This is a genomic window from Pedobacter sp. AW31-3R (assembly GCF_052180285.1).
GTDB lineage: Bacteria > Bacteroidota > Bacteroidia > Sphingobacteriales > Sphingobacteriaceae > Pedobacter.
In genome coordinates, this window is the sequence record NZ_CP197475.1 from 4,267,690 (window position 1) to 4,498,375 (window position 230,686).

Here is a 230,686-nt window from a genome sequence, read left to right on the forward strand (position 1 = left end):
CATAACGAAGTAGGTATTTCCATTGTCATCAAAAAAATCTATCACCCTTGGTACATCCACCAAACCATAAAGTTCTTTCTGTATTTTATACTGCCATTTTAGCCTATCTCTAATATCCCTTCCGTTATCATCAGCAATCATAAACTTTTTACCTTCCTTAATAATGCATAAAGAGGGTCTAATAGCCTTTTTCAGATATAGTGCTTTTAAGACGTCACCTTTAACATCTCTCTTTAAAGTTGAAGTCACCATATACTTTCTCTTAAAAATTGCCCAATTATTATGGTTTGCCTTTAGACGGCCTTGCTCTCCCCCTATTTGCTGAACATTCAGATAAAGAAGTCCTCCAAGGTTTCTCTCTCCCGGAATGACCGGGCCATTATATTGCTCAGTTAAACCTATAAGCTTTGCAGTGATCTCTTCAAAATCTCTGTTTGAAGGAACAAAAAAAATAATTACCTTACCAATGTTATTCTCTCCAAAAAAACCGCTCATCACCATTTCCGCTACAGCAGAATTCATCACAATCTGAAAAGTAAGTTTAAAAAAACATAGTTGCGGCAACACAACAGTTAAAAGATCCCAGATCTGAGGTCTTATCACAGAAATGTAAATAATATGATCAGTTGGAGATGGTTCAACTCCAACTAAAGCAAATTGGCCATCCTGTTCATAACTTAAACCCAATTCATCTAACATGACAGTAAAATCATCTCTATTTACATTAATGCCATGTTCGGACCAGGTATTGTCAATATCTTGGATATTCATAGTTCATGTCTTAAGTATCCCAAAACAGCAGAAATTCCACTATTCCAAAGAAATAAAATTTTAGTACAAAAAAAATGGACATACCTCACATAAAACATGACTGCTTCAAAACTTTAGGTATTTGGAGCATTAAGCCCTTATGTCCCTAAATTTAATTCCCTATAAAATGATCGCTACCTATCCCTATTTTAGATGCATCTGACTTAGTAAAATTTAAGCTAATGAAAAGAGTAAGAGTGACCACCGCATCATTTGGTGAAAGTCAAAGACAATTGGCTATTGAATCCCCATTGACTTATAAAGACTATTCAATAGACACAGCTTTCTATAATAATTTCAATACAAAATCTAGAGAAAACAGTCTGCATACGAGACTGAAAGGAAAAATTCCTAAAATGATGGAATGGTTGAGTTTCCCAGATTATGACTATTACATCTGGGTAGATTCCCGATTTACTCTCAGGGAAGGTTTCCTGGAAGCTATATTTCGCTTTGAAAATGAAGATGCCGATTTATTTTTATTTAATCATCCGGATAGATCTACTATCAGAGATGAACTGGAATTCATGAACCTTCATATGAACGATGTAAATTCACCACTATATTTCTATTTAAATATTAGGTATCATGGGGAGTTGATCAATGAACAGGTCGAATTGTATCTACAGGATACCAGTTTTTATGATCATCAGCTATTTTCAATGGGCTGTTTCATGTATTCTAAAAGAATCGTCACAAATTCTGATTACAATTTAATGAGCGATTGGTATTTACACAATAGTCTCTATTCCATACAGGATCAGCTAAGTTTTCCCTATTTACTTCACAAACATCAGGTAAAATTTAAAGTGTATCCGGACAATTTGATCAACAATAGTTTTATGAAATATTCCTAGCGTCTTTACATTTTCAGTTCACCTGAAAAAAATAAATCGCTCTGATATTGGGAAATATGACCTTACTAAATCTTAAAAGGACTTATTAGATTAGCAGCAACATTAATTATACATACTACAAAAATAAGGGGGAAGCCGAAAACCCGGACCAGAGTAGGCATTACAGTCTAAAATTTTCATATTTTTTGATACAAAAGATATATTTATTATGGCAAAATCTTGGTTCCATTATAATAAGTCTACGCCGAAAGACAAATTAATTGCCTCTAACTATTCAGCAATTCCTGGTCAACCATCGTGCTGTTCTGATAATCCTGTCAACATTTGTGCAGTCTATGCAGGAATATCAAGTACGCAACCAATCATTACTCCAAATTTAAAATCATATCTAAAAGCAGCGGCTGTTTTTCCTTATGAAAACCAACCAACCGGAAATGATGTTAAAAAATATGTATATACAAGATCTCAATAGTATTTATAAATACTGACTAATGCCGTCTAAGTTTAATCAACTTAAAATAACACAAAATATGAAAATTATCATTTATTATAAAAAAATTTCTTATGTCAAAAGCATGGTACACCTTTGGTGAAGGAGATCCAAAGGTAGTTTCGAACTATTATTTAAGCGAAAATTTATTTTTTTATTGTCTTTGTGGACAGCAAATATGTGCTATATATGCTACTAAAGCTGAAGAGGGTCAAAATCCAAAAGCCCCTCTTTCAGCAAATCTATTATTATATATTGATCAAGCGCTTGCGACTGGAATACTTCAACCGGAAAGACCAATAGATGCTAAAAAACATGTATACCTTAGATACTAGCAAACTCTAATTGGTATTAGCAATCAAATAATAAAGTAATTCAATTTACATCATTAGAATGATTTACAAAAAAATCCAACATTTTTAAAGAGCATGATTGACCTCCTCCCTGAAATTCATAAGGTCATAAGTAGAGTTTCGGCTTTTCATTCTGTACCAATTTATTGTATTCACCCTAATTTGGGTGACGCTTATATACCAAATGATTGTAGGCGAAAATATGCAATTAAGATGGATACAATATGAATAATTTAAAAAAAATATATTGGGACATAATACCAATGATATAAAAAAAAGACTCAGTAAATTAGTGATATGGTAAGGATTTGAGTAATATTTCACTACCATAGGGGGAAGCCGAAAACCTTGTCTAGAGTAGGCATCAATTAAAGTTTTCTGATATCTTTTGACCTATAAAGATATTTAAATAATATGGCAAGATCATGGTTCACGTATATCAAAACGACTCCTACTGATAGACTAATAGCGTCTAATTACGTGGCAATTCCTAATGACCCAAGTTGTACCGGTACACCGGTTAACGTTTGCTCAGTGTATGCTACTATAGCATCGACTCAGCCTGTTTTAACTACTAATCTTAATACTTATCTAACTGCTGCTGGGATTTCACCATTTCAAGCTCAGCCATCAGGAAACGTCAAAAAATATGTGTATACTAGAGCACAGTAAGAATTCTTTAACTCACCAGCAGGATGAACATCCTGCTGGTGAGTTAAAGAATTAGTAATAAAACTGAAATTATTTGATCGAATCCGATTACTTATTAATAGGCTACCTTTGGTTCTGTTCGATTCCACCATAATTAACTGCATCCCTTTTGATAAGAAGTGTATATCTCAGGTCGTTGGGAGGTAAAGTGTAGTTCATTCCTGAAACTGTTCTTGTCAGCGTTTTTGCAAACAGCGTTTCTTTATTTAATCTCCGTAGATCCGTCCAGCGCATACTTCTAAATACAAGTTCCTTTCTGCGTTCCAATGTCACTTTCCCCAAGGCATCATTCGCATCTACAGCGCTAATAGGAATATAAGGAGTAGTTCCTTCATTCGTATTCCATCTACTTACAAGTAATTTATTTAGATCCACCATTGCATCTCCGACATTTCCTGTTCTAGCGTAACACTCTGCCCTAGTTAAAAGAACTTCATCCACGGCAAGACCAGTAAAAAAACTGGCCGATGTATTCGCGGCGTAATTACCAGTAAAATAATAACTGTTATCTTCTGTGTTCTGACTAAAGAACACTTCCTTTCTCAGATCATTTGTTCCATATAAGTCAATCAAATCCTGATTAATCTTCGCATACTCATTAGGCCTAAGCAACGCTACTCCAGCTCCAGTAGAAACTGCACTAAATATCATTTCCTGATTATATCTTGGGATTGGATTGCCAGAGTTTCCATCAAGATCATTGAAATTCATCAATTGACTATTCAAATTCAAGGCTTCTGTTGCATTAGTTAGTGCTTTCGCATAATCTTCAATCCCAAGGTATACTCTAGCCAGCATTGCATATGCTGCTGCTTTTGTTGGACGAGTGGGAACAAAAAAGTCAGGTGCCAAAAGTGGAATTGCCGCATTCAGATCCAGCAAGATCCTATCATATGTCTGCTGGACACTTCCACGAACTGATTTTTCATTTACATCAGCCGTTAAATGAAGAGGAATTCCTAAATCCTGTAATGCCGTTGCTACATTATAAGGCTTAGTATATAACTGAGCGAGCTGCCAAAATGAATACGCCCTAAAAAATAGGGCTTGGCCTCTTACATTATTGAGTTCCGTAGCATCACTACCACCTTTCTTCTCAATTTTTTCCAGACTCTCCAAAATTATATTTGCACGGTTGACTTTTGCATAAGAAGATTGCCATTCGTCCCCAAATGCTGATGCATCCCAAGTATACAAATTCCTTGCATTCAAATCTATTACTCCGGAAACAATACCCGCATTAAGCTGTAAATCAGAAACATAAAACTCTTCTCCTGAAATCAAGCCATCTCCAGGATAATTATTGTTAAGCACATCATCATCATTTAACAGTTGCTGACATTGCTCTACTGTAGTGATGGGAACCTGAGTGTTGTTACTGTTTACATCCAGATACTTCTCACATGATCCGAGGATCATTATTAGCATTACAGAAGTAAAATATAATTTAATATTCTTCATAATTGTAGTTTTATTTAATAAACAATATATGTCATGTGATAAATTTTCTCAGTTATCATCATTAAAAACTAGCACTAAATCCAACCCCATATGTCTTTGGCACCGGGTAATCAGCAATTTCTGGGTCTACCCCTGCTTTATTTGCTCTCCATAGAATTACATTTCCCGTAGGTATCCTAACTGAGACTCTTGGATTTTTAATAAAACCCCAATTCTTACCACCAAATGAATAATCAAAGTTTACTTCCTGCAACCGAATATGATCACCTTTTAACACGTTAACTTCTGACTTATAATAAAAATTCTCTTTATTTATATCTGCCGGAAAAGTCAGCGAAGGAATATTCGTAAACAACTCGTCCCCTGGCTTTTGCCAGCGTTTGTTATAATCAGCAGACTGAAGAGAACCATAATTTGTTAAATAAAAATAATTTAACACATTAGGTTTTCGAAAATAATAACCCAGTTTGAACTGTATATTCGGCGAAACGCTAAACCTGCCATAAGTAAAAGTATTTCTCAATGACCCAAAATACACTGGCACCTGGGATCCCATATATTTAATACTTGAACTAGAACTGGGTGCATTTTCAATATCAATCATATTATTTCTACCTAAATTTCCATTATCAATTCTCACTGGCTGACCATTTAAAATGCCCCTCGGGTCTCCTGTCTCCGGATCAAGTCCTCCCCAAGTATATGCAAATAACCGAGATAAGTCTGAATTTTCACTATAAACCACATCTCCTTCAACATATGTCCTTACAATATCAGGTCTATTAGTATATACTTTGGTTACTTTGACCCTATTGTAGCTGAAAAGGAATGTACTGTTCCAACTGAACTTATTTCTTTTAACATTAATAGAATTCAGTGTAAAATCTGTTCCCCAGCCATGAAGGTCAGCCGTATTGTAAATAACATTACTATAGCCTGTCGCCGGGTCGATTGGCCCCCCGGCAAGTAAATCACTGGTTCGTTTATCATAATAGTCAAAACTTCCCCAAATTCTGTTATCCTTAAACCCAAAATCAAATCCCACATTCAACATTGCAGTCCTTTCTGGACGAAGTAACCGATTAGGAACGTTTCCATCTAAGTTGACCACAATCAAGTCTTGCGAGACATCCGTGCGTTGACGGCGACTCCCATTGCTGACCATTGGGTATGAAGAAACAAGTGGATTCTGGTTACCATTATAACCAAATGTGGCTCGCAATTTCAACAATGGAATAAAACTCCATTTGTAAAAATGTTCATTGTTGATATTCCAGCCCAGCCCAAAATGATAAAATGGTGACTTCCATTTATTAGTCCCTGCACCAAACTGACTGCTAGCATCATTTCGGATACTGGCGGTAAAATTATAGCGTTTGTCATAACTATATCCCACATTGGAAAATGCACTCACTGTGCGCACCTGAGAACTGCCAAAACTTAAGCCAGACCCTGGTAAATAATCATAAGGATAATAGATGAAACCCCAAAGTGTGTGATTTAAACCAGTATTTGAGGTCGTTTGGTATTGCTGCGTACTCGAATCATAACCCCAAGTGTTATAACGGATTGCAGAAGAACGATTCTGGTTTACATCCATTCCTGCAACAGCATTAATGGCATGTTTACCCAACTCTTTATTAACATTAACCCTGGCAATATAGCTCTGATTTTCTCCATCATTATCATCAGTCACACGATATTCGCCCCAAGTTAATGCTCTTTTAAGTGTATTAGGATCAGTAAAATAATTCACCCTCTCCTGTATATAATAAGAATTTTTACCATGTAACTCTAGGCTACTGTTCATTGATTTGTTATAGCTGTAAGTAAGATTTAACGAAACCCCGGAAATTATCTCATAGCCAGCAAATGCGTTCATCGAAAGTGTCTGGTATTTTGTCTTGGAGAAATTTTCTTTTATATCCTGTAGAGGATTATATTGCATATTCAACAATTTGTTACCATAAGTCGACCCTAGAAAATCCAGAAATGAAGAACGATATTGGAATGGAATTGTTAATGGATTCCCTTGGTCATCTGCTAAACGGGTATAGATCTGATAGGTATCATTCACAGATCCTGTTAAATGTCCCGGACCATCAAATGTAGCAGAAGCTTGGTCATTAGTCCTGGTTAAAAAATAAGAAATGGATCCACCTAATGACAAATTTCTCAACAGCTTAACTGAAGTACTATAGGTCAGTGATAATCTATCATTGTCGGAATGTAAAGTATTATTCAGCGTTTTGTCATATCCCCCAGATAAATTGTAAGCCATTTTTTTTGATCCTCCATTCAACGCTAACGAATAACTCTGCTGCAGCCTATTGCGGAAAAAGTACTTAGTAAGATCCTTACGGATATCATTACTCCTCAGGGCATCTATTTGCGTATTCGCTTCCGAAGACGTAATCTTACCCATTTTTTGAGCATTCATGATCTCAAAAACAAGAGGTCTATAGAAATAATTTGTACCTAAGGAAGGATCTGCATAATAAGCATTGGGATCAGCAGGATCATACTGAGCATTGTAAGCTGTTTTTTGAAAGTCAATCACATCAGAGGTACTCATATACTTGTTATAAAATAGATCTATCTTCTCGGTAATATTAAAGTTGCTATTGAAATTAACGGTTAAAGGACGGTCATACTGTCCCTTTTTAGTGGTAATCACTATTACCCCATTTGCTGCCCTAGAACCCCAGATTGAGGCAGCAGCCGCATCCTTTAAAAGAGTAACAGTTTCCACGTCATTAGGATTGATATAATCAACTGAATAAGGGCTAGCAACTCCATCGATCACGACCAAGGGCTGGCCGGTTGGATTGGGTCTGCCATTAATTGTTGAAGGTAGGGTATTTTTCCCGCGGATGGTTAAATTGGCAAGCGGAGATTTTCTTTGTCCATAAGTCCCTTCCTGTGCAGAATTGGTATAGTTCTCGAATCCAAATTCCCTGTTATTAATATTAACACTAGTAGTAATCCCATCGAGTCTCTTTAAAAGGTTTGGGTCATTGCTGTGTTGCAATTGTTTGGCAGTAATGGTTTCAAATACACCAGTAGAACGCTCTTTGGGCACATCTTGATATCCTGTACTTACAATATTTACTTCCCCAAGTTGCTCCATTCCTGGTTGCATTCGGACGATGATCTCCTGTTTAGGATCCAACCCTAGTAAAGTGATTTCCCGATTTTGAAAACCAATAAAGGTAATTATCAACGTATTTTTATTTCGAGCATAACGCTCAAAGTATCCATTTTTATCGGAAGCCACTCCGCTTTTGGCCCCCTTAACTGATACGGTAGCTCCAATTAGAAATTTGCCTTTCTCATCTACCACGCGTCCTCTGTAAAGGCTGGAATCCTGACGGATCATTTCTGGCTCTGAACCATCGGATAAACTTATGGCAGGTTTGATGATTATACTCCGGTCTGCTATTGTGTAGATTAGCTTTTTTCCTGAAAGGCATAGGTCCATAACCTTGGTTAAAGAGGTATGCTTGAAGTTAACTGTAATTAGCTGATCTGCATTAAGATTTTGAGCTTGCCAGAACACATCATAATCTGTCTGACGCTTAATTTCTTTAAAAATCTGGTTAAGGCTAATTCTGTGCTGACGCAAAGTTATATCCTGACCGTACGCCGCAGCATTTGCCTGCAGTGTATAAGTGATAGATAATACTAACAATAGCTTCATGATCAACATCGGCTTTAACCGGTCACCTAATAATTTAACTGATTGTTTTGTAAAAATAATCATACATTTTTTGGTTTGGTGTGTTTGGAGCAGAACAACTATTAATTCTGCGTGTTGTTTATTATTAAATTTTGTTTAGTTTGTTTTGCAAAACAGCTATTTAATTCTTGCCGCGTCGCCATTGATAAAGAGTAATTCTCATTCCATCAATCTACCTCCTTTCCGATATTCTACTATTTAAAATAACAGTAGAGAAATATATCAGATCCTCCTAATTCAAATGGGCGAATAAAAATATTTTAATAGTTGCATTAGGAGGTCAATCTATTTTTCTCCACTTGTAAGTAGATGAAATAACTAATACACAAATGAACAAACTGACATTATCTCTGAAAATCTTGCTTTTAATTGGTACGCATTCGATTCAAGCCATTGGACAAACTGATAGTCTTAGTAGTAACTATAAATCACCACTTTTTGATTACACATCTTCAAAATCAACTTTTAAACTAAAAGGAGAACAACTAGAGAATAGAAATCGTTTCTTAAGGTATTATTTACTGAGTGGATATAGGGAAGGTGTTCCACAGACGATTGGGAATTATGGATTTAAAGCCATCTACGAGAATGACACTACAGCAGGAACCACAAGAGTTTACATGATAAATATGTCGGTCGAAGATTTACTGACTCATGGTCTTTACCCTCAATCAAATGTGGTTCTTGAAGTAAAAGACCCCTCAAAATATCGTTATAACCCAACTTACGGGAGTGAGTTAGAGTGGATGAGAAAAAATTTAAAATGTTTTGAAATGGTATTCCCCGCTGGAACAATTCAGGGCTTTCCTCCTGAAAAATATATTATAGAATCTTTACTGAATGTCACAACTGAAAAGCAGAAAAGAATAACAAAAATATTTGTTCTCATCCGAACTTCTAAAAAAGATAGGATTAAAGCTCCAGGAGGAGGAATTACTTCCGACTATTCACGGGGACATTTTACTAATGTAAATATAGGAGAGTTGGTAAGTGCTATGTCAAAACAAGGACCATTACCAGTAATTGACCAGACAGGTTATAAAGGACTAGTTGATATACAGCTAGAAATTAAAGACTGGAATGATATATCCGCGATTCAAAAAGCTTTAGCCCCATACGATCTCAGTTTGAGTGAAGAAATGCGTGAAATAGAAATGTTCGTTATCAAAGAAATTAACTAATGAAATCCAAAATTTATATAATATTATTATTGCTTATCATGAGCAATAAATTTAGTTTGAATGCTCAAGTCAAACATTACCAGACCATTTCAGTGGGAGATACTATTCCCGATTTTGTTATTCCAAAAATAATTAGATGGTCAAAAAAAACAGCCAAAAGTTCGGAATTTAAAGATAAATTGTTAATTATAGATTTTTGGGATACCAGTTGTGCTGCTTGCGTTGCCGCTATGCCTCATATGCAGGAATTACAAAATTATTTTGGTTCTAAAATTAGCATTATACCTGTAACAGCGGAAGAAGAAAAGCGTACGCTTGATTACCTGAAAACTAATAGATATACTAAAAACATACTTTTACCCTCTGTTGTAGAAGATAAAATTTTTCATCAACTTTTTAAACACCACGGAGTGCCGCATGAAGTATGGATATACAAAGGAAAAGTTATTGGAATTACTTCAGCAGAATATGTGGACATGCAAAATATCAGCGCTATCCTTGAAGGACGACAACCTACTTTGGGCCTTAAATATGATTTCTATCAATTTGACTCAAAAATACCTCTTTTTGAGATAGATTCTATGCAAATGGATAAAAATACACCCATTCAATATGCAGCAATAAGTGATTATAGACAAAAAGTTAGTGCTGTGTCCTGGACTGGAGGACAAGATATTATTCGCAATCAAAAGAATAAAACAATAAGGACTTACTTCCTCAATCAGCCTATTTATATATCATATTTTATGTATTTATCAAAGATATATCCATCTAATATGATGGTCACTCCTTCAATATTGGGACAACCCAACAGTGTAATATGGGAAGTGGCGGATCGCTCGATCTATAGATACAAAAATATAATGGAGCAAGGATATGCTCAAGAGTGGATAATGGAACATGCACTATGTTTTGAATCATTATATCCAGATACAGGTCAGAATGATATACAACTTTATAAAACAGCTATTAATGATCTGGACAGGTTATTGGGACTACATGTTAGGTGGGAAAAGAGAAAAGAAACTGTTTATGTAGTTAAAGATATCAATAATAATAAGTCTCCTCTACCCCCACAAACTAGCTCTATTTTAGGCACCGAAAATTCACTGAAAGAAATATCTTTCAATGAATTTAAATATAATTGGAATCAGAATGAGGATTATCCGTATTTGTTCGATGAAACACTCAGACCTGAAGATCAAAAAGGAATCATGCTGAAACTTGACAGTGCTGATTTCTTGGAAAACATCGATAAACTGCGTATCAGCTTATTACCTTATGGATTTCAGTTATTAAAAGAAGAACGTGAAGTAGATAAAATCGTATTTTCTGAAATCGGAAAGGGAACGGTTATTAAAGTAAAAGAACAAGCGGAACTCAAAAGAGAAAAATTTGCTCAAAATGGATTCAGTCATGCAACAGAACAGGAAAACAGAGAATTTCTGGAAAGAAACAAGTTGAGACCTGAAATCATAGTCCTTCCATCAGGATTGCAATATAAAATAATAAAAGCGGGTAATGGGAAAAAACCTAATTTGAATAGCAATGTAAAGATTCACTATATCAGTAGAGAAGTTAATGGCAAAATATTCGATAGTTCATATACCTTGGGGATTCCTTCTTTAGTAGAGTTAGAAAATTGTCCTGATAGTTGGAAGGAAGCTCTTCAATTAATGTCAACAGGAGCAAAGTGGATTATCTATTCACCTGCTAAAATGGCTTACGGAGACCACACAAATGGTGGAAAAATACCCCCCAACAGTCCAGCTATCTTTGAAATCGAATTACTTCAAATCTTAAACTGAAATCATGAAATCAATAATTTTCTATAAATTATCAATAATTATCTATCTATTATTTATTTATTCCACATTATCTGCGCAAATTACCGATGTAAAACAAAACTGGCAAAACCTTGATTTGAAAAAAGACGGTGTTTTTGGTATCAGCACTGAAAAAGCAAATAGCTTATTATTAAATGGAAAAAAACGAATTTCTGTAATCGTTGCTGTAATAGATGGTGGTGTAGATATTGATCATGAAGATTTAACACAAAATATTTGGAAAAACCCAAACGAAATCCCAAATAATGGCAAAGATGATGACAAAAATGGGTTTATTGATGATGTTCATGGATGGAATTTCATGGGATCAACTAAAGGAAGTTTTCATACTGACAATATCGATCTTGTAAGAGAACTACGTACAGAAAGAAAAATAAATCCAAACTCAATCAAAGCCAGAAAATTACAAGCAGATCTGAATAGTATACGAATACCAATGCAGAATATTTACTTGGAACTTCATGAAAAAAGGCAAATATTAAACACAATTGTGAATAATATAGGTAAAATTACTCCCTCATTGGATGATTTTAAACATTATCATTATAAGAATGAGCAGGAGGCTTTTACCCTGTATTGGATAGTACAAGAATTAAAAAAGGATGCTGAGTTTTTGAAAAAATTTGAGGATCGATATGGCAATTATAACTCTCAGGTAAACTACTGGACGAATTTGGATTATGATCCGCGTGGAAATAATCCTGAATATCAAAACAAAGGATATGGAAATCCTGATGTAAAAGGTACCGGACCCGATCATGGAACATTTGTAACAGGTATACTTGCCGGAGAGAGAGAAAACGGAAAGGGAATGGATGGAGTGGCCGATCAAGTTCGAGTTATGGTTTTACGCACAGTACCTGCTGGCGATTACTTGGATTTAGATATGGCTAATGCGATACGTTACGCTACGGATAATGGAGCGAAGATTATAAATATAAGTATAAATAAACCAACTTCCACCCACAGAAAGCTTGTAGATGAAGCTGTAAAATATGCGATATCAAAAGATGTCCTGATTATTCACGGTGCAGGTAATGAAGGAAAAAGGATGGATTCCTTAACCAACTTCCCTTCAAAGATTTATGAAAACGGAGGGCAGGCCACGGCCTGGTTGGAGGTAGGGGCTTCATCTTCTAAGGACGACCAGAGTTTACTTGCCTGGTTTTCTAATTATGGTAAAATGGTGGATGTATCTGCCCCAGGTGTATCCATCTATTCTACTTTTCCAAACAATAAATATGGTATACAAAGCGGAACTAGCATGTCAACCCCTGTTGTAGCAGGCTTGGCAGCAATTATACGCTCGTATTATCCATCATTAACGGCAACTCATGTCAAGGACATTATTATGAAATCAGTAGAAAGAGTAAGTCATTCTGTTCGTTTAACTAATGGAACTTCCATCCCCTTTTCTGAAGTTTGTTCATCGGGTGGGATAATCAACGCATTTAAAGCATTATCTTTGGCTGAAGAAATGAAGAGCGACTATGTATTAAAAAAATAGGGTATGTAAAATAAACTTTGTCAGGGCATTGATTCATAAGGATTGATGCTTTGTTCATTTTAATTCAAAAAACATCATTCGATCAGGAACCCAAATTAGCATGCTTCTGATCAGTTATTCCCCAATTACTTAAAGGCATAATTCATTTCTGGCTGATGTTATTATAAGCGAGGTATATGACTTTAATAGTGCCATATCAGATGTAAATGCACCTTTAGTTTTGGTTACCTTACGCCCTAATCCCTCAATTATATTGGTGGTATAAATTAGTCTACGTATATCAGAATCATAACGAAAATAGCTTGTCAATTTTAGCCAATTGTTTCTCTAGGATTTGATCACTTTTTCATACTTTTTGTCTCATTTAGCTTCCAGATCGTCCTACCGGAGTTCGGCTTGCTCAAGTGTATCAGCTGTATAGATGGGCTTAAGATGTGCCATGAATGTTTTTTGATCTTTGGAGGTTACGCATTTTTGTAATCGGTAAATAATAATGCAGCATTTTTGGTAATTAAGAGTGGTTCTTCGCCAATTTTGATGCAATCATCCCATTACTGAAAGACAAACCTTCCGTCTAAGCAATTGAAATCCGCATCTACCATACATCTCACGCTTTTTGTTTTTCAACCTGTTTACACATCCTTCGACTAACCCGTTAGTCCAGTTGTGAATGATGGCATTTTTCACGGCCAGAATGTCTTTCTTTAATCCATTACAAAAGTGATCTATTTTTTTCCTACCCATTAATTGAACTTCTTTTATCCACACATCTAATTGTTCGGGGCATCCTCCTTTCAAAATTGTCCTAAAGTCGATGTAAGCCTTACGAATGCTAGCCAGAATAGGAACTTTATCTACCATTTCATCCACAATTTCTTTTTCCTTTGAGCACTCGCCCGTCTCTTTTGAAACGCCATAACCCGGATTCGTTATAAATATCGCTAGCTTTTTTAAAGGAGGAATATAGTTGATCCAAATGCTAGGTTTTTTAATTTCTAATGGTTGAAGGCATGCCCTGTTCCATTTGTGCTGATAAGCAGGGAACTTTATTGTAAACCACCTAGTAAAAGAACGCTCACAACAATTCAAGCCGAGATCCTTAAGCGACTTAAACATGGCTGTAGGATTGATTTCCAAATTAATCATGTGGTTGACTTGGTTCATATACTTATTGTAATTTACACGTGTTTCCCTTTTGATCGATGGTAATGATGATGTCAAATATTTTTTCACCGTACGCCAGTTCATTTGCATTCTCCGGGCAATGTCAGTTAGATTGTGTCCATCTTTTTTTAACTTTACCATTAACTGAAACTTCTCTTGTCTTTCAGTCATGTATAAAGAAATACCTGGCTCACTAATTGGACCAACGACATCATCAGCATCCACACCCGCTGTGTTGGACGAAATTATCTTTACATCAGCGGAAAGATTTTTTGCAATCTGCTTCAAATGGCCGTATTCGAGTCTGATTTCTTCGTGGATAGCATCACCAAGATTCTTTACCAAGTGAAATCTATCAGCGATTTGTTTTGCTGCAGGTATTGATTTTGTAATTGCACTTGCATAAGATGTCGCTCTATCCCTAGTTACATATTTAACCTCTTGATGAGTTGAAAACCAATCTATAACATCATTTGAATCCCTGCTATTCAGAAGATCAATGGTGCGTCCAGTTTCTGCATTAACGAGGATCGATCCATAGTTCATTCCTTTTCGTTTTGCCCAATCATCTATGCCCACACACAACAGATTATCATGTACAGGCATGATCATAGACTTAATTAACCTGAGGCAAGTATTGTTACTGACGGGAACTTGCATCAGTTTAGAAAAGTAAGCGCCTTTGTTTGAAGATATCTCAATAAGGATCGACCTTAAATACCCTGTGGCTCTTTCAGTCCGTCTAGAATATGGCTTAGTAATATCATTGCAACGTTCTGAAAATATCAGCTTAAGGCATTTGAGGTTTTTACATGCGAAGCGGCGTATCTTAAGGATGATAAAAACCTTATTATCGACCATAGGAAGGTCTATTAGAGTTCTGAAATATAATGATCGTACAGTATGGCTATTCTTCAAGCACATGGGACATTGGGCATGCTTTCCGGGTCTTTGGGCAAATAGCCGAATTATCGATGTTTGTATTTCTGACCGGTATATTTCGATCTTGCAGTCAGCATAAAATAAGGCTGCAAGATTTTGGTGAAGTGTGTGAGGTAAAATCAAGGTTAAATATCTGTTATTCAGTCCTTTAATTTACAGAAAAATCAGATGTAAAACAAGAGAAAATTACGATAAACATGCTGACTTACAAGTGTTTATCTATGAATTCGAAATTCATGTCATTGCATCAAAATTGGCGAAGAACCGTCCTTATTTGCCGATTTTGCTGCACTATTACTTACCGACTATAATTTTAAGCTATTTCGAATTTGGTGGACTATAAAGGGTTTGATTTTTGCTTGAGGGAACTGTACCAATGGCAACAGAAATCCCTTTTAGGTTATCGATACAGGCAATCAGAATGTTTTTTACATCGCTTTTCTATAAATTGGTTAATACCGTGAGCCAGAAATTTGTTCCCTTGATTTATGAAACATAGATCCCTAGTAGGGTATTATAACCATGGCGGTCTATTCCAATAATATTGTAGACTGCATTAGAAATCATGCGATGGTCCTCTTTTACGTTATAGTTCATCACATCCAACCAAACAATGGTATACAAATCTTCCAATGGTCTTGATTGCCTTTTTCTTCGCCTCAGGAATAATCTTATCTGTAATGGCTGATAAAGTGGCGTGACTGATATCAGTATCGTACATATCCTTGATATGTTTGGCCGAACGCAATTGCTCTAGGGTTTTTTACTTCATTTGCTCATACTCGATCTGGTCATCTTTTTTATTGTATAAACTGCGTCTCTAAGTTAAAATTAACAATTTGACTATTTGACAAAGTCTATTTTACACCCTCAAAATAGGCGTATTCACAGTATCTACTATTTTGTTTAATCTTATTTTCAACTTTATTATTGGTTATAAATAAGGTTAAACATTCATATGACAGACTGATTATTACTGATCAATTGCCACCCATCTCCTAAACGTGGTTTCCATTTTTTATAAAAATAATGACCTCCCTTTTCTGTTAATTCATCAATTCTTTCTTCACTTTGTTTATTAAGAGTTACATTTTCGAGATGATCTACAATTGACGATGTAACCAAAGCATGCCTTAATTTTAATACACCTAATGTATTTGCATAGTCGTTATCTGCGCACCAAAACAAATAATTCTCATCCAATTTCCCAATTAAACGAAAAATATCTCTTTTGAGAAATATACACCAACCTGAGACTTCAAATCTAATACGATAGCCATATATTATTCCATTATTAAGTTCAATCCCCATCTTTGGATGATGAATAGAACAAACAGGAGACGCGCTACTAATATATCGATCCTCATAAAATGCGTTTAATATCTCTGTCGCCCAGAATGGGTGAAATACGAGGTCATTATTACATAAGCATATAAATGAAGCATAAGTTACCGAAATTCCAATATTCATATACTTATGGTAGCCGAAGGCTTGTTCAGGATAAATGGTATGACTATTCGGATATTGATAAGGCTTGATTGATTTTTCTGACTCAATTACAACAACATTAAATTTTATTTGATCTGGTGCCTCTGAAATCATTAAAGAATTAAGACAATTTAATGTGGTATTTTTCAATTCCTCATTTTGTGCATAACTCAATATTATTATATCTATTTCTGTCATTTTATCATTAATTTTTAATCAATACAATTTACTCAAAAATGTATAGCATAGAGATTTAATTTATCTTTTGATACAAATGTCCATCTCAATTTTTTGTGTCATAGGACCATTTTGGTGGTGGATAAATTAATTAATTTTATAAAGCCCAATCTGGAGGTTCCGAAAATCCAAGAACAGAGTAGGAAAGATTTTAATCTTAATAAGATGCCATGGTATAAATTTATAAATAATGAACTCGATATTATTAATCCGGACAACTATGAAATTTTAGAGACTGTGCCAGATTGTGTAGATGGTCCGTATTTATGTGCTATTTTTGCAGATGAAATTCCAGATGACCCTGAAAGAAGACCAGATATAGAAGGCACACCTGGTTTATTGATCTATATTATCAGAGCTCTTACGAGAAAAAAAGGTCAGCCATCAAATACCTTTCCTCCTGTTCCTCTTGAGGTACGAATGTCAGTAGAGCCTGCAAATGGCGTTACAAAAATAAACTAATATTAAATTCATTACTTTTATCATGCAACAACCACTTGTATCCTGTATCATGCCAACTGCAAACAGGCAACAATATGTGCCTTTGGCAGTAGATTATTTCTTAAACCAGGATTTCAGAGATGCTGAACTAGTCATTATTGATGATGGTAGAGAATCTGTTGCCCCCTTACTTCCTGTGCACAGAAGGCTTAAATACGTGTATACTTCTCCACTTGGATCAATTGGCTCAAAACGAAATATTGCTTGTGAAAAAGCTGCAGGTAAAATAATTATGCATTGGGATGACGATGATTGGTATGCTCAGGATTGGATTAGCAAACAATTGCATGCAATTGAAAAATCCCCATGGGCAGATATTTGTGGCTTAAATGAAGTTTTGTTTTTCTCTCCTATGGTAAATAGATATTGGAAATATTCCGACAAGAGTATTGATAGACCTTGGATATGTGGCGCTACAATGACGTATCGCAAAACTTTCTGGAAAAAACACCCATTCAAAGACATACAAGTGGGTGAAGACTATGATTACATCTGGAATAAAGGTGCAAAATTGTGTGCACACGATTATACAGAAGGGTTTTATGCAATATTACATGCAAGAAATACAACAATAAAACCATTTGAGGAGTCCAGACACAAAAAAAATGGAGTCCAGTGGATGGAAGTACAGTATGAAGGAAAAACTATCCACTGATAAAAAAAATACAAATTTTATTGGGACATAACTCCAATGAAAAAAGTATACGAGTACCTAACTTAGTAAAATGGTAATGATCGCAACAATCCTTTATTACTATAGGGAGAAGCCGAAAACCCTATCAAGAGTAGGCATAAATTAAAGTTTTCTGATATCTTTTGATCTATAAAGATATTGAAATATTATGGCAAGATCCTGGTTTGTATATATTCTAACTACTCCAACAGACAGACTGATATCGTCGAATTATGTTGCTATTCCAAATGATCCTAGTTGTCTAGGAACACCAAATAACGTTTGTGCAGTTTATGCAACTGTTTCGTCAACTCAGCCAGTTTTAACTACTAATCTTAATACATATTTAACTGCTGCAGGTATTTCACCATTTCAGGCTCAGCCAGCAGGGAATGTCAAAAGATATGTGTATACTAGACCTTCCTAGAATAAGATATAATAAGATACCTGCGGAAAAATTACCGCAGGTATCTTACACACACCACATAAACAACTATAATACAAATACTTACACACAAATCATAATCCTATTTCATCAAGTATCAGTAGATCTGGTTTGAGATATTTCTGGATGGTATACCGGTAAGATCCGTCTGCTCTAGATGAATAGAGTTTTTCCATCATTTCGTTTGTGCCATAAAATGGAAAGTCCAGAAATTTGGAGCCTGTGAAGAATTTTGTGTAAATGGTCAACCGTACTGAATTTAAAGGAGACATCTATTTTCAAATATAATACTAAACTGGTTAATAATCTTACCCCAATCCCTCACCGGCATTGTCCATTTTTTCTGGATGTTCATCACCGATAAATAGACGGCCTTTAGGGCAGCCTGGTCGTCAGGAAACAGTTTTTTGTTAGTTATCAACAAAAAGTCACCACCTGTTCTCATTAAAATGTTGCCACCTTACATTGAAGGTTTAACTTGTCAGGTAAAATCTAAACCTGACTCAGATGTATCAAGTGGCTATGTACTATACTGTCAAAACACTATTATCCCAAGGTAAATCTATTAGAGAGATTTCAAGGGAATTGGGGATGTGTCGGAGAACAATCTCCAAAATAAAGACTGCCTTGGACAACGGGCATGATCATCCACCAGAACAGATCAGAAGCAAGTCCTTAGATGGTTATAAAGATTTGATTAATGAATATTATGAGCAAGGGCTCACTGCCTTACTCATACACAGACGGCTTGTTCAGGAGAATGCCCTCAACATTTCTTATCCCAGTGTTGCCCGTTGGATAGAAAGACTAAAAAAACGAGAAGTATATCTTCCTTTACATAGTAAGCCTGGTGAGGAATCTCAAGTTGACTTTGGATATATGGGTACATTCCAGCGACATGGTAGGCCTGTTAAAGTTTGGGTGTTTGCCATGATTCTTTCTCATAGCCGTTATTCTTACTATCAATTGGTCACTACTCAGAAGATTGCTACTTTCATTGAGTGTCATTATAAGGCTTTTGAATATTTTGGTGGAGTAGCAAGGACCGTGAAACTGGATAATTTGAAAGCAGGTGTGATTACTCCAGATTTTTATGAGCCAGTTTTACAAGAGCAATATGCCGGTTTTCTATCCTATTATAATAGTGCTCCTATTACTTGCCGGGTACGCAGACCAGAAGATAAAGGGAAAGTTGAATCAGCCATAAAATATGTAAAAAACAACTTTCTAAAGAACTTTCGGGGATCAGACTATGATAAATTAGTCTGTGAACTTAAGGTATGAAACGAAGAAATTTGTAATAAACGCATCCATGGCACTACCAGAAAGGTGCCGGAAATTATTTTTTCAAGTATTGAAAAACAAGCGTTGTCGCCATTGCCGCTAAAGCGCTATCAGATCATGGATATTTCCACACGTAAAGTCAGTCGGATGGCACATATAAGTTATCGCCATAACTACTATTCGGTTCCAGCAAAGTATGCAGGCATGCAAGTCAGACTGGAAAGCAATGGAACGCTGCTAAGGATATATTCTGGCCAATCGAAGATTGCACTTCACGCTATCAGTCATGCAATGGGGCTTTACATTTCTCAGGAAGAACATAAGCCACAGGAAAAGAGGAATATTAGCAGGGAAGAGTATTACCAGCGAATGTCTGCAATCGGTCCTTATGCTATTGAAGTATTTATGCAACTACAAGAGAAGATACCTACGCACTGGCACGCCATGACTAAAGGGATACTTAATCTGAAAAAGACTTATAGCACCCAGATTATTAATAGCGCATGTAAAAGAGCATTGCAATTCAATGCTTAGGCTATCAGCACATTAAAAGAATATGTGAATCAGGACTTTACCTGCAGGATGAATTGCCTGAAAACAATCTGATCCAAAGTGGAGGTTTCGGACATGATCTCAGTGTATATGATAAACTCAAACATTATCAATTATAATAATATGGAAGCTTTAAAAACACAATTAAGATCCCTGAAGCTCTCTTCAATGGTAGATGGGCTGGAATTACGTAACAAACATGCTTTGGAAAACCAGATTAGTTACCTGGAGTTTTTAGAGCTGCTTGTGGAGGATGAAATCGTGAGACGACAAACTAATGGGTATCACACAAGATTAAGAGAGTCAAAATTACATTCTCAAAAGGTTTTGGATACTTATGACTTTTCCTTTCAACCTGAACTTGATAAAAGAATGATCCATGAGCTTGCCTCCTGCAGGTTTGTTGACCAAAAAAACAATATCATATTCATGGGTAAACCTGGTGTTGGCAAAACACATCTGGCCAATGCAATTGGGCTGGAGGCAGTAAAAAAAGGAAAGAAAGTTCTATTTGTGCATACTAACGAAATGATGGAAAAACTTTATTCATCCCGGGCCGATGGATCCTATCGATACACTATGCAGAAGTATCTTAAGCCTGATCTACTCATACTTGATGAGTTGGGCTTCAAAAAGATGCCACAATATGGAATGGACGATTTCTTTGAAATTATCAGGCAACGATATGAGACTGGATCTCTCATTGTAACTACCAATAGGAACTTTGAGGACTGGGGGACGCTTTTTGGTGATAAAGTGATGGCATCAGCAATTATCGACAGGATCGTACACCATGCCGTAATTGTTAAAGTAACCGGATCCAGTTATCGTGTTAAAAACCTTCTTGAAATACAGGAAATCTTTCAAAATGAAGAAAAACAACCTGCAAGAAGAGGTCGGCCGAGAAAAGAAGATGAACAAAATGATTCTCGAGATCAAGATGTTAACTTTGAAAATGAATGATTTATTGTAATTTTAGGTGGCAACATTTTAATGAGAATTGGTGGCAACATTCTGATGATAAGTAACAGTTTTTTAGCCTTCGTGAATTTCCTTATGCCACTGTTCAGGCTTTCAATTACATTGGTTGTATAGATGATTTTACGGATCTCCAGAGGAAAGTCGAAATAGCTGGTGAGCTCATCCCAATTATTTTCCCAGCTCAGGATGGCGTAGCCATATTTGCTTTTCCACTTGGCTGTAAAATCGTCCAGGGCTGCTCTGGCGGCATCTTTATTCACTGCAGCATAGATTACCTTTAAATCGGCAGAGAACTCCTTGCGCTCTTTCCAGACCACATATTTACAGCTATTACGAATCTGGTGTACAACACAAAGCTGGGTTATAGTTTGTGGGAACACCTCAGCAATGGCCTTGGTGAAGCCAGTCAAGTTATCTGTACATGCAATCAGGATGTCGTTTACACCACGTGCACGCAAATCTGTGAGCACGCTGAGCCAGAATGATGCACTCTCAGTTTCGTTGATCCACATGCCCAAAATCTCTTTTAACCCGTCATTCTTTAAGCCAATGACCAGATAAATGCATTTGCTTACCACCTTGCCGTTGTGGCGTACCTTGAACTGGATTCCATCCATCCAGCAGGTAAAATAAACAGGTTCCAGAGGACGGGACTGCCACTCCTTGATCATATCCAAAACCCTGCTGGTAACGGTAGAAACTGTACTTTCAGATATCTCAACACCATACATTTCACGGATCTGATCTTCGATATCACGGGTGCTCATCCCACGTGAATACATACCAATGATGCTTTGCTCGATCTGCTCGCTCATACGCTGATGCTTGGGGATCAGCCTGGGTTCGAAGCTGGCATTGCGGTCACGTGGAATTGATAATACCACATCGCCCAGAGTTTCACTCTTCACCTTTTTACTGCTAAAACCATTACGGGAGTTGCCGCTGCCGCGGCCTTCCGGAGCATGTTTCTCATATCCCAGGTGCTCATCGAGCTCTCCCTGGAGCATTTCATTGACTCCTTGTTTGAACATTTCCTGAAAGAATTCCTGAAACTGTTCCTTGGACTTAAACTGCTTGAAAAAGTCCTTTGGTAAACCTAAATTGTTCTCTTCCATATGACTGTACTTAAAGTTCTGATTTTCTTCCCTTAAATACAATACGTTTTACCCGACCTATTTATCGTTTACACAAAATTCAAGACACTACCGAAATTTGCGGTTAATTACATTCATCATCAACTGATTGAATGGGGAATCACCTTTTGACCTAAAATAATATCTGCTGCGATGCAAGCCCATCAGCTTACTTTGGCCCACTATGGTTAGTCCATCATATTCAGGGGAAATCAGCCCATGCCTTCCTATATGACTCATTTCCAAAATACTTTTTTTTAGGAAATCAACCTGGATTTGTAGTTAACCAATCTTAGAATATAATTCCTTTTCTCTAGACTTATCTTGCTCTGGTGCTTTCTCCAGAAACTCCCGCTTACAGGAAGTAATCTACGTGGGTGAACACTGTATTTGACGCAAGTTTCTGCAAAGTACTTGCCTCCCTGATCGCTTCAATAGCAACTTTCGCCTTGAAACTTGGGCCGAATTTTTTACGCTCTTTTTTCATTTTAATTCGTATTCCATCAGCTTGCAAGTAATGTATTTAGATAAAACATAGCATGTATGGCATTTCTGTTCTAGGATAACTCCACAACATATGGATGAAGATTATGACACTTTAATTATAACAAATCAAATAACTCCCAGTCTGTTAAAGTTAAAACAAACTGAGAGCCTTACATAGTACCCAATTTATTATGTAAATTAATACAATATGCAATTAATTGTCTCTTGAATGCATTTGCTAAACTGATTAATTCAAGCTAATTCTTCATCATTGAGCCCGAGTGAGAACATATTTTGGTCCCTGTGGCTGAGGCAAATAAGGGGGTACACCAGCAGCGTTCAAATAGGCTTGTAGATTAGCCGTTAACACAGGTTGAGTACCTGACACCGTCGCAAAAACAGCACAGATATTAACTGGAGTACCAGGACAAAGTGGTGTGCCAGCGATAGCAACATAATTTGAAGCAATTAGCCTATCTGTTGGAGTAGTTTTAAGATAATAAAACCAAGATCTTGCCATAATATTTCAATATCTTTATAAATCAAAAGACATCAGAAAACTTTAATTTACACCTACTCTAAATGGTTTTCGGTTTCCCCATTTCATTTTACACTTATCTTTATTCAATTTGATACTAGTTATAGTTTACTGAACAACATTAAAACTCATTGAGGTCTTGTATAAACATATTTTTTTGGAAAACCAACCGGCTGGTTTTGATAAGGAGGAGTACCTCCTCCTGTCAGATAGCCCATAAGATTTGCCGTTAAAACAGGTTGTGTAACGGAAAGTGTTGCAAATATTGCACATATATTGACAGGATTTACTGGGGAACATCCTGGAAAACTGACAAGTGCAACATAATTTGAACTAACCAACCTATCAGTTGGTGTAGTTTTAATATAAGTGAACCAATATCTGGCCATAATATTTCAATGTCTTTATATATCAAAAAACATTATAAAACTTTAATTAATACCTACTCTATAAGGTTTTCAGCTTCCCCTTTTTTATAACAGATTTTTTTGCTAAATTTTGTCACTAAATTATTAGATTATCTATAAACATACATTTTCGCTGTTCCCTTTTCCCTATTATGACATTTTACTCCATATTTTTTATTGATATAGGGTCAGAACATATTCCACAAAGAATTCAACTACCTGATCCTCAAATGTTAGCAGACCAGCAGTGTGGCCAAGTAAACTGATAAATTCGCCGTTAAAACAGGTTGGGTAGCTGCTATGGTAGCAAACACAGCACAGATGTTGACTGGATTATCAGAGCACAGAGGAGTACCAGGAATATCAACGTAATTTGAAGCAATTAATCGATCGCCTGGGGTATTTAGATAGTATTCAAATCAAGACATTGCAATAATAATTGATATCTTTATAAATCAAAAAACATCAGAAAAATTTAAATCACACCTACTCTTGAAGGTTTTCGGCATCCCCGTTTTAGCTATATTCATTTCGGTGATCAAAATTTAATTGACCAAAACCTAATATAGATCCTATAGAGATTAGTGCTAGAAGTAGTTTTATAAAGCTATATAACTAAATGACAACAGTATGAATGGAAAGATCAGTGAAGAATGTTTATTTATTTTACCCCTTATTAGTTGAGAGTTTCAATTATTATATGAAAGTTATCAGGGACCAGTATATACATATTTTTTAACTTGCCCTGACGGTTGTGGTTGAAATGGAAATATACCAGCCGCGCTAAGATAAGTGTTAAGGTTAGGCGTTAAAACTGGTTGAGTAGCGGATATTGTCGCGTATACCAAACAAATATTCTTAGGTATACCTGCACAATTAGTATGCCCACTAATAGCAATATAATTGGATGCTATTAATCTGTCAACTGGTGTAGTTTTAATATAAATAAACAAGACCTAGCCATATTATTTAGATGCCTTTTATGGATCAAAAAACATCACAAAACCTTAATTCACACCTACTCTTGAAGGTTTTCGGCTTCCCCTATGATTATTCCACCAAGTCTCTATCCTTGAATTATAAGTCATCCATTTATTCTGTTTGTAATTATAATGCTAAAATAAGACGAACCAAGAAATATTGAAATAGTAGATGACACAACATTATGAAAGCAAATAATCTGTGTCACCTGACTAATGTAAAGCCGATGTATATCCTGAAATTGTTTAGAAAACTTTTAATACAAAAGACGAATTCTCAAACTCACGACTTATGAGATCCAAAACTATTTCAAAGGATATGCATCCTCAACAAAATTGGACAGCAAATTGGATTAATTGTGCAAATGCTGATCCAAACCAATATGGCATTTACCATCTCAGAAAAAAGTTCAATCTCAGATCCACTTATAAAAACTATATAGTCCATATCTCAGCCGACAACCGTTACAAATTATTTGTTAACGGCATACCCGTTTGTTCAGGACCAATACGGAGTGATCATGAGAATTGGTGGTATGATAATTTGGATATTGCACCATATCTTTTGAAAGGTGATAATATAGTCGCCGCGCAAGTTTGGAATATGGGTCAATATGCATCAGGTACACAAATATCTATACAAACAGCATTTTTGTTGCAAGGAAGCGGAAGCAAAATACTTGATACTGATACCAGCTGGAAAATAATAAAATCTGTTGCTTATACAGCTTGTTCGATAAATAATAGAGAACGGCTTGCTGCATATATGGTAATCGACCCAGGTGATGAGGTAGATGGCAATAAGTTCCTATGGAACTGGGAGAAAATCAACTATGATGATAGTAAATGGGATAATGCTCAAATCATTTATGTTGGATCAAGTGTAGGTCATAGTGATGCAGGACAATGGAAACTTAAACCCAGAAATATACCTATTTTCAGAGAGGAAAACATACATTTTAAGGAGATTCGCAGTGCAGAGGGTATAAAAGAAAGCCAATGGTTTAATGAGAATAGTGGAAAGTTGAATCCCATTTATATTCCAGCTTTTTCGACAGTACGGATATTATTCGATCAAACCTTTCATATTGTAGCCTACCCGGAGCTGTATCTAAGCAAAGGCAAGCACGCAAAAATCCAATTGACTTATGCAGAATCATTGTTCGATGAATATGGTAATAAAAATAATCGTGATGAAGTTGACGGAAAATATCTGATAGGTAATTATGATATTTTTATTAGTGATGGAGGAGAAAACAGAATGTTCCGTCCACTTTCTATTCGAGCTTATCGTTATGTACAATTGGAGATTTGGACAAAAGATTATCCATTGATTATAAATGATCTATTTGGAGTGAGGACTGGTTACCCGATGAAATTAAATGCTGAATTTAATTCCAATGATGAGTCCATAAAGCACATCTGGAGTGTCAGCTGGCGTACTTTAATGAATTGTACGGGAGAAGGATTTTATGACACCCCTTACTATGAGCAGCTTCAATATACCGCAGATAGCAGGATTCAGGCTTTAGCCATGTTATATACTTCTGGAGATGACCGCTTGATGCGTAAATGTATAATGGACTTCTATAATTCACGCACTACCGATGGACTAACTCAAAGCCGTTATCCAAGTAAGAAATTTCAGGTAATTCCAGCATTTTCCTTATTCTGGATTTCAATGATTTATGATTATTGGATGTATAGAAAGGATGACGATTTTATACAGCAATTTCTTCCGAGAATAAATAAGATTTTGTCGTGGTTCGAGCTCCATATGGATCAACAAAAAAAAATGTTAGGTCCATTACCATATTGGAATTTTGTGGATTGGGATAATTTTAACAGCTGGGGTACAGCCCCCGGCACTGAGGAAGGAAGTTCGTCGATTATTTCTTTACACCTTGCATATACCCTCGATCAGGCAATAGAATTGTTTACAGCATTCAATGAGAGCAAGAAAGCGATGTATTATAAAAAAATGACAAGAGATCTGAAAAGAAACACCTATTTGCATTGTTTTGATGAAGAAAAGGGCTTACTTGCTGATACGCCAAAAAAAAACTCTTATAGTCAGCATGCAAACATATGGGCCATACTAAGTGATGCTGTAAAAGGTACCTCAGCACAAATACTAATATGCAATTTACTAATTGACAATTCAATTGGACGGGTTACCTATTTCTACCGATTCTATCTGAATCAGGCACTTAAAAAAGCAAAAATGGCAGATTTATATTACAGCCTTCTTACCCCTTGGCGTGAGATGCTCAAACTCGGACTCACGACCTTTGCAGAAAAGCCAGAACCTACCCGCTCCGATTGTCACGGTTGGAGCGCAAGCCCAAGCTATGATTTTCTCGCTACCATTTTAGGAATAATGCCTGGATCTCCCGGTTTTGCTACTGTAATTATTCAGCCAGCTCTTGGAGAACTCACTAAAGCAAGCGGACGTATTCCTCATCCCCAAGGATTTATAAGTGTATCTTTTAAAAGAAAAAAAGAAAATAGATTATTATCTTCAATAACCCTTCCTGAAAATCTTACCGGAACCTTGATATGGAAAGGAAAAAAAATCCAATTGACCCCAGGTAAACAGCATTACGAATGTTAAACTAGATTATTTACTTCCACAAATCTAAATCCTTTAAATGAATAAAGAATCGTTCCAGTTCATTATAGATCTTAGCGTAAAGGGTAGAACCATTACCATCAAAATGTAGCAGTGCGAATATGATATAAAATGGATATAATGAGATCGTAAAAAGAGCCATTGTTATTTCACCAACTGCAGGATATTGTGTAAATTAATGCTATTGTAAGTCTTAAAGATCACAACTAAACAAAGGGGGGAGCCGAAAACCCTTTAAAGAGTAGGTATAAAATTAAAGTTTTCCGATGTCTTTTGATGTATAAAGACATTAAAATGTTATGGCGCGATCTTGGTTCACATATAACAAAACCACCCCAACAGACCGATTGATTGGTTCTAATTATGTAGCAATTATGGGCACACCAGATTGCGCAAAACCAGACCCTGTTAATATTTGTGCAGTTTTTGCAACTGTATCAGCAACTCAACCAGTTTTAACTCCAAACCTTATAAGCTATCTAAACGCAGCCGCTGTGTATCCTCATAACGACCAACCTGTTGCAGGAGCAACAAAGTTTGTTTTAACGAGGAAGCAATGAGGTGCTTTATTTTATGGGTCTATGATAAATGGAATATTTATCTTCATTTTTAAGGTTACTAGACATATTTCCAAAATATTGAAGAGACATACTTATAATTTATGCTGACTAATCTTAATAAATTAAATAGTCAAAATTACAACTCACTTCCAAAAAAGAATAATAATTTGATCGATGTTTTCACAACTGGCTTAAAATATAATTAGTTTAATATTCAATGAAACATATAAATAAGGGGGATGCCGAAAACCCTTTCAAGAGTAGGCATCAATTTAAAGTTTTGTGATGTCTTTTGATGTATAAAGACGTTAAAATATTATGGCAAGCTCTTGGTTCACATATAACAAAAATACCCCAATAGATCGATTAGTTGGTTCTAACTACACTGCAGTTATGGGCAATCCAGATTGCCCAACACCTAACCCTGTTAATATTTGTGCAGTCTTTGCAACTATATCGGCAACTCAACCTGTTTTAACTCCAAACCTCATAAGTTACTTAAATGCAGCTTCAGTATATCCTCATCTTAATCAGCCTACTGGAGCAGCAGCAAAGTTTGTATTGACAAGGCAACAATAAACCTTTCTTCTCTAGGATTTGTAACAACTGTACTATTCACATACATACCAAATAAAAGAATAAATTTTTGATTTCCTTTTTCCAATCTCGCATAATTAAATAGGATATTAATTATGCGAAATTGGAAAAATATTCACTTAAGTATTTAGATTATTTTTGTGTTTTTTTCTCTGAGATCAGAAACTGATTGTATATCTTTTAAAAAGACACCTAATTTATATAAGAAATAATATACAAAGATGCGATGATCAAAGAGTAAATCAATTAGTAATAATGAACAAAACTTCTAATTAGAACATCAATACTTTTGAAAATAAAAAAAACGAAAAAATTATATAATATTTATTAAACTAAGGGCGAGGCCGAAAACCCTAAACAGAGTAGGCATGGATTTAAAGTTTTCTGATATTTTTTGATAGATAAAGATATTTAAAAATATGGCAAGATCATGGTTTTGTTACAATAACTCAACTCCTGCAGATAGACTTACAAGTAGTAATTATACTGCAGTCCCCTCATTAGCCTTTTGCGGCTGTGGTGGTTTTCCGAACAATATTTGTGCAGTATACGCAACAATATCGTCCACTCAGCCTGTTATAACGCTTAGGCTTAGAGAATATTTAGTTGCCGGAGGAGTATTTCCTTTTCTTCCTCAACCAATTCTTCCAGGAACAAAAAAGTATGTCTATACCAGACCCAACTAACAGTTTAACAACCTAAATCATAATTTCTGATGACTTTATTTGTAAAAATTCCCTTTATTCAGATGTTAGACGTTATGAACTGTAAGTAAAAGGGTGTCAGGTCTGACACTGGCACCCCAATTACTTGGTGATAGTTAATATCAATTGTTCTTCCCTTTTTCAATTTCTTCATCAATTGCCCGCTGTAAAGCATCTTCAGATGCATAAGAATTAAAGAACCTGAAGACTGCTAAACCACCCCGCAGCTCGGGACAGTGGAGCTCATGAAATTTTAAGAACATATCGGTAAGCACCATACCTCTATCTACTTCAGAATTGTTTTCCATAGGAATTACTGTTTAATTACATATCAACTGTACACCTTTTTTTATATACAGTTGGGATAAACCAAACAATCTCCCATGTGGAGAACAAATATTTTTTTAAGGAAGTACAACAATCTTCCGTCCCTCTATTTTAAAACGGACGGATTCCGTCAATTCCAGCTTTTTCAATACCTGGGAAACATTACTGTACCGGGAAATAGATCCGCTGAACCGCAGCTGACTCTTCTTTGGATCAGTACTGACAATCTCCACATCATACCATCTTGATATTTTACGGAGAATATCTTCCAGCGTTTCATTGTTAAACATAAAATACCCGTTTTTCCAGGCGACAGCATCATCAGTATCGACATCCTGAACTTCAATCTCCTGCGCCCCCCTCCGTTCAACAAGGGAAGCCTGCTGTCCGGGTTTGATAATGACGGAACGTGTGGAATTGATCCCGTTCACTTTCACGCTGCCTTCCAGTAAGGTCGTTTTGGTATGATTCTCATTCGGATAAGCACTGATATTGAAATGGGTTCCCAATACGGTGACCTGCTGTTTCGCAGTCACCACTTTAAAAGGTTTCGCTTTATTTTTTGCCACTTCAAAGTAGGCCTCTCCTGATAGTTCAACACGACGGTCATTCCCCACAAAATTTACAGGGTAGCGCAATGAGGAAGCCGCATTGATCCAGACTTTCGTTCCATCCGGTAACACGACCTGGTATTGTCCACCATTACGAGTTTCAATGGTATTGTAAATCAATTCAGCAACTGTTGTCGCACTACTTGAATACACCAGCTGTCCACCTTTATTCATTTTCAGTTCCGTACCCTGCTGTTGGGCGATATTTCCTTTGGATGCATCCGTTAAATTGATCTTCGCACCATTGGACAAAGTAAGCACCGCATTGTTTCCACCCGGGTTAATATCCTGTACCACGGCCATTTTTGGATGGGTAAAAGGTTTTTGCAAAATCTCATAATTAAAATAATACACCGATGACAAAACCAGTGCAAGGGCAGCCGCAACATACCAGCCTAACCTGCGGTACAGCGGAACAGCTACAATTTCTTCCTTTGCGTTTTCTTCTTCTTCTTCTTCCGCCTTCCTGATTCTTTCATCGATACGCTCATGCATGAGTCGACCGATTTCCTCCCTTTCCTCTTCACTAAATTCTGAAAGTCCATCCGGACGCTGCGCAAATTCCTGGTAATAGTTCTCCAGGAACTCTATTTCATCTTCGGTTGCCACCCCATCCAGGTAGTCGCAAACAATATTGTATAATATTTCTCTATTCTCTGATTTCATATCTCTGTAGGCATTTGTATCCTAATAGTGTGTTAAAAAAACAGGTATCCTATTAAATTCCTGAAATGTTTACGTTTTGCTCTTTATTTTTGTTAAAATTGGCCGTATTTATCAGGCTACCAGGCCGCTGAACTAAGTATCGTTGTCATTTTTTTCATGAACTCCCTCAGGCTGTTATAGGAGGTCACCAACTGGTTCTGTACCGTCTTTTGGGAGATATTCAGCACCTCCCCGATTTCCTTGGTACTCATGTCCTCCCTGTATTTCAGCCGGAAGATTTCCCCCCTCTTTGTCGGTTGTTGTTTCAGCCAAATGTCAATACAACTCTTCATGTCTTTTTCATTTAACCGGGAATCAGCATTGACACTATAAAATGCCATATTTTCCATCGGCTCCTCAAAATCAGGATTACTCTTCTCCTTCCTGTAAATGGCAAATACCTGGTAACGTGTACACATCATGAGATAATTGCGCAGGTTGAGAATCTCCTTACTGTCTCTTTTTAACCAAAGGTCAGAAAAGATATCCTGTACCAACTCTTCAATTTGTTGCATGTTTTTTAACCGCTTGAAAGATTCTGCATGTAGCTTCCGCCAGTATCGCTCATATATCGCAACGAAAGCTGAACGGTCACCTGATTTCATTGCAATCAACAGTTCCTCATCGCTCCGTTCCTGGGCAGTGACTTGTTTTGGCATAAAAATAAAACAGTAAAATAGTTAATAAAAGGTCACCTACGGAATTTTGCATAAAGCAGATTTAATTAATTTATTCCTCAGAATTTTAGATGAAACCTCATTTTTTATTTTAAAATAAGCTAAAGGGTTTTAGCAATATCAAACAAAAGTTTTAAAAGGATAATTTTAGTAATTTGTAATTGATATAAATTATTTTTAACCACTTAACTTCCTTGTATGTAAGTTTTTATATAGTTTTGTTACCGCCAAATAGTAAACCTAAGTAAAAACAAAAAATATTAAAGAGATGAAATCTAAGCTTTTCTTTACCCTGAACGCGCTATTTCCAGGGACACCTGAAGGAAAACCCCATGTACCGGTAAACCCGGTATTGCTGAAAGAATCATGGCCTGCCAATTGGATTACCCATCCCGGGGGAGACCAGAAGGAATATGGTGTATACTTCTTCAGAAAAAAGTTTTACCTGAAAGCCAGGCCCAAATTATTCCATGTACATGTTTCAGCAGATAACCGCTACCGCCTGATGGTGAACGGTGTGCCCATTTGCAATGGTCCCGCCCGGGGCGACCTGTTCAACTGGTTTTTCGAAAGTGTGGATCTTGCCCCTTACCTGGTGGAAGGGCAGAATGTCATCGCCGCACAGGTTTGGAATATGGGGAAATATGCCCCGACTTCCCTGGTCTCCAACCAGACGGCATTTCTGTTGCAAGGGGATTCCATGGAGGAAGATATTGTGGATACGGACCAGGCCTGGAAAGTCTATAAATCACTGGCCCACCGCCCCTGCGCACTGGAAAATGCCCACCAGCGCCGCGGGTATACCGTAGTGGGGCCTGGTGACCAGGTGGATGCCAATTACTATCCATGGGGCTGGGAAGGCCTGGAGTATAAAGATGACAAATGGGAAAAGGCAGTGGTGATTGCCAGTGCTGTCCCTGCGGCTTGTTTGGAGAAAGGAAACCGTTGGCCATTGTCCCCGCGTACCGCTCCCCTGCTGGATGAAACGCTGATACGTTTTGTAGAGGTACGCCGTGTATATGGCCTGGAGGAAGAGGTGCCACGAACGTTCTTGCGGGGTGCTTCCCCGGTGACGGTCCCGCGGTATACGGAGGCCTCGATCCTGATTGACCAGAGTTACAATACCGTTGCCTACCCGCAGTTGATCCTGAGTGGCGGTAAGAATGCAACAGTGAAACTGACCTATGCAGAGGCCCTGTTTGACGTGGATGGCGAAAAGGGCGACCGCGGAGATATTTTAGGGAAACAGATCGTTGGAAATTATGATATCATTACTTCAGACGGGGCCGGAACCAGGGTGTACCGGCCTTTGTGGTTTAAAGCCTACCGCTATATCCAGCTGGATATCAAAACGTACGATCAGCCCCTGGTGATCAAAGATTTCCACTCGATGCGGTCGGGCTCCCCAATGAAACTGAAGGCACACTTCTCATCGAACGACCAGAGTATGCAGGAGATCTGGAATGTAGGCTGGCGTACGGTCCAGCATTGCGCCGGGGAATCTTTTTCAGAAACGCCCTATTATGAGCAATTGCAATATACCGGTGATAGCCGCATTCAAGCCCTGATCGCCCTGTATACTTCCGGTGATGACCGGTTGATGCGGAAGTGTATCGTAGATTTTTACAATTCCCGAACACCGGAAGGTTTGTCGAAAGGCCGCTATGCCCCTTCGAAATTGCAGATTATCCCTACTTTCTCGCTTTTCTGGGTATCGATTGTGCACGACTACTGGATGCACTGCAAGGATGACCATTTTATCAAGGGTTTCCTTCAGGCGATCATTGAAGTGATGGACTGGTATGGGGAACATATGGATCCGGAGACCAATATGGTGGGGCCGCTGACCTGGTGGAGTTTTGTGGACTGGGACAATTATGATGGTTGGGGTACCTCCCCTGGAACGGAGAACGGGAATTCTGCGATCGTTACCCTACAACTGGCCTATACCCTAAACCAGGCGGCCGATTTGTTTAAGGCTTTTAAAAATGAAAGGCAGGAGTTGTTGTACCGTCAACAGGCACAAGCCTTGTGCAGGACGACTTACGAGCTTTGCTTTGATCAACACGAAGGCATGATGGCCGATAGCCCGCAGAAGCTGACCTTTAGTCAGCATGCCGGGGTTTGGGCCGTACTGAGTGGCGCCTTAAGCCTGGAAGAATCACGCCTGTTGCTGGAAAAGGTGATCAAGATGAAGCCGCTGGGCAAAGTGACTTTCTTTTACCGCTTTTACCTGAACCAGGCTTTGAAAAAAGTTGGGATGGCCGACCGCTATTACAGCCTGTTGGGCCCATGGCGAAAGATGCTGAAAGATGGATTGACTACCTTCTCCGAACAGCCGGAACCCACACGGTCGAATTACCAGGCCTGGAGCGCCAGTCCCAATTACGATTTTCTGGCCACCATCTGCGGCATCATGCCGGAATTGCCGGGTTTTGCCAGGGTACTGATCCAGCCAGCCCTGGGCGAACTGACCGATGTGAGCTGCCGGATCCCCCATCCTGAGGGAACCATTTCTGCGACGTTTAAAAGAAAAGGAGAGAAAGGTTTGCTGGCCACAATTATACTTCCGGAAAGGCTGACAGGTACCCTGGTCTGGAACGAAAAAAATATAATATTGCACGGCGGCGAGCAGGATTTAGACGTCTGAACGATAGGTGTTCTAACAAGCAAAGAAAACTATAAATTAATTCAACTTAATTAATTGTAAATTTAAACAGATCAAAATTTTGTATAGTTACCAAAATTGATGGATTAAATACCGGACGCATTTACGGCTCCGGACAAATGCCTGTTTTTAACCAAACAGAGGTGGTTACATATAAGCATTCTCCCTCAGAATTAAAGGGTTAAACAACACAATCCGTTTAACCGGAAGGCAATATGACTTGTACAAAAGTTACAAAATAAGTGCTGAATTATTTTCACAAAAATAATTTGGAATTTAGTTTTATTCGTATATTGTTTATAGTTATACTATCGATAATTGTCAAAATATTAATTAGAAGAATGGAGGGACGATATTAGGAAAAGAAATTAAACATTTTAAATCGACTGAGAGGGGATGGAAATCCGACGGATCGGTCACGACCAACCCAATTAATTATTTGTTATTCACTAAAAATCATTAAGCATGGACAATGAAGATTTATTCAGGATACTTGCTGGTAACAAGGCAATCAAGCCGGAGTTGAAAAAGGAGCTGGAACACATGATCAAAAGAGAAGTGTATTCAAAAAGCCAAATTATCCTTAGTCCCGGACATGTATCAAACAGAGTGTGGTTTATTGAAAAAGGTGCCGCTATGGCATATGTTTACAAAGAAGACAGGAAAGTTCCTTTTTGGTTCTGGAATCACCATGAAATTGTAATGAACATCCATAGTTTCTTTAAACAGGTGCCCTCAGACTCTTACATAGAATTGCTGGAACCCAGTATCCTGCTGTCGATTTCACACGAGCACGTTCAGCAAATGGTAGCGAAATTCCCGGAATGCAGCGGTTATATCCAAAGCCTGCTCGAAGATTACTCTAAGAAGAGCCAGGACAGGATTTTGAGACTCGCCTGCTCCGCCGAAGACCACTACCTATCATTAATGAAGGAATCACCGTTTGTATTTATGAAGGCCTCTGTAGAGAGTATCGCCGCCTTCCTCGGCATTTCCAGAAAAACACTTAACCGAATCCGTTACAAGCATTTAAGAGATTAATTTCTCAACCCTGTGCAGGGTTGTTAAATTCCCGACTATCTACCTTATTATAACCTACCTGCTTCCTATGCTTGTATTATTACCGCAATATTGACGCAAGAGTTAAGTACGTTGACAACAAGGGACATCTGGCCAGATCTTTAGGCCAGATGTCCCTTTTACTTTGGAGGGTACCCCGTATTTTTGTATGGTTCGTTGCGGGTTCATCAGAAAACAGTTGCTGTTTTGAATGGTTTCATTTCTTTTGTTTTCAAGCTGCCTTCGGCAGTTTTACAGCTGATGAAGCTGCAATGGGCAGATTTATGTTGTATCTCTTTTCATTTTATATTTTTGAGTTTTACGTTTTCATAATCAACATCTACCTGTGTGTTTGATTTGTGCGCTACTTTAGGGTGCGCACAAATTTTAAATCCCTTTTCCAGTCTTTCGCATCAACTAAGAATTGATTTTTTCATGCTGTGCAGCATCCTGGTGCTGCGCAGTTTTTTATGAAATCGTTTTTTCAATAGGGCCAACTGACTGATCTGATTACGACAGATGGCCTATCATCTTTTCCTCATCCTGCTGTAACTTGGTGATACCTTATCACCGAAAAACAAAATAAATTATGAGCACCTATCCTTTTATAATTATCATTAGCGGTTTCCTCGTAGCCTTATGGGTGTATTCCGCATTATCAAAATTATCTTATTGGACTGCTTACAAACATGCCATGAAAGCACAGGTTTTTCCAAACTGGATATGCAAAATCTTGACCTATGTGATACCGGCATTGGAACTTGCACTTGCCTTGTTGCTGATCTTTAACAAGACCCGTCTTCTCGCCATGTATTCTTCCTTTTTCCTGATGTTCCTTTTTACACTATATATTGGCGGGGCAGTTTATCAGGTTTATAGCAGATACCCCTGTGCCTGTGGCGGATTGTTTAGTCGCCTGGGCTGGAAAAAACATTTTAAGTTGAATATCGGCCTTACACTAATTGCACTTGCCGGTGTATTGCTGATGGAGCTCTAAAGAAATACAACACCTTACCCATGATACCCTACTATGTTTATTAATTGTTGTTTTAATCAGAAAATGTCCCGTGGATGCGGGCCATTTTCTTCAAAAAAACATCACCTGCATACCTGCATTAAGCTGAGGCTGCTTCAACATCAGGAGCAGCTTCTTCTGCGGATGGCTTTATTTCCTCCACAGGATTTTCAATCGCTTGAATGGCAAGATGCAGGCGCTGCAAATACACATTGATAGACTTTGAACCTTCATTCGACCGGATATAGTCAAAATGTGATTCCAGAAATAAAGGTACATCCTCTACCACTACCCCACTCTCTAAGGTGATGCGTTCCGGTAATGCAATCCCCGTAAAATAGCCTTCTAATTCTTCTGCTGTCATAAGGCCAAAGCTACGGATTTTACCGCTTTTCTAAAAGTGTTGTTCATCTGCACTGGGACCATAGGTTCCCGGAATCGGCACATCCAGCAATCGCAGGTATACCCCAAGCTGTGCCCTGTGGTGAATGATCTGGCTGAAGGCATGCCTCACCATTCCGGCTTTGGTGACGGTCAGCAAAACCTGCTCCCCATTCCGCAATACCCAATCCGGCAAAAGGTCTTCCGCTGAAGCATTTTCGAGTGAGGCCTGCGCCCCTTTCAGGTTTTGCTCATGGAAAGCCAGCAGTTCAGCATTGTCATTCCATACGGGCGGGGTATAGGGCGAAGTCGCAAAGTCTATCCCATCGGTGTCAAACGCCAGGGATACCCATTGCGGAAGTTCCGCGATATGGCCGGCCAGCTGACTGATGGTCATACTCTTGGCATGAGGCTGATAAGCGTGGGCATCTGCCGGAATCCTTTCCAGCATTTTACGGGTGATGACCGATTCATTGTTTAACTCTTGTAATAATTCCTGAAGCATTGCCATATTCTGATATTTTAATTTGATGATCCAAAATAACAGCGGCACAGTGACAACCCTATGTCAGCAGTATTTTTTACAGCAGATTTTTTTTCTCAAAGCAGATTTTTGGTCATGGCCTCATGTAAGTCACGGATCCTGAGTTTCAATACCTCAGGAGAGACAATCTTCGCATAATCTGCAAAAGATAGGTACCAGCGCGCAAAACCTTCAAGGGAGGAAGTCAGGAAATTCATCACCATATCGTCCCCCTCCTCCTTTTCACTGAGGAAACCCTGGTAATACTTCTGCTCTCCGAGGTGTAATGCCGCATGGCGTGGAATCCGCATCACCACCTCCTGTAATTTCATCTCTTTGTACTGGTCCTCCAGGTAAGTCTTTAACGGCACATGCACATCGTCAAAGGTTTCCGCTGTGGCAGCGATGTGGTTGATCCTGTCGAACCGGAAATCACGGCAAGCTTTACGCGTCCTGCAATAAGCCAGCAGGTGCCAGTAATGGTCCAGGTAAAATACGCCTATAGGTTCAATGTCACGCAGGGTCTGCTCCTGACGGTAATAGGCGAAATAGGAAAGCTGCATGACCTTTTTCTCCGCAATCGCTTTCAGTATGGTCTGCAAGGGATTCAATTGCAGTTCCTGTGCCACAGGCCGTTTGCCCCGCAATACGGCTATCCTGTCGTCAATATGTTCGAGGTAATCCTTTTCAGTACTGTGCAGCACGGCTTTTACTTTGTATAAGGCATTGCTGTAATTCGAAAGGTTAACCGCATCCGTTAATCCTTCGACAAGTTTCCCTGCCGTAATAAATGACATGGCTTCCTCCCGGGTAAACATGATGGGCGGCAAACGGTATCCATCCACCAGCGAATATCCTACACCGGCTTCCCCAATAATGGGCACACCGCTTTCTTCCAGGGAACGGATATCACGGTATACCGTGCGCAGACTGATGTCAAATCGCGCTGCGATGTCCTGTGCCCTGACCACCTTGCGCGATTGCAGCTGGATGAGAATTGCCGTTAAACGATCCAATCGGTTCATCCGGCAAAGATACAAAGACGAAAGAGAAAACCCTGTCTAAAAACTTTCCTCAAAACGTGGCAAACATATTCTTTAAAACCCTGAGGAATAATATTTTAAACACCATTGGAATACTTTTTAAAACTATGAGGAATAATTATATACAAGCCCGGATCTTCAAAAAATAATTAGTGTACACTTCCCTGTAATTCGTGTATCGAATACAGTTATTGGTGTAATAAATTTTATTATTCTGGATACTTAGCCTACATTTAAACTTAACCAAAAATTATTAAGATGAGATACATCGCTATTAACATCAATTACAACCTGGATCAGGACTGGTACTACAGATGCAATTCTGTCGTGGAGTGTTACAATTACTTCGACGGACTGGGCTCTGGTCACGGACCACGCGTAGCTATCTACGACTTAGAAAAAAAAGACTATCTCTGGATAGAGGAAGAACACAAAAAAATCAGTATGGAAAGAATCAACGGGATCGTATTCGGCGCCATACAAAAAATAAAACAGCAAATGCGTTAGCAAAAACTCGTCCGGTGTAATATTTATGCCAATGGATTAGCGCATTGGGCAGTTTTTGCAGCGTTTGCCTTTTTTATATTTTTCACAACAATCCTTTTTCTTTCTGGACTTACTGTCATCCTTTGACTTCTTCTTTTCTCCGGCTTTATTTCCCACGGTGTGAATGATATGTTCGTCTGATAAACAATTGAAATTTCTTAAAGTTTGTGACTGGTGATTTAAATCACCAGCTTGACTTGCTTAAACCATTTATCATGTATTTCAGCATACTTTCCGTTCTCTTTTAACAGGTCAATGGTTTCATTGATCCGCTCCTTCAGCTCTACATCACCTTTCTTCATCGCAATGGCATATTGCGATTCCGTCCCCGGCATGAACATGCCGATGGCCAGTGAATCATTTTTCTTCAGGAATCCATCGGCAATGGGCGAATCGTCGATGAGCACATCAATCCTGCCCGCTATCAGCTTATCGTACAATTCCTGGTTGGTCTCCGCATGCCAGGTGGCATTGTAAGGAAACTGGGCCATGACATATTTCTCTGCTTCTGTGGCAATCCGGATGCCTATCTTTTTGTTTTTGAAGGACTGCAGGCCCGTCAGTTCATCGTTTTTATTCACCACAGCACAGAGCTGGAACTGTAAATAGGGATGGCTGAACTCGAGGATCATCTCCCTTGAGGTGGTCATCGTTACCGCTGAACAGATCATGTCCAACTCCCCTTTATATAACTTCTCGAGGATATTTTGCCATAAAGAGACTTCATAGTGTACTTCCAGATTCAGCAATGCTGCTATTTCCCTGATCAGGTCCACTTCAAAGCCTTCAAATACTGCGGAATTATAATCGCTGTGCATAGGATATGGGGCAGCTGAATCTAATCCTATTTTTAATATTTGCTTCATTTATGTACGATATTATCTCTTCTTTAGGTCAATTGACACGAATTAGCAATAATTTATCAAAAGATAAGTTTGTAAAATCATTTAACGCGTTAATTACCTACGAAAATAAGAATGTTTTTAACATTTGCGGGCTTTATCTTTGCGCTGGCAACGATTTAAACGACAAATAGCCCATAATTTTAGATTGAACTGACCAAGAGACAGCATCCAACCGCAATGAGGGTACTCAGAAAGTTGACCGCATCGTTTCCCAGCAGCTTTTTCCGCTCCAGGGTGGCACCAATGACAGAATCGGAATAGTTGCCCACAGCACCGGAAATGAGGAGGAACAGGAAACTGCTGTGGAATCCATTACCCCATCCATGGATCAGCGCAATGACCGCCGCGCCTCCCAGGCCGGCCAGTGTGCCCTCGATGCTGATGACGCCATCCAGTCCCCTGCTTTCCCTTTTCAGCGTGAGGCAGTGGAAAGCGTTTTTCCCATACACCATGCCCAGCTCGGAGGATAAGGTGTCGGCCGTAGCCGAAGCAAAAGCCGCCGCAAGCAGTAGCGTATATCCTTCCGCATGCTGCGTATCGAACAAAGCGAAGATGGCCAGTAGGGTGGCCATGCCTGCATTGGCAAGGACCTGCAGGGAGTTCCTTCTTTCGTCTTCAGCCCGTATTTCAATCTGCTCTTTTTTCCTGCGGCCTACACGGGTAGCAATGGTTCCCAGCAGGAAAAAAGTGGTCATCAGGATAAATCCGGTATACCCGCAGCCCAGATAAATGAGCAGCCCACAAACTGCCCCGGTTAATGCCCCAGGCAGGGTCAGCTTTTTCCCGGCGATGCTGTACAGGAGCCCGCCAAGCAGCAGCACAAGGAAAGGCAGGTGGGGTAGACTGAAATTCATCACCGAATCTACACGATTTACCGGAAAAATTGTAGTTTTAGTTTCTTAACCCATGAGAAGACTGAATGTATAGAAGATATCTGCTTGTCCTTTTCCTATTGATCCTGCAGGTAGAACCCGTGTTTTCACAGACGGATACAATGGATATCGGTGATGTGTACCAATCTGTCTTCCGGAAAAACAGAAAGGCAGATACCAGCGCAAAGCGAATGGGTAGCCTGGTATTATTGCCTACCATTGGGTATACGCCCAGTACAGGCTTTGAATTCGGCATCGATGTGTCCGGTACCCGTTATTTTGGGAATCCGGAGAATACGACGCTTTCGGTGTTCGATGCCTATGCCGCCCTGTCTACCGGGGGACTGTCTATTATCCAGCTGAAACATAACGGGTATACCCGGCAGAACAAATGGAATTTCCAGGGCAGCTGGGATGTGGGAAAGACCGTGATGCTGGACCATGGTATCGGCACGACAGGAAATGATCCCGGTGAATTCCAGCTGAATTACCGCTTCCTGAAGCTGAGTGAAAATGTATACAAAGAACTGTTCCATAATTTTTTTATTGGCGGGGGGATTGCCATCAATTATTACTCGAATATTGACAATGCAATGCAGGACACTTCCCATCCCCGGAGTTTCAATGAAACCTACAGCCTGGAAAATGGCTATTCCCCGGATAGTTATTTCGCCAATGGCCTGCTGCTGAATATACAGTACAACAGCCGCGACCAGCCATACCGTCCCTACCGTGGAATTTATTTTGATGTATTGCTGAAGACCAATAAAAAGTGGATGGGCAGCGAAAAATCTGGCCTGCAGCTGAAGACGGAACTGAGGAAGTATTTTAGTCTTTCTACACGCAATCCTGAACATGTACTGGCCTACTGGCTCTGGGCTTCTTACCTGCTGAAGGGTTCCGTACCCTACCTGGAGTTGCCCGGTACAGGAAGTGATATTGAACAGCGCACTGGCCGCGGATATACCATCGGCCGTTTTAAAGGCCCTTCTTACTTTTATCAGGAAGCAGAATACCGTTTTCCCCTGTTACGGAATAAACTGTTGAGCGGGGTGCTTTTCTTGAATATGGAATCGGCCGGCGACCAGGGGAATACCCGGCTTTTCAATTACTGGGAACCCGGTGGAGGCGCGGGATTGCGCATCTTGTTTAACAAACATACCCGCTCGAATCTGTGCATCGATTACGGGATAGGGAACTATGGTTCCAAAGGGGTATTTGTAGGATTAAATGAGGTTTTTTAATTCTTATAAGGGTATTCGCTTTAACTTTTAGCCCTTGCTTTCAGTGTTAACAGCTTTTTTCAGCTATCACTCTTTCTTTCAAAGGCAACACTTGCCTTCAGCGTTAACTGTTTCTTTCAGCTATCATTCTTTCTTTCAAAGGCAACACTTGCCTTCAACATTAAGAGCTTCTTTCAGCTATCATTCTTTCTTTCAAAGGCAACACATGCCTTCAGCATTAACTGTTTCTTTCCATTTGACCCCTCTGGCCTAAAATTCGAACTGCACCTTTACCCTTAATCCCCACTTCGACACATCCGGATTGTCGAGGTAATTGAAGCGGCGGACCAGGTCAAAACGCATGACTTTAAAGATATTTCCGATCCCCACGCTGCCTTCTGTATAAGGTGTTTTCTTTAAGCTGTAGGTGAGCGGTACACCGTTCTCATTGACAGGAAAAGCAATCAGGGAGGGATCTGCATTCGGATCATTTTCCTTCCTTAAGGCCCCGTATAAAGCCTTGAAGGTGACGTATTCCCTCAGCTTCAGGCGCCTGATCAGCGGAATACGGTTCAGGATGAGTCCGTTAAAATTATGGTCCAGGTTGAGGCTGACATACTGATCGCTCACAAACTCCTGGAAGTTCATGAGGTTATAGGCATATACCTGGTAGGAATAGGACTGGTTCGCACGGTGGACCGCCAGCAGCGGATAGGGCACCCTCCCGAAGATATAACTTCCTTCCAGGCGCAGGTCTGTCCGGCCAAATTGCGACAGGTAAAATCTTTTGTCAATACTGGCCAGCAGGTTATGGTAACTGTATTCCCCGCCAAAAAAACCCTTGATTCCCGCAGCATAGTTCAGGATAAACACCGGATATTTCTCAATCAACCGCTCCCGGAAGACCTTGCCCTGATAGAAACGTTCTTTGGGGGCATAACGCAACTCCAGGTTCAGCTCGGTACTGGTCAGCTGGCCGATGGTATTCTGCTGTCCCCCTGCGAAATTGGTATATTGGAGGATCCCGGCAGGCCGCTGTGTCCACTTCCTGAAACCAAGATTGAAGGAAAAGTGGTTCAGGTATTCCTGCATGTATTCCAGCCGGTAAAATTCATTGTACAGGAACTTATTGTTTTCGCCACGGCGGAAGGAAGAAGCAATATTCTCTTCAGGAATAATGTTCGTGGCCTGATCGCCCGGTTCGTCTACATCCCGCTGGTAGCTGGCACGGACAAAACTCTGCGGAAAAGTATAAATGGACTTGTTGTTGAAAGCATAGGCACCGCTGAGGTAGGACTTCCATTGCTCATCCTTAAAGCCATAGGCAGCATAGGTATCAAAGTAAAAACGCGTACTGAAATCTGTCGTGGTACGCCCCCCTAATCTCAACCGCAGTCCTTCGAGATTGTTAAAACTGTAAAAGGTGTAAAATGGCCCGACTTCCACAGGCCCGTATTTTTTATAGCCCAGGAACAGGAAGGAAACGATGTCCATTGTCCGCTTGAAAGATTTCATCCGGCCCAGGCTATCGATATTGCCGTAGATCTTCACCCTGTCGACCGCCGCACTGTCCAGCCGGTTTGCCGCCCAGTATTGGTCGGATCGTTTCTCGGCATCCGGTGCCAGCTCCAGCTCTTCCCCACGGAACAGGCTGTCTGGCTGCCTGACATTCGTCTGATAGCCCTTGACGATCACGGTGCGGTCGCCCGTGAACCCTCTCCCATTGTTGTTGCCCAGGCCAAAGTCGACACTGAGGTGGCTCCTGCTTAAATGATACTTTTCCGCCTTGTCCTTTTCGAAGCTCAGCGTAGCCTCCAGTGCCCGCACAAAATTCATGTTGACGGTCTTCCCGACTTTCAAAAAGGCATTCTGCACGGCATACTTCCCATCCATGGTGATATAGATCCGCCCTTCGAACAGGAGTCCATTTTCATTTCTTGGGATAAAAGAAAGCTCAATCAGGTTCGGCTTTTCGGTTTTTATCGTATCGGTGATAAAAAACTTATAAAATCCGGGTGCAGTATCTGCTATAGGACTCAGGAACTGGCTGTTGGTGAAGACAATGGTATTGCTGTAGATGTCGATATCGGCATACATCCGTTCCAGGTAATTGCCTATCGCATTATTGTCGACCAGGTTGGCATCAAAGTTCACATGTTTATCTGCCAGCATGATGGTCTTTTTCTTCTCCGGATTTTTACGGTAGTAGTGGTCCGACAAGCGTTCCCGCATATAGATCGGCAGGATATTCTTTCCGCCTACCTTGCCGGAATCCTGTTCCTCAAACAGGAACTGGTATTTGCGGAATACTTTTTTCGCCTTGAATTTATCACTCAGGTTGCTCAGGGAAAACTGCATCCAGTCGTATTGCTGGTATTGTACCGCGCTGTCACTTTCCAGCCGGTTTAAATGTTTATGGTCAATGACCTGACGGATGAGCTCCACCGCAGGGTTGTCTTTGTTTTTGTACCGTACTTTCTTTTTTGCCGTGCTGATGCTGACCTCAGAAAGGCGCTGGCTTTCTTCCTGCAACCTGATATTGATGGTCTGTGCCTTTCCGGGCACAATGGGCAGGCTTACCGTTTTATAACCTATGTAATTGGCCTGGATATGGCTGTGGGCTCCGCTGCTGCGCAGCATATATTTACCTGCGGCATCCGTTTTTGTGAGGAGCGCAGTGCCTTTGAAAGACACCGTGACATAGGGCAATGGTGTTTTATCCTTGAAATCGGTGATGACGCCGGAGACAACGGTAGTTTGTGCCCTGGTTTGTATCGTAAAGAATAAGAAAAATGCAAATAGGAGATAAAAAGACTTCTTTGTTTGATCGATCATTTTGGAAAATACCTGTATTAAAGCCCTTTTATGGATTATATCGGTAATTTACGACCAAAAATGGGTATTTCATAATGAAGCAGGTTTATTTAACACTTTTTAAAGATTGAATTTCAGGAGGCAGAGGAGAAATACCTTGTGGAGAAGGAATAGGCGGTTGAAGGGAAAAACGCTTACATGGGCCTGCAGTACTGAAGAGAAACAAGCTGTTAAGCAGGAATAAACTATTGAGGGAAAAACCCTTACATCGCCTGGCGCAGCTGATTTTCCCCGCGGTGTTCCCGGATAGCCTTCGGTGCGACCTGTGTATGTCGTTTGAAAAAGGTATTGAAATTGGCAGGATACTCAAAACCGAGGCTATACCCTATTTCAGCAATATTCCATTCTGTATGTTTGAGCAAGGCAATGGCTTCATTCGCAATGCGGTTGGCAATATGTTCGGAAGTGGTTTTCCCTGTAGTTTCCTTTACCGCATGGTTAAGGTGGTTGACGTGGATAGACAACTTTCCCGCGAAGTCATTGGCCGTCCGCAGCTGCAATACGGTATCTGAACTGAAGATCGGGAACTGTTTTTCCAGCAGGTCGAAAAACAGGGAAGTAATGCGGGAAGCCGCATTGGTGGATTTTAACTCGGGTAAGGCAGGTCGGGTCTTTAAGGCTTCATGGACCAGCAGGTTGATATAATTCCGCATCATATCTGCCTTATAGGCATAATCGGATGCCAGTTCAGCGATCATTTTCTCAAAGATAGCACTGATGAATTGCTCCTGCTGAGCATCGATAAAAAACACGGGACTCTCCTGGATCCTGGCAAGGATGGTTTCCTTCAGCGGCTCTGTACGCTGGCGCATAAAGTTTTCCGTGAAAAGGCAGAAATAACCCGACTGAAACTCAGAGGTGGTTTCCCAGGAATATGGTACCGTGGTATTGTTAAATATCATTGCCGTCCCGTCAATCTCTATCCTTTGGTCGGGATAATGCAACACCCCCTTGCCAATGATCAGCGAAATCTTATAGAAATCCCTCCTGTTGTAGGGAGAGGGATTAGCAGTGCAGTAACCAGATCTTTTGAATACATTGAAATGCCCGGCATGCGGCACCCTGTGCAAACTGGGGATGGTCACATCCGGGCGGTTGGTGCTAAACATTTCATAAAATTCAAGAAGGCTCATGCTTTTTTTCACGTCTTAAAATTGCACATAATTTGAGACGTGATTTCTTTTTACAATGTCAAATTATTGGCTGATGGCATCACCAACACGTATTTCCTCCATTCCTTCTGTAACAATTACGTCTCCATTATGCAAATCGCCGAATACCTCAACTTTTCCGTCGTTTTCCCTCCCTTTTTTCACGGTTATTTTCGCCGCTTTATGGTTTTCATCCTTTAGGATATAAATTCCTTCCGCACTATCGACAATTGCTGATTTTGGCACGACAAAAGTACCCGCATTTGCTGGTAATGCCACCGATACTTCAGCAATCATCCCCGGAAGAAGCTGTTTGTCCAGGTTCGGCACATCCATTTCTACCCTTTCCGCACGCAGGCGCAGGTCGAGCGCCCCGGATAGTCTTTTTACCGTGGCCGTAAACAGCTGCGCAGGTTTGGATTGTACCGTAAAAGTAACCGTATCGCCTGCTTTGAGGTATCCGGTATAGAGCTCGGGGATGGAAATGACCAGCCTCAGGTGTTTCTGCTCCTGCAGGGTGAAGAGCGGAAATTCGGACCCTTTCCCCGTAGGGCCGACAAAGGCACCCAGGTTTACATTTCTCGCAGAGATAATACCACTGAAGGGAGCGCGGATTTCAAGGTAATTGCTGATACTGCCCACTTCTTTATAGGCTGCCCTGGCTGCATTGAGTTGCGCATTGTCGGAGTTCATTTTGGCACTCGCCTGGTCGAGATCGTTTTTGGAAATGGTACCCGGAGTTTTACTGGTCTCCAGTAAACGGTCGTAATTCGACTTGCTCGCCATATAAATGGCTTCCTGCGATTTCAGCCTGGATTCCGCTGCCGCCAGCTGTGAACCCAGTTCCGGTGCTTCCAGGGTCATCAGCAGCTGTCCTTGCCTCACCTCTGTTCCGATATCGGCTTTCAGTGTCTTGACAAAACTGCTGACTTTAGCATACAGGTCCACCTGCTGGTAGGCGATGAGTTCACCCGGCATTTTCAGGGAACTCTTCATCTCCTCCTGCTGCAGGATGAAGGTCTTTATGGTTGCCGGTGTTGCTGCTGCCGCGGCTTTCTTTTCTTCTTGTCCGCAGCTGCCCAGTACGGCAAGCAAGATGAAGCCACCGAGTAGAGTTTGATATGATTTGACTGTCGTTTTCATTTTCTGTGTTAAATGTTAAAGGGTCTCAGGTTCCCTGGTTTAAAGGCTTTCCCTGGTTTTCCGTGTTTAGGTTTCTGTCTCTCTGGCTCTGCCCTGAATATCTGGCTCTGCCTTGTTTAAGGCTTCCCTGTTAATCCATGAATATAATGTGTGCTCTCTTCATCTTCCGGATCGAGGGAAACTGAGTCGGTGGATACATTTCCCTGCATCCAGGCAAAAACCAGGGGAAGGATGATGAGTACCGCTAAGGTGGAAGCAATCAATCCCCCGATTACCGCCCTTCCCAGAGGAGACACCGCCCCCCCGCCTTCGCCTTCACCGATGGCCATTGGCAACATGCCCACCACCATGGCCACACTGGTCATGATAATCGGGCGCAGCCTTAACCCTGCCGCTTCCCTGGCCGATTCCAGGGCATTGCCGTTGACCTTCCGCAGCTCCTCGGCATTGGTGATCAACAGCACCGCATTGGCAATAGATACGCCGACCGACATGATAATGCCCATGTAGGACTGCAGGTTCAACGTGGATCCTGTGAGCGTTAACAGCAACAAAGCACCCAGCACCACGGCGGGTACGGTGGTGAGGATAATCACCGGCACCCGGAACGACTGGAAATTTGCCGATAACATCAGGAAGATCACCACTATGGCGACCAGGAGTCCGGTCTGCAGGCTATCCAGTGTTTCATTCAGTACCGTTCCCAAGCCGATCTGTGCCACCGTGAGTCCCCTTGGCAAATCGCCCAGGGAATTGATGATGGCTGCCACATCTTTATTGGCCGTCCCAAGGTCGGTCTTGTTCAGGTTTGCGGTGACGGACAGGTAAGGGGTAGCGCCGACATCGTCACTTTCCCCGTAAGTGGTGTCAGGCGTGATGGTCGCCACATCGCTTAAAGTTGGCCTGCTGCTGTTCCTGAGCAGGGGAATTTCCCCGATATCCTCTTTACTGCTCATCTGGTTCAGGGGAACCTGCACCTGCACATTATAGGCAAGGCCAATTTTCTCATCCACCCAGGTATTCTTATCGGTATACCTGGAAGAGGAAGTAGAGGCAATCAGTGACCTGGAGATATCATTGAGATCGACCCCCAGCTGGGCGGCCTTTACCCTGTCGATATTGATATTCAGCGAGGGATACTTGATCGGCTGTGCAATCTGTACATCACGCATATAATCCAATGCCTTTAACTTCGCCACTACCCTATTCGCAAATTCCTCATTATTTTTATAATTTTTACTGGAAATCCTGACTTCCACCGGTGTGGGAGAACCCTGGCTCAGCACCTTATCGGTCAGCTCTATGGGTTCAAATGATAATTGTGCCGCAGGCATTACCTTTTTGATATGTTCCCGCAGCTGGTCCTTAAACTCATCCATGTCGGCTTCATAATCTTTCAGGGCCACCTGGAATACGGCTTCATGGGGGCCACTCATAAAGAGGTAAATAGGGTTCACGGAAAACTGGGCAGGGTGCTGTCCGACATATACGGAGGAAATGGCCACATGTTCCGGCCCTACCATTTTCTTGATTTCACGGAGCACCTGATTGGCCCCTTCTTCGGTACGTTCCAGCCGTGTACCGTCGGGCAGCCTTAAACGCAGCTGAAACTGACTAGAGTCGACCTTGGGCAATACATCCCGTCCGATATTGGCCAGGAAAAAGGCCGCAGCACCAATAATGACCAGGGCATAGCTGATCACGGCCAGCTTGCGGTGGATAAATAACCTGTTCAGGAAACGCATAAACCGTGTCCGGAATTTATCGAACAGGGTCACCTTTCCATCCGCATTGAAATCTTCACGCTGCACAAGGATTTTTTTCTGATCGAGGGTATGCTGCTCTGATTCCAGCGTGAGTCCGCTGTTGAGGAACACATCTTCATCGTCAGAGATCGCCGGATTGGTCTTTACATGGGCTTTGGGATGGGCAACCATCAGCCAGTTGGCCAGTACCGGCACAAAGGTCTGTGACAGCAGGAAGGAAACAATCATGGAAAAACCAATCGCCATGGCCAGTGGCAGGAATAAAGCTCCGGGAATGCCCGACATCGTAAAAGCCGGTGCAAAAACGGCCAGGATACACAAAAGGATAAGCAGTTTGGGAAAGGCAATTTCCTTACAGGCATCCCATATGGCCAGTGCCTTGGGTTTCCCCATGTCGAAATGCTGGTGGATATTTTCTATGGTCACGGTTGATTCATCCACCAGGATGCCGATAGCCAGTGCCAGTCCGCTGAGCGACATGATATTGATCGTCTGTCCGAACAGCTTGAGGAACAACACCCCGGCAATGATGGAAGTAGGAATCGTCAGGATCACGATCAGCGCTGCCCGTTTATCTCCCAGGAAGAGCAGGACCATCAGGCCGGTCAGTATGGCACCGATAGCCCCTTCACTGACCAGGCTTTTCACCGCATTGATCACATACACCGACTGGTCAAATTCATAAGAGATCTTCACATCTTCCGGCAGCGTGTTTTGTATCACCGGCAGTTGTTTTTTAAGGTTTTTCACCACTTCCCAGGTGGAGGCATCCCCGGATTTCGCCACACTGATATAAACGGAACGTTTCCCATTGATCAGCGCATAACCCGTGGTCAGGTCTGCCCCGTCTTTCACGGTAGCCACATCACGCAGGTACAGGTTCTGCACCCCTCCCTTAAACAAAGGGATATCTTCAAAATCCTTTACCTTTTTAATATTGTAATTGGTCGGGGTCAGGTAATTCTTATCGCCAATGCGCACATTTCCCGGAGGCGCAGTCTGGTTATTCACCCTGATGGCCTCCACCACCTGGTCTACGGTGAGGTTATGGGAACGCATCAGCGTAGGGTCCACATTCACCTCTATGGTGCGTGGACTTCCACCAAATGGTGCAGGCGCAAGTAAACCCGGCACGGCGGTGAAAGACGAACGCACATAGGTATTGGCCATATCCTGCAGCTCGTTATTGGTCCGTATAGGGCTGCTCAGCACCAGCTGTCCCACAGGCAGGGAGGAAGCATCAAACCGGATGATAAACGGGGGCTGCGATCCGCTGGGGAAGATGGCCTGTGCCCTTGCCGACAAGGCGCTTAATTCTGAGGCTGCCTGGGCCATGTTCGTCCCCTGGTAATAGGTCAGCTTCATCAGCATGAGCCCTTGGGTATTCCTGGTTTCTATACTTTTGACCCCATTGGCATACAGCAGGATATTGACATAGGGCTTGCCAAAATAAGCTTCCATTTGTGAAGGCGTATATCCTCCGAATGGATGGGCAATATAAATTACCGGCAGGTTCATATCGGGCAGGATATCAATCTTGATGGTCCTCATGGCATTGATCCCGAAGAAGAGCAGGCCAGCGACGAATACCATAATTGAAATGGGTTTTCGCAGGGCAAAACGGATTAAATTCATGCGGTTATAGGCTTAAAATTCGTTTAGAAAAAGGTTAAAATCTCCACTGGCAGCAGCTTTTAGCAGCAGGGCCTGCCAGACATTGGTGTAGGCAATATCACGGTCAGTTTCTGCCCTGTTGAGGGTATAGAGTGCCTGCGTGAGATCGACAAGGGTCGTCAACCCATTTTTGTAGAGGGTACTTTTCTGCAGGTAGGCCTGACTTGCGGCCTTGACCTGCAGGGGGGCTTCATTATAGTTGTCCATTGCATTTTTGATCTTGTTTTCAGCCAGCAGGAGCTGGGCATGGAGCTGTTGGCCGACCTGCTGGTATTCATCCTCAAGCCCATTGCTGATGTACTGCTGGGCTTTCACCTGTGGTGCATTTTTGAGGAGGGTGCTGAGGTTCCAGCTGAGGCCCAGACCGAAGAGATAGTTCCCGCGGCTGGGATTAACGCCATCGCCATAATTGCTGGTATAGGCATGCTGGTTATTGATATAGTCGGAACTGAAGCCCGATCCCCTGCCCTGCATTACCCCGATAAAGGAAAAGCTGGGATAAGTGAGTTTACGGAAATAGCTGACCTGCTGATTGCTGAGCTCGACCCTGTTTTTATAAAATTGCAGGATCGGGTGTGTGCTGATGTCGCTCGTCGTATCATTTAATAAAATCGCCTGGGGAACATGGTTGATATAGGCGGTATCCACGCTGATGCCTATAGTGGATATCCCCAGGAGGATGCCCAGCCGGTTGGCCTGCTCCTGCTGCAGGTCGATTGCTTTCGTCAGCGCAATTTTGGCGCTGGAGACTTCAGCATTGGCGAGTGCAGAATCTACCCCGGCAATCAATCCGTTCGCAGCGCGGATACTGGCGTTGTTCTTAAAGATAATGGCACGCTCCAGGTTTCGCTGTTGCGACCGCGTAAGCCGCTGCGCCGCAAGCAGGTTGAGGTATGCACCGGAAACACGGATTTCATGCTGAAAAATTTCCTGGTTGAGGTCATTTTCATCGCGCTTTAAGGTCGCCTTCGACACCTTGATTTTTTCTCTTATGCGGCCAAAAGTATAGAAGTCCCAGTTGATGTTACTGAGATATAATGCCCCAAATGCGGCATTCCAGTTCTGCTGGGCCAGTGCTGGTCCGGAGGAGGCTGCACTTAATCCCCCTGCCGCAGTAAGCGGCCCGTTTTGTCCGTTGATGGTACCAAAGTCCTGCTGTGCCGCGATACTCAGGTTTGGCAGGTATTCCCTTTTGGTCTGCCTGATACTTTCTTTTGAAGCATTTACATAGTTGCCTTTCGCTTTGATGGCCCCATAGTTGGCGATTGCGGTACTGATTGCCTCCTTGAGCGCCAAAGGCTGGGTCTGCGCCTCCACTGTTGGTAAGCCTGCAGCCGCATAGAGCATACAGGACGTGAGCAGCGTTGAAGATATTTTAGCCATCCTTATTTAATAGTTTATTGGTGTGTGGTGTGTATTTTTTTCAACTTAGTGTTGCTTATACACTACAAATTTATTGGATAGGCGCTGAAGGAAAATATTCGGTTCAAATCAAAAATTATTAAATTCAAATAATCGACATTAAAACGGGATTAAAAAGCAAACAAGGCTATCGATAAAAACCAACGCAGGGTGAATGAATAGAACAAGGACAGGATTATCGGTTAAAAAACCAACGCAGGGTGAATGAATAGAACAAGAACAGGATTATCGGTTAAAAAACCAATGTAGGGTGAATGAATAGAACAAGGACAGGATTATCGGTTAAAAACCAATGCAGGGTGAATGAATAGAACAAGAACAGGATTATCGATTAAAAACCAATGCAGGGTTAATGAATAGAACAAGGACAGGATGGATGATTAAAAACAAATGCAGGGTGAAGGATTAAAACACGAACAGGTTTGATCACATCGGATGGGGCGGCGCTGGTCAAAATCCTCCTGAGGATGAAGGATAAGATGAGCAGATACCCAGTCATTTAGAAAAATTTGGCGGCCAATCAGTCGTATTAAAATATGGTTAAGCTGATATTAATTCAGTTTTTTATATGTTGGTTCAATAATTGTATGTACATTATGGGACGATTAATATAAAGTCTGAAATCATTATGGGAATATTCAAAAGTAATACAGCTAAAAAAATTACAGAAGGTATCTTGTTAATTGAAAGTTATCTTAAGGGTATTACCCTTAAAAAATCAGCGCCAGCGCTTATTCCGGTTCGTGTACGTGTTCAGCAGAACCATCCTGCACACAATAAACGGTCGATTTAATAAATCTTTTATAGTAATAGGCTTCGGTCAGCACGGTGTAACCTGCTTGTTTGAATAAGCTTTCCATCTGGATCAATGACCGGGCTTCTACTTGAGCGATGTTCCTGAAAAACAGGTACATCGTTTTCAACAGGAAAAACCTCCAGTTTTTCCTGTCCTTTTGACCATCATGGAAATCGGTGAACAGCCAGATTCCATTTTTTGCCATATGGCTGTGCAGCTGATCAAACACCAGTTTTATCCTTGGTTCCAGAAAATTATCAAATAGAAAAGCGGTAATGATGACATTATACTTTTCGACATGCCTGAAATCTTCAATTGATGACCGTACAAAGTCGACCTTATTCCCTCCGATCTTTCTTTTTTTCGATAGGCTGAGCATTTTAGAGGAGATTTCCACATAGGTAATGTGGAGTCCTGTAGGATGAACCTTTGCAATTTCATCCAGTATCCATCCGGTTCCGCCACCGGCGATAAGCACACGGCTGTTTTCCGGGATATAGGGCAGTTGCCGGACCTGTGCGTTTACCTGCGATTTAAAAAATACCATTCTGCTCAGTACATCATAGTAATTTGCTATTTTATCATAGTTATTCAACATAAGTCATCGGGTTCTAAATTGTCAGGAATCCCTTAAAAGCGGATCAGTTCCATCGCAGCAATCCCACAAAGTGCCTTTAACAGGATCAGTCCGTCAATTACGATAAGATAATAAAATATTTTCTTCCGCTTGTTCATGGACCAGGCCACCGTGGCGGTAAGTACAAATGGAATAAGGTTAAGAACAATTCGCAGCACAGCAAAGTTATTGTACCAGGCAAAGATCAGCAAGGAGAACATTCCGGTAATGAGTAAGGGAATCAGCACATAAAAGATGGTTTTTTTTAAACCTATACGCACCACAAAAGTCTTCAACTGGCTGTTGGAATCTATGGCATAATCCTTCATATCGAACATGATCGCATTTACGGTGCAAAACATCCAGTTTTTGATGAACAGAAAGACCCAGATCGCATTTTCCGGAACAGCTGCCCCATGCTCCAGGCCTGTAGCAGTCGTAACGCCATCAAAGCGCTCAATCTTTAATACGATTAAGGGCAAGAGGTTCACCGTGGCTGCCCATACAAATCCGATGACGAAAGGCTTTAACCAGCCGGTATTCCGGAGATTCAGGTTAAAGAAAAATACGGGGACCAATCCGTAATACAATACCGCCACAGCCAGTAGGACAAAAATTGTGATCCAGTAGTATAGTGGCAAATGAAGGATTCCCGGGTAATATCTTATCACGGAATACAGCACCAGCAGTCCGGTAATGGCTGTCAGCACCAATTGGCTCCACCTGATAAAGCCCTGGTGGGTTGCATACCATTGCGTTCTGGGATTGGAAGAAAAGCGGCTGTTTGTTGCCCCCATATACGCGTAGGTATAATACACAATAGGTGCAATAAAAAGCATGGCATAATAACTCATCGAATTAAAGGGCATCTGGAGTTGCAGGGTAGCTTCCACAGTTAAAGCCACGGCTAAAAGACCTATAAAGTAGTTCCCGAAAAATATAAACTTTATAAGTTTTAGCCCCATTATTGTATTTGCTGATGTTTTTTGATCTTATTTCAGGTACTTGATGACAGCAATCATATCTTCTTCCCCAAGTCCCTCCTCTACCGCAGCCTCCAGTGTTGAACCGAGTGTCTTTCCAATCGGGGTATTCATGCCATTGGCTGTGGCCAGGCGGATATCCTTGGCCAGCAATTTGAGGGCAAATGCAGCCTTGAAATTATCGTTTACAATGTTATCTGTTTTCAGCTTTGTCAGGGCACTCCCTACGGCTCCCGCATTGATCAGGGGCAGCAGCTGTTCGGCCGCAATTCCATTTTTACCGGCAAATAACACAGCCTCTGCCAGTCCCTGCGCAGTAATCCCCAGGAAAAGATTGATGGCCAGTTTTGCCGTGTTTCCCGATCCGTTGGGACCCAATAAGGTGGATGACTTACCGAGGGCAGAAAATAAGGGTACTGCCTTTTGGTAGGCTTTCTCTTCCCCGCCAACCATAATGATCAGCTGCGCATCTTCAGCAGGTTTCACACTTCCTGAAACCGGCGCATCGAGGTAATCCACCCCATTCTCTTTGCAGGCTCCCGCAATGATTTTTGTCGTCTCCGGAGATACCGTACTCATATCCACCGCAATAAAGTTTTTATCCTCAGCTGAGGATAAAATCCCGGCAGGGCCGAAATAGACTTCCTTTAAAGCTGCATCATCACTGAGCATGGTGAAAATAAAATCAGATCCGGCGACCAAGGCTGCTGCCGAACTCGCGATTTTCACGGCTGTGCTTTCCTTTAACACAATTGATTTTTCTGGATTACGGTTGAATACCGTCAGGTCGAATCCTGCTTTCACCAGATTTTTCACCATTGGATTGCCCATATTTCCCAGGCCTATCCAGCCAATTTTTATTGTTGTGCCCATCTTCTTTCTGTTGGTTTTGATGAAGGTAATATTTTCATTCAGTATATGCTTGTTTTTTCATACCCGAATATTTGTTTTTTCAGCAGTTATTTTCAAATTATTTATTGTTTTCAATAGGTGTTCAAGCACTCGCCAAAGCCCGGTTATTGTTTTTTGACCTTCAGGCTGCCTTCGGCGGTTTATTCACCAGTGTTCAATTTTATTTGTGTTCATGGGCCCGCGAAGACTCGATTTATTGGTGAGGAAGTCATCATGAGGTATTCATCGCTGTTGGTAAGCTTTCGGCTGATGATGGTTTCAGTGGGCTAAGTATGTATACATCGCACAAGCTGTCAGGATTGATATTTTTTCAGGATATCTTCAATTCTTTCATCAGGAACCAGATCTGTCACAGCCAGGATGTGCAGCTGCTTAAAATCGGGATGAAGGGTATTGATCACATAGTTAAAGGAACCGGGTAATATGGCTGAAGGGACTTTCAGGATGGGGATGCGCATATCGTCATACCATTGATTTCCCTGGGGCTGGCAATGGCTGTAATCATAGGGATGCCTCCAGTCCGGATCCAGTGTATCCAGTTCTATGGTCTGAATCGCCATGTCGTCCGGGATTTCGATAAAGACAGTCTTAAAATCACGGTTAAAACCGACGCCCTGCCTCCTTACCATGTTTTCAAGAAAAGCGAGGGCAATATTTTCTGCACAATAGATGACGTGTTTACCTGCTGAGGCCCACCGTCCGTTTACACCCGAGGAAGTTAAGGTGGCTGCATAATTTTTATGGCCAATTCTAAATACAATCATTCTGTGGTTAAACAATCATGAAGTTGATCAAAAGATTATTCTTATGCCTAAACAGCATCGCCGTAGGCTATTTTCATCAGTTCATCTGCAACAAGGTCTACCCCACCAGGCGTACTTAACCAGTCCATAGGCCGCTCAGTAGAATTCCAGAAAGGCTTGTTTAACCAATAGCTGAATTCATCTACCGTACCAAAGAGCGATACGCCTTTTTTATACAGGCCTATCAGCTTGAGCAGATGTTCCCCATAAACAGGGTCCAGATTTTTTTTCTGCTCTTTATAGTTACTGATGGTACGCGAGGAAATGTTAATGAGATCGGCCAGTGATTTGTTGGAAATGTTTATCGCTTCCGCGAAATCATAGAATACCCCGGGTTTTAAACCCTGGCGCGCATGTTGAAAGACCTTCATGTCATCACTTACATCTATTGCACTGAATTTGACACGTAGGGTTTCTGTTCGCTTGTCTGAAAGTACTGTCGCTTGATTTGCCATGACAAAAATGTTTACAGGACTAATATAAGAATATTTTCAACATCCACAATGAAAATATTCATCAAAATAGCCATTAATGGGCTTGTTTTTCTTAAAAGAAGCCAAACGCCACCCACAGGCTAAAGAAGTTTCCCTTAAATTTACGTAAAAAACAGCATTCCTCTTATCTCCCAGGAGGGGTATAAGTGGAGTGATTCAATTGCTCTGCCCTGAATAAATTATCTGTGGTCTGCAGGATTTTTGCTTTAAGTTTCGGATTAAAATTTTCATGTTTCTTCAAAAATGTACGTACGATTTCTGCAGCTTCATGGCTTTGGTACATGCCAAAGTTCAATTGCAACCAGGATTGCGGAAAGAAGATGTCCCCTGTCGTTTGTATTTCTTCTAATAAATCCAGGCTTTTTTCCAGGTACCTTACAGCGCTGGCCTGGCGCAATGGATGGTGTAAATAATATAACCCGGCCAATACATTGGATTCTTTAGCCCTGTTTGATTTCTGCTGCAGGCTGTTAAAAAACTGGTCGCGGATCTGTTGGTCGGGCGATAAGGCGGGAACAATAAATTCAAACCTGCTTTTACGGTCTGCATTTTGAATCCGGTCATGCTGAACAGTTAAGATAGACAAATCCTTGTCATTTCTGAGTGCAAGCGACAAGGCCAGATTGGTATAATCGTCTTCCGTAAGTATGATTCCCTGCGGAGCCGACTGACTTTTCCAGACCTGGTATACCCTGTCATGTGCCAAAGGATTCAAAAAGATGTCCTGGTAGGCTTTGAACAGTTGTTTTTTACTGTTTCCGTTGTACTGTTTCAGCATGGCTGTCCAGATTTCATCCTCCAGTCCGGAGGATAGTGCCATCCGTTGTTCAACGGTAAGGAATTGCCAGTAAATCGTACTGATGTATCCTGTCAACATTTTAATGTTAAGTTCCTCCTGTTCAATCGCCAGCCCTTTACTAAACAAGACCAGCAACTCTTCAGGTTTCATCCCCTTTCTACCCAGGAACTGTTCATACAGGGAAATATAGGCAGTCGCACGGTGCAAAGCACTTTTGAGTGTATACAATTGCTGCGGAAGCAAGGGATCAACCGGCCATTGCGCATAGCCCTGACCGGAAGAATTGAAAAGCACAAATAGTGGTTTCGGAAGGCCGGCAGCCTGTTTAAGCACCTGTTTTTCTGCAGACAAATCCACCTGCAGTACTTTAACCGTATCCGCATAAAAAAGACTAAGTTCAAAAAACTGTGGCCATACCCTTTTTTCCTCACCATATTCAGGACGCTGGGTAACCAGGAACTGACTGATCTTGCCATCCTGGTAGGAAACCTGGTAATCGACCAGGGGACGGCCGCTTTCATTGACCCATACTTTATTCCATTTCTGAAGATCTGCAGCCGTATGGCGGTCCAGAATATTGATCAGGTCCGGCCATGACGCATTCCCATTCGCAAAGGTGTGCAGATATTCCCTTACCCCTTTCTGAAAAGCTTCTTTACCCATCAGGTGTTCAAGCTGCTGCATCATCACGGGTGCCTTATGGTAAATGATACTCCCGTAAAGCGCACCGGCGTCTTTCAGGTTATCGAGCGACTGACGAATGGGGTTCGCCCCTTGCGTACGGTCTACCGCATAGGCCGCAGGAACATGGTCAATCAGGAACTTCAGGTCATATGCCGCCACGTCCTCCACATTCCCCCCACTTTTGTCGGCCATAAAATTGGCAAACACTTCTTTCATCCACACGTCACTAAACCAGTTCATGGTCACCAGGTCCCCAAACCACATGTGCGCAGTTTCATGCGCAATCAGGTTGGTACGCGCATTCAACTGGTCTTTGGTCGCCCCACCATCCAGGAATAAGGTATTTGCCTTGTATTGGATCGTCCCCGGATGTTCCATTCCCCCGAATTGAAAATCAGGAATCGCCACGAATCCGAATTTCTGGAAAGGATACGGGATGCCTGTCCATTCTTCAAAATACTTCAGTGCCGCAGAATGGAGATTAAAGACCTCCTGCAGGCTGTATTTTAGCTTTTCCTGGTCTGTTTCCCTGAAAAGAAAAACGGCCTCCTGTACATTGGCCTTACCGGTATAAGTCTTGAATTTACCGGCAGCGAAGGCAAAGAGATAAGTACTCAGCTGGTCGGAAGTACGGAAATGGTAAGTCTTGCGTTGGCCCTGCTGAAGCGAGTCCTTTAAACCGGCATTCGCCAAAGCCTGCCAGTCTGCAGGCAAATGAAGGGTCAAGTCATACGTGGCTTTCAGATCGGGTTGGTCAAAACAGGGAAATACGGTTCTGGCCCTGTCCGGAACAAATAAAGTATACAGGTAATCGTCATTTCTGTTCAAGGCACCCTCACCAGCCTGGAAAACAATACTGATCTTGTTGCCTCCCTTTTTTAGGTATTCGGGAGCAATGACCAGGTGTTCCTGCCGGTAGTCTACTGCGATTTGCCGGTCGTTTACGGCAATGCTCCTGATTTTTGCAGGATCTTCCTTAAAATCAATTTGGAGGGGCTGCTTTACCGTGTTGAGCTGGAAGCTCAGGATTTCATGCGCCTGAATCACTGCTGAACGTTTGGCAGGAATATCCAGTTCCAAAGTATAATTAATATGGGTAAGGGCCGACTTGCGGTAAAGTGCCAGCGTATGGCTCACACCGGGTTCAATTCCAGGGACTGAAACCGCTTTACGGGAAGAACAGGAAACGAACAGAAAAGCTGATAAAGCAATGATTTGAAGCAAACGAAACATTTTGCCAATTTACAGTTTTCTTTGAGAAACATTAAATTCTTCCCGTCCATATCTTCGTTTTTACCTCCATTGCCGCAACGCTCCACTAAAATTGAATAGCTCCCTATTCAATCTATGCAGCAATCAGGCCAATACCTCTATCATTTTTGGCGATACAATGAATCGCTGATAGAATTTGGAGCAGATCTACAGAAAAGACCGGTTCTTTTCCGCAGGGACAGGAATTTTAAGCTATTTTATACTGAAAGTAATTTAGATACGCTCTACAGGAAGCTTTTAGCCCAATTGTTCTGCTCTCCTGCCCGGCCACCATCGACCTGCAGGGATGGATTATCTAAAAAAGACGCTGCCAATAAATTGATATAAAAACAGCATATTTGTTGAAATGAGAATAACCGCTCATGAAAAATAAATGGGGACTTTACACGAATAGTCATGTTCCTCAAAAAAAGAGATCATCTGAGCTGAAAAGATAAATTGAACACAACAACATTCACATACCAGTACCAATTGCTCACCAGGAATTACAGGTGGCTGGCACATATTTTATACTGGATCCTGCTCTCGGTATTCGTCGTGTACAAACTAAAGCCCATTCCGGAAACCCCTTCGGCACCTGCATTATTGCTTACCATCTCGGTTATCCGTATCGGAACCTTAGTGCTGTTGTCTTATCATTTTCTGTTCTTTATCATTCCCCTCTTTAAAACTTCCAGCCTGACCGTTTTCTGGTTCTGTTTACTCAGCACCATTCTTTTCTGGTACATGGTACAAATCGGATTGATTAAACTCGCTTTGAGTGCGTATCCCAGGATCAATGCATGGCCACAAAACGAGGTGTCCATCCTCTTCAAGACCCAGATCCTGAGCTTTGTTGCCCTTTTTTGTTTCTTTACCGCACTGTACTATTTTATGGATATTTATGACAGGCAGCGGGAAATAAAGCTGCTTGCCAAATTTAAAACAGAGAAAATAGCCCTGGAAAGTAGCTTTCTGAAGTCGCAGGTGAATCCACACTTCCTCTTCAATACGCTGAATAATATTTATGCACTGAGTTTAAAAAAATCAGCGCAAACGCCTGTCATTATTGAAAAACTGGAATCATTGCTGCATTATATGCTCTATGAATGCAAGGCAGAGCTCGTGCCCTTAGCCGATGAATTTACGTTCACCAATAGTTATATTGCCCTGGAGAAACTGCGGCATAAAGAAGATAGTTGTACGGTGACGACGAAAATATCGGGTGATACAACGGATAAGTATATTGCTCCTTTACTACTGATCAACTTCCTGGAAAATGCCTTCAAGCATGGCACAAAAACCAGCTTCGGGAAGTCATGGATCACAATGGATATCCAGCTAAGCGAAGGCTCCATGCATTTTAACCTGCAGAACAGCAAGCCGCTGCAGGTGATTCCAGGAAGTACCGCTGTGGAGTATACCGGTGGCATAGGCCTGAAGAATGTCAGGCGCCGGTTGCAGATCCTTTATCCCGGTAAACACACCCTCCAGATCGTCAACAGGAAGGATAGGTTTGAAATAGATTTAAACATTCGTCTGTCATGAGCACTTTTGTAGAACAGGAAATTCACAGGAGAAACCGCTGGGTTTATTTTACGAGGTACCGCTGGGTAGCCCATATCGCCTATTGGGTAGGCGTATTTTTGATCAGTACCAAGCTGAATTTCACGGGACCGGTGACCATTTCGGTCATCCTCAATAAGTTCTTGCTGGCCAACCTGCATATTGCCATTTTCTTTTATTTATATTGCCTGTACTTTATCCCCTATTTCTTTAAAAAGAATAAAAACCTGACCTTCTGGATCCTGGTCATTGCTTCGATCACACTGATTCCTGTAGCCGATTTCTATTTCAATAAGTATATCATTTCCCTGACCGGTGAAAATATCCTGATCCCCGGGCTTGGCTTCTGGGGCAATTACCAAGTGATCCTTATAGGATATGTGGTGAACTTTCTTTTGTTCTCCATGTTGCTGTTTTTTATGGAGAAAAGTGAAGAAAGTGACCTTGTAGAGGAATTGGAACAGGAGAAAAGAGAGATTGAACAGGTGAAACTGGATTTGCTGAAGACCAATATCAGTCCGGATTTTATGATGCGTTCCTTAGACCAGCTGAAAAGGGCAGCAATAGTTCCTGAGATCTATACCCCTGAATCCATCATCAAATTTTCGGAGCTGCTCCGCTATCGTTTGTACCGGAATAAACAATTACAAAGTCCCCTGACAGACGAATTGCAGGCTTTACGGGATTTTATCAGCTTTATCAGTTTCGACCATCAACGCAACCATCTGTACACAGAGCTGCTGGTAAAGGGCAATCCTGAGCATAAACTTATTGCCGCACTTGCACTTGTCAATATCCTGGAGCCATTTTGCAAAACTATTCCCGCAGTGCCTGCCGAACTTCAGATTAAGATACAGGTGGAATCAGCGCTGCTTAAGATAGACCTGTTATACAACCAGCATGCTACGGACCATCTCTTTACTGATCTTCAAAAATATGGCGCTGATTATATGCAGCTTTACGGAGATTCGGTTCATTTTAACTTTGAAAATTGTGAAGATGAGACCTGCAGGATAGAAATGATACTCCCCCTGCTCAAAAAACAGGAAGAGTATCCTACCTAGGAAGGGCATCGGCAAGGCATTCAAATGAGATTCCCTGATATCGGACCGGGGAAATTCAAGGATAAACCCGGTGTCCGCCAAAAAAATTGCTTTATGAGGTGTAAAGGCAGGTCCGGAACATTTTATCAAAACCATAAACCCCGAGCTTTTTTCCAATCACCACAATTTTGGTTTCCCTGACCTCATCGGGCAGCCACATTTCTCCGAGGGAAATGGCCAGCGACTTCCCTACGGTCTGCAGAATGATCCTGCTTTCAAATTCATGGCTGTAAATAATCCCTTTCATACGGTACACATTGGACGATTGTGCGATTAAAAACACCATCATCCTGTGTTCCAGTTCCTGGATATCCATACTCTCCTTGTATTTCAACAGGATAGTTTCAATGTCACTATGGGTATGCCGGTTATGGGAGGCATCCGAAGCAAGGATAGGGCCTTGCCCTGAATTTTCATTACTCAGGCTAAACACCCCTTTTGGGGTATGCATAGGCCTTGGATTGCTGTAGAAGTTTGCAAAACGCTCCCGGTCGAACATTTTCTTCACCTGGAAATCCTCTTTTGTGGCCACCATGGTTTCCGCAAAAGGATTGATGGTTTTCAAGATGCCCTGCAATTCCGTGATATAAGTATCACTCACCTTTTCCACCTTATTGAGCAGGATAACATCACTGAAGGCGATTTGCTGAATGGCTTCGGTACGGTCTTTCAACTGATCTTCTACCTGCTCTGCATCCACCACACAAATTACCCTTTTTAACTGAAAACCTCTCTTCACATTGTCATTTGTCAAAAAAGGATGGGCAATATTCGCCGGATCCGCAATCCCCGTAGCTTCAATGATCAGGTGGTCCCAGTCCGCCCTCCTGTCCCAAAGGCTATTTAGTAAATCGTATAGGTTATCATTTAACGAACAGCACAGGCAGCCGTTGTTCAATTCCATGATGTCATCTTCTCCCTTGACGATTAACCCAGCATCTATACTCTCTTCCCCGATCTCATTTTCAATAATTGCAAAGCGGGTATCTTTCTTTTTGGAGATAATCGCATTCAATATGGTGGTTTTTCCAGCACCTAAAAACCCCGTGAGCAGGGTAACTTCTTTCGCTTTCATCTGTCCTTATTTATCTGTTCCCTGCAATCCGCATTCAAATTACAGTATTTCCTCTTTCTATGCAGTATATATGCAGCAGTGAGCTCATCCATACTGTCAGATCACACATTATGTAATCAGAAAACCATAAAATCTACACTGAACACCTTGGTTGTACCATTTATTCAATTTTTTGACCTTAATCTTTTTCTATGAACTGCAAATAATGTAGATTGCCTGCAAATATATGCAAACGCAATGTTGTTGCGAACTTTTATTATATTTGAATATTAATCACACACAAAAAATGACTAAATTCTCAATTAAACCAATAGTCCTTGCTTCCGGACTATTCATGACTGCATCTTTTGGTTATGCGCAGGATAACCTGGTGAATTCTTTAAAAAACAACAAAACAGAGAACAGTGCTGCAGGTTTCACCTTTACTGACCTCATTAACCTGGAAAACACCCCGGTTAAAAACCAGGGATCTTCAGGTACTTGCTGGAGTTATTCTACGAACTCTTTCCTGGAATCAGAAATGATCCGTACAGGTAAAGAGCCGGTTGCCTTATCTGAAATCTTCTCTGCACGCAATGCCTACGTGGAAAAAGGTAAAAACTATGTACGTATGCATGGTGCCGTTACACTAGGTGATGGTGGTGCATTGCATGATGTCATTAACATGTTAAGAATGTATGGTGCAGTTCCGCAAGTCAATTACACAGGACTGAACTATGGCACTAAAGTGAACAAATTCGGTGAAATGGGTGCAATTACCAGCGGCGTATTAGAGGCTGTAGTAAAAAACCCAAACAAAACCTTAACGCCAAACTGGTTGAAAGCCTATACTTCAGTAATTGATTCTTATTTAGGTGAAGTGCCTAAAACTTTCGATTATAAAGGAAAAAGCTATACCCCGCAAACTTTTGCCAAACAAGTCGTAGGTCTTAATCCGGATGATTATGTAGAGTTATCTTCATTCAATGATCACCCTTACTATAGTAAATTCACTTTATTGGTACCGGATAACTGGTCATTTGACCAGGTGTATAATGTTAAAGTGAATGAGATCACCGAAACTATTGACAATGCATTAAAGAAAGGGTATACCGTAGCTTGGGCAACTGATGTGAGCGAAGCTTCTTTCTCTTATGCAAATGGCGTGGCATATGTCCCTGCTAAACCGGTAGAAGAAATGACAGCCCAGGAAAAGGCACAATTGTTCAGCGGCCCTAAACCAGAAATGGAAATCACTGCGGAAGTTCGTCAGGCAGCATTTGATAACTACCAGACTACAGATGACCATGGAATGCATATCGTTGGATTAGCCAAGGACCAAACGGGTAAAGAATACTATATCGTTAAAAACTCTTGGGGTGCAACAAACGACTATAAAGGTTATTTATACGTAACGAAAAACTTTGTTCAGTATAAGACTACTGCATTCTTATTGCATAAAGGTGCTATTCCAGCTGCCATCAGCAAAAAATTAGGCCTGTAGGCTCTGCCATTAAAAAATGGCTTACCGCTGAAGATTTCAGCTAAAATATAAAAAGCGGCTGTTTCAATGAAACAGCCGCTTTTTCGTTGTTTTTACCCGCCCCCTTTATGGGAGTATTTTCAAATATTCAATGCTCAGCGGCTCAGTTTACATCAATGAACTGCCCCTAAAAATTGTCTAACTTTTTAAGGGCAGTGTATAATGATCCTGCCGCTGTTTTTTATCTCAGAATCCTGGTTGGCTTCTTGTGTTCATCTATGGCCACAAAAGAAAATTCCCCGCTGACAGCCTTTTCACGGTGTTCGGAATACATTTGTTCTACAAAAATATCTACCCTTACTTTCATACTCGTATTTCCAACATAACTTACCGTTGCAATAAGTTCCACGATGGTTCCTGCGGCAATGGGTTTGGTAAAATCTATCCTGTCACTGCTTACGGTAACCATATGCTGCCTGCTGAATCGGGTGGCGGCAATAAATGCGACCTCATCCATCATCATCATCGCTGTTCCGCCAAATAATGTATCGTAATGGTTTGTGGTATTCGGGAATACAGTTTTAAATATTCTTGTCTCCGAAGCCCGGATCTTTTCTTCTAATGTCATTAATCTTGTTATATAAGTAGGATGAACCTAAATTATGCGCAGTTCAATCATGTTTAGCACAATCCTGCTCAGTGCAATCATGTTCAGCTTAAATTATCGTGAGGCCTTTATCAGGACCATCGTCATGACAACGGCTTCCCTATCTGTTCCCTAAAATACGATATGGATCACCTATGCAAGAATTATTTCGATCTGCTGTAGTTCTTCCGGGTCAAAACTCAGGTAATCCAGGCATTTAATGGAGTCTGCCAGTTGTTCCGGCCGGCTGGCACCGACAAGTACCGAGGTCACACGCTCATCGCGTAATATCCACGATAAAGCCATTTGCGCAAGTGTCTGTCCCCTTCCAGAGGCGATTTCATTCAGGGACCTGATCTGCTGCAACCGTTCCGGAGTAAGCTGGTTTTCCTGCAATGCGCCATGTGATTTTGCTACCCGTGAATCCTCAGGAATACCATGGAGGTATTTGTTCGTCAGTAATCCCTGGGCAAGTGGTGAGAATGGGATACACCCTACTCCTTCATTCCCCAATAGATCCAGCAATCCACCTTCAATCCAGCGCTCAAACATGGAATACTTAGGCTGATGGATTAAACACGGCGTTCCCAGTTCCTTGAGGATCTGAATCGCCTTTGCAGCTTCCGGGGCCTGATAGTTTGAAATCCCTACATATAAGGCTTTACCCTGACGGACAAAAAGATCCAATGTCGCCATCGTTTCCTCCAGTGGCGTTTCCGGATCCGGACGGTGGTGGTAGAAAATATCGACATAATCAATTCCCATACGTTTAAGGCTTTGGTCCAAACTGGAAACCAGGTACTTCTTTGATCCCCAATCCCCATACGGCCCATCCCACATCGTGTATCCCGCTTTGGAAGAGATGATCATCTCATCACGGTAGGTGGAGAAATCCTGTTTCAGGATCGTCCCGAAATTTTCTTCTGCTGATCCGGGAGGAGGACCGTAATTATTGGCGAGGTCAAAATGAGTGATCCCCTTGTCGAATGCAAGTTTGATGAGCTGACGTGAATTTTCGAATTGGTCCACATAACCGAAATTATGCCATAGTCCAAGTGAGATCGCAGGTAGTTTTATTCCACTTTTTCCGCAGCGGCGGTAAGTCATTTCTTTATAACGGCCAGGTTTTGCAATATAGCTCATAAGTATAATGTTAAAGATATCTGATAAAAAACAGCGTTCAGCAGAATGAAAAATCCTAAAAAGGTAAACCCCTGTTTAAATTTATATATCCTGCCAAATATATAAATTTAAAAAAGTACCTCCATTCCTACTGTCTTTATTTTTCATGATTTCATTAAGATAGAGTTGAGCTGTTCAGCAACGCATGATGAACCTCAGCTAAATACTACCCAGCTCCGTCTGTAAACGTTAAACTTAAGCAGGTTTCATCAGCATTCTTCATTGCTGTTTGCCAGATGTAATATTCTGCAGCTTTCATCAGAATAATTTATATTATAACTATATTTATCGTCAGTAATTTTGCAATAGAAGGATATGAAGAAAAAGATATTGGTAATGGAAAAGAATAAGGATATAGCTGACTTAATTCATATCATCCTTACCGACCAGGGTTATACTGTAGAATTGCTGTCTTCAAATGATAGTGTTTTTGATCATATACGAACATTTCATCCTGATGTTATCCTGTTGGATATCATCAATCCTACTGCAGAAGGAACAAAGCTGTGTGAAGAGATCAAAGCTGCAGAAGATACGTCCCATATCCCAGTAATTGTGCTGTCAACCCACCCTAAGGTAGCTGTAGTCAAAGAAATCTGTGCAGATGAAGTCATCCCCAAACCATTTGACATTTCAAATTTAGTCTCCATCGTGGAAGAACAGTTAATTTCTGCCTGATCTGTTTAAATCATTTGCTGAACAGCTCTTTAAAATCCGGAGCCCCTTCGCCAAACCTAACCGAAGTCCTGAATAGAATTTTTGCTTTGCAGAATTGAGCTTACACCAGCTAAAAATAACCTATAAATACATAAAAAAACAGGCTATTAAAAAGCAAGCAATGCGATCTTAATAGCCCATCATATCATTTGCTGTATACTTTACAGCTGGTGTTGCTTCTTCAGGAAATTCAGGTATTTCTTGTCATCCTCAAATAGTTCTTCCCCTTCCAGCTTATAGGCACGCCATAAATAATCGCCTGCATTTTTGTGGTCATTCAACTCGAAATACACCTCTCCCAGCCTTAACAGCACAAAAGGGTTGGCTTCTTCATCACCATAGATATACTGTGCGGCCAGCAAGGGTTCAAGCGCTTCCGTATATTTCGAATCATTAAAATAGGCATCACCGATAGAAGCCTGAAGCCATCCAGCCGCTTCCCAATCCTCTTTGGGCTCTGGCAATACGGCCAGTGCCTTGTTGAAATACGAAACCGCGGCAGGGTAATCTTCCTTATCCAGTTCCAGGTCTGCCTTCTCACAAAAATCATCGATGAGTGACTGCTGCTCTTCAGTCAGATCCTCGGCTTCTGCATCAGTTTGTGGCACAAAATCCTTTTTAAAGGCTTCAAATTCTTCCGCTGAAATTCTGGCGATGTGCAGGAAATCCGGATTAAAATCCTGAAAAACACTCCCCTTCTTCAGGCTGAATGCCAGCTTAAAGTTGACCCTCGCCTGATCAAGGTCATTCAGCGCATAATAAATACCCCCAAGTGTGACAAAATGGACCGGATGTTTCACCGTATCGGTTTTCATCAATTCCTTAAGGTAATCTGTCTCTTTCACAAAAAATGGGAGGGCTTTTTCCGGCTGTCCCGCCTGTTCATAAAAGGAGAAGATACTGTCCAGCAGGATATTTCCTATACTGTGGTTTTCTTTAGGGTCCGAAACCGATTCTTCGATCTCCAATAATAAAACTTCTGCTTCCTGATAGGCACCAGATTCTGCCAAAGCATACACCTGATCTATATGATCAAAAAACTCTTCTTCCTGCTCAGGGCTATAAATAATTGAATTCGACATTTACGAATATAGTTATAACGACTGGCTTTCCATCTGTTTTATAATTTTGTTCACTTCTGTCTCGGTAGAACGAAGTTTAGTCTGGCAGAAAGCGATCAGTTCTGATGCCCGTTTTACTTTTTCCGCAAGAACATCTACAGATACAGATTCAGTTTCTATTTCCTGTGCAATCAATGCCAGCTCAGCATAAGCGGCCTCATAATTCAAATTCTTTTCCATCTTTTGTTACTTTGGATAAAACCTTTGCCGTTAATTCAGCTCCGGACATGCTTACTGTTATTTCCGCTCCGGCAGTGATGCCAGCTGCATTACGCGCAATATTCCCATTTAACCTGACAATCGCGAATCCCTTATTTAAGATATTCTGCGGACTCATTAACCGGATGACCGAGGCATAATGACCGATATCCTGCTGTTTATTTACAAAATATAGCCTGTTAAATGACTTGATGTTTGCCACCAGGTTGTGGAGATCCTTATTCCGGTTTGAAATCATGATCCTGGGATTGGTCAGGATCCTGCCCGACAGGTGAATGATCTTCCTGTGCTGCTCATGTACATGCGTCTTCGCAGCATTAATGATCACCTGATTCCATTTATTCAGCTGTTCCTTATGGTAGGAAACCAGCTGAAACGTTTTGATCAGCATTTGCTGTTGCAAGGCGGTGATCGACTCCTCAAAATTTCTGTTGTGCGCAATCAGCAATTCCGCCACCCTGGTCGGTGTTTTGGTCGCCGTATGGGCCATCAAATCGACTATAGTCTCATTCTTCTGATGCCCTATGCCGGTAATCACCGGAATAGGAAACTTTGCAATGGCACGTGACAGTTCATAATTGTCGAAGATAAGGAAATCGAGCTGCGCCCCCCCTCCACGTATGATGACCAGCGCATCGTATGGAATTCCGGAAGCATACACCTCAATCAGTTTAGAAACGAAGTTTTTTGCGTTTCCCTCTCCCTGTACAAGGGCAAAATAATTGTCGATTTCGAAATGGTAACCGAAAGTATTGTTGTCCAGTGTATGCCTAAAATCCTGGTATCCGGCCGATGTTTCGGAAGAGACCAGGGCAATCCGCTGCAGGACTTTAGGTAAGGCCAGCTGACTGTTCCTGGTGATATATTGTCCATCCAGCAACCTGATAAAAGAAGGATTATCACGCAACAGTTTTTCCAGGGTCTCCTTCCGTTGCCGTTCGAACTGGCCAAGCGTAAAACTGGTATCGATATCCAGCAGGTTAAGCTGCAGCCCAAAGGACGGATTATACTGAACGGAGACCTGGATCAGGACATTAATGTCATTCTTAAACTGCTGACCCGTTACGCGTTCAAAATTTGAAATGTTTACCGCTGCATTTCCCCAGGCACGTCCCGCTACCTTTGCCAGGATTTTCGCAGAGGCTTTATCCTTTTCGACCAGTTCAAAATAATGGTAATTGGTCTGCGCTTTATAAGTATAACTGGTGATATCGGCAATGATCCAGAATGTCCTGCCCCCAAACACATCGCCGATTACGCTTTGGATTTGACCGGTAAGTTCAGATAGTTTAATTGACGGTTGGGTTGTCAAGGCAGTTCAATTCAGTGAAGTATAAAGTTAGAAATTCTGATCGTAAAAAAAGACTAACGGATGGCTGTCTCGAATTTATTGACCAATGACTTCAGGGCAGTATGCTTTAGCAGCCAGTTAAACAGGGCAATTCCGATGATGGCACACCCTATACCAGAAAATACATCCAGCAGGTAATGGTGACTGGCATACACTGCCGTAAACCAGATGCCAAGCATCACGACGGCAAAAAAGACATTGAAAAAGCCCAGTTTATTCTTTAAGCCATAATAAAGCACAATCACGGGATAAGAAGAATGTAGCGAAGGCATTGCCGCGAATACGTTGGAGCTCTTGCTGTAGATAGACTGGAAAACAGGCACATCAAAGAATTGGTCGAACTTAATCAATCCCGCAGTATTGCCTGGTGTATGGGCATGGAATACAAACCCATGGTATTGTACGTACCATGGCGGTGCCGCAGGGTACACATAATAAATCACAAAGCCAATCAGGTTAACCAGTACAAAAGTAAGGGAGAAATACAGGAACTGCTTCCTGTTGATAAAAAACAAACATCCTGCAAAGGCGAGCGGGACAGGAATCCACATCAGGTAAAAAATCCCTGTGGCTACATCTAAAAATGGTGTCCCGTGGACCCTCCAGTATTCATTTGGTGTCAATATGGTCCCATTGGCGCTGATGCCAAAGAATTGCTTTTCCAGATGGTACAATTCAGCAATATGCACCTCATTGTAAAGATAATTAGGAAAAGCCTTCATGTAATCAAACAAAATCCAGTATACCATAAATATGGAGAACCCCAGAATAAACTTCCGGGTTACAGCTGATGCATAATACATGGAATTAAAAATCAGGATCAGGACCAGCTGGTCGGATTTATAGCCTACAAGGAAATAAGATATCAAAAGATAAACCGCAGAGATTAAAGTGGTGCTGAGAAAATCTTTAAGGGTATAAAACTCTCTTTTCAGCTGTAGTTGTTCTGGCATTATTTCTTTGTAAAATCTGATCCCATTATCTTATCCCAGATAGAAGAACTTACTCCATACCCCTTTGTCGGATCTGAATAATGGTGCAGCATGTGGTGTTTTTTTAAGTTTTTCCAGAACGTACTTTTAAAATTGGCATGGTGCAAGGCATAATGGGTCATGTCATAAAACAGGTACCCAATTAAAAAACCTGCAAAAAATGCGTATATCGTTCCTTCAGGCAGCAAATATAGAAATAAAAAATAGAGTGCCAATGCCATAGGAATACTTGCCGAAGGTGGCATCACCAATCGTTTGGCATCATTGGGATAATCATGGTGTACCCCATGGAATATAAAATGTATCCGTTGCCCGATTTTTGATTTCGGATAAAAGTGGAATACAAACCGGTGTAAAATATATTCTGAGATGGTCCAGACAAATAAGCCCAGGGCCAGCCATCCGATAAAATGAAGCGCTGGCATATGCCGATCTGCAAATGACTTCCAGATCAGGTAAGCAATGACAGGAACATAAACGATAAGGGGTACGAAAAAGTGAACTTTTGACAGACTTTCAAAAAACTCACTTTTGAACATTCTGATGGAATCAGAAGAGTTCGAAATAAAATTCTTCTTCATGTGTGTAGGTAGTTTAAATTTTTATACGTTCAGTTATTGCAGTGTTAGTGGAAGTATTCAGCCCCCTGATGTCTACATATTTCACATTCGGCAACCAGAAAGATCCGCCTTCTATACGCAAAAATATACGTTCTATTTCAATCTTCTTGTTATTGACGGTCACGTAAACATGATATTTTTTATCATTTTCTGACTTCTGTAAATACATGGGTAATTTTTTATGGGATACGAAACGAAGTTCATACTGATCCTTGCCTAAAGCCTTGGATTCGATACCATAGGCAAACTTACGCTGAATATAACCCAATTCTTTTTTTTCGCCATTATCGCCATACCTCATCCAATACACCAGTACCGGGGCCGTTTTATCCACTACACCATTCTTATCCTCATTCAGCTGGCAGATGATGGTATTGGTATTCGGATCCCGCTGCAAAAAGAAGAGTTGGTTGACGATTCCCTTCGGCGTTGGAAATTTCAGCGGAGAGGGATTGCTCTGATCAGCCGCCTGCGCATACACAGCAGAAAGGCCCCCAAAACTCAGCAGTGTGGTAATAAGAAGGGTAGCCACGACTACAGGTGTTACTTTTTCTTTTTTAGTTTCTTTAACCTGAGTCGTCGTGTTGAACTCTTTTGCATCCAATGCTTTTTTTGCATCCCTTAACCTGTTAATAGCAGTAATATTGGTCATAAAGGCCATAATTGTAATTGGAATGGTAAAAATAGACATCGTTTCAAATATATGGAACGAAATTCCCGGCACATAGATTTTGAAATCACCTCCGATATAATGGCCGGCTATCCCACAAGCGATCGCACAGATTCCGATAGTAACCACACGCTCAGGACGCTGCATTAATCCCCCTTTACATTCCACACCCAATCCTTCAGCCCTTGCACGTGTATAACTCACCATCATGGAGCCGATGAGCGCGATAAATGCAAACAGGGAACTTAAAAAGTAATGGTGTGAGACCAGGTAATAACAAATGCCCAGGAACATGATCAGCTCACTGTAACGGTCCAGCACAGAATCATACAAGGCCCCAAAAACTGAACTCATATTTCCCAGCCGTGCCACCTGACCATCCAGCATATCAAATAAACCGGCGAACAAAACCAGGGCTCCACCCCAGCCTACATAAGAAAGCTCCCCCCTGTTACTGGCTTCTGCGCCGAAAACAAATATCACTGCCACACCAACATTCAACAACAAACCAATCGTAGTTACCGCATTGGGTGTTAAGCCCATACGGATCAGCCCCTTTACAAAAGGGTTGATGACCTTGTAAATCAGCTGTTGTAACCGGTCACGAAATGATAAAGTTTTCATATCTATATTATTCATCTTTTTTATTAAAAATCAAATTTAACCCTTGCCCTGATTCCCCATTCGGAAACATTGGGGTTATCAAGGTAATTGAAACGTTTTACCGCATCCACACGCAGTATTTTAAAAATATTGGCAATCCCCACACTTCCTTCCATATAAGGCTCTCTTCCCAGGGTATATGTCCTGCTGGTTCCATCCTCATTTGTAGGGAACTGCAATAATGAAGGATCATTATTGGGATTGTTCTCCTCCCTGATCGAACCATATAACATTTTTAACGATACCGTTTCCCTTAGTTTTAATCTTTTGATCAAAGGTATCTTATTAAAGAAGAATCCGTTAAAATTATGGTCGATATTTATACTTGCATAATGATCACTCACAAACTCCAGGAAATTCATCAGGTTGTAAGAATTCAACTGGTAAGCATAAGTCTGGTTGGCCCTGTGGATCGTCAGCAATGGAAAAGGAACCTTCCCGAAGATATATCCTCCTTCAACTGTGACATCAGAATAGCCTAACTGGGACAGATAAAAACGTTTATCTATACTTCCCATCAGGTTATGGTAATTGTATTGTCCTGCAAGGACACCTTTAAGCCCTGCTGTATAACGCAGGTTGATGATGGGATAGCGGTCAATAATAGGAATCCTGTAGATTTTGCCCTGGTAAAACTTCTCATTCGGTGCATAACGGAGACTCAAGGTAAGTTCAGAAGTATTAATTCCATCCACACTGTTCAGCGTATTGCCCTCAAAATTGTTGTAGAATAAAGAACCTCCCGGACGTTGTGTCCACTTACGGGCAGAAACCGTGTAGGAGAAATGGTTCTCAAATTCCTTTACGTAATCGATTTTATAAAAATCATTGTACAACAACATGTTATTCTCCCCACGTTTAAATGACAACAGGAAGTTATCCTCTTGCACAAACTGCAACTCCTGTCCGGGTATCTTGGTATCCCTCTGGAAACTTCCGCGGATATAGTTCTGAGGGAAGGAATAAATAGACTTGTTGTTGAGGGAATAGGTACCACTTAAAAAGTATTTCCATTTCTCATCCTTGAATCCATAGGCTGCATAAGTCTCAAAATAGTAACGTTTACTCAGTTCGGGTGTGGTGCGCCCACCCAGACGTAACCTGAAGCCTTCTACATTATTAAAGCTATAGAACGTATTGACAGGCCCCACTTCAAAAGGACCGAAGTTTTTATACCCCGCAAATAATAAAGTCACCAAATCCATGGTCCGCTTGAATGACGGAATAGTCTGCAGCGTATCTATATTTTTATAGATGCTGAGTTTCGCACGAAGTAAGGTATCCTGCTGACGCTGTCCGATCCAGAATTGATCTGGGCGAGTCTCTGCATCAGGAGCAGTAACCAATGAAGGACCATTAAAAAGCGTATCGGGTTGTTTATTGTTAATCTGATAATCCTTTATCAGGACGATACGCTGGCCCGTAAATCCCCCACCCTTATTCTGGTTTAACCCAAAATCTACGGTCAGGTCGGTTTTAGATAAATGATACCTTCCGTCAGTATTTTTCTCAAAAAAGAGCTTTGCTTCCAATGCCCTTACGAAATTCAGGTTGATATTCTTATTTACAGTCAGGAAGGCATTCTGAACAGCATAATTGCCATCCATAGTGACATACATCCTTCCTTCAAACAACAGGTCGGTATTGTTACGCGGGATGAAAGAAAGTTCAATCAGTTTCTGTCCTTCTGCCTGTACCGTATCTGTGATAAAGAATTTATAAAAAGTCGGTGAGGCATCTGCGATCGGACTCAGGAACTGGTTACTCACCAGTGAAATATTGCTTTCATAAATATTTACATCGGCATACATCCGTTCAAAATATTTACTTAAGCCTTTTGTATCCACAAACTTGCTGTCATAATTGACATGTTTGTCACCCAAAAGGATTGTTTTCTTCTTATCCGGAGATTTCTGCAGGTAATTCTGGGAGAATTTCTCTTCCATAAATATGGGCAGGGTAAGCTTGCCACCGATCTTTGTAGAATCCTGCTCTTCAAACAGGAACTGGTAATTTTTGAAAATCCGCTTATTTTTAAATTTATCAGACAGGTTGCTCAGGGAGAATGCCATCTGCTCATACTGTTTGTATTCTACCTGATCATAAGCCTTATTCTGGTTTTTAGCCTTATTTTCTATGACTTTCCGGATCAGCTCTACTGCAGGATTATTTTTATTGCGATAAGCCGGTCTTTTATTGGAACTGATCACGACTTCATTCAATTTTTGCGCATCAGATTGCAATTTCACATTCACCACCTGTGTCTGTCCGGGTTTAATATCAACAAAGGTGGTTTTATATCCCACATAACTAAACTGAAGCGTTGGGTGTGTTTCTGAGGTCACAATAGTGAATTTTCCATCCACATCTGTTTTGGTAATGATATTCGTCCCTTTAAACAATACGGTAACATAAGGTAAAGGGTCTTTATCGGCCACATCACTGACCACACCGCTGATGATCGTCTTTGGTATTTGAGCGGCTGCCTGAAAGCCCAGTGGTAGAATAAAGGCGAACAGATATATAATTTTTTTGAGTTGTGTTTTCATCAGTAAACAATTGTCTTTTTATCGGTTATGAAGCGCCCAGGGTCATTTTTATTCCTGTTTTGAGCAGTGTGCCCCTGGTGGTTTCATCAGTAATTATTTTTGTCAGGCTATGAACTCATCATAACCCCGTATTTCATTTGATCAGGTAGTCTTAAGCTCATGCGGGTGACCGGAACGTATTTTCCCGGAATAGTTGTATGCCCTGCATGAGCGGATTCATTAAAAAGTGTTGGTCGTTTGCTCATAATTTTTTCTGATTAAATGAAGACAAATTTCTTTTGCATCAGGAAATTATAGCCTGTTCCCACGGTACAAGAAATGATTATTTTTGACAGTATATAATTCACATGCAGATAGTGGGTAACAAGATATACTCCTGCAGTGGTTAAAGCCAGGTTACCGGCCCATACCAGAATATATTTAATGATCTGTAATTTGACGTTCCGCTCCCTTGCATCAAATACCCAATTCCGGCCCATCGTAAAGTTCACAATCCCTCCAACCGTAGTACCAGTCACACTACCAAGCAAATACCAGAAATGAAATACCTGAGTACAGACTAATGTGGTAAGAAAGTCAATAATTGAGGCCGACAAAGACGCGACCTGAGCTTTTACAAAAGTCGCCATTCCTATATAATAATTAATCGTACAATTACCTGCAAAACGATATTGGCATATACGCCTGCAAGAACATCATCAAACATTACGCCCCAGCCACCAGGCAAATTTTCCAGCTTTCTGATAAATAATGGCTTCAGGATATCAAAGAAACGAAACAAGATTAATCCCATCAGAATATTCAGAGGCGTAACAGGAATCCAGAGCAGGGTAATGCACATTCCAGCAACCTCATCGATCACTACGCGGTTATGGTCTTTCCCCCATATGGCCTCCACAACATTGCCTGACCATATACCGAGTACCGTAATTAAAACAGTGGCAATCAGTGCGGGAATAAAATTAAATTCACCAGCTTGCGCAAAATACCATACCACACAGGTAACAGCAGCGGCAGCAGTGCCAGCGCCCTTTCCGATGTAGCCGATGCCTAAGCTCGTGGATGTAATTTTATGAAACAGCATTGATGTCAATTTTTTAATTATTCTTATTTTTTTATAATCCCCTATTCAATTTTTCTATAACCATTTATTAGACAGATACCACTTAATGGTTTCCCCAAGCCCCTTTTCCAGGTTGTATTCCGGAAGAAAGCCAAGATCTGTAGTCACTCCCTTAATACTGCAAGCCCAGTTCACAGCGGTCAGTTCCCCCATTTTTTCTTTATTTAATGCCGGGGCATTTTTTGATTTGGAATAAAGAAGCTCCATCAGGGAAGCCAGGGCAGAAACAGCAAATACAGGAAGATGAAACTTAATCGTTTTTTTCTTCAGTACATTCTTTACACCATCTGCAAGTGCATAACGGTTATAGATATGACCATCAGACACATTATAACTCCTGTTTGTTACATTGGAAAACAGTGATTTTACAATGATATCAGCCAGGTCCTTTACATAAATAAAACTGATTTGCTGATTGAATTTCCCAATATGCGGTTCCAGTCCTTTATTGATGGTTTGTAGCAGTATAAATATATCTTTCTCCCTTGGACCATAAACAGCAGTCGGACGGATAACGATGAGCGGTAGCCCCTCAATTTCTGAAAGGTACTTTTCAGCCAGTAGCTTACTTGCACCATAATTGGTTACAGGATGGCCAGCGCCTGTATCCTGAATCACACTATTAAAGTCACTCAGGGGACCTAAAGCTGCCAGACTGCTGACAAAGACAAATTTCTCCAGCTGGATATTTGCAGCTACAGCTGCCATGGCTAGATTTTTTGAGTATACTGCATTGACTTCTTCATACTCCTCTTTTGTTTTGGCCTTTGTAACGCCGGAAGCATGAATGATATAATGGTATTGTTTTTCTTCTAATTCTTTTTGGAGAAGGTCTACCCGACTAAAATCGAGATGGGTAAACTGGATATCAAATTCTTTCAGGTGTTGCACATCACTACTGGGACGTACAGCTGCAAAGACTTCAAGACCTGAGGCTGTAGCTGCAGAAATTAAATGGTATCCAACGAAACCACTTGCACCAGTAATCAACACTCTTTTTTTCATCTTCTCTTTTGTTTTTCAACTGCCTGAAGCCAGTAGAAATTCATATCTCCGGAGAATTAATGGATGATCAATAATCCAGATATGCAGTTGAAATACTTTGTTTTAAATCCGCAGATAAAATAACACCTGATGAAGGATTATCTTATCTGCAGTAATATTAAAATTATATACTCACCTTAACAGGTGTAATCTGTACTTCTTTAAAGGCAGCATACATCTTCTCTACAGCTTCTTCGATCTGTGCAAAACTATGTGTTGCCATTAGTGAGAACCTGATCAATGAAGAGTCGGACGGTACAGCCGGTGAAACCACAGGATTTACAAAAATCCCGTTTTTGTGTAAGATATTCGTGATCAGGAAGGTTTTATCATTATCTCTGATATAAACCGGAATGATTGGACTATCTGTATGGCCGATATCAAAACCGGCTTCTAAAAGTAGTTTTTTTGCATAGTTCGTGTTATCCCAAAGTTTATCAATACGTTCTGGTTCTGATTCAATAATATCCAGTGCAGCAATGACACTTGCTACAGCTGAAGGTGGCATACTTGCACTGAACATCAATGACCTTGCCCTATGTTTAATGAATTCAATCGTTTCATTGCTGGCGGCAATAAAACCACCCAATGAAGCCAGTGACTTGCTGAAAGTTCCCATAATCAGGTCTACCTTATCGGTAAGATTGAAATGTGAAGCCACTCCGGAACCATTAAATCCGATCACACCCAGACTATGGGCATCATCCATCATTATATTGGCACCAAATTCTTCAGCCAGTTTTACAATTTCAGGCAACTTCACAATATCACCCTCCATACTGAAAATCCCGTCCGCAACAATCAGCTTCGCTGAATCTTCCGGCAACCTGCTCAATTTCTTGCGCAGATCATCCATATCATTGTGTGCATACTTGATCGTACGTGAAAATGAGAGTCTGCTGCCATCTATAATAGAAGCATGGTCATACTCATCAAGAATCAGATAATCATTACGTTCCAATAAACAGGAAATTACACCCAAGTTCACCTGGAAACCTGTACTAAAGAGTACAGCCGACTCCTTACCGACATAAGCAGCAAGCCTTCTTTCCAACTCAAGATGTATGTCAAGCGTACCATTTAAAAAGCGCGATCCCGCACACCCTGTCCCATACTTGTCAATAGCTAATTTTGCCGCCTCTTTGATCTTCGGATGATTGGTTAACCCCAAATAAGAGTTAGACCCAAACATCAAAACTTTATTGCCTTCAATAATAACCTCAGTGTCTTGTGCCGACTCTATTGACCGGAAGTATGGATATAATCCCTTTTCCTTAATTGCAGTTGCATCTTTAAAAGCAGCAACTCTATCGCTCAATTTTTTACGCATGCCTGAATTGTATAATGTTTACTTCAGATAGATTCATAAATTTATTTTTTTTCATGTACGTATTTCTCAATAAATACAGCCATGAAACATCATCTAATATATTAAAAATATGTTAATTTTAGGATAAGACAAAAGTAAAATATTCCCCGACCATAATCGTATTTGAGTCTATAATATTATTGTCAAATAAAATAATCACAACAAAAATAGATTTATTCCGTCTTATGGTCTAAGATTATCTCCTATTTTTTTACCTATACCTTCGATTAGCATATCAATCATTTCGTCAAAATATTCGTTCTTCCTGATTTCTTTGGCTTCCACACTTAAAGGAAAATGAAGTCCCCTGAAAAAAGTTACAATGATAAACGACATCTTATTCATACGTTCAAGAGAAATCTCCTTGAATTCGCCCGATTGACTCCCTCCTAAAAGAATCTCGCGGATCATATCAATCTGAATCTGTTCATACCTTGATTTTATGGCAATCAGCATTCGCATACTTTCCACAATATCATCAAAAAGAACTTCTCTAAAACTATGAAACCCAATAATAGAGGTGATTTGGGCCTGTAAAAATGCTTTGAGCTTATCTTTGGCAGTAAATGATAAATTAACAGCTTCACGGATACGTTTCACTACATTTTTCATCTCATCTTCCACCACCGCTTCAAAGATTTCACTTTTACTTGGGAAGTAATAGTATAAAGTACTCTTACCCTTGCCGGCCGCCGTAGCTATCTCTTCCATAGTCGTTTTTTTCAGACCATGTTTACCGAATAACTTCTTCGCTCCCGCCAGAATCTCCTTTATGACAATTTCATCTTTTTCCATGCAATCGGACAAATATAAGTAGACCAAAAATCAAATCTAGTCCAAAAGTATTATAAATATCTCATCTATAATAAAATTTGTTCACTTACTACATTAAAATGATATTCATGTTAAATCAAGGTTATTTCAATCGGGTAAGAGTACTGGGGGAATTATTGTCCTTCTTTCTTCTTTCTCAGGTCTTCCCTGTCATATAGATCAATCAGTTTACCCTGCAAACGGATCACTGAAAACTCCAGCTCTACAACTTTCTTCCTCAAGAATTCCAGTTCTTCGGTCTGCTCCGTCTTGTCCTCTTCCCCAACATTTAACAGCTGGCGGATATTCAGGTCATGCACTTTTGCAATCTGGTTAATCCTGCTGAAATTCGGATCCGTGATCCCTGTTTCCAACTTAGAATAAGCAGGAATAGAGACGTCAAGAAGCTCTGCCATTTTTTTCTGATTGTACCCCTTTTTCTGTCGGAGAATTTTAAATTTCTGTCCTAATGTTTTCATTATAAAAATAAATTAATTGGTGAGTTTGTTTGAAATAAAATTAAGAATTATTTAACACAAATTTTATACTATTATTAATGAAATAATTGCCGTCATTATATTTACCCATACACTCTTACATAAAGACAAATCTTATAAAGAAAAATACCCAAAAAAACCGCTTCTAAATAACATTAGAGGCGGCTTATGAAAAATAAATATTTATGACACCAGGGATTAGAACAACATTAAAGAGTGGATTTTATGACATTATTTTAATTTTTTAACACTTTTACCTCCCTTTTTTAGGGTATATAACTGTCCGATTCTATAATTCCGACAATTTAAAAAGCCAAAAAAATTCTTATTTCATCATATATTAGCTTCCATCTTAAACAAACTGACTAAAATGAGAGCCTGATTTTTACACCGCTGTTCAGCAGTTTCAGTTCCTGGTCGGAAAGTTTTCCCATCGGGATTTTTACGAATGGCTCTACAATAATATTGTATCTGTTGAATAGATGTTGTTGTCGGCCCACTGAAAAATTAAAGAAGCCCAGATAGCTGTTGCCTTTCAAAGGAGATTCTACAGCGTAATCTGCGAAAGCTTCACTTTTCACTTCCTGGAAAGAAGCAACCTGTCCAGTTTGGGGGTCAGTCGCTGTCCTTAAAAATTCTGCCGTCTTCACATAAGTATTGCTTCTTTTATCGTTCAGCACATTGAAATAAGAGACACCAGCAGAAGCGTAGAAATTTTTATTTACATGGTAGACCAGACCAAGAGGTATATCTATTGCACTGATATTCGCCTCAACCCCTGTCAGCTGGCTTGTATTCAGTGCACTGGCGAATGACGCTGAACTCATTGGCTGGGACACCGCGTTGCCTGCGTCCAGACGTACCATCGAAACTCCAGAGCTTACCGAGAATTTTTCCGATAATTTATAAGCGGTGGTAATCCCCGCTCCCAGGTTGACATTGGACTTGACCAACGTGGGTGAAAGCTCAATACCGAAATCCCACTTGTTACTTTTTTCCTTTTTCCGGCGGGCTACCGCCACTTGTGTCGACCGCGATTCAGACAACAGGAAATCCGCCGTACTTTGCGGAACAGCATTTACTGAACTATCCCTTTCATTTGCGCCGGAAATGGCTGCGCGTTCCGGATGCGTAACAACATATGGTCCAGTTACAGAAATATCCGGAGTTTTGGGTACAATGGGTTCAGGCTGCACTGCGGCAACAGACCGATCTTCAGTCGTCCCACCATTCACTTGCCTGGATTTCAAGGCCAAGATCCTGTTAGCCCCCTGTACCCGCGCCGGATTTACCAGCTTACTTTTCTCCGCTTTCGGATCAGTAAGCCTTGCCTTTGCAGGCTGATTGCCATCTGCCTCTTTCCATTCATTTTTCTTTTCCTCCTTCTTCAGCTCAGGCGTAGCAGTTGCTACAAGTTCTTGGGCATCAAACAAATCTTTCAAATTAAATGGCAATACGGAAACCATAAGAAAAAGTGCAGCAGCGATCTTCATCCACATCGGAAAAAGCGGAGCTACTTTATTCTTTTCACCTGCCTTCGAAAACGCTTCCCACTCTCCCGGAACATACTCCTCCTCGTACCCACTGAGGAGGTCTGTGATTCCTTCTATAAGTTCTTTTTTAGCTGGATCTTTCATTCATACTATCTTTTATTGGCCATGATCAATCGTCACCACCTGTTTATTTCTTTATTTGAGCTGTTTGCGCTGAAATGTTCATCATTTGTGAATATTCATACTATCACTATAAAGTGTCCTCAATTTCTGTTTTGCCCTGGTCAGGTAGGTCCGGCTTGAGCTCACAGGAATATTGATTAATGAGGAAATCTCGTCGTGGCTATATCCTTCAATCTCGTATAAATTGAACACTGTCCGATGCAGGTCAGGCAACTCATACAGCAATTTCATCACATCTTCTACAAAGAGCTGCTCTTCAACTGCTACATAACTGTCACCGATATCGTTGTATTCCTCTACCAGTGTCAGTGCCAGCTTATTTGCCCTCAAGCGGTCGAGCGAAGTGCGTACAGTTATTGTAGCCAACCAAGCCTTAAATGTTTTCTGAAAAGTCAGGGAGTCATTGTCATGCCTGAAATCATACATAGTTTTAAATGCTTTCATAAAACTATCATTCACAACTTCCTTGGCAGTACTTCTATCTTTAATATAGCGGGTGGAAATTCCCATCAGATACCCCCAGTAATGGACATATATACGTTCTTGTATACGCTCATCGCGGGCACTAAGTCCCTTAATGATCTCCTGGAACATTATACTTTTATTATCCACGCTTTGTTAAGCCTATCTGATCAATCAATACCTAATAATTATGCCGCGTAGATACGCAGGTTGCCAATTCTTCCTCTTTCAAAAAGACCTGATTACCGGTATAAACGCGAGGGGTTCAGTAAACGCTACAACAACCTGAAATTAATTCCGCAGAGCCCCCTTTAACAAATTTAGTAAAAAGAACTGTAGCGTTTTCGAATCCCCCCCCGTTTTACCGATAGAAAGAAATTAATATTAATTACCTAAAAAAAATTAAACATGAAAAGTACGCTAACATTTTTATCTGCAAGATCTGGAAAATCCGCTATGCTTATTGCAATGCTTGGTATAGCTGTTGGTTTTAGCTCTTGTAAAAATGATGACGTAGAGCCCGAAGTTATTTCTGCAATTTCCGTTGTCAATGCATCCCCTACTACAGGTTCTCTGGATTTCTACATCAATGAGCAGAAAGTAGGAACTACATCCCTGCCTTTCGGTTCCAAATATGACTATGTACGCGCCTACTCAGGTTCAAGAACCGGTAAAGTCATCGACTCTGCCACAAAAACAACGCTTTATACAAAAGACTTCAATTTAGTGATCGGCAAGTACCATTCCCTGTACATTGTGAAGCAAAATACAGAAATGAGTTATGCCTTATATGAAGATGATTTTAAAGAAACAGGGGGAAAGGCACAATTGCGCTTTATCAACCTTTCTGCAGATGCACCAGCATTGAGCCTTGAATTAGAAGGTGATACTACAACTTTTTCTAACAGGGTGTTCAAAGCGGCCACATCATTTAAGAATGTAGCACCAAAAAAATACAAGCTGAACTTAAAAAACACTGCTACTGGTACAATTGTTGCAAGTGTAGCAGATGTTGACCTGACCAAGGATAACTTTTACACTGTATGGGCAAAAGGATTAGTGACTACCGCCGTAGATAAAGAAAGGTTAACATTGAAAGTATCTAAACACTAATCTGAAGACAAGCAAATTAGGATTTATTAACTACCTAAATATTTCAGAAACATCCGACCCTAAAAAGCCGGGTGTTTTTTTTATTTAATACCCAGCGGAACATCAGCCATTCAAAACAATAGCGGTAAAATGGGGGCTGGATGGATACATCAATCCAATCCATTCGAAAAAGCCTGGTTGACAAATACAAATGATGATGCAGACAAGGCTACCTGTTCCCCTGCTTTAAAATAAAAGCAGCGAGGATAAGGGATACGGCAACGCCGGATATGCCGGGAAACAAAATAAACAGGTACAGAATCCCACTTACGCCAGCAACAGTAAGGATAAAAAGTAAACCCTTCATTGGGGTTTCCATTTTAAATGCGGCAACAAACGTAAATAAATAAAATATGGCAGCGAGTATTGGTAAGAACATGTTGCAAAGATGCCATCTTAATGTTAAGTTAATGTTAAGCTTAACCCTAATTTCATTACGATGACCCAGTTATTTGCTGTTCTTTCCCAAAAGCTCTTCTAATTTAGCTTCTAACGCTTCTCCCTGCAGATTCTGGGCAACAATTACACCGTCCGGACTGATCAGAAAATTAGAAGGTATCCATCTGATGCCATACAACTTAGCTGCAGAACTATCCCAATAGGCAAGATCTGAAACATGTTTCCAGGTCAGGTTATCATTTTTGATCGCATTTAGCCAGGTGGTCTTGCTCTTATCAAGAGACACGCCAAAAATATTAAAACCTTGATCATGGTATTTCTGGTAGGTTTTAACCAGGTCAGGATTTTCTTTCCGGCAGTCGGGGCACCATCCCGCCCAGAAAGTAAGCAAAAGGTATTTCCCCAGCTGCTGTGACAATTTAACCGTATTGCCCTCCTGGTCAGTAGAACTAAAATCGATGATCTTTTGACCTGGTTCCACACGCTTTTTAGCCAGGGCCAATTCCTTTAAAGAACTGACATAGGTAGTATGGTGTAATGCCGGTGATAACAATTGTATGGCTGATGTGATTTCTTCCGAAGTCAGCAGATAAGAAAAATCCCTGTACAACACATAGGCAGAAACAATTGAAGCCGGGTGGGCTTTGATAAAGGGGTCAATCTTAAGCCCCTTTTGTGTTTTATAAGACCAAAAAAGGTCATTGGACGCAGAGCCCTTGACTTTTGTTGTTTTTACAAAGGAAGCACTGTCGGATAGGACTTCAATCTTCCCTTGTTCTAAAAATACATAGGCCGGATTGTTATTTAGATCTGTCGTTAATCCATAGAGTTCGGGGAGCTGTACTTTGCTCTTAAAACTATACTTACCCTGTACAACTTTAGCTGAATCGACAGTAACAAATGATTTGTTATTGAATTTCTGCAGATAAACCATTCCAGATTGCTGTCCGTTGATGACGCCATTCAGGTTGAGGGAATAGCTTTGCTGCGCCTGGGCAACAGTAAAACTGCTTAAGCCCAATAACACTGTCAATTTATATTTATTCATGCTTTCATCGATTTAGGAACTGCAAAAATAAACAATAACCTACTAAATCCATAGGATAAACAAAACAATGATATTAGGTCAACAAATGTGGTCTTTCCTGATAAGTTTTCCACAACAGCTCTCCAAAAATTGTATTTGCCCAGGGAAACCAGGCACGGGTATACTGTTTGGGATCATCTTTATGGAAAGATTCATGCATGAATCCTGTACCGCCATGGCAATTCTTCAACATCTGAATACATTTACCGATCTCTTCATCATCTGTACTGGTCAGCGCCCGGGCAATGATACTCAGCGGCCATACCATGTTTTTCCCAATATGGGGTCCACCAATGCCTTCCGCTGCACTGCCCTTAAAGAAGAAAGGATTATCCTCAGTCAGGATCATCTTCCTGGTATTTAAATAGGTGGCATCTGTCATAGAAATAGACCCCAGATAAGGCATCGCCAGCAGGCTAGGGATATTTGCATCATCCATCAGGTGATAACTGCCCATACCATTGATTTCATAGGCATATACCTTCCCATAAACAGGATGCTCTATGATGGCATACTTTTGCAGGGCCTGTCTGACCTCAAGTGCCATCGCTTCCATTTCTTTAGCCACACTTTCATCTCCTTTAACCAATCTGAAAAGTTCTGCTGCCTGTCGCAGGCTCACTACGGCAAAGAAATTTGAAGGCACAAGAAAAGAAAAAATTGTGGCATCATCACTTGGCCTGAAAGAAGAACAAATGAGTCCCACAGGTTTTACAGGGTATCCAAAACCTTGCATCGGCAAATTATCTGTTGCCCATGCCGTAGTACGCTGAAAGTGGTACGGCCCTTCATTTTGCTTGCGCTGCTGTTCTTTGAAAGTCTTCAATACCAACTTCATGGCATCCTGCCATGCAGCATCAAAAAGGCTGGTATCCTTCGTCTGTTGCCAATAACGGTACGACAGGCGGATCGGATAACACAGCGAATCCAGCTCCCATTTCCGTTCGTGGATACCCGGCAGCATTTGTGTCAGGTCTTCTTTCCATTCCCCGGTTTTAAGCGGATCATTGTAGAATGCATTGGCATACGGATCTTTTAGGATATTCTTCACCTGTCGGTTGATCACTCCAGCTATCATCTCTCTCAATGCCTTATCCCTCCTTGTAAAAGGAAGATAAGACCATACCTGTGCACTGCTATCCCGCAACCACATGGCGTCAATGTCACCCGTAGCAATATAGGTGTCAGGTTTACCGTCCACAACCGTATAGTTTACAGTAGTATCCAGTGTATTAGGGAAACAATTGTTAAACAGCCAGGCCAATTCCTTATTTTTCACTTTAGAGTTAAATTCTGAAATTGCATTTTCTACAGCTCTACTCGAAAAGCGACGGACTGAAACCGCTTTTCTGACTTCAGGAAACCCAGGTTCCTCAGCCATGGCGATGATATTGCTGGACAATAAACCAGCAGTCAGGATTCCCGCTTTTTTTACAAAAGATCTTCTTTTCATTACGCTATGATAAACAATTTTTAAACATGTATATTCTACTCTACTCCTTTCACTTTCATAGGAATAGTATAAATGGACTTTGATGCGGTAATAAATAAAATATTACGTTTTTTTCCGCCGAAGCACAAATTTGCAGTCCATGGTTCATTGACCTCAATGTGTCCGATCAGCTCGCCTTGCGGACTATAAATAAATACACCTTTGCCAGAAAGGTATATATTCCCATCACTATCAAGAGTAATGCCATCTGCCCCCTGTGCAATAATCATTTGCTGATCACTCAGCCGGCCATCAATGGCTATACGGTACCGGTAAGTCTTATTTCCACCAATATCTGCTACATATAGGTACCGCCCATCCGGTGTTCCCACAATTCCATTGGGTTTGCTGATATCCGCTGCTACCATCATTAATTTGCTGTTTTTTCCAGGCGGAAGGTAATATACCCGCTGTCCCTCAATTTCAGGCTGTTGCCGGCTCCAGTAATCCCGCTGATAATAAGGATCGGTCAAATATACCCCTCCCTTCTGATCTATCCACAGGTCATTCGGACCATTCAGCCTCGCCCCTTCTTCGTTGTGTAGCAGTACGGTGACCTTCCCTTTTGGAGAGATAGACCACAATTCATTGTTCTCGTCGGCGCAGGCCAGTAACTGTCCCTTAGGGTCGAAATGGAGTCCGTTCGCCCTTCCTGCCTGATCAGAAAACAAGGAAAGTTTCCCCTCTACACTGTACTTCCAGATTTTATTGTTGGGCTGATCCGTGAAAAAGACATCTCCCCTTCTATTGACTGCCGGCCCCTCGGTAAAACTGAATGCACTGGAAATGAGCTTCAGACTATCCTGATTAAACAATTGTGCCCTGCTACTTTCTCCTCTCATGCTAAAAAAAATGATAAGCAGGAAGAATTTGTAAAATATGCTGTTAGGGTGTTTATCTTTCATAAAATAAATTTAACCCGGTAAAACTAGGCATAGAACTTATATAAACCAATGAAATAAAACGATTATATTCGTTTATGGGGAATTTCTACAAAAATTACAAAGGAATTATATGGCTTATGGCCGGTATCATTTTGGGAAGCCTTGCAGGGCTGGTCTTTGGAGAAAGGGTCAAAATACTCAAGCCCATAGGTGACATCTTTCTCAATTTTCTGTTTACAGCAGTAGTCCCACTGGTATTTTTTTCCATCTCCTCTGCTATCGGTGGATTAACGGCGACCAGCAAGCTCAGCCGTATGATGGGCATCATGTCCCTGGTCTTTCTTTCCACCATTATCATTTCTGCCTTGCTGACCATTCTTGCCGTAAAGATATTCCCCATCCATGACCAGGCAAACACTGCCGTTCTTACCGAAAAAATAGTGCAGACACCCCTTGGCGACCAGGTTACCCAGCTGATCACCACCGGTGAATTTTATGAATTGCTATCGCGCAAAAGTATGCTCGCCATGATTATATTTTCAGTACTTATCGGTTTTGCCACATTACGTTCCGGAACCTATGGCCTTGCATTTTCCAGGTTTCTTCATGCCGGAAATGAGGTATTCAAAAACGTATTCATCCTGATCATGAAGCTGGCACCTATCGGATTAGGGTCTTACTTTGCTTACCAGGTGGGTGTATTTGGCCCTCAGCTCTTTGGCACCTATGCTAAATCCCTGGGTTTATACTATGGGCTGGGTGCATTTTACTTCCTGGCCTTGTTTTCCTTGTATGCTTTTGTTGCCGGAGGGCTTAAGGGGATAAAAATTTATTGGAAAAATAACATCATACCAACGGCCACAGCTTTAGGAACCTGCAGCAGTATTGCAACGATACCTGCCAACCTGGAGGCAGCAAAAAAAATGAATATCCCCGATTATATTGCCAATGTAAGTATTCCGTTGGGGGCAACCTTACATAAGGACGGTTCCAGCATTTCTTCCATTGTGAAAATGGCTGTTGTCTTTGCCATGTTTGGGAAAAGTTTTGATAGCGTGGATACGGTTGCCCTTGCCTTGGGAATGACCATTTTAGTGAGCATTGTGGAAGGAGGAATCCCTAACGGAGGTTATGTTGGGGAACTCCTGTTTATTTCAGCCTATGGTTTCCCACCGGAGGCACTGCCCCCTGCAATGATTATAGGCACACTTGTAGATCCAATGGCTACCCTATTAAATTCAACCGGTGATACTGTTGCTTCGATGCTGATCACCCGTTTTACTGAGGGCAAAAACTGGTTACTTACAAAGGCATAAATCCATTTTCAAAAACATCATCCTTCAATCCGATAATCGAATAATGACGTGGCAGGTACCAGGTAACGGTCTGCATCATATTTCGGTAATGTTCCTCAGATTCAAATTGTTCAGGTATAATATTGAAGGCAAGGTCCTGCGTGGTTTCCTCTCCCTTTTTGCGCATCAACAATAACATTTTAGGGGCTAAAATACCATTCAGCTCAAAAAAATCTTTCAACAATTTCCTTGTCTGGGCCGGAAGGATATGCTCGGAAGGCTGTCCGATCAGCACCTCTTCTTTTTCCGCGACTATTTCTGATCCCATATGGCTATTGAAGGCACTTTCCGCGCTATAAAAACTTCCGTTAAGCCGGAGATTCAGGAGATCACCATAAGTAAGTACCCAATCAGGCTGCTCCTCTTTGGGATTAATGACTACTCCAAAACCCCTTTCCAGAAGAAAATCTTCCATCATTTTATCGATCACAAAACTTTGGAACTCTGCACCGGGTTCCGGCAAAAGCAACTGAAAATAGGGAAAGCCGTCAGCACCTGCAATAACCTGGGGTGTTCCACAGCTGAAACTTGCTCCCGGTAAATCTGACAGGAACTGCTCGAGCCATTTTTCATCTCTCGCTGAGGAAGGAACGGCAATAAGCGCAGCAATGCGTTCCGTTTTCTCCAGACTCTCCGCATAGCCTTCAGGTAAAGGATTTGCCGCCTGTGCTGTTGGTGATACCGGCTGTGCAGCTTTCTCCGTTTCGTTCTTTTTAAATATATCAAATAGTCCCATCTCAGTTGAATTGCAACATGGTATTTATGCCATCCGCTTTTCAAAAATAGAAATTTTAAAATAAAGCCTGCCAAAAAACGGAAAAAGACCACTGTTTAGGCAGTTCCGGCAAACGCTGTAAAATAGCATTAAATGATAAGACATCCGGGGACTGCTGAGGGATGGATCGGAGAAATGATTCGGAGATTAAAATATGCCCGATAGGAATACGGGTAGAAGCAAAAAAAGAGGGGGTTCATGACGAATGACCCCCTCCTTTCCAGGCATAAGTAATTGCTCAGGTTACTTAGCTGATGTATCTTTTTGGGCTTTCATCGTAGCCAATTCCCTTTTCAGGATTTCAATTTCCTGCTGTTGCTCTTTCACAGCAGCCACCAACAGCGGAATCAGATGATCCTGTTGTACCTCATCATATCTCAGGGTTTTCATATTATTTTTACCTGAGGTATAACTTTTTGCTGATTCTGCTACCAGTTCAGGAAATTCGGCTTTCACCTCACCGACCAAAAAACCATATTTTTTTCCTGCGGTAAGTTTCAGCTCAGGATATTTCTTAAGGTCATACTGAAAGGTAACCGGTTTCAGTTTCATCAGCTTTGCTGCTGAACCATCAATTTCGCTGACGTTAATTTGTAGTTCCTGCCCATCAATTTTTTGTGCCGAGACTTTTAAAGTCCCAGTAATTAATAAAGCACCAATCAAGAGTGGTTTAATCATAGCTCTCATAATTTATTATATTTAGTTGTCTAAATTGCCCGCAAAAGTAATGCCTTTTGGCACAAAAAAGCATAAAAAGGATGTTACACAAGGTATACCCCTGCCCATTTCCCTGGCATTTACCGTCCATGGTACATTTTATACCTTACAGATATAAATTTATATCTTTAACACATGAACACATTTACCCTATCCGGTCTTTACATCTATCCTATCAAATCACTTGGTGGCATTTCCCTCCCGGAAGCCAGGGTAGAGAACATGGGATTGCAATATGATCGCCGCTGGATGCTGATAGATGAAGAGGGTAAATTTATTACACAGCGTAAGTATGCGGCGCTGGCTTTATTGCAGGTCAGCCTTACTGACAATGGATTAAGGGTAAGCCATAAGGCTGATCCGGCATTGCACATCTCCTTTGCATTTACCGAAAACACAGGAGAAGTAATTGAGGTGACTATTTGGGACGACCAATGCAAGTCAGTAGCGGTAAGTGAAGCTGCAGATCAGTGGTTTTCCTTGTACATGAACAAAGCGGTCAGGCTGGTAAAGATTCCTGAGCAGGAAAAAAGGCAGGTAGATCCAAAATATGCCAAAGGAAATGAAATTGTTGGTTTTGCCGACGGCTATCCCTTTCTGATCATCAGTGAGGCTTCTTTAGCAGGACTCAACTCCCGCCTGGCAGCACCTGTTCCCATGGATAGATTCCGCCCGAACTTTGTCTTCAGCGGGGGTGAAGCCCATATCGAAGACCAATTTGGGACTTTTGAAATTGGCCAATTAAAATTTCAGGCCGTTAAACCCTGTGCAAGGTGTGTCCTGACTACAGTAGATCAGCAAACAGCTACAAAAAGTGCCGAACCTTTGAAAACACTGGCAGCTTATCGCACCATAAACAGCAAAGTCATGTTTGGACAGAATCTTTTACACCATGGTGCCGGCACAGTCCATATTGGTGATGAAATTAAGGTAACGCAGTGGAAGGCTGCAATTTAAATACTTGCCCAAAGCCCACTTGAATATCAAAAGCATTTTTTAAGGATATCCCCTGATAGTGGGCCAGAATTATACGGATAACCCCTCCATGGGTCACAATGGCAATCTTCTGGTCATCACCATTAATAATCCTTTCCCAGCTTTGTATGACCCTTTTTTGCATCCCCAGCATACTCTCCCCTTTCGGAGGAGAAAGATGAACAAAATCGTTCATCCAGATTTCCGATGCTTCCCTGTCAATCGTATCCCAGGTTTTCCCCTCCCAATCACCGAAGTTCATTTCATAAAACCCTTCTTCCGTAGCATAGCCCGCATTAGCCGAAATACAGGTTGCAGCAATCCCTGCTGACAGCTCCATGCACCTGCTGGAAGGACTGGAGTAAACAGCATCCAACGAAGGTGGAACCTGTAGCAGTACCAGTTCTTTTTCCTTTTGGAAAGAATGCGCCAGGGGAACATCCAAACGGCCGTAGATCAGTCCTTTTGGAATATCAGGAGTCGTATGCCGGATCAGGTAAACTTCCATATCAGTATCAATGACATATAAATCACCACTTCAGCCAGTTGCTGGACAGCCCCCAGACAATCACCGGTATAACCGCCTATCCATTTTTTAAAATAATTTCCTGCGGCTACAGCGACTAGCAGGGCGGGAATTACGGCCATAAAAAGAAAATAATTATTGCTTTCCCAGCTCAGGAGGAACAGCGGAAGTACCGTGACAGCACCTGCGAACAGCAGATTTTTGAAATCTCCTTTTTCTACAGCCCCACTGGCCTTGCTCTCCTCTATGCGGGCATAGGTGTGGTTAAATACCACAGTAATCGCAGCAAACCTGCTGAGGGAATGAGCTAGGGCAAATAACAACACGATATTCCAGGGTTTAACTGCAACAAATGTTCCGCCCAGCATCAGTTGCAGGATGGAAAACTTAAGGCCAAATATAATGATCAGTCCCGTAACCCCGTAGGTGCCCAGCCGGCTATCCTTCATGATCTCCAGGATTCTCGGCTTGCTCCATCCGCCGCCGAAACCGTCACAGACATCAGCAAATCCATCCTCATGGAATGCGCCAGTCATCAGTACACCGGCAGCAAATGACAGCAATAGGCCAACATTCATGTTGAACAGGTAACTGCCCGATACATACACCAATGCGGAGACAATACCTACCATCCAGCCAATCACCGGCAAATACCTGATGGCATCTGGTAGTTGAGCTGAATGCTGCTGATGGATATACGCCGGCACTGGCAACCGCGTATAAAACGACATTGCGGTGAGCAATAAGGTAATTTGTCTCTTTATCATATACAGATCATGATTTATTACTCACTGCTGCACTTTCAAAACTGGCCATTTCATTCAGGAAGTTTACGGCACTCAGCAAAAGTGGGTAAGCCAGGGCACAGCCTGTTCCTTCACCCAGACGAAGTCCAAGCTGAAGTAATGGTCTGGCTTCCAGTGCAGCCAGTAAAAGCCGGTGTCCTTTTTCATCCGACTGATGGGTAAAAACAGCATTTTCCCTTACTGAAGGGTTCATTTTGACAGCACACAGGCAGGCTACAGTGGCAATAAAACCATCCACCAGCACCACCATATTTTTCTCTGCTGCAGCGCAGATGGCGCCCGCCATTTGCACGATTTCAAAACCACCAAACCAGGCCATAACTGACAGGACATCTGTATTTCCTGAATAATTTGTTAAAGCTTTCGTCAGTATCGCTTCTTTATCCATCAGCTGTCTGTCATCAAGTCCTGTTCCCCTGCCAATACAATCCTTCAATGGAATATCACACAGCAGGCTCATCAATACAGCGGCACTGGAAGTATTTCCAATCCCCATTTCTCCGAATCCAATGACATTGCATCCTTCCCTGGCGATATCATGTATCTTATTCCTACCGTGTTCAAGACAAAGCAGCATTTCTTCCTCCAGCATTGCCGGACCGTCTAAAAATGACCGTGTCCCTTTGGCCATCTTCGCATTTCCCAAGGCCAGGCCGGCATCAAAATCCCAGTTCACCCCTGCATCAACAATATCCAGCCGGATGTCATGCTGTCGGCAAAAAACATTAATAGCGGCACCGCCAGCCAGGAAATTAAGCACCATTTGTCGGGTAACCTCCTGTGGATAGGCACTCACCCCTTCCAGTGCAATACCATGGTCGGCAGCAAACACCACCATATGCGGTGCTTTCAAAACAGGGCATTCCGTATCTAAAATAAGTCCTATCTTCAAAGCCAGTTCTTCCAGCATCCCTAGCGCTCCCAACGGCTTGGTTTTAAGCGCAATTTTATTCTTCAGTTTTTCAGCAATCATCTTCTGCATTCCTTATAAATAATTATGACTTCTTCAGGAACAAAGGAATTCCTGATACCATAAACACAGCCTCATCTGCCCTGGCAGCAGCATATTGATTTGCCCAGCCCTGCAAATCGGCAAACTTACGTCCAACCTCCGTATCTGCATGCATTCCCATTCCCAATTCATTAGAGATCAATATAAACGTAGCCCTTAAGCCCAGGAGCCGATCGAGTTCCTGTTTAAAAGCGGATAGACACTGATCAATATCATTGGAATAATCCATAAACAAACCGGTGAGCCAGAGTGTAACGCAGTCGATTACAACCACACGGTTTTCCAAAGGCAGCATATGCAAATTGTGGCTGGATTCAAACGTAGTCCATTCCGGGCCCCTTTCGTCCTGATGCCTTTTCACCCGCGCTGCAAAATCATCATCCCAAACCTTTGCCGTGGCCACATACACCGGCACACCTGAAAGGCTCAAAGCCCGTTCCTGTGCATACCTGCTTTTACCGCTCCTTGCTCCACCTGTAACAAAAACAAGCATAATAATCAGGATTTAGTGTCCGGTTCCGTTTTCTTGAAACGTTTATATAAAAACAGCTGCCATTTTTCTTCTGCCACTCCTGCCTTATCCATCTCTGCCCTGGAAAGGGTAAAAAACAAATCAGATAAACGATTGATATAGGCTGGAATAGCTTCATGCACTTCATCTTCTTTAATTAACGACACCAATCTCCTTTCTCCCCTTCTCATCTGCGTCCTGGCCATATGGCAAAGCGCAGAAACCTCATTCCCTCCCGGCAATATAAAATAATCTGAAGGATGTGTCATTGCTCCTTCAAGTGCATCAATCCATTCCTCACAAAATGCAGCACCATCTTCCGGCATAGGATTCGTATTCAACTTATGTGCATCTGATGGTCTTGCCAGATGTGACATCATATCCATCAGGTCCTTTTGGATTTTATGCAGATTCCCCTGCCATTCATGTGCATGTCCAAGTTTCACTCTTAACATCCCAATGGTTGAATTTGCTTCATCCAGCGTACCGATACACTCTACCCTCACATCATCCTTATATACCCTTTTTCCCCCAAACAACCCTGTGGTACCTTTATCTCCTTTTTTTGTATATATTTTCATACTATTCTCTATTAAAATCAAACCTAAGCATTTAGAAGCCCAAATAAAAAGCACAATATTATTCCTCCCAGAACAATCTATAAATCTCTCCCCTGCTCAGCCCTCTAAAATACCTTCCTAAACACACTGCAAAATCTCCCCTGCTAACCCCTAACAACCTCCTAAACATCCTGCATATCTCACCTGCTAATCCGCCTAAAATCACCTCCTAAACACCCCGCAAAATCTCTCCCTTCTAATCCGTCTAAAAAACCTCTTAAACGACCTGCAAATCTCCCCTGCTAGCCCCTAACAACCTCCTAAACATCCTGCATATCTCACCTGCTAATCCGCCTAAAATCACCTCCTAAACACTCCGCAAAATCTCTCCCTTCTAATCCGTCTAAAAAACCTCTTAAACGACCTGCAAATCTCCCCTGCTAGCCCCTCTAAAACAACCTCCTAAACACCCAGCAAAATACCCCTGCTACCCCGTCTAAAATAACCTCCTAAACACCCAGCAAAATCTCTCCCTTCTAATCCGTCTAAAAAACCTCTTAAACGACCTGCAAATCTCCCCTGCTAGCCCCTCTAAAACAACCTCCTAAACACCCAGCAAAATACCCCTGCTACCCCGTCTAAAATAACCTCCTAAACACCCAGCAAAATCTCTCCCCTACTACCCCCTATAAAATAACCTCTTAAACCTCCTGCAAAATCCCTCTGCTACTCCGTCTCTAATATCACCTCCTAAACACCCCGCAAAATCCCCCAACTATTCCGCCTAAAATCACCTCTTAAACACCCTGCAAAATCCCCCCGCCACTCCGTCTCTAATATCACCTCCTAAACACCCTGCAAAATCCCCCTGCTACTCCGTCTAATATAACCTCCCAATCTGCTCCATACCCGGTTAAACGCAATAATTTTCCCCTTCCAATTGGTGCAATTCGTAAAAAAACAACACCCCCTGAACGACATTCAATATTTGCCCTTCAGCAAAGATTGAGGAGTGAAGGGGGTGTTGTTTTTTCGTGTTCTCCAGGAAGCTAAAAACTATAAGTGTGTTAAAAACTATATGTGTATTTGATGCTGAGATTCCTCCCCGCCAAATTATACCCTCTCTTCTCATAATAATTCTCATCCGTCAGGTTATTCATCATAAAAGTAACTGTATGTTTCTTCTCAAAAGTATATCCTACCCCAAAATCCATCACTAAAAACTCAGGGTAAACGATTTCAGGCGACTTCGTATCCGTATAATCGATATCCTTACGGTTTCCCACATAACGTGCTGTTAAACGAACATCCAAGGCTTTAAGGTCATTAAACTCCACACCAGCAGCAGCAGTAAAATCGGCCACATTCTGGATATCCTTCAGCGTACGTGAACCATCAGCAGCAATCGTCACCTCCTCTGCTTTCGTCGTTCTTGTTCCATTTGCGAAAAGGCGCAAAGAATAATTCTTTGCCCTCAGCATCCCATAATCAAATGAAAATTCGGCTTCAACACCTTCAATATTTGCCTTATTTGCATTCACATAGGTAGTGATCGTATTGATGCCATAGCCACTTTCCGTCAGCTCTGTTGCCGCAGGAACAGTCTTTTTAGTGGTAATCCGGTCTCTCACATACGTATTAAAATACGTCACATCCGCAGTCAGTCCCCATTCGGGTTTCGAAAACCTCAGACCAGCATCAAAAGAAATACTATTCTCATTTTTGAGATCTGCATTCCCCCTGATAATCGTAGCCTTGCCACCGGTAATAATTTCCGAGTAGCCGGCAACATTATACGCATCAGGCGTAACAAAAGCGCGTCCGGCCGAGGCATGAACAGTTAACATCTTCAGCAGTGCATACTGTGCGGCCAAACTCGGACTGACGATAGGGCTCGTCTGTTTACCTGCGGCATAAGTATTCAGCAGTGCGGTCTTTTTAACCTCATAGGTAATCAAATCCATTCTTGCTCCGGGGTTAATCACCAAAGTACTATCCAGGAAATTAAACTGGCCCTGCACATAGGCCGCGGCTGAAGAAAGGGTATACGCTGGTGAATAAGGTGCTTTCTCTGTCCCATCAGCAGCAAAAGAATGTGAAGTAGTGGAAGCATTGCTGTAATCCAGGCCAAAGACAAGCGCATGTTGTCCCAGGGTATACACATCCTTAGCCTGCAAGCCTTTCCAGCTTGTTTTACTGATCAGTGAATTATAGGAACTCAAGGTTGCCCCATCCACCGTCAGCGTATAATTGGTATTTCTCTCCGCTGAAAGATAACCTTTAACAGACACTTTATGGTTCAGGAAAGCAGCGGAAACTGTTGCCTCTTCATTGTGTCTCTCTATATCTTTGGTACTGGGTTCAGCGTTTCCATAAAAAATATCACTTGGGGCTTCCACATTATTGGCGACAAACCTTTCGCCTCTCACATCCAGGCGCCATACCTTATTCAGCTGGTAGCCCAACCTCAGACTTCCTGTATTGTAATTCAGCGTACTAAAAGTCCGTCTCAATCCATCGGAACGTTTATCATCCACCTCCACTGCACCTGTCGTATAATTTTTAACAGCCGTTTCAGCACCAAGCCTATCGCGGAAGAAATTACCCTTTCCCAGTTTCATATCTTTACTGCGGTCATAACTCAGGAAAGACAGGTCAAAATCCAGTCTCTCCGTGATATTCCCCCCTGCCGCAGCGCCCAATTTAACGGTTTCAAAAGAGCCGTATTCTGCATACACATTGCCATGGATCGCTCCCGAAGATTTTCTTGTGATCACATTCACCACTCCGCCCATTGCAGAAGAACCGTACATAGCCGATGCAGGGCCTTTCAGCACTTCAATCCGTTCTATATCGGCTGGATTCATCGTCGCTATATTTGCCGTACCCGCAGGCCTTCCGTCTACCAGCAGCAGGGAGCGCTGATTTAATCCACTCGTTTGTGGCCTGAATCCACGGATGCCGACACCGGCAAGCAATCCCGGATACTGGATAATATTCACCGAAGAATTCTTCTTCAGGAGATCTGTCACTTCCTGAAAAGAAGTCAGGGCAATCGCGCCCTTATTAATAATGGTCACATTCTGTGGCACATTTTTTCTTTTTACGCCTGTACGCAGGGTGGTCACCACCACTTCATCCAGGGTATTATTTTTAAGCGTATCGGCCTTTTTTTCCTGGGCAATTGCCGCAGTACTCCATAAAAATGCACCACACAGCACACGCTGAAAGGATAAGGAACGTAGAAATTTATTCATATTTATTTTTTATTGGTGTGTAATTACTTTGCCGAACAGGCATTAAAGAGCAGATAGGGAGATACGGAACTCAACCGGATAGTTCATTTATAGGAATGGCTGAGATCATCTGCCTGTGCCCAACCATCTTTTCACATGACTGACAAAGCATCAAGCAGTTCAGGCAATTGCCGGTATAATTTAACCTCTCCTTTATGGTCTACAGACCATACCACCTCGCCCTCCTCTTCTTTGACCGTCAGGCTAACATCGGTTTCTCCAGTCAGGATTTCATACCCCATTCTAACCAGCGCCCTTTTGGTCCAAAACACCACTTTACCTTCCCCCTGAATACGGATCTGCTTTGTCCCTTTGTGGTGCAGGTTAAAAGTGCCGGTGCTGGTATCAAATAAGATCCCTTCCTTATCAAATGCCTGTTGAAAAGAACCGTTCAGGACCAGTTCTTCCGGCAGGCCTGTCGTTAAATCTCCATCACTCATCAGCCAGATTTCATCTGCAGCCTGCAGTGCAAGGTCCAGCTCATGGGTAGAAATCAGTATCGCTTTATTCATTTCCCTGGCCAGCTGGTGCAGCAGGCCCATCAGCTGTATCCTGCTGGGCAGATCAAGGTGGGCAGTAGGTTCATCAAGGATAACCAGTGGCGTATCCTGTGCCAGGGCCCGTGCCAGCATTACTTTCTGGCATTCCCCGTCACTCAGGCTATCCAGTTTACGTGGCAGAAAAGCAGCAGTATGCGTAGATTGTATGGCGAGATCTATGATCTCCTTATCCTTTTTACTGAGTGTTCCCAGCCATCCTGTATGCGGATAGCGGCCAAGAGCGATCAATGAATAGACATCCAGATTTCCTGAACGTACATTATCCGTTAAAACCAGGCTGATGATTTTTGCAATATGGGCAGGCTGAAGCTGATCCAGCCGCTGACCTTCCACCTCGATATATCCGTTCAATACAGGCTGTAAACCAGCAATAGAGCGCAGCAATGTCGATTTCCCGCAGCCATTGGGTCCCAATAGGCAAACCAGCTGTCCTGCATACATTTCCAGGTTCAGCGGCCCGGCCACTTTCTTATGTCCATCAGCTGTGCGTTTATAACCTATTTCCAGTTCCTTCACCTGCAATAAAGGCTGTAGCTTGCGATGTTGCGTTCCCATCTTCATCAGAATCCATTCAGTTTATTCCGGCCCACAATTATCCAGATCACAACCGGTGCACCTACCAGGGCAGTAATCACATTGATAGGCAATACGGTCTGGCTACCGGGAAGCTGTGCAATCAGGTCACAGACCAGCATCAGCAATGTTCCCACCAGGCAGCAGGCAGGAATCAGTACCTTATGATTTGACGTATTAAAAAGTGCCCTCGTTAAATGGGGTACAGCAATTCCGATAAAACCAATCGGTCCGCAGAAAGCGGTAATGCCACCTGCCAGTAAACTGGTACTGCCTATCATCAGTATCCTGGCCCTCTTCACCGTGAGTCCCATACTCCGTGCATAATTATCTCCCAGCAGCAGGGCATCCATCAGTTTTGAGGATAAAAAGGAAATCAAAATCCCTATCGTCACCACTATTGCAAGAATAAGCAACTGATCACCAGTCACTCCGCCAAGGGAACCAAAAGTCCAGATCAGGTAATCCTTGATCAGCTCCGGTGAACTGAAATACTGCCAGATACTGATGATCGAAAAAGTGATATTGGCGATCATCACCCCTACAATAAGCACAATCACATTATTCCTCAACGAAGAAGATATCGTCACGATCAGGACCATGATCAATGCTGCTCCCAGTGAGGAGGCCAGAATAATCAGCCAGCTGCCGGAAATCCCCAGTTCCTGTATGGTATATAAACTCGTGATCGTACCTGCTGAAAGCATAACGAGGGCAACACCCAGGCTGGCTCCGGCGGTAATTCCCAGGACTGAAGGCCCAGCCAGTGGATTTCTGAAAAGTGTCTGCATTTGAAGGCCGCTCACAGACAGTCCGCAGCCCACAATGACAGCCGTAATGGCTTTGGGCAGGCGGATTTTCCCAATGATATACAACCAGGTATCATCTGCCGTATCGGGAGAAAAGAGGGTTCTCACCACTTCTTTCACAGGGATATGTACAGAACCCAGGGCTACATCCAGCAAAAATGCGAAGACAATAAGCACAAGCAGTACCGGAATTTTAAGTTTATTCAATTTCTGCAGATTAAAAAAATCAATTCAATTGTTTATAGTAAACCAGCTGATGACCGGGCAATAATTCAGGATGAAGGACTTTAATCAAATCGGCCAGGACCAGCTGTGGATTTACCGCACCCGACTCCCAATAGTCATTCGACCCCAGGTCATTTACCTTCTTGTTGTTATTGAATAAATTCCCATTTTTAAAAGGCTTAAAATCAGCATAACGCACATCGGTTGCCCTGATATCCTTTTTGGAATCCACATAACCAATATTCACCCAGAAATCTGCTTTCAGGGCTTCAGGCGCGACTGTCTCGAAATTCAGGGCAAGGCTGCCCTCACCATGTACGTCCGACCATTTGTAAGTCGTTCCGGCATCCTTAAAAAAGGAAACCATATAACTGTCCCCATCGGGCACATGCCAGATCCCCTTATAGGGCATACCTGATATGACCGAAGGTTTCACTTTTGCATTCCTTCCAATTTCCGCCAGGCGCTGGTACTCTTTTTCTACCGCATTAAACTTCTCGGTAACCTGCTTCTCTCTGTTCACCAGGGCAGCCATCAGTTTCACCCATTCCGCACGGGCCAGGGGGCTGGTCTCCAGCCATTCCGAATTGAGCATGACGGGCACGCCTGCACCAGACAAGGTCTCATATTTGCTGTATTTGGCATCGGGACTTCCCATCACCATCACCAGACCGGGTTTCATGGAAATCAGTACCTCATCATTCATTGTTCCGTCAAGGCCAACCTCCTTTACTTTGCCGGCCTTTATATTCTTCCTGACTGTTGGTGAAGAAACATATTGCAAACTGCCCAATCCGGTAATCCTGTCGGCAACACCCGCAAAATCGGCCAGGGCAACGTGCATAGACGACATGGCGACCATACTTTGGAGCGGAATATAAATCAGTTGCCCCTTTTTAAATCCTTCGGGGGCTTTCGCTCCTTTTTCCAGCAATACATACTGAACAGTATCTTTTTTTTTCCCGGCGAAGCTATAGATACTGACCAGCTTATATCCTTCATAATAGTCTATATTAAAGCCTTTGGCATACCTGATATCGGCACTACCGGTTTTAACGGGAATATCCTTTTTTACGGATCCGGCCTGTCTGCAGGAGGCAGCAAGCATTGTAAACATCAGAAAACAGGAAAACAGCCCTGTTAGCGAAGAGAGATTTTTTATTTTCATGTCAACTGTTAGCCTTTCTTCCGAAAGCGTGAGTAATAATTAATAAAGGCAGGTCTTCTGACTTCCTCCAACTGCAGCCTTCCCCTCCATTATGGAAAGTGGCATCCTTGCAATCTTGATCATGAGGTTTACAGCAGCGGAGACTGTTCCGGATTTACACCGGCATTCCCTATTAAAGTATTTCCCTGGAAATACGACCTTAATTCCTGCAAACCTAACAGAAAAAAACCAGGAATAATTGATATGCGGCATATTTTATTGACAATGTTGCTGAATTTTAAGAACAATGTGCGAGAATAAATGCAGCACGCTCCTCCACACTGCTTTCAGGCAGTTCAATGAGCTCAAATCCATATTCCGTATACACCAGCCGAAGGGCATCATGAATTGCCCTAGCTTCTTCAAAAGACTGCCAGCGCTCCGGGTCATTGATATAGATGTCTTCCCAGGGAGGGAGCATAAAAACACGGTTATGGTAAGGGGCATTTTCCAGTGCCCGGGTAAATTCATTCTGTACCGGCAATCCGGCAATGTTCAAATAAGCAATAATATCAGGGATCCCCCGGTCAAAAAAAGAAGGGGACGACGATAATATGGTGACTTCAATCAGGGCCTTCCAGGATACCACCATCTCTTCAAGAACCTTCGCGGAAAAACAACGGATATCTTTCCAGGGCAAACAATCTGAACCACGTTCCACCTCTTCCATAATTAAACGGCGGGAGACTTCTGCGGAACAGTGATACCCCATGGCAATCAGGTAATTGATCAGTGTTGTCTTTCCGGAACCTGGTCCTCCGGTTATAATGTAATGGGCAGACAAAGCTTTCATCTATTCAGTACTATCATTGTCATCAGGAGCAGCATCAGCAGGCAGCTAAGGTGGTTAATCCATTTCACCCTGTTCAACTCTGCATGGCTGATCTCCCTGTTATTTATACCAATATAAGGCTTCTCCACCAAAATGCCATGGTACAGGTTCGGACCGCCGAACTGAACATCACAGATACCCGCCAGTGCGGCCTCAGGATATCCCGAATTCGGACTTTTATGGGAACGCCCGTACCTAAAGACGAACTGCAGTCCCCTCCAGCTGCCGGTTACGGTGACCATCAGTAATGCCGTTAAGCGGGAGGGAATAAAATTAGCCACATCATCCAGCCGGGCACTGAACTTTCCGAACTGCTCATATCGCTCATTGCGGTAACCTACCATAGAGTCCAGTGTATTGATCATTTTATAAGCCATCATTCCCGGCACTCCGGCAATCAAATAATAAAACAAAGGCGCGATCACGCCATCGCTTAAATTCTCCGACATCGTTTCAAAAACGGCTTTCCTGATCTGCTGCTCCGAGAGTACAGCTGTATCACGCCCCACAATCCATGATAGGCGTTCCCTTCCCTCTTCAATCCCCTTCGCTAAAGCGTCGAACACTTTTCTTCCTTCCTGGATAAGGCTTTTATTTGCCAGTCCGTAAAAGACAAAAACAGCAGAAAAGACAAGATATAAAGTCCTGTCATATCGCAGGAGTAAACCTGATATCCCCCCGAAAAAGCAATAGGTGGCCAATGTTAACACTATGGCCATCAGCATCCCTTTAAGGAACCTGACCCCGCCTTTATTCAGCCATTTTTCCCCAAGCTGAATGGTATTGCCAAAAAACCTTACCGGATGGGGCAAACGATAAGGATCTCCCAGGAGAAGATCCAGCAGATAACCTATCCACAACGGAATCACCAGCAGGAGAGAAAGGGTCAGTCCCATGACGATAAAGCTTCCAGGAGTAAATTATTTTTTTCGCTGTTTAAGGTAGCTATTCTTACGGCCCGGTCATTCAGTCCCCTGAAATTATCCGCATTACGGATCAGGATATCAAATTCTCTCAGCAAAAATGCCTTTAAAGCAGCCGCATTGTGTACCCTAGTTTCAGCGATAAAAAAGTGGGTATGGCTGTACTGTACTTTTAAAGAAGTTGTGGAAAGTCCCCTGACCAAATCCTTCTTATCATTCAACAACTGCTGCAGGGGAAGATTAAAATCCTGCATATGGTCAAAGATATAGTGCCCGGCTTCCAGTGCCATTACATTTACCGTCCAGGGCAATTTCAATCCCTGTAACCTGGCAATCAACGGAACAGATGCAGCGATATACCCCAACCTTAATCCGGGGATGGCATAAGCTTTGGTCATGGACCGCATGACAATTAAATTATCATATATGGTGATCAGCCGGACCACAGAAGGAATGGCGAAAGTAAATTCAATAAAAGCCTCATCAATCACAAATATAACCATGGGGTAGCGCAACAGCATTTTTTCAACCTGCTCAAAAACGGCCCCTGTAGGATTATTCGGATTACAGATAAAAACCACATCGGTATCCAGCTTCGCTCCTACACTGAACTGGTCCCAGGGCAGAAAGCTGATCTCGTGGTCGTGTAACCTGCAGGCATCTTCATATTCTGCGAATGCAGGAACCACAATTGTTGTCCGCTTGAATTTAAAGGCCTGCGCAATCAGGTAAATACTTTCCGTACTTCCATTGGCAACCAGGATGTTCCCCTCTTCAAAACCATGATGTGCTGCAATCTTATGGCGCAGGCTTTCACCGATCACCTCAGGGTATTTACACACTCTATTCCAGCGGTCAAAAAGGTAGTCCTTCAGTCCAGCGGGTGCACCGCCGTACCATACATTGGTACTGAAATCTGCGGTAATTTCTTTAGGATGGGTATAGCCATCATCTCCGTGTCCCGACAACATGCCTTAATATTTTAATTGCTGATACACCTGTTCCACATCAATATTTTCACGTATCAATGCTGCCAGCAGATCATATTGTTTCTCTTTAAACTGCTGATGATCCACTGCAGCCACGCTGACTGTGGTATAGGATTTCAGCAGGTCATCAATGACGCAGGCATTATCCAATATTCCATGCAGATAAGAACCCCAGCAGGTTTCCGTCAGCAAATAACCATCTGTATTTCCTTCCATGCCGATAAAATGGTTGAGCGGCTGTGGATGGCGTAAAACTGTGGTCTCTCCCATGTGGATCTCATACCCCTGGCAGGTTTCCTCAAAATGACGATAGCGGAACTTACGCTGACGCGTGGTCTTCTCCGACTGTAAAGTAGTCTCTACAGGCAGCAGGCCAAGTCCGGCAATTTCAGTGATGGCAGACTCTGCATGGAAGGGATCTTTTATAGATTCCCCCATCATCTGATAACCTCCACAAATTCCAATCACTGTTTTTCCGCTTTTAAATACCTCAACAATCCGCTCCGCCAGTCCATTATTTTTTAATTCTATTAAATCTGCTATGGTATTTTTACTTCCCGGCAGGATCACAATATCTGCCTGTAAAAGGACATCGCTGCTGTCCGTATAATACAAATTCACCCGGCTATCTTTTTCCAGCCGGTCGAAATCGGTAAAATTAGACATCCTTCCCACACGCACCACAGCTACATTTACCTTACCTGCTACAGGTTGGTTTCTTTTCTGCCGGAGGGCGACAGCATCTTCTTCCTCTATATGGATATCGCGGTAATAAGGAAGCACCCCAATAACGGGGACGCCGCATAAATCGCTGATGATCTTTCTGCCATCGTCAAATAACCTGATGTCTCCCCTGAATTTATTGATGATGATGCCCTTGATGCAGGCTCTTTCTTCTGGTTTCAGCAATTCCATTGTCCCGTAAAGACTGGCAAACACCCCACCCCTGTCGATATCGGCAATCAGGTACGTGGCTGCACCTGCGGCAATGGCCATTCTCATATTCGTAATATCCCTGTCGCGCAGGTTCAGTTCTGAAATACTGCCGGCACCTTCCATCACTACCGGGGAATATCTTGCTGCCAGGCGCTGGAAAGCCAGATGAACCTCCTCAAACAAGGCCGCCCTGTTACCTGACATAAAATATTCGGCGGCGGACTGGTTACCTACAGGCTTCCCGTTTAAGATCACCTGTGAGGATTGATCCGTGGTCGGTTTCAACAATACCGGATTCATATCGGTATGGCAGGGAATGCCTGCAGCTTCTGCCTGTACGGCCTGTGCGCGGCCAATCTCCAGTCCTTCAGGCGTAGCATAGCTATTCAGCGACATATTCTGTGCCTTAAAAGGTGCAGGGGCATAACCATCCTGCAGGAAAATCCGGCAAAATCCGGCAGTAATCACACTCTTTCCAACATCTGAAGAAGTACCGACAAACATCACCGGCTTCAATTTTTCTTTCACATCCATCCTTTGCAATCTTACACTTTTATCTTAAAGCATACAAGGCGGAGGAATTAAAATTTAAAAGATTATTCCCTGTATACAGGTACATACTGATAAACAATATCATAGGGCGTATCTTTTAAGTTTGCAGCCATTTTTCCTATAGGCAGGTCTTCCTTTTCCGGGGTAGGCTCACACAATGAATACTTCTTGCCCTTATACACGATGGGATCACCTACCGGTTTACTGAATTCCACCGCCATGGTAATGTGTGTCGGATACAGCAATGCAATCATAGGCAGGTTATACATCTCCTTGACGAGGTAAAAAAATAAGGCCACCCGGTCATCACAATCGCTATAATTAGAGAACAGTGTTTCTTCGGGCGCCATGCGTTTTTCCTTGCCAAAGTTTTTCTGGTCATTTTCGTAGAGAAATGCATAACGGGTAAAACGCATGAGGTAATCCACCCCTTTAACCTGATTCAGTCCTTTAAGGTTTTTCCGGAGTAATGGGATGAGTGCCCCATAGGTTTCCTTGCTAAAAGGAATATTAAAATAAGATTCAAAATCTACCCCCGGGTAATTCCTGAATACAGAGTCGATCGCCGAATTCAGTTTGATACTGAAATGGTATTCCTTATGGTTATAGACAAAGGCCAGTTTCTTCTCTTCATAATGCTCCGGCTTAAAATCGGGCATGCGCGTCACTTTATAGGAAAATGCATGTGCCGCCCCGGGTACTTTAATGTTGACCGGTAATGGCGGGTTCACATTCAGGTCTGTCTTGGGATAATCATGGTAATTCAGGCACATGTATTTCTTCCCCTCTACCATAAAAAATGGAATATCTGAGATATCCTCATCATTATACACATAGAATATGATTTTTTCCGGGGTCAATGCCAATTGCGCATCATAACCCGATTTCACCATCATGAACCATTTATAGAAAGTATAGGAAGCATAATTCAGCTCTTTGGGACTGATTTGCTGGGCCACCCTGCGCACCAGCTGATAGTATAACCAATCGTTAAGTTCATGTTTTTCTTTATACTCCAGCAGTGAATCGATGAGTTGCTTATATCCGCCCGAATCAATTTTCCTGTAAGCATTTAAAAGTTCCTGTTTCGTCGTGGGTTCAGCAATATGCACAAACATGGATTTGTCTGTATTTGCAAGAAAAACATCGGTGTAAAAATCGACGCGTACCAGTCCGCCTGTTTGCTGTGCATGTGCAGCGGAGATTCCCATCAGGGAATTTAGGATCAAGAAATAATAAAATAGCCTGCTCATGGCCGTATGTTTTGGTTATATTAAATATACAATAATTCTATGGTCAATTGTCAAGTTTAAATGTAAAATTTTCTGAAAACCGGGGTCTTCAAACGTCATCTGGCAGGACTCAGATTTACAGGGGAGTTCAGCGCTCTCCTATTCCTAGAGGAAAGATCACCGTTATGTCAGGAAGTATAGAAAATAAAGTGTTACGACTCCAAAAAGCTCTAAAAACCGAACATTTATGTATCAATATCGATACATAAATTAAACAGAAACCCATATCCCCAATTTTCTGCTCCGCAGCTTAACCTCCTTAAAATCTACTAAATAAATGCAGTCTGAGCAGAATTGTCGCTTTTGCCCAACATTTGGTGAGCTTCTTGTAAAATGGCAGTCGGGAGACAGTTTACCTGTCTGATTTACATCTTAAAACATTTACCAAAATGAGAACAAAAACAATTCTAAAAAATTTATTTATGGGGACGGCTGTCCTTGTATTGACGACCATGGTTTCTTCCTGTAAAAAAGACGATGTGGATGAGTCAGGATCTGCAAATGTAAAAGTGGTCAATGCTTCCTCCAGTTCAACTGATCAGGGATTTTTCCTGGCTTCAAAAACAGTGATAAACGGGGGACTTTCCTATGGAGATGCGTCAGATTACATTGTCACCAATTCCGGAAATAACCTGGAAGCACAATTCCGGAATGAAGGAACGGCCACAGCATATGCTTCAGACCGGTTTGACCTGGATAAAGGTGCTTATTACACCATATTTCTCGCAGGTGACGGACAGGCTGCAAGGGTTAAACTGTACAAAGATGACCTGGCAAGCCCTGCAGAAGGAAAAGCCAAAGTCAGGTTCATTCACCTAAGCGATGCTGTATCAGGAAACATTGACATTAAAAATGGTTCAGGAGGCAACGTAGTGGTTAACCTGGCACATGATGCTTCCAGCAATTACATCAGCCTTGATCCGGGGGTACTTAGCCTGAATGTCTATGCTTCCGGACAAACTACAAGTCTGGCCAATATCAATTTAACAGCTTTCACTGCCGGTAAAATCTATACGGTTTACATTACCGGTTCCAGTGCCAACAGCATTACAGTACGCCAGATTTCACACAATTAGGCATACAGTAATATTAGGTGTGTAAAGCCTGCTTTCTTTCATGGAAGCAGGCTTTTTTGGTTTAAATCCACGCCCTAGATGTCTATCCGACACCTTTTTATTTCTAATTCTTTTTGCCCTTGCATAAAATATTATTTTTCAGTAAATTAGAATAACCAAATATTCAATTATGAAGACAGTACAACACATCATCGCTACCAAATCCAGAGATATTTATGCTGTTACTGGTGATACGCCGGTTTTTGATGCGTTAAAAATCCTGATGGAAAAAAATATCAGTGCACTGATGATCATTGAGCATGGTTTGCTCAGCGGAATTTTCACAGAAAGAGATTATGCCAGAAAGGTCATCCTGCTGGGAAAATCATCCAAATCAGCTTTGATCAAAGAGGTAATGACTGCAAATCCTATTACCATACAATCTGGTGACAGTATTGACCACTGCATGTCATTAATGACTGATAAGCACATCAGACATCTGCCTGTCGTATCTGGTGAGCAGGTGATATCCATGTTATCTATCGGGGATATTGTTAAATTCATTATTGAAGATCAGAAACAGATCATCTCCCATTTGGAAAGTTATATCCACCAATAGGCTAAAAATCAGGGCATCCCCCCAGCTCATTATAGAGAATAAAGAACATCCATACCGGTTATGGATGTTCCTCTGATCAGCATACACCACTATGATTTTTTCTCAGGTAATTCGCCCCGGCTTTTTTTGAATATTTTGCCATAGTGATAAGGATTTTCTGCTGTACGCAACAAAGCAGGGAATAGCAGATTTTGCTTATTTTAATTTTTCAGGCTGAACCAGCATTTCAGCCTGAAAAAAAGGGATATATCATTGCTGACATATCCCCGTTCCGCATTTTTATCTGCTTGTTATCTTATTTTTTCATGCCTACCAGTGTAGATTTCAAAGTTTTCACCGCTGCTGCTGAGCTGGCTGAAGCATTGAAAATGGTATTCGCCGTCATATCCTCTCCGTAGAAATTGGTATTGGCCTGTGCATCTACCGCCAGCGATGCCCCGTTCAGGGTAATTCCTGCAAAAAGCCCTTTACTTCTTGAATACGAATACACTTCTGCTTCCAGTTTGTAATCTGTATTTGCAGTAGAACTTCTTCCTACAGGGCCTGCAGCAACGGATAAATCACCACCAAGGGTGAAGCTGCTCTTTTTAATGTCTGTCAAACTCTTGCTATTCTTAAATACCAGGATCAGATCCACTGCCTGTACACCAATCTGTGCACCAACACTTCCTCCTGTAATGGTAACAAAAACAGGATTACTCCAGCTACCATCTGCTTTTTTCACCATGGCCACCCCTTTACCATGTTTCCCTCCAATCACAAAACCCGCATTGATCAGTTTAGGAACCACAATGATTCCTTCTGTAATGGCCAGTAACTCGGAAGGGATACTCTCTTTCATTTTACTGAAGTCTGAAAGTACGGTAGTGGCTGCTTCAATTTTTTTCTGCTCTTTATCCTGTGCAGTGACAGTAGTAGATAAAAACAAACCGGCACATAGGATGACAGCGGCTTTAATTCCTGGAAATTTCATATTTTTCATGTGTGTTGAATTGATTAGTATGGCCATAAAACCTTGCAACATGCAGGCTCTATTTTCATATAGTTTAAAAAACGACTATTCAAGCAGGTTAGTACATTGAAATGCCTGCATATTTCGTTATTAAACAAATCAAAGGCCAATTGTTCTCCACAACTGAAAAATCATTTATCATTTTCGCTTAAGGGGTTGATGGCCCTGTCCAGATGAACATATCCACCATCAATGTATACCAGCTGACCGGTGGTATGGCTTGACCGGGCAGACAATAGAAATGCGACCGCATTGGCTATTTCTTCCGCCGTGGTCATCCTGTTGCCAAAAGGTATTTTGTCAATAATAGCAGCCATTTTTTCTTCAGGATTGGGTAACGATTTAATCCAGCTCTGGTAGAGCGGGGTATAACATTCTGCAACAATTACGGCATTCACACGGATACCGTAAGGGAGCAGTTCCACCGCCCATTCGCGCGTAAGGGCATTACGGGCACCATTTGATGCCGCATAGGCGGAAGTCCCCCCCTGTCCTGTATCAGCCACTTTGGAGCCAATATTCACAATCGTTCCTTTGGAGGCCTTAAGTGCAGGCAACGCAGCTTGTGCCATCAGGTAATAATGGACAACATTTTTATGCAGGCTTTCCATAAAAGTGGTGTAATTTCCACTCTCCAGTCCCACATTATCATTCACCCCCGCATTATTTACCAATCCGTCAATCCTGCCATATGCTGCAATTACGGCTTCAATCGTTTTTCCAGCGGCAGCAGGATCAGTCAGTTCTGCTGCCAGTTGAAAGGCCCTTTGTCCCAGTGCAGAAATTTCTGCAACCAGTTTCAGGTTGTCAGCTTCATTCCTGCCAACAATGACAGGAATGGCACCTTCGGCCGCCAGTACACGGACAATCCCCTGTCCTATGCCTTTTGCCGCTCCGGTTACAATAATTATTTTATCCTTTAACTGAAGATCCATAGTTAAACATCCTTTTTAACATAATCCACCACCTGTTGTCTCGACACACCCAGGCCGTCAATACCCAATTCCACCACGTCTCCAGCTTTCAGGTACACCGGAGGATTGAAACCCAGTCCTACTCCTGCAGGGGTTCCCGTAGACACCACATCTCCCGGAAGAAGTGTCATAAACTGACTGATATACGAAATCACAAAGGGAACATTGAAAATAAAATTCGAGGTATTCCCATCCTGCATTTTCTCTCCGTTAACAGTTAACCACAGACGGAGTTGATTGACATCCTTAATTTCTTCTTTTGTGGCCAGGAAGGGGCCGAGTGGGGCAAAAGTATCACAACCTTTTCCCTTATCCCAGGTACCGTTGCGTTCCAGCTGGAATTCGCGTTCAGAAACATCATTGTGCAATACATAACCTGCCACATAATCCAATGCGTCGGCTTCCTCAATATAGGAAGCTTTTTTACTGATGACAATGGCCAGCTCCACTTCCCAGTCGGTTTTCACCGAATTTTTTGGGATCACAATCTCATCAAAAGGGCCGGTAAGGGAGGTCGTCGATTTCATAAAAATCACCGGTTCAGGTGGCATTGCTGCATTCGTTTCCCTGGCATGATCGGCATAATTCAGACCAATGCAGATCAGCTTTGATGGTCTCGCCACCGGAGATCCCAGTCTTGCCCCCTCAGGCACAGGAAGTAAACTGCCTTCATTGGCTTTTACAAATTCTGCCAGTCTTTCCAGTCCGTTATTTTCAAAGAATTTCTCATCGTAATCACCACCAAATGCGGACGTATCATACTGGATATCATTTATAATCACACCCGTTTTCTCTTGTCCTGTGGTACCCCATCTTATTAATTTCATCAGCTATAAATTTATTTGTCTTTAGTTATTCAGTTTAATAAAACCGCCATCCAGCGGATAGTCATTGCCGGTCACAAAACCAGATTCATCTGCGCATAAATATAAAGCAAGTGAAGCGACTTCCTCAGGTTTTCCCATCCGGCCTATGGGCTGACTTTGGCTCAGTTTTTCAAATATTTCTTCTTCTTTCCCCGCATAATTTTTAGCAATAAAGCCATCTACGAAAGGCGTATGTACCCTTGCCGGGGAAATACTGTTACAACGGATATGGTCATCCAGGTAATCCCTCGCCACAGAGAGTGTCATGGCATAAATGGCACCTTTACTCATGGAATAGGCAAAACGGTCTGTAATGCCCACTACAGCTGCAATTGAAGCCATGTTAAGGACCACTCCCCCGCCCCTTTCCTTAAATACCGGGATCGCGGCGAACAAACAATTGTAGGCACCCTTGACATTCACCTCAAAGACCCGGGTAAAATCAGCTTCCGTTGTGGTATCAGCTCTTCCAATATGGGCAATTCCTGCATTGTTCACGAGGATATCTATCCCTCCTATCTGCTTAAACGTATCCAGTACCTGCTGTTGTATACTCACATCGCAACTATGGGCAGAAGCATTTCCTCCGTCCTGCCGGATCTCCTGAATGGTTTCAGCGGCAGCATCTGCATTTAATTCAATGATATGGACAGTGGCTCCCTGTTTGGCGAAAAGACTGGCTATGGCCCTGCCAATACCACTTCCGCCACCCGTTACTACGGCTATTTTTCCTTTTAGACTAAACATATGTACAAAATTGGTCTGCCCTGCCTTCAGTTAGGCTGAAGAGGGTACGATAAATAAATAAACTCGTGTTGGATAATGAGAACTGTATGGTCTGCCTATTCAGGGAAGTACTTCCCCGCAGATCGTTAAAGATAACCGGAAGGTGCTCCTTAAAATTGCTTTGAATATAATTAATCGCAGACATCAGTTTATATTGGTTACCCAAAGAAAAGCTATTTAAGGTTCCTTTTGTTCGAATATTTTATCCAATCATTAAGCTATATTGACATAAAACTTCCCGAAGCAGGAAATAACTGACCTGTATTTCTACCGATGAGACGGCAGGTACCCATGTGATCACGAAGGCCGTACACTGATCGCAATCAAACCATGCTGAAACAACAATGAAAGTATAGTGAAGCAATGTTTAACAAGTGTATAACAAGGTACTGACAAGGGGTTGACAAGGTATAAGACCTTGACAGCACCTTGCCAGTACCTTGTCAACACCTTGTCAGCACCTTGTCAACTATAGTAACACCATTGGTTCACAATAGTTTAGATATGGATTCATGACGACCAAATCCATATGTTATTCCCAGGTCGCTTCGCTCAGCATAACATCTAAAGGCGGTTTCTAAATGTTAAAAGCAACAGTACAAAAAAGAAATGCAACCCTGTAAAAACAGCAATGCAGCAGTAAAAAAAAGAAATGCAAAAAGATAATTAGTTGTAATCCCTGGAACGGGCGGATTGGTGATCATTCAGTTTATAGGCACATCTTCTGCCCCCCTCAATGATAAATTCAACACGGGTAATCAGCACACTGTCGCCAAAAACACCTTGTAAAGTTTTAAATTCAGCCTGACAGATTTCCCTGTTGGCCTGTGCTGCAGCACATATAGGACAATGGTTCTCGATAAGAACAAAACCATCCTCTTCCTTGATATACTGGGCCATATATCCTTCTTTGCTCCTGATGGATACAAATTTACTGATCCTGCTTTCCAGGTCGGTAATCCCTTCCAGTTCCCCCAGGTAGCGATTGGTTCCCTTATTGCCATTGGCTTCGATGACTTTGGCTACGGCCTGTTCCCCCAGGGTTTCCTTCATGACCTCCATCAGCCTCACCGTCAATGCCGCATGGGTATCCGGGAAGCGGGTATGTCCCAGGTCGGTCAGCGACCACAATTGTTGTGGCCTGCCTCTTCCGGTAACCGTAGCCTTGGCGGCTACCAAACCTTCTTTCGACAATTTAAGCATCTGAAAACGTGCCCCTTCAACAGTAACCATCAGCTCTCTTGCCAAATCCGACAGGGATTGAGGCCCTCTCGCCTTTAGCATTCCAACTGCACGTTCGCCAAATGGAAGTTTTCCCTGCATCATAACCAACCTAGTTCCAGCCTTGCTTCATCACTCATCATGTCCTTCGTCCATGGCGGATCAAAGGTCAGCCTTACCTCTACCTCATTTATTCCCTCAATCGCCTTTACCTTATTCTCTACTTCCATAAGGATTTCACCAGCAACAGGGCATGCAGGAGCCGTCAGTGTCATATAAATATGCACACTATCGGCAGCCATCATCTGAATCTTGTACACCAGACCCAGTTCAAAAATATTTACCGGAATCTCCGGATCTTCAACCGTACGCAGTACGTCTTCAATTTGATCTCTTAATGGGATGTCAGACATTTTATGAATTTTTTACTTCCTGTAACTGAAAACCAGCGGCATACAATTTCATTTGTTTCAACATGGAAAGCAAACCATTGGAACGGTTTGGTGACAAATGACTTTGCAGGCCTATCGTATCTATAAAATACAGCTCCGCATCAACAATTTCTGTTGGGGTATGTCCGGACAGTACCTTTACCATCATACTGATCAGCCCTTTTGTGATAATGGCATCACTGTCAGCCGTAAAAACTACTTTTCCGTTCACATATTCAGGGTGCAGCCACACATTCGACTGACATCCTTTAATCAGATTCTCCCTGATTTTATATTGCGGATCAATGATGGGGAGTTCTTTTCCGATCTCGATGATATTCTCATACTTATCCATCCAGTCTGAAAACAATTCAAACTCCTCAATAATCTCGTCCTGTATTTCGTTAATCGTCATCTTTATAAATTATAGTACCGGCATAAACAAGTCATCCGGCATCAGCTTAAATCAATATTGCTGCCGCTCTTTTGATCCCGGCAACAAGTACATCCACTTCAGCGGTAGTGTTATAAAAGGCAAAAGAAGCACGGCAGGTACCCGGAATTTCAAAAAAGTCCATTACCGGTTCCGTACAATGGTGACCGGTACGGATGGCGATCCCCTGTTTGTCAAGAAGCTCCCCAAGATCATAGGGATGTATCCCTTCCAGCAGGAAAGAAATCGCACTGGAGCGTTCCGGAGCATTCCCGATGAACCGGATCCCCTCTATCTCTGCAAGTTTCGCCAGTGCATAAGTCACCAGTTGCTGTTCTGCAGCCTGAATGTTTTCCAGACCAATACTATTGACATAATCTATCGCCACCCCCAATCCGATCGCTCCGGAGATATCCGGAGTACCCGCTTCAAACTTATAGGGCAGCTCATTATAAATCGTTTTTTCGAAGGTAACGGTCTTGATCATATCTCCGCCTCCCTGATAAGGGGGAAGGTCGTTGAGCCATTTTTCTTTTCCATACAGCACGCCAATTCCGGTAGGGCCGTATAACTTATGACCTGAAAAGGCCATAAAATCAACATCAAGCTCCTGCACATCAATCGGGAAGTGCTGTACTGCCTGAGCGGCATCAATCATCACCGGAATGTTCCTGGCATGTGCCTGACGAATGATCTCCCTTACCGGGTTCACTGTTCCCAATGAATTGGACACATAGGTAAAGGAAACCAGTTTCACGCGTTCATCCAGCAATGAAGGTAAAAGATCAAGTTGCAATACACCCTCCTTATCCATAGGGATCACTTTCAGGGTAGCTCCGCGCTCTTCACAGATCATTTGCCATGGAACAATATTGGAATGGTGTTCCATCGCAGAAATAAGGATGCTGTCACCTTCTTTCAGGTATTTTCTTCCAAAGGTAGAAGCGACTAAATTAATCGCATCTGTTGTTCCTTTGGTGTAGATGACTTCATAGCTATGGGCAGCATTGATATAAGCAGCCACTTTTTTACGGGATTCCTCATAGGCAGAAGTTGCCTTCTGGCTCAGTATATGCACACCACGGTGTACATTACTGTTGTAATCCTTATAATACGCATCCAATGCTTCCAGCACTGCGAAAGGTTTTTGAGTCGTAGCGCCATTGTCAAGGTAAACCAAGTCCTTTCCGTAAACTTTGGTTTCCAGTAAAGGAAAATCTTTCCTGATCTTAGCTATATCTAATGTCTTGCCCATCATATGATCTGATTAAACGATGGTAGAGAAAGAAGTCTCCATCTTATCGTAAATTAAACGCTGCACATAATCTTTCAGTGCTTCATTTTCAATTCTCTGCGTGACATCGAACATGAAAGCTTCCACAAGCAATTTCCTTGAAGATGCTTCACTGATCCCTCTCGAGCGCAGGTAAAATAAAGATTCAGGATCAAACTGACCTACAGTACAACCGTGACTGCATTTCACATCATCAGCAAAAATCTCTAACTGTGGTTTCGCGTATACCTGTGCTTTATCACTCAGCAATAAGTTGTTGTTCTGCTGAAAAGCATTGGTTTTTTGTGCGGGACGTTCCACGAAAACTTTTCCGTTGAATACTGCCCTGCCATTTTCCAGCAATACCCCTTTATAGATCTCATTGCTTTCGCAGTTCGGGAACCTATGGTGGATTGCGGTATGGTTATCGGTCAACTGGTGTTCACCCACAAGGTATAAACCCATCATATGGGTTTCTGTAGCACTGCCATTCAGGACCACTTCAAGGTTATTACGAATCAGCGCTGCTCCCGGAAGGCAGAAGGTAAAGTTATCGTAACGGCTGCTGCGCTCCTGTGTCACATGCGTATAATTCACCAGGCGTTCCGTAGTTTCATTGTTCTGGATCTTATACTGCACCAGTTGTGCATTTTCCCTTACGGAAACATGTGAAACACTGTTCACAAACAATAATGCCGATCCCTGAAGGATCACTGCAGTTTCTATCAATTCGGCATTGGCATGCTGATTCACCACGACATGGTTACGTTGCTGAACCAGTACATTCTCATTTGCTGAATACAGCTGAATGATATGTATTGGCTTTTCAACTACCACGCCTTTTTTAACTTCAATAAAATAGCCATCCTTATACAAGGCCGTATTTAAGGAAACCATGGCATTGTGTTCAGCAGCACTCAGGGCTAAATAATCATTTAATACTGCGGCATTGCTGATATCGTTGAGTGACTGAATGCTGACCTCTGCCTGTTCAGGAAGAACTGACAAAGCCGGTTGAATCACTCCGTTAAATACAACCAGGGTAAACGCATCAAGACCAGGAATTGTTGCAGCCTCAACAGCAGCTTTCATGGCTACAGCATCTACCGTATGGTAGTTTGCCAAATGATAATCATCTGACAGGAAGGGTGTAAGGTTGGTAAATCTCCAATCCTCTTCCTTTGGTGTTGGAAATCCCTTGGACTTGAAGGAATCAAAAGCATTGTCCCTCAAAGCCGATAAATCACCATCTGTAGTTTTTCCATTGCTTTCAAATACTGAAACCAACTTATTATACAATGGTGTTGTAATCTGATTTGACATACCCATTATTTATTAATTGATTCCGTTGCATGAATTTCTTTTAACCAGTCGTAGCCTTTTTCTTCAAGCTCCAGCGCCAGTTCTTTCGTTCCGGAACGCACAATCTGACCATTATATAAAACATGTACAAAATCGGGCACAATGTATTCCAGTAACCTTTGGTAGTGGGTAATCAATACAAAAGCATTATCTGCTGAGCGCAATTTATTGATCCCATTGGAAACGATACGTAAAGCATCGATATCAAGGCCGGAGTCAGTTTCATCAAGGATGGATACTTTGGGCTCCAGCATAGCCAATTGGAAGACTTCATTTCTTTTTTTCTCTCCACCGGAAAAACCCTGGTTCAGGGAGCGGTTAGCCAGTTTGGCTTCAAACTCTACCAGTTGTTGTTTCTCCTTGGTCATTTTTAAAAACTCCTTGGCAGTCAGCTGCGGTAAGTTACGGTGCGTTCTTATTTCGCTGATCGCAGTTTTTAAAAAGTTAATATTTGATACTCCGGGTATTTCTACAGGATACTGAAAAGCAAGGAAAACACCTTCTCTTGCGCGCTCTTCAGGTTTCATTTCCAGCACATCTTTTCCATCCAGCCAAACTTCTCCAGCTGTTACTTCATAATTTTCGCGTCCTGCTAAAACAGACGCCAGGGAACTTTTGCCAGAACCATTCGGTCCCATAATCGCATGTACTTCACCTGCTTTTACTTCTAAGTTTATTCCTTTTAAAATTTCTTTTCCTTCAATATTAGCATGAAGATTTTTTATTGATAACATATTATTTTTCTGGTTTTCTATGATTTTATCCTACGCTGCCTTCAAGTGTAAGAGAAAGTAATTTTTGAGCTTCAACAGCAAATTCCATCGGTAACTGGTTCAGTACATCTTTAGCATAACCGTTTACGATCAATGCAATCGCCTGTTCGGAATCAATACCACGCTGATTTAAATAAAACACCTGGTCCTCGCCTATCTTAGAGGTGGTCGCCTCATGTTCCACAGTAGCGGAATTATTTTTTGATTCGATATAAGGGAAAGTATGGGCACCGCACTGATCACCGATCAGCAATGAATCACACTGCGTGAAATTACGTGCATTTTTTGCTTTTGGTCCCATTTGTACCAATCCCCGGTAGCTATTCTGGCCTCTGCCTGCAGAAATCCCTTTAGAGATAATCCTGCTTTTTGTATGTGCGCCGATATGGTGCATTTTGGTTCCTGTATCTGCGATCTGCATTTTATTGCTCACCGCTACAGAATAAAACTCTCCTGCGGAGTAATCTCCCTGGAGCAGGATGCTGGGATATTTCCAGGTAATGGAAGAACCTGTCTCTACCTGTGTCCATGAAATTTTTGAGCGTTCTCCGCGGCATGCCCCACGTTTGGTGACGAAGTTAAAGATACCACCTTTACCATCTTTATCACCCGGGTACCAGTTTTGTACGGTAGAATACTTGATCTCTGCATCTTTCATGGCGATGAGCTCCACTACTGCAGCATGCAGCTGGTTTTCATCACGCATAGGGGCAGTACAGCCTTCAAGGTAGCTGACATAACTGCCTTCATCGGCAACAATCAGGGTACGTTCAAACTGTCCGGTATTTTCCGCATTAATCCTGAAATAAGTAGATAATTCCATCGGGCAGCGCACGCCTTTAGGGATATAAACGAAAGAGCCGTCAGAGAATACCGCAGTATTCAAAGAGGCAAAGATGTTGTCTGTATGTGGCACAACTGAACCTAGATATTTCTGGATTAGCTCAGGGTGTTCCCTTACGGCTTCACTGATCGAACAGAAGATAATGCCCAGTTCATTCAAGTGTTTTTTATAGGTAGTTGTTACAGAAACGCTGTCAAATACGACATCGACCGCAACACCTGCAAGTTGTTTCTGTTCATTCACCGGGATCCCCAGTTTCTCAAAGGTCCGCAGCAATTCAGGGTCTACCTCATCCAATGAGGCATATTTTGCCTGTTGCTTAGGCGCCGCATAATAGGATATGGATTGAAAATCAATTTCAGGCATCTTAAAGTTCTGCCAGGTAGGCATTTCCTGTTTTTGAAAAGCACTAAATCCCTTCATCCGCCAATCCAGTAACCATTGTGGTTCCTCTTTTTTCGCAGATATAAACCGGACAGTATCTTCATTGAGTCCAATTTCTGAAATCTCCATATCAATTGCCGTCACAAAGCCAAACTCGTATTCACGGTTTGCCAATTGCTCCAACATTTCATCATCTTTTTCCATCTTTATTCAGTTTATAAACTTATTTGCTGCGGGTTAACTCGCCCATATGAAATAAGCACAATGCAAAGATACGCAACAACCGCAATAAACATAGTGATTACTTTGTTTATTGCGGTTGTATTACAAAAAAGACTGGATATAAATTATATAGAATAGGCAGTCATGCCCGTTTACCCTAATTTATTAAGCAAATATATTAACGCCTAATTTATGCTCATGGTCCGCATTTGGCCTCTTGCGCCATTCCTGTTGCGCATTTGTTTCATACGGCTTTCCATTTTAGCCTTATAAGCTTCGGCAGTAATTGGCGTACCTTTTTTAGGGAGATTGACATCCCTGGAACTTACATTCCGGTATTCGATACTCTTGGCAAGGACTGTATTTCCCCTTCCTTCTACCGCCAGCACAGCACCTTCCGTCCACAAGGCAGGATTGGGTGAAAAATCGAAGCCCAGTTCATCGGTATACCACAGGGTAGTTTCCTCTGTAATTTCTTTCTCTTCTTCCTGAATCCTGCGTTTCGAAGTAGATTTAATGGTTACTTTTTTACAGTTAAAGCCCAGGATCTGTTTCGTTTCATCAGATTTCAGCACTTCAATTACAGGCGGGCTTTGCATATTTCCAAAACCGCCGATAGCTGCTGCTCCCAGTTTATTCTGCAGAAAGTAGGTGGTATCATTGATATCGCTGGCTTCTGTGAGCTGATGGGCTGCAAAATTGTAATAATATTCTTTATCACTTCCGCCAAAGCCACCGAAACGAGGCCCTCCGCCACCAGGTCCCCCATTGCTGTCCTCTATCTCCTCCACACGCATATAACTGGCATTGGTCAGGTTAAACAACAATTCAAAATCCGTTTTTGAGCTTGATGGCATGCGTGCAATCATTTCATCAGACAGTTTTATACCGTTTGCTGAAGCCATCGCTGCCGGGTCGAAAGTACTCACAAACTGAATAGCGCCCGACTTTTTAGGTTGTGCCTGACCATTGATGGCAAAAGCCAGAAGGCCTGCAAGAGCAAATAATAAGGATTTCATTGTTTAAATATTTATATACAAAATTATCTATTTCCAGCTTTCTAAATGTTAAAAAAGGTTAAATACTAATATTCAGTACTCTCCAGCCAGCCGTTGACCAGTACATCGGCCAGGTGCATGGTCTTTAAAGGGATATTGTTTTTATCAATATAGCCCTGCAGGTGCATCAGGCAGGACAAATCTGTCGAAATGATATAGTCTGCCTCCTGCGCCAGGGCATTGTTTACTTTTTGTTCCGCCATAGCTGAAGAGATGGCATCAAACTTTACCGCGAACGTACCGCCGAAACCGCAGCACATATCGGTATCTTTCATCTCCAGCATCTCCAGACCATGTACTTTAGCTAAAAGCTGACGCGGCTCTGCCTTAATTTTACATTCCCTCAATCCGCTGCAGGAATCATGGTATACGGCCTTCCCTTCCAGTTCGGCACCGAAATAATCCCTTTTCAGGATATTCACCAAAAAGTCGGACAGTTCAAATATATTGCCCTGTACATTCCTGCATTTATTGTGCACCGTTGTATTGGTAAACAGGTCATTGAACCCTTTTTTCACCATTCCCACACAAGATGCCGAAGGGGCAACAATATAGTTTACGTCTGTAAAATCGCTTAGAAATTTAGTACCCGTCTCCTTTGCCTGCTCCCAGTATCCGGCATTGTAGGCAGGCTGACCACAGCAGGTCTGTTCAGGATTATAAACGACATGACATCCTGATTTTTCCAAAAGTTTAATGGTATTAAATGCGGTTTCAGGATATAACTGATCGATAAAACAGGGAATAAACAACTCTATATTCATTGAGGATCTTTTTCTTTATGTATAGTAAACAAAAACAGCACTCCCAGGATAAAAAATGTGGCCAGGGCAATCAAAGAATTCCGCATGCTGCCTGTAAACTCTTCAATATAACCGAAACTAAACATGCCAATCACCAGAGATACCTTTTCAGTGACATCATAGAAACTGAAAAAAGAAGTATGGTCAGGGCTTTCCTGAGGCAGAAACTTTGAGTAGGTTGACCTGGAAAGTGACTGTATCCCACCCATAATCAGCCCTACTGTTGCTGCCAGGAAGTAAAACTGCAATTCCGTATGTACAAAGTAGGCAGTGATACAAACACCTATCCAAATAAACACTACGCCTATTAAAACCCTGACATTGCCAAAATGTTTTCGCGATAACCAGGACATCAGCATGGCACCGGGAATAGCAACGATCTGCAACAACAGAATCGTGCCAATCAGTTTCTCCGTCGGCAGGTGCAACTCCTTCTCCCCGAAGATGGTAGCGACCAGCATAACGGTCTGCACGCCCATGGAATAGAAGAAAAAGGCCAGGAGAAACTTTTTCAGGTAAACCATATGTTTCAGTTGCTTCCATACCTTACTGAGCTCTTTAAAGCCATCAGTGAACACATTTGATTTCCCCCTGCCAGCAATGGCCACACCGTTGGGAAGATGACGGAAAGGGATCTGTGCAAACACCACCCACCATATCCCTACCATGAGAAAGGATAATCGTGAAGCCTGTGCCCCGTCAGCCAATCCGAATGCAGACGGAAAAAACACAAAGACAAAACACATCAGTTGCAGGATGATACTTCCTACATAACCATAAGCATATCCTTTGGCACTGACACTGTCCTGCTGGTCGGGCGTAGCAATTTCCGGCAGGTAAGAATTGTAGAACACCAGGCTTCCCCAAAAACCTATAGCTGCAAAGACAAAAAGAACAATGCTGATCTGCAGGGTATCAATTTCAAAGAAATACAAACCGCAGCAGGACAATGCCCCCAGATAGGTGAACATTTTCATGAATACTTTTTTATTCCCCCTGGAATCTGCAATGGCCGATAAAATGGGAGAAAGGATGGCGATCACGAGAAAGGCTACTGCCAGGGAATAATTGTACAGGGCAGAATTGATGAATTTCCTGCCCAGGAAAGTTACATAATCTATCGTACTGTCATCTTTATCAGAAGTAATGATGGCATAATAAGCAGGAAAAATGGTCGACGTAATCACCAGGTTATAGGCGGAGTTGGCCCAGTCGAAAAAGGCCCATGACCTGATCGTCTTCTTATTGTTTTTTTGTTCCATTGAGAGATACAGAATGCCTGTGATTAATTTACCTTCTGCAGTTTAGCAACACCCGATTTCTTTTCCTCTACGTTTTTAGGATTTCCTTTGTAATAGATTTCCGTCGCCCCGGTAGTTTTTACTTTCAGGTCGTTCAACACGTTGATATTCGATTTACCCGCACCTTCAATATCAATATCGTATACACCGGTCACAAAATCAAATGCCTGCAAATCAATGGCTCCCTTACTTTTCAGTTGGTTGACCCCTGCCTGTCCAACCAGGTTGACACTTGCCACACCATCGTTATTGAGGGTCAGTTTCCCTGTATTTACGTCCAGCCGAAGTGCGGTTGCACCTGACATTTCCACGGTAAGGTCATTGAGGTTGATTTTGGAAGTGGTGGAAACTTTTACCGCTTCACTGATTTTCAGTTTCCGGAGATCACCAATACCAGCAGTGACCACAATAGAATCTGTTCCGCAATACCTTTCAGGATCCAGTTTAAGGGTCAGCTCATGGCCACTCACCTCTGCTTTCACCAGTTCCAGGACATTCGAGTCTGCCGAAATGCTGATCTTATAACTGCTGTCCTGGCGCAACAGGAGTTTTACAGGGCCAGAGACCTTGATCTCATCATATGGTTTTACCGAAAGTTCTCTTGAAAGATGAATGCCGGAATCTTCAACACATTTAGATTTACATGCAGCGAACAGCAGTGGAATAGCGAATGCATAAAGAGCTATTTTTTTCATAGGTATCAATTTTAAAGGTGAAGAAGGAATCACATGATCAAAGATAATAGTTTTTACCATCCGTTTTAATTTTACCGGCATCCAATAATTCCCTGATCCTGTTAAGTTTTTCTGTATCAGTACCGGTTTGTATTTCCTTTACCAAATCTGCCAGGGAATTTGGGCCAGTCTGCAGCAGGGTGGCGATTTCAAAATCAATCTGGTCACTCATCAACGCCATATCTTCATTTCTCTTTTCTGCCAGACAAACATCACATACCCCACATTTATCTGCATCCGGCTCATCAAAATAGGCAAGCAGCTGAATGGTTCTGCAAAGCGTCGTGGAAGCATATGCCAGAACAGCACTGATCTGATCGAGCTGTATCTTTTTCCGCAGCTCAATATATTTCACATCGGTATCCAGGTGCATCAGGTCCACTCTTGCGCGTACAAATTGCAGCTGTGGCTGATCTGTTTGCTGCAGGTAGGAAAGCAATCCCAATTCCTGCAGGGTATTCAGCATTTTGACCACCTGGTTAAAAGATATGCCGAGTTTCTTCGCGATATCACTCTCGCTGATTTTCGCATAGTGGTCGAACATGCCACCATAAGAGCGAAGAATGGTTTTGATCAGCGGATCAAAACCTGCATTTTCAATTTGAAACCGATATACATCCTCATTGCCAGCAGTAAAAAGCACCCTCGAGGGAAGGAAAATATTCTCTGAAAGGGTAATATACCCATCATGTTCCAGGAATTTAAGGGCAGCAATCGTCTTGATCACGCCCAACTGGAAACGTTTACAAAATTCAGCCAGGTCAAAGCTGAATGTCAGTCCTTCCCCGGCACCATAGGCCAGCTGAAAAAAACTGCCCAGGTAATGATAGGTCTTTTTGATCTCTTCAACTGATGGGAAGCTATCTGTATATTTTGCCTTCAGTAACAGCTGATCTGATGTATTGGCCAGCAGTACAGCGAAGGCACGCTGTTCATCCCTGCCGGCACGACCGGCTTCCTGGTAATAGGCCTCCAGGCTTTCAGGCAGGTCGAGGTGCACCACAAAACGGACATCCGGTTTATCGATCCCCATCCCAAAGGCATTGGTGGCCACCATCACCCTGATTTTATTGCGCTTCCAGTCTTCCTGCTTCCTGGAACGCTCTGCGCTCTCCAGCCCGGCATGATAGAAATCGGCCGCAATGTGATTCCTCCTCAGGAAATGGGCAACATCAGCAGTCTCTCTCCTGTTCCTCACATAAACCAGTCCGCTTCCTTTCACATTATTGATGATACTGATCAGCTTTTTATATTTATCTTCCAGGTCAAACACCACATAACTCAGGTTTTTACGGGAGAAACTCTGAACAAAAACCCGGGGGTTTTTCAGTTCCAGTTTCTCGATGATATCCTTCCTGACAAATGCTGTGGCTGTTGCAGTAAGGGCAATAACAGGCACCTTCGGATGGATTTCCCTCAATTTACTGATCTCCAGGTAAGACGGCCGAAAATCATATCCCCATTGGGAAATACAATGGGCCTCATCTATAGCAATCAGGTTCACCTTCATATAGGAGATTCTTTCCTTCACGATTTCAGACAGCAGTCTTTCAGGCGAGAGATACAGGAATTTGATCTGACCATAAATACAATTGTCCAGCAGGATATCAATTTCACGTTTTCCCATCCCGGCGTATATCGCTACCGCATGGATTCCCTTGGCTTTAAGGTTTTCCACCTGGTCTTTCATCAGGGCAATTAATGGGGAAACCACAATGCAGATCCCCTCTTTTGCCAGTGCAGGAATCTGGAAGCAAAGCGACTTTCCTCCACCTGTGGGCAACAGCGCCAGGGTATCCTGCTGATCCAGCACCGAGCGGATAATCTCTTCCTGCAATGGCCTGAAGGAATGGTGTCCCCAATAATGCTTTAAAATCTCTATCTCATTCATAAAAAATCCCGTTCAACATTAAAACAAAATATGGCCTGATCAGATATCCTGAGCAATTACAAAGCCAGAGGCCCAGGCCCACTGGAAATTGTACCCCCCCAGCCAGCCTGTGACGTCTACACACTCCCCGCCGAAATATACCCCTGGTAATTTTTTACTGGCTAAGGTTTTAGAAGACAATTCATTGGTATCTATTCCACCGCGCATGACTTCTGCTTTATCATAGCCCTTATCTCCTGCCGGTTTGACTTTAAACAAATGTATGGTTTCATGTATGGCATCCAGTTCAGCCCTGTTCAGTGCCGCTACAGTTTTATCCATGGGCATAAACTTACGCATGGCATCTGTTATTTTCCTGGTATAAACACGGTTGAATAAGGTAGAAAGTAATGTTTTGCCATTGTCTTTACGTTCTTCTTCAATCAGCGACAGGATATCCTGATTCGGCAACAGGTTAATATTGATACTTTCGCCGGGCCGCCAGTAGGAGGAAATCTGCAAAATTGCGGGCCCGCTTAATCCCCAGTGGGTAAACAGCAGGTTCTCTTCGAAAGAGATCCTGTCATTGCTCACTTCACAGAAGACCGAATTGCCTGATAAAGCGGCATACCAGTCTTCATCTTTCCCTGTGATGGTCAACGGAACCAGTGCAGGTGCTGTTTCAATCACATTCAGCCCATATTTTCTTGCAAAGCGCAAGGCAAAATCTGTTGCCCCCATTTTGGGAATAGGCAATCCGCCTGTGGCAATGACCAGTTTGGGGGCTTCCAGGGTATAGTTTTTATCCCCCAGCTGGTAGTTCAGTGTTACAGCATCTTCTTTTAAGAAGACCTCTGTGACCTGCACACCACATTTTATTTCCTGTCCAAAATCTGCACACAGGGAAGTAAAAATATCGACGATATCCTTTGCATTTTTCTGATCCGGAAAAAGCTGTCCCAATGTCTTTTCTTTTCCTTTCAGGTCGTAAGTCTCGAAAAAGCTCACTGTATCTTCTACTGTCCATTGGCTGAAAGCAGATTTCAGAAAATGTTTATTATTCGATATAAATTGGTCGGGTGAAGCAAAAAGGTTCGTATAATTACACCTGCCACCCCCGGAAATCAATATTTTAGCGCCTGCCTTGCTCCCTTTTTCCAACAAAATCACCTTCTTGCCGAGGTATCCTGCCTGCACTGCACACATCAGTCCGCAGGCCCCTGCTCCAATTATTATAGCATCAGCATCCATCAAATCCGTTTATATTGTTATTTTTGTGCAAAATAAGCATTACTTTTTTATATCGATATGGCAAAACAGATAAGTGATTTAAAATTGGGCATTTTAGGCGGAGGACAATTGGGCAGAATGTTAATTCAGGAGGCGATCAATTATAACCTGACCACTTTAGTGCTGGATCCGGATACAGATGCACCTTGTAAACACATCGCGAATTACTTTGAATGTGGATCCATCACCGATTTTGATACCGTATACAAATTTGGAAAAAAGGCCGATATCATTACCATTGAAATTGAGAAGGTAAACATTGAGGCTCTTGATCAGCTGGAAAAAGAAGGCAAGAAGGTATATCCACAGGCCAGGGTCATCCGGCTGATTCAGGACAAAGGTGTACAGAAACAGTTTTTCAAGGAAAATGATATTCCTACAGCCCCATTTCAGCTGGTAAACACCAAAGAGGACATCATCAATTCCACCCTGCCTTTCCCTTATATCCTTAAACAGAGGAAAGACGGTTATGATGGTAAAGGCGTGATGCGCATCAATTCTTTTGCAGACATTGACAACGCATTTGATGCGCCCTGCCTGATAGAGGAACTGGTAGATTTCGAGAAGGAAATCGCCGTGATTGTTTCCAGAAATGCCAATGGGGATGTGAAGACCTTTCCCATGGTGGAAATGGAGTTCAATGCAGAAGCGAACCTGGTGGAATTCCTGATCTCTCCTTCTACCTACCCTGACGCTGTTCAGGAAAAAGCAGAGACCATCGCTAAAAATATTGCCGCCGCACTCAATGTTACCGGAATTCTGGCAGTGGAAATGTTTATCACCAGAAATGGCGATATCCTGGTGAATGAACTGGCCCCAAGACCACACAACAGTGGCCACCATACCATTGAAGGAAATTATGTTTCCCAGTTTGAACAACTGATCCGTTCTGTTTTCAATTTACCCTTGGGGGATACCCGTTCTATCAATAATGCAGTAATGATCAATTTACTGGGTGAAAAAGGACATGATGGTGTAGCGGTCTATAAAGGTCTGGAGAAAATTATGGCGATAGATGGGGTGTATATCCATCTTTACGGCAAAAAATATACAAAACCCTTCCGCAAAATGGGTCACATTACAATTGTAGACCAAAACCGGGAAGCGGCAGTTGAAAAGGCAAATTATATAAAAAACACACTAAAAGTAATATCTTAATGAGCGTACAGGTAGGCATAATTATGGGCAGCAAGTCTGATTTAAATATCATGAATGATGCTGCTGATATTTTAAAGGAATTTGGGGTTGAGTTTGAAATGACGGTTGTTTCTGCACACCGTACGCCGGACAGAATGTTCAGCTATGCGAAGGAAGCAGCGGCAAGAGGGTTGAAAGTAATTATTGCAGGTGCCGGTGGCGCTGCACATTTGCCAGGTATGGTTGCATCGATTACAGTTTTGCCTGTAATCGGTGTTCCGGTAAAATCTTCCAATTCTATTGATGGCTGGGATTCGATCCTGTCTATCCTGCAAATGCCAAACGGTATTCCTGTAGCTACCGTAGCATTAAATGCAGCGAAGAATGCAGGTTTGCTGGCCGTACAGATTTTATCTACCGCGAACAGCGATCTTGCCCTGAAAATGCAGGGATACAAAGATGAGCTCCGTAAAAAGGTAGAGGAAACGGCAGAAGAAATGGAGAACATATAAGTAAATGAAATGCGATTAAAGAATAGGAGGATATCACTGATGATCCCTATTCTTTAACTAATATAATGGTAGTCGATATCTTTACGTAACTGCCCTGAAAAATCCAAAGACATACTCCTTATAGCCCAAGGAAATTTTGCAAATCCTCTTTTTCCACACGCGTAACTTTGCCTTCATTGACTTCCTGTTTACTTTTTTCAATTTTAGCAACGAAGTCAGGATGGTATGGTTAACTATTTTTTGGTTCAACGATTAGTGTTTCCATCATACAAATTTAACGAATATGCTAAAAGAAAGCAGAGCGTCCTGCCCATGCTTTCTGTCATAAAAAATTGTTTAGTTCAGGTTCGGATTCTGTGGAAACTTGCTGACATGTGCAAATTTTGGCCCAAGATTCACAATCACATCGCGCCACATCTGTTCTTCACTGTTTGAAAATATGGTGTCGGGATGGAACTGGTCGGATACAATCCAGGTATTGACTTCCATTTCTTCTTCCAGCTGTTTTTCCTCCCAGCCCGAATAGCCCACAAAGAATTTGATTTCATCAGGGGCAATGGCACCTTCATTCATCAGGATACGCAGGGTTTCAAAATTCCCACCCCAGTAGATTCCTCTGGCAATTTCTTCCCCGTCATTCATCCGGTCATAACAGCGGTGAATAAAATGGAGGGTATCATTCCCTACAGGTCCCCCGTAATAGACCGGAAAATCGGCATTCGTAAATTCAGGAACTAGATCTTTCAGTAAAAGGTTGCCGGGCTGGTTGATCACAAAGCCCATTGTCCCCTCCTCACCGTGTGCCGTAAGGAGGACCACCGACCTTGTAAAATTAGGGTCCTTCATAAAGGGTTCTGAAATCAGCAGCTTACCTGCAGATGGCATAAGTCTATTCAGCATATCGTAAAAATACTCATAATTTTAACTAAACTAAAACCTATTTTTGTGGAATGGAGCTGACAAAAGAATACATTCAAAATCTCAGACAGGATTACCGTAGTGCTGGGCTTGCAGAAGGTGATGTGGATAAAGATCCGATCATCCAATTCGGAAAATGGTTTAAAGAAGCGCTTGAGGCGCAGCTTTTTGAGCCAAATGTGATGACACTTGCTACGGCAGATCAGTATGGGAAGCCCTCGGCACGCATTATGCTGCTAAAAGGCTTTGATGAAAATGGCTTTGTCTTTTACACCAATTATGAGAGCAGGAAAGGTAAAATGCTGACGGTGAATCCGCAGGCCGCACTGGTATTTTTCTGGCCGGAACTGGAGCGGCAGGTACGCATTGAAGGGGTCATCACCAAAGTAGAGGAGGAAACTTCGACAGCTTATTTTCATTCCCGTCCCAAAGGAAGCCAGATCGGAGCCATTGCCTCTACCCAGAGCCATGTGATTCCTGATAAAGCCAGCCTGGAAGACCGTGTGGCTGAACTTACCGAAGAATTCAAGGACAGGGAAGTACCACGACCGCTACACTGGGGAGGTTACCTGGTTGAACCTACCTACATCGAATTCTGGCAGGGAGGATCCAGCAGATTGCATGACAGGATCGTCTATGAAAAGACAGACAGGGTGTGGGTCATCAACAGACTGGCTCCCTGAGCCGGCAAGGGGTATAAGACAACAAACAATTACGAATAGCCTGGCCGCAGAACCGCAGGCTATTCTTCCATCCTAAAATTAATTTGAGATACGCATGAATATAGCAGTAATCGGATCAGGTACGATGGGCAATGGTATCGCCCATATCTTTGCACAATATGGTTATCCAGTGAACCTGATCGATGTCAACCAGGAGGCGCTGGAAAAAGGCATGCAGACCATTGCTAAAAACCTGGACCGCCAAGTGGGTAAAGGGGTACTGACGGCTGATCAGAAAGACACCATTTTAAAAGGAATTACGACCTTCACGGATTTAAAGACGGGGGTTGCCGAGGCCGACCTGATTGTAGAAGCCGCAACGGAAAACCTGGAACTGAAACTCCATATTTTCCGAGACCTGAATACCTACGCGAAAAAGGAGGCGATCCTGGCCAGCAATACCTCTTCCATTTCTATCACACAGATTGCTGCTGTTACCTGCCGGGGGGAGAAAGTGATCGGCATGCATTTTATGAACCCTGTCCCCCTGATGAAACTGGTAGAAGTTATCCGGGGGTATGCCACTTCCGATGAAACCACGAAAGTGGTCATGGAACTTTCCCGTGCATTAGATAAAACACCGGTAGAAGTGAATGACTATCCCGGTTTCGTAGCCAACCGGATTCTGATGCCCATGATCAATGAAGCGATCTATACCCTGTTTGAGGGTGTGGCTGGTGTTCAGGAAATCGATACGGTCATGAAACTCGGCATGTCCCACCCAATGGGTCCGCTGCAACTGGCTGATTTCATTGGTCTGGATGTATGCCTTGCCATATTAAATGTATTGCAGCAGGGTTTTGGCCAGCCAAAATATGCGCCTTGCCCACTGCTGGTCAACATGGTTACCGCAGGAAAAAAAGGAATAAAGTCGGGCGAAGGCTTTTACAATTACGCCAATGGAACGAAAGATGCCCCTGTGGCAAGCAAGTTTTTATAACTAACTTTATATGATGAACGAAAACCTCGACCCCTCTTCAGAAAACCTGTCCCCCTTCGAAAGGGATATTGAAAAAGTATTGCGTCCGCAGGCTTTTGAAGATTTTACCGGTCAGGAAAAAATAATGGAAAACCTGAAGATCTTCGTTGAAGCAGCTAAACTGCGCGGAGAACCGCTGGATCACGTACTGCTGCATGGCCCTCCGGGACTGGGGAAAACGACCTTGTCCTATATTATTGCCAATGAGATGAACGTGGGGATCAAAGTGACTTCAGGCCCGGTGCTGGACAAACCAGGCGACCTGGCAGGATTACTGACGAACCTGGAAACAGGCGATGTCTTATTTATTGATGAGATACACCGTTTAAGTCCATTGGTGGAAGAATATCTGTATTCGGCCATGGAGGATTTCAAAATAGACATTATGCTGGAAAGCGGTCCAAATGCCCGCTCAGTACAGATCAGTCTGAACCCTTTCACCCTCGTTGGTGCGACGACGCGTTCGGGACTGCTAACTGCACCTTTACGTGCCCGGTTCGGGATTAATTCCAGGCTGGCCTACTATGATGCGAAAGTCCTGACCACGATTGTACTCCGCTCTTCCCAGATCCTGAATACCCCCATTACGGAAGAGGGTGCCTATGAAATTGCCCGCCGGAGTCGTGGTACCCCAAGGATTGCCAATGCTTTACTCAGACGTACGCGCGATTTTGCACAGATCAAAGGCAATGGAACGATTGATACCGCTATTTCACGTTATGCTTTAACCGCCCTGAATGTGGATGAACATGGCCTGGATGAAATGGACAATAAGATCCTGCTGACAATTATTGACAAGTTCAAAGGTGGCCCGGTGGGATTGAAAACTATTGCAACAGCAGTGGGCGAAGATGAAGGCACCATTGAAGAAGTATATGAACCCTTCCTGATTCAGGAAGGTTATTTAATGCGTACCTCCAGGGGCCGCGAGGTAACTGAAGCTGCCTACAAACATTTAAACAGGCAATACCTGGCCCAGTCAGGAAGATTATTCTGATCAGTCTGCTTTCAGGCATTATTTGTGTACAGAGGTATGCACATCAGCTACTGATGGGCATTCAGCATGAATGATTGAACAGAAATTTCAACTAATTAAATACACACATACATGAATATTGAGACCAGAAAACTTACGCTTGCAGATTATGACGACCTGAAAGAGTCCATGGAACAGGCCTATGATACGCTTGGCGGGCAGATATGGAGCAAGCATACCATTGCGAAATTATTAAAGTTATTCCCTGAAGGACAGTTGTGTATTGCAGTAGATGATAAGGTAGTAGCCTGTTCCCTGGCTATTATAGTAGATTATGATGAATACGGAGACAAGCATACCTATCAAATGATTACGGGTGCATATACTTTTTCTACGCATGATCCTACAGGTGATACTTTATACGGGATAGAGATCTTTGTCTCTCCGGAATACCGGGGATTACGCTTAGGCCGTCGTTTATATGAGGCCAGAAAAGAACTTTGTGAGAGCCTCAACCTGAAAAGCATCATCGCCGGGGGACGTATTCCGGGTTACCACTCACATGCAGAAGAGCTGAGTCCGCGGCAATACATCGATAAGGTAAAGGCGAAAGAGCTATACGACCCAACCCTGACCTTTCAGTTATCCAATGATTTCCACGTCAGGAAAGTATTGAGAAATTACCTGCCGGGAGACCATGAGTCGAAAGAATTTGCTACGCTGATTGAGTGGAACAACATTTATTACCAGGGAGTTGATGCCTCGGCACGTTCAGCAAAAACCATCCGGATCGGACTGGTCCAGTGGCAGATGCGTCTTTTCCCGGATATGGATTCTTTTTATGAGCAGGTGGAGTTTTTTGTGGACGCGGTAAGCGGATACAAGTCAGATTTCATCATGTTTCCGGAATTCTTCAATACACCGCTTCTTCAGCCCTATAACCATTTACCTGAGATGGAAGCGATGCGCAGGCTGGCAGAACTTACGGCAGCCATTGTGGAGAAAATCCAGGAGTATGCCGTGTCCTACAATGTGAATATCATTTCGGGAAGTATGCCGATCCTGGAAAACAACAAACTGTACAATGCTACCTACCTGTGCCACCGCAACGGGAAAACGGAAGAATACAGAAAAATCCATATCACGCCCAATGAACAGAAATACTATGGTATGGTGGGCGGAGACAAGATCAAGGTTTTTGATACCGATTGTGGTAAAATTGGAATCCTGATCTGTTATGATGTTGAATTCCCTGAGTTGAGCCGCATCTATGCCGACCAGGGCATGCAAATCCTGTTTGTGCCTTTCCTCACCGATACGCAAAACGGATACACACGGGTACGCAGGTGTGCACAGGCGAGGGCTATTGAAAATGAGTGTTATGTAGCTATTGCGGGCTGTGTGGGTAACTTACCGAAAGTGAATAACATGGACATTCAGTTTGCACAATCGGCAGTATTTACACCATCAGACTTTGCCTTCCCGACAAATGCAGTAAAAGCGGAGACGACTCCCAATACAGAGATGATGCTTGTGGTAGACGTTGACCTCCATCTGCTGGATGAATTGCACCATTTTGGTACGGTTAAGATATTAAAAGACCGCAGAAAGGATCTTTACGAAGTCAGGTTACTTAAATAGGGCCTAATGACCTTATTTAAGTAACCTTAGGAAGGTACGTCTTCTTTATTATTTCCAGAAGATAAACCAGAAGATGAGCAGGATGATGACAATGATAGGAAGTATCCATTTCATTGTTGGCCCTGCTCCGTCTTTATTGTCTTCTTCAACGGCCTGTGGAGAGGGCCCCGGATCTTTTTCGTGTTTGGCGTAATCGTGCTCTATAGGTTTCTTGTGTTCCCCAGGAGATTCCTGAAATTTGGGATCTGTATTTTCCATAGCGTTATTTGGTTGGTGTATATAGCTTCAATAACAAAAGAATAGATAAAAGGTTTGAACATGAAACCTTACCTTTGTAGGTCTGATGCACAATAAGCCCGCTACATATAGCCAGTTGATCAAAGATGAAGCCATCCGCTTAGGCTTCATGCAATGTGGTATTGCGAAGGCAGACTTTCTGGAAGAAGAGGCTCCGCGATTGGAAAAATGGCTAAAAAACCAGCACCACGGGCAGATGGGCTACATGGAAAATCATTTCGATAAACGCCTTGACCCGAGAATACTGGTAGATGATGCCAAATCTGTCATCTCCCTCAGCCTCAATTATTTTCCGGAAGAAAAACAGACAGATCCTGAAGCACCCAAAATATCCAAGTATGCCTATGGCACCGATTACCATACGGTCATCAAGGATAAATTATTCCAATTGCTGAATTTCATTGAAGAGAAGATTGGTGCAGTCAGCGGAAGGGCATTTGTAGATTCTGCTCCTGTGCTGGACCGTGCATGGGCAAAACGTGCAGGAATTGGCTGGGTAGGTAAAAACAGCAATATCATCAGCAAAAAAAGCGGGTCTTTCTTTTTCCTGGCAGAACTCATCATTGACCTGGAGCTGGAATATGACGCTCCTTTTGCAACAGACCATTGCGGTACCTGTACCAAATGCATTGATGCCTGCCCTACCGATGCGATCCTGAATCCTTTCATCATTGATGCAAAGAAATGTATCTCCTACCTCACGATAGAACTGAAAGAAGAAATTCCCAGGAGTTTTGACGACAAAATGGAAAACTGGATGTTTGGCTGTGACATCTGCCAGGATGTTTGTCCCTGGAACAGGTTTTCCGTACCACATGCAGAACCTTTGCTGAAGCCTAAAGAAAACCTGCTGGAAATGAAAAAGGAAGACTGGCTGGATATTACCGAAGAGGTATTCAAACAGCTATTTAAAAACTCCGCAGTGAAACGCACCAAATTCAAGGGGTTGACCCGCAATATCGATTTTATAAAAAAACTGCTTCCTAAGCCATAAAAAAACCTTTGAGGTTGGTGTTGAATGATTGCAATGCAACACCAGCCTCAAAGGTCAAACTTTCTTACCGCAATGATTACCGCACGGAAAAATTATTGTTAGACCTGTCTTTGTCGGGCACATATGTATTCCCAAGCAATACATTTTTCAAGGTCTTGTTTGTTTTTACAGGGATCACAACCGTATTCCCCGCTTTCTCCCAGATCCCGATGGTCTCATGCAAATTTTCAGAAGAACCATCAGCAAAAGTAAGCTTAAGGTAAACAGGCATGGGTTTGGTACTCTTATTTTCTACTTTGATGAGGTAACCGGTCGTGTTTTTTTCAACCGCCTGAATCCCCATATCTGTGACGCCTTCATCAAAAAACCAGCGCTTCCAGAACCAGTTCAAATCTTTTCCGGAACCTTCATTCATACTATAAAAGAAATCAAAAGGCATGGGGTGTTTCCCATTCCAGGACCTGATGTAATGGTGCAATGCCTTCGTGAACAACTCGTCCCCCAGGTAATCTTTAACAAATAAATAACCCAATGCAGGCTTAGGATATGAATTTGTAAAACTTCCAGCACCCACCAAATCCGGTGTGAGGGTCATAATAGGGGTATCACTCTTCGATCCTGAACTGGACGCAGTGGGCTGCACTCCATATTCGTCAACCATCGTAGTATCAATTTTAGGTGCGTTCAGCCATTCCCCTATAGTGGCCCAGCCTTCATCCATCCAGCCATATTTCGTTTCATTTGTCCCCATGTAAAAAGGAAACATGGTATGAAAAATTTCATGTACAGTCAGTGTAATGGCATCTTCCCGCTTGGCTACGGGATTATCATTGACCATCATTGGATACTCCATCTGGTCCAGTCCATCAAACACCGTTTCATGCGAATACGGAAAAGGCCATTTAGGAAAATCATAACTCATGAGCTGAACAGATTGTCTGGCGAAATCAACAACTTCCTCATAATCTTTATGGGCAGGATTAAAAGCGGCATCCACACGTGTTCTGCGTTTTGTCTCCGGATCGACCACCAGACTGGTTGATTTCCACAGGTAATGGTCGCTCGTAGCAAATACAAAATCGGTCACCTGCTCCGCAGCAAACTTCCAGGTATGGAAAGGCTTGTCTGGTGTTACCTTATTATTTTTTAAATCAGCAGCAGTAATCACCTCAACAACGGTATCAGATTTTTCCGCCATAGCTATTCTTTCCGCAATCCCCTTGTTTAAAACATCTTTTGTATTGGTCAGGTCACCTGTTGCCCAGATCACAAAGTTTTTAGGAACGGTAATTTCTGCCTTAAAATTGCAGAAATCATTGTAAAACTCGGCATCGCCGGTGTAGGGATATTTATTCCATCCATCTACATCATCATAAACGGCGATTCTTGGAAAAAAATAAGCGACAAAGTGGGAACTTGCATCCACCTGTCCCGTTCTGTTATGTGATCCTTTATTCAGTTCGTACTGATACGTAATTTTCAGCTTCAGGCTTTTACCCGGAAGGATAGCAGGAACAGCAGTATGCATATTTGTTCCATCAATCAGCAGCAGATCTGGGGCGACAGCTTTATCCTCCAATACAAATTTCGAGATCTGCACGCCCTCACCGAGGTCACTCTCCGCGATCTTTGAGGCCCTTGGCGATCCTTTTTTGTATAAATTAGGATATAACTTTAACCAGATTTCAGTAAGGGTATCCGTACTGTTATTTTTATAGACCACCTCTACGGTACCCTTCAACAATCTTGAAGATGGATTAAAATCCACCTTCAAGTTATAATCTGCCGTATTCTGCCAATATTTAGCACCCGGCTGACCATTCGTATTCCTTGTCCCCCTGGCATAGGCCTTCTGGAATTCTACCGGAACAGGCAGCTGTTGTTGCGCAAGAGCGCCTGACCCGATTATTCCAAAAAGGGCAATAAAAAATATTTTATTCATCAACCGATATTATTTACCGAATTTCATTTTCAACTGCTCCAGCATATCGCTTGTCACGCTCACTGCAGGCGTTTCCTTTTTAGGTTGGTGATGAGGTTTATGTGGCTGTTGGTAAGGTTTTCTCGGTTGAGCCGCTGCCGGTGAGGCTGGCTGCGCTGGTTTTGTTGCCGGCTGTGCAGGTTTAGACGCATGGGGCGCCGCAGCTTTAGGTGTCTTTTTCTTATTCCACCTGGTCCAGATTTCTTCCAGTTTCTTTTTGGTATAAAGTGGGAAATCACCTTGTTTCATCCAGGCATAATAACTTGGTTCTGTATCAAAAACCTGTTCTACAGTCTTATTTTTATGCTTGCCAAAATTGAATACTTCTTCCCCGTTTTCATTGAAAACCATTCTGCCGGCAAAATCAACTGGTTTATTCATATTGGTGAAGGCATGCAATGCCTCTACATCATTTTTAACCGGTTGGGAAATATTCCCCTGTTTATCTTCAAAATCTGCTCCCTCATAACGGTCCAGCTGGGCCAGTAACACCTGATAGGTGGCAGTGATATCAGCTTCAGCAGAGTGTGCATTGATAATATCCTTATCGCAATAAAATTTATAGGCAGCCCTTAAGGTACGCTGCTCCATCTGGTGGAAAATGTTCTGTACATCCACAAACTTTCTGTCGCTCATGTCAAAATCAACACCAGCGCGAAGGAACTCTTCCAGCAATACCGGAATGTCAAACCTGTTGGAATTGTATCCCGCAAGATCGGCATCACCAATAAATTCTGCCAGTTCTGTTGCAGCTTCCTTAAATTTAGGGGCATCAGCAATATCCTGGTCATAAATGCCATGAATCAGTGAAGAAGCTAAAGGAATAGGCATTTCAGGATGGATACGCATCGTTTTGATCAACTCTGTGCCATCTGGCATAGCCTTTAAAATTGCAATTTCCACAATGCGGTCGGAGCCAACGTTAATACCTGTAGTCTCCAGGTCAAAAAATGCAAGGGGCCGGATTAGATTTAATTTCATCTCTATATTTTAATTTTTTTATTTCTTCATTAAACAGGTAAACATTCAAGACCAAAAAGGCGGTTCAGCTCCCTGTTTTATATTTTTTCAGCTGAGAAAGATAATGCCTAAGGTTATACCAATTATCATAATAAGATACATCAATACTTCCGTAGTTGCAAATTTTTTATATGTCGTCCAGAAGGACGTGTCATTTTCGAATTTCTTCATCAGTTTTATATTTGTTCATTTGAAAAGAGCTGACAGGCAGCAGCTTTCAAAGGTATTCATTTTACTTTACAGGTCCCGCTTTTACCAATACCCGCTGAAAAGCCGGCAGGGTTAAATCTTCCACAATAATCCCGCGCGAGGTTGAGGCATGTACGAAAAAACCATTGTTCAGGTAAATCCCCACATGGTCCACTGCCCTGCCGCCGAAAGAAAAAAAGATCAGGTCGCCTTCCTGCAGCTGCTGCTGATTTTTCTCTCTGATCACCTCTGCCTGATCGGCCGATCTTCTGGGTAACGATACGCCATAAATCTCCTTATTCAACAACAAAGCGAAACCGGAACAGTCGATCCCCCTTTTATCGAGTCCGCCTAACTTATACTTTACCCCGGCCCAGTCCGTAATAAAACGGTACAAACGTTTGCTATGGAGATTTGCCATGGCATCTGCTGCTTTTGCCGCTTTGGTGTCTGAACTGTATTTGAATTTTCTACTGCCACAGGAAGAAAGCAGCAACAAGGTACAAAAAGTGATCAGGAGAAATGTATGATGGGATAAGGCGTACTTTCTGTTCATATATTCTTAATTTTTAATCAGCCGTTGTATTTCGTCCAGTTTCAGCAGGGCTTCCACAGGTGTCAGTACATTGACGTCCAGGTTATTCAGCATGTCTCTTATCTGCACCAGAATAGGATCATCCACAGCAAACATATGCAGCTGATAAGCCTGATTCTGTACTTTCTTAATGCTATCTTTAATACTTTGCCCTTCAGTCCTGTCGATTTCCAGTTTCTTTAAGATTTCATTGGCCCTGGCAATCAGTTTAGGCGGCATGCCTGCCATCTTTGCCACATGGATACCAAAGCTATGTTCACTACCTCCCGGAACCAGCTTACGGAGGAAAATCACCTTATTACCGATTTCCTTGATTGACACATTAAAGTTCCTGATCCTGCTCATGGTAGAAGCCAGTTCATTCAGCTCATGGTAGTGGGTGGCAAACAAAGTCTTTGGCCTTGCCGTAGGATGGGTATGCAGGAAGTCGGCTATAGCCCAGGCAATGGAAATCCCGTCATAGGTACTTGTACCACGCCCGATTTCATCCAGCAGGATAAGGCTGTTATCAGATATATTATTCAGGATACTTGCAGTCTCATTCATTTCCACCATGAATGTACTTTCACCGGAGGAAAGATTATCTGATGCCCCTACACGGGTAAAGATCTTGTCAACGATACCTATTGTTGCAGCCTTCGCAGGCACGAAACAACCGATTTGTGCCATCAGCACAATCAGTGCCGTCTGACGGAGAATTGCCGATTTACCCGACATATTGGGGCCGGTAATGATAATAATCTGCTGGGTATCATTGTCCAGAAAAACATCATTGGTGATATACTCCTCCCCTACAGGCAATCGTTTTTCAATCACAGGATGGCGTCCCCCCTTAATATCCAGGATACGTGAAGTATTCAGTACGGGTTTTGCGTAATGGTTATGGAGTGCCAGCTGGGCGAAACACAGCAGGACATCCAGTTGTGCAGTGATGAAAGCATTCCGCTGTATAGGTTTGATATAAGCCATGACCTGCAGCAGCAGCTCCTCATAGAGACGGGCTTCAATCTGCTGGATCTTATCTTCAGCCCCCAGTATCTGTTCCTCATACTCTTTCAATTCCGGCGTAATGTAACGCTCTGCATTGACCAGGGTTTGTTTACGGATCCAGGTGGACGGTACTTTATCCTTATGGGTATTCGTTACTTCCAGGTAATAACCGTGAACATTATTAAATGATACTTTTAGGGAAGGGATATCGGTGTCTAATGCTTCCCGTTTTTGTATTTCTATCAGAAAGTCTTTTCCTCCCGTAGAAATTCCACGCAGGTGGTCCAGCTCTTCATTTACCCCTTTAGCGATGACATTTCCTTTGCTCAGTACCGCCGGTGGCTCTTGGTGCAGTTCTGCTTCCAGCCGCTCACGAATACTCAAACACGGGTCGAGCTGAAGGGCCACACTCATCAGAAAAGGATTATCTGAGGTTGCGGCCAGATTTTTAACGGATTCTATATGGTATAGTGATTTCTTTAACTGGCACAATTCGCGGGGGCCACATCTTTGCAGTCCGACTTTTGAGATCAGCCGTTCCAGGTCTCCGATCTGCTTTACATGCGTTAAAAACTCTTCTATCAATGCTTCTTTTTTGGTGAAGTAATCCACCATGCCCAGGCGTTCCTGAATAGGTTTCAGTTCTTTCAAGGGCATCACGATCCATTTGTGCAGCAGCCTCGCCCCCATGGGTGTGGAAGTCTGGTCCAGCACATGGAACAAAGTCGTGGCATTTTCATTGGCTGAGCCTACCAGTTCCAGGTTTCGGATGGTAAATCTATCCAGCCACATGAACGTATCTTCTTCTAGGCGGGAGATCGCAGAAATATGTTTCAGGTTCCGGTGTTCTGTTTCGCCCAGGTAATGTAAGGCTACTCCGGCAGCAACGATGCCTGCCTGCAGTTTTTCTATCCCGAAACCTTTCAGTGAATTGACCTCGAAATGTTTATTTAAGACATCATTGGCATAATCGCTGGTAAATGCCCAGTCGTCCAGTGTGAATGTATAAAACCTGTCACCAAACAATTCAGTAAATTCCTGGCGCCTGCTTTTCTGAAAAACAACCTCCGTTGGCTTAAAGCCCTGAAGCAGCTTGTCTATATACTCTGCATTTCCCTGTGCTACATGAAATTCACCGGTAGAGATATCAACAAAAGACACGCCGATGAGCTGTTTGTCGAAATACAGGGAAGCAAGGTAATTATTGGATTTCTGGTTAAGGATATTGTCATTATAGGCGATGCCCGGGGTCACCAGTTCTGTGACACCACGTTTAACAATAGTCTTGGTGCCTTTTGGATCTTCCAGCTGGTCACATATCGCCACCCGCTGGCCTGCACGAACGAGTTTAGAAAGGTAGGTCTCCAGGGAATGATGCGGAAAACCTGCAAGTTCCGAATTGGCAGCAGCAACATTTCCGCGCCTGGTTAACACTATACCCAATATCTGCGAGGTTTTTATGGCATCTTCACCAAAAGTCTCATAAAAATCCCCAACCCTAAACAACAGTAATGCGCCCGGATACTTTGCTTTGATGGCATTGTATTGCTGCATTAAGGGTGTTTCCTTCGTATTATCTTTAGCCAAAATATATTTACTTTACAAAAGTGTAAATATACTATGTAACCTTATAGCTTTACTCTTTTTTTTAAAATTTAAAATGTTTACCGATGGAATCTATCAGACCTACAGCTGCCTGATATACGATAAAAACAGGTCAAGTGCCTTTCTTTTCTGATCGCTGAGCTCAAAATCCAATTTGTTCATGAGGTAATCTTCCAGGTCGAACACCGGATTCACCGGTAACTCCCTGATAAGGGCAGCGCGCTGTGAAAGACCCAGTTCCAGGGCGGCATTGAACTCCATTATAAAATCTTCCGGAATAGTTTTGTTGGCTACCCAGGCCGCGTATACAAAAGGAAGTCCGGTGAATTTCATCCACTCTTCCCCCATATCATAGGCATAGGCATAATCTTCCTTTTTTCCGAAAGTACGGTCGCCGATCAGCACAATAGCATCGGTAACCGCATTTGCATCCGTAGTAAAGGTAACTTCCTGCTTGTAATAAAACTTCAGCAATACTTTCGCCAGGTTATTTGAGGTCCTGGAATGGCTGTCCAGGCGCAGGGTTTTAATCTCATTCGCGGGTACACTGCTAAAAATGAACACCGAATTCACTGCACCCACAGAACCAATACAATAAGAAGTAAGGATATGGGGCTGGGCAACATTCAGAATGGCCGCTACGGGGATCAATCCGAGATCCACAGTACCATCAATAACTTTTGTAGCACAATCACTCGGAATATCTAAACTTAACTCTATTTTATCAAGGACTGCTGAATGCTGGATTCCATAAAGAAATGGCTTCGTATTCGTATAAGAGACAGCAGAAATTTTAATCTTATCCAATTATAATAATTTTAAAGGGTCGGAATTTTTAAATGATCGGTATTATTGGTTTCGAGAATGGTAAACACCCCGGCGGTGAGATCCAGTTTATACAAACCGGTATTCAAATGCGGGAAATCATACATATCGGAAATAGGCTTATTGCTAAGCAGGCACATCAGTAAACGCAGGGCGCGGCCATGCATACAAACCAGAATAAGTTTTTCATCCGTCCTGCTTTTGATCAGCTGAATAAACTGCTGCAAGCGAAGGGATACATCATTGGGACTTTCCCCGCCTGCAAAATGCGCATCATAATCGCCAGCCTGCCATTTTTCAGTAATATCTTTAAAAGCTCCTATCGTTTCTTCACTGGTATGCTGCCCTTCGAGTTCTCCCCAGGCCAGCTCATCAATTTCAGGATGTGCTTCCCATGGAATTCCGGCATCAATAAAGCCCTGTACGGTTTGTTGCGTACGTTTTAAGGCAGAGGTATAGACTTTTTCGAAGGGAACATCTTTATAAAGGGAATAAAATGCCGCAGCCTGTTCACGTCCTGTATCATTTAGGTCGCTATTGATGCCCCTGCCCTGAATCCTGCCTGATTTATTAAATGCTGTTTCGCCATGACGAATTACGTATATTTCCTTATCCATTGATTACCGGTAACTTATAAAACTGGGGTTTAGCTTGCTCTTCAAATACAAAATCGGTGTAGTCGGTCACCACATTGTATAACGTATCTCTTTCTATAGGCTGTCTGTTCACCTGTTTGATCAGTGTCACCAGTTCTTTGGTACTCATGCCTGGTGTTTGTTCTTCTGCACCGGCCATGGAATAGATCTTTGTGGTATCATCCAGTGTACCGTCAATATCATCCACACCGAAGTTTAAAGACATCTGTGCAGTCTGACGACTGATCATTGCCCAATAGGCTTTAATATGGTCGAAGTTGTCCATATAAATACGGGCGATTGCATAATTCCTCAGGTCTTCCACCACAGACACTTCCGGAATATTTTCCATCTGGTTATTCTGGTTACGGAATTTGAGGGGAATAAAAGCCTGGAAACCTCCGGTTTTATCCTGCAGCTGGCGCAGGCGCTCCATATGGTCTACCCGGTGCCAGAACTGTTCGATATGGCCATACAACATGGTCGCATTCGAGCGCATTCCCAGTTTATGGGACTGCTCATGAATATCCAGCCATTGTTCGGCATTACATTTATCGTGGGCAATTTTCTCCCTGATCTCCGGATGGAAAATTTCCGCTCCGCCACCTGGCATAGAATCCAGACCAGCTTCCTTGAAATATTTCATTCCATCATAATGGCTTAACTTCGCTTTTTTGAGGATATAATAATACTCCACCGGAGTTAAGGCTTTAATATGCAGGTCAGGCCGGTGTGCTTTGGCACGTCTGAAAAAGTCGGCATAAAACTCGAGGTTCTGTTTAGGCACAACGCCGCCGGTAATATGTACTTCCGTTACCGGTTCACCATCATATTTCTTCAGCACATCCATCATGCCGTCCACACTCATTTCCCATCCTTCATCACGGTTTTTAATTAACCTGGAATAAGAACAGAAATTACAGCTGTACACGCATACATTGGTCGGCTCAATATGGAAATTACGGTTAAAAAACGTTTTGTCGCCGTGTTTTTTCTCTCTGATAGAATTGGCTAAGACACCAAGATATGCCAATTCAGCATGTTCATATAAATAAACACCCTCATCGAAGGTAATTCTCTCTCCATTTTGAACTTTAAGGGCAATATCCCTCAGCGACTGATCGAGGCTGGTATCGTTCAATAGAAAATCCAGTTTTCCAATAGTATCCATCTGTGATTTTTATTATAGGTCAAAAGTAAGATAAAATCGACAGAAGACCGTGATACAAGTCATTTAAGCTGTCAGGGTTATGTAAAAGGTAATTTCTTGCCCTTTATTTTTTAGTTCTTAATGCTTCTTTAAAATACTTGATCGGCACGAATAACATGCCGAAACATTCTCCTTCTTCCTTACCCAGATGTTTGTGGTGCACCTTATGCGCCTTGCGCAAGGCCCTGAAATAGAAGTTATCTGTTCTGCTGAACAGCTTGAACCGCTGGTGGATAAAAATATCATGAACAGCAAAATAAGCAAAGCCATACAGGGTGATCCCTATACCGATATAAAAGAGAAAGCCAAGGTCGGTGATAAAAGTACCACAAATAAAAAATGCCATGGAGATGACTGCAAAAATCACGAAGAAATAATCGTTCTTCTCAAAAAATGCAGGTGACTTATTGTGGTGGTCATCATGTAAAACCCATAAAAGACCGTGCATAATGTATTTATGCGTCAACCAGGTGATGCATTCCATGAGACAAAAAGTAAGCAGTACAATCCCAATATTAATCAATATGTTCATCGCGAATTTTCTTTATCCTATTCAACATAATTTTAAACCATTCTGTATAACTGTCCGGTTGTGCTGTCATTTCTGATTCAACGGCTTCCAGGCTTAAATATCTCCATGCGGCCACTTCCTCGCTGTTTGGAACCGGAATAGCCTCACTCTTCCCGAAAAATACATGGTCCAGTTCATGTTCTGTAAGGCCTCCATCCAGTTCGGCTTTATAAATAAAACTATACTGCCAGGTCAGTTCAGCCCTTATTCCCATTTCCTCTACCAACCTCCTTACCGCTGCGACATTTAAATCCTCCCCAGGCCTGGGATGTGTACAACAGGTATTTGTCCATTTTAATGGAGAATGGTATTTTTCTGCTGCGCGTTGCTGCAGCAGGACTTCTCCCTTGTCATTAAAGAGGAAAACGGAAATGGCACGATGTAATGCCCCCAGCTGATGTGCCTTCAGTTTTTCCATGGTTCCTGTTTCCTGGTCTTGTTCATTCACAAGAATGACGTGTTCTTCCATCATAACGCTTTTATTCTGGCCTTTTCCGCTGAACTACAGTACTTATTCAACAGCAGGTATGTTTTAATTCTTTGATACAATACCGGGTCAGGTTGCACCTTCCCGTTATAATTTACTAAAAACGCAATTAGCGCCTTCTTATCAGCTTCAATGTTCCCATTGTATTTTAAAACAGCGGGCAGGTTACTTTGTGTGCTCAACCTGAAAAATAACAGTTCAGGGTGCGTATTATTTTCCTGAATAGCAGTTTCCAGTAGCTCCTTTCCCTTATGGAAATGAGCTAACCTGCTGAAGGGATTGATCAGGTGTTTACACATTAAAAATTCAGACATGGCACGGAAGCCCAGCAATACGGGATCACCCTCTTTCTTTGCTGTTTTCAATTGCTCATAGAATTTAAGTGCTGTTTTTTTATCTTCTACAGCATGGTCCAGTAATTTCCTGCAGGAGGAAAGATCAGGAGTAGGACCAGGAATACCAAATACCATTAAAAAGAGGAGTGCCATTATCATATCATTCTGAAACTGTGCTTCACATAAGAACCTGCAAGTAATCCGAGTTTTTTTACATTCGGTATACGGATGCGCTCAGACCTTATATTGTCCGAAGATACCGACTTAATTTTATTAAACAGGCTTTTATAATAGATATAGGCCACATAGACACCAAACCGGGAAGACCGTGGCAATTGTTTTATGCCTGCCAGAGCCGCCGTAAAATCCTGCTCTATATCCTTTTCTATTTCTCTTTTTTCTTTCTCTGAAAACACACCGAAGTTTACTTTTGGAAAATAGACCCTGCCCAGCACTTCATAGTCATTTTTCATGTCACGCAGAAAGTTAACCTTCTGGAAAGCGGATCCAAGCTTCATGGCTCCGGGCTTCAACCGCTCATACAGGGCGGTATCATTCTCCGTAAACACCCGCAGGCACATCAGACCCACTACCTCCGCCGAACCCAAGATATAGGCATCATATGATCCTTCAGAATGGGAAGTCTCCTGCAGGTCCATTTCCATACTGGCCAGAAAACAATCGATGAGTTCATTGTCGATGGCATACGTATTCACAACGCGCTGGAAGCTATTTAAAATAGGATTAAGACTTATCCCCTGGGAAACAGACTTATAAGTCGCCTTTTTAAACTCCTCCAGCAGTTCCATTTTATCAAAACCATGAAAGGAATCTACAATCTCATCCGCCAGCCGCACAAAGCCATAGATACTGTATATGGCGTGGTGAAATTTTTTGTGCAGGCAACGTATGCCCAGTGAAAAACTAGTGCTGTACGTTTTGGTCACCAGGATACTGGAGGCAATAGAGATATGATCAAACAGGTGTTTCATGCGGTAATTTTTGTAAAAACTTATTTAATTCAGCGGCTGCTACCTGACCGGAGATCAGCGCTGGCGGAACACCGGGACCAGGGACAGTCAGCTGACCTGTATAAAACATATTCTTTATTTTTTTATTTCTCAGGGAAGGTTTCAGCACTGCCGTTTGACTAAGGGTATTGGCAAGGCCATAGGCATTTCCCTTACAGCCATTGTAATCATTGACAAAATCGTTGATGCAGTACGTCCGCTTATAGGTAATCTGTTCTTTGAAAGTTTCTCCGCAATAGGTCTCCATACGCCTGATGATCCCATCGAAATAATGTTCCCGCATTTCGGGCGTATCGCTCAACCCTGTCGCTACAGGAACAAGGATAAATAGATTTTCCATTCCCTCTGGTGCGACAGTATCATCTGTTTTTGAAGGGCAGCAGGTGTAAAAAAGCGGACGGTCAGGCCAGCGCGGCTCAGTGTAGATCGCTTCAGCATGCTGCTTGAAATCAGCATCAAAAAAGAGGTTATGGTGAAGCAGTTTACCCAGTTTTTTACTTACGCCTACATAGTAAATGAGGCAGGAGGGTGCAAATGTTTTTTTATCCCAATAGGAGGAACTGTAGTTCCTGTATTTTTCTTCCAGCAGTTGCTGTTCTACATGGTGATAATCAGCCGAAGCAATCAAACCATCCGTATATTGCTGCCCGGCACTGGTCTGCAATCCGGAAACCAGGCCCTTGCTTACTTCAATATGGCTGACCTGTATCCCAGTCTGAAATTCAACCCCGAGTGAAGAAGCCAGGTCTTTCATTCCATTCACGATCTGGTACATGCCCCCCACCGGATACCATGTGCCCTGTACAATAGCCGAATAGTTCATCATCGTATAAAGTGCAGGAATCTTATTCGCCATGGCTCCCAGAAACAACACGGGGAACTCCATCAGCGCAACAAGACGTTCATCTTTGAAATAGCTGCGCACATAACTGCTGACCGAACTGAAAATATTGGCATTGAGCATGCCTTTAATGACATTCATATTCGCATATTCCATCCAGGAAAAGGCAGGCTTATAGACCAGGTCTTTCATACCTACCTGGTACTTAAACTCAGCTTCACTGAGGAATTTACGCAATTTGTCTGCACTGCCCGCCTCGATATTTTCGAAGACTTCCATCAGTTCATCCACACTTGCGGGTATTTCCATCACCTCCCCTTCAGCGAAAATAATCTGAAACCCGGGATCAAGCTTTTTTAGTTCATAATAATCGCCCGCAGATTTTCCGAACTGCGAGAAAAAATTTTCAAAAATATCCGGCATCCAGTACCAACTGGGCCCCATGTCAAAAGTAAAACCATTGGCTTTATACATCCTTGCCCGGCCCCCAATACTTTCATTCTTTTCCAGCACATTTACCTCATGCCCTGCCTTCGCCATAAAACATGACGCTGCCAGTCCAGAAAAACCACTACCAATAATTGAAATTTTTGCCATAAATCAGAATCTTTCCACCATAAATAAATTCATCGGACAAAATATGATGAAGGTCATTAAAATAGTCATTTTATACCAGAATTGGCATAAAAAAAGCCAGCTGATCAGCTGGCCTTATAAAATCTGTGTGTATTTTTCTATTTTGCTGCTTTAGAAAAGTTCAAAACGATATATGCAGGCGAGCTGCCATATTCTACAGGTGACTTCAATACCAGGTTATCGCCGGTTGCTGCAGAAAGAATAATCCTGTACCCTTCACTTACATTTTTAGCTTTGTCACCTTCATATAATTTCTTAAACTGGAAGGTTTCATCAGCAGTACTTACAGACCAGAAGATATTCTGCGTTCTTGCAGGGCATTCCGCTGTTCCAGGCAACATGTATGTTCCGTTGCCACTGTTGGTTAAATTCCATGTACTTCCAATGAAACATTTGTAGGAAGCTTCGTCAAAAAGAGATTTTACACTGGATGCCGGTAAACCTTCAAAGGTAATATCATTTAAAACCCAGTTCCCTGTAACCGCACCCCTTCTTAAACTTGTTGATCCAGAACTGCTTTTGGTAGAAGAGCAGCTTTGTAACACCATTAATGAACTACATAAAATGGCAGCTATAACTAATATTCTTTTCATATACTTGTATTTTTCGAATCAACTTACATAAATCCTGCCAAAAAAATAAAAAACTTAAATTCTATGCATACAGAAACAATTGCTATACACGCTGGAAATTTAACACACAGTGCCACAGGCGATGTCACCCAGCCAATAAGTTTATCTACAACCTTCTTCAGGGATGAAAATGGCGGTTATCCTGGCGGACATATGTACAGCCGTGTCAGCAATCCCAATCGCTCTGCATTGGAAAAAGTACTCACGGAACTGGATAAAGGAGCCGATGCCTGTGCATTTTCTTCCGGCAATACCGCAGGCATGGCCATTTTTCAGGCCCTGGCTCCGGGCAGCCACATCATTGCTCCTGATGATATGTATTGGGGATTTAAAAAGCAGCTGCTTTCTATTTTTAAGGACACACTCAGTATAGATTTTATAGACCTTACAGATTCCGGATCAGTGGAAAGCTATATAAAGAGCAATACCGTACTGATCTGGGTCGAAACACCATCCAACCCCCTGTTAAAGATTACTGATATTGCGGCACTGGCGGAAATTGCACATCAACATCAGCTCATCCTGGCCTGTGACAGTACTTTTGCTTCCCCAAGTTTTCAAAGTCCGATTTTACATGGGGCAGATATTGTGATGCATTCCTCCACCAAATATATTGGCGGACACAGTGATGTTCTTGGCGGGGTACTGGTTACTGCCGCACAGAATGAATTCTGGGAAAAAATCAGGAATATTCAACAGGTTGGCGGAGCTGTTCCCTCTCCATTCGACTGCTTTCTGCTGTTGAGAAGTATCAAAACTTTGGCTTACCGGATGAGGGGACACAATGAAAACGGAATGGCTTTCGCTTCTTATCTTGAAAAGCATCCAAAAATTGAAGCCGTTTATTATCCGGGCTTACCTTCACATCCGCAGCATGAAATTGCCAAGAAACAAATGAGCGGATTTGGCGGCATGTTATCTGTACTGATCAAGGGAGATGCTGAAAATGCAAAGAAAGTAGTGAACAAGGTAAAACTGTTTGCTCAGGCCACCAGTCTGGGTGGGGTGGAAAGCCTTATTGAACACCGCGCTTCCGTGGAAGGCCCTGGCACCAAAACGCCACAGAATTTAATTCGGATATCTGTAGGACTTGAGCATATCGACGATATTATAGCCGATTTTGAGCACGCTTTAGGCGAATAAAGACTGATTCCGCTGCTCTGCACCAACCGGTAAAAACAATTATGATGTTAATCTTCAAATATTTATCTATTTTTCAGAATAAAATTTTGAAGATTAACATAATAAATCTACATTTGTAACATCATAGCGAAAGCTATTCAAGTCAACCCTCCAAAAAAAGGTTTGATTTATAAAGAAGTGGCGAGAGACAGGCTCCCTGACCCACTGGCAACCCTCCCGAAAGGAGAAGGTGCCAATTCCTGACCAGTTAGCCTATTGCTTTCTGGAAAGATAAATTAAAGCAAAATGAAAAGAAAACGCATTCAATCGCCATACAGCGGACATCCTTATTTAAATTTCAATACCCTGCAACACTGTGTAATGATGCATATGTGCTGTTGCATAGACTAGTTTAGAAATCTTCCCTTGTCTCTTTAATTCAACAGGAAGGCCTCTATGAAGAGGTACGCTATGTCCTTACGCCATATCCAGCGGATATCTGCCGGGACTCCCCTAGCCCACAAACAAATTTAAATTTAACACAGAAATCATGTCAGCTAACTATAAATTCGAAACCCTTCAACTTCATGCCGGCCAGGAAATAGACCCTACAACAGGATCCAGAGCCGTACCTATCTACCAAACGACTTCTTACGGCTTTAAAAACTCTGAACACGGCGCAAATTTATTCGCCCTTAAAGAGTTTGGAAATATCTATACCCGAATCATGAACCCTACCACAGACGTTTTTGAAAAACGTGTGGCAGCACTGGAAGGCGGAATTGCAGGACTCGCCGTGGCATCGGGACAGGCAGCCCAGTTTATTGCATTAAACAATATCCTTGAAGCAGGGGACAATTTCGTTTCCTCTTCTCATTTATATGGAGGCAGTTACAACCAGTTTAAAGTTGCCTTTAAACGTCTGGGTATCGAAGTTAGATTTGCCAATCCTGACAATTTTCAGGAAATCGAATCAAAAATCGACGAAAACACCAAGGCACTTTACCTGGAAACTATAGGAAACCCTTCTTTCAGTATTCCTGATTTTGAGCAAATCGCATTGATTGCGCAAAAACACGACCTTCCTTTAATCGTAGACAATACTTTCGGTGCTGCCGGATACTTGTTTAAACCACTGGAACATGGTGCACATGTGGTGGTACAATCTGCTACCAAATGGATTGGCGGACATGGTACCAGTATTGGCGGAGTGATTGTTGACGGAGGAACCTATAATTGGGGAAATGGTAAATTTAAACAGTTTACTACACCTTCAGAAGGTTACCATGGACTGGTATTCAATGATGTATTCGGATTAAACAGCGATTTTGGAAATATTCAGTTCATTATCCGTGCAAGGGTAGAAGGTTTGCGTGATTTCGGGCCTGCACTGGCGCCTTTCAATTCCTTCCTGCTGCTACAGGGTTTGGAAACCTTATCCTTAAGGGTGCAGCGCCATGTGGACAATGCCCTGACACTGGCCACATGGCTGCAAAACCACGAGGCCGTGGCCAAAGTATATTATCCGGGACTGGAAAGCAGCCCCTACCATATCAATGCAAAAAAATACCTGAAAAATGGGTTTGGTGCCGTATTGTCCTTTGAACTTAACGGAGGAAAAGAAGCCGCTATTCAATTTGTTGATGCATTGGAACTGATCAGTCACCTGGCCAATGTTGGTGATGCAAAAACCCTAATTATTCAGCCTTCTGCCACCACGCACCAGCAGCTGAATGAAGAAGAACAACTTGCCGCGGGTGTCACCCCACAATTGTTACGTATTTCTGTAGGTATAGAACATATTGATGATATCATTGCGGATTTAGAACAGGCCTTTGGAAAAATTCAGGCATCCCTATAAAATATACAATTAAGCAGACCACAGCATAAGCATACAACAACAATGTCATCTACACACACATACCAACACACGAAGATTTTTAAACTGGAGAACGGAAAAAAACTACGTGGGTTGCAGGTTGCCTACCATACCTATGGAAAACTGAATGCCAAAAAAGACAATGTCATCTGGGCTTGCCATGCACTTACGGCGAATGCAGATGTACTGGACTGGTGGGAAGGCTTATTTGGTGCAAAGTCATTATTTAATCCTGAAGACCATTTTATCATCTGTGCAAATGTACTTGGCTCTCATTACGGAACCACAAATCCGTTGAGTACGGATCCGGTAACAGGTCTTCCTTATTACCTTTCTTTTCCTGAATTCACCATAAGGGACTTCGTTGGCGTCCATCAGCTGCTGGCCTCGCATCTGGGGATAGAGAAGATCAAAGTACTGATCGGTGGTTCCCTAGGGGGACAACAAGCAGTAGAATGGGCCATTGCCGAACCTAAAAAAATGGAGAACCTGATTCTCGTGGCGACCAATGCAGTCCACTCTCCATGGGGAATTGCATTCAATGAGAGTCAGCGACTGGCCATCAGCAGCGACCGTACTTTTTATGCACAAAAACCGGATGGCGGTTTAAAAGGATTAAAAGTGGCACGCAGCATTGCCTTGCTTTCTTACAGAACGTATGAAGCCTATGGAGCTACACAGGTAGAAAGTGTAAATGACAAAACAGGTTCATTCCGTGCAGCTTCTTATCAGAATTACCAGGGAGAGAAATTGTGCAAGCGTTTTAATGCCTACAGTTACTGGTACCTGAGTAAGGCGATGGATAGCCATAATGTGGGCAGGGGAAGGAAAAGTGTAACCGATGCACTTGCGGAAATCCAGGCCAACACCCTGGTTATAGGGATTGAAAATGACTTCCTGTTCCCGATCAGCGAGCAGGAGTACCTGGGCAACAACATTCCGGGTGCTTCATTCCATGCGATCAAATCTGCTTACGGACATGATGGTTTTTTAATTGAAACCAATATCCTGACCAATATCATCGGCAATTTCTTAAAAGACACGACGAACAAAAAAATAATTAAACTGCATAAAATAGCATAATGAGTAAGAAACTTAAAATTGGAATATTTGGTTTTGGAGTTGTTGGCCAGGGTTTACATGACATCATTAAAGGTCAAGACCTTAACCTGGAGATCATAAAAATTGCAATAAAAAATCCGGCCAAAAAACGTAGCCTTGATGCTAAACTATTCACTACAGACCATAATGATATCCTGGATAACCCGGAAATAAATACCATCGTTGAATTAATTGATGATGCAGATGCTGCCTTTGAAATTGCGAAACGTGCATTGACAAGTGGCAAACATGTGGTATCGGCCAATAAAAAAATGATTGCCAACCACCTGGAGGAACTGGTAAAATTACAGGAAGAACACGGTACATCCCTTCTGTATGAAGGTGCAGTATGCGGAAGTATTCCGATCATCAGAAACCTGGAAGAGTATTACGACAATGAATTGCTGCATGGCATCAGCGGTATATTTAATGGCTCATCAAACTATATCCTGTCAAAAATCTTCAATGAGAATATGCCATATGGGGAAGCCCTGAAACAGGCCCAGGACCTTGGTTTCGCAGAGACAGACCCGATTATGGACGTAGGTGGTTATGATCCCAAATTTAAACTGGCTATTGCCACGGCACATGCTTACGGATTGTTTATCAATCCGCTTGACATCCTGAATGTGGGCATTCAGAACCTGTCTGAACACGATATCAGGTATGCCAGGGAAAAGAACTTCAAGATAAAATTAGTGCCTACCGCAAGAAAAATCAGCACCAAACAAGTGGTCACTTATGTGTTGCCTAAGTTCGTTAAGGCTGACGATTTCCTGTTCAATGTAGAAAATGAATACAATGGTGTAACGGTGCAGGCTGCCTTTGCAGATAAGCAGTTTTTCTTTGGAAAAGGTGCAGGAGGCCATCCTACCGGTGCTGCTGTACTATCTGATATTGCTGCTTTAAGATACGGTTACCGTTATGAATATAAAAAATTACACCAGCACAACGGCTTAATCCATACCGACAATGTGAACATTGAAGTTTACCTGAGGTACGAGCATGAATATACGGTTGAAAAGCTTAAGATTGAAAATATTGTAGAGCGCTTCTCGCGTAACGACTACAAATATGTGATCGGCAGTGTGAGCTTAAAGTCCCTGCTGGCGAACAAAGAACTCCTTACCCATAAAGATGTGTTTATTGCACATACAGGAAGGTTTACGTATACTGACCAGCAAATTCAGGTCATTGCTGGTGAGGAAGTACTTTTTAACTAAATGACCATTGTTTTGATACGCAAAAGGCCGGAAATAATCCGGCCTTTTGCGTATCAGTAATATGTATGGAACGGCATAGCGCTGCCGGTTCTTATAGTTTTCAGATCTCCCTGTTCAGGTCCCAGTTTTCCAGGTAATCTGCCACTCGCCGTACGAATGTCCCTCCCAGGGCACCGTTCACTACGCGGTGGTCATATGACAGCGAAAGGAACATCATATGACGGATGGCAATCACATCACCGTATTCTGTTTCCAGGACTGCAGGTTTCTTTTTAATGGTACCTACTGCAAGAATAGCCACCTGCGGCTGGTTGATAATGGGTGTGCCCATGACATTGCCGAATGAGCCCACATTGGTAAGGGTAAAAGTTCCGTTCTGCGTTTCATCAGGCTTCAGTTTTGCGGCACGTGCACGTACGGCCAGATCGTTCACCGATTTCGTTAATCCCACAAGGTTCAGCTGATCTGCATTTTTGATGACAGGTACAATCAGGTTACCTGTAGGCAATGCAGCAGCCATTCCAATATTGATATCTTTTCTCTTGATGATCTGAGTACCATTAACTGACACATTGATCATTGGGAAGTCTTTAATGGCCTTGGCAACAGCTTCAATAAAGATTGGTGTAAACGTAATCTTTTCGTTCTCTCGCTTTTCAAAGTTCTTCTTTATCTTCTCCCTCCACAAAACCAGGTTGGTCACATCCGCTTCCACAAAAGAAGTCACGTGTGCCGAGGTATGCTTGCTCATGGTCATATGGTCGGCAATAATCTTGCCCATGCGGTCCATCTCTATGATTTCATCAGCACCGCTCATGCTCAGTACCGGACTGACAATGGTTGATTTATGCGCTGTATTTACGGGACTATCCTGAGACTTGGCCATAGGAGGCAGAGCCTGGTATGGCTGTTCAGCAGGAACAGAAGCAGTTCCTTTTCTGCCAGTTTGTATATAATTCAGCAAATCATCTTTTGTCAGCCTTCCTTCAGCTCCACTGCCTGCAATGGTATGCAATTCTGCTGCGGAAATCCGTTCCTGTGCGGCTATGCTCCTCACCAGGGGAGAATAAAACCGGTCAGTATCAGCGACTTCCGGGACAACTATATTTTCAGCAGCCTCTAGCAAGGCTGTTCCCGGAATCTGCCCTTCCGTATCTGCTGTAGGTGCTGCAGTTATCTCAGGCATTTCTGCCACATCCGCTGCAGGTGTAATCACCGCCGAACGCCCCCCTTCATCAATTGGCCCCTGCTCTTCCCCTTCAACTTCTATCCACGCAATCACTGCACCTACCTGTACCACTTCATCCTCGCCGAAAAGTTGTTTAATTAATTTCCCTGCCACTGGCGATGGTACTTCAGAATCTACCTTATCCGTTGCAATTTCCAATAAAGTATCATCTAAACTGATCATATCTCCAGGTTGTTTTAACCATTTGATAACGGTTGCCTCCGCAACACTTTCACCCATCTTAGGTAATAATAACTCGTATTGTGCCATTTTTATTTATAGTAAATTTGGTATCACTAACATTTTTATCCGTCACAAAAGTAAACCTTTTTTACCTTTAATCGGCATCATCATTCAACTGTTTCAGGATCATTGAAAGTGCAGCAATGGCGGAACGTTCGATGTTCTGAAGCCTTTTATTGCCGAAATTAAACACCTTTGCGGTCACCCCAGTCCTGGTGGCGACTGCTATCCAGACAGTTCCGACAGGTTTATCTTCTGTTCCTCCGTCAGGCCCGGCAATCCCGCTCACGGCAACACTGTAATCCGTATTGAAATGGGCGATAGCACCCAGGGCCATTTCTCTGACCGTTTCTTCGCTGACGGCACCAAATGCTGCCAGGGTTTCTGCTTTTACCCCAAGAACAGATTCCTTCAATTCATAGGAATAAGTCACCGCTCCACCTTCATAAACAGCAGAACATCCGGGATGCTGGGTAATCAGATGAGCGATATATCCCCCTGTACAGCTTTCTGCGGTGGAGAGTGTTACTTTTCTTTCCTTCATGATATCCAGCATCGCCTTTTCCAGCGCAATGTCATCTTCTACCACCACATATGGTTTCACCCTGGATACAATTTGTTGGGCCCAGCTGTCTACTTCCAGTTTAAGCAGTTGCTCATCAGGTCCCGATGAACTCAGGCGCAGGCGCACCTGTCCCAGTCTTGGTAAATACGCAAGTTTAATGGTTGCAGGAAGATTATTTTCTACCTCTTCCAGTTCCTGGGCCAGGAATGACTCCCCGATATTTGCAGTAAGAATAGTTTTATGGTAAATAAAAGGCAGGTCAAAGGCCACCTTCAGTCTTGGCAGGATTTCTTCCTGCATCAGGTACATCATCTCAAAGGGTACGCCCGGCATAGAGATAATGATATTCCCTTCATGGTTGAACAACATACATGGAGCAGTTCCATTTTTATTCTGGATTACCGTACAGCCGTCCGGCACATCAGCCTGCCGGATGTTTCCTTCAATCATGGGCCTGTTATACTTCTTAAAAAAAGTAGTGACATGCTCCAGCGTGGCTTCATCGCGCCGCATGCCCATATTAAAATATTTAGCCAGGGTAAACTTCGTTATATCATCTTTTGTGGGGCCCAGTCCACCAGTAATCAGGATGATTCTCGCCCGCTTTTCCGCTTGTGCCAATGCTTCAATGATATGATTTTCATCATCGGAAACAGAAGTGACCTGTTTCACTTTGATCCCGATCGCATTGAGTTCCCTGGCCATCCATGCAGAATTCGTATCTACAATCTGACCGATGAGTATTTCATCGCCTATGGTAATGATTTCAGCTAACATAATAAATGGTTAAAAACGCGTATAATAAGCTTGTTGCTTGCTTAGTTTTAAATCCTGCAATACGGATGCCTTCACCTTGATCGTGAGGCTGTAACTCCTGTAAACACCGATAGGCACCCAGTTGATACTCATATCCCAGCAATGCAAATCGCGGTAGATAGAAAAAGTAGTATAAGATAATGTATTCGCCTTGAAATCGTAACCCGAATTAAACTGAACCTTCCATTTTGGGGTGACATTAAAATCACCATTAAAAGTAAGGGTATTGGTCACCACAGGCAAGTCTCCCGTTGGCTGGGTACTATAGTCAAAGCGATAGGCAAAAGTAAAATTCCATGGAATATTAAAGTCAACAAAAGCATTGGGATCGCTGCTGATGGCAGCCAGTTGTGCCATTTGCTCAGGAGTACGGCCGGCTTTTGCCGTTTGTTCGGTAGCATTGTCCAGGTTCTCATTCCGTTTTTTGAAAGCATCCGCATTTAAACTGTAACCAAAGGAAACCCCAATCCTGGTTAACCTTGGAATAGTAATCTTGTCTATCAATTTTTTGCCCTGATAAATGTTATTCAGGATAGAGTCACCAACGGCGTATGGGTTTAAGGTACCATCATAAGTAATCCCGAATTTTTCGGTAAACTGAGAACGTCCGCTAAAGTTGAGTGTAGACAATTTAAATGATGGGGCCAGAAAGTTATAGGAACCATTAATCCCCAGTCCCTGAATAATGGGTAATTTTTTAGTCCCGGTACCCGTTGTGTCCTTACTGGAGAACACTTTTGCCTCCACAGTATTGTCTATACCAAAGCCAATACTTCCACTTTCCCCTTCACCGGGTCCGCCATAAAGTGATCCGGTATGTATAGAATAACGTTTTGTCCTGCCATAATAGGTATCAAGAACCGGGGTGCCATCCTGATACAGTAACTCTTTGTAATTCCCGAAGGAAGGCCTGGAAAAATCAGGACGATAGTTAAAGCTGACATTTGGTGTCATCACCCAGCGCAATGCTTTTAGTTTGCTCCAATTTTTAAACTGCAGCGTGTTGTACACTTTTGTGGATACCCCGGCATTCAGTGAATATTCACCTGATCGGTTAAACCCATAGACCGTATCTGTTTGTGTGGTATAAGGCTGAACCACCCCATTCAACAATACTCCCTTAAGAGCTGTTTGCCTGATACTACTGAAATGCCATTTCTCCGTATAAGTCGTTCCGGCATTAAAGTTGAAATATTTTAGAGCTGTAAAATTTAAAGACACAGGAATCACCTGCTGTACCCCATTTTGAAATTTCTTCAATGCATCTTTTGTAAATAACAAACTATCAACCGTATTAATTGAGTTTCCTGTTTGCATGCTGTAAGAAACAGTCAGTTTTTGATACCATTTCTGTTCACCCACACTATTTTTGGTAACAAAAGGACTAAATGAGTTGATGCTCATGTTAAAAGATGGCAGGGTGACGTTTACCAAGTGACTCTGTGTATTCTGGTAATGAGAGGCAGTAAAATTATAACTTCCCTTTCCATCCAGTATAGTTTTGCCATAGTTGATACTGGACTGTAAGATATTCTCCGTAATCGCCTGTGGATTGTAGCTATTTCCTCCTGCAGTATTGTTATTGTAACCACTGGTTTTAATATTAACATTGGCACTAAAGGTAGAGCCGGGACTTGCATTGGCATTTTTTGTATGCGACCATTGGATACTAAAGTCCTTCCTCGGTTCATATTCAGGCGTACCTTCCAGGCCATAGCGGTTACTTCCATAGTCCAGCTTCAGGTTACCATTGTATCTGTACCGCTTTACATATTGGGAGGTTAATGATGCCCCATACGAACCACGGGTATAAATAGTACCCAGAATTTTTGCATCCCAGTAATCATTCAGGTTCAGGTAATAACCTCCATCCCTTAAAAAGAACCCCCTGGTAAAATCGTCACCATAACTGGGAATAATCACTCCTGAATTTCGCTTATTCGGCTTGGGAAAAAAAGCGAATGGCAGTCCAAGGGGCATAGGAATATCTTCAATTTTCAGGTAAACCGGCCCAGTGATGATCTTCTTGTCAGTTACAATTCCTTTGGTAATAAACAGTCCGAAATGGGGATGCGGAAGATTACAGGTACTGTACGTCATCCCTTTCACATGGATTTCATTATCGGGTTGCCTTTTACTTTGTCCCCCGGAGAAAAAACCACCTTCCTGTTCCGTAAAGGTATTGTATACATTTCCTTTGGAGGTCCTGGTATTATAAAACAGGGAATCGGCAATAGATGAACCTTGCTGGTCCATTTTAAAAATGGGTTTCCCTACATATTTGCCTTTTTTATCATGCCGTCCCTTAGCAAACACGGTATTGGTTTTTGAATTATAGCTGATAAAATCAGCATCCAGTTCAAAATCCTGGTAGATGACCCTTGCATTCCCATACAGGTAGATTGTACTGCCATCCTTACTGTATTTGGTAGAGTCTGCAGAATATTCAATTTTGGAATCGACCACCTGTTCTGGTTTAACACCTGCTTTACCCACAACTTTCCTGGTGGTATCCTGGCTTAAATTCCCTGTACTGTCCTGTGCGATTGCAGCAGGCTTAACAGGCCCTCTTTTTGTCGTATCCTGCTGTTGGATCACCTGAAACATGGCAGAGCCATACACAGCATTTCCAGCGGCTGTTAACCAAAAAATAGAACTACATAAAAAAATAACCTGTAAGAATTTCAAATTCGTGTGTGAATGTAACAATAGCAAAGCATTTAACCCAAAACGCCCAAAATTAAGGAAAAATATAGCATTGTGAGACACAAAGATTCCATATCCAAATATATTTAAATAAACGACTACAAACCAATGATTTACACAGATGTTAAGATTTGTTAACATCCAATCTGCCGGGGCTGCTTACCTTCCGGATTCCGGCTCCGCCACCTGTCCCTTCCAAAGGTCGTATTTCAAAATCAACCTGCATTATTGTGCGTTTGATGACCCTGAGATTTTATTATACTATCTTTGTGTAAGTGAAAAGCCGGTGAACGCCTCTGGTTTTCACCAATCCGCTTTCAGCACAGACGTAAACATGAATTGATTAAAACAGAAAAAAAGAAGCCAGATGAGATTAAAACCTACGATATTCCTGCTTGTGATGTCCTTATTTATAAATTCAGCAGCCGTTTTTTCACAGGGATATAAAGTAAAGACAATTGTCATTGATGCCGGACATGGCGGGGATAAGCCAGGTGCTGCCGGGAGTTATTCCTTAGAAAAAAATGTTGCCCTGCAGGTGGCCTTAAAATTAGGCAGGAAATTTGAAGAGGATATGCCGGAAGTAAAAATCCTGTATACACGCAAAACCGATATTGATGTGCCATTTTTTAAAAGAGCTGCGATAGCCAATGATGCAAAAGCAGATATTTTTATTTCTATCCATTGCAATTCCATGCCCGACAGGAAAGTGGTGACAGGTTATACAAAGAGAAAGGGAAAAAAAGTGGCCAGGTATGGTTATGTAAAAAATAAAGTGACCAGGGGAACGGAAACATTTGTTGCCGGTAGTCACCGTTTAAATGAACAGGATGCAGCGATAAGGGAAAATGCCGATATTACGCTGGAAAAAGATTATAAAAAGAATTACGATGGGTATGATCCGAATAACCCTGAAACATTTATTATACTATCTTTGTTTAAGAATACATACAGGGACAAAAGTTTGAAGCTGGCCAGATTAATCCAGAACAATTATACGAATGACGACAACCGGGTAGACAGGGGTGTTAAAGAACAGGGGATTTTAATCTTACAGAGATGTGGTTTACCTGCAGTACTGACAGAAATAGGTTTTATTTCCAATCCTACTGAAGAAAAATACCTTAACTCTGCTGCAGGTCAGTCTGAAATTGTGAATTCAATTTTTAAGGCGGTGAAAACGTACAAGAAAGAAACAGAAGTAAACTAAGTAAACCACGCATAAGTGAAAATAACAAACGAAACCAAAGTAGGCATATTAGCAGCCTTTTCCATCGCCTTATTGATTATTGGATATAACTTCCTTAAAGGTAATGCCATCTTCTCCAGCGAAACGATTTTATATGCAAGGTATACACGTGTAGACGGGCTGGCCGTATCCAAACCGGTATTGATTAACGGTTACCAGATCGGTCGTGTAGATAAGTTACAGTTGGAGCCGAATGGAACCATTCTGGCCACCCTGAAGATCAATGGTAAATATGACATTCCTAAAACGAGTGTGGCACGTCTGGAAAGCACTGACTTACTGGGAAGTAAAGCTATCGTGATGGCTTTAGGTGCCGGAAATGATTATGCGATGGATGGAGATACCTTAAATGCAAACGTAGAAAAAAATCTGATGGAAGCCGTTCAGCCTGTCCAGAAAAAAGCGGAGCTGATTATTGGAAAAATGGATTCTATCCTGACCAGTGTCAATTCCATTCTGAATCCCGATTTCCAGAAAAATGTCAACAAGAGTTTCAACAGCATTGCTGCAACATTGGCCTCACTTGAAGGAACTTCTAAAAAAGTAGACGGACTTGTAGGTACTGAAGGAAAAAGGATTTCAGCCATTCTTGCCAATGCCGAATCCATTTCCTTAAACCTGAAAAATAACAATGAAAAGATAAGCGCTATCCTGACGAACATCAATACCATTACAGACCAGGTTGCCGCGGCCAACTTTAAACAGACGATAGACAATGCAAACAAAGCTGTAGCAGACCTGCAGGGTATTGTAACCAAGGTAAACAACGGACAAGGTTCTCTGGGTATGCTGGTGAATGATACCAAGATGTATGATAACCTGAACAGCGCATCAAAAAATCTGGATAACCTGATTATCGACCTGAAAGAAAATCCAAAGAGATACGTACATTTCTCTGTATTCGGTGGTGGAAAGAAAGACAAATAAAATATATTTTACATCATAAACGCATCAGGGCCTTCAACGAATGAAGGCCCTGATGCGTTAAAACTCTTTTTATGGGGAAGGGGGAACTAGATGATATAGGTTTCTCCTTCTACGGCAAGCTCAGTATCTTCAAACACCGCTTTCGCTTCATCCAATAATGGCTGCAAGGTCTTGTAACGCGAGGAAAAATGTCCGATCACCAACCGGCCAGCGCCTACCTCTTTCGCCACCCTGGCAGCCTGCAATGCCGTTGTATGGTGCGTCACATTGGCACGCTCCACCATGTCCTCAAGGAAGGTCGCTTCATGGTATAAAGTTGTACAGTCCATGATGCTGTGCAGGTAACTGCCATCGGCAAGTGTATCTGAACAGTAACAGTAAGATTTAGGCGTGTCAGAATCCATTGTGTAATCCTCATTCTTGACTACAGTTCCACCCGGAAGGGTCAAATCAAGACCTTTTTTCAGCAAGGGATAATATTCAGCCGCTATGTTTTCCTTTTCAAGCTTCTCAATGATCAGCTTCCGTAATCTTTTCTTCTGTTTAAACTTAAAACCGGTCGTAGGAATTCTGTGGTTTAAGACGATCGTCTCTACGGTGAGGTCGTTATTTTCGAAAATTACCCTGGGTTCATCTGCTTCAATCGCAAAGAACAGAATTTCATATTTAAGTGTCGTATCAGAGTGTTTGAACTGCACATCCAGAATTTCCTTTAGTGCAGCCGGGGCAAAAATATGGAAGGGCTTGATGCGTCCGTTGAGGTGCATGGTCGAAAGGAGGCCGATAAGGCCAAAGTAATGGTCACCGTGCAAATGACTGATAAAAACCATATCAATCTTGCTAAATTTAAGGCCAAACCTGATCAACTGTTGCTGGGTTCCCTCGCCGCAATCAATCAGATAAAACTTTTCATTACAATTTAAGAGCTGTGAAGTAGGGTTTCTATTAAATACGGGCGTAGCAGAGCTGCTCCCTAAGATGGTGACTTCAAATCTCATTAATTATTTGGATCAAAGCTCCCCAGCAGTTCTTTTTCAATTTCTTCCATGAATATTAAATCCTCTGCTTCCTCTATCTTCGCTACGATGTTCAGCGACTGGTCCAGGTTAGACATTTCCAGTAGTTTGATGATACATGGAGCCACATTAGTGATCACAAACAGGCCATTAGATTTTTTACACAGCCTGTCCCCTACCAGCAGGCAACTCAAATCCTGGGAGTCGTTGCAGGCGGTGACCATCGATAAATCAAGTACAATATTACGATACCCTTCTGTGTTCAACAGAATAAATTCAGATTTCAACCTGGGGGTATTGTCGTTTGTGAATTTGTTATCATCCAGTTTGATGGTAACATATTTCTCGTGTTTATCTACTGAAAATTTCATAATATCCTATTTAGATGATAACAAATTAAGTATTTTATTTTGATAATAAGGTATCAAGGCTCCTTAAAATATTCTGTTCAATCCTGCTTACTATATCAGTGTGGTCATTTTTTACAAACTGATCACCGGTGATCTGCTCATACAATTCAATATAACGTTCAGAAATAGAATTTACAATCTCCGGGGTCATTTCAGGAACAACCTGCCCGTCTTTTCCCTGGAAACCATTTTCAATTAACCATTTGCGCACAAATTCCTTAGACAGCTGTTTCTGTGGTTCATTTGCATCCTGACGTTCGGCATAGCCTTCCGCATAAAAATAGCGCGAAGAATCCGGGGTATGGATTTCGTCGATCAGGTAAATCACCTCAGCCACCTTACCAAACTCATACTTGGTATCCACCAGGATCAGTCCTCTTTCTGCAGCCATCTCCGTCCCTCTTTTGTACAGGGCATGGGTATAGGTTTCCAGTTTATCATAATCCGCAATAGAAACAATCCCTTTGGCCAAGATATCTTCCCTGGAAATGTCCTCATCATGGCCTACCGCCGCCTTTGTAGTTGGTGTAATGATTGGTGCCGGCAAAGGATCATTCTCTTTCAGTCCCTCGGGAAGCTCCACGCCACAAACACTACGCTTTCCAGCACTGTATTCACGCCATGCATGGCCCGCAAGGTATCCCCTGATCACCATCTCCACTTTAAAAGGCTCGCAGATCCTGCCTATAGTGACCATCTCATCAGGGACATCAATCACCCAGTTAGGCAAAATATCTGTTGTGGCCTTCAGAAATTTGGCGGCAATCTGATTTAATACCTGTCCCTTAAAAGGAATAGCTTCAGGTAAAACCACATCAAATGCAGAAATCCTGTCAGACACTACCATCGTCATCAAACGGTGATCTATTGTATATACGTCACGTACCTTACCTTTATAAAAACTGCTCTGTTTTGGAAAATTAAAATTGGTTTCTTTTATTGCTTTCATGTTGTTGATGTATCACATCAATTTTATTGTTTAAAAATACTTTTTGCAGGGCATGTATGAAATACGAATGGATCACCTCCCCTTCCACGGCTTCAAAATTACTGAATATCTCCGTATGCTTTCAAAATCATTTTGACCAGCTTATGGCGGACAACATCCTCACCGGTCAGGTAGATGATATCAATCCCCGGAATTCCGTCAAGGATGCGCAGGGCATTGTGTAAACCCGACATCTGCTTTTTAGGTAAATCGATTTGTGTGACATCACCTGTGACGATAAATTTGGCTGTAGGCCCCATCCGTGTCAGGAACATTTTCAACTGCAGGTCGGTAGAGTTTTGCGCTTCATCCAGAATTACAAAACAATTGTCCAGCGTGCGACCCCTCATAAAAGCAAGGGGAGCAATCTCAATGGTTCTATTCTCCAGATAAAGCTTTAGCTTCTCTGCCGGAATCATGTCATCCAGGGCATCATAGAGCGGACGTAAGTAAGGATCTACCTTTTCCTTAAGGTCACCCGGCAAAAAGCCCAGGCTTTCTCCTGCCTCAACAGCAGGCCTGGTGAGAATAATCCTTTTTATTTCTTTATTCTTGAGTGCACGCACAGCCAATGCCACTGCGGTATACGTTTTTCCTGTTCCTGCGGGGCCAATAGCGAATAACACATCATTTTTGACAATGCTGTCTACCATTCTGCGCTGATTAGCTGTACGGGCCTTAATCATTACCCCATTGTTTCCGAATACAATCACTTCACCACCGGATCCGTTAACTTTGTCTGGTACTGTGGTGATGCTTCCATTGGGTTCCGGCACTTTTTTTATGGCCAGGATAGATTCCACATCCCCTGAATTGAGCGAGCCATATTTATCCAACTGGGCTACCAGCATATTGAACTTCAGATCAAACATTTTCTGTTCTGCTTCGTCCCCTAACACCTTCACCTCGTTGCCCCTGGCGACAATTTTCAACTTTGGAAATGCACGTTTGATCAGCTCATAATTTTCATTATTTGAGCCCCAGAATTGCGCCGGATCTACTGTTTCTAATACTAGTTTGAGTTCGTTCAAAATATTGTTTTTTTTATAGAGGTGTGTTATTTAATATAAAAATTGAATATTTGTAGGCGATTTGCCGCTTACGCAAGAATAAGAATAAATATTCAATTTTTAATGGCCATTATCACTTTAACAACAGATTTAGGTTCGAAGGATTTCTATCAGGCTGCCCTTAAAGGCAGTATCCTGAGCATCCTGCCTACAGCTAATATTGTTGATATCACCCATGAAGTTCCCTCATTCAATATTTCTTATGCGGCGTTCGTGTTAAAGAATGTCTATCATTATTTCCCTAAGGGTACTGTCCACCTGATCGGGATTGATTCTGTTTTTAGTGAAAATACAAAATATGTGGGACTTAAACACCATGACCATTATTTTGTTGGGGCAGATAACGGCATATTTTCTCTGCTGTTCGATACCAAACCTGAAGAAATTGTTGAATTGAATATCATGCAGGATTTAAAGTACCTGCATTTTCCGCTGGTAGACATTTTTGTAAAGGCTGCCATCCACCTCGCAAAAGGAGGGCGGCTCAAAGACATTGGTTTACCTTGTGAAAGTATTGAAGAGCGTACTTTACTGAACCCGGTCATTGAAAAAGACATGATCAGGGGAAGTGTAATTTACATTGATACCTTCTGTAATGTGATTACCAATATTACCAAAGAGCTGTTCACCAAAATACAGCGCAACAGGGACTTCACCCTGTTCTTTAGAAAAAGTGAAACCATTACGCAGCTCAGCTGGCATTACAATGAAGTGCCTGAAGGGGAAAAACTGTGTTTATTCGGCATCAGCAACCACCTCGAAATTGCAATCAACAAAGGCAAGGCAAGCGGATTACTCGGATTGCACCTCAGCGATATTGTGAGGATCCAGTTTCATTCCTGAGCAACAGCTGCACCTGAAGGATAATGCAGCCGCAATGCGGTAAGGCATGGAGTTTGCTTTAAATAATTAAATAACAGTTATGACCAGATTTTTCCTCTTATTGCTTTGCTTAACCATTGCTTACAGGGCTGCCGCTGCACCTGCAGATACTTCTGCCTATCAGACACAACGCTTAAAGATCAATTCCTTACTGGCAGAGCGAAGTGCGAAATTCGGACAATACGACCTGAGCCTGAGTGCGAGAACAGGAATCTTCGGACTGCAGACAAAACAGGACCTTAAAAACTCAAATGATATCCTTAGGGAGATTATTCTGAACGACAACAATATCTTCCGGGAACTGAAAATACTGATGAACTATAAAGACATGCAGGTACAGGAAGTCAGAAATACAGCCAGTACGAACAGCAAAAGGATACAAGCTTACCAATTGTCCATTAAAAGGCTGCAGGACCAGAACGAGGCATTAAAGACACAGACCCTCCAGGAGGAAGATAAAAGCGGTGTATCGACCTATATCATCATCTTACTCTCCTGCATCATTGTGGCTGGATCATTTTTCTTCTACAGCAGGATCAGACAACTTAAAAATATACAAACCGGAAATCAATAAAAAATGATGAAACGTACCTTCTTTACATTACTGGTAAAAATGAACAAGGTTATTTTTCCAGGCTATTATAAAGCAGATCTGAACAACCTAACCGCTTTTCAAAAAGCAGTAACGGCCTTTAGGTATTGGGCATTGACCAATTCCTTAAAATAGAAAAGCGTTCATTCCCTGCATTCCAATACTGGAATTAAAGGGAATAAACGCTTTATGCGATGATATTTTGCCATACTCAACGCAGAGCCAGCTTCAATCTTTATTTTTTAAAATGGGCGATAATCAGTGAGGCCAATTCTTCGCCGATACGTTCTTGTGCTTCATTTGTTGCCGCACCTATGTGTGGGGTCAATGAAATTTTAGGATGGTTCAATATTGCCTGCAATGGAGTCGGCTCATTGTCAAATACATCCAGACCAGCAAAAGCAACTTTTGCGCTATCTAATGCATTAATTAGTGCCTGTTCATCAATTGTACCACCTCTTGAGCAGTTAACAATACCTACTCCAGGTTTCATCTGGTCAAATTCAGCAGCACCCAAGATAGGGCGGTCTGCGAAAGGGGTGTGTAAAGTGATGAAATCACTGTTGCTGATCACTTCTTCCAGTGAAACTGTTTTCACAGGGATATCCACAGAAAGGTCCCCCTGAAATTTTAACTTCAGACTTCCTTCATATGGATACAGGTCATACGCCAGCACGTTCATGCCCAATCCTAAAGCAAGGGTTGCTGTTTCTCTTCCGATCCTTCCGAATCCGATCACCCCTAAAGTTTTACCCCTGAGCTCAGTACCTTTGGCATAAGCTTTTTTCAGGCCATTGAAGTTTGTTGCCCCTTCAACAGGCATTTTACGGTTGGCATCCTGTAAAAAACGGATACCAGTGAATAAATGTGCGAAAACAAGTTCCGCTACGGATAAGGAAGAGGCTGCAGGGGTATTGATCACTGCCAGGCCTTTTTCACGTGCATACTCCACGTCAATATTATCCATACCTACCCCACCACGGCCAATCAGCTTTAAGTTCGGGCAGGCATCGATTAGTTCTTTACGTACTTTTGTTGCGCTTCTTACAGTAATTCCGTCGTAATCCTGTAAAGCTTCAACTAATTTATCTTGTGCAACAGTCTCTGTATCTACAGTAAAACCGGCTTCTTCTAATAGTTTTTTTCCGATAGGATCTATTCCATCGTTTGCAAGTATCTTGATCATCAGTTTTATTTTTGGTGTTTTTCTTGAAAAATCTGCATTAATTCAACCAGTGCATGAACGCTGGTGATCGGCAAAGCATTGTAAATAGATGCCCTGAAACCACCCACACTTCTGTGTCCTTTCAGGCCTTCCACACCATTTTCTTCCACAAATTTCAGGAATGGTTTTTCCAGTTCAGGATTTTCCATTACAAAACAAACATTCATTCTTGAGCGGTCTTCTACAGCACATGTACCTTTAAACAGAGGGTTTCTGTCAATTTCAGTATATAAGGTATTTGCTTTAGCAATATTCTCTTTTTCAATTTCAGCCACACCACCTTTGGATTTTAACCATCTCAGGTTTAACATCGCTACATAAATAGAAAATACCGGAGGGGTATTGTACATCGATCCGCCATCAATGTGCTGTTTATAGTCGAGCATAGAAGGGATTTTATTGGTCGATTTACCTAAAATCTCATCCTTTACAATCACCACGGTTGCACCTGCGGGGCCAATATTCTTTTGTGCACCAGCATAGATCAAATCGTATTTAGACACATCAATCACCCTGCTCATGATATCTGATGACATATCACACACGACTGGAATTTTGGTTTCAGGAATACTGAAAACTTCTGTTCCGTAAATGGTGTTATTTGAAGTGAAATGGAAATAGGCACTGTCTTCCGGAATGGTATAATCTTTAGGAATATACGTGAAGTTCGCATCTTTTGAAGAAGCAACGATATGGGCAGTACCAAAATTCTTTACTTCTTTAATGGCCTTATTGGCCCAGACACCTGTCTCCAGATAACTTGCGGTTTGTCCGGCACTCAGCAGGTTCAAAGGAACCATAGCAAACTGCAGACTTGCACCTCCCTGTAAAAATAAAACAGAGTAACCTTCAGGTACGTTCAATAGCTCTTTAACTAGTTTAACAGATTCCGCTACGACTGCTTCAAACTCAGGAGTACGGTGCGAAATCTCAAGGATCGATAATCCATCCTTAAAATCCAAAACCGCTTGTGATGCTTGTTTAAAAACTTCCTGAGGTAAAATGCAGGGACCTGCTCCAAAATTATGTCTCATTTTTAATTTGATTTTTATTGGTTGTAAATGTAGTTTTTTTATCCAAATAACATTTGGTTTTAAGAAAATAATCTACTTGTATAATAGATTTTATATACTACTGGATATTTCCGAAGAAACATGCTTTAGCGAGGAAATCATGGAAAGTGGCGATGGGGCTGCGAAAACAGCGTTTCCGGCAACCAATACATCGGCACCAGCAGTTAACAAATCTGCAGCATTGCTGATACTTACCCCTCCGTCTACTTCAATGTGCAGCTCAGGGTTGATGGCCGCCGTCATGGCTTTCAGCGCCTTAATTTTCCGGTAAGTATGGGGAATAAACTGCTGGCCACCGAAACCGGGATTGACCGACATGACAAGGACCATATCGAGGTCATGGAGAATATCTTTGAGCAGTTCTACAGGGGTATGCGGATTGAGTGCTACCGCCGCTTTGGCACCTGCATGATGAATAGCCTGGATCGTTTTATGCAAATGCGGGCAGGCTTCGTAGTGTACGGTGATGCTATCGGCACCGGCAGCTATAAAACGTTCTATATACTGATCAGGGTTGACCATCATTAAGTGTACATCCAGTGGTTTGGTGGCATATTTTTTAATTGCCTCCAGCACAGGAAAGCCAAAAGAGATATTCGGTACAAAAACACCATCCATAATATCTACATGAAACCAGTCTGCTTCACTCAAATTGACCAATTCAATATCACGTTGTAAATTGGCAAAATCAGCAGCAAGTACGGAAGGGGCGATTAGGTGGTTCATCTCGTAAAGTTAAAAAAATATTTATTTTATAAACAAAAAAGCCCCGCAAAATGCGGGGCTCCTTGTCAAATATTAAGCAGGTTTATTTTCCTTCGCTGCCTCCGGTCTTGGAGGGCGGGGCAATAAAGCTTTTCTTGAAAGCTTCATTTTTCCTTGCTTGTCGATATCCAGTAATTTAACCTGGATTTTATCACCTTCTTTAAGTACACCATCCATAGTTTCCAGACGCTCATGAGAAATCTCAGAGATGTGTAGTAAACCATCTTTACCTGGCATGATCTCAACAAATGCACCAAATGGCATAATTGATTTCACTTTACCATCATAAGTTGCACCAATATCCGGTTTGGCAGCGATTGCACTGATACGTTTAACCGCAGCATCAATTGCAGCTTTATTATCTGCGAAAATTTCAACGATACCTTTGTTGCCCACTTCCTCGATAGAGATAGAAGCACCGGTTTCACGTTGCATTTCCTGGATAATTTTACCACCGGGACCAATCACGGCACCTATGAATTCCTTGTCAATAGTCAGTGATACGATACGCGGCGCATGGTCTTTGTAATCTTCACGTGGAGCAGCAATCGTTTTCTTCATCTCATTCAAGATGTGTAAACGCGCCTCATTAGCTTGTTTAAGGGCGGCAGTTAACACTTCCCATTTCAAACCATTAATTTTTAAGTCCATCTGGCAAGCTACGATACCTTTTTCAGTACCCGTAACTTTAAAGTCCATATCCCCTAAATGATCTTCATCACCCAGGATATCTGTAAGGATCGCATATTTACCTGTTTTCTCATCGGTAATCAATCCCATTGCAATACCTGATACAGGTGCCGTGATTTTAATACCAGCATCCATCAGTGCCAAAGTCCCTGCACAAACAGTTGCCATAGAAGAAGAACCATTAGATTCAAGAATATCAGAAACAATACGGATCGTATATGGATTTTCTTCCAGTCCAGGCAAGACTTTTCTCAAAGAACGCATAGCCAGGTTACCATGACCGATTTCGCGGCGGCCAGCACCTCTGTTCGGACGAACCTCACCAGTAGAGAAACCAGGGAAGTTATAGTGTAACAGGAATTTATTGTATCCATTGATGAAAGCACCGTCAATCATTTGCTCATCATCTTTAGATCCCAAAGTAACCGTAGTTAAGGATTGGGTTTCACCACGCGTAAATACTGCAGATCCGTGAGCTGAAGGGAGGTAACTTACTTCCGACCAGATCGGACGTACAGTACGTACATCACGGCCATCCAAACGTTTACCTTCGTCTAAAACAAGGTTACGAATTGCATCGTATTGTACGTCATGGAAATATTTTTTAGCTAAGAAACCAGTCACATCATCAATATCTTCACCCAGTGTAGCAATGAAGTCCATTAAGATTTCACCGAATTTATCACCACGCTCAGCTTTTGCTGTCTGGCTTTTGGCTACAGCATATACCTTATCATAGGTAGCTGCGTAAACCTGCTCTTTTAATTCAGGATTGCTGTCTTCATGAGAATACGTACGTTTTACCGTTTTTCCTACCAGTTCAGCCAGTTCTTTTTGTGCCTGAACCTGGATAACGATCGCTTTGTGAGCGAATTCAATAGCTTCAACCATTTCCTCTTCGGAAATCTCATCAGCTTCTCCTTCTACCATAACGATGTCATTCTCCGTACCTGCCACAAGGAATTCCATTGTTGCACGTTCTAAATCACTCACGTAAGGGTTAATCACCAGTTGGCCGTCAATCTTCGCTACACGAACTTCAGAAATCGGCCCGTTGAAAGGGATATCAGAAACTGCAATGGCAGCAGAAGCTGCTAAACCAGCCAATGAATCCGGCATAATATTTTTGTCAGATGAAATCAGGGTAATCATCACCTGTGTATCAGAGTGATAATCTTCAGGGAACATCGGACGTAAAGCACGGTCAACCAAACGTGAGATCAACACCTCATAGTCCGATAATCTTGCCTCACGACGTAAGAAACCACCTGGAATGCGGCCTGCAGCAGCATATTTTTCCTGATAATCTACAGACAACGGAAGGAAGTCAACCCCACTTTTAGCACCCACTGTAGACACTACAGTAGCTAAAAGCATGGTGTCACCCATTCTTACCACCACAGAACCATCAGCCTGTTTGGCTAACTTACCTGTTTCAATTTCAATAATTCTACCATCTCCCAGGTCGAACGCTTTTTTTATTACATTCATTTACAAATTGTTGTGGTGTGTTTTCCTCTTTTACACACCTTGTTTATATATATATTATTTTATTTCGCAAAGTAAAAAAGCCATCCTAAAAAGAATGGCTTTTGGTGATATTGTATACGCTTATTTGCTGTCTCTAGTACCTAAAGGCTTGATAATATCCCTTAAACCTAAAGATTTAATGATAGCACGGTAGCGGTTGATATCTTTTTTGTACAGGTAAGCCAAAATACCACGGCGTTTACCTACTAATTTTTGCAGAGACAACTGGGTAGAGAAATCTTTACGATTTTTCTTTAAATGCTCTGTTAAGTGCGCAATACGGTAAGTGAATAACGCAACCTGACCTTCTGCAGAACCTGTGTTTGTTTCTACTTCGCCGTGTGTTTTAAAAATGTCGGCTTTTACTTCTTTACTTAAATACATTTCTTGAATTATACTAAAGTGTGTATGGATTAATTAATTGAGCGCAAAGATAAACTAAGTTTTCAGTATTTACAAATAGGAAGGGGACTATTATTTTTTGAAAGACAGCCAAGTCCTCCTGCCCCAAAATAAAACCACTCCGCTTCAATTGATAAAATTGCAGGCCATCTGGATGTTTACTGATCAATATCACACATAAATATGATTTAAATCACTTACATAACGCATAAAAAAGAGAACCTTTGAACTGAATATCAGCACATAAGAATTGATAATTGTTAAACAGGAATATACCCGATGATCATCCATTCCTGATCTTGAGGGCCAGCATATAAATAGTGAAAACCAAATGAAAAAGATTATTATTCCCGGACTAATTGCAGGGGCTGTCGTATTTATCATAAGTTATGGCAGTATTTACCTCGGAATAAAACTATTCCCCAGTCTCTTCCTCGGTTATAACAACCCCTTATTTAATTCCGAAAATGACAGGGATATCCTGTTTTACCTGCATGCATTCATCATCAGTTTTGCACTGTCCTGGTTCTGGGAACGGTTTAAAGGGCTATTCAAAGGGGCCCCTGTCATCAGAGGATTGGAATTCGGAGGTGTTTACACTGTTGTATCCCTGCTCCCCATCATGTGGCTTACCTTCAGCGCTATGGACGTTACCCTATCCATGGTATTCAGCTGGATGCTGTATGGCTTCGTCCAGGCCGTTATTGCCGGAGTGACTTTCGCCAAAATCAATCCTTAGCATTTCCATAATTACCTATTATACAAAAGGGTCCGGCACCACACCGGGCTTTTTTTATGTTGGTCCAGTACTGTTTCTTCCGAAATGCACTGGGCTCCTTAGCTAGGCTTTCATAAAATCGAATGCCCCCTTTCGCAAGTTGATTCCATATTCTATATATGCTTTCAAGCAGGCAAGAAAATTTGCCCATCCTTCAGTATTGCCCTTTAACCAATTGATACCAGCCGGGTTATTCTCCATTTCCTTTTCCGTTACACGAACGAGGGTATATCCTTCCTTCAGACTGGTTAACTGGATTTCTACCAGCAGGTCCTTACCTTCAATCTGCCAGTAAAAGGAGATATATTTATTCGTTTCTACTTTGACGACCCGAATCAAAGATTCTTCCTCAAATTCAGGGAATTTCCAGGTCAGCCTTGCTCCATCTTCCATTCTGCCGGATCCGAAAGCAATAAAATAACCGGACATCCTGCCGGGATCTACAATCGCCTCAAATACTTCATCTACAGGTTTTAGGATCTGAATGGCTGCTTTTATCTCTAATTGCGCGGTTTCCATAGGTTATCTGTCAATTTTTCTATACCAAAGTAGAAAAAAATTTCCATGAATATAAAAACTGTTTAAGCAGGTGCTACACTTATCCTGTCCTCCCCTATTGTTTGACAGCTTTGCCCCTGTAGATGATATTCAATCCTGTCGTATATTTATGTGCCGTATAAATAGTCACCTCAACAATTACAGTATCCATCAAATTATGGAAAAAACAAAGACCACCACTATAGAAGCATATATTTCAGCTTTTCCGGAATCTACCCAGGTACTGCTCAGACAACTTCAGCAGGCCATAAAGGACCTTGTTCCTGAGGCTGAGGAAAAAATATCCTATGAAATCCCAACTTTTACCCTGGCAGGAAACCTTGTACATTTCGCGGCTTACAAGAACCATATCGGATTTTATCCCGGATCTTCCGGAATCAAAAATTTCACCGCTGAACTGTCAGCTTATCAAACGTCCAAGGGGACTGTCCAATTCCCCCTTAATCAGCCACTGCCACTTGGGCTTATCAAACGGATGGTACAGTTCCGGGTTAAAGAAAATCTCGAGAAAAAATCAAAAAAAAGTACCAGGGGCAACAGTAAACCATAAACACCCCAGCCTGGCTCCAGGAGACATAAGAAAAACGAAGCTCCAGAAAGCCTCTAATTATTGTCTTCCGTAGTGTTTAATCGCTTCAACCTTTCCAGGAAAGGCCGATTCGCCTTCCAGATTGATAATTTTCAGCTCTCCGGAGTCATGTGTTTCCAGGACATGCGCAAAGTAATCCGCTTTGTGTCCAGCCCAGGTCACTGCACAATTCCTGATTTTCACTCCGTCTGCTTTATCAATGTAAAAGGCCGAAGTACGTCCTTTAATTATTCCTTCTACATTCGCAGGTCTGCGGTCATACAACCCACCCTTTATCGGTGTTATTTTACCAATCTGCAGGTCCACTTCGTCAAAAGTAATTCCGGAGACCTTCCCCACACTTTCGCCGCCGACATAAATGCCATTTTCACTGGTACATTTGATGTTGCTGAAATAGATATTCCTGACTTCACCTACACGCCCTTGAATCTCCCCTTTGGGGAAGCGCCAGCCTGCATCCTTATGATTGCCGCTTGCCCTCGCATAAGCCGTTACATAAATGGGTTCAGCCTTCCCCCACCAGACATCAGAGAATAAATGGGAGTCAATAATGATGTTGGAGAAAAGAACCTCAGATACAGTCCCTTCATCTCTGTTCTGAATCCCAATTCCTCTGTTGCTCTTCTTAATGATACAGTTATTGATCACCACATGGCTGATCCGGTCCATATTCTCAGAACCTATTTTAATAGCGCAGGAGCGGGACGTCATGGTACAGTTGCTGACCGTAATATTCTCGCAGGGACCGAATTCCTCATATTCCCTCCTGTTTTTCAGACAAATACAATCGTCACCCGACTCGATATAACAATTACTGATCCGCACATTTTTGCTGTGATCAAGATCAATACCATCGCTATTCCTCACCTTCAGGCTATTCAACAGCGTGATATTGTCGATTGCAACATCATCACACCCAATTAAATGTACTGTCCAGTAGGCAGAATTCACAATATTCAGGTCGCGGATCCGGATATTTTTCCCGGCGACAACCGTTAATAAATGGGGACGTGGATCTACGTTTGTAAAGGGTTTAAGCACATAAGAATCTTCCAGCTCAGCTCCCATGAAGGAAATACCATTCCCATCTATTGTCCCGGCTCCGCACAATGTGACATTCACGAGGTTTTCCCCGCCTATCCATATGGTACCTTCGCCCTTGTTATCCCTGAAAGCACTTTTGATATAGACCTTCTCATCCGGGTTGGCCAACACTTTTGCATTCACCTCCACACAGAATTCAATATTCGACTTCAGGTCAAACGGGCCGCTTAAAAATACGCCCCCCGAAGGTACAATTACTTTGCCCCCACCAGCGGCAGAAGCGGCATTTATGGCTTTTTGAATCGCCCGGGCATTATCAGTCTTCCCATCACCAATGGCCCCGTATTTTTTAATATTGTATATTCCCTCCTGTTCTGGCAATGCAGAAATATGCAATGAAACCGTATCTGATACCGGAGTAGCCTGAATACCCGAAGACAGCAAAAAAAGGAGAAAAAATATAGTTATGGCTGAGAATCTGTTGTACATCATGAGCTGTTTTTTAAATACCTTCTGGTTGCATCATCGTTTTAATACCCCATAAAAGATCAGGTTGCTCCTGCAGGTAAATCTCCAGTTTACCACCTTTAACGATCATATCATAAGTAATGTAATTGGTTTTTAATACTTTCCCATTCCATTTCACCTGTGTGATATATTGTGATTTTGCATTGTTTTTATGGGTAACGACTTCAAACTTCTGACCACCTGCCAGTTGAATAACCGACTGGTCAAAGATCGGGGAACACAACAGGTACTGGCCGGAAACGGGATTCAGCGGATAAAAGCCAAGGGCGCCGAACATATACCAGGCAGACATTTGTCCGGCATCATCATTTCCGCTCAATCCACCCGGCCCATCGCTGTATTCCACAGCAAGGATATTTCTAACCGCCCGCTGGGTTTTCCATGCTGAACCTGTAAAATTATACATAAAAGGGATCTGATGTCCCGGCTCATTGCCATGCCAGTATTCATTTTTAGCAAATACGCTGTCCAGCGCCTTTTCCAGTCCTTTAGGCCCACCCATCAACCTGGCCAGTCCCGGTACATCCTGCGGAACATAAAATGTATACTGCCTCGGCGAACCTTCGGTAATAAAATATTCTTTACCATCAGGATTAAACGGACTCAGCCAGCTGCCATCCTCATGGCGTCCTCTGACAAAACCGGTTTTTCGATCAAAAACATTTTTATAATATCCTGAACGTTCGATCAGTTTTTTATAATCTGTTGTTTTCCCCAATTTTTTGGCCACCATTGCCAGTGCATAATCGTCATAGGCATACTCCATCGTACGACTCACCTGTTCCTTTACATGGAAAGCATCCGGAACACTATCTTCAACTGGGATATATCCGTACTTCAGGTAGCTATCCAGTGCCCTGCGTCCTTTTCCCTCCACATATGCTTCCCGAGTGGCAGGAATGTCAAATGCATTCTGGCGCATCAGGCGGTAAGCCTCATTCACATCAAAAGTGCTGATTCCCTTTAGATAGGCGGAAGCTATCACCGAAGTACAATGATCGCCAATCATTTCTGAAGTATAACTGTTCCAGCAGGGAAATATGGATAACCATCCGCCCTGCTGTCCTTTCAGGATCAGCGACTGTGCAAAATTGTTAACCAGCTCAGGATTCAACAATTCAAATAATGGAAGATGTGCTCTGTAGGTATCCCAGAGAGAAAAATCATCGTAATAATTACCGCTATCCAACCTGGCCAGCAGGTCTTTCGAAGCAAAACGAGGGTAAGTACCGTCAATATCATTGTACAAACGGGGTTGTTGCATTGCATGATAAAAGGAGGTATAGAAAATATTTTTATCCTTTTCCACTGTAGTGGTGATGTCAATCTGAGACAAGGCCTTTTCCCATACCGCCTGGTTCTGTGCCGCAACGGCAGCAAAATTCCAGTCAGGTATTTCTGATTCCAGGTTTCTCCTTGCCCCTTCGATACTGCTGAAGGATGTTCCGATACGTAGATGAAAAGTCTCCCCTTTACCCAGCTTAAAGCCGGCAAAAGCACCTATACCTTTCTGCTTGCCTATGGTGTTGGCGCTAAAAACCTTATCGCCCGAAAAGGTACCGCTTGTCCCTACAGCTTTCTCTATTTTAATAAAGAAATAGCCACTGAAACCTGCTTCTTTACCCCAGCCCTGGTAAATGCGGTGCACGGGATTATAGCCATAGATTTCGCCTCTTGTTGCATCAATTTTAACAAATCCTTCACCAAAATCACTGTTTGGCGTAATCAGCAGGTAAACACTGTCTGCCTTTTGTGCCGTAAATGACATGATTGCACTGCGTGCTGTAGAGGTAACTGCAGCTTTAAGCTGATATTTTTTTATATCGATGGCGTATTGATAAGGCGAAGAATCCTCATCACCATGTGAAAATTCAGCAGCATAGACTGTTGAAACAGTTTTTAAAGAACCAGTGATAGGCATCACTGTCACACTACCATAGTCCTGCGTGCAGGAACCGCTTAACCAGTGTGAACCCCTGATGCCGTTAAAATGATTGTCCTTATAATAATAGGGGGGCACACATTTGTTCTCTGAGGTTTGCGTTTGCGGTGTCCATTGAGTCATCGCGAAGGGGGTACCGACTGCCGGGATAGTGTTGGCGTACAAGGCAAATCCTTCACCGTGTTTCAGGGCAGCCACTGTAGTTGCCGCAGCTGTACCCGCCATGGGTTGAACGTACTTTAGCACCCCTGAAGGCTGCATCAAATTCGTTTGAGCATTTGCTGTACCACTGGTCATCAGGATTAAACACCATATTATCCTGTTCATTATTGGATTCATATCAGGAAGCATCAATTTTCCTGCATTATAATCATTTCCCCATTAAAACGGGAGCAATGCCCCATTTTTTTTGTGGATGAGTCTGCAGGAAAATCAATGTCCGTCATACCTGTTTTTAACGGTATGGTACGTTAAAAAAGAGCAGCTCCTATTGAAACTTATTTTCTATTGGGCACTGACAGGAGTGGTATTTCCCCCTGCGAAGCCAGTGAACGCGTTCTGCTGACATGGAGAATAGACTCCCAGAATTTATATCGCTGCGGCACCATGACCAGCATATCGGCACCAAATGATTTCGCTTCCTCCCGGATAGACTTGATAATCTGTACCCCATGTACTTCTTTGAAATCATATTGCTGCAGACTTAAAGGAAGTTTTGCCAGGACATCCGGACTGAACAACTCATCCGCTACCGCCTCTATTTTAGCGTTCACATAAAACACTTCAATCTGGGCATGGAGTCCGTCAAAAATTTTATTCAGGGCACCTATAGTGGAATCAACCAGTTCACAGGTAACATCACAGGCAAACAGCACCTTTTTTACACTATTAAAAGTTAGTCCTGAAGGTACCGAAAGCACCGGATATGTTGCGTGGGCAATGACTGCTGTCGTCGTATTACCAAACATTTTCTGTTCCAGTGAACTTCCTTTCATCCCCATGACCACCATATCGGCCGCATATTTTTTCACCAGACGATCCAGTTCTTCCCTGATTTCGGTGAGGCTTGTTTCAAACAGGACTTCAATTTCATATTTATCAGCGATCACCTTAGCCATTGCTCTTAACACTTCTGTATTCGCATCACTGATATGCTGAAATGATTGTGCCGGCAATAAGGTATTTGCAGCATGTACCGGGATCACAAAAGAATTATAGAGGACCAACCGGGCATCCATCTGTTTACATAGTGATGCTGCATATTCCACAGCATTGGTCGCATCATAAGAATAATCTGTAGCGGCAATAATTGTATTCATGTGTGTATTTTGTTAGGGTTTTAAATAACCATTTTTATATCGGCAAGACCATTACCGCTTATAAAGACCATAAATATCAATTTAATATGACACGATGCAGGTTTAATATTTTCCAATTGATGTGTACTTTTGGGAAATGAAGCCCTTTGCAGAGTTAAATTACTTTGGTTTTACACTTCTGGAAAGAAGCCAGCTGGACAGGTACAACAGGGCTGAACAATTCCTCATCATCAGGGCATACAGCGGTGAGGGATGGCTGGAAGTTGATGCTGAACAGTATGAGGTCCAGCACCATAAAATTTATCTCTTAAGTCCGGGTACGATACACAAACTCCTGTCCGGAAAAAACAGGCTAAAAGGTTTCATGTTGCATTTCAGTATTGATTTCATCAGGTTCGGGGAAAATGAATTTGATATAGACCTGTTCAACCTGTTCACCCAACTGGACAAAGAACCTTCCATTGCACTTTCCCTGCAGCAGGACGAAAGCCTGGAAAAGGTTCTGCATTTAATCCGCGAAGAAACAGCGGCAGCAACATTAAACCTTATCATCATCAAATCCCTGCTGCATGTGTTGCTTGCCAAACTCATGTCTTACAAACAATCGCCCCTGCTTGCCCCAAGTCTGAATAAACAGCGGGTATTGACTTTTTTTAATTTGCTGAGAATGCATTTTATTGAGGAAAGGAATGCGTCATTTTATGCGGATTACCTAAACATCAGCACAAAAAGATTAAACCAGATTCTTCAGGAGCTCACGGGAAAAACAGCCTTGCAGCTCCTGCACTGGATGTTGGTCCTGGAAGCTAAGCGTTTCCTTATCCTAGGGAAGTATTCCATCAAACAGATTGCCCATATGCTGGGATTTGAAGACAGGGCATATTTCAGTCACTTTTTTAAAAGAAATACGGGCCTGGCCCCGGAATATTTCAGAGAGAAATTTGTCAAGCCCATTTTTGCCCAGCAGTATGGGGAGGAGGGGAAGTTATCATGATGTTTGCCGATTGCTTTTGGAAAGCACCCTGTTTTCCGCTGTTCATTCATTTGCTTGCTGCGTATGGCCCTGATAGAAACACTTAACCCTTCAGCAGGTATCTTTTCAGTTGATTATTACAGATCAGGAGCTGCTGGCGCACCATCCTTTCCGGGATTTCAAGATTTATACTGATATCCACCGAAGATAGCCGCTGATAAAATTTCATCCTGAAGATTTCCATTCTTTTTTTTGGCTGGTACACGGCCCATAGAGGAACAGCACTCTCCCATTCTTTACCCACCAAAAATTCATCTGTGGCTACAGAATAAAAATTACCATGAGCTGCTATCCGGTCCCTTAATAACAGCACGCCTTGTTCTTTTCTGTGAATCGCAAGCACCTTGGAACGCGTTGTTACAGCAAGGTATTTCTTCAGGTCAACAATTTCCTTTTCCTTCCTATTTAACCATAATTCTGCAAATATATCCGTTACGATCTCCTGAGTCTGAGGGATATCCCTTTGTCTCTTGTGTGCTTCCGAAAAAACTACTTGCCAATGTCTGGAATAAATGTGATTGAAGGCTTTTTCGTCATCCAGTTTCAATAATTTCAATAAGATCTCGTCTTCAATTCGTGAATAATCAAGTGGCATGAGATTAAAAATTTAAGATTATAATTGATGAAGCTAAACATAGTAATGTACGAAACCAGAAAACCAGCGGATGTCAATTTCTGCTTTTTCTTTAAAAAAAATACATTTACGAAAGGTATGCTCAGAATCTTTTCAGCAGCATTTCGACTGATTGGTTCACCTGTCTATGCCATCGCCCTGAAAATGGTATTTAAGCGATAGATGGGTCTGTATTGAACTGGGCAGATAGATCAACCCAACAGCAGATATTAAAATTTATGTCCGAACCTTTTTTATTTCAACACCTGATCTGGTATATTTAACAGCATATTTAACCTTAATCACATGGAACCATCAGATCAGACTACAATCACCGTACAAATCCTCGTGGAGGCCCCGGTAAACAAAGTATGGGAAAACTGGACAAATCCGGAGCACATTACCCAATGGAACCATGCATCGGACGACTGGTATGCTCCTTATGCAGAAAATGACCTGCGCAAAGATGGTCAGTTCAAAACTACCATGGCGGCAAAAGATGGTAGCCTCAGCTTCGATTTTGAAGGGGTATATACTGAAGTGGAGAACTATACACTGCTTGCTTATGTGATTGCCGATGGCAGAAAAGTGCAAGTCAGGTTTGACAGTGAAGGTTCAGCTACACGTGTAACAGAAATATTTGATCCGGAAAATATCCATCCTATTGAATTGCAACGGGAAGGATGGCAAGCCATTCTCAATAATTTCAAAAAATATACCGAAAGCATTGCTTAACTGATACTGGTTTTACCGGGCATTAACAATAATTAACAATCCTGTAATAAACTAACAATGAAATCTTTAATTTGTAATCGCCATGTCAATCATGAAATATCTGATTTTGGGATGATAACATTTCCGAAAGATTTTACGTTATTTGAGTGTTATGAAAACAATAAAATTTTTCTGTGCTATCTTGCTATTTTCCATCTTCAGCCTTGCTGTACAGGCGCAGGATGCAGTTGTGATTGATACCGGTGATTTTGTAAGGGGTACCATCCAGGGAACCGACTATATGACGGTGAGTATCAAAGATGACAACAACGGTGAGCTAAAGACCTATAAGGCAAAGGACATTAAAGAATTTTTGTGGAATGGAATGACCTTCGTCAGCAAACCATTTGTGACGAATAAAAAAACCGACTACCGCTTTTTCAAGCTGGTAGAATCGGGTAAAGTGAACCTGTATTCCATGGGTGGAACGTTGACCACAGAAAAACCGAAACGCAATAGGTTACGCATTGTACCTTCCATAGGTATCGGTATTGGTACAGGCGGGTTTGGCAGCGGTATCGGACTTGGTGGCGGTGTAAGTTTTGGCGGGGGCAGAAATAACGATGACGAACCGCAACGGCAGGCACGCCGCTCCCTGATTTATATAGACAAAGCAGGCTCTCCTGAAATGCTGGAGATTACCCCTTCTGTAGACCAGACAAATGCAGGAATGGAATACATTAAAAACTCCTTACTGGAAAAATTCGCTGATGATAACAATATTAGCGCAAGGGTGAAGGACATGGATAAATTTGATGTCAAGTCCATTCAGGCCTTGGTGAAAGCTTATAACTCTGTCCACAAATAATCAGCTACGGTGATCTGCAGCTTAGTTCTGCAGGTCATACAATTCATGCATCACCCCCTTTAACTGTTGATAGAGCTTCTTGTATAAGCTGAAATAGATTTTATACTTCTGGTGGTTATCCTGGTCCGGTTCAATAATTACACGGTCTTTTCCATCAGGCACTGGATAATCCGGCTTTATCTGCAATGCCTTCATGGCAAGAAATGCCGCCCCCATTGCCGAAGCATCTGCTGCCGTAGTCACCATAAGTTTCTTTCCTGTAATATCTGCCATGAGCTGCAGCCATACCGGGGAGGAAACAAAACCTCCACTGACATTCAAGACATCAACAGGTTGCCCTGATGCATCCAATGATTCCAGCACATCATTCAAGGCAAAACAAATGCCCTCCAGTAAGGAACGGGTAAAATGATGCGGCTGATGGGTCAGCCTTATTCCAAAAAAGTTACCGCAGCTTTTAGAATCCCAGATAGGTGCCCTTTCCCCTTGCAGGTAAGGTAGAAAAATAAGCCCTTCCGATCCTGGCCCCAGGTCTTTTGCTGCCGCTAAGGCCTGGTCATAATCATGGCTATCCAGGTCCATTTTCTGAAACATATTGCGCAGGTGCCATTTCAGGGCAACTCCGCCGTTATTTACAGCACCGCCATTGATAAAAATCTGTTCATCCAGATGGTAACTAAAGGTCATGGCTTCCTCATTGACTACCGCCTTCTCACTGGCTACACGCAAAGCTCCACTGGTACCAATCGTCAGGGCAGCCGTTCCGGGAGCAATAGCTCCGGATCCCAAATTCGCCAGACAGCCGTCACTTGCACCAATCACAAATGGGGTACCGTTTTCCAGGAAGGATAGGGAATGCTGCTGATAGAAATCTTTCCTGATATATCCTGTTGGCACCAGGCTGGAAAGTTGCCCCGCACTGATTCCTGCTGCATGCAATGCTTTTTCACTCCAACTGAGCTGGCCCGTACGCAAAAATCCTGTACAAGAAGCAATAGACTGATCAATCTCAAACACCTGGAAAATACGGTGCCAGATATATTCCTTGATGGATATGAATTTATATACCCCTTTAAAAAATTCAGAATGGTTTTCCCTGAACCAAATTACCTTACACAATGGAGACATGGAATGAACAGGCGTTCCCGTTTCTCTGTACAATTCAAGGCCTGCCGGTTCCGACAACAAACGGTCTGCTACATCCCCGCTCCTGCTGTCAGCCCAGGTCATCATGGGTGCCATTGCCCTTCCCTCCTGATCAACCGCTATTAAACTGTGCATCGCACTACTTAGACTGATTGCCAACGGATTGCATTTAAATTTCGATACCAGCTCTTCTATACATTGCTGGAACGCCTGCCAGATCAGTTCAGGGTCCTGTTCACTGTAACCGGACTGGGGAGTCATCGTCGGATAAAAATGCTGGCTGCTGTCAACCGCATAGTGATTTAGATCTACCGCTACCGCTTTTGTACTTCCTGTACCTATATCAATCCCCAAAATGTATTCCATCATAATAAATTGTATATGCCGGCCTATACTTTAACAGGATACTGATGATTCCCTGCCAGGTTTAAGCGGTCCAATGATCATGCAATGTAAAACATAGCAGGGCAGAAACAAACTAAAAGATGAAAAAAGCAGGTGACAGTGATTAAAATTCCTCGATATAATCGAGGTCCTTAGAAAAGGTTTCTTTCATCTTGCTCAGGGCAATAAAAGCGACGGTGAGACTAATGATGGCCAGCGTAATTCCTGAATAGATTATGTTCCCCCTATAGACTTCCTTAAACAACTGGAACAATAGGGTTAGCGGAACTACTGCCCCACGTACAAAATTAGGGACCGTGGTGGTCACTGTAGCGCGGATATTCGTGCCGAATTGCTCAGTGGCAATGGTCATAAAGATGACCCAGTATCCTGCAGTTAAACCAATTCCCCCACACAGCCAGTAGAAATGCTGCAGGGATAAATCGTAAAGACTGAAATAAGCAATACAACCTACAGCAGATAAGGAGAGGTAAATGTACACCACTTTCAGCCTGCTCTTCAGGCGCTGACTTAAAAGTCCGCCGGCAATATCTCCGATGACAATCCCCCCGTAACACCAGGCAACCGCAGCACCGGCACTCACCTCACCCTGCACCCGCAAAACACTGCCGAATTCTGGGGAAAGCGTAATCAATACGCCTACGGTAAACCAAAGCGGAATTCCGATCAGTATACACCTGATATACTTGAAAAACTGTATTTTATTACTGAAGAGGGCAAAAAAATCACCCCTGCTGTCCGCTTTTTTCGACTCTTTGAACATGCCTGATTCGGCTACGCCGACACGCAGTAACAAAAGGAGAATCCCCAGTCCGCCACCAACAAAAAATGAAGTCCGCCAGTCAAACAACTGCCCTACAAAATAAGCCACCACAGCTCCGCTGACGCCTACGGAAGCCACAATCGTAGTGGCGTAGCCTCTTTTTTCCTTCGGCATCAACTCTGCCACCAGGGTAATTCCGGCGCCAAGCTCTCCTGCCAGTCCAAGACCCGCAATGAATCTCCACACGGCATAAGATTCTACCGAATGGACAAACCCATTGGCAATATTGGCCAGAGAATACATAAAAATAGATCCAAACAGCACAGAAAGCCTCCCTTTTTTATCCCCCAGCATTCCCCAGAATACACCTCCGGCCAGCATCCCTATCATCTGGACATTCAGCAGCATAATCCCGGTATCAGTCAGCTGTGTACCTGTAAGTCCGAGAGATTTAAGGCTTGGGATACGGACAATGCTGAACAGCAGCAAATCGTATATATCTACAAAGTAACCTAATGAGGCGACAAGGATCGCTGCTGCAAGGGCAGATTTAGGTGGATGAGGCTGAGCGCTAGTTGATGCTTGCATTGAACTTTAAAATTTCGAGCACCTAATGTACTAAACTTATGGTTCTTCTAATTAACTTTCTTTAACACTTGTAGATGGAAAGTTCAGATATCTTTGTTGCACATACATTCCTCATTTAAACCAACACAGCCACTATAGCATAAACCTTCTACTTCAATTATACATAAGATAGACGCTATGAACGCATGTGATCATTTAATTTGGGAACACCAGCAACACTGCCAGATCTCTCTTCAACTGGCAGCCGAAGAACTTTTCAACGCCATAGATGAAAGGCTTTCCCCAAAAATTTTCTTGATCGGAGCTTTAATCACTCCGGATAGGGACCGGCCATTTATTGTATTGGAATGTCCTGATGAAGAGTACTGCGTACAGGATTTTGCAGCCATTAAGCAGATCAACCTGCAGCAAAGCCTGTTGATCCGTACAGCGGACAATCAGGAACCCACAGGAACCTATGACAATCAGGAGAACCGGCAGCAGCATGAACGCCTGAATAACCTGTATGTAACAGAAATACAGCGTGCGCTGAGAATAAACGATGGCAAAACGAATGAATACTTTATCTCCCCGCCCGTCCAGATAGAAGGTTACCTGGTCTATGTCATTGCAGCACTCCATAAAAAAGCCCTGAACACTTTTTATAACCTCAGCAGGGACCGTATGCCCTCAGGTCAGAAAATCAGCCGTTCATTGACAGAAAGCATGATTAAAGTATATCTTGAAGCGAGTATGAATGCCTTAAAAGCAAAGTCGCAATCAGATTTTAACGTACTGACCAAAAGCCGTGATGAGCTGATCAGCAAAGCGGGGCACGATTTTATGGTCACCATATCCACTGCGGGTCAGCATCCCAACGGTTTACATGTCTTGTTTGAGGCCTGCAATACCATCTCCTCTTTAAAATATGAAGGTGCTGAAGGGCTTGGAAAAATGGTTATTGCCCGGCAGCAGCATCCCAATGTAAAAATTACCATGGAGCTGGAAAATCCGATACACATCAAAGACTTCCGGAGGATGAGAAAATTTCTGGAACTGGCCGGAAATAACCAGATGATGTTTTCAGATGCTGTTTTCATCTATGGGCTGTGCGAGCTGAAGGGAAAATACAATAGTCATGATGAATCTTTATTTATCATCCACTTTACGAAACACTTCCATTGGGAAGTGGTACACAAAGACCATGTCATGATCGCAGTAGCTTTCAGGATGCCTGAATTATACAGTGAGAAAATCAAAAAGGAAAAGTTTTACTCCAGTCTGAAGAGGGTATTCACTGGCATCGACAGGAACAGGATGAACACGCTTTGGGAAGTCACCATGGAAGCTACCAAACAAAAACATGGAACTATACTGGCCATATCATCAGACGCGGAACGGGAGGCCATCAGGTTAAGCAGCCAGAGTTTTAAAATTAAACCGATAAAAATCAATAAGGAACTGATCAAACAGGTCACCTCAATTGATGGTGCGGTATTGATTGATACGGACTGTACCTGCCATGCCATTGGTGTGATCCTTGATGGTATCGCAACAGACAATGGCGATTCGTCCAGGGGAGCCAGATACAATTCAGCAGTACGCTATTATGAATATATGGAGGGCAGTGCCAAAACAGTATTGGTTGTGATTTCTGAAGATGGCACGATTGACCTTATTCCAGACTTAAAGCATCAAATCAGGCATTCTGTGATTTCCAAGCATATCAATGCATTGGAAAAACTAAGCAGGACAGATAAGTTCCTGAGAAAAAGCTTCCACAAACTCATGGAGTTTTTTCAGGAGCATAATTTTTATCTCAGTGACAAAGAATGTCTACTGATCAATAAGTTGAGGAGGACAATTGAATTCCGGCACAGGGACAACAATGAAGGGATCCATATCATATGGAATAATCTGGTTCCCAACAAGAACATGAATGCTGGATATTACCTGAAAGAATAGATTCTCATGGAAATGCCATTAAATTGCAAATAATAACACAAAGGCTAACAATGCAATGAAGTTGCTTTTATATTTGCAATCCAATATTTTACTTATGCAAACACTAAAGACATCTGCCACGCTGGATCGCATTGGAATGACCGCTTCGACGTTATGCGCCATCCATTGTGCACTCGTACCTGTTTTTTTAACGGCTCTTCCACTAATCGGCTTGGAATTTCTTACAAATCAATGGGTAGAAATATCGATGATCCTGCTCTCGGTTGTGCTGGGTACCTTATCACTCAGCCTATCTTACCGCAAGCAACACCGTAAACTCCTGCCCTTCCTGGTGCTTTTTACCGGATTCATCCTCATTGGCGCGGGTCATTTTTCAGGCATGGAGATACTGGAACCGATCCTTATTCCTTTAGGCGGCCTGATTGTTGCCGGAGCCCACCTTTTAAACTGGAAATTAAATAAAGTTTGTACACATGTACATAAGTAAGCACTGATTTTGTTTATTTTGCTCAAATGAATGCTTACGGAAAAACCTATATACTATCGGCAGCCATCTCTATGCTGTCCTTTGGTGTGAATGCCCAGCGGCCTGTGGTTAATCAGGATGATGCCATCTACATCAAAAATCATTATACCAAAATTGAAAAACTGGTGCCAATGCGGGATGGCATAAAACTGTTTACCGTAATTTATGTTCCGAAGGATACCCGCAGGAAATATCCGGTAATGTATAACCGCACACCTTACAGTGCAGGTCCTTATGGAGAAAATGCCTATAAGGCCAGTCTGGGTCCTTCGATGCTGTTTGCAAAGGAAGGCTATATTTTTGTTTACCAGGATGTCCGTGGCCGGTACCTGTCTGAAGGAGAATTTGTCGCCACACGTCCCTATATTCCACATAAAAAGAATAAAGCCGATACTGATGAAAGTTCCGATAGCTATGATACGATAGAGTGGCTGGTCAGGAATGTCGCCGGTAACAATGGAAAAGTAGGAACCTGGGGTATTTCAGCTCCTGGTTTTTATACCACGATGACCACAATAGATGCCCATCCGGCATTGAAGGCAGCTTCCCCTCAGGCTCCGGTTACGGATTGGTTTATGGGGGATGACCGCCACCACAATGGTGCTTTCTACCTCATGGGAACATTTTCATTTCTTTCCTATTATGGAGCGGTTAGACCTGAACCTACCACTGAACATGCGGCTTCTTTTGCCGGATACGGTACGCCAGATGCCTATAGCTTCTACAAGGAACTGGGACCGGTAAAAAATGTAAATGAGAAATACTTCAAAGGTAATAATGCCATATGGAATGAGATGGTGGATAATGAAACCTATACTGCATTCTGGCAATCGCGTACACCGGTTCCCCACCTGAAAAAAATTAAACCTGCTGTGATGACGGTAGGTGGCTGGTTTGATCAGGAAGACCTGTATGGGCCGCTGAAAACATTCGCAGGTATAGAAAAGAATAAACCAACGGCTCCCAATTACCTGGTGATGGGCCCCTGGACACACGGCAGCTGGACACGGGGAAACAATGATGCCTTGGGAAATATCCGCTTCTATTCAGAAACAGGCCCATATTACCGGGAACACATTGAACTCGCTTTCTTCAACCATTACCTGAAAGGGACAGTTCAACCGGATATGGCTAAAGCTACCATATTTGAGACCGGCTCCAATCAATGGAAAAAATATTCCGCCTGGCCACCAAAAGAAGCGGAACAGAAAAACCTGTACTTCCATGCCAATGGAAAACTATCCTTTGAGGCTCCTGTAACAGGAGAACACCCTTATGATGAATACCTTAGCGACCCCGATAAACCTGTCCCCTATACCAAAGAAATAAGGATTGACAGGGGCAGCGATTTTATGTATGAAGATCAGCGTTTTGCGGCAACAAGACCCGATGTACTGGTGTACCAGACTGACGTGCTGGAAAAGGACCTGATCATTTCAGGAAATTTAATGGCAGACCTCTTCGTGTCTACAACGGGTACCGATGCAGATTTTGTGGTGAAGGTCATCGATGTCTATCCCGGTGATGCAGCCGATGACAGCCCTCTTCCGGGAACAAAAATGGGTGGTTTCCAACTGTTGGTTCGCGGGGAAGTTATGCGGGCAAAATTCCGTAAAAGCTTTACGGTACCAGAAGCCATGGTACCCAATGAAATTACAGAAGTGAAATTTGACATGCAGGATGCTGCACACTGTTTTAAGAAAGGCCACCGGCTAATGGTACAGGTGCAAAGTTCATGGTTTCCATTGGTAGACCGGAATCCGCAGAAATTCGTGAATATTTATAAAGCAACGGAGGCGGACTTCCAAAAGGCAACCCACAGGGTACACTTTGCAGATGACCGCCCATCACATCTTCGGATCAGTGTAGTAAAGGGAGATTAAAAAACCTCCACTTCCCAACAATTTTTCCAGTCCAGCCCAGGCGATAAAGAAATAATCCCTTCTTTATCACTGAGCTGCTGGTTATGGTTTACGCCATCGGCTACGCCACACCAGGGCTCGAGACAGACAAAGTCGGCATCTTTAGCGGCCCAAATCCCGAAATAAGGGAAGTTTTTGAACCTGAAATTCAATCCATGCTGGTTTTTGGTATTCCTGAGTAAAATGGCATCGCTCTTCAATGTTTTAAAAACGAGGGCATCATTGTAGAACAATTCATGTGTCAAAGGCATTTTGCCATGGTCCAGTTCTACCGTTACGGTTTCATCACTGATATCATTGCCTTCGATTTTATGGTAGGTAATGGTCTTATCCTGGTTGAAATCCAGATAATAATCTTCATACACCGTATCAGGGCTTAAGGGGACAGCAAATGCAGGGTGTCCACCAACAGAGAAAAGAAGGTCTTTTGTTCCGGGGTTACTCACCTCATAGGTACAGGAAACAGAGGCCCCTTTTAATTGATAACGTAAACCCAGCCTAAACTCGAAAGGATAGACTTTCAGGGTTTCTTCATTGGACTGAAGCGTAAAAAGAACTTCCTCATCACTGATCATTTCGGATTCAAAATCATAATCCCTCGCAAATCCGTGACGGGGAAGCTCATAGACCTCTCCTTCAAACATATACCGTCCATCTATCAGTCCACCGATGACAGGGAATAAAACCGGGCTGAATTTCGGCCAGTATGCAGGATCACCATCCCAAATATACTCAAGATCAGTATTTTTATTTTTGATGCTTCTGAGTTCAGCACCTTTAATGGCTATAGCTATTTTGATGTTCTCGTTTTCCAGTAAAATCATGTGATAAAATTAGAAAATTAAATGACAATTATCTATTTACCCAATAATTTTTCTATTCGCTTAACGACATAATCAAGATCGAAAGGTTTAGCAATATAATCATCTGCACAGGCCGTCACACTTTTCTCTTTACTTCCCGGATTGGCTGACATCACGATCACAGGAATATGTTTCGTAAACATGTCTGTTTTCAGGTCATCGCAGATCTCAATTCCGTTCCCATCGGGCAGCATCACATCGATAATAAACAAGTCTGGCAAAGCATCATTTAATTTACTTTTCAATTCGGCAAACGTGGAGGACAATTGTAATTCATACCCTTCATCCTTCAATAAGAATTCAATGATGTATCTGATATCCTGATCGTCTTCGAGTACGTGTATTCTTTTCTTCATAATTAGTCTAAGGCTGTAAATTAAATTTCCTGATTCATATCAAACACTGTTCCGAAATCTTATTAAAAGATAATATTTTCGCTAACTATCTTTCCGTAAGACCTCTAAAGGAGGGTGATGAAGGACACTTCTGCTTCCCAGCATTCCGGTAATAACTACAAGCAACGTGATTGCAGAAAATAAAATCAATGCGGGCAGCAATGGCGGAACAAATACAGAGGCGAAAATAAAGGAAGCCAATGCCCAGCTTCCTGCAAGGGCAATAAACACGCCTCCAGCAGCTGATAGCGCACCCAGGAACAGGTATTCTATAGCCGTAATGGCCAATATCTGGCGCCCCGTAGCGCCCATTGTCCTGAGCAGCACAATTTCCCGCAAACGCTGATTCTTACTGCTTCGTACAGCAGAAATCAACACAATCCATCCGGTAATCATACTGAAAGAGGCCATAAAACGAATGACGAAACTTATTTTCCCCAACAGCTCATCCAATAATTTCAGCAAAATGCCGACATCAATGATCGTAACATTCGGGAATCCCCTTACTACCGCAGCCTGATAGGCAGCAGAAGTCTTTGGATCAGGCACTTTTGTCGTCAGCACATGAAACTGCGGGGCTTCTTCCAGTACCCCTTCAGGAAAGACCAGTCTGAAGTTCGTCTGTACCCTGACCCAGTCTACTTTTCTCAGACTTCCGACAACGGTTGGGATCAGCATTCCCTGCACATTGAACTGAATTTTATCACCAACCTTGACCTTCAGGCGTTCTGCATACCTTTCTTCCAGAGACACGTATACCGTATCTGATGGTGATTTCACACTTCCATGCCATTTGCCACTGGTGACCTGTTCTGCTTCAGTGAGTGTATTTTCGAAAGTTGCCCTGATTTCCCCTTTAAAAGCCCGGTCGGAACTCTCTCTTGATGCCTGCCCTTCAGGCCTGGCCGCAGCTTTATCCTGATGCAGGCTGTCGGCATGCTGATAGTCAAGACTGTCTGCCAAAGCCGCCTGCGCAGCTGTTCTTCCATTGATCTCATCAATCCTCATGGTAACAACCGGAACCTGGCCCATTAGAGGCAAGTGGTAACGCTTGGTCAGCTCCGTCAACTGCTCTTTCTGGTCGTTCTGAATATCAAATAATATCAGGTTGGGCTGTTTCTCTCCTGATGATAAAGTCACCCGGCTGATCAGGATCCCCTGCACGAAATACAGGGTCGAAATGAGTGCCGTAGAAAGGCCTATGGCAACAATCAGCATCAGGGTTTGGTTATTCGGGCGATAGAGATTGGAAAAACCCTGTCTCCAGGCATAACCTGCATTTGCAGGCAACAAACGTCTAGCTCCCCAAAGCAGCAAAAGAGAGAGTCCGTAAAAAAGTCCTATCGCGATAAAAATACTGCAGGTAAATACCAGTGCCTGCATCCACCCCTTCACCTGCAGGTAAGTAAAGCCTGTGACAAAGAGAAAGATCATGAAGTAGACCAGCCATTTTAAAGGCTCAACCCTGCTCTTCAGCTCTTCAAAAGATAAGCGTATGGCATTTAAAGGAGAGATATGACGTACGGTAAGCAGGGAAGGCAAAGCAAAGAGCACAGAAATCAATATGCCCGTCAATATGCCCTGCAGAATGGCGATCCATGAGATCTGCATGGTAAATGCCACCGGGAGGATATCCTTCAGGATAACAGGCAGTAGAAACTGTATCCCGGTTCCCAGTACTGCACCAATCACCGCGCCGATCATCCCGATAAATGTAATTTGGATCAGGTAAATCAAAAATGCATCCCAGGCTTTGAGGCCAAGGCAGCGAAGGGTAGAAATCGCCGCCATCTTTTCCCTTACATATACATGTATTGCACTTCCCACACCAATACAGCCTAATAACAAAGCAACAAAGCCTGATAAGGCGAGGAATTGGTTCAGGTCTTCAAAAGAGCGCCCTGTGCGCTCCTTTTTAGAAGCTACCGTTTCATATTCTATCCCTTCCATTTCCAGGATAGGCCGGAGTTTCCGGAGGGCAGCATTTAATCCCACCGCTGTCCTGAACTTATAATAATAAAAATAATTGATCCTGCTTCCCTCCTGCGCCAGTCCGGTCTGTGCCAGGTATTTCATCGGCAGGTATACAATAGGGGTCACCATTGCCACTACCCCTGTTTGTCCCGGAGCATTTTCAAGAAATCCGGAAATGCCGAAATTCACATTTCCGAGTTTAACACTATCTCCTGGCAATGCCCCAAACTGCAGCATCACCGTTCTATCCACTACCGCATTTCTGCCTGTCGTCAATCCATTTACCCCGCTTTTGGGTGAAGTTTCAATCGCTCCATAAAAGGGATATTTCCCTTCCAGGGCTTTGACCTGTACCAGCTTGCTCCCCTGCCCTTTGATAAAATAAAGCATGGAGATAAAATTCTGTTCTCTCGCCCGCTCATCGCCCAGCGTATCCAATATGGCCAGGGTCGACTTGCTGATGGGCTTACGGCTAAGTACCGTCAGGTCCGCTCCACTCAGACTTTTGGCCTGCTCATCCAGGTCATGCTGCAGGTTATTGCTGAAAGAATAGACGGCAACCAGGGCCGCGATGCCCATAATGATGGAAGAAGTAAAAAGAAGGAGCCTCGATCTGTTTTTACGGCTGTCCCTCCAGGCCATTTTAAATAACCATGAAACAGGGGCAGATTTCTGGTAGTCGGTTTTATTTTCAGACATAAGCTTTCTGTTCATCGGCGATAATCACGCCACTCTTTAAGCGGATAATCCGATCTGTTCGGGAAGCCAGTTCAAGGTCATGTGTCACAATAATCAATGTAGTTCCGGCTTCCTTATTGAGGTCGAACAGCAGTTTAATTACCTTTTCACTGGTTTCCCCATCAAGATTTCCTGTAGGTTCATCGGCAAATAAAATAGTGGGAGTATTGGAAAATGCCCTGGCCAGGGAGACACGCTGCTGCTCTCCACCGGAAAGCTGTACAGGGTAATGGCCGGCACGTGCAGAAAGGCCCACTTTATCCAGCAGGTCCATTGCCCTTGGCCTGATGTTTTTTTCCCCGCGCAATTCCAGGGGTACCATAATATTCTCCAGTGCTGTAAGAGTGGGCAGCAACTGGAAATTCTGGAAGATAAAGCCAACATATTGGTTACGTACGGCCGCACGTTCATCTTCCGACAGTTGGTCCAGTACCACGTGGTTCAATTCGATTGTTCCGGAGCTGGACCTGTCAAGTCCGGCACACAGGCCAAGCAGGGTAGTTTTACCGCTTCCTGAAGGACCGGTAATAGCTACTGTTGATCCTTTTTGTATAGAAAAGCTGATCTGATCAAGTATGGTGAGTGCAGCACCTGCACTTTCATAACGTTTGCTCACTTCTTTTATCTGGAGGATATTTTCCAAAGTAATGGGGGTTAAGTATATATATTTTGACCTAAATAGGAGATAATTGTTACGGCTAAATATAAAGCAAAAACTTATTATTGTAAGATGGATGCAAATATGTTACGTTACAACTACATTGTCTTTTTAGTCATTATTGTCTTGTTCAGCAGCTGTGGCAACACTCCTAAACAGGAAAAGGAGCATACTTCTCCGGCCGCATCTGCCGATACCTCTTCAGCAAGGGCGCCAGAAAAAGCGGGTCCGGTAAAAAACATTTTGTTCTTTGGCACCAGTCTGACGGCAGGACTAGGCGTAGCCCCAGAGCAGGCTTTTCCTGCTCTGATACAGCAGCGGATAGATTCCCTGTCCCTGCCCTACAAAGTAATCAATGCCGGATTAAGCGGGGAAACTTCTGCTGCAGGAAAAGGCCGTATTGATTGGTTACTGCGTCAGCCTGTAGCTATATTCGTGCTGGAACTGGGGGCGAATGACGGGCTTCGCGGACTTCCTGTAAAGGAAACCACCACCAACCTGCAGCTCATCATAGACCGGGTAAAAAAGAAATATCCGGAAGCGAAGCTGGTACTGGCAGGCATGCAGATGCCACCAAGTATGGGACAGCAGTATACCACGGCATTTAAAAATATTTATCCCGGACTGGCAAAAAAGAACCACATGGAATTGATTCCATTTTTATTGCAGGGCGTTGGGGGAAATGCAAGCCTGAACCAGAAGGACGGAATCCATCCGACTCCGGCAGGACACCGCATTCTTGCAGAGAATGTATGGCAGAAATTACAGCCGGAATTGTAAAAAGCATCCATTGTCTACCTTGCATGGCATACAATGGATGCTTTAATAGCTCTTATTTGTTCAGCAATCCTTCGAAAGTAATTGCGGCATAGTAGAGTGCACCGATAGTGGGACCGCCTGCATACTGCAGGAAGGGTTTGTTAAAGATATTGGTCCCCCCAATTTTAATACTGGCGTTGGCCGCAGGTATTTTATAGGTAAACTGGGCATCAAAAGTATTGATGGCAGCAATTTCCCCGGTAACCAGCGGACTCTCCCAAAGGAATGATTTCTGCCATTTGTATACCGCACTGAATCCCAGGTTTTTTACAATCTCCCGGTTACCGATAGTCAGGTTGGTTGCCAGCTCCGGAGTATTGAAACCGGTAACAAAAATATCATTCTGCGCATTGGATTTTATCTTGTTATAACTTACGTTCCCTGCAATGGTATACTTCTGATAAAAGTTATAGGTAATTCCTACAGCAGAGCCGTAATTCCTGTATTTATTTTTGGCATTGGTATAGACACGGTAGCGGTCCTGACCGGCATCCCTGTTCACATCCAGCATTGCCAATATAGCGGCATCAGACCCCACAGTTGCTCCTTTTGGAACATCCACCTGTACCTGTCCCAAAAATCCTGTATACACATTGGTATACGCATCAATATCCAGGAAAAGCGTATTGGATAACAGCACACTTTTATAACCAATTTCAAAAGAGGTGATCTTTTCCGGACTGGCTTTCGGCAGGTCTGCTTTGACCAGCAAATCCCTGTTTGCCAGTGCAGCAGTGTTTCTGTCCGCTCCACCCGCAACGGCAGCATTTACGGCCGAATTGAAAACCACACCGGAAGCACGCGTATAGCTATTGTCCAGGTAACCTAAACCCTCATTGATATAGGAAAGGCTTCCTACCCTTTTCACACGTCCGTTATTCACATAAGAAAGGGCTTCAAATAATCCTGGAAAGCGATATCCCTGCTGATAGGTCAACCTGAAATTATTATGGGTATCCGGTGAGTACACCGCTGCGATTCTTGGGGTAAGCTTCGGATCAAATTCAGGATTGTAGTCATACCTCACCGATCCGAATATTTTAAGTTTCTCCTGGAAAAGTGTTTTGGTCACCTGCGTAAATCCACCAATCTTTTTGTAGTGGATGTTTTTGCCATAGGAACCATCCTCCAGTGGTGTACCGCGTTCTTCAATAGAGCGGCTAAAATCAACGAAGTTATTCCCATCGGGTATAATTTCATACATCCTTGCATCACCTCCAACAAGCAGTCCGAAATATTTCGCCTGTTTGGATAAATCCCACTGACCTTCGATATGGTACATCCTGCTTTTCTGGATAAGTGCAGCGCCACCAGTTGCCGGTGCATTGGGGATAGTGGAAGACTTGATGTCCCAGTTATTGATTCCGATGATGGTATTTTTGAGGGATTCAAATGCCTGCGTTCCAGGTTCAACACGTCCCGCGTCAGCCTGTTGCCTTGCATAAGCAGTTGCTGCAGCCAGGTTTTCATTGGTCAGTGATCCCCCATTGTTCGTCGCATAGCTGTTTAAAGCGGCTTTATATTTCGCCCCCCATACAGATCCGCTGCCACCACTTGCCAGGTCAAGATTATCTGCCAGGGGTTTTACATTGTAGGAATCGCCGGAATCTTCAAGGGAAATATAACCGCGTACCAGGAAATTACTTCCTTTTAATTCCAGTTTATGGTTCTGCACAATCACATTGTCCAGCTGGATTTTATTGCCCCGCTGAAATACACCGTCCATTTTACCGATCCGGTAATCGTATGAAATTTCAGCTACATCACCTATACGGTAGTGTAATGCTGCATCAAACTTCAGGTTATCTACATTGGAATTCACCAGGTCTTTTTCCCAATATCCCGTCCTCGCCACATTCAGGGTTTGGTTCGCCTGTCCGTTGATCGTTAATCCACTAACAGATACAGTATTACTCCCAGCCAGAACATCGTCACCATATTTGTTCCAGCCATCAAATGCAATGTTATTTGCTCCGTTTAGCGCTGCGTAGGCAGGATTGGCACTTTTGAGAGAATTGGGGTTCTGGTCCGTCCTTGTATCTGAAAGCCAGTCGGTTCCCCTCAGGTAACTGAGGTTCACTTTAAAAGCAAACCTGTTGTTAAAAGCTTTGGCATACCGTACTGCAGTTTCTGTCAGGTTGCTGAGGTCACGGCCTGTTCCCCCAACATGATTGAGGCCTGATTTCTGATAAAAACTAAGTCCCTGATACAGAAACGGACTTTTGGTGATCAGGTTGGACATCCCGTTGATGGCATTCATGCCATAGAGTGCAGAGGCGGCACCGGGTGTAATTTCAATACTGGCGATATCCAGTTCCGTAGGCCCGATAGCATTACCCAGAGGCACCCCTAAAGTTGCGGCCTGCATATCGATACCATCCACCAACTGCATAAAACGGTAATTGCTGGGAATATTGAATCCCCTGGTATTTGGAATCTTAAAAGTCAAACTGGCCGTAGTCATCTGTACACCTTTCACGTTTTCCAATGCATCGTAAAAGCTTGGTGCCGGAGATTCGCGGATGGCCCTGATGTCCAGTTTTTCGATCGCCACAGGCGATTTAAGAATATTTTCCGGAACACGTGAGGCAGTAATCACGACCTCATTTCCGAGTATGGTCTGTGTCGACATTTCAATGTTCAACTGGGAGCCGGTGTTTTTCACTTCAAACTCCTGGGTTTTAAATCCAATGCTTGTAAAAACAAGGGTAAATGGGAATTTTAGTTTTGAACGCAGTTTAAAGCTGCCGGACTGGTCTGTCGTAGTACCGGCAATTGTTCCTTTAATCAATACGCTGACCCCTGCAATAGGAGTTTTAGTATCCTGGTCAATGACTTTTCCTGTTACCTCTATCAGCTGATTTTCCTGTGCAGAGATTTGCTGCAGGCCGGATAAAACAAATAGGGAAACCAACGTAAAGAGACGCGTTAAGTAGAGTGTTTTCATAGTGTCATTTAGGGCAAATAATTATAATATATTTTATCTACAGATTTAGTATGCAATTATACATCAACGGTTTGGCATTGCAAAATATATCCAGACTATTTCAGCTGCTGTGGATTGATATTTATCATGCCGGCCAGGAGATAAATATTTTTTCGTATATTTGCATGGAACGGAATAATAAACACACTATTCTCTTCAGACTTACTTGCTATCCATCCATTGGTTAGATTCAATTTTTCGTGGCTCCCTTACCGTTGTTGCCCGAAGATTTTTTTATATTCAGGCTAAACGGATCCATTTCATTATCTATGGAACCGCCTTAACAAGTAATTGCAGAGAGGAGTTATTTTTTGATTTAAATAAGGAAATTTATGGCTAAGTCTCAGGCAACCTTCATGAAGAAGCAACTAGAAAAAAACAGGCAGAAGAAAAAAGAGGATAAAGAGCTGCGTAAACAGGAGCGTGCACAAAACTCTACTGGTGGCGATTTAGAAAGTATGATGGCGTATGTGAACGAATTCGGTGAAATCGTATCTACACCACCAGAAAAGAAATAAATAATGCATTTGCTAAATAAACGGCATCCCTCTTTAACAAAACAGGCCTTACTCGAAAGAATAAGGCCTGTTTTGTTAAAGAGGGCTTTAGATATGGATTGACAATCAGGGTTTATTGTGCCCTTCCTGATTTTTTATCTTGTCCGCGACCGATCAAGTAACCTGCACCAGCCCCGGCAACGCCACCGATCACTGCACCACGGCCTTTCTTTTTATCAATTAATGCACCACCCAATCCACCGGCACCAGCACCAATCACGGTACCTAATGCAGCGCTACTCCAGCCTTTTTTCTTTGTTGTAGTGGTGGTGGTAGTTGACGATGTTCCTGGTGATGCCATGGTTGCTGCCGGAGCATTTTCCGCAGCCCTTGCTTCAGATAACATCAAAATTCTTTTCTCCTCCTGAAGCTTCGCTTCTTTCTCTTTTTGTGCCACTTCAACGCGCTTGAAACTATCCAATCTCATACTATCTTTCACTGCTTTTATTGTGGCCTGTTTTGCGGCTTCCTCATTTGCTGCATTGTTACATGAACTAAATGCCAGCGCCATTGCGAATAATACGAATATCTTTTTCATAAGTCTATAATTTGTTTTTTTTATTCATGAAGCTTGCATACTATTCATTTCAGTTGATAAGATGTAATCTTATGCAGGTTTCATTGTGTTGTTTTTTTATGGGTGAGAATTATTAATATAACCAGGTATAAGTAAAAATGATGCCAGAATTCCTTATTGTTTAATAAAACAATTCCTCCCTATCTGAACTTATATGAAGGAATCAATATAAATACCATGGAAAATACAACAGATAAAAACACGGCTATAGAAAGCAAGAAGCATCCTGAACCTTCAGAAAACATCCAAATGGATATTGAAACTGTGACTCCTGATGCGGAAAAACCAGTGATTCCGGAAGAAAATGAAAAGAAAGAGGACCTGCCTGTAAAAGAAAATGCAGCTGATAATAATGAGCAGAAAACTGAACAGCCAACTGGAGAAACAGAAGAGTCTGTTGATGAGGCAGCAGCGCCTGATGCAGATCCGGAGGAGCCAAGCCCAAAGGAGGACAGTTCTTCTGCTGAACAGGACAATATCGAAACGGTCACCCCATAGATTATTTATCCATTAATGGTGAATGACCGGGGCGCTCATCGCTGTCACTATCATCACTCTCTCCATCTGGATTGTGTGAGATCCGGTCATTATCATTATTGAGATGGGCATAAGCCGACGCCGTTGAGGAATGGTCGGCGTCCAGTCCGGGATTATCCGCCTCCTCTTTTATACTATTATTGATGAAATTCGTGTTTGCACTATCCCTGTTTTCATTACTTTTCTTTTCCATATCTATGTTATAAAACAATATAAGAATGAACAATCATTTCCTCGTATAGTTTGATCAGAATGGTCCGTGCCCCTAAAATTAACCATTATGGTTTTGGATATTAATATTCAATTGATTATTTTCACATCGAAATTTATAACAATAATATGCGTACAACAGGAAAAGTTAAATGGTTTAATTCTGCAAAAGGGTTTGGTTTTATAACTCCAGAAGATGGAGGAAAAGATATTTTCGTACATTTTTCTGCAATAGCAGGCGATTCTTTCAGAGAATTGAATGAAGGTGATAACGTTGAATTTGAATTGAATGACGGTAAAAAAGGCCCTGAGGCTTCTAACGTTGTTGTTCTTTAATTAGAATTCACTAACAATAAAAAGGGGGTATGCCGATGCATTACCCCCTTTTTATGTATATAAAACGTCACATTTCAGTCCAATTCTGCATTTAACATAGCATGATATTGGACTGGATGGGGCAAAGACAAGACTAACTTATGCCTGCAATAAAAAGAAAAACGATCAGTATTTTAGGCTGTGGGTGGTTGGGGTTGGAACTGGCAAGGGAGCTTTCTGCCGAAGGCTATCTAATCAAAGGATCCACAACCAGTCCGGATAAGTTAAATACAGTTCTGGAGACCGGGGCTATTCCCTATCTCCTCAACTTTCAGGAAGATAAAGAAGATTTTGATATCCGTTTCTTCGACTGTGACCTTCTGGTGATCAGTATCCCTCCTGGAAGAAGCAATGCTGGACAACACACTTTCCTCACTAAAATCCAGAAAATAGCACATGTAGCTACCACTCAGCAGGTCAGCAATATACTTTTTATAAGTTCCACCTCAGTGTATGGCGATGGCAATGCTGAAGTTACTGAGCGAAGTAGCCCTTCACCCGACACGGCATCAGGAAAGGCTATCTTAGAATCAGAAATATACCTGGAAGCACAACCGGGATTTACGACAACCATTATCCGTTTTGGTGGATTGGTTGGCCCAGGAAGAGATCCCGGACGTTTTTTCGCTGGAAAAAAGGATATTCCCAATGGAAATGCCCCAGTAAACCTGATCCATCAGTCAGATTGTATCGGATTGCTGAAAAAAATTATTGAACTGGAAGCATTCGGCCACATTTATAATGCCTGTTCTCCGGAACATCCTTCAAGAAAAGAGTTTTATACACAGGCTAGCCTGAGATCCGGACTGGAACTACCTGAATTTACAGACGAATTGCTATCCTGGAAACTGGTAAAAAGTATTCATGTACCCGCACATCTGGGCTATGTATTTAAAACAAAAATTAATACGGCTGAATCACAGTAATATTACCTGTTTTCAAGGTTCATTTTTATCAATTCCGACAGGACATTGATTAATAATTGATAACTTGCTATTCATTGGCGTCATTATTTGGGAGATGGTAAGATATATACGACTCTAATCATTAGAAATATACAATTTATCATCAGCTGAATCTTCCAAATACTTTCTCTCCAAAAAATACCGATCACCTATTGAAAAACATGAATAAATGAACTTAACGATTTGGGGAGCAGCAAGACAGGTTACAGGAAGTATGCATCTGCTCGAATTGGACAATTATAAAATTCTGATCGACTGTGGACTGGATTATGAGAAAGAAACCTTTCAGCAGGAAAATCAGTATTTCCCATTTTTTCCTTCTGACATAGACGTTGTTATTTTAACACATGCCCACATAGACCATTCCGGTAACTTACCGACCCTGGTAAGAATGGGTTTCAGGGGGCAAATCCTATGTACACCACCTACTGCCGATCTTACAGAATTGCTCCTAATGGATTCTGTCAATATTTTCCTGGGTAAACAAAACAAACGTTCCAAAGGTAAGAGAGGTCATTCCGGGCCTCCACCACTCTACCTGCACAAACATGTGATGGATACAATGGAGCGTTTCGTTACCATATCTTTTGATCGGGAATTCAGGATCAATGAGGAAGTATCCCTTCTCTTTGTGCCGGTAGGACATTTACTCGGAGCTGCAGCGGTAGTTCTCAGGATAATGGACAAGGGTAAAGAGAAAAAGATTGCCTTTACAGGGGATATCGGAAGGAAAAATTATCCGGTGCTGGTCGATCCGCAAACTCTTCCGGCGGTGGATTATTTAGTTTCAGAATCTACCTATGGAGGCCGGCTGCACAGCAGGGAAATGACCATTGAGCAAAAGCTGGTGGAAACTATCAATGAGACCTGTATCAAGTTCCCGGGGAGATTAATCATCCCGGCCTTCAGCATTGGCAGGACCCAGGCCCTGGTGTATTCCTTAAATAAGATTTTCAGCGAAGGCTTACTCCCAGCGGTAAAAATATTCGTCGACAGTCCCCTGGCAGGTCTTGCCACAGAAGTCTATCGCAAACACCACCATTTGCTCAATGCCGATTCACAGGAGTTTTACCGTAAAAAAGGAGATGAATTTGAATTCGAAGAACTCTCCTATGTACAGGACAAGAGGGAAAGTGTATCCATATCAAATTACCATGAACCCTGCATCATCATCTCTTCAGCAGGGATGCTGGAAGGGGGACGGATCCAGGACCATTTATTCTATAACATACAGAATTACTATTGCACCATCCTGTTCATCGGTTATTGTGCCAAAGGAACGCTGGGAAACAGGCTACTACGTGGAGACCCTATTGTTCGGCTGCGTAACCGCGACCTGATGGTTTTTGCAACCATTAAACAAACGGATTTACTGAGCGGACATGGAGACCATGATGACTTATTGAATAACATCAAAAATCAGGATGTTCGGCAATTAAAACGTGTATTCCTGGTTCACGGAGAAGAGAAAAGTCTGAAGAGCCTGGCAGATGCCATTACAGAAAATGGTTACCGGGTCACGATTCCTGAAAAAGGAGAAGTATTTGAGCTTTAACCCATCAGAGAAAGCTGGAAACCGCAATGTGCACTAGAGCACATTGCGGTTTTGTGTGAACCAGAAATCATATAACGACTGCATACAGGTCAGCAGGTTATTGTATCCGTTGGGTTTCGTTAAAAATGCATTTGCCCCGCTTTCCAAAGAAGACTTTACGTCGTTTGTATCATCTGAAGTAGAGAACAGGATAACCGGAACATATTTAAAAAAAGGCATTTCCTTGATCTTTTTCACCAGGTCGAGCCCCGACATACCCGGTAAATTCAAATCAACAAGAATCAGCTTCGGCCGGTGTTTTTCATCAGAAAACCGTTGTAAGGTACTGATGGCAGCATCTCCATCCTCTACAATTCCAACCGTTAAATCTTCTTTCACCTCTTTCACTGCATATTGCATGATAAATGCAAAATCAGGATCATCTTCTACATAAAATATATCGGGAGACATCACCATAACTATTTTTTGAAAGCTATGTAAAATACTGTGCCAACTTTCAGCTCACTTTCAAACCATATCCGGGCATCGTGTTTTTCAACAATACGTTTAACAATGGCCAGTCCCACGCCGGTCCCTTCATAAGCTTTGACATTGTCCATTCTTTTAAAAAGTTCGTATACTTTATCCTGATGGTTGGGGGCAATTCCAATCCCATTATCACGAATGCTGTAAACGATCTCATCATCCGTTTCCAACCCTTCAATAACGACTTCAGGACGATCCGCATGTGCACTGTATTTTACAGCATTGCCAATGATATTTGTAAACACCTGTAAAATAAGCACCTGTGAACCTTTAATAGCTGGTAAATCCTTCAGCACTACAGCAACATGGTCAGCCTTCTGCGCGGCCAGCACTTCGGCTGAGGCGTCTTTAATCAGGTGATCCATGTCAAGTTTATCCATTTCCACTTCCATTCTGCCCATTCTGGCAAGCTTCAGGATTTCATTGATCAGGAAGGCCATTTTATCTGCTCCGGCCACAACCCTCGACAATTGTTGCCTTCCCTGTTCGTCGAGTGACTTGTTGGAAAATAATATCAGTTCTGCATAACTCTTTATGGAAGTAAGTGGGGTGCGCAAATCATGGGATATTGTGTAGCTAAATGTATCCAATTCCTCATATGCCCTTTTCAAACGTTCATTCAGCATCCTTATTTCCCCGGCCTTTTTATGAATGGCACTGAGGATTCTCTCCCTTATTTTAATCACATTGGAAATCTCTGCCTTCGTCCACTTTACTGCGGTATGTTCCACCATTTCCGACCAGGTTTCAAATGAGTTGCGCGGAGAAAGGTTCATCAATCCATCAGGAGAGATCACGACTGGTTTATTGGGATCTCCGGCCCATTTTATAGTAGTAATCTGTTCCGGCTTAAACCACACCACCATTTCAGACATATCCCTGGAAATCATACAAGCAATAATTCCACTACCAATTTCCTTGAAGGCCTTAGCAGGTGGATATACCTCGGGCAAGCGGTGCGTATAATACACCCCATCATGCATAGTAATTTTAAGCCAGTTAAACAGCTCTGTCAACTGTGCAGTTTGCGGTGTTTTTCCTTTAGTGGAAATCTCATTCTCAAATAATACAGCCACACCTGTTGCCCCTATAATATCCTTCAAGGAATACTCCTTACCGGTTAAGGCGGCATGCAGTTCTCCATCCTTGGTCAGTTGTAAATTTATTCCGTTCAAGGCAGCCAGGTATTGGCTGTTTTTATCAGACTCTTCTTCCTCTTCTCTATATTCCAGGGCAGAAGAAACAATTTTACCAATCAGTTTGGCAGCTTCCCTGGCCTTATAATCAATAAACTTTGGGCTATAATTATGACAGGCAATCAAACCCCATAATTCTCCGTCAAGCAGCAGTGAAATACTGAAGCTCGATTCAACGCCCATATTTTTCAGGTACTGGATGTGTATAGGTGAAACTGCCCTTAAAACAGCATGGGTCAGATCCAGCGGGATATCTTCCTGATAGGTCAGGATGTCGGCACTCACTGAACTTACATCCGCGATAATGCGTGTATAGTTTAGTTTATATAATTCCCGTGCCTGTTTGGGGATGTCAGACGCAGGGTAATGCAAGCCATAAAATGATTCAAGCTCTTCATTTTTAACTTCTGAGATGACTTCACCATGGCCATCCTCCAGAAATTTATAGATCATTACCCTGTCGTAATGAATAATATCTTTAATTCCCTTAGCGGTATTGTTCAGTAAAGATTGTAGGTCTTTGCCCGCCAGAATTTCGGATACCGATTTTCCAATAAGGTTCTGGATATCATATTGTATGGTTACCGGTTCGAATTCCAGCAGAAATTCAGGGCCAGAGACCGAAATGATTAAGTAATACTCATTTCCGTTGATTTTAATGGGATATGGATTAATCGTCTCAAAATTCTGCTGTGCTGCTCCCAGCTTAAGCAACTGCAAGAGTTGCCCTTCTCCAGTATTCAAGGCTAATAATGGCTCCACTTCGGCAATGGAAAGTCCAAGGATATCTTTTGTAAGGGAGGGCAAAAATTCTGAGCTGTTGCTACTGATATAGGTAATAGTTAAGGTTTGGTGGTGTATAGCGACCATAAAACCATGCGACTGTATTCTTCCGGGGATGTGGATAGGCTCTTTGTCACAGTTGGTCAGATCAATGGGAGTTGTATTCTTCATAAGGTAGCTCATTCAAATGCATTAGGTATTGCAAAAAATTATAATCTATAAAAATAATCAGATAAAGTTGCTAACCAACATTATTTTGATTTAGTTTTTCAAGTCAAAAGCTAAACAATTGGAATATATAGTGGCCTTACTGCGTCACATTCCAGTGATAATAATGCAGAAATATTAAACTCAAAAAGGGCTGAATTCCCCAGAATGTATGGTAAACTATACACTATTTTGAACATAACAGTTCAAAAGTCAGTATTTGCCAAAAAGACAATACCAAACACAACAAGCTCATTAACAGCTGATTTTACGCAATTATTTTCAAAAAAACGCTTTGGCAAGATTATTACATGTACTCAGTGAAATCAGTGATGAACTGGTTAATTTAATATCTAACATTTACGAACATGAATTCGAAAATTACAAAATCGGCTTTGATCTTATCCTTAGTAGGATTATCAGGCTCACTATTCGCTCAGGACATAAACTCGGACACGACTAAACGTTTTGATAAAAAAGATTTCCGTACCTGGTCTATCGGACTAAACGGAGGGATGCTCACGCACTACACACCATTCAACAACAGGGCTAACGGCGACTTCGCTACTCCACAAGAGAGCTGGGGTTACGGAGGTTATATTAAGAAACAAATTGTTCCGGGATTTGGTATCCAGGCAGACTTCCTTGCTGGTAAAGTAAAAGGATTCAGATCAAATGCTCTGCCTTCTCCATCTGCTGCACAAGATAACAGCAGCTTCGAAACACGTATTGATTGGTCAGCAGCTTTAAGCGCAAATTTTACAGTAGCGAACTTAAGCTTAAACCAAAAACGTAACATCCTTTCACCATATTTAACTGCAGGTGCGGGTTACATGTCATCAAGTGCAAATGTGACCAACACTCCTGGTGGAGCAAGCACAGGTTACACTGAAAACTGGTTCGTACCGGTTGGAGCAGGTTTCAAACTAGGTGTATCCAAAGGGGTGAACATCGATTTGGGTTATACCGTAAGCTTCATGAAAGACAACAACTTTGATGGTGTTGCTGGTGCTGCTAACGACAGGTTCTCTTATGCACATGCCGGTGTGGAGATTGCCTTGGGTAAAAAAGGAACATCACAGTTACAAAACTTCAGCCCTATTGCAGCAATTCGTGAAGAAAGTGCAGCAGAAAGCGCAGAGTTAAGAAGAGCATTGTCTACTTCAGAGCAAAACAGACTGAGAGATCAGGAACAATATGCGAAAGATATGGGTGATGACGATATGGACGGTGTGGCTAACAAATTTGATAAATGCCCTGGAACTCCTGCCAACACAGTTGTAGACGGTGCAGGTTGTCCTTTGAAAACGCCTAAACCAGTAGTTACAGAGAAAGTAATCATTACTGAAGCAGACCGTAAGGTAGTAGGTGAAGCGATTTCAAACTTAGAGTTTGACTTGGGTAAAGCTACAATCAAAGCGAAATCTTATCCAACATTAAACCGTGTAGCTGCCTTATTGGTAGAGAAAAACTTCAGCCTGAAATTGGCAGGTCACACGGATAATACGGGTTCAATGGCTTTAAACTTACGTTTATCGAAAGACAGAGCAGAAGCGGTAAAAGCATACCTTGTATCTCAGGGTGCTAATCCTTCTACAATTGAAGCAACAGGTTATGGTCCAAACCAACCAATTGCAACCAACAAAACTGCTGCTGGTCGTCAGCAAAACAGAAGGGTTGAGTTCTCTTTATTCTAAGCTGAACTTGATATCTTAAGATAATCGACACATCAATAAGAAGAGGCTGTATCATAAATCATGATCAGCCTCTTTTTTTATTTATAGCTTCTGTCTCTGCTTATTTTTTATAACATTTTTTCGCAGCACTATTGACACAATTATTTGATTTTCATATATTTAATGTATTAAAACACACTAGATATGGCAATCAGAGAACCCGTATTTAAGCCCTATAACCAACAGCAGATTCTTGCCATCCCGCCCACTCTTGATGAATTAATTCCTGATTCCCATCCTGTTAGAGTTGTAAATGAGGTGATTAATAAGATTAGTATAGAACCTCTTCTAAAAGCCTACCACATTAAAGGCAGTTCCAGCTATCATCCCCAACTTTTGCTTAAAGTTCTGGTTTATGGTTATCTCACCAATATCTATTCGAGCCGTAAGCTGGCTGCCGCTTGCCGTGAAAGCATCTACTTTATGTGGCTGAGCTCCATGAGCTACCCAGATCACAATACCATCAACCGTTTCCGGGGTGTACGCCTGAAACATGCCCTTCGCAGTGTATTTGAGGATGTGGTAAAACTACTTGCCGCTGAAGGCTTATTAAGCATTGAGGAAATCAATACCGACGGGACTAAGATCGAAGCTAGTGCCAACAGGTACACTTTTGTCTGGAAGAAATCCATTCAGACCAATAAGGAAAAAATGAAAAAGCAGCTGACCCACATTTGGGAATATGCGCAACAGGTGGCCAGTGATGAAGACAAGATGCCTGAGCCGCCTGATTTTAAACAGATTGATAGTGAGAAGGTAAAGCAAGCTGTAGAGCAGCTGAATGAAAAGCTTGCCGGGCGGAAAGATATAGACAAGAAAGTGAAGGATAAGCTAAATTATGTAACTAAAAATTATCCGCAGAATATAGCCAGATATGAAGCTCAGGAGGCTATTTTGGGCGAGAGAAACAGTTATAGCAAGACAGATACAGATGCTACTTTCATGCGGATGAAAGAAGACCACATGAAAAACGGACAGCTGAAGCCCGGCTATAATGTACAGATATCTACCTCTAACCAGTTTATCGTCAATTACACGATACATCCCAACCCAACCGACACGACTACCCTGAAGATCCACCTGGAACAACACGTAAGCAGCTTTGGAAAAGCACCAAAGAAACTTACAGCAGATGCAGGCTATGGTTCTGAGGAAAACTACCAACTGCTGGAAGATCAGAAAGTTGAGGCTTTTGTGAAATATGGCATGTTCGATAAACAGCAGAAGGGTAAGTACAACAGCAAATCTCCTTTTGGGGCAGACAAGCTTTTTTATAACCAGCAGCAGGATTGTTATATCTGCCCAATGGGCCAGCAAATGCTGTCAATCGGGTCTTACACAAAAAAGACGACAACAGGCTTTAAGCAAACCCTTAAAAGATACCAGGCAAGGAATTGTGAAAACTGTCCTATGAGAGCAGTTTGCCATAAATCAAAAGAGAACCGCATCATTGAAATCAATGAAAACCTGAACAGGCTTAAGCAAAACGCATTCGAAAAGCTGAACAGCGAAGAAGGAATACAGCGGCGAAAGAAACGATGTTATGATGTAGAACCTGTCTTCGGAAATATCAAACAGAACCACGGGTTCCGCCGCTTTAGGCTCCGTGGAAAGGAAAAAGTGGCCATCGAATGGGGCTTACTCGCAATTGCACAAAATATCAGAAAAAAAGCAGCCTAAAAGAGCTGTTTCATTGACCTTTTTCAAAATCAGATGACTAAAATGCAAATGAACGCGTTGGTGTCCAGAGATGGTACAAAACTTATTAAAATAAAAAAGGCTGCATCATCTAATTTGATACAGCCTCTTTTTTATAGACATTAATCTGGTTCACGCTCCGGCCAGTATTCTCCGCTGAGATGTAACGCTTTGCATTCAATATCGCAGTCGATATGCAAAATCATCTGCTCTTGATTCAAAGTATCTATAGCACTGCAGGCATTAAATTCCTCAATGCGATATCCTGCTTTTAAACGAATGTTCAGAAGATGCTCAAATTTCACAGATCCTGGAATAACATGTACCCCACTCACCTTCTCCCTGGAATAGTACAACTGTAACATATAGGCAATCTGTAAGGATGCCTCTTCAACCTCCCTGATGAGTAGTTCGTATTTGAACGCTTTATCCTGTGTTATGGCAGTGAGCAATTCTTCAGATGGTTTTAAGATATGGGTAGCCTGCATGGATTAAAGGTAACATAATCTATGCATAACGAGTTCAGCTAGTGCTTAAAATTCCGGAATACAGCAGCAGAAAAGGCTTTAAGAAAGGGCAGAATGCGTAAGCTCTTCATGATCTGCACATCCTGGAAGATGGAAGTCTCCGCATCCAGAAAAGCGAAAATAACTGATGCAGGCGTATGTTTAAACAGGTCGCCAAAAAGCTGGTATCCCTTATATTTTTCTTCAGCAAGCACATTAAGCAAGGTGGAATCATACAAATACTGTTTTAGTCCGACCGTTTCCTTAACAAAATACGGACCTTCATTTTCTTGCCAGGCCTGAAGGATTTTCCCGATGGTTTTCTGCGTATTGGTAAATGTATACCCAGTGCTGGCACGGGTATCTCCTCCGATGGTACCAATATTGACGATATGTCCATCAAACCTCCGGAACTGGTAGTCAGTCATAGGGATAACTCCGAATTCAGATTCCAGGATCTCATAATCACCGATCTGAAGTACTGTGGCAAGATATTCCCGGATACGGGAATCATAGACTTCAACCGGCAGTAACGATTTGGAAAACAGGGTATATTCGACGAAAATTTCAGCAGCATTGATAGGCAGCGTATAAAAGAATGTAGTACCATATTCCTGCCCTGTCCTGAAATCCATCAGGTGGGCCGCCCTCATATCCGGGGCAATACCATTTATTTTAATCCTGATGCCTTTAAAATGTTGTAAAAAATATTGTTCCTGTTTTTTTAACTCCGGCTTTCTGAAAAGGGAATTGAAGAGGTAAGTTGAATGGTAAATATGGGTTTCCGTAGTAAGTCTGCAGCCATTTTCACCATCATTGATGGCCATAACGGTATCCTTTACAAACCTGATGTTTTTAAACTGTCCCAACCAGGACAGGACATGGGTATAAAAATCAAGGCTCCGAATGGAATTGTACGTATAACCGCCGCTTTCCAGAGGGATGCGATTCCCCTCATGGCTGAAAAACAAAAGTTCTTTCCATTCCCTGTGAATCAGGTGATCGAAATCTGTACGTTCCTTTTTCCAGAAAGACCAGGTCCTGTCATTCTCCTTTTTGTCAGAAGCGTCAACCACAATAATATGTTTATCTTTCCAGATACCCAGTTTCATGGCACGGTACAGGAGGCTAAGCCCGGCCAGTCCCGCTCCGCAAATCAAAATATCACATCGTTCTGTCTGCATTTCCTGTCGTACTCCCACTTTGTTTGATGATCCTACCTGTATCCACAAAGGTACGAAATCAAAATAGGATCATGCGCATGGTTGTCTCCCTTATATGCATTGCCAGACCGTATCGACAAACCATTTTTTATGGTCGAAGAAATGGTTCACGGTTTTAAACCCTGATATTCCTGCCATCTGCTCGGTTTCTTCTACACTATATTTCTGGGAGATTTCCATGTAAATGAACTCACTTTCCTGGAAATGGAACTGTTGCCCCGAGATGGTTACCACCTGATCCTTCTTGCTGATCAAATAGCTTTTACAGGCTCCACTTGCAGGGTCATAAGTAGGATAATGTTCAAACTGTGTCCTATCGAAATTGCCTCCCAGCTCTGTATTGATCCGCTGAAGCAGGTTCAAATTGAAGTCCCTCGTAAAACCCGCAGCGTCATTGTAAGCCGAGAGGACAATACCCGGATTCTTTTTCAGATCGAAACCAACCAATACCAGGTCACCCTCCTGAAGTACAGAACGGATGTTACGGCAGAAAGCCAGTGCATTTTCAGGTGTTTCATTTCCAATATTGCCTCCCAGCATCAGGACAACTTTCTTGCGGCCTGAGATTTCATTTGCTTTTTCCAGCATCTCGAAATATTCCCCGTTCAATCCCTGAACCTTGAGTCCGTCGATTTTTCGCGGTAACTCCTGTTCCAGGTAATCGACCATACCGGAAGAAATATCTATGGGCATATAGGTAAAGTCTACCTGCATATCCATCAGTTCTTTCAGCAGGTAGCTTGATTTCGTCGCATCTCCTGCACCCAACTCTACCAGGTCGAAAGTGTTGAATCCATTTTTAAGCGTAACTGCCAGGTCTCCCGTTCTCTCCCTGAAGATTTCCATCTCACAATCCGTGGGATAATATTCCGGACAGTTCATGATTTCCTGAAAGAGCTTATCGCCCTTTTCGTCGTAAAAGTATTTTGAATTTAGTCTTTTCGGCGTTTCACTTAAGTCGTGCAATACCTCTTTTAAAAATTGATCCATAGAATGATAGCGGAATAATTTATTTGGCCAGTCTGATGCCGCTGAACATCCAGCGCAGGTTAGGGTGGAAAAAATTTCGGTAAGTAGGCCTGCTGTGGTTTGCCGGCGTGGCTACCGATGCGCCACGCAAGACTTTCTGGTTGACCATGAACTTGCCATTATATTCACCAAGCGCGCCTGCGGCCTTGGAAAAACCAGGATAAGGAAGGTACGCACTTTCTGTCCACTCCCACAATTTTCCCCAGCTAAACTTCGGGGAGGCCACCTCCCATTCAAATTCTGTGGGCAGGCGCATTCCTTTCCACTGTGCAAATGCTGCAGCTTCATAATAACTGATGTGAATGACTGGCTCTTCAGGTCGTATAATTTCCAATCCGGAAAGGCTATAGCGTTGCCACTCCCCTGATATGGCATACCAGTATAATGGTGCTTTTACCGTATTTGCGCTAATCCAGTCCCATGCCTCAGCATGCCAAAGGTTGAAATCTGTGTATCCTCCGGCAGCAATAAATTCCATATACTCCGCATTCGTCACCAGGTTGGTGGAAATACTGAAGTCCTGGATATAGGTTTGATGCCGCCCAAGTTCGTTGTCAAAATGAAATCCGGCACCATCGTGCCCTACCTCATACACACCCGCCATGATGGAAATCCAGCTTTCAGGCGTGGTATTTCCAATTTCCCCTTCTATCGTAATTGGCGCATATTCAGGAAAAAGAGGATTGTGCCCAAGGATATATTTGATATCATACCATAACAATTCCTGGTGTTGCTGTTCATGGTTTAAGCCCAGTTCCAGTAGCTCGGCGACTTCAGCACTCACTTCAGCTTCCAGAAACTTTTCCATTGCCTCATCTACATAGCTACGGTACTGAAAAACCTCATCCACCGTGGGCCGGCTTAAGTTACCCCGGTCGGTTCGGATGACCCTTGCCCCTACATTTTCATAATAGCTGTTAAATACATAATTGTAATTCTCATTAAAAGCTTCGTAACCTGCAGCACGCGGGATCAGGATGAAGGTCTCGAAAAACCACGTAGTATGGCCGAGATGCCATTTCGGTGGACTCACATCAACCACAGGCTGTACCACGTAGTCTTCTTTTTCCAGTTTTGAACAGATCAGCAAGCTATGCTTCCTGACTGCGGAGTATTGCTCCCAGAATGACATATTAATTTTTATTTAGATGGTAAGTTAAGTCTGTTATAGATTCGATGTGCAAACTCTGTGCCTGTTCTCTCCGCATCATCAGGGCATACGCATTATTAAAGCCGATAGGTTTCAGCCATTTCATCTGATATTTCCGGCCGAATTCCCTGCTCACATAGTGGTACACTTCTCCGGTATTGCCGTTCAGGCGTTTAATGGTTTCTTCCCCAGGCTGCAGCAGCACCAGAAATCCGGTTCCCGTATATTCGGGATAAAAATCAATCTGGTGGTTGTTCAGTGCATCGAAGCATATTTTCGTTCCTCCAAGACCTGTTTTTGTCTCTACATCCAAATTGGAATTCCCCCTGATCAGAATTTTATACAGCTGTACGAGGATATATTGTTCGCCAAAAATCTTTGAGCCGATGCGGATCTTTTCCCTCCCAGCCGGAAGATATGGACGGTACAAACCCCGCGAGACCATGAAATCCATGGCCACCTTTTCCGGACTCTCCTTCAGCTGGTCCACCTTGTAATTCAATGCAGTCATGGTAGAATCGTTGATCTGTCCTGACAGTTGGTTTAGGATACCCTCCAGTTCCGGATGGGCATCCAACACATCTTGCCTAACCACGGGTGCGGCGTAATAAGGCGGAAAGATATGTCGGTCGTCCTTAAGTGTAACCAGGTCATACGCTTTTAAACGCCCATCCGTACTGTAACCGCTGATGACATCGAGTTTTCGCTCGAAAGCAGCTTTATACATGACCGCATCGCTGATGACCACCGTTTCAATCCCCAGCCGGTAAATCTTTTTCAAGCCCAGGTACCCATCTTCACGCCCCATAAATTCAGGTGTAAATCCACCCAGCATCCTCCCCCCAATCTGCGTAGGCAACAAATAGAAGGAACTCAGGCTAACTAGCAGAAAAGGCAAAATGACATAGGTTAACCGGATACTTTTCAAATTGATTTGCTGTACCCGGGAGAGCAAAAAATCGAGAAGGATGGCCAGTAATGCTGCTGGAATTGCACCGGCAAGGATCATATTTGAATTGTTCAAGGCAATGCCTCCGAAAATAAATTCTCCCAGTCCTCCTGCCGCAATGTACGCGGCCAGCGTGGCCACCCCAACGTTAATCACCGCGGCAGTCCTGATTCCAGCCATCAAAACAGGGAAAGCAAGGGGAAATTCTACCCTTGTGAGTATTTGCCATTTGCTCATGCCCATCCCTCTTGCGGCATCAACCACTGCCGGATTAACCTCGGTAATACCGGTAAATGTATTTCTGATGATGGGCAACAGGGCATATAGAAAAAGTGCAAGAATTGCAGGCTTCGGCCCGATGCCGAGAAAGGGGATCATTACACCCAGCAGGGCAATACTGGGGATAGTTTGTAAGATACCAGCAAACCCAAGTACCCAGGCAGATAATTTTTTCCTTCGGGCAATAAGGATGCCTGCCGGAACAGCAATAATCAGTGCCAGGATTAAGGAAATTAAGGTTAAGCCGACATGTGCCCAGGTCTGGCTCCACAGTTTATCAGATTGCTGGCTGACGAATGTCCAGAAACTTTGTGTCTGCTCCATTTAAATACTTTTGAGTGTATTATTGCCACCTTTAGGGGAATTTCCTGCCACAGAACCAGGACTGCCGACAGGCCTGTTCAGCTTACTTTTGTAACTGCCGAAGGCCCGCATCAGGTTTTCCAGTGCTTCAGGATCGGTACCCTGTGGATGTTGCAACAACTGGTCCATGCTGTCCCATACCGAAAGGTGCCCCAGGTTCTCTGTGGTATCACCACTTTGTACACCGGTAGGTATATTTTCCACCGTTAAGTCAGCAAAAACTTCATTCAGCTTTACAGACTTCAGTTCCAGCTGTAGACGTTGTTCCTTAAAAAATTCCGCTACAAAATGATTTTCAGGATGAAAGAGCAGCTCTTCGGGTGTTCCGATCTGTTTAATTTCACCATGGTCCATGAGACAGATCCTATCTCCCATTTCAAAGGCCTCCTGCACATCATGTGTAACCATAATGATCGTTTTTTTCAACAGTTCATCCATCTGCCGGAATTCTTTACGGATAGCTGCCCGGGTGATGTTATCCAGTGCCCCAAAAGGTTCGTCCATGAGCAATAAGGGTGGATTAACCATTAATGACCTGATTACACCTACCCGCTGTTGCTGCCCCCCACTTAAAGCAGAAGGATACTGGTCGGACAGTTCCGGATCAAGATTTAGCTTTTCAAATAATTCTGCCGATCTTTTTTCAATCTCCGCATGCCCCCACTTCAGCAGCCGCGGAACGATAGCCACATTTTCTGCAACGGTATAATGGGGGAACAGACCATGGTGCTGTAATACATAACCAATTCCCCGTCTCAATTCTTCTGGTCGCTGTTTACTGCTATCTTGTCCATTGAGATACACCCTTCCGGAATCAGGTTCTGTTAACCTGTTGATCATCCTTAAAGTCGTTGTCTTTCCACAACCACTGGTTCCCAGCAAAATAAGGTTCTCGCCTTGTTCCACTTCAAAGCTGATGTCATTCACCGCAATGGAGCTTCCGAACTTCTTGATCAGGTTTTCTACTTTAATCATTTAGGCAATAGACATGAATAAATTATTGAGTGACTCCGCATAAAGCGGATGGGCAAAAATGGCAAATCTTATTTCTTCAAACGTCACCTTGCCCATCATGGCCATCTGAAGCACAGTCATAATTTCTCCTCCCTGCTCGCCAATGATCGTGGCACCGAGTATTTGTTTACTTTTTTTATCCACCACGGCTTTCATAAAACCCCTGGTCTCTGCCGTTTCAATGGCACGTGCAACATTTTTCATCGGAATTTTTGCGACCAGGTAATCGATTCCCTGTTCTTTAGCTTCCGTTTCTGTGATCCCTATTCGTCCCACCTGGGGGTCAGTAAAAATACAATAAGGCACCATTCTGCCTTTGGTGCTCAATGTCGTGTTTTCAATGATATTATTGGTCACCACGATATGATCATTGTATGAAATATGTGTAAATGCAGGCCCACCTTTCACATCTCCGAGAGCATAAACATTTTTAGCCGTGGTTTCCAGAAATTCATTCACTGTGATGTGTCCCTCATCATCACATTTGATAGTGGTATTTTCAAGTCCCAGGGCAACCGTCTGTGGTTTTCTGCCCAGGGCGAGCAGGACATGACTGCAATGGTGTTTAACCGTCTTTCCTTTTTCAATAACTGTTACCTCAATTTCGCCGTTTGCCTGCTGACTGAATTTCTTTGCTTCCGCCGCTGTAAAGATTTCAATACCATCTTCCCTGAAGATTTCTGTCATCACTTCACAGACATCATCGTCTTCTCTTGGCATCAGGTGTGGTCCGCGTTCCAACAGTGTTACTTTTGAGCCAAAACGGGCGAACATCTGTGCAAATTCAAGACCAATATATCCCCCGCCGACAATCACGAGGTGTTCAGGAATTTCTTTTAATTCAAGAATCGTTGTCGAGGTTAAATAGTCAATTTCAGTGATGCCTTCAATCTCAGGAATTAAGGGACTTGCACCAGTATTGATAAAAATACGTTTAGCTGAATAATTCTCAAAGCTTCCATCTTTACCATTCACATAGAGGGTATTGTCGTTAACAAACTTTGCTTCCCCATAAACGAGGGTAAGGTTTTCTGTTTTCTCCACTCCGGCCGTAGCTCCTTCACGGAATTGTGTAACGATCTCCGTTTTACGGGCCATAATGGTCTTGAAATTCACTTCAAAGGAAGGAATCTCTATTCCCAGCTCCTCACTTCGTCCTGCCAGCCAGGCCATACGCGCGGAGGCAACCATTGCTTTTGTCGGGGTACAACCGTCGTTTATACAGGTACCACCCACTACTCTTTTTTCAATAAGGGCCGTTTTCAAACCTGACATCGCCAGTTTTTTTGCCAGTGGTACGCCTGCCTGACCTGCACCAATTACAATTGCATCAAATTCTTTCATTTTATCCAGTAATTTCTACACCTTTCCAGAAGGCTACATGATTTTTAATTTCTTTAGCTGCTGCTTTGGGCTCAGGGTAATACCATGCGGCATCAGCATTCTCTTTCCCCTTTACAGTGATAGAATAATATGATGCCAAACCTTTCCATGGACAGATTGTCTGTTTTTCAGAAGGACTGAAATAGACTTTGTTTAAAGAGTGCTCAGGGAAGTAGTGGTTATTTTCCACGACTATGGTTTCATCGCTTTCGGCAAGCACTTCTCCGTTGTAAATTGCTTTCATGTGATCTAATTATTCAGGTAAATCCCGGGGGACAATGCAACAATAACAATCGGAAAGTCAAAACGGATATTTTTTTTTTAAAGAATGTGCTTTTTTTAGAAAAAAGACGGAGAGAATATCAAATTATGACTGCAACAAGGTTATTATCCGGCGGCATCAGAAAAAACAAATGAGCTCCTATACCATAAAACCCGTTACAACATACCTTAGCAGATTCATTGTAACGGGCAGTTGATTGGCATGAATTAATGATGTTTTCAGAACAGGTTTTTATTCCTGAGCAGGACTAATCTGGTCGAGTGGTCTTCTGTTGACAGCAGTCCCTTGTTTATACTTGCTTGGTGAAATCCCAGTTACCGATTTAAACTGGGTAGAGAGATGGGCACTGCTGCTATATCCCATTTTAAAGGCAATTTCATTAAGGTTAAGCTCTCCATATTCCAGCAGTTCCTTCACCTTTTCAATCTTTTGCTGAATGACATATTTTTCAATAGTAATCCCTTCTGCATCTGAAAATAACCGGCTCAGGTAACTATACTCCTTATTCAGCTGATCTGCAATAACACTCATTAAACTCTGTTTCAGCGTATTCAGGTCAGAATAATGCACCAGGTTAATCACGCTGGTTTTGACTTGTTCCACCAGCTTATCTTTTTCCCTGTCAATCAGCTCAAAACCCAATACCTCAAAAGCAGAGGATATGTCCTGGAGTTGATGCTGATCAGGATCGGGATGGATTTTTACGGTACCCAGTGAGATTTCATCGGTCACAAAGCCCAGATTGCCCAATTGCTGTTTCACGATGAGAATACAGCGGTCGCATACCATATTTTTTACATAAAGCTGCATGATCAGATCCGTTCTGCCTTGTAACCGGCTTTAGCCAGCGCATCTACAATCTGTTCGCTTAATGAAGCGGTATCGCCTTCTGCGGTCAGGACTTTATCGGCCACCAGGGTATCAACTTCCCATTTCTTCAAACCGGTTAAACCTTCTAAATGTGGTGTTACGGTAGCAATACATGCACCGCACTTGATATTCGTTTTAAATTTTAATGTTTGCATTTGTATCATTTTAAATTATTCTTTCCTTCAGGCGATCCGATCACCGCAATGGATTCCGGCGATACCGGAATACAAGTATACCGGATTAGCTGATTTTTTTCCATTTCAGACGTAAACTGTTACTTACCACAGACACAGAGCTCAAAGCCATTGCCGCTCCGGCAATCATGGGATTCAACAGGAATCCGTTCACCGGGTAAAGTATTCCTGCCGCCAGTGGTATCCCGATCAGGTTATAAATAAAAGCCCAGAACAGGTTTTGCCTGATCGTATTCACCGTCCACTTCGACAATTGCAATGCTTTGGAAACCTGCTGCAGGTCGGACGATATCAGGGTAATCCCCGCCACATCAATAGCAATATCCGAACCCTTACCCATTGCAATAGAAACATCAGCTTGTGCCAGCGCAAGACTATCATTGATTCCGTCTCCTATCATCGCCACCGTTTTTTTGCCGGCCTGCAGATTTTTAATAAACGCCGCTTTATCTTCAGGAAGTACTTCCGCTTTGTAATTTTTTATGCCCGCCTGCTTCGCAATTGCCGCCGCAGTAAAGGCATTATCTCCCGTTAACATATAGACCTCAACCCCCTGTTTTTCCAGTGCAGCAACTGCCGCTGCAGAGCCACTTTTGATCTCATCTGCAATGGCTGCGACAGCAAATATTTCTTTCTCCGAGCCGAAACAGATCACGGTTTTTGCCTCCTCCTGTTTTTGTTCCATAAAAGCGGATAATTCGGCGCATAACTTCAGGTTATGAGCTGACATCAGTTTCATATTACCCGCATAATAGCTTATCCCATCAATAGAAGCAGCAAGACCTCCACCTGTAACACTTTCAAAATCAGATACATTCAAAGATTCACTATTGTTATACTTTAGATAAGAAACTACCGCTTCAGCCAATGGGTGTTCTGATCGCTGTTCCATTGACATCAAGATACCCGATAAATAACTGAGATTTTTCTGCGCATTTTCAGACCATAAAAGATCAGTGACCACAGGTTTCCCCTGGGTAATCGTACCTGTCTTATCGAGCACAACCACATTCACTTGATGGCCGGATTCCAGGGCTTCTGCATCTTTGATCAATATACCGTTTTCAGCACCTTTTCCTATACCCACCATAATAGCTGTTGGGGTAGCCAGGCCAAGTGCACAGGGACAGGCAATGACCAGCACAGTAACCATGGCCAGCAAGCCCTGACTCAGTTTGTATTCCCCTCCGAAAAGCAACCATATGCCAAGGGTAAGTACAGCAATGAACAGCACCACCGGAACAAATATTGCAGCAATTTTATCTACCAGCTTTTGGACAGGCGCTTTAGAACCCTGAGCTTCCTGAACCTGCTGGATGATCCTGGCCAACAGGGTAGCCCCACCAACTTTCTCTGCCCTGAATTTGAAACTTCCCTTCTGATTGATGGTTCCGGAAAACACCTTTTGTCCCGGTCCTTTTGCAACCGCAACAGGCTCCCCGCTGAGCATACTTTCATCGACATATGACTGTCCCTCATCAATCTCACCATCAACAGGTATTCTTTCCCCGGAACGTACCAGCAGGCGGTCGCCGACCTGCACATCGGCAATAGTAATCTCACGCTCTCCGCTTTCAGTTATCAGCATAACAGTTTTTGGCTGCAGCCCAATCAGTTTTTTTATGGCGGAAGAGGTATTTGACTTGGCATTTTCCTCCAGTAATTTTCCCAGCATGATGAAAACAATCACCACCGCTGATGCTTCATAATATACATGGGGATGGAGGCCTTTACTGTGCCAGAACTCAGGATAAAAAGTATTGAACAAACTGAATAAAAAAGCAATTCCCGTACTCAGGGCCACCAGGCTATCCATATTTGCACGGCCATGTCTGGCCTGCCTGAATGCATTGATGAAGAAGTTTTTACCAAATACAAAAAGCACCGGAACAGTTAAAGCCAGCATATAATAATTGGCATAAGGCATATCCATAAAGAACATTCCTATCACCACCACCGGCAAGGTCAGTACTGATGCTAATACCATTCTCTTTTTCAAAGCCTTGTAATGACTTCCCTGAACCATTTCCTGCTGCTCTTTCCCGTTCACTTCATCGAGAATAAGGTCGTATCCGGCAGATTGCAGGGCCAGCTGAAACTGCTGGGGTTGTATCTTTCCAGGTTCAAAAATCACTTTGACCTGTTGTGTGGCATAATTTACTTCGGCACTTTCTATTCCCTGCTGTACGCCAAGAACGGCCTGTACACTGGAAGCACATCCTGCACAGGACATCCCTAAAACGGGGAGGGTAATGGTTTGAAGTTTCTGTGTAGCTGACATAACGTTTATTTCTTCCCCAAAGATAACCTATACCCCGCCCAAAGATTTACATGATTTTGTGATAAAATTCTATAATTCCGGGACAAAATCAGCCCATGAAAAATACCTTTCAAACATTTTCCCTTCCTGCTGGTTTTAGGCGGTATGAAAGCATTCAATATTAAGATCGGTTATGGTGACAATGAAGTCACCCTCACTATCCTTCCGACCGAAGAAGGCTATTACAAAGTGATTTATTATGGCGGGATATTAGGTGCCGTACGCCAGGATAAACAGCTGGAAAACTGGGAACAGGTACCTGATGAAGAGGTCATTGCAGGCGACTTGCCCCTGTATAAGCATGACCTAACGGCTGATCGCCTGGATGTGGTCCTTGATGAAAATACTGTACATCGTATCGGAGAAGAAATACTTGGAGAGCACCATGGATAGTGAAAAGCAATAAAATGCCCCCTTTGCAGGCTGCAAAAGGGGCTTAAAACAGCCCAAAGGCTGCATTTATTCTAATGTAATTTATTTCGACATGCTTAAATCTACCGCACCTCTTACTTCAGTAGAAATCTCTCCGAAAGAAGCATTTCCAGGTTCATTCTGGGCAGTATATACTTTAACAAAATCAATGGTGTTCAGGACAACCTGTTTACCATTTTTATTCACTGCCCAGTCAATATCAAATGAATTGAAACCGTTTGTAGCATAATCATCTCCGGTGGACAGGTTATCGGCATAACCCCATGACAATGCCGCTGATGTACCGGAAGCGAAAGTAGACCTTACGCGGGTTCCTGTAAATGAAATGCTGTCCTGATTTGCAGCGAATAATGGATAGTAATTATGGGTATGCCATCTGTTTATCGGCACTACACCATTTTTTCCCTGATTATCCTTCCATGGTACATCCAGAGTACCCTTCGGATTATAATAGGTAATCCTGTAATTTTTAATTGTTGTAGGCGCGTTATACTCGCTTCCGGCAAGTTCATACCATTCATCATCCGGCAAACCGTTGCCATTATTATCCTGGCTGACCATTACCGTCCCAGGTTCAGACCATCCTGGAATAGGATTGCCATGGATCCCAAGATCCGCCCCCGGCTTGTTAACTATAGAGTGGTCAAAACCGAAAACGATAAAACCTCCGAAGCTTCCTAAAGATACGAGCTTGTTAATGCCGCCAACAATCGCCTGTGCAGCTTCAGGACTTCCAACATTTATTTCATTGATAAACTGTGCGGGAGCCGGTTGATAGTCGAATACCTTGCTGATAAACTTACTGCTTGTTGGCGTTACGGGGATAATAGGGGCAACACCAATGCTTCCGATTGCCGGACGGATACCGTTGTCTTTGTTACACCCTGTGAACAGGACAGCACTACTTAGTGCAATGAGGAGTGAAGCGCTTAATTTAATTTGTGGTAACAATTGTAACTTGCTTTTTTGTACGAATCTTAACATGCGGTGATTTAAAATATAAGTTTGTGTGTAATTGAATATAGAAGGTGCTGATTAATAAAAGAAAGCAAAATGACCTGGGATATCCCCGGTTTCTAATTTATATTTCATCTTTCCAGAGGAGTTGAAGCAATATAACCATCCCGGCGAGGAATAATCGGTCGCATCAGCAAGGAATACATCTTTGGTATATGGGTTAATTGTGATCCCATATGGAGCCATGATTGAACTCTCCGTGCCGTCTGTTATATACTTACGATCGGTTAACACCTCATCCTTTATGTTCAGAACCCCAAAAGTCAAATCAGATTTGCCCGTAGTATAGTTATAAGAAGAACCATAGAAATAGGCATAATCATCATCAATTACAAAATCACTTACAACCAGGTCAAATGATTTTTTAACCACATCTGTTTGTGTGTTGATCACATAAAGCTTAGGAGTAATATCTGCATAGTTACCTCTTGCAGTAACATACAGATCACCATATTTATCCAGTTTCATGAGATGAAGATTAATATCTACGTCGATATTTTTCAGGAAAGTGAAGCTGTTTAAATTGATTACAGACACCGTTCTCTCGTAATCGGGGCTGCTGTATCCACCTGAATTTGCGACGTACAGCTTATCCCCTACTACAGCCATCTGTTCTGGCTGTCGCCCTACATTTATTCTTTGTATTTCATTAAGGCCAGCCGTATCAATTTCTGCGACAATACCGTTAGCCACAGATTCACCAACCCCTCCAAGGTAAGCACTTACATATCCTTTTCCATTATGGAAAGTAATATAACGACAGTTTGTGATATTGATCTGTGAAATACGTTTACCGGTTTTAACATCCATGACTTCAACCTTGTTGGAAGCATTTACTACAACGTATAGCTTAGAGCCATACACGGCGACATCATTGGCGACATCCCCAAGACCATTGACCACTTCCGGATTTGCGGTATTATAAATATTTTTACGGTATACCCCTGCGCGGAAGTCCAGGTAATCTACTGAAGCCTTATTTGAATTCATATTGCCCTCATTGGCGACAAAAAGTCCTTTAATCACGCTTGACGGGTCTGCGGTAAGTTCCTGCTTTTGCTCTGGTACAGGAGCTTCATCCTTTCGGCAGGATACAATGGAGGCTGACACTAAAAGAGCCAGCAATAAACGGTTAAAATTGTTTGTTTTCATTTTTTAAAGTGTATAAGATAGCGTGAAACGATAAGAACGCTCTGGCATCGGGAAATTCCTGATGATGTCGTTGTACTGATTAAAGAGGTTATTGATTTCTGCCGAAAGCCGGAAGCTGTTCCTGTTAATTTTCTGGGTGTAATGCAATGCAATATCATGGGTATACCATGGCTGGAGGTGGTTATAAACGTTATTAGCACTTTGATCGTAGCGCTCGCCGGCATAAATAAAACTATAATTCATTGTAAAATCTCTCCAGCTTGCCCCCGTCATGAAAGAGCCGCTATGTACAGGGATATAAGGGATCTGATTTCTATAGTTCAAATTCTCATTCGTTACATTCAACGCCTGCTGATACGTATAATTGATTCCTGTAGTTAATCCAACTGCATCAGACAGTTGCCATACGGTTTGCACATTGATATCGAGTCCCTTAATTTCTACCAGACCTATATTTTGCATACTCCACCTGAAAAGATTGGCACCAGGTACAGCCACAATCTTATCTTTAACCTTATTGAAATAACCATCAGCCTGTACCGAGATCTGTCTAAGCAGCTGCTCTTCGAATACTTTGATATAAGTTATACCAAAATCGTACTGATTCGTGTATTCTGGTCTCAGAATCGTATTTCCTATCCCGGTATAATACAGATCATTAAAGGTCGGCATTCTGAAAATATCTTTATAAAAAGCGCGCAGTCTCAGCTCCTTTAAGGCGAAAGGCTGCCAGGAAACCATTATAGTGGGGGTTAATTCCCTTTTATTCCTGGCAGCATAGTTTTGTTTGACCTGATCATTTACATAGGTTCCCAACAGGTTCGCCTGGATATCCAGACGTTCAAAATGAAACTGTGTGGCCAGTACTCCAAAAAAAGTATTTCTCGTGGGATAAGAAAATCTATCCAGGTTGGCATCTAAAGTATTGCGCTGATAATCTGTCGAGAAAACCATATCCCAAAAGCCATTGATTGTATACTTATTGCTTAGCGTAACATATAATTCCCTTTGCTTAAATACATTACGCAATGCCCCTGTGGTTTTAATAAAATCGGGATCCAGGTATTCGGAATAATCATCGGCATATTTAACCGCGGCCATGATGTTGTACCTTCCTTTTTCCTTCTTATAAGTCGACTGAAGAAATAAGTTCCTATTCCACAATCGCTGGCTAAAGCTATACCTGTTAGATACAATGGCACCAGGGAGTCCCTGTTCATCGTTATAATAGTATACTTTTGCTGTCCAGACACTACTATCTGCAAATACTCCATGCAATGCCCCTTCCAACCTGATGCTTTCGATATCGGCATTGGTTCTTACCACTGTAGTATCATAAATACCATTGGTATCCCTGAATTTGTAACGGCCATGGGAATTTTTATATTCCGTACTAAAAGAGGCATTCAGCCGGTTATTAATTTTCCGCTGCCAGAGTACCGAAGGATTAAGGAGTCCGAAAGAACCCGTTTTAAAAGCAACCCTGATATGGTTATGCTCGCCTTTTTCAAAAGAAGGCTGTTTTGCATTCAGATACAAGGAACTTCCTGAAGCAAAACCTTTTGCAGACTGAAAGATTTGACTTTTTTGTCCGTTATACAATTCTATTTCTTCAATATTATCCAAGGAAAATTTACCAAGATCTACCTGTCCATTTTGCGCATTTCCCAGCTGTACCCCATCATAAAATACAGCTGTATGGTTGGTTCCCATACTTCTTACATTGATCGTTTTCAGTCCGCCAATCCCTCCATAATCTTTTAACTGTACGCCGGAGAAAAAGCGTATCGCATCGGCCACAGAGAGACTGTTTACCCTCTCCAGTTCTTTACCCGACAGGATTTGTAAAGGAGTAGCCGAAAGCTGACGCCGGCTCAGTTTGATAATCCTGATTTCCACCTCTTTCAACTCCTGTGCCTTCGTCAGCGAGTCTGTCTGAGCAGATATAGAAAAGGGCATGGCGACCCCAAGCCACACTGCAGCTGGAAATATATAATAATTGAAAATGCCATTAAAGGCAAATTTGCGTCTTATCATCTTTGTTGTGAGGGTTACCCACAGCAAACAGCAGATCAAGGAAATGATTACGTCAATAAATAGCACTCACTCCTAGCTTCAATCCCCGAAAGCTATGAAATATTAGGCTAGAGGCAGGTCTTCTGACTTACTCCCGGAGATCCTGCCTTCACTTTTTCTCAAAAATTGGCTTGACTTGAATTCCGTTATGGAGCTTACAGCTGCGGGACAGTTACGGATTTTCACCGTATTCCCTTTTAATCCTGATAGAAATTAGGTCCATCAGGAACCAAAAGCAATGCAAAGTTATCAATTTTATCCTGATCACAATATTTTCTATGCGTTATATGATATTCCTGAATTGTTTAACTATGGATATTGCACCACAAAGCTATTCAGCACGTGGGTTAATCGTTCAATCACCATTCAAATAAAAGGAAAAATCGCTTGTAACCTGAGATGAAACCGCAGTTAAACTTCCTTCATCAATTTAACTTTATACTTATCCAGCATTTCAGCCTCCTCCTTTGGCAAAACAGGGTATTGGAGTTGAAGACCGGCAAATGCCTGCTCAATAACCTGACTAATGACCAGCCGGGCATACCATTTTTTATCGGCCGGAATGATGTACCAGGGTGCTTTCTCAGTTGAGGTTTCATTGATCGCCTCTTCGTAAGCGGTCATGTATTGTGGAAACAACTCCCTCTCGGTAAGATCTGCCGCAGAAAACTTCCAGTTTTTAGCAGGGTCATTGATCCTGTCCAGAAACCTGGCTTTCTGTTTATCTTCAGAAACATACAGGAAGAATTTAAGGATAATGGTTCCGTTATCTGTCAAGTGTTTCTCGAAATTACGGATGCTTTCATACCTGCTGTCCCAGAAGGACGGTCCAATATCCTTCACTTTATTATATCCTGGAATCCTTTCATTCAGCACATATTCAGGATGTACTTTACAAACAAGCACATTCTCGTAATGCGACCGGTTGTGGATCCCTATCCTGCCTCTCTGGGGCAATGCCAGATAATGCCTCCATAGAAAATCATGTGCATACTCATTTGAGGTTGGTGTTTTGAAACTAAATACCTGGCAACCCTGGGGATTTAACCCAGACATCACATGCGAAATGGCACTGTCCTTTCCTCCGGCATCCATTGCCTGGAATAAAATCAGCAGTGAATGTGCATTTTCAGCATATAAGGTCTCCTGGTAACTGCTTAGTTTCTGCTTGATTTCCTGAAGAGCGAGCTTCCCCTCTTCTTTCTTTAAATCACCATGGTATCCCGTACTAAAATCTTTAAGCTTTACTTTTCCACCTGGTGTTGCCCTGTATTGCGTTGTTTCTTTTTTCATATAGGATAAGGTATTTTTTCTGCCGCTGAAACTTTAGTGATTAATTTGCGTTAATTTGCAGTCTATTTTTTAACACGATTTTTGTACAAACTGTTTTACCTTACCTGATATCAACACATGTTTAGAGAAATTCATAATAAATACCTCCGTTATCTCTGCGTATTTATTTTTTGTATTATCATTTTCTTCTGCGCACTTCAAGTAAACTTCTTATGGCTGTTTGGATATTCTCCTTCCAACCGTGACATTCATATGCCCACGCTAAGAGTAGGATCCGAGTTGTATACTTCCGATGGAAAACTGATCGGCAGATATTATAAAGAGAACCGCACGCCAGTGGATTTTAAACAGATTTCACCAAGTGTCATCAATGCCCTGGTGGCCACCGAGGATGCCCGTTTTTACAGTCATATGGGAATTGATTTCCGTTCCTTGCTGTCCAGTGGTATATCTACCGCCACGGGAGATAAACGTGGGGGAAGTACAATTACCCAGCAGCTGGCAAAAAATCTGTACAGAACAAGGTACAATAAGTCTCAGGGACTGATCAAATATGTACCTGTAGCCCGTACCATCGTTTCAAAACTTAAGGAATGGATGACCGCAGTAAAACTGGAGTCCAACTATTCAAAAAATGAGATTATCACCATGTACCTGAATACCGTTTCCTTCGGGAATAATACTTACGGTATAAAAACAGCGGCAAGGATATATTTTGACAGAGAGACCGATTCACTTTCTGTTCCTGAATCAGCCTTGCTGGTCGGTATGCTGAAAGGAACGACAACCTACAATCCTATCCGCAATCCGGAAAGAGCATTGGAACGACGTAATGTTGCCTTGTCCCAAATGAGTAAATATGGGTATATCAGCTCAGCAGAGATGATTACGTATAAAAACACCCCACTGAACCTCAGGGAAGGAAGGGTGGATGAAGGCAGCGATGGCGATTCCTATTTAAGGGCCGCCGTTTCCAGATACCTGGAAAAATGGTGTGAGAAAAATGGATACGACCTCTATACAGATGGTTTGAAGATTTACACTACGATTGATTCAAAACTGCAGAAATATGCTGAAGAGGCAGTAGCGGAACAAATGAAGATTATCCAGAAGCGTTTCTATAATGTCTGGGGCAATGAAGACCCATGGCAGGACTCAGAACGCAAGAAAGTAGATTACCCGGATCGTGCCATGCGCAACCTGCCGGTATATGCAATGCTGAAGAAAAAATACCCCAATGATCCGGATTCCGTTACGGCATATTTCAATAAGAAGAAAAAGATGAAGATTTTTTCGTGGAAAGGTGACCGGGATACCTTGTTTTCAACGATGGACTCTATCCGTTATTATGGTAAGATCATGAATACGGGTATGATGACCCTGGATCCCTTTAATGGAAAAATTAAAGTCTGGGTGGGCGGTATTGATCATAAATTCTTCAAATATGACCACGTTAACCAGGCTAAACGCCAGGCAGGTTCCACTTTTAAGCCTTTCGCTTATCTCGCGGCATTCGAAAGTGGGATGAGCCCTTGTGATACCTTTACCGATAAACCTGTACGCATCAAGTATGAGGAAAACGGGAAGACAGAATACTGGGAGCCAAGAAATGCAGATTGGAACACCACTTACAGGGAAATGTCGCTTCGTGCTGCTATGGGAAAATCGGTTAATACGGTCACTGCACAAGTGACAGAAAAGGTAGGATGGGATAATGTAGTGAAATGGGCACATGAATGTGGTATTGATAGCCATTTGCAGTCGGTGCCTTCAGTGAGCCTGGGTCCAAATGATGTGTCTGTTTTTGAAATGGTGAGGGCCTATGGCACTTTCCTTAATCAGGGGGTAAGAACAGATCCGATCCTCGTGGAGAAAGTCACGGACCAGGATGACAACGTAATTGAAGATTTTGTAGCCAAGACAAAAAGGGTACTTTCTGAAGAGATCGCCTGGTTAATGTTATACATGTTTAGGGGAGGAATGGAAGAACCTGGAGGAACATCAAGGGCCTTATGGGAATGGGACTTATGGAAGAAGAACAATCAGATTGGTGGAAAGACAGGCACCTCATCAGATTATGTGGATGCCTGGTACATGGGTATCACCAAAGATCTGGTTACAGGGGTCTGGGTGGGCTGCGATGAGCGTTCTGCACACTTTAACAATGGAGAAACCGGCGAAGGATCACGTACTGCCCTTCCCATCTTTGCTAAATTTATGGAGAAGGTTTACCATGATGAAAGTACAGGTTATACTTACGGGCCTTTTCCAAAGGCAACAGTACCTATTACCAGGAGTATCAACTGCCCTACCCCGGTATATGTAGCAGATACTACTGAAACGGACAGCCTGGCAACCGATTCCCTTGCCATAGATAGCACGGATGTTTCGCCACAACCAGTGATTCAGGAAGAAGTGAAAAAAGCCGAGGAGAAAAAACCAGCCGAGACACCTAAGCAACTGGCCCCTGCTCCTTTGACCAGAAAGGAAGAACGCGAACTGCGGAGGAAGCAAAAACAGGAAGAAAAGGAACGGAAGAAAAAGGAGAATAATACGAAATAAAAATCCTCCTGTAGCGCGGAAAAACCTAGGTAAATAAGGGTTTATATTGGTAAAAAGCCCTTGAAATGAATTGCCCCCAAAAGTTAGATACGATTTGGGGGCTTTTTTATTCATCAAATTTTCAACCACTCCATTCCAGCAGTCTCCCCTGTTTTGATGACAATGATCTGATGGTGTTTAATCTTCTTCCTCTTCCAAATAGATGTCATGGACCAGGAACTTCACCTGTTTCAACGGCTCCAGCAATTCATAGATGTCGTCAGAACCAATCGGATAGATCGTCTCGTCTGAATCGGGGATCTCGGAATCCGGGATGAGTTCAAAAAATTTCACTGGCAAATCACTTTCCAGTTCCACCAGCTTGATATATTTTACCCCATTATCTTTCCAGTTCTCCAGAATTTCGGCATTAAACTGATGGTAAGGGTTGCTATTTTCTTGTTGCATAGGGCGAAGTTAATGTTTAATCTGGCTAATCGATTTTGGTAATGGCTACTTTCCCGACACTGATCCCTTTTGATATTTGCGGATCTCCCTTGTAAGCAACCTTTGCTTCCCCGAAAGAAGTTACCTTGAGCTGATCAGAGACATTTAATTTTAACTTCGCTTCTCCATAGAGCGTAGCCCTGGTAATTTTGTTATTGATCTGAACGGCATTGATCTCGCTCGCCCCATAGGCGGTAAATTTCTGTTCTGTAATTTCTCCCGACTTTAATTCGAGGGAACTTTCCCCATAAATAGTGGTACGCATCTCTTTTAACTTCAGTTCATCAAAATAAATGGTTGAGGCACCATAAACGGTCAACCCAAAACTATCTTGCTCCAGCTTACTTTTCAATGAGATCGTTTCCTCTCCACGTACCGAAAGATCTTCCAGGGTTTTATACGTAATGGCAAGGGTCAGCACCGTACCGGTATAGAGCGATTTTTTGGTCTTCTGTCCTTTTTCTTTCTTTTCATTACCGGTAATCTCCTTCGCTCCTTCCAGATAAACCCTCAGTACCCTGCCTTTGGATTCGATATGAACCTTACTCCTGTCTACTGTAGAATTTTGTATCGTCACCGTCTCCTGGTCCCCTTTCGTAAAAGTAACCTGCACATGCGGACTGACCGTTACTTTTTCAAATGGTTCTACTTTAACAAGCTCCTGGGCCATCAGGCTTTGTAAGCTGGTTAAAATGAATGCTGCAGTAAAAAGGATAGTTCTCTTCATCATATGATTTATAAGGTTAATAATTGACATGGCATATGGGTGTGTAGACATGATCTGAAAACTGGCAGCGCTCTGCCAGTTCCTGTAAAATGACAGTCCCCTTGAAAAATTCCCACAAAATAGTATTTTTATTTTACTAAAAACGAAGCTAAAGGCAGCATAAAAATGCCAATCGTCCTATTCTGGTGATTTTAACCTGCCCTTAAAGTTGAAAAGAACCTGAAACAAAGATATCCCTCCTGGTTTATTCGGGAATTTGTTCGACCAGCACTGCGGTGCCGGACCTGTCATAATAGGTGCAAGTCATCTGATAGAGGCATACAATCCATTTTTCAATACCAGTTTCTGCACAATGAGTACAGAAAGTATAATAATCCGTCTCCCCTTTCTGGTGGGCTTTCAGGTAACTATAGAATTTTGAACGGTCACTATCTCCTGCAATGAACAGCTTTTCATATTGAGGAGCTGATGCTGTCTGGAATACATCTTTGCCATAATAGGTGGTATGGCTATCTGACACCCAGGTTTCAAAAGCGACGACACCCATCTGCTTGATCTCCTGAATATATGCAGGAAAATCAGCACCAGATTTAACCTGCTGATGCGCCTGCTCAATTTCTGCTACGGTAAACATTTTTTGTGTATTAGCTATTAAAAAATCACCTCAAAAAGTCATACCTATTCCATGCAATGGAACAGGTATGACCCATTGTTATTTCCATACAAATGTAAAACAACTTTACCAATAGTGCTATAGGTAATCAACAGCAGCCCTTTCCTCTCAAATACCATCAGCAAACAATATGTATTTTTCAGCTATCCGCGGCAGAAGCCTTATATTTATCGGAGGAAGATTCGATTTCCCCTTCAAAGTGGATAAAATAGCTTTTGAAAGGAGATTCAATACATTAAATAAAGTAATGATGAGCACAACTAATTTTGACGAAATCATTCGTCGTTCCCTGGAACTGAGAAAAGAATACCATCAGCTGGAGGTTCAGCACCATGGTACCGAATGGACCGTAGAAGAAGATGCATTGGCCTACCTGACCGATGCAGGACTGGTTGGTAGAAACATTATGTCGCAACAGGGACGATGGCCTAAAGCAAATTCAGCATCCGAATTGGAACATAAACTTGGTGAAAACATCTGGTGGTTAATTGTACTGGCAGAAAGATCAGGTATTGACATTAAAGAAGCCATTGAAAATTTCCTCGGTAAAACCGAAAAATTAGTACACAAATCCTGATTTTCTAATTAAAGACGATAATGATATCAGTAAACCTGGACAGGGAAGACCCTGTCCAGGTTTACTGAGCTTGACCAAAAAAGTCTTTAAGGTTATTGACTCTCTACAGGTTCATTCCACCCGAAACTTCAATTCTCTGAGCATTCACCCATTTTGCATCGTCTGAACACAAGA

208 protein-coding genes, 3 pseudogenes and 3 riboswitches (2 of these 214 running past the window's edge) are annotated in these 230,686 nt (G+C 42.5%); of the genes and pseudogenes, 62 read left to right on the forward strand and 149 right to left on the reverse strand.

Annotation, left to right across the window (positions count from 1 at the left end; translation table 11 throughout):
- A protein-coding gene (locus tag ACSBL2_RS17455) for a serine/threonine protein kinase (RefSeq protein ID WP_442587835.1) crosses the window boundary here: on the reverse strand, positions 1-771 show its 5' portion. Its footprint begins 561 nt before the window's first position; the window shows 771 of its 1,332 coding nt (coding positions 1-771); its start codon is at positions 769-771; the stop codon falls past the left edge of the window.
- Positions 772-992: 221 nt separating this feature from the next.
- On the opposite strand from ACSBL2_RS17455, the gene ACSBL2_RS17460 reads away from it, so the two are divergent.
- From ACSBL2_RS17460 to ACSBL2_RS17470, 3 genes are all read left to right on the forward strand, one after another.
- Positions 993-1,667: a glycosyltransferase domain-containing protein gene (locus tag ACSBL2_RS17460; protein ID WP_442587836.1), complete on the forward strand. Its 675-nt coding sequence runs from the start codon at positions 993-995 to the stop codon at positions 1,665-1,667.
- Positions 1,668-1,875: 208 nt separating this feature from the next.
- Positions 1,876-2,139: a hypothetical protein gene (locus ACSBL2_RS17465; RefSeq protein WP_442587837.1), complete on the forward strand. Its 264-nt coding sequence runs from the start codon at positions 1,876-1,878 to the stop codon at positions 2,137-2,139.
- A gap of 92 nt (positions 2,140-2,231) precedes the next feature.
- On the forward strand, positions 2,232-2,492 hold the full coding sequence (locus ACSBL2_RS17470; RefSeq protein WP_442587838.1) for a hypothetical protein: 261 nt from the start codon (positions 2,232-2,234) through the stop codon (positions 2,490-2,492).
- Between the two features lie 792 nt (positions 2,493-3,284).
- Here the strand turns inward: ACSBL2_RS17470 and ACSBL2_RS17475 are convergent.
- Both ACSBL2_RS17475 and ACSBL2_RS17480 read right to left on the reverse strand, forming a co-directional pair.
- Complete coding sequence (locus tag ACSBL2_RS17475) at positions 3,285-4,682, reverse strand: RagB/SusD family nutrient uptake outer membrane protein (protein ID WP_442587839.1); 1,398 nt, start codon at positions 4,680-4,682, stop codon at positions 3,285-3,287.
- Between the two features lie 61 nt (positions 4,683-4,743).
- Entirely contained in the window at positions 4,744-8,445 is a 3,702-nt protein-coding gene (locus ACSBL2_RS17480) for a SusC/RagA family TonB-linked outer membrane protein (RefSeq protein ID WP_442587840.1), read from the reverse strand.
- Positions 8,446-8,750: 305 nt separating this feature from the next.
- Here ACSBL2_RS17480 and ACSBL2_RS17485 point away from each other — a divergent pair, with 305 nt between their 5' ends.
- The 3 genes from ACSBL2_RS17485 to ACSBL2_RS17495 are packed head-to-tail and all read left to right on the forward strand — an operon-like array spanning position 8,751 to position 12,956.
- On the forward strand, positions 8,751-9,602 hold the full coding sequence (locus ACSBL2_RS17485) for a hypothetical protein (RefSeq protein ID WP_442587841.1): 852 nt from the start codon (positions 8,751-8,753) through the stop codon (positions 9,600-9,602).
- Positions 9,603-9,640: 38 nt separating this feature from the next.
- Positions 9,641-11,410 carry an FKBP-type peptidyl-prolyl cis-trans isomerase gene (locus tag ACSBL2_RS17490; RefSeq protein ID WP_442587842.1) on the forward strand — a complete coding sequence of 590 codons (1,770 nt, stop codon included), beginning with the start codon at positions 9,641-9,643 and terminating at the stop codon, positions 11,408-11,410.
- 4 nt (positions 11,411-11,414) lie between these two features.
- Positions 11,415-12,956, forward strand: a complete 1,542-nt coding sequence (locus tag ACSBL2_RS17495) for a S8 family serine peptidase (RefSeq protein WP_442587843.1) — start codon at positions 11,415-11,417, stop codon at positions 12,954-12,956.
- Between the two features lie 54 nt (positions 12,957-13,010).
- Here the strand turns inward: ACSBL2_RS17495 and ACSBL2_RS17500 are convergent.
- From ACSBL2_RS17500 to ACSBL2_RS17515, 4 genes and pseudogenes are all read right to left on the reverse strand, one after another.
- A pseudogene (locus tag ACSBL2_RS17500) lies at positions 13,011-13,454 on the reverse strand (transposase); the annotation flags it as partial.
- Between the two features lie 45 nt (positions 13,455-13,499).
- Positions 13,500-15,044 (reverse strand): ISL3 family transposase, encoded by a 1,545-nt coding sequence (locus tag ACSBL2_RS17505; RefSeq protein ID WP_442587844.1) that lies wholly within the window; start codon positions 15,042-15,044, stop codon positions 13,500-13,502.
- 329 nt (positions 15,045-15,373) lie between these two features.
- Positions 15,374-15,801: pseudogene (locus ACSBL2_RS17510) on the reverse strand (transposase); the annotation flags it as partial.
- Between the two features lie 215 nt (positions 15,802-16,016).
- Complete coding sequence (locus ACSBL2_RS17515; protein ID WP_442587845.1) at positions 16,017-16,748, reverse strand: glycosyltransferase family 2 protein; 732 nt, start codon at positions 16,746-16,748, stop codon at positions 16,017-16,019.
- A 117-nt stretch (positions 16,749-16,865) separates the two neighbouring features.
- Here ACSBL2_RS17515 and ACSBL2_RS17520 point away from each other — a divergent pair, with 117 nt between their 5' ends.
- Positions 16,866-17,249 carry a hypothetical protein gene (locus tag ACSBL2_RS17520; protein WP_442587846.1) on the forward strand — a complete coding sequence of 128 codons (384 nt, stop codon included), beginning with the start codon at positions 16,866-16,868 and terminating at the stop codon, positions 17,247-17,249.
- Between the two features lie 22 nt (positions 17,250-17,271).
- The gene (locus tag ACSBL2_RS17525; protein WP_442587847.1) at positions 17,272-17,943 is read left to right on the forward strand and encodes a glycosyltransferase family 2 protein; all 672 of its coding nucleotides are present in this window, start codon (positions 17,272-17,274) and stop codon (positions 17,941-17,943) included.
- 537 nt (positions 17,944-18,480) lie between these two features.
- Here the strand turns inward: ACSBL2_RS17525 and ACSBL2_RS17530 are convergent.
- Positions 18,481-18,678 carry an ATP-binding protein gene (locus ACSBL2_RS17530; protein WP_442587848.1) on the reverse strand — a complete coding sequence of 66 codons (198 nt, stop codon included), beginning with the start codon at positions 18,676-18,678 and terminating at the stop codon, positions 18,481-18,483.
- A pseudogene (locus tag ACSBL2_RS17535) lies at positions 18,666-18,824 on the reverse strand (IS256 family transposase); the annotation flags it as partial. The gene ACSBL2_RS17530 and the pseudogene ACSBL2_RS17535, both read right to left, overlap by 13 nt.
- Before the next feature lie 89 nt (positions 18,825-18,913).
- Here ACSBL2_RS17535 and istA point away from each other — a divergent pair.
- The 3 genes from istA (at position 18,914) to istB (ending at position 21,205) form a co-directional block, all read left to right on the forward strand.
- Positions 18,914-19,690 (forward strand): IS21 family transposase, encoded by a 777-nt coding sequence (gene istA, locus ACSBL2_RS17540; protein ID WP_442587849.1) that lies wholly within the window; start codon positions 18,914-18,916, stop codon positions 19,688-19,690.
- A gap of 45 nt (positions 19,691-19,735) precedes the next feature.
- The gene (locus tag ACSBL2_RS17545; protein ID WP_442587850.1) at positions 19,736-20,224 is read left to right on the forward strand and encodes a Mu transposase domain-containing protein; all 489 of its coding nucleotides are present in this window, start codon (positions 19,736-19,738) and stop codon (positions 20,222-20,224) included.
- A gap of 141 nt (positions 20,225-20,365) precedes the next feature.
- Positions 20,366-21,205 (forward strand): IS21-like element helper ATPase IstB, encoded by an 840-nt coding sequence (gene istB / locus ACSBL2_RS17550; protein ID WP_442587851.1) that lies wholly within the window; start codon positions 20,366-20,368, stop codon positions 21,203-21,205.
- Here istB and ACSBL2_RS17555 read toward each other — a convergent pair.
- From ACSBL2_RS17555 to ACSBL2_RS17565, 3 genes are all read right to left on the reverse strand, one after another.
- Positions 21,178-22,338 carry an IS256 family transposase gene (locus ACSBL2_RS17555; protein ID WP_442587852.1) on the reverse strand — a complete coding sequence of 387 codons (1,161 nt, stop codon included), beginning with the start codon at positions 22,336-22,338 and terminating at the stop codon, positions 21,178-21,180. The genes istB and ACSBL2_RS17555 overlap by 28 nt on opposite strands.
- 373 nt (positions 22,339-22,711) lie before the next feature.
- A complete protein-coding gene (locus tag ACSBL2_RS17560; RefSeq protein ID WP_442587853.1) occupies positions 22,712-22,843 on the reverse strand; it encodes a hypothetical protein in 132 nt (43 codons plus the stop codon).
- A 665-nt stretch (positions 22,844-23,508) separates the two neighbouring features.
- A complete protein-coding gene (locus ACSBL2_RS17565) occupies positions 23,509-23,769 on the reverse strand; it encodes a hypothetical protein (RefSeq protein ID WP_442587854.1) in 261 nt (86 codons plus the stop codon).
- Positions 23,770-25,059: 1,290 nt separating this feature from the next.
- Here ACSBL2_RS17565 and ACSBL2_RS17570 point away from each other — a divergent pair.
- Positions 25,060-27,381: an alpha-L-rhamnosidase-related protein gene (locus ACSBL2_RS17570; RefSeq protein ID WP_442587855.1), complete on the forward strand. Its 2,322-nt coding sequence runs from the start codon at positions 25,060-25,062 to the stop codon at positions 27,379-27,381.
- Between the two features lie 896 nt (positions 27,382-28,277).
- Positions 28,278-28,538: a hypothetical protein gene (locus tag ACSBL2_RS17575; RefSeq protein ID WP_442587856.1), complete on the forward strand. Its 261-nt coding sequence runs from the start codon at positions 28,278-28,280 to the stop codon at positions 28,536-28,538.
- Positions 28,539-29,382: 844 nt separating this feature from the next.
- On the opposite strand, the gene ACSBL2_RS17580 is transcribed toward ACSBL2_RS17575, so the two are convergent.
- The 3 genes from ACSBL2_RS17580 to ACSBL2_RS17590 form a co-directional block, all read right to left on the reverse strand.
- Positions 29,383-29,568, reverse strand: coding sequence for a hypothetical protein (locus tag ACSBL2_RS17580; RefSeq protein WP_442587857.1), 186 nt, complete (start codon positions 29,566-29,568; stop codon positions 29,383-29,385).
- A 96-nt stretch (positions 29,569-29,664) separates the two neighbouring features.
- Positions 29,665-30,864 (reverse strand): FecR family protein, encoded by a 1,200-nt coding sequence (locus tag ACSBL2_RS17585; protein WP_442587858.1) that lies wholly within the window; start codon positions 30,862-30,864, stop codon positions 29,665-29,667.
- A 116-nt stretch (positions 30,865-30,980) separates the two neighbouring features.
- On the reverse strand, positions 30,981-31,562 hold the full coding sequence (locus ACSBL2_RS17590) for an RNA polymerase sigma factor (RefSeq protein ID WP_442587859.1): 582 nt from the start codon (positions 31,560-31,562) through the stop codon (positions 30,981-30,983).
- 286 nt (positions 31,563-31,848) lie between these two features.
- On the opposite strand from ACSBL2_RS17590, the gene ACSBL2_RS17595 reads away from it, so the two are divergent.
- The 3 genes from ACSBL2_RS17595 to ACSBL2_RS17605 all read left to right on the forward strand — a co-directional run bounded on the left by ACSBL2_RS17595 (position 31,849) and on the right by ACSBL2_RS17605 (position 36,304).
- Positions 31,849-34,230, forward strand: a complete 2,382-nt coding sequence (locus ACSBL2_RS17595; protein ID WP_442587860.1) for an alpha-L-rhamnosidase-related protein — start codon at positions 31,849-31,851, stop codon at positions 34,228-34,230.
- 483 nt (positions 34,231-34,713) lie between these two features.
- Positions 34,714-35,289 carry a Crp/Fnr family transcriptional regulator gene (locus tag ACSBL2_RS17600; RefSeq protein WP_442587861.1) on the forward strand — a complete coding sequence of 192 codons (576 nt, stop codon included), beginning with the start codon at positions 34,714-34,716 and terminating at the stop codon, positions 35,287-35,289.
- A 607-nt stretch (positions 35,290-35,896) separates the two neighbouring features.
- Complete coding sequence (locus ACSBL2_RS17605; RefSeq protein ID WP_442587862.1) at positions 35,897-36,304, forward strand: MauE/DoxX family redox-associated membrane protein; 408 nt, start codon at positions 35,897-35,899, stop codon at positions 36,302-36,304.
- A gap of 118 nt (positions 36,305-36,422) precedes the next feature.
- On the opposite strand, the gene ACSBL2_RS17610 is transcribed toward ACSBL2_RS17605, so the two are convergent.
- The 3 genes from ACSBL2_RS17610 to ACSBL2_RS17620 all read right to left on the reverse strand — a co-directional run bounded on the left by ACSBL2_RS17610 (position 36,423) and on the right by ACSBL2_RS17620 (position 38,251).
- Entirely contained in the window at positions 36,423-36,686 is a 264-nt protein-coding gene (locus ACSBL2_RS17610) for a DUF6965 family protein (protein WP_442587863.1), read from the reverse strand.
- 30 nt (positions 36,687-36,716) lie between these two features.
- Positions 36,717-37,214, reverse strand: coding sequence for a DinB family protein (locus ACSBL2_RS17615; RefSeq protein WP_442587864.1), 498 nt, complete (start codon positions 37,212-37,214; stop codon positions 36,717-36,719).
- A gap of 89 nt (positions 37,215-37,303) precedes the next feature.
- On the reverse strand, positions 37,304-38,251 hold the full coding sequence (locus ACSBL2_RS17620) for a helix-turn-helix transcriptional regulator (RefSeq protein ID WP_442587865.1): 948 nt from the start codon (positions 38,249-38,251) through the stop codon (positions 37,304-37,306).
- A 276-nt stretch (positions 38,252-38,527) separates the two neighbouring features.
- Between ACSBL2_RS17620 and ACSBL2_RS17625 the strand changes: the two genes are divergently transcribed.
- The gene (locus ACSBL2_RS17625) at positions 38,528-38,776 is read left to right on the forward strand and encodes a hypothetical protein (protein WP_442587866.1); all 249 of its coding nucleotides are present in this window, start codon (positions 38,528-38,530) and stop codon (positions 38,774-38,776) included.
- A 218-nt stretch (positions 38,777-38,994) separates the two neighbouring features.
- Here the strand turns inward: ACSBL2_RS17625 and ACSBL2_RS17630 are convergent, their stop codons facing one another.
- Both ACSBL2_RS17630 and ACSBL2_RS17635 read right to left on the reverse strand, forming a co-directional pair.
- The gene (locus ACSBL2_RS17630; RefSeq protein WP_442587867.1) at positions 38,995-39,681 is read right to left on the reverse strand and encodes a substrate-binding periplasmic protein; all 687 of its coding nucleotides are present in this window, start codon (positions 39,679-39,681) and stop codon (positions 38,995-38,997) included.
- Positions 39,682-39,860: 179 nt separating this feature from the next.
- Entirely contained in the window at positions 39,861-40,574 is a 714-nt protein-coding gene (locus tag ACSBL2_RS17635; RefSeq protein ID WP_442587868.1) for a DUF92 domain-containing protein, read from the reverse strand.
- Positions 40,575-40,639: 65 nt separating this feature from the next.
- On the opposite strand from ACSBL2_RS17635, the gene ACSBL2_RS17640 reads away from it, so the two are divergent.
- On the forward strand, positions 40,640-41,836 hold the full coding sequence (locus ACSBL2_RS17640; RefSeq protein WP_442587869.1) for a BamA/TamA family outer membrane protein: 1,197 nt from the start codon (positions 40,640-40,642) through the stop codon (positions 41,834-41,836).
- Between the two features lie 249 nt (positions 41,837-42,085).
- Here ACSBL2_RS17640 and ACSBL2_RS17645 read toward each other — a convergent pair whose 3' ends face one another.
- The 11 genes from ACSBL2_RS17645 to ACSBL2_RS17695 all read right to left on the reverse strand — a co-directional run bounded on the left by ACSBL2_RS17645 (position 42,086) and on the right by ACSBL2_RS17695 (position 59,165).
- Positions 42,086-44,650 (reverse strand): DUF5686 family protein, encoded by a 2,565-nt coding sequence (locus ACSBL2_RS17645; protein ID WP_442587870.1) that lies wholly within the window; start codon positions 44,648-44,650, stop codon positions 42,086-42,088.
- Positions 44,651-44,892: 242 nt separating this feature from the next.
- Entirely contained in the window at positions 44,893-45,822 is a 930-nt protein-coding gene (locus ACSBL2_RS17650) for a helix-turn-helix domain-containing protein (protein ID WP_442587871.1), read from the reverse strand.
- A gap of 63 nt (positions 45,823-45,885) precedes the next feature.
- Positions 45,886-46,983, reverse strand: coding sequence for an efflux RND transporter periplasmic adaptor subunit (locus tag ACSBL2_RS17655; RefSeq protein WP_442587872.1), 1,098 nt, complete (start codon positions 46,981-46,983; stop codon positions 45,886-45,888).
- Between the two features lie 116 nt (positions 46,984-47,099).
- Positions 47,100-50,384, reverse strand: a complete 3,285-nt coding sequence (locus ACSBL2_RS17660; protein ID WP_442587873.1) for an efflux RND transporter permease subunit — start codon at positions 50,382-50,384, stop codon at positions 47,100-47,102.
- 12 nt (positions 50,385-50,396) lie between these two features.
- On the reverse strand, positions 50,397-51,806 hold the full coding sequence (locus ACSBL2_RS17665; RefSeq protein ID WP_442587874.1) for a TolC family protein: 1,410 nt from the start codon (positions 51,804-51,806) through the stop codon (positions 50,397-50,399).
- A gap of 770 nt (positions 51,807-52,576) precedes the next feature.
- Positions 52,577-53,239 (reverse strand): class I SAM-dependent methyltransferase, encoded by a 663-nt coding sequence (locus tag ACSBL2_RS17670; protein ID WP_442587875.1) that lies wholly within the window; start codon positions 53,237-53,239, stop codon positions 52,577-52,579.
- A 32-nt stretch (positions 53,240-53,271) separates the two neighbouring features.
- Positions 53,272-54,222, reverse strand: a complete 951-nt coding sequence (locus tag ACSBL2_RS17675) for a hypothetical protein (protein ID WP_442587876.1) — start codon at positions 54,220-54,222, stop codon at positions 53,272-53,274.
- A gap of 27 nt (positions 54,223-54,249) precedes the next feature.
- The gene (locus ACSBL2_RS17680) at positions 54,250-55,113 is read right to left on the reverse strand and encodes an NAD(P)-dependent oxidoreductase (protein ID WP_442587877.1); all 864 of its coding nucleotides are present in this window, start codon (positions 55,111-55,113) and stop codon (positions 54,250-54,252) included.
- Between the two features lie 332 nt (positions 55,114-55,445).
- Positions 55,446-55,916: an RES family NAD+ phosphorylase gene (locus ACSBL2_RS17685; RefSeq protein WP_442587878.1), complete on the reverse strand. Its 471-nt coding sequence runs from the start codon at positions 55,914-55,916 to the stop codon at positions 55,446-55,448.
- Between the two features lie 47 nt (positions 55,917-55,963).
- Positions 55,964-56,410, reverse strand: coding sequence for an antitoxin Xre-like helix-turn-helix domain-containing protein (locus ACSBL2_RS17690; RefSeq protein WP_442587879.1), 447 nt, complete (start codon positions 56,408-56,410; stop codon positions 55,964-55,966).
- 163 nt (positions 56,411-56,573) lie between these two features.
- Positions 56,574-59,165, reverse strand: a complete 2,592-nt coding sequence (locus tag ACSBL2_RS17695) for a M1 family metallopeptidase (protein WP_442587880.1) — start codon at positions 59,163-59,165, stop codon at positions 56,574-56,576.
- 477 nt (positions 59,166-59,642) lie between these two features.
- Between ACSBL2_RS17695 and ACSBL2_RS17700 the strand changes: the two genes are divergently transcribed.
- Positions 59,643-60,731 carry a sensor histidine kinase gene (locus ACSBL2_RS17700; protein ID WP_442587881.1) on the forward strand — a complete coding sequence of 363 codons (1,089 nt, stop codon included), beginning with the start codon at positions 59,643-59,645 and terminating at the stop codon, positions 60,729-60,731.
- Entirely contained in the window at positions 60,728-61,813 is a 1,086-nt protein-coding gene (locus tag ACSBL2_RS17705) for a histidine kinase (protein WP_442587882.1), read from the forward strand. Before ACSBL2_RS17700 ends, ACSBL2_RS17705 begins: the two co-directional genes overlap by 4 nt.
- Positions 61,814-61,904: 91 nt before the next feature.
- Here ACSBL2_RS17705 and ACSBL2_RS17710 read toward each other — a convergent pair whose 3' ends face one another.
- Positions 61,905-62,927, reverse strand: coding sequence for a CobW family GTP-binding protein (locus ACSBL2_RS17710; RefSeq protein ID WP_442587883.1), 1,023 nt, complete (start codon positions 62,925-62,927; stop codon positions 61,905-61,907).
- 286 nt (positions 62,928-63,213) lie between these two features.
- Between ACSBL2_RS17710 and ACSBL2_RS17715 the strand changes: the two genes are divergently transcribed.
- Positions 63,214-64,410 carry an aminopeptidase C gene (locus ACSBL2_RS17715; protein ID WP_442587884.1) on the forward strand — a complete coding sequence of 399 codons (1,197 nt, stop codon included), beginning with the start codon at positions 63,214-63,216 and terminating at the stop codon, positions 64,408-64,410.
- 220 nt (positions 64,411-64,630) lie between these two features.
- Here ACSBL2_RS17715 and ACSBL2_RS17720 read toward each other — a convergent pair whose 3' ends face one another.
- On the reverse strand, positions 64,631-65,017 hold the full coding sequence (locus ACSBL2_RS17720) for an acyl-CoA thioesterase (RefSeq protein ID WP_442587885.1): 387 nt from the start codon (positions 65,015-65,017) through the stop codon (positions 64,631-64,633).
- 171 nt (positions 65,018-65,188) lie between these two features.
- Positions 65,189-66,178, reverse strand: a complete 990-nt coding sequence (gene mgrA, locus ACSBL2_RS17725) for an L-glyceraldehyde 3-phosphate reductase (RefSeq protein ID WP_442587886.1) — start codon at positions 66,176-66,178, stop codon at positions 65,189-65,191.
- A gap of 354 nt (positions 66,179-66,532) precedes the next feature.
- Between mgrA and ACSBL2_RS17730 the strand changes: the two genes are divergently transcribed.
- On the forward strand, positions 66,533-66,895 hold the full coding sequence (locus tag ACSBL2_RS17730; RefSeq protein ID WP_442587887.1) for a response regulator transcription factor: 363 nt from the start codon (positions 66,533-66,535) through the stop codon (positions 66,893-66,895).
- 200 nt (positions 66,896-67,095) lie between these two features.
- Here the strand turns inward: ACSBL2_RS17730 and ACSBL2_RS17735 are convergent, their stop codons facing one another.
- The 15 genes from ACSBL2_RS17735 to ACSBL2_RS17805 all read right to left on the reverse strand — a co-directional run bounded on the left by ACSBL2_RS17735 (position 67,096) and on the right by ACSBL2_RS17805 (position 82,235).
- Positions 67,096-68,016 (reverse strand): tetratricopeptide repeat protein, encoded by a 921-nt coding sequence (locus ACSBL2_RS17735; RefSeq protein WP_442587888.1) that lies wholly within the window; start codon positions 68,014-68,016, stop codon positions 67,096-67,098.
- 12 nt (positions 68,017-68,028) lie between these two features.
- The gene (gene xseB / locus ACSBL2_RS17740; RefSeq protein ID WP_442587889.1) at positions 68,029-68,235 is read right to left on the reverse strand and encodes an exodeoxyribonuclease VII small subunit; all 207 of its coding nucleotides are present in this window, start codon (positions 68,233-68,235) and stop codon (positions 68,029-68,031) included.
- Positions 68,213-69,586, reverse strand: a complete 1,374-nt coding sequence (xseA, locus tag ACSBL2_RS17745) for an exodeoxyribonuclease VII large subunit (protein ID WP_442587890.1) — start codon at positions 69,584-69,586, stop codon at positions 68,213-68,215. Before xseA ends, xseB begins: the two co-directional genes overlap by 23 nt.
- Positions 69,587-69,639: 53 nt before the next feature.
- On the reverse strand, positions 69,640-70,578 hold the full coding sequence (locus ACSBL2_RS17750; protein WP_442587891.1) for a phosphatase PAP2 family protein: 939 nt from the start codon (positions 70,576-70,578) through the stop codon (positions 69,640-69,642).
- Positions 70,578-71,198: a sterol desaturase family protein gene (locus tag ACSBL2_RS17755; protein WP_442587892.1), complete on the reverse strand. Its 621-nt coding sequence runs from the start codon at positions 71,196-71,198 to the stop codon at positions 70,578-70,580. Before ACSBL2_RS17755 ends, ACSBL2_RS17750 begins: the two co-directional genes overlap by 1 nt.
- Positions 71,199-71,211: 13 nt before the next feature.
- Positions 71,212-72,531, reverse strand: coding sequence for a DUF4833 domain-containing protein (locus ACSBL2_RS17760; RefSeq protein ID WP_442587893.1), 1,320 nt, complete (start codon positions 72,529-72,531; stop codon positions 71,212-71,214).
- Between the two features lie 23 nt (positions 72,532-72,554).
- Positions 72,555-75,119 carry a DUF5686 family protein gene (locus ACSBL2_RS17765; RefSeq protein WP_442587894.1) on the reverse strand — a complete coding sequence of 855 codons (2,565 nt, stop codon included), beginning with the start codon at positions 75,117-75,119 and terminating at the stop codon, positions 72,555-72,557.
- A gap of 257 nt (positions 75,120-75,376) precedes the next feature.
- The gene (locus ACSBL2_RS17770) at positions 75,377-75,748 is read right to left on the reverse strand and encodes a GtrA family protein (RefSeq protein WP_442587895.1); all 372 of its coding nucleotides are present in this window, start codon (positions 75,746-75,748) and stop codon (positions 75,377-75,379) included.
- A gap of 2 nt (positions 75,749-75,750) precedes the next feature.
- Positions 75,751-76,203 (reverse strand): phosphatidylglycerophosphatase A family protein, encoded by a 453-nt coding sequence (locus tag ACSBL2_RS17775; protein WP_442587896.1) that lies wholly within the window; start codon positions 76,201-76,203, stop codon positions 75,751-75,753.
- Positions 76,204-76,257: 54 nt separating this feature from the next.
- Entirely contained in the window at positions 76,258-77,247 is a 990-nt protein-coding gene (locus ACSBL2_RS17780; protein WP_442587897.1) for an NAD-dependent epimerase/dehydratase family protein, read from the reverse strand.
- A gap of 163 nt (positions 77,248-77,410) precedes the next feature.
- Positions 77,411-78,616 (reverse strand): serine palmitoyltransferase, encoded by a 1,206-nt coding sequence (gene spt, locus ACSBL2_RS17785; protein WP_442587898.1) that lies wholly within the window; start codon positions 78,614-78,616, stop codon positions 77,411-77,413.
- A gap of 222 nt (positions 78,617-78,838) precedes the next feature.
- Positions 78,839-79,450 carry a TetR/AcrR family transcriptional regulator gene (locus ACSBL2_RS17790; protein ID WP_442587899.1) on the reverse strand — a complete coding sequence of 204 codons (612 nt, stop codon included), beginning with the start codon at positions 79,448-79,450 and terminating at the stop codon, positions 78,839-78,841.
- A 152-nt stretch (positions 79,451-79,602) separates the two neighbouring features.
- The gene (locus ACSBL2_RS17795) at positions 79,603-79,947 is read right to left on the reverse strand and encodes a helix-turn-helix domain-containing protein (RefSeq protein ID WP_442587900.1); all 345 of its coding nucleotides are present in this window, start codon (positions 79,945-79,947) and stop codon (positions 79,603-79,605) included.
- A 383-nt stretch (positions 79,948-80,330) separates the two neighbouring features.
- On the reverse strand, positions 80,331-81,602 hold the full coding sequence (locus tag ACSBL2_RS17800) for a hypothetical protein (RefSeq protein WP_442587901.1): 1,272 nt from the start codon (positions 81,600-81,602) through the stop codon (positions 80,331-80,333).
- Positions 81,603-81,683: 81 nt separating this feature from the next.
- Positions 81,684-82,235 carry an RNA polymerase sigma factor gene (locus ACSBL2_RS17805; RefSeq protein WP_442587902.1) on the reverse strand — a complete coding sequence of 184 codons (552 nt, stop codon included), beginning with the start codon at positions 82,233-82,235 and terminating at the stop codon, positions 81,684-81,686.
- A 276-nt stretch (positions 82,236-82,511) separates the two neighbouring features.
- Here ACSBL2_RS17805 and ACSBL2_RS17810 point away from each other — a divergent pair, with 276 nt between their 5' ends.
- Positions 82,512-83,216 (forward strand): DUF4397 domain-containing protein, encoded by a 705-nt coding sequence (locus ACSBL2_RS17810; protein WP_442587903.1) that lies wholly within the window; start codon positions 82,512-82,514, stop codon positions 83,214-83,216.
- Positions 83,217-83,424: 208 nt separating this feature from the next.
- Here the strand turns inward: ACSBL2_RS17810 and ACSBL2_RS17815 are convergent, their stop codons facing one another.
- From ACSBL2_RS17815 to ACSBL2_RS17830, 4 genes are all read right to left on the reverse strand, one after another.
- A complete protein-coding gene (locus ACSBL2_RS17815) occupies positions 83,425-83,562 on the reverse strand; it encodes a hypothetical protein (protein WP_442587904.1) in 138 nt (45 codons plus the stop codon).
- 141 nt (positions 83,563-83,703) lie between these two features.
- Positions 83,704-84,702 (reverse strand): redoxin domain-containing protein, encoded by a 999-nt coding sequence (locus tag ACSBL2_RS17820; protein WP_442587905.1) that lies wholly within the window; start codon positions 84,700-84,702, stop codon positions 83,704-83,706.
- A gap of 73 nt (positions 84,703-84,775) precedes the next feature.
- Entirely contained in the window at positions 84,776-86,194 is a 1,419-nt protein-coding gene (locus tag ACSBL2_RS17825; protein WP_442587906.1) for a glycoside hydrolase family 125 protein, read from the reverse strand.
- Between the two features lie 35 nt (positions 86,195-86,229).
- On the reverse strand, positions 86,230-87,075 hold the full coding sequence (locus tag ACSBL2_RS17830) for an SMP-30/gluconolactonase/LRE family protein (protein WP_442587907.1): 846 nt from the start codon (positions 87,073-87,075) through the stop codon (positions 86,230-86,232).
- Positions 87,076-87,212: 137 nt separating this feature from the next.
- Between ACSBL2_RS17830 and ACSBL2_RS17835 the strand changes: the two genes are divergently transcribed.
- Positions 87,213-88,433, forward strand: coding sequence for a dicarboxylate/amino acid:cation symporter (locus ACSBL2_RS17835; RefSeq protein ID WP_442587908.1), 1,221 nt, complete (start codon positions 87,213-87,215; stop codon positions 88,431-88,433).
- On the opposite strand, the gene ACSBL2_RS17840 is transcribed toward ACSBL2_RS17835, so the two are convergent.
- Positions 88,420-89,208 (reverse strand): hypothetical protein, encoded by a 789-nt coding sequence (locus ACSBL2_RS17840; protein ID WP_442587909.1) that lies wholly within the window; start codon positions 89,206-89,208, stop codon positions 88,420-88,422. The genes ACSBL2_RS17835 and ACSBL2_RS17840 overlap by 14 nt on opposite strands.
- A gap of 282 nt (positions 89,209-89,490) precedes the next feature.
- Positions 89,491-89,925 (reverse strand): tail fiber domain-containing protein, encoded by a 435-nt coding sequence (locus tag ACSBL2_RS17845; RefSeq protein WP_442587910.1) that lies wholly within the window; start codon positions 89,923-89,925, stop codon positions 89,491-89,493.
- A 174-nt stretch (positions 89,926-90,099) separates the two neighbouring features.
- On the opposite strand from ACSBL2_RS17845, the gene ACSBL2_RS17850 reads away from it, so the two are divergent.
- The gene (locus ACSBL2_RS17850; protein ID WP_442587911.1) at positions 90,100-90,921 is read left to right on the forward strand and encodes an MOSC domain-containing protein; all 822 of its coding nucleotides are present in this window, start codon (positions 90,100-90,102) and stop codon (positions 90,919-90,921) included.
- Here ACSBL2_RS17850 and cobC read toward each other — a convergent pair.
- The 14 genes from cobC to ACSBL2_RS17920 all read right to left on the reverse strand — a co-directional run bounded on the left by cobC (position 90,890) and on the right by ACSBL2_RS17920 (position 106,509).
- Positions 90,890-91,447 (reverse strand): alpha-ribazole phosphatase, encoded by a 558-nt coding sequence (cobC, locus tag ACSBL2_RS17855; protein WP_442587912.1) that lies wholly within the window; start codon positions 91,445-91,447, stop codon positions 90,890-90,892. The genes ACSBL2_RS17850 and cobC overlap by 32 nt on opposite strands.
- Positions 91,432-92,232, reverse strand: a complete 801-nt coding sequence (gene cobS, locus ACSBL2_RS17860; protein WP_442587913.1) for an adenosylcobinamide-GDP ribazoletransferase — start codon at positions 92,230-92,232, stop codon at positions 91,432-91,434. The genes cobC and cobS overlap by 16 nt, the downstream gene beginning before the upstream one ends.
- Positions 92,233-92,239: 7 nt before the next feature.
- Positions 92,240-93,253, reverse strand: coding sequence for a nicotinate-nucleotide--dimethylbenzimidazole phosphoribosyltransferase (cobT, locus tag ACSBL2_RS17865; protein WP_442587914.1), 1,014 nt, complete (start codon positions 93,251-93,253; stop codon positions 92,240-92,242).
- Positions 93,254-93,266: 13 nt separating this feature from the next.
- A complete protein-coding gene (locus ACSBL2_RS17870) occupies positions 93,267-93,776 on the reverse strand; it encodes a bifunctional adenosylcobinamide kinase/adenosylcobinamide-phosphate guanylyltransferase (RefSeq protein WP_442587915.1) in 510 nt (169 codons plus the stop codon).
- Between the two features lie 5 nt (positions 93,777-93,781).
- Entirely contained in the window at positions 93,782-94,375 is a 594-nt protein-coding gene (locus ACSBL2_RS17875; RefSeq protein ID WP_442587916.1) for a cob(I)yrinic acid a,c-diamide adenosyltransferase, read from the reverse strand.
- Positions 94,376-95,421: 1,046 nt separating this feature from the next.
- Entirely contained in the window at positions 95,422-97,611 is a 2,190-nt protein-coding gene (locus ACSBL2_RS17880; protein ID WP_442587917.1) for a TonB-dependent receptor, read from the reverse strand.
- A gap of 131 nt (positions 97,612-97,742) precedes the next feature.
- On the reverse strand, positions 97,743-98,771 hold the full coding sequence (locus ACSBL2_RS17885) for an ABC transporter ATP-binding protein (protein ID WP_442587918.1): 1,029 nt from the start codon (positions 98,769-98,771) through the stop codon (positions 97,743-97,745).
- Entirely contained in the window at positions 98,771-99,799 is a 1,029-nt protein-coding gene (locus ACSBL2_RS17890) for an iron chelate uptake ABC transporter family permease subunit (RefSeq protein WP_442587919.1), read from the reverse strand. The genes ACSBL2_RS17885 and ACSBL2_RS17890 overlap by 1 nt, the downstream gene beginning before the upstream one ends.
- A 19-nt stretch (positions 99,800-99,818) precedes the next feature.
- Positions 99,819-100,985 (reverse strand): ABC transporter substrate-binding protein, encoded by a 1,167-nt coding sequence (locus tag ACSBL2_RS17895; RefSeq protein ID WP_442587920.1) that lies wholly within the window; start codon positions 100,983-100,985, stop codon positions 99,819-99,821.
- 30 nt (positions 100,986-101,015) lie between these two features.
- Positions 101,016-101,202: riboswitch (cobalamin riboswitch) on the reverse strand.
- Positions 101,203-101,262: 60 nt separating this feature from the next.
- Positions 101,263-101,817 (reverse strand): AAA family ATPase, encoded by a 555-nt coding sequence (locus ACSBL2_RS17900; RefSeq protein ID WP_442587921.1) that lies wholly within the window; start codon positions 101,815-101,817, stop codon positions 101,263-101,265.
- Positions 101,814-102,752, reverse strand: a complete 939-nt coding sequence (gene cbiB, locus ACSBL2_RS17905) for an adenosylcobinamide-phosphate synthase CbiB (protein WP_442587922.1) — start codon at positions 102,750-102,752, stop codon at positions 101,814-101,816. Before cbiB ends, ACSBL2_RS17900 begins: the two co-directional genes overlap by 4 nt.
- On the reverse strand, positions 102,743-103,750 hold the full coding sequence (locus tag ACSBL2_RS17910) for a pyridoxal phosphate-dependent aminotransferase (protein WP_442587923.1): 1,008 nt from the start codon (positions 103,748-103,750) through the stop codon (positions 102,743-102,745). The genes cbiB and ACSBL2_RS17910 overlap by 10 nt, the downstream gene beginning before the upstream one ends.
- 3 nt (positions 103,751-103,753) lie before the next feature.
- Positions 103,754-105,238, reverse strand: a complete 1,485-nt coding sequence (locus ACSBL2_RS17915) for a cobyric acid synthase (RefSeq protein WP_442587924.1) — start codon at positions 105,236-105,238, stop codon at positions 103,754-103,756.
- 62 nt (positions 105,239-105,300) lie between these two features.
- On the reverse strand, positions 105,301-106,509 hold the full coding sequence (locus tag ACSBL2_RS17920; protein ID WP_442587925.1) for a hypothetical protein: 1,209 nt from the start codon (positions 106,507-106,509) through the stop codon (positions 105,301-105,303).
- A 428-nt stretch (positions 106,510-106,937) separates the two neighbouring features.
- Here ACSBL2_RS17920 and ACSBL2_RS17925 point away from each other — a divergent pair, with 428 nt between their 5' ends.
- Together ACSBL2_RS17925 and ACSBL2_RS17930 are read left to right on the forward strand one after the other, a co-directional pair.
- Positions 106,938-107,624 carry a DUF4397 domain-containing protein gene (locus ACSBL2_RS17925; protein WP_442587926.1) on the forward strand — a complete coding sequence of 229 codons (687 nt, stop codon included), beginning with the start codon at positions 106,938-106,940 and terminating at the stop codon, positions 107,622-107,624.
- 169 nt (positions 107,625-107,793) lie between these two features.
- Complete coding sequence (locus tag ACSBL2_RS17930; protein ID WP_442587927.1) at positions 107,794-108,222, forward strand: CBS domain-containing protein; 429 nt, start codon at positions 107,794-107,796, stop codon at positions 108,220-108,222.
- Positions 108,223-108,517: 295 nt separating this feature from the next.
- Here the strand turns inward: ACSBL2_RS17930 and ACSBL2_RS17935 are convergent, their stop codons facing one another.
- The 17 genes from ACSBL2_RS17935 to ACSBL2_RS18015 all read right to left on the reverse strand — a co-directional run bounded on the left by ACSBL2_RS17935 (position 108,518) and on the right by ACSBL2_RS18015 (position 125,820).
- On the reverse strand, positions 108,518-109,204 hold the full coding sequence (locus ACSBL2_RS17935) for a lipid-binding SYLF domain-containing protein (protein ID WP_442587928.1): 687 nt from the start codon (positions 109,202-109,204) through the stop codon (positions 108,518-108,520).
- A gap of 161 nt (positions 109,205-109,365) precedes the next feature.
- Complete coding sequence (locus tag ACSBL2_RS17940; protein WP_442587929.1) at positions 109,366-110,169, reverse strand: SDR family oxidoreductase; 804 nt, start codon at positions 110,167-110,169, stop codon at positions 109,366-109,368.
- Between the two features lie 2 nt (positions 110,170-110,171).
- The gene (locus ACSBL2_RS17945) at positions 110,172-111,035 is read right to left on the reverse strand and encodes a fumarylacetoacetate hydrolase family protein (protein WP_442587930.1); all 864 of its coding nucleotides are present in this window, start codon (positions 111,033-111,035) and stop codon (positions 110,172-110,174) included.
- 21 nt (positions 111,036-111,056) lie between these two features.
- The gene (locus ACSBL2_RS17950; RefSeq protein ID WP_442587931.1) at positions 111,057-111,821 is read right to left on the reverse strand and encodes an SDR family NAD(P)-dependent oxidoreductase; all 765 of its coding nucleotides are present in this window, start codon (positions 111,819-111,821) and stop codon (positions 111,057-111,059) included.
- Between the two features lie 705 nt (positions 111,822-112,526).
- Entirely contained in the window at positions 112,527-113,186 is a 660-nt protein-coding gene (locus ACSBL2_RS17955) for a helix-turn-helix transcriptional regulator (protein WP_442587932.1), read from the reverse strand.
- Positions 113,183-113,494 (reverse strand): iron-sulfur cluster assembly protein, encoded by a 312-nt coding sequence (locus ACSBL2_RS17960; protein WP_442587933.1) that lies wholly within the window; start codon positions 113,492-113,494, stop codon positions 113,183-113,185. The genes ACSBL2_RS17955 and ACSBL2_RS17960 overlap by 4 nt, the downstream gene beginning before the upstream one ends.
- A gap of 1 nt (position 113,495) precedes the next feature.
- Entirely contained in the window at positions 113,496-113,927 is a 432-nt protein-coding gene (locus ACSBL2_RS17965) for a SufE family protein (protein ID WP_442587934.1), read from the reverse strand.
- A 46-nt stretch (positions 113,928-113,973) separates the two neighbouring features.
- Positions 113,974-115,203: an aminotransferase class V-fold PLP-dependent enzyme gene (locus tag ACSBL2_RS17970; RefSeq protein ID WP_442587935.1), complete on the reverse strand. Its 1,230-nt coding sequence runs from the start codon at positions 115,201-115,203 to the stop codon at positions 113,974-113,976.
- A 9-nt stretch (positions 115,204-115,212) separates the two neighbouring features.
- Positions 115,213-116,541, reverse strand: a complete 1,329-nt coding sequence (sufD, locus tag ACSBL2_RS17975) for a Fe-S cluster assembly protein SufD (protein ID WP_442587936.1) — start codon at positions 116,539-116,541, stop codon at positions 115,213-115,215.
- 5 nt (positions 116,542-116,546) lie between these two features.
- Complete coding sequence (gene sufC / locus ACSBL2_RS17980) at positions 116,547-117,314, reverse strand: Fe-S cluster assembly ATPase SufC (protein WP_442587937.1); 768 nt, start codon at positions 117,312-117,314, stop codon at positions 116,547-116,549.
- A 25-nt stretch (positions 117,315-117,339) separates the two neighbouring features.
- Entirely contained in the window at positions 117,340-118,785 is a 1,446-nt protein-coding gene (gene sufB / locus ACSBL2_RS17985; protein WP_442587938.1) for a Fe-S cluster assembly protein SufB, read from the reverse strand.
- 203 nt (positions 118,786-118,988) lie between these two features.
- Positions 118,989-119,822 (reverse strand): hypothetical protein, encoded by an 834-nt coding sequence (locus tag ACSBL2_RS17990; RefSeq protein WP_442587939.1) that lies wholly within the window; start codon positions 119,820-119,822, stop codon positions 118,989-118,991.
- Between the two features lie 65 nt (positions 119,823-119,887).
- Positions 119,888-120,625, reverse strand: a complete 738-nt coding sequence (locus ACSBL2_RS17995; protein WP_442587940.1) for a (Fe-S)-binding protein — start codon at positions 120,623-120,625, stop codon at positions 119,888-119,890.
- A complete protein-coding gene (locus ACSBL2_RS18000) occupies positions 120,622-121,926 on the reverse strand; it encodes an MFS transporter (RefSeq protein WP_442587941.1) in 1,305 nt (434 codons plus the stop codon). Before ACSBL2_RS18000 ends, ACSBL2_RS17995 begins: the two co-directional genes overlap by 4 nt.
- A gap of 23 nt (positions 121,927-121,949) precedes the next feature.
- Positions 121,950-122,660 carry a head GIN domain-containing protein gene (locus tag ACSBL2_RS18005; RefSeq protein ID WP_442587942.1) on the reverse strand — a complete coding sequence of 237 codons (711 nt, stop codon included), beginning with the start codon at positions 122,658-122,660 and terminating at the stop codon, positions 121,950-121,952.
- Between the two features lie 37 nt (positions 122,661-122,697).
- On the reverse strand, positions 122,698-124,590 hold the full coding sequence (locus ACSBL2_RS18010; protein ID WP_442587943.1) for a RecQ family ATP-dependent DNA helicase: 1,893 nt from the start codon (positions 124,588-124,590) through the stop codon (positions 122,698-122,700).
- A gap of 39 nt (positions 124,591-124,629) precedes the next feature.
- Positions 124,630-125,820, reverse strand: a complete 1,191-nt coding sequence (locus ACSBL2_RS18015; protein ID WP_442587944.1) for an NAD(P)/FAD-dependent oxidoreductase — start codon at positions 125,818-125,820, stop codon at positions 124,630-124,632.
- Positions 125,821-125,877: 57 nt separating this feature from the next.
- Here ACSBL2_RS18015 and ACSBL2_RS18020 point away from each other — a divergent pair, with 57 nt between their 5' ends.
- The gene (locus tag ACSBL2_RS18020; protein ID WP_442587945.1) at positions 125,878-127,017 is read left to right on the forward strand and encodes a 5-(carboxyamino)imidazole ribonucleotide synthase; all 1,140 of its coding nucleotides are present in this window, start codon (positions 125,878-125,880) and stop codon (positions 127,015-127,017) included.
- Positions 127,017-127,508, forward strand: a complete 492-nt coding sequence (purE, locus tag ACSBL2_RS18025; protein WP_442587946.1) for a 5-(carboxyamino)imidazole ribonucleotide mutase — start codon at positions 127,017-127,019, stop codon at positions 127,506-127,508. Before ACSBL2_RS18020 ends, purE begins: the two co-directional genes overlap by 1 nt.
- A 118-nt stretch (positions 127,509-127,626) precedes the next feature.
- Here the strand turns inward: purE and ACSBL2_RS18030 are convergent, their stop codons facing one another.
- Both ACSBL2_RS18030 and ACSBL2_RS18035 read right to left on the reverse strand, forming a co-directional pair.
- A complete protein-coding gene (locus ACSBL2_RS18030; RefSeq protein WP_442592243.1) occupies positions 127,627-127,710 on the reverse strand; it encodes a hypothetical protein in 84 nt (27 codons plus the stop codon).
- A 134-nt stretch (positions 127,711-127,844) separates the two neighbouring features.
- Complete coding sequence (locus ACSBL2_RS18035; protein WP_442587947.1) at positions 127,845-128,408, reverse strand: YqgE/AlgH family protein; 564 nt, start codon at positions 128,406-128,408, stop codon at positions 127,845-127,847.
- A 50-nt stretch (positions 128,409-128,458) separates the two neighbouring features.
- Here ACSBL2_RS18035 and pdxH point away from each other — a divergent pair, with 50 nt between their 5' ends.
- The 4 genes from pdxH (at position 128,459) to ACSBL2_RS18055 (ending at position 132,744) form a co-directional block, all read left to right on the forward strand.
- A complete protein-coding gene (pdxH, locus tag ACSBL2_RS18040) occupies positions 128,459-129,109 on the forward strand; it encodes a pyridoxamine 5'-phosphate oxidase (protein WP_442587948.1) in 651 nt (216 codons plus the stop codon).
- Positions 129,110-129,203: 94 nt separating this feature from the next.
- Positions 129,204-130,088 (forward strand): 3-hydroxyacyl-CoA dehydrogenase family protein, encoded by an 885-nt coding sequence (locus ACSBL2_RS18045; protein ID WP_442587949.1) that lies wholly within the window; start codon positions 129,204-129,206, stop codon positions 130,086-130,088.
- A gap of 13 nt (positions 130,089-130,101) precedes the next feature.
- On the forward strand, positions 130,102-131,124 hold the full coding sequence (gene ruvB / locus ACSBL2_RS18050) for a Holliday junction branch migration DNA helicase RuvB (protein ID WP_442592244.1): 1,023 nt from the start codon (positions 130,102-130,104) through the stop codon (positions 131,122-131,124).
- Between the two features lie 111 nt (positions 131,125-131,235).
- Positions 131,236-132,744 (forward strand): GNAT family N-acetyltransferase, encoded by a 1,509-nt coding sequence (locus ACSBL2_RS18055; RefSeq protein ID WP_442587950.1) that lies wholly within the window; start codon positions 131,236-131,238, stop codon positions 132,742-132,744.
- 48 nt (positions 132,745-132,792) lie between these two features.
- Here the strand turns inward: ACSBL2_RS18055 and ACSBL2_RS18060 are convergent, their stop codons facing one another.
- Entirely contained in the window at positions 132,793-133,002 is a 210-nt protein-coding gene (locus ACSBL2_RS18060) for a hypothetical protein (RefSeq protein ID WP_442587951.1), read from the reverse strand.
- Between the two features lie 85 nt (positions 133,003-133,087).
- Between ACSBL2_RS18060 and queG the strand changes: the two genes are divergently transcribed.
- A complete protein-coding gene (queG, locus tag ACSBL2_RS18065) occupies positions 133,088-134,035 on the forward strand; it encodes a tRNA epoxyqueuosine(34) reductase QueG (protein WP_442587952.1) in 948 nt (315 codons plus the stop codon).
- Positions 134,036-134,111: 76 nt separating this feature from the next.
- Here the strand turns inward: queG and ACSBL2_RS18070 are convergent, their stop codons facing one another.
- From ACSBL2_RS18070 to ACSBL2_RS18130, 13 genes are all read right to left on the reverse strand, one after another.
- On the reverse strand, positions 134,112-135,977 hold the full coding sequence (locus ACSBL2_RS18070) for a M1 family metallopeptidase (RefSeq protein ID WP_442587953.1): 1,866 nt from the start codon (positions 135,975-135,977) through the stop codon (positions 134,112-134,114).
- Positions 135,978-135,986: 9 nt separating this feature from the next.
- On the reverse strand, positions 135,987-136,997 hold the full coding sequence (locus ACSBL2_RS18075) for an exonuclease domain-containing protein (protein ID WP_442587954.1): 1,011 nt from the start codon (positions 136,995-136,997) through the stop codon (positions 135,987-135,989).
- Between the two features lie 271 nt (positions 136,998-137,268).
- A complete protein-coding gene (locus tag ACSBL2_RS18080; RefSeq protein WP_442587955.1) occupies positions 137,269-137,781 on the reverse strand; it encodes a C40 family peptidase in 513 nt (170 codons plus the stop codon).
- A 6-nt stretch (positions 137,782-137,787) separates the two neighbouring features.
- A complete protein-coding gene (gene mutS, locus ACSBL2_RS18085; protein WP_442587956.1) occupies positions 137,788-140,397 on the reverse strand; it encodes a DNA mismatch repair protein MutS in 2,610 nt (869 codons plus the stop codon).
- Positions 140,398-140,496: 99 nt separating this feature from the next.
- The gene (locus ACSBL2_RS18090; RefSeq protein WP_442587957.1) at positions 140,497-141,222 is read right to left on the reverse strand and encodes a menaquinone biosynthetic enzyme MqnA/MqnD family protein; all 726 of its coding nucleotides are present in this window, start codon (positions 141,220-141,222) and stop codon (positions 140,497-140,499) included.
- Positions 141,223-141,233: 11 nt separating this feature from the next.
- Positions 141,234-141,857, reverse strand: a complete 624-nt coding sequence (locus ACSBL2_RS18095; RefSeq protein WP_442587958.1) for a histidine phosphatase family protein — start codon at positions 141,855-141,857, stop codon at positions 141,234-141,236.
- Positions 141,850-143,046: an aminofutalosine synthase MqnE gene (mqnE, locus tag ACSBL2_RS18100; protein ID WP_442587959.1), complete on the reverse strand. Its 1,197-nt coding sequence runs from the start codon at positions 143,044-143,046 to the stop codon at positions 141,850-141,852. The genes ACSBL2_RS18095 and mqnE overlap by 8 nt, the downstream gene beginning before the upstream one ends.
- A 103-nt stretch (positions 143,047-143,149) precedes the next feature.
- On the reverse strand, positions 143,150-143,617 hold the full coding sequence (locus ACSBL2_RS18105) for a sterol desaturase family protein (RefSeq protein WP_442587960.1): 468 nt from the start codon (positions 143,615-143,617) through the stop codon (positions 143,150-143,152).
- Positions 143,601-144,128, reverse strand: coding sequence for an isopentenyl-diphosphate Delta-isomerase (idi, locus tag ACSBL2_RS18110; RefSeq protein ID WP_442587961.1), 528 nt, complete (start codon positions 144,126-144,128; stop codon positions 143,601-143,603). The genes ACSBL2_RS18105 and idi overlap by 17 nt, the downstream gene beginning before the upstream one ends.
- On the reverse strand, positions 144,125-144,631 hold the full coding sequence (locus ACSBL2_RS18115) for a hypothetical protein (RefSeq protein ID WP_442587962.1): 507 nt from the start codon (positions 144,629-144,631) through the stop codon (positions 144,125-144,127). Before ACSBL2_RS18115 ends, idi begins: the two co-directional genes overlap by 4 nt.
- A gap of 2 nt (positions 144,632-144,633) precedes the next feature.
- Positions 144,634-145,470, reverse strand: coding sequence for a phytoene/squalene synthase family protein (locus ACSBL2_RS18120; RefSeq protein ID WP_442587963.1), 837 nt, complete (start codon positions 145,468-145,470; stop codon positions 144,634-144,636).
- The gene (locus ACSBL2_RS18125) at positions 145,454-146,947 is read right to left on the reverse strand and encodes a phytoene desaturase family protein (RefSeq protein ID WP_442587964.1); all 1,494 of its coding nucleotides are present in this window, start codon (positions 146,945-146,947) and stop codon (positions 145,454-145,456) included. Before ACSBL2_RS18125 ends, ACSBL2_RS18120 begins: the two co-directional genes overlap by 17 nt.
- Positions 146,948-147,084: 137 nt before the next feature.
- Positions 147,085-147,579: a hypothetical protein gene (locus tag ACSBL2_RS18130; protein WP_442587965.1), complete on the reverse strand. Its 495-nt coding sequence runs from the start codon at positions 147,577-147,579 to the stop codon at positions 147,085-147,087.
- Positions 147,580-147,642: 63 nt separating this feature from the next.
- On the opposite strand from ACSBL2_RS18130, the gene ACSBL2_RS18135 reads away from it, so the two are divergent.
- The 4 genes from ACSBL2_RS18135 to ACSBL2_RS18150 all read left to right on the forward strand — a co-directional run bounded on the left by ACSBL2_RS18135 (position 147,643) and on the right by ACSBL2_RS18150 (position 152,943).
- Positions 147,643-148,761, forward strand: coding sequence for a trans-sulfuration enzyme family protein (locus ACSBL2_RS18135; RefSeq protein WP_442587966.1), 1,119 nt, complete (start codon positions 147,643-147,645; stop codon positions 148,759-148,761).
- 164 nt (positions 148,762-148,925) lie between these two features.
- A riboswitch (SAM riboswitch) is annotated at positions 148,926-149,038 on the forward strand.
- Between the two features lie 252 nt (positions 149,039-149,290).
- Positions 149,291-150,601, forward strand: coding sequence for an O-acetylhomoserine aminocarboxypropyltransferase/cysteine synthase family protein (locus tag ACSBL2_RS18140; protein ID WP_442587967.1), 1,311 nt, complete (start codon positions 149,291-149,293; stop codon positions 150,599-150,601).
- A gap of 42 nt (positions 150,602-150,643) precedes the next feature.
- The gene (locus ACSBL2_RS18145) at positions 150,644-151,702 is read left to right on the forward strand and encodes a homoserine O-acetyltransferase family protein (RefSeq protein WP_442587968.1); all 1,059 of its coding nucleotides are present in this window, start codon (positions 150,644-150,646) and stop codon (positions 151,700-151,702) included.
- A complete protein-coding gene (locus tag ACSBL2_RS18150; RefSeq protein ID WP_442587969.1) occupies positions 151,702-152,943 on the forward strand; it encodes a homoserine dehydrogenase in 1,242 nt (413 codons plus the stop codon). Before ACSBL2_RS18145 ends, ACSBL2_RS18150 begins: the two co-directional genes overlap by 1 nt.
- 100 nt (positions 152,944-153,043) lie before the next feature.
- On the opposite strand, the gene ACSBL2_RS18155 is transcribed toward ACSBL2_RS18150, so the two are convergent.
- The 3 genes from ACSBL2_RS18155 to ACSBL2_RS18165 all read right to left on the reverse strand — a co-directional run bounded on the left by ACSBL2_RS18155 (position 153,044) and on the right by ACSBL2_RS18165 (position 158,504).
- Positions 153,044-154,441 (reverse strand): dihydrolipoamide acetyltransferase family protein, encoded by a 1,398-nt coding sequence (locus ACSBL2_RS18155; protein ID WP_442587970.1) that lies wholly within the window; start codon positions 154,439-154,441, stop codon positions 153,044-153,046.
- Between the two features lie 67 nt (positions 154,442-154,508).
- Positions 154,509-155,756 carry a competence/damage-inducible protein A gene (locus tag ACSBL2_RS18160; RefSeq protein WP_442587971.1) on the reverse strand — a complete coding sequence of 416 codons (1,248 nt, stop codon included), beginning with the start codon at positions 155,754-155,756 and terminating at the stop codon, positions 154,509-154,511.
- A 9-nt stretch (positions 155,757-155,765) separates the two neighbouring features.
- Entirely contained in the window at positions 155,766-158,504 is a 2,739-nt protein-coding gene (locus ACSBL2_RS18165; protein ID WP_442587972.1) for a putative LPS assembly protein LptD, read from the reverse strand.
- A 364-nt stretch (positions 158,505-158,868) separates the two neighbouring features.
- Between ACSBL2_RS18165 and ACSBL2_RS18170 the strand changes: the two genes are divergently transcribed.
- Both ACSBL2_RS18170 and ACSBL2_RS18175 read left to right on the forward strand, forming a co-directional pair.
- On the forward strand, positions 158,869-159,711 hold the full coding sequence (locus ACSBL2_RS18170) for an N-acetylmuramoyl-L-alanine amidase family protein (RefSeq protein ID WP_442587973.1): 843 nt from the start codon (positions 158,869-158,871) through the stop codon (positions 159,709-159,711).
- Positions 159,712-159,726: 15 nt separating this feature from the next.
- Positions 159,727-160,677: an MlaD family protein gene (locus tag ACSBL2_RS18175; RefSeq protein ID WP_442587974.1), complete on the forward strand. Its 951-nt coding sequence runs from the start codon at positions 159,727-159,729 to the stop codon at positions 160,675-160,677.
- Between the two features lie 86 nt (positions 160,678-160,763).
- Here ACSBL2_RS18175 and ACSBL2_RS18180 read toward each other — a convergent pair whose 3' ends face one another.
- The 4 genes from ACSBL2_RS18180 to ACSBL2_RS18195 all read right to left on the reverse strand — a co-directional run bounded on the left by ACSBL2_RS18180 (position 160,764) and on the right by ACSBL2_RS18195 (position 164,122).
- Positions 160,764-161,675 carry a ribonuclease Z gene (locus ACSBL2_RS18180; RefSeq protein ID WP_442587975.1) on the reverse strand — a complete coding sequence of 304 codons (912 nt, stop codon included), beginning with the start codon at positions 161,673-161,675 and terminating at the stop codon, positions 160,764-160,766.
- Positions 161,675-162,064: an STAS domain-containing protein gene (locus ACSBL2_RS18185; RefSeq protein WP_442587976.1), complete on the reverse strand. Its 390-nt coding sequence runs from the start codon at positions 162,062-162,064 to the stop codon at positions 161,675-161,677. Before ACSBL2_RS18185 ends, ACSBL2_RS18180 begins: the two co-directional genes overlap by 1 nt.
- A 34-nt stretch (positions 162,065-162,098) precedes the next feature.
- Positions 162,099-163,052, reverse strand: coding sequence for a phosphoribosylaminoimidazolesuccinocarboxamide synthase (locus tag ACSBL2_RS18190; protein ID WP_442587977.1), 954 nt, complete (start codon positions 163,050-163,052; stop codon positions 162,099-162,101).
- A gap of 98 nt (positions 163,053-163,150) precedes the next feature.
- Entirely contained in the window at positions 163,151-164,122 is a 972-nt protein-coding gene (locus tag ACSBL2_RS18195) for a PhoH family protein (protein ID WP_442587978.1), read from the reverse strand.
- Positions 164,123-164,224: 102 nt separating this feature from the next.
- Here ACSBL2_RS18195 and ACSBL2_RS18200 point away from each other — a divergent pair, with 102 nt between their 5' ends.
- From ACSBL2_RS18200 to ACSBL2_RS18210, 3 genes are all read left to right on the forward strand, one after another.
- Complete coding sequence (locus ACSBL2_RS18200) at positions 164,225-165,004, forward strand: SAM hydrolase/SAM-dependent halogenase family protein (RefSeq protein ID WP_442587979.1); 780 nt, start codon at positions 164,225-164,227, stop codon at positions 165,002-165,004.
- 79 nt (positions 165,005-165,083) lie between these two features.
- Positions 165,084-165,617, forward strand: coding sequence for a hypothetical protein (locus tag ACSBL2_RS18205; RefSeq protein WP_442587980.1), 534 nt, complete (start codon positions 165,084-165,086; stop codon positions 165,615-165,617).
- Positions 165,618-165,620: 3 nt separating this feature from the next.
- Positions 165,621-165,770: a hypothetical protein gene (locus ACSBL2_RS18210; protein WP_442587981.1), complete on the forward strand. Its 150-nt coding sequence runs from the start codon at positions 165,621-165,623 to the stop codon at positions 165,768-165,770.
- A gap of 100 nt (positions 165,771-165,870) precedes the next feature.
- On the opposite strand, the gene ACSBL2_RS18215 is transcribed toward ACSBL2_RS18210, so the two are convergent.
- From ACSBL2_RS18215 to rpsO, 5 genes are all read right to left on the reverse strand, one after another.
- Positions 165,871-166,821 carry a D-2-hydroxyacid dehydrogenase gene (locus ACSBL2_RS18215; RefSeq protein WP_442587982.1) on the reverse strand — a complete coding sequence of 317 codons (951 nt, stop codon included), beginning with the start codon at positions 166,819-166,821 and terminating at the stop codon, positions 165,871-165,873.
- A gap of 5 nt (positions 166,822-166,826) precedes the next feature.
- Positions 166,827-167,894, reverse strand: coding sequence for a 3-phosphoserine/phosphohydroxythreonine transaminase (serC, locus tag ACSBL2_RS18220; RefSeq protein WP_442587983.1), 1,068 nt, complete (start codon positions 167,892-167,894; stop codon positions 166,827-166,829).
- A gap of 90 nt (positions 167,895-167,984) precedes the next feature.
- The gene (gene rpe, locus ACSBL2_RS18225) at positions 167,985-168,659 is read right to left on the reverse strand and encodes a ribulose-phosphate 3-epimerase (RefSeq protein ID WP_442587984.1); all 675 of its coding nucleotides are present in this window, start codon (positions 168,657-168,659) and stop codon (positions 167,985-167,987) included.
- A gap of 72 nt (positions 168,660-168,731) precedes the next feature.
- Positions 168,732-170,879, reverse strand: coding sequence for a polyribonucleotide nucleotidyltransferase (pnp, locus tag ACSBL2_RS18230; RefSeq protein ID WP_442587985.1), 2,148 nt, complete (start codon positions 170,877-170,879; stop codon positions 168,732-168,734).
- 120 nt (positions 170,880-170,999) lie between these two features.
- A complete protein-coding gene (rpsO, locus tag ACSBL2_RS18235) occupies positions 171,000-171,302 on the reverse strand; it encodes a 30S ribosomal protein S15 (protein ID WP_442587986.1) in 303 nt (100 codons plus the stop codon).
- A gap of 349 nt (positions 171,303-171,651) precedes the next feature.
- Between rpsO and ACSBL2_RS18240 the strand changes: the two genes are divergently transcribed.
- On the forward strand, positions 171,652-172,059 hold the full coding sequence (locus ACSBL2_RS18240; protein ID WP_442587987.1) for a hypothetical protein: 408 nt from the start codon (positions 171,652-171,654) through the stop codon (positions 172,057-172,059).
- A 102-nt stretch (positions 172,060-172,161) separates the two neighbouring features.
- Here ACSBL2_RS18240 and ACSBL2_RS18245 read toward each other — a convergent pair whose 3' ends face one another.
- Positions 172,162-172,617: an SRPBCC domain-containing protein gene (locus tag ACSBL2_RS18245; protein ID WP_442587988.1), complete on the reverse strand. Its 456-nt coding sequence runs from the start codon at positions 172,615-172,617 to the stop codon at positions 172,162-172,164.
- A 196-nt stretch (positions 172,618-172,813) separates the two neighbouring features.
- Between ACSBL2_RS18245 and ACSBL2_RS18250 the strand changes: the two genes are divergently transcribed.
- A complete protein-coding gene (locus tag ACSBL2_RS18250; RefSeq protein ID WP_442587989.1) occupies positions 172,814-173,206 on the forward strand; it encodes an iron chaperone in 393 nt (130 codons plus the stop codon).
- 57 nt (positions 173,207-173,263) lie between these two features.
- Here ACSBL2_RS18250 and ACSBL2_RS18255 read toward each other — a convergent pair whose 3' ends face one another.
- The 3 genes from ACSBL2_RS18255 to ACSBL2_RS18265 all read right to left on the reverse strand — a co-directional run bounded on the left by ACSBL2_RS18255 (position 173,264) and on the right by ACSBL2_RS18265 (position 178,078).
- Positions 173,264-174,781: a glycoside hydrolase family 28 protein gene (locus ACSBL2_RS18255; RefSeq protein ID WP_442587990.1), complete on the reverse strand. Its 1,518-nt coding sequence runs from the start codon at positions 174,779-174,781 to the stop codon at positions 173,264-173,266.
- 10 nt (positions 174,782-174,791) lie between these two features.
- The gene (locus tag ACSBL2_RS18260; RefSeq protein WP_442587991.1) at positions 174,792-177,086 is read right to left on the reverse strand and encodes a GH92 family glycosyl hydrolase; all 2,295 of its coding nucleotides are present in this window, start codon (positions 177,084-177,086) and stop codon (positions 174,792-174,794) included.
- A 170-nt stretch (positions 177,087-177,256) separates the two neighbouring features.
- Positions 177,257-178,078 carry a universal stress protein gene (locus ACSBL2_RS18265; protein WP_442587992.1) on the reverse strand — a complete coding sequence of 274 codons (822 nt, stop codon included), beginning with the start codon at positions 178,076-178,078 and terminating at the stop codon, positions 177,257-177,259.
- Between the two features lie 136 nt (positions 178,079-178,214).
- On the opposite strand from ACSBL2_RS18265, the gene ACSBL2_RS18270 reads away from it, so the two are divergent.
- Positions 178,215-179,072, forward strand: a complete 858-nt coding sequence (locus ACSBL2_RS18270) for a helix-turn-helix domain-containing protein (protein WP_442587993.1) — start codon at positions 178,215-178,217, stop codon at positions 179,070-179,072.
- Between the two features lie 82 nt (positions 179,073-179,154).
- Here ACSBL2_RS18270 and ACSBL2_RS18275 read toward each other — a convergent pair whose 3' ends face one another.
- Positions 179,155-179,706 (reverse strand): RNA polymerase sigma factor, encoded by a 552-nt coding sequence (locus ACSBL2_RS18275; RefSeq protein WP_442587994.1) that lies wholly within the window; start codon positions 179,704-179,706, stop codon positions 179,155-179,157.
- Positions 179,707-180,030: 324 nt separating this feature from the next.
- Between ACSBL2_RS18275 and ACSBL2_RS18280 the strand changes: the two genes are divergently transcribed.
- Together ACSBL2_RS18280 and ACSBL2_RS18285 are read left to right on the forward strand one after the other, a co-directional pair.
- Positions 180,031-180,459, forward strand: a complete 429-nt coding sequence (locus ACSBL2_RS18280) for an SRPBCC family protein (protein WP_442587995.1) — start codon at positions 180,031-180,033, stop codon at positions 180,457-180,459.
- Positions 180,460-180,610: 151 nt separating this feature from the next.
- Positions 180,611-181,306 (forward strand): hypothetical protein, encoded by a 696-nt coding sequence (locus ACSBL2_RS18285; protein WP_442587996.1) that lies wholly within the window; start codon positions 180,611-180,613, stop codon positions 181,304-181,306.
- Between the two features lie 21 nt (positions 181,307-181,327).
- Here ACSBL2_RS18285 and ACSBL2_RS18290 read toward each other — a convergent pair whose 3' ends face one another.
- Both ACSBL2_RS18290 and ACSBL2_RS18295 read right to left on the reverse strand, forming a co-directional pair.
- Positions 181,328-182,821: a gluconokinase gene (locus tag ACSBL2_RS18290; protein ID WP_442587997.1), complete on the reverse strand. Its 1,494-nt coding sequence runs from the start codon at positions 182,819-182,821 to the stop codon at positions 181,328-181,330.
- Between the two features lie 139 nt (positions 182,822-182,960).
- Positions 182,961-184,208 carry an MFS transporter gene (locus tag ACSBL2_RS18295; protein WP_442587998.1) on the reverse strand — a complete coding sequence of 416 codons (1,248 nt, stop codon included), beginning with the start codon at positions 184,206-184,208 and terminating at the stop codon, positions 182,961-182,963.
- Between the two features lie 177 nt (positions 184,209-184,385).
- On the opposite strand from ACSBL2_RS18295, the gene ACSBL2_RS18300 reads away from it, so the two are divergent.
- The 3 genes from ACSBL2_RS18300 to ACSBL2_RS18310 all read left to right on the forward strand — a co-directional run bounded on the left by ACSBL2_RS18300 (position 184,386) and on the right by ACSBL2_RS18310 (position 188,561).
- Positions 184,386-186,152, forward strand: coding sequence for a DNA integrity scanning protein DisA nucleotide-binding domain protein (locus ACSBL2_RS18300; protein ID WP_442587999.1), 1,767 nt, complete (start codon positions 184,386-184,388; stop codon positions 186,150-186,152).
- Between the two features lie 94 nt (positions 186,153-186,246).
- The gene (locus tag ACSBL2_RS18305) at positions 186,247-186,639 is read left to right on the forward strand and encodes a MerC domain-containing protein (RefSeq protein WP_442588000.1); all 393 of its coding nucleotides are present in this window, start codon (positions 186,247-186,249) and stop codon (positions 186,637-186,639) included.
- A gap of 26 nt (positions 186,640-186,665) precedes the next feature.
- The gene (locus ACSBL2_RS18310) at positions 186,666-188,561 is read left to right on the forward strand and encodes a CocE/NonD family hydrolase (protein ID WP_442588001.1); all 1,896 of its coding nucleotides are present in this window, start codon (positions 186,666-186,668) and stop codon (positions 188,559-188,561) included.
- On the opposite strand, the gene ACSBL2_RS18315 is transcribed toward ACSBL2_RS18310, so the two are convergent.
- The 4 genes from ACSBL2_RS18315 to ACSBL2_RS18330 all read right to left on the reverse strand — a co-directional run bounded on the left by ACSBL2_RS18315 (position 188,558) and on the right by ACSBL2_RS18330 (position 193,213).
- Positions 188,558-189,424, reverse strand: coding sequence for an aldose 1-epimerase family protein (locus ACSBL2_RS18315; RefSeq protein WP_442588002.1), 867 nt, complete (start codon positions 189,422-189,424; stop codon positions 188,558-188,560). The genes ACSBL2_RS18310 and ACSBL2_RS18315 overlap by 4 nt on opposite strands.
- A gap of 32 nt (positions 189,425-189,456) precedes the next feature.
- Positions 189,457-189,819 carry a response regulator transcription factor gene (locus tag ACSBL2_RS18320; RefSeq protein ID WP_442588003.1) on the reverse strand — a complete coding sequence of 121 codons (363 nt, stop codon included), beginning with the start codon at positions 189,817-189,819 and terminating at the stop codon, positions 189,457-189,459.
- An 81-nt stretch (positions 189,820-189,900) separates the two neighbouring features.
- Complete coding sequence (locus tag ACSBL2_RS18325; protein WP_442588004.1) at positions 189,901-192,531, reverse strand: ABC transporter permease; 2,631 nt, start codon at positions 192,529-192,531, stop codon at positions 189,901-189,903.
- Complete coding sequence (locus ACSBL2_RS18330) at positions 192,524-193,213, reverse strand: ABC transporter ATP-binding protein (protein WP_442588005.1); 690 nt, start codon at positions 193,211-193,213, stop codon at positions 192,524-192,526. Before ACSBL2_RS18330 ends, ACSBL2_RS18325 begins: the two co-directional genes overlap by 8 nt.
- A gap of 87 nt (positions 193,214-193,300) precedes the next feature.
- Between ACSBL2_RS18330 and ACSBL2_RS18335 the strand changes: the two genes are divergently transcribed.
- Positions 193,301-194,008: an arylesterase gene (locus ACSBL2_RS18335; RefSeq protein ID WP_442588006.1), complete on the forward strand. Its 708-nt coding sequence runs from the start codon at positions 193,301-193,303 to the stop codon at positions 194,006-194,008.
- 52 nt (positions 194,009-194,060) lie between these two features.
- On the opposite strand, the gene ACSBL2_RS18340 is transcribed toward ACSBL2_RS18335, so the two are convergent.
- On the reverse strand, positions 194,061-196,994 hold the full coding sequence (locus ACSBL2_RS18340) for a TonB-dependent receptor domain-containing protein (protein ID WP_442588007.1): 2,934 nt from the start codon (positions 196,992-196,994) through the stop codon (positions 194,061-194,063).
- A 395-nt stretch (positions 196,995-197,389) separates the two neighbouring features.
- Between ACSBL2_RS18340 and ACSBL2_RS18345 the strand changes: the two genes are divergently transcribed.
- Positions 197,390-197,551 (forward strand): hypothetical protein, encoded by a 162-nt coding sequence (locus tag ACSBL2_RS18345; protein ID WP_442588008.1) that lies wholly within the window; start codon positions 197,390-197,392, stop codon positions 197,549-197,551.
- 112 nt (positions 197,552-197,663) lie between these two features.
- On the opposite strand, the gene ACSBL2_RS18350 is transcribed toward ACSBL2_RS18345, so the two are convergent.
- Positions 197,664-198,128 carry a YMGG-like glycine zipper-containing protein gene (locus ACSBL2_RS18350; RefSeq protein WP_442588009.1) on the reverse strand — a complete coding sequence of 155 codons (465 nt, stop codon included), beginning with the start codon at positions 198,126-198,128 and terminating at the stop codon, positions 197,664-197,666.
- Positions 198,129-198,344: 216 nt separating this feature from the next.
- Between ACSBL2_RS18350 and ACSBL2_RS18355 the strand changes: the two genes are divergently transcribed.
- Positions 198,345-198,665: a hypothetical protein gene (locus ACSBL2_RS18355; protein ID WP_442588010.1), complete on the forward strand. Its 321-nt coding sequence runs from the start codon at positions 198,345-198,347 to the stop codon at positions 198,663-198,665.
- Position 198,666: 1 nt separating this feature from the next.
- On the opposite strand, the gene ACSBL2_RS18360 is transcribed toward ACSBL2_RS18355, so the two are convergent.
- Positions 198,667-198,897: a hypothetical protein gene (locus ACSBL2_RS18360; protein WP_442588011.1), complete on the reverse strand. Its 231-nt coding sequence runs from the start codon at positions 198,895-198,897 to the stop codon at positions 198,667-198,669.
- Positions 198,898-199,043: 146 nt separating this feature from the next.
- On the opposite strand from ACSBL2_RS18360, the gene ACSBL2_RS18365 reads away from it, so the two are divergent.
- The 3 genes from ACSBL2_RS18365 to ACSBL2_RS18375 all read left to right on the forward strand — a co-directional run bounded on the left by ACSBL2_RS18365 (position 199,044) and on the right by ACSBL2_RS18375 (position 201,809).
- Positions 199,044-199,250 (forward strand): cold-shock protein, encoded by a 207-nt coding sequence (locus ACSBL2_RS18365; protein WP_442588012.1) that lies wholly within the window; start codon positions 199,044-199,046, stop codon positions 199,248-199,250.
- A gap of 140 nt (positions 199,251-199,390) precedes the next feature.
- Positions 199,391-200,215, forward strand: a complete 825-nt coding sequence (locus ACSBL2_RS18370) for an SDR family oxidoreductase (RefSeq protein WP_442588013.1) — start codon at positions 199,391-199,393, stop codon at positions 200,213-200,215.
- 208 nt (positions 200,216-200,423) lie between these two features.
- Positions 200,424-201,809, forward strand: a complete 1,386-nt coding sequence (locus tag ACSBL2_RS18375; RefSeq protein ID WP_442588014.1) for an MBL fold metallo-hydrolase — start codon at positions 200,424-200,426, stop codon at positions 201,807-201,809.
- A 33-nt stretch (positions 201,810-201,842) separates the two neighbouring features.
- Here ACSBL2_RS18375 and ACSBL2_RS18380 read toward each other — a convergent pair whose 3' ends face one another.
- Together ACSBL2_RS18380 and ACSBL2_RS18385 are read right to left on the reverse strand one after the other, a co-directional pair.
- On the reverse strand, positions 201,843-202,259 hold the full coding sequence (locus tag ACSBL2_RS18380) for a response regulator (protein ID WP_442588015.1): 417 nt from the start codon (positions 202,257-202,259) through the stop codon (positions 201,843-201,845).
- A gap of 8 nt (positions 202,260-202,267) precedes the next feature.
- Positions 202,268-204,484 (reverse strand): ATP-binding protein, encoded by a 2,217-nt coding sequence (locus tag ACSBL2_RS18385; protein WP_442588016.1) that lies wholly within the window; start codon positions 204,482-204,484, stop codon positions 202,268-202,270.
- 404 nt (positions 204,485-204,888) lie between these two features.
- Between ACSBL2_RS18385 and ACSBL2_RS18390 the strand changes: the two genes are divergently transcribed.
- Together ACSBL2_RS18390 and ACSBL2_RS18395 are read left to right on the forward strand one after the other, a co-directional pair.
- Positions 204,889-206,217 (forward strand): OmpA family protein, encoded by a 1,329-nt coding sequence (locus ACSBL2_RS18390; RefSeq protein ID WP_442588017.1) that lies wholly within the window; start codon positions 204,889-204,891, stop codon positions 206,215-206,217.
- Between the two features lie 183 nt (positions 206,218-206,400).
- Positions 206,401-207,936, forward strand: a complete 1,536-nt coding sequence (locus tag ACSBL2_RS18395; protein ID WP_442587581.1) for an IS1182 family transposase — start codon at positions 206,401-206,403, stop codon at positions 207,934-207,936.
- Between the two features lie 140 nt (positions 207,937-208,076).
- Here ACSBL2_RS18395 and ACSBL2_RS18400 read toward each other — a convergent pair whose 3' ends face one another.
- The 11 genes from ACSBL2_RS18400 to ACSBL2_RS18450 all read right to left on the reverse strand — a co-directional run bounded on the left by ACSBL2_RS18400 (position 208,077) and on the right by ACSBL2_RS18450 (position 219,478).
- A complete protein-coding gene (locus tag ACSBL2_RS18400; protein WP_442588018.1) occupies positions 208,077-208,442 on the reverse strand; it encodes a hypothetical protein in 366 nt (121 codons plus the stop codon).
- 38 nt (positions 208,443-208,480) lie between these two features.
- Positions 208,481-209,662 carry a lycopene cyclase family protein gene (locus ACSBL2_RS18405; RefSeq protein WP_442588019.1) on the reverse strand — a complete coding sequence of 394 codons (1,182 nt, stop codon included), beginning with the start codon at positions 209,660-209,662 and terminating at the stop codon, positions 208,481-208,483.
- 72 nt (positions 209,663-209,734) lie between these two features.
- On the reverse strand, positions 209,735-210,673 hold the full coding sequence (locus ACSBL2_RS18410) for an L-histidine N(alpha)-methyltransferase (protein ID WP_442588020.1): 939 nt from the start codon (positions 210,671-210,673) through the stop codon (positions 209,735-209,737).
- A gap of 19 nt (positions 210,674-210,692) precedes the next feature.
- Positions 210,693-211,844 carry an ergothioneine biosynthesis protein EgtB gene (gene egtB, locus ACSBL2_RS18415; protein ID WP_442588021.1) on the reverse strand — a complete coding sequence of 384 codons (1,152 nt, stop codon included), beginning with the start codon at positions 211,842-211,844 and terminating at the stop codon, positions 210,693-210,695.
- Position 211,845: 1 nt separating this feature from the next.
- Complete coding sequence (locus ACSBL2_RS18420; protein ID WP_442588022.1) at positions 211,846-213,414, reverse strand: ABC transporter permease/substrate-binding protein; 1,569 nt, start codon at positions 213,412-213,414, stop codon at positions 211,846-211,848.
- Positions 213,415-214,428 carry an ABC transporter ATP-binding protein gene (locus ACSBL2_RS18425; RefSeq protein WP_442588023.1) on the reverse strand — a complete coding sequence of 338 codons (1,014 nt, stop codon included), beginning with the start codon at positions 214,426-214,428 and terminating at the stop codon, positions 213,415-213,417.
- On the reverse strand, positions 214,429-215,811 hold the full coding sequence (locus tag ACSBL2_RS18430; protein ID WP_442588024.1) for a mercuric reductase: 1,383 nt from the start codon (positions 215,809-215,811) through the stop codon (positions 214,429-214,431).
- Position 215,812: 1 nt separating this feature from the next.
- Positions 215,813-216,094, reverse strand: a complete 282-nt coding sequence (locus ACSBL2_RS18435) for a DUF427 domain-containing protein (RefSeq protein WP_442588025.1) — start codon at positions 216,092-216,094, stop codon at positions 215,813-215,815.
- Between the two features lie 270 nt (positions 216,095-216,364).
- The gene (locus ACSBL2_RS18440) at positions 216,365-216,943 is read right to left on the reverse strand and encodes a helix-turn-helix domain-containing protein (RefSeq protein ID WP_442588026.1); all 579 of its coding nucleotides are present in this window, start codon (positions 216,941-216,943) and stop codon (positions 216,365-216,367) included.
- A 2-nt stretch (positions 216,944-216,945) separates the two neighbouring features.
- Entirely contained in the window at positions 216,946-217,158 is a 213-nt protein-coding gene (locus tag ACSBL2_RS18445) for a heavy-metal-associated domain-containing protein (protein WP_442588027.1), read from the reverse strand.
- Positions 217,159-217,243: 85 nt separating this feature from the next.
- A complete protein-coding gene (locus tag ACSBL2_RS18450) occupies positions 217,244-219,478 on the reverse strand; it encodes a heavy metal translocating P-type ATPase (protein ID WP_442588028.1) in 2,235 nt (744 codons plus the stop codon).
- Positions 219,479-219,622: 144 nt separating this feature from the next.
- Here ACSBL2_RS18450 and ACSBL2_RS18455 point away from each other — a divergent pair, with 144 nt between their 5' ends.
- Positions 219,623-219,910: a hypothetical protein gene (locus tag ACSBL2_RS18455; protein WP_442588029.1), complete on the forward strand. Its 288-nt coding sequence runs from the start codon at positions 219,623-219,625 to the stop codon at positions 219,908-219,910.
- Between the two features lie 81 nt (positions 219,911-219,991).
- On the opposite strand, the gene ACSBL2_RS18460 is transcribed toward ACSBL2_RS18455, so the two are convergent.
- The 4 genes from ACSBL2_RS18460 to ACSBL2_RS18475 all read right to left on the reverse strand — a co-directional run bounded on the left by ACSBL2_RS18460 (position 219,992) and on the right by ACSBL2_RS18475 (position 225,487).
- Entirely contained in the window at positions 219,992-220,933 is a 942-nt protein-coding gene (locus ACSBL2_RS18460) for a PKD domain-containing protein (RefSeq protein WP_442588030.1), read from the reverse strand.
- Between the two features lie 51 nt (positions 220,934-220,984).
- Complete coding sequence (locus ACSBL2_RS18465; RefSeq protein WP_442588031.1) at positions 220,985-222,118, reverse strand: YncE family protein; 1,134 nt, start codon at positions 222,116-222,118, stop codon at positions 220,985-220,987.
- Positions 222,119-222,121: 3 nt separating this feature from the next.
- Positions 222,122-224,155 carry a TonB-dependent receptor gene (locus ACSBL2_RS18470; protein ID WP_442588032.1) on the reverse strand — a complete coding sequence of 678 codons (2,034 nt, stop codon included), beginning with the start codon at positions 224,153-224,155 and terminating at the stop codon, positions 222,122-222,124.
- Between the two features lie 95 nt (positions 224,156-224,250).
- Positions 224,251-224,443, reverse strand: a riboswitch (cobalamin riboswitch).
- Between the two features lie 162 nt (positions 224,444-224,605).
- A complete protein-coding gene (locus ACSBL2_RS18475; RefSeq protein WP_442588033.1) occupies positions 224,606-225,487 on the reverse strand; it encodes a polyphosphate kinase 2 family protein in 882 nt (293 codons plus the stop codon).
- Between the two features lie 117 nt (positions 225,488-225,604).
- Here ACSBL2_RS18475 and ACSBL2_RS18480 point away from each other — a divergent pair, with 117 nt between their 5' ends.
- Complete coding sequence (locus tag ACSBL2_RS18480) at positions 225,605-228,049, forward strand: penicillin-binding protein 1A (protein ID WP_442588034.1); 2,445 nt, start codon at positions 225,605-225,607, stop codon at positions 228,047-228,049.
- Between the two features lie 177 nt (positions 228,050-228,226).
- Here ACSBL2_RS18480 and ACSBL2_RS18485 read toward each other — a convergent pair whose 3' ends face one another.
- The 3 genes from ACSBL2_RS18485 to ACSBL2_RS18495 form a co-directional block, all read right to left on the reverse strand.
- Positions 228,227-228,496 carry a hypothetical protein gene (locus ACSBL2_RS18485; protein ID WP_442588035.1) on the reverse strand — a complete coding sequence of 90 codons (270 nt, stop codon included), beginning with the start codon at positions 228,494-228,496 and terminating at the stop codon, positions 228,227-228,229.
- A gap of 25 nt (positions 228,497-228,521) precedes the next feature.
- On the reverse strand, positions 228,522-229,265 hold the full coding sequence (locus tag ACSBL2_RS18490; protein ID WP_442588036.1) for a GIN domain-containing protein: 744 nt from the start codon (positions 229,263-229,265) through the stop codon (positions 228,522-228,524).
- A 241-nt stretch (positions 229,266-229,506) separates the two neighbouring features.
- Positions 229,507-229,896, reverse strand: a complete 390-nt coding sequence (locus tag ACSBL2_RS18495; RefSeq protein ID WP_442588037.1) for a DUF1398 domain-containing protein — start codon at positions 229,894-229,896, stop codon at positions 229,507-229,509.
- A 169-nt stretch (positions 229,897-230,065) separates the two neighbouring features.
- On the opposite strand from ACSBL2_RS18495, the gene ACSBL2_RS18500 reads away from it, so the two are divergent.
- Positions 230,066-230,512 carry a MazG-like protein gene (locus ACSBL2_RS18500; protein WP_442588038.1) on the forward strand — a complete coding sequence of 149 codons (447 nt, stop codon included), beginning with the start codon at positions 230,066-230,068 and terminating at the stop codon, positions 230,510-230,512.
- Between the two features lie 103 nt (positions 230,513-230,615).
- Here ACSBL2_RS18500 and ACSBL2_RS18505 read toward each other — a convergent pair whose 3' ends face one another.
- Positions 230,616-230,686: the 3' portion of an SDR family NAD(P)-dependent oxidoreductase gene (locus ACSBL2_RS18505; RefSeq protein WP_442588039.1), read on the reverse strand. The gene runs 730 nt beyond the window's last position; 71 of the gene's 801 nt are visible here — the last part of the coding sequence; the start codon falls outside the window, past its right edge; it ends in the stop codon at positions 230,616-230,618.

Excerpts from the sequence above, each read along its gene's own strand:
- ACSBL2_RS17690 (WP_442587879.1), bottom strand. The coding sequence starts at position 56,410 with ATGGCAAATCAAGCGACAGTACTTTCAGACAAGCGAACAGAAACCCTA.
- ACSBL2_RS18410 (WP_442588020.1), bottom strand. The coding sequence starts at position 210,673 with ATGGATCAATTTTTAAAAGAGGTATTGCACGACTTAAGTGAAACGCCG.
- ACSBL2_RS17680 (WP_442587877.1), bottom strand. The coding sequence starts at position 55,113 with ATGGGCACAACAATAAAAATTGGCTGGATAGGCCTGGGAAATATGGGC.
- ACSBL2_RS18095 (WP_442587958.1), bottom strand. The coding sequence starts at position 141,857 with ATGGATAAGGAAATATACGTAATTCGTCATGGCGAAACAGCATTTAAT.
- ACSBL2_RS17990 (WP_442587939.1), bottom strand. The coding sequence starts at position 119,822 with ATGAAATCCTTATTATTTGCTCTTGCAGGCCTTCTGGCTTTTGCCATC.
- ACSBL2_RS17695 (WP_442587880.1), bottom strand. The coding sequence starts at position 59,165 with ATGTTTCGTTTGCTTCAAATCATTGCTTTATCAGCTTTTCTGTTCGTT.
- ACSBL2_RS17840 (WP_442587909.1), bottom strand. The coding sequence starts at position 89,208 with ATGGGACTATTTGATATATTTAAAAAGAACGAAACGGAGAAAGCTGCA.
- ACSBL2_RS17830 (WP_442587907.1), bottom strand. The coding sequence starts at position 87,075 with ATGAGAGGAGAAAGTAGCAGGGCACAATTGTTTAATCAGGATAGTCTG.
- ACSBL2_RS17710 (WP_442587883.1), bottom strand. The coding sequence starts at position 62,927 with ATGAAAGCGAAAGAAGTTACCCTGCTCACGGGGTTTTTAGGTGCTGGA.
- ACSBL2_RS17555 (WP_442587852.1), bottom strand. The coding sequence starts at position 22,338 with ATGGAAGAGAACAATTTAGGTTTACCAAAGGACTTTTTCAAGCAGTTT.
- ACSBL2_RS17755 (WP_442587892.1), bottom strand. The coding sequence starts at position 71,198 with ATGAAGAAGAATTTTATTTCGAACTCTTCTGATTCCATCAGAATGTTC.
- ACSBL2_RS18485 (WP_442588035.1), bottom strand. The coding sequence starts at position 228,496 with ATGCAACAAGAAAATAGCAACCCTTACCATCAGTTTAATGCCGAAATT.
- pnp (WP_442587985.1), bottom strand. The coding sequence starts at position 170,879 with ATGAATGTAATAAAAAAAGCGTTCGACCTGGGAGATGGTAGAATTATT.
- ACSBL2_RS17920 (WP_442587925.1), bottom strand. The coding sequence starts at position 106,509 with ATGAGCAGGCTATTTTATTATTTCTTGATCCTAAATTCCCTGATGGGA.
- ACSBL2_RS17950 (WP_442587931.1), bottom strand. The coding sequence starts at position 111,821 with ATGTTTAGTCTAAAAGGAAAAATAGCCGTAGTAACGGGTGGCGGAAGT.
- ACSBL2_RS17790 (WP_442587899.1), bottom strand. The coding sequence starts at position 79,450 with ATGGAAAAAGATGAAATTGTCATAAAGGAGATTCTGGCGGGAGCGAAG.
- ACSBL2_RS18465 (WP_442588031.1), bottom strand. The coding sequence starts at position 222,118 with ATGAAAACAAACAATTTTAACCGTTTATTGCTGGCTCTTTTAGTGTCA.
- purE (WP_442587946.1), top strand. The coding sequence starts at position 127,017 with ATGAGCGTACAGGTAGGCATAATTATGGGCAGCAAGTCTGATTTAAAT.
- ACSBL2_RS18055 (WP_442587950.1), top strand. The coding sequence starts at position 131,236 with ATGAATATTGAGACCAGAAAACTTACGCTTGCAGATTATGACGACCTG.
- ACSBL2_RS17930 (WP_442587927.1), top strand. The coding sequence starts at position 107,794 with ATGAAGACAGTACAACACATCATCGCTACCAAATCCAGAGATATTTAT.
- ACSBL2_RS17495 (WP_442587843.1), top strand. The coding sequence starts at position 11,415 with ATGAAATCAATAATTTTCTATAAATTATCAATAATTATCTATCTATTA.
- ACSBL2_RS18135 (WP_442587966.1), top strand. The coding sequence starts at position 147,643 with ATGCATACAGAAACAATTGCTATACACGCTGGAAATTTAACACACAGT.
- ACSBL2_RS18185 (WP_442587976.1), bottom strand. The coding sequence starts at position 162,064 with ATGAAATTTTCAGTAGATAAACACGAGAAATATGTTACCATCAAACTG.
- ACSBL2_RS17770 (WP_442587895.1), bottom strand. The coding sequence starts at position 75,748 with ATGGCGACTTTTGTAAAAGCTCAGGTCGCGTCTTTGTCGGCCTCAATT.
- ACSBL2_RS17765 (WP_442587894.1), bottom strand. The coding sequence starts at position 75,119 with ATGAAAACACAACTCAAAAAAATTATATATCTGTTCGCCTTTATTCTA.
- ACSBL2_RS17575 (WP_442587856.1), top strand. The coding sequence starts at position 28,278 with ATGGCAAGCTCTTGGTTCACATATAACAAAAATACCCCAATAGATCGA.
- ACSBL2_RS18260 (WP_442587991.1), bottom strand. The coding sequence starts at position 177,086 with ATGAACAGGATAATATGGTGTTTAATCCTGATGACCAGTGGTACAGCA.
- ACSBL2_RS17760 (WP_442587893.1), bottom strand. The coding sequence starts at position 72,531 with ATGAAAACTTTATCATTTCGTGACCGGTTACAACAGCTGATTTACAAG.
- ACSBL2_RS17875 (WP_442587916.1), bottom strand. The coding sequence starts at position 94,375 with ATGAAAATATATACAAAAAAAGGAGATAAAGGTACCACAGGGTTGTTT.
- ACSBL2_RS17810 (WP_442587903.1), top strand. The coding sequence starts at position 82,512 with ATGAAAAGTACGCTAACATTTTTATCTGCAAGATCTGGAAAATCCGCT.
- ACSBL2_RS18200 (WP_442587979.1), top strand. The coding sequence starts at position 164,225 with ATGGCCATTATCACTTTAACAACAGATTTAGGTTCGAAGGATTTCTAT.
- ACSBL2_RS17470 (WP_442587838.1), top strand. The coding sequence starts at position 2,232 with ATGTCAAAAGCATGGTACACCTTTGGTGAAGGAGATCCAAAGGTAGTT.
- ACSBL2_RS18490 (WP_442588036.1), bottom strand. The coding sequence starts at position 229,265 with ATGATGAAGAGAACTATCCTTTTTACTGCAGCATTCATTTTAACCAGC.
- ACSBL2_RS17730 (WP_442587887.1), top strand. The coding sequence starts at position 66,533 with ATGAAGAAAAAGATATTGGTAATGGAAAAGAATAAGGATATAGCTGAC.
- xseB (WP_442587889.1), bottom strand. The coding sequence starts at position 68,235 with ATGGAAAAGAATTTGAATTATGAGGCCGCTTATGCTGAGCTGGCATTG.
- ACSBL2_RS18170 (WP_442587973.1), top strand. The coding sequence starts at position 158,869 with ATGAGATTAAAACCTACGATATTCCTGCTTGTGATGTCCTTATTTATA.
- cobS (WP_442587913.1), bottom strand. The coding sequence starts at position 92,232 with ATGATAAAGAGACAAATTACCTTATTGCTCACCGCAATGTCGTTTTAT.
- ACSBL2_RS18435 (WP_442588025.1), bottom strand. The coding sequence starts at position 216,094 with ATGAAAGCAATTTACAACGGAGAAGTGCTTGCCGAAAGCGATGAAACC.
- ACSBL2_RS17525 (WP_442587847.1), top strand. The coding sequence starts at position 17,272 with ATGCAACAACCACTTGTATCCTGTATCATGCCAACTGCAAACAGGCAA.
- ACSBL2_RS18345 (WP_442588008.1), top strand. The coding sequence starts at position 197,390 with ATGAAGAAGCAACTAGAAAAAAACAGGCAGAAGAAAAAAGAGGATAAA.
- ACSBL2_RS18335 (WP_442588006.1), top strand. The coding sequence starts at position 193,301 with ATGGATGCAAATATGTTACGTTACAACTACATTGTCTTTTTAGTCATT.
- ACSBL2_RS17945 (WP_442587930.1), bottom strand. The coding sequence starts at position 111,035 with ATGAAATTAATAAGATGGGGTACCACAGGACAAGAGAAAACGGGTGTG.
- cbiB (WP_442587922.1), bottom strand. The coding sequence starts at position 102,752 with ATGGGACTGACCCTTTCTCTCCTGCTGGTGATTCCGTTGTGGATAGGT.
- spt (WP_442587898.1), bottom strand. The coding sequence starts at position 78,616 with ATGCGTAAAAAATTGAGCGATAGAGTTGCTGCTTTTAAAGATGCAACT.
- ACSBL2_RS17715 (WP_442587884.1), top strand. The coding sequence starts at position 63,214 with ATGACTAAATTCTCAATTAAACCAATAGTCCTTGCTTCCGGACTATTC.
- ACSBL2_RS18115 (WP_442587962.1), bottom strand. The coding sequence starts at position 144,631 with ATGGCACTCCTCTTTTTAATGGTATTTGGTATTCCTGGTCCTACTCCT.
- ACSBL2_RS17720 (WP_442587885.1), bottom strand. The coding sequence starts at position 65,017 with ATGACATTAGAAGAAAAGATCCGGGCTTCGGAGACAAGAATATTTAAA.
- ACSBL2_RS18265 (WP_442587992.1), bottom strand. The coding sequence starts at position 178,078 with ATGAATACAATTATTGCCGCTACAGATTATTCTTATGATGCGACCAAT.
- ACSBL2_RS17965 (WP_442587934.1), bottom strand. The coding sequence starts at position 113,927 with ATGACGATTAACGAAATACAGGACGAGATTATTGAGGAGTTTGAATTG.
- ACSBL2_RS17780 (WP_442587897.1), bottom strand. The coding sequence starts at position 77,247 with ATGAAAAAAAGAGTGTTGATTACTGGTGCAAGTGGTTTCGTTGGATAC.
- ACSBL2_RS18070 (WP_442587953.1), bottom strand. The coding sequence starts at position 135,977 with ATGAATAAAATATTTTTTATTGCCCTTTTTGGAATAATCGGGTCAGGC.
- ACSBL2_RS17820 (WP_442587905.1), bottom strand. The coding sequence starts at position 84,702 with ATGAATAAATATAAATTGACAGTGTTATTGGGCTTAAGCAGTTTTACT.
- ACSBL2_RS17885 (WP_442587918.1), bottom strand. The coding sequence starts at position 98,771 with ATGAAGATGGGAACGCAACATCGCAAGCTACAGCCTTTATTGCAGGTG.
- ACSBL2_RS17815 (WP_442587904.1), bottom strand. The coding sequence starts at position 83,562 with ATGAAGGGTTTACTTTTTATCCTTACTGTTGCTGGCGTAAGTGGGATT.
- ACSBL2_RS18020 (WP_442587945.1), top strand. The coding sequence starts at position 125,878 with ATGGCAAAACAGATAAGTGATTTAAAATTGGGCATTTTAGGCGGAGGA.
- ACSBL2_RS17580 (WP_442587857.1), bottom strand. The coding sequence starts at position 29,568 with ATGGAAAACAATTCTGAAGTAGATAGAGGTATGGTGCTTACCGATATG.
- ACSBL2_RS17625 (WP_442587866.1), top strand. The coding sequence starts at position 38,528 with ATGAGATACATCGCTATTAACATCAATTACAACCTGGATCAGGACTGG.
- ACSBL2_RS18325 (WP_442588004.1), bottom strand. The coding sequence starts at position 192,531 with ATGTCTGAAAATAAAACCGACTACCAGAAATCTGCCCCTGTTTCATGG.
- ACSBL2_RS18285 (WP_442587996.1), top strand. The coding sequence starts at position 180,611 with ATGAAAACAATAAAATTTTTCTGTGCTATCTTGCTATTTTCCATCTTC.
- ACSBL2_RS18275 (WP_442587994.1), bottom strand. The coding sequence starts at position 179,706 with ATGCCACTTGATTATTCACGAATTGAAGACGAGATCTTATTGAAATTA.
- ACSBL2_RS17530 (WP_442587848.1), bottom strand. The coding sequence starts at position 18,678 with ATGTCTCCTTTAAATTCAGTACGGTTGACCATTTACACAAAATTCTTC.
- ACSBL2_RS17650 (WP_442587871.1), bottom strand. The coding sequence starts at position 45,822 with ATGAGCCTTCTTGAATTTTATGAAATGTTTAGCACCAACCGCCCGGAT.
- ACSBL2_RS18290 (WP_442587997.1), bottom strand. The coding sequence starts at position 182,821 with ATGATGGAATACATTTTGGGGATTGATATAGGTACAGGAAGTACAAAA.
- ACSBL2_RS18140 (WP_442587967.1), top strand. The coding sequence starts at position 149,291 with ATGTCAGCTAACTATAAATTCGAAACCCTTCAACTTCATGCCGGCCAG.
- ACSBL2_RS18315 (WP_442588002.1), bottom strand. The coding sequence starts at position 189,424 with ATGATTTTACTGGAAAACGAGAACATCAAAATAGCTATAGCCATTAAA.
- ACSBL2_RS18420 (WP_442588022.1), bottom strand. The coding sequence starts at position 213,414 with ATGGAGCAGACACAAAGTTTCTGGACATTCGTCAGCCAGCAATCTGAT.
- ACSBL2_RS17825 (WP_442587906.1), bottom strand. The coding sequence starts at position 86,194 with ATGAAAAGAAGATCTTTTGTAAAAAAAGCGGGAATCCTGACTGCTGGT.
- ACSBL2_RS18000 (WP_442587941.1), bottom strand. The coding sequence starts at position 121,926 with ATGGAACAAAAAAACAATAAGAAGACGATCAGGTCATGGGCCTTTTTC.
- rpsO (WP_442587986.1), bottom strand. The coding sequence starts at position 171,302 with ATGTATTTAAGTAAAGAAGTAAAAGCCGACATTTTTAAAACACACGGC.
- ACSBL2_RS18380 (WP_442588015.1), bottom strand. The coding sequence starts at position 202,259 with ATGTCTCCCGATATATTTTATGTAGAAGATGATCCTGATTTTGCATTT.
- ACSBL2_RS17850 (WP_442587911.1), top strand. The coding sequence starts at position 90,100 with ATGAACACATTTACCCTATCCGGTCTTTACATCTATCCTATCAAATCA.
- ACSBL2_RS18500 (WP_442588038.1), top strand. The coding sequence starts at position 230,066 with ATGTATTTTTCAGCTATCCGCGGCAGAAGCCTTATATTTATCGGAGGA.
- ACSBL2_RS18480 (WP_442588034.1), top strand. The coding sequence starts at position 225,605 with ATGTTTAGAGAAATTCATAATAAATACCTCCGTTATCTCTGCGTATTT.
- ACSBL2_RS18475 (WP_442588033.1), bottom strand. The coding sequence starts at position 225,487 with ATGAAAAAAGAAACAACGCAATACAGGGCAACACCAGGTGGAAAAGTA.
- ACSBL2_RS17595 (WP_442587860.1), top strand. The coding sequence starts at position 31,849 with ATGAAATCTAAGCTTTTCTTTACCCTGAACGCGCTATTTCCAGGGACA.
- sufD (WP_442587936.1), bottom strand. The coding sequence starts at position 116,541 with ATGTCAAATCAGATTACAACACCATTGTATAATAAGTTGGTTTCAGTA.
- ACSBL2_RS18320 (WP_442588003.1), bottom strand. The coding sequence starts at position 189,819 with ATGAAGAAAAGAATACACGTACTCGAAGACGATCAGGATATCAGATAC.
- ACSBL2_RS17960 (WP_442587933.1), bottom strand. The coding sequence starts at position 113,494 with ATGTCTGACATCCCATTAAGAGATCAAATTGAAGACGTACTGCGTACG.
- ACSBL2_RS18455 (WP_442588029.1), top strand. The coding sequence starts at position 219,623 with ATGAAAGCATTCAATATTAAGATCGGTTATGGTGACAATGAAGTCACC.
- ACSBL2_RS18270 (WP_442587993.1), top strand. The coding sequence starts at position 178,215 with ATGAAGCCCTTTGCAGAGTTAAATTACTTTGGTTTTACACTTCTGGAA.
- ACSBL2_RS18395 (WP_442587581.1), top strand. The coding sequence starts at position 206,401 with ATGGCAATCAGAGAACCCGTATTTAAGCCCTATAACCAACAGCAGATT.
- ACSBL2_RS17485 (WP_442587841.1), top strand. The coding sequence starts at position 8,751 with ATGAACAAACTGACATTATCTCTGAAAATCTTGCTTTTAATTGGTACG.
- ACSBL2_RS18180 (WP_442587975.1), bottom strand. The coding sequence starts at position 161,675 with ATGAGATTTGAAGTCACCATCTTAGGGAGCAGCTCTGCTACGCCCGTA.
- ACSBL2_RS18255 (WP_442587990.1), bottom strand. The coding sequence starts at position 174,781 with ATGATGTACAACAGATTCTCAGCCATAACTATATTTTTTCTCCTTTTT.
- ACSBL2_RS18035 (WP_442587947.1), bottom strand. The coding sequence starts at position 128,408 with ATGCTGAATAGACTTATGCCATCTGCAGGTAAGCTGCTGATTTCAGAA.
- ACSBL2_RS18425 (WP_442588023.1), bottom strand. The coding sequence starts at position 214,428 with ATGATTAAAGTAGAAAACCTGATCAAGAAGTTCGGAAGCTCCATTGCG.
- ACSBL2_RS17705 (WP_442587882.1), top strand. The coding sequence starts at position 60,728 with ATGAGCACTTTTGTAGAACAGGAAATTCACAGGAGAAACCGCTGGGTT.
- ACSBL2_RS18355 (WP_442588010.1), top strand. The coding sequence starts at position 198,345 with ATGGAAAATACAACAGATAAAAACACGGCTATAGAAAGCAAGAAGCAT.
- ACSBL2_RS18145 (WP_442587968.1), top strand. The coding sequence starts at position 150,644 with ATGTCATCTACACACACATACCAACACACGAAGATTTTTAAACTGGAG.
- ACSBL2_RS18080 (WP_442587955.1), bottom strand. The coding sequence starts at position 137,781 with ATGAACAGAAAGTACGCCTTATCCCATCATACATTTCTCCTGATCACT.
- sufC (WP_442587937.1), bottom strand. The coding sequence starts at position 117,314 with ATGTTATCAATAAAAAATCTTCATGCTAATATTGAAGGAAAAGAAATT.
- ACSBL2_RS17880 (WP_442587917.1), bottom strand. The coding sequence starts at position 97,611 with ATGAATAAATTTCTACGTTCCTTATCCTTTCAGCGTGTGCTGTGTGGT.
- istA (WP_442587849.1), top strand. The coding sequence starts at position 18,914 with ATGTATCAAGTGGCTATGTACTATACTGTCAAAACACTATTATCCCAA.
- ACSBL2_RS17630 (WP_442587867.1), bottom strand. The coding sequence starts at position 39,681 with ATGAAGCAAATATTAAAAATAGGATTAGATTCAGCTGCCCCATATCCT.
- ACSBL2_RS18450 (WP_442588028.1), bottom strand. The coding sequence starts at position 219,478 with ATGTCAGCTACACAGAAACTTCAAACCATTACCCTCCCCGTTTTAGGG.
- ACSBL2_RS18015 (WP_442587944.1), bottom strand. The coding sequence starts at position 125,820 with ATGGATGCTGATGCTATAATAATTGGAGCAGGGGCCTGCGGACTGATG.
- ACSBL2_RS17805 (WP_442587902.1), bottom strand. The coding sequence starts at position 82,235 with ATGTTCCAGGAGATCATTAAGGGACTTAGTGCCCGCGATGAGCGTATA.
- ACSBL2_RS17835 (WP_442587908.1), top strand. The coding sequence starts at position 87,213 with ATGGGGAATTTCTACAAAAATTACAAAGGAATTATATGGCTTATGGCC.
- ACSBL2_RS17590 (WP_442587859.1), bottom strand. The coding sequence starts at position 31,562 with ATGCCAAAACAAGTCACTGCCCAGGAACGGAGCGATGAGGAACTGTTG.
- ACSBL2_RS18210 (WP_442587981.1), top strand. The coding sequence starts at position 165,621 with ATGATGAAACGTACCTTCTTTACATTACTGGTAAAAATGAACAAGGTT.
- istB (WP_442587851.1), top strand. The coding sequence starts at position 20,366 with ATGGAAGCTTTAAAAACACAATTAAGATCCCTGAAGCTCTCTTCAATG.
- serC (WP_442587983.1), bottom strand. The coding sequence starts at position 167,894 with ATGAGACATAATTTTGGAGCAGGTCCCTGCATTTTACCTCAGGAAGTT.
- ACSBL2_RS18305 (WP_442588000.1), top strand. The coding sequence starts at position 186,247 with ATGCAAACACTAAAGACATCTGCCACGCTGGATCGCATTGGAATGACC.
- ACSBL2_RS17560 (WP_442587853.1), bottom strand. The coding sequence starts at position 22,843 with ATGAAAAAAGAGCGTAAAAAATTCGGCCCAAGTTTCAAGGCGAAAGTT.
- ACSBL2_RS17585 (WP_442587858.1), bottom strand. The coding sequence starts at position 30,864 with ATGAAATCAGAGAATAGAGAAATATTATACAATATTGTTTGCGACTAC.
- ACSBL2_RS17915 (WP_442587924.1), bottom strand. The coding sequence starts at position 105,238 with ATGGATGTGAAAGAAAAATTGAAGCCGGTGATGTTTGTCGGTACTTCT.
- ACSBL2_RS18005 (WP_442587942.1), bottom strand. The coding sequence starts at position 122,660 with ATGAAAAAAATAGCTCTTTATGCATTCGCTATTCCACTGCTGTTCGCT.
- ACSBL2_RS18365 (WP_442588012.1), top strand. The coding sequence starts at position 199,044 with ATGCGTACAACAGGAAAAGTTAAATGGTTTAATTCTGCAAAAGGGTTT.
- ACSBL2_RS17685 (WP_442587878.1), bottom strand. The coding sequence starts at position 55,916 with ATGATTGTATTTAGAATTGGCCATAAAAATTATGCAGCCACCTTAACT.
- ACSBL2_RS18430 (WP_442588024.1), bottom strand. The coding sequence starts at position 215,811 with ATGAAAGAATTTGATGCAATTGTAATTGGTGCAGGTCAGGCAGGCGTA.
- ACSBL2_RS18370 (WP_442588013.1), top strand. The coding sequence starts at position 199,391 with ATGCCTGCAATAAAAAGAAAAACGATCAGTATTTTAGGCTGTGGGTGG.
- ACSBL2_RS18470 (WP_442588032.1), bottom strand. The coding sequence starts at position 224,155 with ATGATAAGACGCAAATTTGCCTTTAATGGCATTTTCAATTATTATATA.
- pdxH (WP_442587948.1), top strand. The coding sequence starts at position 128,459 with ATGGAGCTGACAAAAGAATACATTCAAAATCTCAGACAGGATTACCGT.
- ACSBL2_RS17935 (WP_442587928.1), bottom strand. The coding sequence starts at position 109,204 with ATGAAAAATATGAAATTTCCAGGAATTAAAGCCGCTGTCATCCTATGT.
- ACSBL2_RS18280 (WP_442587995.1), top strand. The coding sequence starts at position 180,031 with ATGGAACCATCAGATCAGACTACAATCACCGTACAAATCCTCGTGGAG.
- ACSBL2_RS18245 (WP_442587988.1), bottom strand. The coding sequence starts at position 172,617 with ATGGAAACCGCGCAATTAGAGATAAAAGCAGCCATTCAGATCCTAAAA.
- ACSBL2_RS18150 (WP_442587969.1), top strand. The coding sequence starts at position 151,702 with ATGAGTAAGAAACTTAAAATTGGAATATTTGGTTTTGGAGTTGTTGGC.
- cobC (WP_442587912.1), bottom strand. The coding sequence starts at position 91,447 with ATGGAAGTTTACCTGATCCGGCATACGACTCCTGATATTCCAAAAGGA.
- queG (WP_442587952.1), top strand. The coding sequence starts at position 133,088 with ATGCACAATAAGCCCGCTACATATAGCCAGTTGATCAAAGATGAAGCC.
- ACSBL2_RS17570 (WP_442587855.1), top strand. The coding sequence starts at position 25,060 with ATGAGATCCAAAACTATTTCAAAGGATATGCATCCTCAACAAAATTGG.
- ACSBL2_RS17870 (WP_442587915.1), bottom strand. The coding sequence starts at position 93,776 with ATGCTTGTTTTTGTTACAGGTGGAGCAAGGAGCGGTAAAAGCAGGTAT.
- ACSBL2_RS17515 (WP_442587845.1), bottom strand. The coding sequence starts at position 16,748 with ATGACAGAAATAGATATAATAATATTGAGTTATGCACAAAATGAGGAA.
- sufB (WP_442587938.1), bottom strand. The coding sequence starts at position 118,785 with ATGGAAAAAGATGATGAAATGTTGGAGCAATTGGCAAACCGTGAATAC.
- ACSBL2_RS17505 (WP_442587844.1), bottom strand. The coding sequence starts at position 15,044 with ATGTGCTTGAAGAATAGCCATACTGTACGATCATTATATTTCAGAACT.
- ACSBL2_RS18190 (WP_442587977.1), bottom strand. The coding sequence starts at position 163,052 with ATGAAAGCAATAAAAGAAACCAATTTTAATTTTCCAAAACAGAGCAGT.
- ACSBL2_RS17670 (WP_442587875.1), bottom strand. The coding sequence starts at position 53,239 with ATGTTGAATAACTATGATAAAATAGCAAATTACTATGATGTACTGAGC.
- egtB (WP_442588021.1), bottom strand. The coding sequence starts at position 211,844 with ATGTCATTCTGGGAGCAATACTCCGCAGTCAGGAAGCATAGCTTGCTG.
- ACSBL2_RS18160 (WP_442587971.1), bottom strand. The coding sequence starts at position 155,756 with ATGTTAGCTGAAATCATTACCATAGGCGATGAAATACTCATCGGTCAG.
- ACSBL2_RS17475 (WP_442587839.1), bottom strand. The coding sequence starts at position 4,682 with ATGAAGAATATTAAATTATATTTTACTTCTGTAATGCTAATAATGATC.
- ACSBL2_RS17775 (WP_442587896.1), bottom strand. The coding sequence starts at position 76,203 with ATGCTGTTTCATAAAATTACATCCACGAGCTTAGGCATCGGCTACATC.
- ACSBL2_RS17655 (WP_442587872.1), bottom strand. The coding sequence starts at position 46,983 with ATGAAAACGACAGTCAAATCATATCAAACTCTACTCGGTGGCTTCATC.
- ACSBL2_RS18340 (WP_442588007.1), bottom strand. The coding sequence starts at position 196,994 with ATGAAAACACTCTACTTAACGCGTCTCTTTACGTTGGTTTCCCTATTT.
- ACSBL2_RS17460 (WP_442587836.1), top strand. The coding sequence starts at position 993 with ATGAAAAGAGTAAGAGTGACCACCGCATCATTTGGTGAAAGTCAAAGA.
- ACSBL2_RS17465 (WP_442587837.1), top strand. The coding sequence starts at position 1,876 with ATGGCAAAATCTTGGTTCCATTATAATAAGTCTACGCCGAAAGACAAA.
- ACSBL2_RS17600 (WP_442587861.1), top strand. The coding sequence starts at position 34,714 with ATGGACAATGAAGATTTATTCAGGATACTTGCTGGTAACAAGGCAATC.
- ACSBL2_RS17665 (WP_442587874.1), bottom strand. The coding sequence starts at position 51,806 with ATGGCTAAAATATCTTCAACGCTGCTCACGTCCTGTATGCTCTATGCG.
- ACSBL2_RS17640 (WP_442587869.1), top strand. The coding sequence starts at position 40,640 with ATGTATAGAAGATATCTGCTTGTCCTTTTCCTATTGATCCTGCAGGTA.
- ACSBL2_RS18445 (WP_442588027.1), bottom strand. The coding sequence starts at position 217,158 with ATGCAAACATTAAAATTTAAAACGAATATCAAGTGCGGTGCATGTATT.
- ACSBL2_RS18155 (WP_442587970.1), bottom strand. The coding sequence starts at position 154,441 with ATGGCACAATACGAGTTATTATTACCTAAGATGGGTGAAAGTGTTGCG.
- ACSBL2_RS17900 (WP_442587921.1), bottom strand. The coding sequence starts at position 101,817 with ATGAAAGCTTTGTCTGCCCATTACATTATAACCGGAGGACCAGGTTCC.
- ACSBL2_RS18385 (WP_442588016.1), bottom strand. The coding sequence starts at position 204,484 with ATGAAGAATACAACTCCCATTGATCTGACCAACTGTGACAAAGAGCCT.
- ACSBL2_RS18350 (WP_442588009.1), bottom strand. The coding sequence starts at position 198,128 with ATGAAAAAGATATTCGTATTATTCGCAATGGCGCTGGCATTTAGTTCA.
- ACSBL2_RS18125 (WP_442587964.1), bottom strand. The coding sequence starts at position 146,947 with ATGGCAAAAATTTCAATTATTGGTAGTGGTTTTTCTGGACTGGCAGCG.
- ACSBL2_RS17940 (WP_442587929.1), bottom strand. The coding sequence starts at position 110,169 with ATGGATCTTCAGTTAAAGGATAAAATAATTATTGTAACCGGAGCGGCA.
- ACSBL2_RS18400 (WP_442588018.1), bottom strand. The coding sequence starts at position 208,442 with ATGCAGGCTACCCATATCTTAAAACCATCTGAAGAATTGCTCACTGCC.
- ACSBL2_RS17610 (WP_442587863.1), bottom strand. The coding sequence starts at position 36,686 with ATGACAGCAGAAGAATTAGAAGGCTATTTTACGGGGATTGCATTACCG.
- ACSBL2_RS18130 (WP_442587965.1), bottom strand. The coding sequence starts at position 147,579 with ATGAAAAGAATATTAGTTATAGCTGCCATTTTATGTAGTTCATTAATG.
- ACSBL2_RS18060 (WP_442587951.1), bottom strand. The coding sequence starts at position 133,002 with ATGGAAAATACAGATCCCAAATTTCAGGAATCTCCTGGGGAACACAAG.
- ACSBL2_RS17735 (WP_442587888.1), bottom strand. The coding sequence starts at position 68,016 with ATGTCGAATTCAATTATTTATAGCCCTGAGCAGGAAGAAGAGTTTTTT.
- ACSBL2_RS17925 (WP_442587926.1), top strand. The coding sequence starts at position 106,938 with ATGAGAACAAAAACAATTCTAAAAAATTTATTTATGGGGACGGCTGTC.
- mqnE (WP_442587959.1), bottom strand. The coding sequence starts at position 143,046 with ATGGATACTATTGGAAAACTGGATTTTCTATTGAACGATACCAGCCTC.
- ACSBL2_RS18310 (WP_442588001.1), top strand. The coding sequence starts at position 186,666 with ATGAATGCTTACGGAAAAACCTATATACTATCGGCAGCCATCTCTATG.
- ACSBL2_RS18375 (WP_442588014.1), top strand. The coding sequence starts at position 200,424 with ATGAACTTAACGATTTGGGGAGCAGCAAGACAGGTTACAGGAAGTATG.
- rpe (WP_442587984.1), bottom strand. The coding sequence starts at position 168,659 with ATGAACCACCTAATCGCCCCTTCCGTACTTGCTGCTGATTTTGCCAAT.
- ACSBL2_RS17795 (WP_442587900.1), bottom strand. The coding sequence starts at position 79,947 with ATGAAAACATTAGGACAGAAATTTAAAATTCTCCGACAGAAAAAGGGG.
- ACSBL2_RS17660 (WP_442587873.1), bottom strand. The coding sequence starts at position 50,384 with ATGAATTTAATCCGTTTTGCCCTGCGAAAACCCATTTCAATTATGGTA.
- ACSBL2_RS18360 (WP_442588011.1), bottom strand. The coding sequence starts at position 198,897 with ATGGAAAAGAAAAGTAATGAAAACAGGGATAGTGCAAACACGAATTTC.
- ACSBL2_RS17645 (WP_442587870.1), bottom strand. The coding sequence starts at position 44,650 with ATGATCGATCAAACAAAGAAGTCTTTTTATCTCCTATTTGCATTTTTC.
- mgrA (WP_442587886.1), bottom strand. The coding sequence starts at position 66,178 with ATGAGCTATATTGCAAAACCTGGCCGTTATAAAGAAATGACTTACCGC.
- ACSBL2_RS18010 (WP_442587943.1), bottom strand. The coding sequence starts at position 124,590 with ATGAATGAGATAGAGATTTTAAAGCATTATTGGGGACACCATTCCTTC.
- ACSBL2_RS17895 (WP_442587920.1), bottom strand. The coding sequence starts at position 100,985 with ATGAAAATAAAAAATCTCTCTTCGCTAACAGGGCTGTTTTCCTGTTTT.
- ACSBL2_RS17970 (WP_442587935.1), bottom strand. The coding sequence starts at position 115,203 with ATGATGGGCAAGACATTAGATATAGCTAAGATCAGGAAAGATTTTCCT.
- ACSBL2_RS18295 (WP_442587998.1), bottom strand. The coding sequence starts at position 184,208 with ATGCAAGCATCAACTAGCGCTCAGCCTCATCCACCTAAATCTGCCCTT.
- ACSBL2_RS17620 (WP_442587865.1), bottom strand. The coding sequence starts at position 38,251 with ATGAACCGATTGGATCGTTTAACGGCAATTCTCATCCAGCTGCAATCG.
- ACSBL2_RS17565 (WP_442587854.1), bottom strand. The coding sequence starts at position 23,769 with ATGGCCAGATATTGGTTCACTTATATTAAAACTACACCAACTGATAGG.
- idi (WP_442587961.1), bottom strand. The coding sequence starts at position 144,128 with ATGATGGAAGAACACGTCATTCTTGTGAATGAACAAGACCAGGAAACA.
- ACSBL2_RS17615 (WP_442587864.1), bottom strand. The coding sequence starts at position 37,214 with ATGGCAATGCTTCAGGAATTATTACAAGAGTTAAACAATGAATCGGTC.
- ACSBL2_RS18250 (WP_442587989.1), top strand. The coding sequence starts at position 172,814 with ATGGAAAAAACAAAGACCACCACTATAGAAGCATATATTTCAGCTTTT.
- ACSBL2_RS17955 (WP_442587932.1), bottom strand. The coding sequence starts at position 113,186 with ATGATGCAGGGAAAACTTCCATTTGGCGAACGTGCAGTTGGAATGCTA.
- ACSBL2_RS18215 (WP_442587982.1), bottom strand. The coding sequence starts at position 166,821 with ATGATCAAGATACTTGCAAACGATGGAATAGATCCTATCGGAAAAAAA.
- ACSBL2_RS17750 (WP_442587891.1), bottom strand. The coding sequence starts at position 70,578 with ATGCCAGAACAACTACAGCTGAAAAGAGAGTTTTATACCCTTAAAGAT.
- ACSBL2_RS17675 (WP_442587876.1), bottom strand. The coding sequence starts at position 54,222 with ATGGGGCTAAAACTTATAAAGTTTATATTTTTCGGGAACTACTTTATA.
- ACSBL2_RS18120 (WP_442587963.1), bottom strand. The coding sequence starts at position 145,470 with ATGAAACACCTGTTTGATCATATCTCTATTGCCTCCAGTATCCTGGTG.
- ACSBL2_RS18240 (WP_442587987.1), top strand. The coding sequence starts at position 171,652 with ATGAAAAAGATTATTATTCCCGGACTAATTGCAGGGGCTGTCGTATTT.
- ACSBL2_RS18495 (WP_442588037.1), bottom strand. The coding sequence starts at position 229,896 with ATGTTTACCGTAGCAGAAATTGAGCAGGCGCATCAGCAGGTTAAATCT.
- ACSBL2_RS17490 (WP_442587842.1), top strand. The coding sequence starts at position 9,641 with ATGAGCAATAAATTTAGTTTGAATGCTCAAGTCAAACATTACCAGACC.
- ACSBL2_RS17480 (WP_442587840.1), bottom strand. The coding sequence starts at position 8,445 with ATGATTATTTTTACAAAACAATCAGTTAAATTATTAGGTGACCGGTTA.
- ACSBL2_RS17800 (WP_442587901.1), bottom strand. The coding sequence starts at position 81,602 with ATGAAAGATCCAGCTAAAAAAGAACTTATAGAAGGAATCACAGACCTC.
- ACSBL2_RS18205 (WP_442587980.1), top strand. The coding sequence starts at position 165,084 with ATGACCAGATTTTTCCTCTTATTGCTTTGCTTAACCATTGCTTACAGG.
- ACSBL2_RS18045 (WP_442587949.1), top strand. The coding sequence starts at position 129,204 with ATGAATATAGCAGTAATCGGATCAGGTACGATGGGCAATGGTATCGCC.
- ACSBL2_RS17605 (WP_442587862.1), top strand. The coding sequence starts at position 35,897 with ATGAGCACCTATCCTTTTATAATTATCATTAGCGGTTTCCTCGTAGCC.
- ACSBL2_RS18075 (WP_442587954.1), bottom strand. The coding sequence starts at position 136,997 with ATGAAATTAAATCTAATCCGGCCCCTTGCATTTTTTGACCTGGAGACT.
- ACSBL2_RS18460 (WP_442588030.1), bottom strand. The coding sequence starts at position 220,933 with ATGTTAAGATTCGTACAAAAAAGCAAGTTACAATTGTTACCACAAATT.
- ACSBL2_RS18440 (WP_442588026.1), bottom strand. The coding sequence starts at position 216,943 with ATGCAGCTTTATGTAAAAAATATGGTATGCGACCGCTGTATTCTCATC.
- ACSBL2_RS17845 (WP_442587910.1), bottom strand. The coding sequence starts at position 89,925 with ATGATTAAACCACTCTTGATTGGTGCTTTATTAATTACTGGGACTTTA.
- ACSBL2_RS18300 (WP_442587999.1), top strand. The coding sequence starts at position 184,386 with ATGAACGCATGTGATCATTTAATTTGGGAACACCAGCAACACTGCCAG.
- ACSBL2_RS17995 (WP_442587940.1), bottom strand. The coding sequence starts at position 120,625 with ATGAATATAGAGTTGTTTATTCCCTGTTTTATCGATCAGTTATATCCT.
- cobT (WP_442587914.1), bottom strand. The coding sequence starts at position 93,253 with ATGCAGAAGATGATTGCTGAAAAACTGAAGAATAAAATTGCGCTTAAA.
- ACSBL2_RS18105 (WP_442587960.1), bottom strand. The coding sequence starts at position 143,617 with ATGAACATATTGATTAATATTGGGATTGTACTGCTTACTTTTTGTCTC.
- ACSBL2_RS17635 (WP_442587868.1), bottom strand. The coding sequence starts at position 40,574 with ATGAATTTCAGTCTACCCCACCTGCCTTTCCTTGTGCTGCTGCTTGGC.
- ACSBL2_RS17910 (WP_442587923.1), bottom strand. The coding sequence starts at position 103,750 with ATGTTGTCGGGACACGGAGATGATGGCTATACCCATCCTAAAGAAATT.
- ACSBL2_RS18390 (WP_442588017.1), top strand. The coding sequence starts at position 204,889 with ATGAATTCGAAAATTACAAAATCGGCTTTGATCTTATCCTTAGTAGGA.
- ruvB (WP_442592244.1), top strand. The coding sequence starts at position 130,102 with ATGAACGAAAACCTCGACCCCTCTTCAGAAAACCTGTCCCCCTTCGAA.